This is a genomic window from Nocardioides sp. NPDC000445 (assembly GCF_040300245.1).
Lineage (GTDB): Bacteria > Actinomycetota > Actinomycetes > Propionibacteriales > Nocardioidaceae > Nocardioides.
In genome coordinates this window covers 115343-339380 of record NZ_JBEPDH010000002.1, presented here as the reverse complement: position 1 = coordinate 339380, position 224038 = coordinate 115343, and the positions used below count along the sequence as shown (strand labels likewise).

The following is a 224038-nucleotide window of genomic DNA, read 5'->3' as shown; positions in this document are numbered from 1 at the left end:
CGTGGGCGCGGAAGACGAGCTCCGGGGGAGCGTCGAACTCGCGGACGATGGTGATCGTCGGGGTCTCCTTGGAGGCCTCGATCGTGGTCTCGTGCTTCGTGGTGGTCATGATGCGTCCTCTGTTCGTGTTGATTCTCGTGATGGCGTGCTTTCCTGCATCTCGGCCAGCAGTGCGTCCAAGCGCTGGTAGCGCTCCTCGGCCTGCTGCTGATATCTCTCGATCCACTTGGTCATGAGGTCGAACACCTCCGCTTCGAGACGTACGGGGGCGCGGCGCGACTCCCGGCTCACCAGGCCGGCGTCCTCGAGCACCTTGAGGTGCTTGGAGACCGCCTGGAGGCTGACGTCATAGGGTGCCGCCAGCTCGCCGACCGTCGCGTCGGCGGACGAGAGCCGGGCGACCAGGTCGCGCCGGGTCGGGTCCGCCAGGGCCGCAAAGACTCGGGAGAGTCTGTCCTCGCTCATCTGCTACTCCTCAACCATTTGGTTGATAACGAGGCTAGGTCGCGTCGCCCGCCGTTGTCAACTGTTTGGTTGAGTAATCTCCTTACTGGAAAACATTCCCCGGGGGACATCGGTTGCGGCACCATGTTTCCCAGTCACGACGCTTCTCAGTGCACGTCTCCTCCTCGGGAAAGGCAGCCCCATGAGTCCTTCGCGCCGCAGATCCATGAGAGTGACCGCGATTGCCGCCGGTCTTCTCCTCGCCCTCTCCCTCTCCCCGACCCAGTCCGCAGGCGCCGCCGAGAAGGACGACCGCCATCTCACCCAGAAGGCGAGGTCCCACGGCGTCACGATGGAGCACGGCGCGTACGTCGGCTGGTCGACGCCCGGCTCGAACGCCACGGGCGGCACCGCCAACGACACCCCGATCACCGCGCAGGCGACCGTGAGCGGCATCGACGTCTCCGGCCACCAGGGCAACGTCGACTGGGCCTACTGGTGGGGTCAGGGGAAGCGGTTCGCCTACATCAAGGCGACCGAGGGCACCTACTACCGGAACAGCACCTACTTCCCGCAGCAGTACAACGGCTCCTACAACCAGGGCTTCATCCGCGGCGCCTACCACTTTGCCAACCCGTCCGACTCGGGCGGCGCGGCGCAGGCCGACTACTTCGTCAACAACGGCGGCGGCTGGTCGGCCGACGGGAAGACACTTCCCGGGGTGCTCGACATCGAGTACAACCCCTACAGCGGCGGCACCTGCTACGGCCTCTCCCAGGCGTCGATGCGCTCGTGGATCGCGGCGTTCCTGGACCGCTACCGCGCCCGCACCGGGCGTGACGCGGTCATCTACACGACCACCGACTGGTGGACGACCTGCACCGGCAACACCTCGCAGTTCGCCAGCGCCCACCCGCTCTGGATCGCGCGCTACGCCAGCACGCCGGGCACCCTGCCCGCAGGCTGGGGCTACTACACGTTCTGGCAGTACACCTCGTCACCGCTGGACCAGAACACCTTCAACGGCGCGTACGAACGCCTGCAGGCGCTCGCCCTGGGGTGATTCCTCGTCGGGGGTGGCCCCCCGGTCCTCACAGGCCCAGCTGGGTCTTCCAGGAACCGAGGACCGGGGTCCACTCGAAGACGCGACGCTCCTTGATCAGCCCGACCGCGAGGAACGGGTCCTCGTCCACGGCCGCCTCGACCGTGGCGGTGTCGCCCTCGAAGACGAGCAGGCCGCCGCCGTCGGAGGTAGGGCCGGAGAGGACCAGGTTGTCCTGGCTCGCCAGGAACCCACGATGTGCGTCGAGATGCTCGGCACGTACGTCAGGAAGGTCGTTGTAGGCGTACAGGACTGCGACGAGAGCCATCAGAGGTCGGCCCCGTCCGCGAGCCGTACGTAGCCGCGCTCGGCCGGGATCAGCGCGGCCGCCTGGGTGTCGAAGATGCCCGAGCCGGCCTCGGAGTAGACCCGGTCGTGGATCGCGACGGTCTTCGAGGCACCGACGGAGCGGGCGAAGTCGATCAGCTCGGCCGAGCGCGCCCACGGTGCGGAGACCGGCAGGAAGAGTACGTCCACGGCCTGGCCGGGGCCGTCGAGCGCGTCGCCCGGGTGGAAGATCTTGGTGTCTCCGGCCTGGATCAGGTAGCCCGAGTTGTCGAAGTGGGGCAGGTCGGCGTGGATGACCGCGTGCTTCTCGTTGATCGCGGTGACCGGGAGCCCGGCGTCGAACGACTCGCCCGGCTTCACCACCGTGGTCCGCTCGTGGACCGCGGGGGCACCCTTCTGGATCTGCGCCGCGACCGCGCCGATCGTGTAGATCGGGGCGTCGCTGCCCTCCAGGAGGGCCGGGTTGTAGTGGTCGGGGTGCTCGTGGGTGATCAGCACCGCCGTCGCGCCGTCCAGCGCCTCGGGCTGGGTGAACACGCCGGGGTCGACGACGACCACCGCCCCGTCGTGCTCGATCCGGACACAGGCATGGCCGAACTTCGTGATCCTCATGCCGCCGAATCTATCGCGGCCGGGTTAGACCTCGGAGCGGACCATGTTGGCCAGCCACAGGCCGAGGAAGACCGGAAGGAGTACGCCCCAGCCCATCCGCACCGCGGAGTCGTCCGGCAGGGCCACGACGCCGATTGTGGCGATGGCGCTCGGCAGCGCCCCCGCCACGATCGCGATCGCCGTCTCGATCCCGGGATGGTTGCTTCGGGAGTAGGCGAGGTAGAGGCCCATCGCCGCGGCCGCCACGGCGAAGAGGATCGTCAGCACCGCAGCGATGATCAGCAGCTTGTAGGCGCCCGGGGCATCGTCGGGGCGGTCGCCCAACCACGCGATCGCCGACCAGAAGCCGTAGCTGTCGCCTTCCTCGCCGTCGTCGTGGACGATCCGGAAGGCCGGCACCGAGATCATCGCGACGATCAGGAACGGGATCGTGAGCAGCTGCGTACGTGCCAGCCGGTCGGCGGTCTCCTCTCCTTCACGCAGGGCTGTGCGGATGAGGCCGTCCGAGTTCTCCATGAACGGAGGTTAAGACAGCGCGTCCCGAATCGGGACGAACTTGGCCTGCGTCTCGGCCAGCTCGGTCTCCGGGTCGGAGCTCGCCACGATGCCGCAGCCGGCGAAGAGGCGGGCGGTGCGGTCGTCGATCATCTCGGCCGTACGCAGCGCGATGCCCCACTCGCCGTCGCCGGTGGCGTCCATCCAACCGACCGGACCGGCGTAGCGGGCGCGCTCCATCGACTCGATCTCGGCGATGAGCGCGACGGCGTCCTCGCGCGGGGTGCCACCGACGGCGGCCGAGGGGTGCAGTGCGGCGGCCAGATCGAGCGAGCTGACCCCGTCGCTGGCCACGCCGGTGATGTCGGTGGCCAGGTGCATCACGTTGGGGAGCTTGAGCACGAAGGGCGCGTCGGGCACGTTCATCGAGGAGCAGTGCGGCTCCAGCGCGTCGGCGACCGACCTGGCGGCGTACTCGTGCTCCTCGAGGTTCTTCGAGGACTCCGCCAGCGACGCGGCGAGGGCGTGGTCGAAGTCCTCCTCGCCCGTCGGCCAGATCGTGCCGGCGAGCACGCGGGAGGTGACCAGGCCGCGCTCGCGGCGTACGAGCAGCTCGGGGGTCGCGCCGAAGAGGTCGTCGACGTGGAACGTCCAGCAGGTCGGGTACGCAGCGGCCAACCGCCGCAGCACAGCGCGGATGTCGATCGGCGCGCTGGCCGCGGCCAGCAGATCGCGGGCCAGGACGACCTTGTCGAGGTCTCCGTGCTGGAGCCGGGTGACGGCGTCGGCGACGATCCGCATCCAGTGCTCGCCATCGACGTACGCATCGGCGAAGACGACGTCGCGCGGCGCCTCCGGCTCCGGCATCGGAGTCAGGTCGGGGGGTGGTGTGGCGGCCGGGCCGACGGTGGTGACCCAGGCCGTGTCGCCTCGCTTGCCCACGATGACCGCGGGCACCTTGAGGACGGAGAATCCCGGCAGGTCCGAGAAGGCGAAGGAGCCGAAGCCGACCAGGCCGGTGCCGGGCTCGCGCACGGGATCGGAGACCGTGGAGACCGCCGCCAGCTCCTCGAACCACTTGGTCGCGTGCGCGAACCGCTCCGGTCCGGACGTACGGATCTCGGCGGCGGTGCCCCATCCGACCAGGCCCTCGCCGTGGCGGACCCAGGACAGAACGCGCCGGCGGGCGGGCAGCAGCGCGAGCAGGTCGTCGAGCGTCTCCGACCCGGCATCGAGTGCCACGGTGGTGGCTACCAGGGACGGCTGCTCAGACTCATTCACACGCCCAGGGTATCGGCGTGGTGTCGGCGAGGACGAGTCGAAGTGATGTATGGCATCCGCCCCGGGTTGCCACATATGACCATATGGGTTGTAGCGTGCGCTGGCGTGAGTACCAACAAAGAGCAGTCGTTCATCGCAGAGAACGGCATCACCCTCGGCATCATCGCCTTGGCCCTCTTCGTCGTGCTGGGCGTCGGCCTGCCACGGTGGGTTGGCGACTCCGAATCCCACTCGGGCGTGAAGATCACGCTTCCGGAGACGCTGTCGGGCGGCTACAAGCCGGCGGACCAGAAGTCCTCCTACGACCTCGGCGTGATCAAGAAGCAGGGCGCGTCCGAGGAGCAGCTGGACCTGTTCATCAAGCAGAACGCCGCCAGCTCGAAGACGGAGGACCGCAACGTGTCCGACGCCCTCGGGTTCTCGATGGCTTCGCGCACCTACATCACCAAGGACATGAAGAAGTCCGTGATGATCCGCGCCTTCGCCGGTGACGGCAGCGCCTACTACGGCGGTGGCGAGGTCTCCAAGGTGGGCGACAACGTCTGCTACTCCAGCGCCGACCAGCAGACCGGTCAGACCCAGGCGACGTGCTCGCACGCGTCCAACGACCTGACCGTCCAGGCGACCGCTGCCTCGAAGAAGGACGCGGCGAAGTACGCCGACGAGATCTTCGAGAAGCTCGCCTGAGTTCGGTCCCGGACGCAGACCGAGACAGAATCAGCCCGTGACCCGAGCAGATCTGGACAAGCAGCCCGGCGAGGTACGTCGGATGTTCGACGCCGTGGCCAAGCGCTACGACGTGACCAACGACGTGCTCTCCCTCGGCCAGGACCGACGCTGGCGACGCGAGGTCATCAAGGCCGTCGCCCCGAAGCCGGGCGAGCTCGTGCTCGACCTCGCCGCCGGCACCGGCACCTCGTCCCAGCCGTTCCTGGACGCGGGTGCCGAGGTGGTCCCGACCGACTTCTCCATCGGGATGCTCCAGGTCGGCAAGAAGGCCAAGCCCCACCTGCCGTTCACGGCCGGCGACGGCACCAAGCTGCCCTACCGCGACTCGACCTTCGACGCTGTGACGATCTCGTTCGGCCTGCGCAACATCGTCGACCCGGCTGCGGGCCTGCGTGAGCTGCGCCGGGTGACCCGCCCCGGTGGCCGGATCGTGGTCTGCGAGTTCTCGCACCCGACCTGGAAGCCCTTCCGAACGGTCTACGTGGAATACCTGATGAAGGCCTTGCCGCCGGTCGCTCGGGCGGTATCGTCCTCCCCGGACGCCTACGTCTATCTCGCCGAGTCCATCCGCGCATGGCCCGACCAGGCAGGCCTCGCCGCCATGCTCTCCGCAGCGGGTTGGCAGGCGCCGACCTGGACGAACCTCTCGGGTGGAATCGTCGCACTTCATCACGCAACCGCTTGATCTCTGCGAAAGTTCAACTATGACCACGACGTTGCCATGGGACGGCATCTTGATGCCTCGCGAGGCCTACGGGCCCGCAGCGGTCAAGGCCAGGGACTCACTCACCGACGCGGCCGCACAGGGTGACTGGCGTCGCGCGCTCTCGCAGGTGCGCAACGACTACACCGTCGGCGTCAACACCTGGAAGATCGGCGGTGAGTCGATGTTCACGCCGCTCCACCACGCCGCCTACCTCGGTGCCCCGCGGGAGACCGTCCAGGAGCTGCTCTCGCTGGGTGGGGTGCGTTCGCTCCCCACTGCCCACGGTGAGACGCCCTACCAGCTCGCCCAGCGACGCGGTCACGACCACCTGCTCGACATGCTCGACCCCTACTTCCGCCCCGGCACGCCGCTCGGCGACAACCTCGAGAACGTCAACCTCCACGTGAACACGACGCTCGCGGAGCTGACCGCCGAGTTCCGCGGCGAGCACCAGCTGCGTACGTTCGACGTACGGCTCATCTCCGAGGAGGGCGGCCCCGACGAGGCCTGGTTCACCGCCCCGGGGATGTACGGCGGCATCCGGATCGGGATGTTCTGGGGTCGCGCCCACCTGGAGTACAACTCCCGGCTGGGCGACTCCTACGTCGTCGTCGGCCCGGAGGGGTCGGCCTACGTGAGCCGCTCCAAGCGCGCCGTTCCCGCCCTCCCCGTTCGCTGACGCCGAGCGGCATGCGAAGGTCGTCCCATGGACGACTCGACTGCCGACCTGATCATCGACCTGAACCCACTCCCGGACGAGATCGGCGGCCGGCTGCGGGCTCAGCTGGAGTTCATCGCCGAGGCCGACAAGCTCAAGACGATCCTGCGTGCCTCACCGCTGGCCGCGGCCGACCGGCGTGAGAACGACGCCGAGCACTCCTGGCACCTGGCGCTGATGGTGCTGCTGCTCGCCGAGTACGCCGATGAGCCGATCGACGTCGGGCACGCGATCAAGCTCGTCATCATCCACGACATGGTCGAGATCTACGCCGGCGACAGCCCTGTCTTCGACGCCGCCGCGGTGGTCGACCAGGTCGAGCGCGAGATCGCTGCCGCCGAGCGGCTCTTCACGATGCTGCCGCCGGATCAGGCGGGTGAGATCCGTGCCCTGTGGGACGAGTTCGAGGCCGCTCAGACCCCCGAGGCGCGCTTCTGCAAGGCCATGGACCGCCTCGAGCCGATGCTCCTCAACTGGCTCAACCGCGGCGGCACCTGGAGCATGCCCGGTGCCACCGAGTCCCGTGTCCGGGCCCGTGAGGCCGGCGTCGTCGCTGCGAGCACGACTCTCGGCGAAGCCACCGACGCCATCGTCCGCGCGGGCCTCGCCAAGGGCTGGATCCGCCCCGACCCCGACTGACCCCGATCCCGCCGAGTCGGCGCATCCTGACGGGAAACCGGGCCGAGTCGGCTCGTCATGACGAGCCGACTCGGCGGCCTGAGCGGGTCAAATGGAAAGCTCGGTATCCCCTCCTGGGTATCCGGTACGCTGCGCTCGACCTTGGAGACCGGGACGCTGTGGAGGGCCGCTCGTGGACGCGGATGTGGTGCCTGGTTCGGTGACGGCCTGGACTGTCGCACGCGAAGACCAGCGTCGGATCACGTGGGCCATGGTGAGGTTGCGCATGCGGAGCTGGGCGTACTGGGTCCTAGGGTTGGGTGTGCCGGTGCTGGTGACCGGCTCGTTCTGGTTCGGCATGCATGATCCGGGTCTGGGACCCGGCGGCGACGTCGTTGCGCTGTGGATGACGGCCATCGTCGGGCTCGCCTTCATGGCGCTGACGATGACGCTTCCGCTGTGGACGTTGCCGCGCCTGGTGAAGCGCGAGTACCCCGTCGGCGCCACCCTGACAGCATGGGCGGCGAAGACCGGCCTGGGCGTGCGCACGCTCAGGCGACTCACCTTCTACCCGTGGTCGCGGCTGACCCAGGTCGAGGTGGGGCCGGTGTTCGTGCGGTGTCGGCAGGAAGGCCCGAGAACGTTGGCTGTCCCGGTCTACCTTCCGGCCGGGCCGGATGAGCTGGCGCGGTCGGTCGACTTCCCGGTTCAGCTCATCGGGCCCGAGATCAGACGCGGGCTGTCGATGGGGATAGCCGGGGACCATGCGGAGCAACCGATGGCTGGGAACCCGATCGTCATCCATCGGAGCCTGCGGCGGCGGCTCGTTCGAGCATGGCTGAGGGCGCAGTTCGGCATCATGATGTGGGTGCTCCCGGCGGGGTTCGGCCTCAACGTCGCACTCCATCTGGCGACCGGCTCCTACCGAGCGGCGGCCTTCTGGACGCTGATGACCCTCCTCAACCCACTCCTCTGGTTGCTCTCAGGCGAGGGACGGATGTCAGGGATGTACCCGGTCGGCACGACCGTAAGCGGCTCGGTGGGCGAGTGGCTCGAGATTCAGGGATCGTGGGGAAGCGTCGCTTGGCACCGGGGGTGGCTCAAGCCGCGGCGGATGACCGCGCACACCTTGACGTACGAGATGGTGCAGGTGGGCGCCAACGGAAAGCCCGCCCAGCTGCCCGACGGCGAGAAGCGGATCGTCGTGATCCCCCGGGCCTTCCTCGACACGCCGACGCCGGCCGTCAGCACCGAAGTCTGACCCGCCACAACCCCGCCATGGCGTGGTTGTGCAAGCGTTTGCCGCCGGATGCTGAGGCACTTTCCCGCCATGGCGAGAAAGTGCGCGCGCCATTTCGGCAACCCACTTGCATTCCGTCACAGGAGTGGCAGGATGTGAGTTGGCCCACATTGTGATTCTATTCACAAAGTCTCAAGAAGGGGTGGGCCGCTCAGGGTAGGAGGCGAGATGGAGCTCTACGTGCCGGTGCTCGCGTTGGCGGGACTGGCGACGCTCTTCGCGGTCGGTTCGGTGATCATGAGCTCGGTCGTCGGACCGAGCCGCGCCAACCAAGCCAAGGCGGATCCCTACGAGTGTGGGATCGAGGCCACGCCACAGGCGCTGGGCGGTCGCTTCCCGGTGAAGTACTACATCACCGCGATGCTCTTCATCATTTTCGACATCGAGATCATCTTTCTCTACCCGTGGGCCGTCAGGTTCGACGCGATGGGATGGTTCGGCCTCGCGGAGATGGGCCTGTTCCTGCTGACGGTGTTCGTGGCGTACGCCTATGTGTGGCGCCGCGGCGGATTGGACTGGGACTGACATGGGTCTCGAAGAAAAGCTCCCGAGCGGGGTTCTGCTCACGACCGTCGAGGGCCTGGCGGGCTACTTCCGCAAGGCGAGCCTGTGGCCGGCGACGTTCGGACTGGCCTGCTGCGCCATCGAGATGATGACGTCGGGCGGACCGAAGTACGACCTCGCCCGCTACGGGATGGAGGTCTTCCGCGCGAGTCCGCGGCAGGCCGACCTGATGATCGTGGCGGGCCGGGTGAGCCAGAAGATGGCGCCGGTGCTGCGCCAGATCTACGACCAGATGCCCGAGCCGAAGTGGGTGCTCGCGATGGGTGTCTGCGCCAGCAGCGGCGGGATGTTCAACAACTACGCGATCGTCCAGGGCGTCGACCACATCGTCCCCGTCGACATGTATCTCCCCGGCTGTCCGCCGCGCCCGGAGATGCTCATCGACGCGATCCTCAAGCTCCACGACAAGATCCAGGGCGGCTCGCTGGGCGTCAACGCCGAGCGCGAGGAGGTCGCCAACGAGACCGCGGCGCTGCGCCAGCTACCGCTGATCGACCAGACGGGACTTCTGCGGTGAGCGACCAGAACAGCGGCCAGAACAGCGGCATGTTCGGGGTGGCGGACACCGGCGACACCAGCGGCTACGGCGGTCTCACCCGCCAGCACGCGATGCCGAGCCGCACCAGCGACGTCGGGGTGCAGCCCTACGGCGGCTGGTTCAAGGAGATCGCCGACGCCCTCGCCTTCGCCGAGGCGGAGGCGGTCATCCACCGCGGCGAGCTGACCTTCCACGTACGCCGTGAGCGGCTGCTCGAGGCCCTGCAGGTGCTCCGCGACGAGCTGCGGTTCGAGCTCTGCTCGGGTGTCTCCGGGGTGCACTACCCCGCTGACCAAGGCCAAGAAAATGGGGGCAAAGAGCTTCATGCTGTCTACCACCTGCTCTCGATGACGTACAACCGCCGGGTGCGGGTGGAGACCTCCGCTCCCGACGAGGATCCGCACGTGCCGAGCGCGGTGGCCATCTACCCGACGCTCGACTGGCACGAGCGCGAGACCTACGACATGTTCGGGATCGTCTTCGACGGCCACCCCGGACTGACCCGGATCCTGATGCCCGACGACTGGCCGGGCCACCCGCAGCGCAAGGACTACCCGCTGGGTGGGATCCCGGTGGAATACAAGGGCGCGACGATCCCGCCGCCGGACACCCGCAGGAGCTACTCATGACGACCACCGAAGACGAGGGACGTACGTTCACCGTCACCGGCCAGGACTGGGACGAGCTGACCGACGCCCTCAAGGACGTCAAGGACGAGCGGATCGTCGTCAACATGGGCCCGCAGCACCCCTCGACGCACGGGGTGCTCCGGCTGATCCTCGAGCTCGAGGGCGAGACGGTCACGGAGGCGCGTGCCGGGATCGGCTACCTGCACACGGGCATCGAGAAGAACATGGAGTACCGGTCCTGGACGCAGGGGACCACGTTCGTCACCCGGATGGACTACCTGTCCCCGATCTTCAACGAGACGGCGTACGTCCTCGGGGTGGAGAAGCTGCTCGGCATCGGTGCCGAGGTGCCCGAGAAGGCCGACGTCATCCGGGTCCTGCTGATGGAGCTCAACCGGATCTCCTCCCACCTGGTGGCGATCGCGACCGGCGGCATGGAGCTCGGCGCGCTGACCGTGATGACGATCGGGTTCCGCGAGCGTGAGCTCTGCCTGGACCTGTTCGAGTTCATCACCGGCCTGCGGATGAACCACGCCTACATCCGTCCCGGCGGCGTCGCCCAGGACGTGCCGGACGGCACCGTCGCGCGGGTGAGCGAGTTCATCGAGCTGATGAAGAAGCGCCTGACCGAATACGCAGCGCTGTGCAACGCCAACCCGATCTTCAAGGGTCGCCTGGAGCAGGTCGGCTACCTCGACCTGGAGGGCTGCCTCGCGCTCGGTCTGACGGGCCCGATCCTGCGGAGCACGGGCTATCCGTGGGACCTGCGCAAGACCCAGCCCTACTGCGGCTACCAGGACTACGACTTCGAGGTCATCACCTGGGACACCTGCGACTCCTACGGGCGGTTCCGGATCCGGCTGGCCGAGATGTGGGAGTCGCTGCGGATCATGGAGCAGGCTCTCAAGCGGCTGAAGGATCTCGACGGCGCCCCCGTCATGGTGGCCGACAAGAAGATCGCCTGGCCCTCGCAGCTCTCCGTCGGTCCCGATGGCCAGGGCAACTCCCTCGACCACATCCGCCACATCATGGGCGAGTCGATGGAGGCGCTGATCCACCACTTCAAGCTGGTCACCGAGGGCTTCCGGGTGCCGGCCGGCCAGGCGTACGCCGCGATCGAGTCGCCGCGCGGCGAGCTCGGCGCCCACGTCGTCAGCGACGGCGGCACCAAGCCCTACCGGGTCCACTTCCGGGACCCGTCGTTCACCAACCTCCAAGCCACGAGCGTGATGTCCGAGGGCGGCATGGTTGCCGACGTGATCGTGGCGATCGCGTCCATCGACCCGGTGATGGGAGGCGTCGACCGATGACGCTTGCTGCTGAGACCTACGACGAGCTGCGCGAGATCGCGGCTCGCTACCCCCAGGCCCGCTCGGGCCTGCTGCCGATGCTCCACCTGGTGCAGTCGGTCGAGGGCCGGGTCACGCCCGAAGGGATCCAGGCCTGCGCCGAGGTCCTGGGCCTCACCCCGGCCGAGGTGAGCGGGGTGGCGACGTTCTACACGATGTACAAGCGCCATCCCGTCGGCACCCACCACGTCGGCGTCTGCACCAACACGCTGTGCGCGGTCATGGGCGGCGACGAGATCTTCGCCTGCCTGCGCGAGAAGCTCGAGGTGGGCAACGACGAGACCACCGCCGACGGCGCGATCACGCTCGAGCACATCGAGTGCAACGCGGCCTGTGACTACGCGCCGGTGGTGATGGTCAACTGGGAGTTCTTCGACAACCAGACGCCGGAGTCGGCCTCGCAGCTGGTCGACGACCTGCGTGAGGGCCGCGAGGTCGTGGCATCCCGCGGCGCGCGGATCACGAGCTGGCGCGAGGCCGAGCGGGTCCTCGCCGGTTTCGAGGACGGGCTCGTCGACGAGGGTCCCGCGGCCGGGCCGGCGTCGCTCGTCGGGCTGGAGATCGCCCGCGAGCGCGGCTGGGCCGCACCTTCCGACCCCCACGGCTCCGCTGCCGTACCGGAGGAGCTGCCCGAGGCCGTCGAGGTGGCCGACACCCGTCGCGCCGAGTCGGAGACGATCGCCGAGGAGGCGTCCGATGACTGACACCCTGACCCCGGTGCTGACCGCCAACTGGGCCGACGAGCAGGCCTGGACCCTGCCCGCCTACGCCGAGCAGGGCGGCTACGACGCGCTCGACGTGGCGCTCGGGATGGCGCCCGAGGACGTACAGACGATGGTCAAGGACTCCGGGCTCCGCGGTCGCGGTGGTGCCGGGTTCCCGACCGGGGTGAAGTGGGGCTTCCTGCCCGCGCCCGACCCCGAGAACCCCAAGCCGCGCTACCTGGTGGTCAACGCCGACGAGTCCGAGCCGGGCACCTGCAAGGACATCCCGCTCATGATGGCGAGTCCGCACACCCTCGTCGAGGGCGTGATCATCTCCTCCTACGCCATCCGCGCGGAGCGTGCCTTCATCTACGTACGCGGCGAGGTGCTCCACGTGATCCGGCGGCTGCAGGCCGCCGTCCGTGAGGCCTACGCCGCCGGCCACCTCGGCAAGAACATCCATGGCTCCGGCTACAACCTGGAGCTGGTCGTGCACGCGGGTGCCGGGGCCTACATCTGTGGTGAGGAGACCGCGCTGCTCGACTCGCTCGAGGGGCGCCGCGGTCAGCCGCGGCTGCGGCCGCCGTTCCCGGCGGTCGCCGGTCTCTACGCCAGCCCGACAGTGATCAACAACGCCGAGTCGATCGCCTCGGTGCCGGCCATCGTGAAGAACGGCGCCGACTGGTTCGCCGGCATGGGCACGGAGAAGTCGGCCGGCGTCGGCATCTTCTCGCTCTCCGGGCACGTCAAGAAGCCGGGGCAGTACGAGGCACCGCTCGGCATCACGCTGCGCAAGCTGATCGAGCTGGCCGGCGGCGTACGCGAGGGTCACGAGCTGAAGTTCTGGACCCCCGGTGGCTCCTCGACCCCGTTGTTCACCCAGGAGCACCTGGACGTGACGCTGGACTTCGAGGGGGTGGCCGCGGCCGGCTCGATGCTCGGCACCCGCGCCCTGCAGATCTTCGACGACTCCGTCTGCGTGGTGCGCGCAGTGCTGCGGTGGACGGAGTTCTACAAGCACGAGTCCTGTGGCAAGTGCACGCCGTGCCGCGAGGGCACCTGGTGGCTGGTGCAGGTGCTGGAGCGGCTGGAGAAGGGTGACGGGAAGCCCGAGGATCTCGATCTGCTGCTCGACCAGTGCGACAACATCCTCGGCCGCTCGTTCTGCGCACTCGGTGACGGCGCGACGAGCCCGATCACGAGCTCGATCAAGTACTTCCGGGACGAATACCTCGCCCATCTGGAGCAGGGTGGCTGTCCCTTCGACGCCAAGAAGTCGACCGCATGGGCGGAGGCAGTTCAGTGACCGATGTGACCGTCAAGATCGACGGACATGACGTGACCGTGCCCGAGGGCACGCTGGTGATCCGGGCGGCCGAGGAGGCCGGGATCGAGATCCCGCGCTTCTGTGACCACCCGCTGCTCGCGCCCGTCGGCGCCTGCCGGCAGTGCCTGGTCGACATCCCCGACGCCGGCAACGGCCGCGGGTTCCCGAAGCCGCAGGCCTCCTGCACGATCCCGGTGGCCGAGGGCATGGTGGTGGAGACGCAGAACTCCACGGCCGTGAAGGCCCAGCACGGGATCATGGAGTTCCTCCTGGTCAACCACCCGTTGGACTGCCCGGTGTGCGACAAGGGCGGCGAGTGCCCGCTGCAGAACCAGGCGATGTCCCACGGCCAGGGTGAGACCCGCTTCGAGGGGACCAAGCGGACCTTCCCGAAGCCGATCAACCTCTCGCCCAACGTGCTGCTCGACCGTGAGCGGTGCATCGTCTGCCAGCGCTGCACCCGCTTCGCCGCCGAGATCCCGGGCGACCCGGGGATCGCGCTGATCCAGCGCGGCGCACAGCAGCAGATCGGTATCGCCGAGGACAAGCCGTTCTCGTCCTACTTCTCCGGCAACGTCATCCAGATCTGCCCGGTGGGCGCGCTGACCTCGGACGACTACCGCTTCCGGGCACGGCCGTTCGACCTGGTCTCCACCCCGAGCGTGGCCGAGCACGACGCCTGCGGCGCTGCGATCCGCATCGACCACCGCCGCGGGAAGGTCATGCGCCGCCTCGCCGGCAACGACCCGGAGGTCAACGAGGAGTGGATCTCCGACAAGGACCGCTTCGGCTTCCGCTACGCCGTCCGCGACCGGCTCACCTCGCCGATGATCCGTGAGGACGGCGAGCTCCGGCCGGCGTCCTGGCTGGAGGCCGTCGCCGTCGCCGCCGCCGGGTTGGCCGAGGCGGGCTCGGTGGGCGTGCTGCCCGGTGGGCGTCTGACGCTGGAGGACGCGAAGGCGTACGCCACCTTCGCCCGCGACACGCTGCGCACTCCGCATGTCGACTTCCGCTCGCGGCCTCTCTCGGAGGAGGAGACCGGCTTCCTGCGCTCACGCGTGGCCGGGACGAGCCTCACCTACGCCGACCTCGATGCCGCCGACCACGTCGTGCTGGCCGGCCTCGAGCCCGAGGACGAGGCCGGCACGCTCTTCCTCCGGCTCCGCAAGGCCAACAAGAGCGGTCTGCGGATCACCGCCCTGAGTCCGTACGCCTCGGAGGGCTCGCGCAAGCTCGGAGCCGAGGTCGTCCTGACCGCTCCCGGTGCCGAGAAGGACGCATTGTCCCAGGTCAGCGGGGTCACCGAGGCTTCGGTGATCCTGGTCGGCGAGCGGCTGGCCACCAGCCCCGGCGCCTACTCCGCCGCTGCCGAGCTCGCCGATCGCACCGGCGCCAGGCTCGCCTGGGTGCCGCGTCGTGCCGGTGACCGGGGTGCCGTCGAGGCAGACCTGCTGCCCGGTGCGGGCGGCCTCGACGCCGAGGCCATGGTCCGCGCCGGCCTGGACGCCCTCGTGGTCGCCGGCGTCGACCCCGACGACACCGCCGACCCGGCCGCCTTCCTGGCCGCCCTCGACCAGGCCGGCTTCGTGGTCAGTCTCGAGCAGCGGGTCACCGCCGTGACCGAGCGCGCCGACGTCGTACTCCCTGTCGCCACCGCCTCGGAGAAGGCCGGCACCTTCGTCACCTGGGAAGGTCGCCGCCGCCCGTTCCCGAAGGTCTTCGACAAGCCCGCCGCCTACTCGGACGCCGAGGTCCTCGGCCACATCACGACCTCGCTGGTTGAGCCCGCGAGCGCAGCGAGCGGTGTCGAAACCAACACGGCTTCATCGAGCGCGGCAGGGGACCGTGTTGGTCTCGACACGCCTCCGCCTAGCGGCTCCGGCGGCTCGACCGACGAGGGCGCCTTCCATCTGGCGACCTGGCATCTCATGCTCGACAACGGCACGCTCCAGAGCGGCGACAAGGCGCTGGCCGCGACCGCGCGACCGGCGTTCGTACGCATCCCGGCAGCGCTCCACGCGAAGGTCGGCGACGTCGTGACGATCACCGGGGACCGGGGGAGCTGGACGCTCCCGGCGATGGCGGCCGAGCTGGCCGACAGCACCGTGTGGGTGCCGACGAACAGCTTCGGACGTGGTGTCTGGGCGGACCTGGCGTCCCCGGGCTCGACGGTGACCGTGGTCTCGACGAGCTCGACCGCGGAGGGGGAGCAGTGAACGGGCTGGAGCAGTTCGGCCAGGACCCCTGGTGGATCATCGCGATCAAGGTCCTGCTGGTCTTCGTGGTCTGCGTCGTGCTGACGCTGTTCAACATCTGGTGGGAGCGCAAGGTCGTGGCCCGGATGCAGCACCGCATCGGGCCCAACCGGCACGGACCGTTCGGTCTGCTCCAATCCCTGGCCGACGGTGTGAAGCTGGCGCTCAAGGAGGACCTGACGCCGGAGAAGGCCGACAAGATCGTCTTCATCACGGCCCCGATCCTGGCCACGGTGCCGGCGTTCGTGACGTTCTCGGTGATTCCGTTCGGGCCCGAGGTCAACCTCTTCGGCGTGCAGACGCCGCTGCAGCTGACCGACATGCCGGTCGCGGTGCTGTTCGTGATGGCGATCGCCAGCATCGGCATCTACGGGATCGTGCTCGGTGGCTGGGCCTCCGGATCCACCTACAGCCTCCTGGGCGGGCTGAGAAGCAGCGCCCAGATGATCTCGTACGAGGTCTCGATGGGCCTGGCGCTCGTCACCGTCTTCCTGATGGCGGGCAGCCTGTCCACGAGCCAGATCGTCGAGGCGCAGACGGACTGGTGGTTCGGCGCCCTGCTGCTGCCGTCCTTCCTGATCTACTGCATCTCGATGGTCGGCGAGACCAACCGCGCGCCGTTCGACCTCCCCGAGGCCGAGGGTGAGCTGGTCGGTGGTTTCCACACCGAATACTCCAGCCTGAAGTTCGCGCTCTTCTTCCTGGCCGAATACATCAACATGGCCACCGTCAGCGCGCTCGCCACGACGCTGTTCCTCGGCGGCTGGCGAGCCCCGCTCGGCCTCGGCACGCTCTGGGCCGGCGCCAACGAGGGCTACTGGCCGGTGCTGTGGTTCTTCCTGAAGATGTTCTTCTTCATCTGGGTCTTCATCTGGCTGCGCGGCACGCTGCCGCGACTGCGCTACGACCAGTTCATGTCGCTCGGCTGGAAGGTCCTGCTGCCGGCGAGCCTTGCCTGGATCGTCGTCGTCGCGGTGATCAAGATGGCCGCGATCCAGGGCGGCTTCAGCCCCAACTGGGTTCTCTTCGGCTTCGGTCTGGCCGTGACGGTGGTCGTGGTGCTCGGCTTCCTCAACCGGCTTCCGGAGAAGGAGGCCCAGGTCACCACGCCGACCGGCGGCTTCCCCACCCCCGCCCTGCCGCTGGGCGGGGCCGTACGGGGTGCCGCCCAGCCGCTGGTGTTCGGACCGCCGGCTGTGCCGACAGCCACCAACGGCGTACGCATTCTTCCCTCTCCTGAGGAGGCCAAGTGAGCAACGACGACCGCTCGTTCAAGGAGCGTTTCTGGGACCCGGTGAGCGGGTTCGCGGTGACGTTCGGGACGCAGTTCAAGAAGCCGGTCACCGAGCAGTACCCACAGCAGAAGGAGCCGACCGAGGAGCGCTTCCACGGCCGGCACCAGCTCAACCGGCACGCCGACGGCCTGGAGAAGTGCGTCGGGTGCGAGCTGTGCGCGTGGGCGTGCCCCGCCGACGCCATCTACGTCGAGGGTGCGGAGAACACCGAGGAGGAGCGCTACTCGCCCGGTGAGCGCTACGGCCGCGTCTACCAGATCAACTACCTGCGCTGCATCCTGTGCGGGCTGTGCATCGAGGCCTGCCCGACGCGGGCGCTGACGATGACCAACGAGTACGAGCTCGCCGACACCTCGCGCGAGAGCCTGATCTACGAGAAGCAGGACCTGCTCGCGCCGCTCGAGGACGGGATGGAGGCGCCGCCGCACCCGATGTTCCTCGGCAACGACGACACCTCCTACTACGCGCCGGAGCCCAAGGAGTCGGCCCGATGAGCTTCGTCATCCTCGCCTCGATCATGGTGATCGCGGCGATGGGCCTGCTGTTCGCGCGCAAGCCGGTGCACGCCGCGCTGTCGCTGGCGGTCGTGATGATCGGGCTGGCGATGATGTACGCGACGCTGGAGGCGCCGTTCCTGTTCGCGGTGCAGATCGTGGTCTACACCGGCGCGATCCTGATGCTGTTCCTGTTCGTGATCATGCTGGTCGGTGTCGACACCTCCGACAGGCTCAAGGAGACGATCGCGGGGCAGAAGGTGCTCGCCGTCATCCTCGGGGTCGGGCTGGGCGCGACGCTGATCGCTGGCGTCGGCCAGGCGAGCATCGCCACGATGCGCGGGCTGGCCAGCGCCAACGAGGGCGGCAACGTACAACGCCTCGCCGACCTCCTCTTCTCGCGCTACGTGATCGCCTTCGAGGCGACCAGCGCGCTGCTGATCACCGCCGCGATCGGCGCGATGGTGCTGGCCCACCGTGAGCGGATCGACCCGAAGCAGAGCCAGACCGATCTGGCCCAGAAGCGGGTCGCCGACTACGCGAAGAGCGGCAAGCACCTCGGTCCGCTGCCCCCACCGGGCACCTTCGCGCGGCACAACAGCAACGACACCCCGGCGCTGCTGCCGGACGGGTCGCAGAGCACGAAGTCGGTCCCCGCCATCCTCGCCGGCGGTCGCACTGACCAGGGAGAGGACGAATGACAGACAACACCACGGCGTACGTCATCCTGTCCGCCATCCTCTTCACGATCGGCACGATCGGGGTGCTGACCAGGCGAAACGCCATCGTCGTCTTCATGTGCGTCGAGCTGATGCTCAACGCGGCCAACCTGGCCCTGGTGGCGTTCAGCCGGATGCACGGCAACCTCGACGGGCAGGTGACCGCGTTCTTCGTGATGGTCGTCGCGGCCGCTGAGGTGGTCGTCGGGCTGGCGATCATCATGACCATCTTCCGCACCAGAAACACGGCTTCGGTCGACGAGCCAAGGATGCTCAAGTGGTGAATCCTGTCGAGGCCAGCGGCGTCTTCTCGCTGATCTGGCTGGTCATCGCGCTGCCCCTGGCCGGCGCTGCTCTGATCCTGATCGGCCGGCCGTTCGCGCCGGCGCTCTTCGACCGGATCGGGCACTGGCTCGCGGTCGGGCTCGCGGGTGCGTCCTTCGTGCTCTCGCTCGTCCTCTTCATCGCCGCCCTCGGTCGCGACGAGGAGAGCAGGCAGGTCGTCCAGCACCTCTACACCTGGTTCGACACCGGCGACCTGAGCGTCGGCTTCGACCTGCTCTACGACCAGCTCTCCAGTCTGTTCCTGCTGCTCATCACCGGCGTCGGCACTCTGATCCACGTCTACTCGGTCGGCTACATGGCCCACGACGAGCGGCGCACCCGGTTCTTCGGCTACCTCAACCTCTTCCTCGCCGCGATGCTGATGCTGGTGCTGGCGGAGAACTACGTCGGCCTCTTCCTCGGCTGGGAGGGCGTCGGCCTGGCGTCCTACCTGCTGATCGGCTTCTGGCAGTACAAGCCGTCGGCAGCGGCGGCCGCCAAGAAGGCGTTCGTGATGAACCGGGTCGGCGACATGGGCGTCTCGCTGGCGATCGCGCTCAGCTTCGTCACCTTCGGGTCGACGTCGTTCTCGGCGATCGACATCAGCGACACCACCACGACCACCCTCAACTGGCTCGGCATCCTGCTGCTTGTCGGCGCCTGCGGTAAGTCCGCCCAGGTGCCGCTGCAGGGCTGGCTGCTCGACGCCATGGAGGGTCCGACCCCGGTCTCGGCGCTGATCCACGCGGCGACCATGGTGACCGCGGGTGTCTACCTCATCGTCCGCAGCAGCGCGATCTTCGACGCCGCCGAGGCCGCCTCGACCGCCGTCGTGGTCGTCGCCCTGGTGACGATCATCTGGGGTGCCGCGGTGAGCTGTGTGAAGGACGACATCAAGAAGGTCCTGGCCGGTTCGACGATGAGCCAGATCGGCTACATGATGCTGGCGGCCGGCCTTGGCGGGCCGGGATATGCGTTCGCGATCTTCCACCTGCTCACCCACGGCTTCTTCAAGGCCAACATGTTCCTCGGCGCCGGGTCTCTGATGCACGGCATGAACGACGACGTGAACCTCAAGCACTACGGCGCGCTGAGCCGGGCGCTCCCGGTCACGTTCCTGACCTTCTCGATGGGCTACCTGGCCATCATCGGATTCCCCGGGTTCGCCGGCTTCTGGTCCAAGGACAAGATCCTCGAGGTCGCCTTCGCCGAGAGCTGGCTGGTCGGCATCATCGCCCTCCTGGCCGCTGGTGTGACCGCCTTCTACATGACCCGCCTGATGATGCTCGCCTTCTTCGGCCGCAAGCGCTGGCCCGAGGGCGTACATCCGCACGAGTCGCCGCGGATCATGACCGGTCCGCTCGTCGTCCTCGCCGCGCTGTCGGTCCTCGGTGGTGTCTTCGCGCTCGGTGGCTGGATCGAGCACTGGCTCGAGCCGGTGGTGGCGATCGGCCACGCCGAGCACCACGGTCCGCTCCCGGTCTGGGCGACCTCCGTCCTCGCGGTGCTGGTCGTCGCGATCGGGGTTGCGGCCGCCGGGTTCGTCTTCGGGCGCCGCCCGATCACGACCGAGCCGACTCCCTACCTGCACGTCCCGCACGTCGAGGACGTCGTGGTGCCGCCGGGGATGGCGATCACGCGCGGTGCCCTCGCGACCGACAAGTACGCCGTCGACGGCCTGATGAGCGGTGGCCCGATCGCCCTCGCGGCGATCGCCGGTGAGCTCCGCAAGGCACAGACCGGCTACGTACGTTCCTACGCCCTCTCCGTCCTTGGCGGCACTGTGCTGGTGACCCTCGCGATCCTGGTGGTCAACTGATGCTGACAATCCTCGTCCTCGTCCCGTTCGCGGGTGCGCTGATCACCGCGGTGATGCCGGCGCGGCCCAAGGCGTGGGCCTTCGGCTTCGCGCTCGCCACCCTGATCGCCGGCATCGTCACGATGTTCACGGCCCCCGACACCGATCTCGTCTGGATCGAGCCGCTCGGCGTCCACTGGGCGCTGGAGATGGACGGCTTCGGCAAGCTGATGGTGATGCTGACCGTCGTCCTGGTCCCGCTCGTGATGGTCGCGGCGGTCAAGGACCACGACAAGCGGTGGTACGCCTGGGCGCTGGCCCTGGAAGCCTTCGCGCTGCTCACCTTCACCGCCGGCGATCTCTTCCTCTTCTACATCGCCTTCGAGGCGACGCTGATCCCGGCGTACTTCATGATCGGCCAGCACGGCGGCCCCAACCGGGCCCGAGCCGCGCTCAAGTTCCTGATGTTCCAGCTCGGTGGCGGACTGGTGCTGCTCGGTGCGCTGATCGGCTTCTTCGTGGTCTCCTCGGAGGCCGGCTCGCCGTCGTACCTGATCAGCGACCTCGCCCAGCTCGACATCGGCACCACCGCGGAGCGCTGGATCTTCGTGGCGATGTTCATCGCGTTCGCGGTCAAGGCGCCGCTGTTCCCGGTGCACACCTGGCTGGCCGACACCACCGAGCAGGCCACTACACCGACCTCGGTGCTCCTGGTGTGCGTCCTCGACAAGATCGGCACCTTCGGCATGATCCGGCTCTGCCTGGGCCTGGTGCCTGAGGCGTCCGCCTGGGCGACGCCCGTCGTCGTGGTGCTGGCGCTGATCTCGATCGTCTACGGCGCCGTGCTCGCGATCGGGCAGGACGACCTGCTCCGCCTGATCGGTCTGACCTCGCTGTCGCACTTCGGGCTGATCACCCTCGGCATCTTCGCGGCCACCCGCGAGGGCCTGGTCGGGGCGATCCTCTACATGGTCAACCACGGTGTCGCCACCGCGGCGATGTTCCTGATCGCCGGGTTCCTGATCGCGCGCAAGGGGACCGCCTCGATCTCCTCGATGCGGGGGGTGGAGAAGGCGACACCGGTGCTTGCCGGCACATTCCTGATCGCCGGTCTGGCGACCGCCGGCCTGCCGGGTCTGAGCCAGTTCGTCTCCGAGATCCTGGTCCTGATCAGCGCCTTCGACTACCACTGGCTGGTCGGTGTCATCGCGGTCACCGCGATCGTGCTCGCTGCCATCTACGTGCTGTGGGCCTACCAGCGGATCTTCACCGGACCTGCTCAGCTGACCACACCGGTCCGCGACCTCAATCGGCGAGAGGTCGGGGTACTCGTTCCGCTGCTGGTCGCCCTTCTCTTCTTCGGCTTCGTCCCCGGACCGCTGATCTCGGCGGCGTCGCCGGTCGTGGAGCCTCTCGTCAATGTGATCCAGGCAGGTGAGTGACGCGATGTTCGAGTCCCCCGGAATTTCGTACGCCACCCTCTGGCCCGTCCTGCTGGTGCTGGCCGTGGCGTGCGCCGGTGTCGTGGTGGAGGCCTTCGCGCCGCGTGCCGCGCGGTTCAACACCCAGGTGTCGCTGGCGTTGGCGGGCCTGGTCGCCGCACTCGCCGGGACCGTCGCCGTCGGCGCCGGGTCCAGTCTCGGCGCCTCGACCGGTGAGGGTGCCCTCATCGTCGACGGCCCCGGGGTCTTCTCCCAGGGACTGGTGCTGCTGGTCTCGCTCGGCGGCGTCGCGCTCTTCGCCGAGCGACGCCTCGACAACGGTGTGAGCGCCTTCGCCGGTCAGGCCGCGGCTCTGCCGGGCACACCGGCCGAGCGCACCGCCTCCCAGCGAGGCCTCGAGCACACCGAGGTCTACCCGCTGATGATGTTCGCGGTCGGCGGGATGATGCTCTTCTGCATCTCGGGCGACCTGCTGATGCTCTTCGTGGCGCTCGAGGTGCTGTCCCTGCCGCTCTACCTGCTGACCGGGCTGGCGCGCCGTCGCCGGCTGCTCTCCCAGGAAGCGGCGCTGAAGTACTTCCTGCTCGGCGCGTTCTCCTCCGGCATCTTCCTCTACGGTCTCGCGCTGGTCTACGGCTTCGCCGGGTCGATGTCGCTGGCCGAGATCGGTGAGGTGGCGGCCGAGGACGGCTCCAGCCCGCTGCTGCTCCTCGGCATCGGCCTGATGGCCGTCGGCCTGCTCTTCAAGACCGGTGCCGTGCCCTTCCACTCCTGGACCCCCGACGTCTACCAGGGCGCCCCGACGCCGGTCACCGCGTGGATGAGCGCGGCCACCAAGATCGCCGCCTTCGCCGCGATGCTCCGGCTCTTCTACGTCGCGTTCGGTGCGGAGGGCGACATCTGGCGCCCGGCGATCGGTGTGATCGCGGTGCTGACGATGCTGCTGGGCGCCTCCTTCGCGGTGGTCCAGACCGATGTGAAGCGGATGCTCGGCTACTCCGCCGTTGCCCACACCGGGTTCCTGCTGACCGGGCTCCTCGGCGTGCAGACCGACGCCTTCGGCTCCACGCAGGCGGTGCTCTTCTACCTGACCGCCTACGGGTTCGCCACGCTCGGCGCCTTCGCGATCGTCTCTCTGGTGCGAGGGCCCAACGGTGAGGTCAACTCGTTGGACCGCTGGGCCGGCCTTGGGCGGTCCAACCCCTGGGTCGCGGCGACCTTCGCCGTCTTCCTGCTCTCGATGGCCGGGCTGCCGCTGACCGCCGGTTTCATCGGCAAGTGGGGCGTCTTCGCAGCCGCGCTGGGCGCCGGTCAGTGGCCCGTCGTCGTGGTCGCGATCTGCTCGAGCATCATCGCGATCTTCTTCTACGTACGCGTGATGATGCTGATGTTCTTCACCGACCCGCGCGAGGACGCGGCCACGGTGATGACCCCGTCGTACGCCACCACCGTCGTGATCGCACTGAGCGCTGTCGCCACCGTCTTGTTGGGTGTAATTCCGGGCCCTGTGCTCAGCCTGTTGGTGGATGCGGGAGGATTCATCGGGTGAGCACCAGCGCACCCACCGACCGAGCCCCTGAACTCGCCCTCCCGATCACCGATCCCGAGCTCGAGCAGCGGCTGCGCGCTCGGCTGGCGATCGTGGAGGAGAAGCTGGCGGGCTACGCCCGCAGCAGCTCCCCGTTCGTCACGGAAGCGGCCTCCCATCTGCTGGAGGCCGGCGGCAAGCGGTTCCGGCCGTTGCTGGTGCTGCTGGCCGCCGAGTACGGCCCGGACAAGCTCGCCGACGAGGTCATCACCGCCGCCTGCGTCGTCGAGCTCACCCACCAGGCCTCGCTCTACCACGACGACGTCATGGACGAGGCGCTCGTGCGCCGCGGTGAGGACACCGCCAACGCCCGCTTCGACAACCACGTCGCGATCCTGACCGGCGACTTCCTCTTCGCCCGCTCCTCGGAGCTGACCGCCCAGCTGGGCCCGGAGGCCGTACGCATCCAGGCGGCCACCTTCGCCAAGCTCGTCGAGGGTCAGATCCTCGAGGGCGTCGCGCCGGCCGAGGGTGTCGACCCGGTCGACCACCACCTCGAGGTGCTGGCCGGGAAGACCGGCGTCCTGATCGCCACCTCGGCTCTCTACGGTGCGCTCTTCGCCGGCGCCGACAAGGAGATCCAGGACGCCCTGCTCGCCTACGGCGACATCGTCGGCGTCGCCTTCCAGCTCTCCGACGACATCCTCGACATCGCCTCCGACGAGTCCGGCAAGACGCCCGGGACCGACCTCCGTGAGGGCGTACCGACGCTCCCGGTGCTGCTGGCCCGCCGGTCCACCGACGCCGCCGACGCCAGGCTGCTGGAGCTGCTCGACAGCGACCTCACCGACGACGCGGCCCTGGCCGAGTGCGTCGGCCTCCTCCGCGCCCACCCGGCGCTGGCGGAGGCCCGCGCCTACGTCCAGTCCCGCGCCGAGGAGGCCAAGGCCGCTCTCGCGCCGCTCCCCGAGGGTCCTGTGCGTAAGGCCCTCGAGGCCTTCGCCGACATCGTCGCCGTCCGCTCCGTCTGACGTCTCACGCGCTGGTCGAGCCGCCGGAGCCGCTAGGCGGAGGCGTGTCGAGACCAACATGGTCGCATATGGGCTGTGTTGGTCTCGACACCGCTCGCTGGCGCTCGCGGGCTCGACCAGCGAGGCAGGTCTGGTGGGGTGGGAATCCAGGGCGCGATATTCGGTAAAGGGATTCGGCGGCATGGCAGTACCGTGGCGACGTGAATGAGCAACGGCGTGGAGTGATGTTCGGCGCCGCTGCCTACATTATGTGGGGAGCGTTCCCGCTCTACTTCCCGCTCATGGAGCCCGCCGGGGCCTGGGAGATCCTGGGCCACCGGATCGTGTGGTCGCTGGTCGTGGCCGGAGCGCTGGTGCTGATCGTGGGGCGCCGCCAGCAGGTGGCCGCGATCCTGCGCGACCGGCGCAAGCTCATGCTGCTGACTGCGGCTGCGGCGGTGATCTCGATCAACTGGGTGACGTACATCTGGGGTGTCAACAACGGGCGGATCGTGGAGACGAGCCTGGGCTACTTCACCAACCCGCTGGTCACGATGTTGATGGGCGTGATCATCCTGCGTGAGCGGATGCGGAGGCTGCAGTGGGTCGCGCTCGGGATCGCGTTCGTGGCCACCGTCGTGCTCACCGTCGACTACGGCCGGCTGCCGTGGGTCGCGCTGATCCTGGCCTTCTCGTTCGGCACCTACGGGCTGCTCAAGAAGAGCGCGGGCGTCGGGCCGTTCGAGTCGCTGGCCGTTGAGACCGCCGTGACGGCGCCGTTCGCGCTGGCCCTGATCATCGCTCTGCAGGCGACCGGCAACGGCACGCTCTTCGGCCACGGTGTCCTCCACGTACTCCTCCTGATCAGCCTCGGCATCATCACCGTCGTGCCGCTGGCCTGCTTCGGCGCGGCGGCCATCCGGGTGCCGATGGTCACGATCGGGCTGCTCCAGTACCTCGCCCCGATCCTGCAGTTCGCCGTCGGCGTCTTCATCGCCCACGAGGCGATGCCTCCCGGCCGCTGGGCCGGCTTCGCGATCGTCTGGATCGCCCTGATCATCTTCAGCGCCGAGGCCGTCCACCATCGCCGCACGGTGCTGCGGACGCTCGTGACCCCGCCGAGCTCGACGACCGTCTAGTCCCGCCTCCGCCGGCCGAGACGTCACTCAGGTCGGTCGAGATGGCACCCACGTGCCATCTCGACCGACCTGAGTGACGTCTCGGCGACTGGTGGCCGTCCAAGGAGCGGACCGTTCGGGTGTTTTCACACTCACTCGACTAATTCAAGTATTCTCCTCGACATTCGTAACCCGATCGACCTTGACTCGGCAGGGCAGAAGTGAGGAACCAGATGAAGAAGATCAAGGTTGCAGTGGCCGTGGCCGCTGCGAGCATCCTGACCTTGACCGCGTGCGGTGGCTCCGGCGGCGACAGCGACGCGGAGTCGATCTCCATCGTCGGCTTCGCCGTCCCCGAGACGGCCAACAAGGCGATCGCCAAGGAGTTCAACAAGACCCCTGAGGGCGAAGGCGTCACCTTCCAGACCTCGTACGGCGCCTCGGGCGACCAGAGCCGTGCGGTCGAGTCCGGCCTGAAGGCCGACTACGTCCACCTGTCCGTCGGCACCGACGTACAGCGCCTGGAGAAGGCCGGACTCGTGGACGCGTCGTGGGACGACGGCGACAACAAGGGCATCGTGTCCAGCTCGGTCGTCGTGCTGGGTGTCCGTGAGGGCAACCCGAAGAACATCCAGGGCTGGGAGGACCTCGTGAAGCCCGGGGTCGGCGTGGTCACGGCCAACCCGGCCTCCTCCGGCGCCGCCCGCTGGAACGCGCTGGCCGCCTGGGGCTCCGTGGTGAAGAACGGTGGCACCGAGGAGGAGGGCAAGGCGTACCTCGACAAGCTCTTCAAGAACGTCGTCACCCTGACCAACTCCGGTCGCGACGCCACCACCGCCTTCCTCGGCGGCACCGGTGACGTGCTGCTCGCCTACGAGAACGAGGCGATCCTCGCGGCCCAGCAGGGTGAGGGCTTCGAGTACATCATCCCGGACTCCACCGTCCTGATCGAGAACCCCGGCGCCATCCTCAAGGACTCCTCCAAGCCGTCTCAGGACTGGCTCGACTTCGTCCTCGACCCGAAGGGCGGTCAGAAGCAGTTCGCGCTGACCGGCTTCCGCCCGGTCAACACCGCCGAGCCCGGCGTCGTCGACTGGGACGCGATCGGGCTCGAGCCGGAGGACATCAAGGGCGCCAAGGACCCGGCCGACCCGTTCCCGGCGCCGAAGCAGCTGCTCACCCTGGAGAACGACTTCGGCGGCCGCGACTGGTCGGGCGTCAAGGAGAAGCTCTTCGGCACCGGTGAGGACGGCGAGGCCCTCGGCATCGTGACCGACTCCATCGCCAAGTCCGGCAAGGCCTCGCAGTAGTCCGGTCATGACGACAACCATCCCTACGGCCGGGCCGGCTGCCCGTCGCAGTCGGCCGGGCAACACTCTGACAAGGACCAGCGGCATCGGGCTCGGCATCACGATGCTCTGGTTCAGCCTGCTCGTCCTCATCCCGCTGGTGGCGGTCATCATCACCGCCTCCAGCGGCGGCTGGTCGGCCTTCGCGGACCAGCTCACCAACGAGCAGACCGCGTCGGCGATCCTGCTGACGATCCGTGCGGCCATCGTGGTCACCCTGATCAACGTCGTCATCGGCACCGTGATCGCCTGGGTCCTGGTCCGCGACAAGTTCTGGGGCAAGGGTCTGCTCGAGGTCATCATCGACATCCCGTTCGCACTGCCGACGATCGTCGCGGGCCTCGTGCTGCTCTCCCTCTACGGCGCCGAGTCACCCCTCGGCCTGCACTGGGCGAACACGTCGACGTCGGTCTACCTCGCCCTCGCCTTCGTGACGCTGCCCTTCGTCGTACGCATGGTGCAGCCCGTCCTCGAGGAGCTCGACACCGATGTGGAGGAGGCCGCTGCCTCTCTGGGGGCCTCCCGGTTCACCACGTTCTGGCGGATCATCCTGCCGTCGCTGGCCCCGGCCATCGCGGCGGGCGCGGCGCTCTCCTTCGCGCGCGGGATGGGGGAGTACGGCTCCCTGGTCCTGCTTTCGGGCAACCTGCCGTTCAAGTCCGAGGTCGCCTCGGTGCGGATCCTGTCCGCGATCGAGAACGACAACCCGGAGGGCGCGGCGGCGATCGCGGCGTTGCTGCTGGGCGTCTCCCTTCTCGTCATCGTCGTCCTCGACCTGGTCCAGAGGAGGATGGTCCGCCGTGGCTGAGACCCGTCGTGCTCCCCGCACCCCGCTGACGTACGTCCTTCGCGTCATCGTCATCGCCTACCTCGGGCTCCTGGTGGCCTGGCCGGTGGTCCTGGTCGCCTGGAACGCCTTCTACGTGCCCGACATCGGGTTCACGACCGAGGCGTTCACCGCGATCTTCAACGACCCGCAGATGATGCACGCGATCCAGCTGACCTGCGTGGCCGCAGTGGTCGCTACGCTGATCAACCTGCTCTTCGGCGTCTCGATCTCGCTGCTGCTGGTGCGTACGGAATTTCCCGGCAAGCGCATCCTGAGCGCGATGATCGACCTGCCGTTGTCGGTCTCGCCGATCGTCGTCGGCCTGGCGCTCGTGCTCGTCTACGGCGGCCGCGACGGCTGGTTCGGGCCGACGCTCGAGTCGGCCGGGATCCAGATCATCTTCTCGACGCCGGGCATCATCATGGCGACCGCGTTCGTCTCGCTGCCGCTGGTCATCCGCGAGGTCATCCCGGTGCTGGAGGAGATCGGCACCGAGCAGGAGCAGGCCGCCGCGTCGCTCGGCGCGAGCAGCTGGCAGACGTTCTGGCGGATCACGCTCCCGGGCATCAAGTGGGCCGTCATCTACGGCGTCGTGCTCACCCTGGCCCGGTCGCTGGGCGAGTTCGGCGCGGTCAAGGTCGTCTCCGGAAACGTGCTCGGCCAGACCCGCACCGCCACCCTCGCGGTCGAGGAGAAATACCTCAACTTCGACCAGCAGGGCGCGTACGCAGTCGCCTTCCTCCTCGCCAGCGTCTCGGTCATCTGCATCCTCATCGTCTTCGTGCTGCGCGCCCGCGGTGCGCGCGTGCGGTGAAAGGACACATCCCATGAGCATCGAAGTAAGTGGTGTCAACAAGCGTTACGGCGACTTCGTCGCCCTGGAGGACATCAACCTGACCATCCCGACCGGGCAGCTGACCGCCCTGCTGGGGCCCTCCGGCGGCGGCAAGACCACGCTGCTGCGGGTCATCGCCGGGCTGGAGACGCCCGACACCGGGTCGGTCGTGATCGAGGGCAAGGACGCGACGTCGCTGCCGGTCCAGAAGCGCAACGTGGGCTTCGTCTTCCAGCACTACGCCGCGTTCAAGCATCTCTCGGTGGCCCGCAATGTCGCCTTTGGTCTGGAGATCCGCAAGCGCCCCAAGGCGGAGGTCGCCAAGAAGGTCGAGGAGCTGCTCGAGCTCGTCCACCTCTCGCAGTTCGCCCACCGGCTGCCCTCGCAGCTCTCCGGCGGCCAGCGGCAGCGGATGGCGCTGGCCCGGGCGCTGGCGATCGAGCCGTCCGTGCTGCTGCTCGACGAGCCCTTCGGCGCCCTGGACGCGAAGGTACGCAAGGAGCTGCGGGACTGGCTGCGACGGCTCCACGACGAGGTGCACGTGACCACCGTCTTCGTGACCCACGACCAGGAGGAGGCCCTCGAGGTCGCCGACGAGATCGTGGTCGTCAACCAGGGTGGCATCGAGCAGATCGGCACCCCCGAGCAGCTCTACGACGAGCCCGCCAACGACTTCGTGATGTCGTTCCTCGGCGACGTCACCACCCTGGGCGGGTCGTTGATCCGGCCCCATGACGTCGAGGTCACCCCGTCGCCGATCTCCGAGCACTCGCTCGAGGGCACCGTCTCGCGCGTCCTGCGGATCGGCTTCGAGGTGCGCCTGACGGTCCTCACCGACGACGGTGAGGTCGTGACCGCCGAGCTGACGCGTACGCATGCCCGGGCTCTGCGGCTCGAGGAGGGCGTCAACGTCTTCGTCACGCCGTCGCCGGGGGCTTACACGATGCCGGCGCCGGCGGCGTAGAGGTTCCTTCGCCAAGGTATGCAGCCGAAGGCCCACATCCCCAGCGGAGTTCCGCGCGGGATGTGGGCCTTTCTCGGCATACCGTGCCGGAGGATCAGTGAGGCAGCCACGCCTCGTCGCGCGCGGTGCGGGTGGTGACCTCGTCGGGCAGCTCGCGGGAGGCGAGCTCGGCGATGGAGACCTTCTCGAAGACCTCGCGCAGCGAGTCGCGGGCGGCGATCCACACGTGCTGGAGGACGTCGGCGCGCTCGTTGTAGGTGACCCCCTCGGGGCGCAGCCCGTAGACCGAGACCAGCGGACCGTCGACGGCGCGGATCACGTCGGCGACGGAGACGTCCTCGGCCTTCCGGGCCAGGCGCCAGCCGCCTGACTGGCCGCGCTGTGAGATGACCACGCCGGCCTTGCGGAGGTCGGCGAGGATCGCCTGCAGGAACCCGTGGGGGATCTCCTGGGCGCGGCCGAGCTCCTCGGCGCTGACAGCTTTTCCGTCCTCGCGCGCGGCCATCTCGATGAGGGCGCGGAGGGCGTAGTCGGACTTGGCAGATACTCGCACGGCCACATTCTTGCAGATGAATGCAGAATTTCGCTCAATCTAGTGGTCAAGTCCACTTTCATTCACGAGCGTCTCGGATCGCACCTTGAGGGCCGCGGCATGCCGCCGGAATCCGTCGGCAACCCGCTCAGGCCCGGCCAGCCCGACCAGCGGGCCGGAGAACTCCTCGACCGTCTCGTAGCGCGTCGGCGCGCCGGGCCGCTGGGTCAGGCGCTGGTGACGTACGCCCCGCACCAGGCCGAGCCGCGCCGGCCAGCCCTCATAGACATAGGCCAGGTACGCAGCCCCGACCCCGTCCTCGCCGACTACCGGTGGCTCAAGCGCCGAGATCCGCTCCGGCGAGCGCGAGCGGCCGCCGTTCGCCCAGGTCACATGCAGCACGATCGGGTTGCCGACCGCCGCTGGCTGGGCGGTCTCGGCCCGGACGACGAACGGGTTCCACGCGGCGTACGACTCGGTCTCGACCATCACCCGCCACACCATCTCGATCGGGGCGTCGATCTCTACCGAGGCTCTCGGGTGCTGGTAGCTCACGGCAGGAGCCTAGTGCTGCCGGGGACGTCAGTCGGCGAGCTCGATCAGGCCGTAGTGTCCGTCGTACCGGTGATACAGCACGCAGCCGGCGCCGGTGTCCGCCTCGCGGTAGAAGACGAACGGCTCACCGTCGATCTCCAGCCGAGCACGTGCCTGGGCTTCGGTCAGCGAGGGCGGTGGGGCCGCCTGGGTCGCCGCGTCGCGGGCTGCGTCAGCCTCGGCTCCTTGGACGCCGTACCCACCTCCGGAGAGACGGTGCACCAGGGTGGGCGCGCCCGAAGCGGCGTCTCGGTAGAGAAAGAAGTCGTGATCGAGCAGGGTCATCTCGTACGCCGCCTCGTCGGGCGTCATCGGCGCGCTCGCGAACGACTTGCGGCGGACCACCTCACGGCTCTCCGCCGGCCTCGGGAAGTGGGGAACTCGATGGCGTGGGAGGTCGCCGTGGCGCCACTCGTGCTCGGCCGGGACGCTCGTCCGACGGTGCTGCGTGCGGTTGCGATCCTGCAGGTGTGCCAACTGCCGGCGCAGTCGGTACTCCAGGTCGTCGACGGCCTCCGGCATGGTCGGGGCCGCTGTCTTCGCCCGCACCACCAGGCCGTCGACGTTCGCCGACGCCTCCGCGATGGCATGGTTCTCCGACGCCGGGTTGCGCCGCCAGTCCAGCACGACGTGCGCCGTCAACACCGGTCCGTGCGCGATGTCGAGCGCTGTGGCGATCTTGTCTCGTGCGTACTTTCCGGCGAACTCGCCGACGTTGCCGCGCAGGGTGACCTCGACCGGGATCGGGTTCTTGGTGATTGGCATTCGTCCCTCCTCGTGGGGCTCCATGGCCCCCTCTCGATGCAACCTCGGTTGGGCTGTCCGGGTTTAGTGCCCAAGGTCCTGCGGTGGCGTGCTTCTCGGCCCTGCCTGTGCAGCGGTCGGTCTCCGACGCTGGTGATTGATCGACCGATGGGGAAGGCGAGGGCATGCGCGCGACTGTTTTCGACCGGGGCAGCACGCCTGCCGAGGCGAGCGAGCTGGGTGGATCGGCTGACGACAGCTGTGCACCGACCGTCGGCGTGGAGGAGGAGTTCACCCTGCTCGACCCATGCAGCGGTGCGGTTGTCCCGGCGGCGGTCGAGATCATCCGCGAATGTGGCTACCCGACACGCGTCGTCACCGAGTCGATGCTGTTCATGGTGGAGGCGCGGACGCCGGTGTGCACCACCCTCGCGGAAGTCCAGGACGCCCTGATCACCTTGCGTCGCCGGGTCGCGGAGGTCGCGAGCCGTCACGGCGTCATGGCCGTCGCCACAGGAGTATCGCCGTTCGGACTGCCCGACCGACCCCAGGTGACGAATGAACCTCGCTACAACGAGCTCGCGCGGCTCTTCCCGGCGGCCATGCGCACCAACGGAACCTGCGGTTGCCATGTCCACGTCGGTGTGCCGACCAGACAGCTCGCCGTGGAAGCCCTGCTCCGGTTCCGCCCCTGGTTGCCGCCTCTCATCGCATTGGCCGCGAACTCACCCATCTGGGAGGGCGAGGTCACCGGCTGGGCCAGCCAGCGCTTCAACCTCGCCTCGCGTTGGCCGACCTTCACGCCCGCCCCACCGGTGCGCTCGGCGGAGGCGTACGACCAGATGGTCGACGAGGCCGTCGGGTCGGGCTTGGCGATGGACAGTCGGAGCGTGTACTTCCTGGCACGTCTCTCACCCGGATACCCCACCATCGAGGTCAGACTGGCCGACATGAGCTTGACCGCTGAGGAAACCGTGGCGTACGCCGGACTGGTGCGCGCCCTGGTCAGCATGGCGGTCGACGACGCGGTTGCCGCGCGGCCCGTGGTACCCGTCCGGCAGGAGCTGCTTCAGCGGTCCTGCCGGTCTGCCGCTCGAGGGGGCCTTCGCGGAGTGGCGCCCGATCCGCAGACCGGCAGGCTCGTGCGCTCCGGGCTGCTGGTCGATGCGATGGTCTCCCGAGTTCAGCCATATCTGCGGGCACACGGAGACGAAGCGTTGGTGCTCTCCACCATCAACCGTCTACGTGCCGTTGGTGGCGGGGCCGAAAGGCAACGTGCCCTGTTTCGGCGGGCCAGCTCGCCAGCTGCCTTCGTCGCCGCGCTCGCTGCCGCAACGACGCAGGCGCAGCGACTCAGCGGTAGTTGATGAACTGCACCGCGAAGTCGTAGTCCTGGCCCTTGACCAGCGAGATCACGGTCTGCAGGTCGTCGCGCTTCTTGGAGGAGACGCGGAGCTCGTCGCCCTGGATCTGCGCCTTGACGCCCTTGGGGCCCTCGTCGCGGATCAGCTTGGAGATCTTCTTGGCGTCCTCGGAGGAGATGCCCTCCTTGAGGGTGATCGAGATCTTCGACTGCTGCCCCGACTGACGCGGCTCGCTCGCGTCGAGGATCTTCAGCGACTGCTTGCGCTTGATCAGCTTGTCCTGGAAGACCGAGAGCACAGCGCTGGCGCGGTCGTCGGCGGAGGCCGAGATCTCGATCCCCTGCTCACCGCTCCACTCGATGGTCGCGTTGGTCCCCTTGAAGTCGAACCGCGTCGCGATCTCCCGCGCGGTCTGGCTCAGCGCGTTGTCGACCTCCTGGCGATCGATCTTGCTCACGATGTCGAACGACGAGTCCGCCATGACTCTCTCCTCTAGCTTCTGACCAGGACTGTGCGCCCCGGGAACGTACCTGTCTCACCCTAGGACCTCGTGCCGTTTTCGTACGACGCCAGCCCCTGCGCTATTGTTTATTGCTGTCGCGATCCCCTTGACCGGGCGCGCGTACAACCCAGGCAGATTGCCCGAGCGGCCAATGGGAGCGGACTGTAAATCCGTCGGCTTTGCCTTCGAAGGTTCGAATCCTTCATCTGCCACGCCTGGGAGAACACCCCGGTGACCAGCGGAAATGCTGGCCACCGGGGTGTTTCGCTTGTCCGGCCGTGTCCGGTGATGTCCGGTGATCTACGGCTGTCTGTGCCCTATTCCTGCCCTGGCGGGATGAGGGGGACGCGTTTGGCCCACGTTTGCGCACCGCTCGGGAACTCGTCGACGAACGCGAACCCGAAACTCTGCATCAGCCGCAGGCTTCCGCTGTTGGTGCGGTGGATCTCGCCTTCGGCGTACAACTCCTCGCACCTCTTGGCTACGGCGTAAGCCTCAGCCTCGCTGAGAGCGACCTCGATCGCCTCGCGGGCGATGGTGCCGGCCTTGGTGCTTCCGGGTTGTCGGTGCCGCATGGCGACGCCGACAACGTCGAGGTGGATCACGTCGGGTCCGTCGAGCTCTCGCCACTTGACGACGGCGGACAGGCCGATGTTGTCGTATCCAACCCAGAGGTGACATCCCCGCTCCGGCCGAACGGCATACCCGCGAATAGTCTGCTGCACCTCAAACTCTGGCTCGCGGGGGTGTCGGAGTCTGCGGTGATGCTCGCGTGAGTACGGTGCCTTTTCAGGATGGGTGCAAACGAAGTGCTTGAGGCTGGAGGCATCTCGCCTCTCGGCTTGCCGCCAGTCGAGGACCCGTGTCCCGGTCACCAGGTCTTGGCGGTGAGCGGAACCTTCTCAGCGTTCTCCCGCGCTCGCTTGGCGCGGAACTCAAGCGGCTCGTCCATCCCGGTCATCGTGCGGTATCGGGCGACGGCTTCTGCTTCGCTGATCTTCCGCGATCGGTGCAACAGCCAAGGGCGCGCAAGGAACTCGACAAGGTTAAACCCGTCGTCGGCGGCAGTATCTGCATGCGAAAGCAGAGCCATGGCCTTCTCCCTTATCCCGTGGCTGATCGGCCAGGAGGGCAGTCCTAGCCGAAAGTTTACAAATAATGTTACTCGCGGAAACTATTTACAAACACCCAAAAGTGAGTTTTGTCACTAACTCTTTAGAATCGGTTGCGGCATGTCACTTGCACAGGTGTTCGAGCGGCGCACGAGGTGGTTGCTGCTCGGTTGCAAAGCATGGCCCGAAGTGCTGTTCGCTGGCCAGTCTGGCCCGAGCTGCTCCCCGATTTTGAGGAGCAGCTCGGGGTGGTGTGGCGACCTCGGTGGCTCTAGTTGGCGTCGCCTCTTGGGTTCAGCAGTGCCTCGATCCGCTTCTTCGCGCCGTTCTCCTGGTCGTCTAAGCACTTGGCGTACGTCTTCATCAGCACATCAACGCTATGTCCCGCCCACTTGGCGACCTGTGTGGCATCGACTCCGGCGCTCAGCCAGGTGGAGACGCACGCGTGCCGGAGGTCGTACGGGCGCCGCGCCAGGTCTGAGGCGTACTGACGAGGTGTGAGTGCCCCGGCTCGTGCTGCCTCCCAGACTCGATAGACCGTCTTCATGTTCACCGGGTTCTGGTACGGCCCGGCGATCGGGACTCCGCCGTTTCCGCCGCGCCCGACGCGGGTGACGAACAGCCGTCCGCCTACCCCGGTCCCGTGCTCCTCGAGGTGTCGGCGGTAAGCCTTAACGAGATCCGGATGAGCGGGAACCGTGCGCATGTCGTTCTCGTCACGATGCTTTAGGCCGCGCTCCTCCCAGACTTCACCATCGTCGGTCCAGTCGGCGCCGGGCTGCTGGAAGTTCTTCCGCAGGCGGATCTCTCCCCACCCCTCATCGGGAAGTGTCAGGTTGTCCTTCCGGATGTTGCGTGTCTCTCCAGGACGAGGAGCTGCGTAGTAGATCGAGGCGAAGAACGCGTGAAGCGGCGGGTCGATCTTCAGCACCGCATCTAGCAGGGCGCGGGCTTGGTCGGGGTTGACCACGACGCCAGGATCGACGGCGACCGAGGTCGTGCGGCGGGTCGTACGGATCTGGTTCATCGTCGATGCCGTCCGAACTCGCTTGGCTCAAGTTGTTGCAGAGATGCGGGTTCATACGCCGATCGGGCAGACAGTCCCAACTGCGGAAGTCGCCGGGGAAGCGGTCCGTCGCTTCATCGAAGAGGGCGCACGCACCTCGCGTGGTTGAGCTGATTGCACGGCCTGGTGTCCATGGGCCGCGTTCGGCGTTAGGCGCGCGCCCCCGAGTGTCCGTGGCTTGGTGTTCCCCATTCGTGCCCCCGACACTAATCTTCGCAGTGTTTGCCCAGGTCAGCGGGTTATGTCCGACGCTCTGTAAATCCGTCGGCTTTGCCTTCGAAGGTTCGAATCCTTCATCTGCCACGCCTGGGAGAACACCCCGGTGACCAGCGGAAACGTTGGCCACCGGGGTGTTTCGCTTGTGCCTTGTGACCCGTGCGCGGCTGTGGGGTCAGTGGTTCGGGCAGCGTTTTGCTGTCCGGACGGAGACGTGTGCGAGGGTGCTCCACACGATCAGGTCGTACTGCCCTCCCGCGGCGCTCTCGACACAGGTCTCGTCAGCGCGAACACCGATCCTCTCCCCGGACGGTGTGAGGAGTTGGCCGTCTTCTCGGGAGCTGAGGATGAAGGTCGTTCCGGTTGGCACCACGAATCGGAACCGGCCGGCGCTCGCCGTTGAGTTCGCACCGCCGCTAACCGGGCCGCCGTCCAGTGTCACGTCCGTGGTGGCGATCGGGTCCAGCTTGTCCCTCACGTCAAGCGGCTCGACCTCGTACGCGATGTAGCGGAGCGTATGAGCGCCGGCCTCCGTCAGCCGGAACACCTGGGCGATGCCGTAGGTGGTCAGCACGGAGTAGAGCGACTGAACCGGGAGACCATTCGGGTCAAGTAATGAGCGCGTGTGTGTGGGCCACGGCTCGTACTCCGGCACGGTCAGGACGTACATGTCGTCAGGAGATGCCGGGACGGAGACATCCACGATTTGGCCAGGACGGTCCTGGTCGGTGTCGCAGCAGATCTGGTCGTACGGCGTCGTCTTAGCGGTCGAGGTCCAGATCGTGACCGGTTCGGACAGGCCGTCGTAGACGTGGGTGGTCAGACGATAGGTGCCGGTCGCCGGGGCGCGGAACGTGGTGACGCGATGCTGGTAGGGCGGTTCCATCGTGGGGATCGGAGTGCCGTTGAGCGCGACACCGACCCTCGATACACGGGCGTAGTCAATGGCGACCGACACGAGGTCTCCGGCGGTCGCAGGCAACGTGAGCGAGGCATAGCCAGGGGCCGGGTCGGCGACGAGAGCGCGGATATGCGTCTCCTGGTTCATCGCCAACGGGACCGGCCGCTGTACTGCGCTGAGGGTGGCGGAGTAGCCGCTCAACCGTGGCCCGGATGGCCAGCTCACCATGCGGAAGCGCCAGCCGGTCGGGCGGCCATCGACATCGACCTGGTAGCGCCCCGCCGAATCGGAGACCGCGCCAGGGCCGGTCGTCGTCCACGCACTGGTCACCGGGTCCCAGTGCTGCACGTTGACGAGGGTGTCGGCCGGAGCGCTGCCCGTCACTCGCGTGACCCACATTCGGTCCGAGCGCAGGAACACCGAGGTCGACGCCGTCACACTCGGTCGCCAGGTGATGGTGAGGGTGATCGTCCGCGACGTAGCAGCAGCCTGTCCGAGCTGCGCAGGCTTGTGTACGCGGTAGCGCTGTATGCCCCGCGGCGGCGTGATGCGGAAGGAGAAGCGGCGGGAGTCGACAAGGGTCTTGCGGGCGACCCGTCGCCAAGCGCCGGCGTACCAGCGCTGGAGGTCGACGACGCTGCCGAGTCTTGCGCCCCACGCCGTGCCACTGATCCGGAGGGCCGACCCCTCGCTCACCGTGGAGGCCGAAGCCGTGACGCCGATGGAGACGGCCGCACGCGCCGATGGCGCCTGCAGGACCGCGAGGCTGAACATCAGTGAGAGCACGCTCACCGCCGTGAACACAGACCTCCGCATTACTGCTCCTATGTCCGGCCCCGAAGCCTGCTCCTGCGTCTGGACCCGGAGAGGAGCTCAAGGCATTAAAGCAAGCGCAGATGAACACAAGCAACGCCAACCAACCGTGATTGCACGTCAGCCGCTCCTCGAGCCCGACTGGTCCAGCCGATCTGATGTGCGTCGTGGGTAGAGTCTCCTGGGTGTCTGCCCTATCCGTGCCCCCAACGCGCATCGTCGCGACGTCAGGGCAGATCAGGGCCTACGTTGCCCTGGCACCGGGTGTTTCGTATGTTGAGTGAAGGAGCACCATGACAGTCGACGCATCTCCATCTGCGGCAGAGAACGATGAGTTCTGGCGGGAGCGGCGGGTCTGCTTCCTGACCACGAGCCGGCCGGACGGCAGCCCGCATCTGGTCCCGGTGGGGGTGACGTTCGATCCCGAGGCCGGGGTCGCGCGGGTCATCAGCAGCGCGGGCAGCAAGAAGGTTCGCAACGTACGCGCGGCCGGGCCCGACGGCGCCCAGGCGGCGGTCAGTCAGGTGGACGGGCGGCGGTGGTGCACGTTGGAGGGCACGGCGGTCGTCAAGGACGACGCGGAGTCGGTGGCCGAGGCCGAGCGGCGGTACGCCGAGCGCTACCGGCAGCCCCGGCCCAACCCGGAGCGCGTGGTCATCGAGATCACCGTGACCCGGGTGCTCGGCAACATACGTCCGTCGGGCTGGTAGGAGGCTGTCAGAGCCCGCGGTCGGTGAGGACGACGCGGTCGTTGATGTCCTGGACGTCGCGCCGGTTGCCGGTCGGGAACACGGTGCGGAAACGGTCGATCTGGCGGGATGAGGCGGTGATCGGGTCGGTGAGCATGACCCACTGGACGTGCTCGGTGTACGGCGCGGTCGTCAGGGAGCCGTCGTAGCGGTAGGAGGTGTGCCGGCGGGGCAGGAGGGCGCCGACGTCGATGTGGCCGACGTGGTCGGCGGTCGAGCACTCCGAGACCAGGTGGTCGTAGAGGCGGCCGAGGGTCGGGTTGACGAGGCCCGGGCGGACCCAGACGCCGACGACGAGGGTGTGGCCGGAGGCGTCCTGGTGCACGAAGTGCATCTCGATCGGGTAGTCCCGGGCGGAGAGCAGATGCTCGCTCGGGGTGTGCCAGTGGAACTGCACCAGTCCGTACGTCACGCCGCCCATCTCGAGCGAGCCGACGCCGGGCGGGAGCTCGGCGCGTACGGTCTCCTCGTCCCCGCGGACGGTGCAGCCGTCGGGCTCGTCGGCGTCCTCGCGGATGTACTTCATCGTGACGGTCGCGTCGTGGGGATAGTGGACGTGCAGAGCGGGCAGGTGCTCGTGCTGGGCGCCGCCGCGGTAGATGCGGATGGGGCTCTGGTGCGGCGGGCCGGCGGAGGTCGCGGATGCGGCCGCTGACGAGGGCAGAGCGGTGAGTCCCGCGATGGCGGCGGCCCCCTGGAGCAGGGCGCGACGGTTCAGGCCGACGGTGGTGCGCAACATGGAGATCTCCCGAGATCTACCGGGTCGAGGTGACCCGTGGACCGCAATACGTACCACGAAATGCGGTCGGCGGCGTCGTATCCGCGACCTAGAGTCGTCATGACGTGAGAGGAGAATCCGATGAGCGTCCAGCTGAACCACACCATCGTCCACGCCTCCGACCGGGACGCGATGGCGACCCATCTGACCGAGATCCTCGGGCTTCCGGAGGCCCAGGTCTTCGGCCCGTTCCGGGTCGTCGAGCTCACCAACCAGGTCAGCCTCGACGTGGTCGAGGACCAGGACTTCCGGCCGCAGCACTACGCGTTCAAGGTCTCCGAGACCGAGTTCGACGAGATCTTCGGGCGAATCAAGGAGCGCGGCATCACCTACTGGGCCGACCCCTTCCACCGGCGGGAGGGCCAGATCAACCACAACGACGGCGGTCGCGGCGTCTACTGGGAGAGCCCCGACGGACACAACCTCGAGATCATCACGGTGCCGTACGGCGGCTGACCGCCGACGCAGCTCAGGCGAGGTCGGCGGCGAGCTGCTTGCCGGCCTCGGTGAGCAGCGGGACGGCGCGCTCGATGAGCTCGTCGCTCATCCGGCCGGTGGGTCCGCTGATCGACATCGCCAGGCGCGGGGCGTAGTCGGGGACGGCGACGGCGACGCAGCGTACGCCTGCCTCCTGCTCGCCCTCGTCGATGGCGTAGCGGCGCTCGCGGACCTGCTCGAGCTGGTCGAGGTAGTCGTCGCGCGAGGTGATCGTGGTCGAGGTGTAGGGGACCATGTCGGTGCGCCGGAGGATGTCGCGGACCTGGTCGGGAGCCATGTCGGCGAGGATGGCCTTGCCGACGGCGGTGCAGTGCGGGGACACCCGGCGGCCGACCTCGGTGAACATGCGCATCGACTGGCGCGACTCGGTGTGGGCGACGTAGACGATCTGGTCGCCGTCGAGCATCGCCAGGTTGGCCGACTCGCCGACCTCGTCCACGAGCCGGGTGAGGTGCGGGCGGGCCCAGGTGCTGAGCATGCGCGAGGAGCTCTCGCCGAGCCGGATCAGCTTGGGCCCGAGGACGTACTGCCGGTTGGCCTCCTGGCGGAGGTAGCCCAGGTCGACGAGGGTGCGCACCAGCCGGTGGATGGTCGGCAGCGGCAGGCCGGAGGCGGCGGCGAGCTGGGAGAGCCCCATGGTCCCGCCGGCGTCGGCCATCGTCTCCAGCAGTGCGAAGGCACGCTCGATCGACTGCACGGCCCCGGTGCGGGCCTTCGGCGCCTTCTCGTTCTCGCTCACCTGAGCTCCCCGATCTATGGGTACTGTCTTCCGGATGACGGAAGTCTAGCGTCGTGTAGAGGAAATCCGGCTGGTTGCGTCCCTTGTCTGGTCGGATTAATATCCGCAATGCGGAAACAAGAATCCATTCAAAGGAAAACTGAAGCCCTGGGAGGGTGGAGCTCGTGAACATTCAGATCACCGGTGGCGAGGTCGAGCGAGGAGCCGAGATCCTCACCCCCGAGGCCCTCGATTTCGTCGCGGAGCTGCAGCGACGGTTCGGGGCCCGCCGTGACGAGCTCCTGGCCGCCCGCCGAGTGCGCCGCGAGGAGGTCGCCCGCACCGGCCGGCTCGACTTCCTGCCCGAGACGGCCGACGTACGCGCCGGCGACTGGACTGTGGCACCGGTGCCCGAGGACCTCCAGGACCGCCGCGTCGAGATCACCGGCCCGACGGACCGGAAGATGACGATCAACGCCCTCAACTCCGGGGCGCGGGTCTGGCTGGCCGACATGGAGGACGCCAGCACGCCGCACTGGAGCAACGTGGTCGGTGGCCAGGTGAACCTGTACGACGCTATTCGGCGCCAGATCTCGGCGATGTCCCCGCAGGGCAAGCTCTACGAGCTCAAGGAGGACCAGCGGCTGGCCACGATCGTGATGCGCCCGCGCGGCTGGCACTTCGACGACCTGCACGTCCTGGTCGACGGCAATCCGGTCGTCGGTGCCCTGGTCGACTTCGGGCTGTACTTCTTCCACAACGCCCGCGAGCTCGTGGAGCGCGGCAGCGGGCCGTACTTCTACCTCCCCAAGATGGAGAGCCACCTCGAGGCGCGGCTGTGGAACGACGTGTTCACCTTCGCCCAGGCCGAGCTCGGGATCCCGCACGGCACCGTGCGCGCGACCGTCCTCATCGAGACGATCCCGGCCGCGTTCGAGATGGACGAGATCCTCTACGAGCTGCGCGACCACGCCTCGGGGCTCAACGCCGGCCGATGGGACTACCTGTTCAGCCTGATCAAGTACTTCCGGGACGCCGGGCCCTCGTTCGTGCTGCCCGACCGGGCGACGGTGGGGATGACCTCGCCGTTCATGCGTGCGTACGCCCAGCTGCTGGTGAAGACCTGCCACCGCCGCAACGCCCACGCGATCGGCGGCATGGCCGCCTTCATCCCGAGCCGCCGAGACCAGGAGGTCAACGCCATCGCCTTCGCCAAGGTCCGTGAGGACAAGGAGCGCGAGGCCGGCGACGGCTTCGACGGCTCCTGGGTGGCCCACCCTGACCTGGTCCCGATCTGCCGCGAGATCTTCGATGGTGTCCTGGGTGACCGGCCGAACCAGGTCGACCGGCAGCGCGACGACGTCTCGGTCACCGCCGAGGACCTGCTCGACGTCGCCTCTGCAGGCGGCGCGATCACCCTCGCCGGTCTGCACGACAACGTCGAGGTCTCGCTGGTCTACCTCGACGCCTGGCTGCGCGGCGCCGGTGCGGTCGCGATCCACAACCTGATGGAGGACGCCGCCACGGTCGAGATCTCCCGCTCGCAGATCTGGCAGTGGGTGCACAACGGATCGAAGCTCGACGACGGGACCCAGGTGACCGCAGAGCTCGTACGCCGGGTTCTGGACGAGGAGATGACGAAGCTGCTCGGGGCGGCCGACGGGATCGAGCACCACCTGAAGCAGGCCCGCACCATCTTCGAGGAGGTCGCGCTCGCCGACGACTACGTCGACTTCCTGACCCTGCCCGCCTACGAGCAGGTGGTGGGTGCATGAGCCGTCTCGAGGACCTCGCTGCCCGGCTCGACCGCGCGCTCGCCGGCGCCGACGCGGCGCTGGCAGCCAGCTATCCGGGGGACCGTGGCGTACGTCAGCCGGTGCACACCGTCTACGTCCCGGGCGACCGCTACGACGAGAAGACCGTCTCGCAGTGGTCGGCCGAGTCCGGTCGGGTGCTGGCTGAGCATGCGGGTTCGGCTGCCGAGGTCGCGGACTCCTTCGAGCTGGAGCGCGGCTTGGCGGAGGAGATCTACGACCGGGTGACGGCCAAACTGGCCGCCGAGCCGATCGAGGACCTGCGGATCGACTTCGAGGACGGCTACGGCGCTCGGCTCGACGAGGACGAGGATGCCGCTGTGGTGGCGGCCGCCCGGGCTCTCGCCGCCACCGTCCGTGACGGCTCCGCGACGCCGTTCCACGGCATCCGGATCAAGTCGTTCGAGGCCCCGACGCGGCGCCGCGGGCTGCGTACGCTCGACCTCTTCCTCGGCGAGCTCGTCCGCGAGGGCGGCCTGGGCGACGGCTTCGTCATCACGCTGCCCAAGGTGACCTCCGTCGAGCAGGTCACCGCGATGGTCACCGCGCTGTCCGCGCTCGAGGCCCCCCACGGGATCGAGGCCGGGAGTCTGCGGTTCGAGATCCAGGTCGAGACGCCGCAGGCGATCCTCGGCTCCGACGGCACGGCGCTGATCGCGCGGATGATCGCCGCCGGCGCCGGCCGGGTCACCGGCCTGCACTACGGGACGTACGACTACTCCGCCTCGCTCGGGGTCGCGGCCGCTTTCCAGAGCATGGAGCACCCGGTCGCCGACCATGCCAAGGACGTGATGCAGGTGGCCGCCGCCGGCACCGGTGTCTTCGTCTCGGACGGCTCGACCAACGTGCTCCCGGTCGGCGACCCGGAGGCCGTACGCGCCGCCTGGCGGCTCCACTCGCGCCTGGTGGGCCGGTCGCTGGCCCGCGGGATCTACCAGGGCTGGGACCTGCATCCGGCCCAGCTCCCCAGCCGCTACATCGCGACCTACGCGTTCTTCCGAGACGGGCTCGAGGTCGCCTCGGCTCGGCTGCGGGCGTACGTCCACGGCGGCGACTCCAGCTATCTCGACGAGCCCGCCACCGCTGCCGCGCTCGCCGCGTTCGTGCTGCGTGGCGTGGAGTGCGGTGCTGTCGCGGCCGACGAGGTCGAGACGCTCGCCGGGATCGACCAGGCCAAGCTCGCCGAGCTGGCCCGCCGGCGGATCACCGCCTGAGCATCCCGATCGCATGGCGGCAGGCTGGGTAGCCTGCCGCCATGCGCGTCGAAGCCGAGTTCACCACCGAACCGTTCCGTGGCGAGGGCGAGCCTCCCGAGCACGCCACGGCGGCGCTCGCGGCCGCCCGCGAGGCCGGCCTGGAGTGTGACTTCGGGCCGCTGGGCACGTCGGTGCGCGGCGAGCGGGACGCGGTGCTGGCCACGCTGGCCTCGGTCGTGGCCGCGGGCCTGGACCACGGCGCGGACCAGATCACCTTCCAGGTCCGGGTCCAAGGACACAGCGCGCCGCGGCGTACGGCGAGCGGGTTGGACGCGCTGCTCGCCGAGGTCGCCGAGAGCCTCGGAGGCGACCTGGCGGCCTTGGACCGCCAAGGGAAGCAACGCGCCGTGCGGCTCCTGGAGGAGCGCGGTGCCTTCGACTACCGCAAGAGCGCCGAGATCGTGGCGGCCGCGCTCGGCGTCACCCGGTTCACGGTCTACAACTACCTGAACCGCGAGCGGAAGTAGTCCCTACTTTTCAACAAACTGTTGACTGTGACGAGCGACACATGCAATCGTTGTTGCTGTACGGAAATTAGTTTCCGCATAGCGAGAGAGAACGGTTCATGGATCTCCAGAGCTTCAACACCTCACCGGCGGACGTCGTACGGCCCGTGCTGCAGGCCTGCTGCGACGCTCCGAGCTGGGTGGCCGCCGTCCTGGCCGGGCGTCCCTACGCCGCAGAGGCCGACCTCTTCCGGGCCGCGGACGAGGCGGCCCGACGGTTCACCGCGGCCGACGTCGACCAGGCGCTGGCCGCCCACCCGCGGATCGGGGAGCGCGCCGAGGGCGAGCACCCCGAGGCCGCCTGGTCGCGGCGCGAGCAGGCCGCGGTCGGCACCGACCAGGCCACTTCCCACGCGCTCGCCGAGGGCAACCGGGCCTACGAGGAGCGCTTCGGCCGGGTCTTCCTGATCTGCGCCACGGGCCTCTCGGCGGACCAGGTGCTCGGCGCTCTCCGCGAGAGGCTGGGTCACGAGCACGACGAGGAGGCGGCTGTGGTCGCCGACGAGCTGCGTCGGATCGCGCTGCTCCGCCTCGAGCGCGTCCTGGCCGCGGAGGTCTCGGCATGACCAGCGCCATCACCACCCACGTACTCGACACCGCGCTCGGCCGTCCGGCCGCCGGTGTCCCGGTCCGGCTCAGCCGGATCGATGTCCACGAGTTATCCGTCGTACTCGCCGACGCCGTCACCGACGACGACGGCCGGGTGACCGACCTGGGACCCGATCAGGTCCCGGCCGGCACCTACCAGCTCCGGTTCGGCACCGCCGCCTACTACGCGGCGACCGGTCAGGAGTGCTTTTACCCGCAGGTCTCCGTCACCTTCGCGGTCACCGACCGGCGGCACCACCACGTGCCACTTCTGCTGAGCCCGTTCGCCTACTCCACCTACCGAGGGAGCTGACATGCCCATTCGTCTTGGACCCAACCAGTACGGCAAGGCCGAGAACCGCGTCGTACGCATCTACCGCGACACGCCTCGCCACCAGATCCGTGACCTCAACGTCTCCACCGCGCTGCGCGGCAGCTTCGACGACGCCCACACCACCGGCGACCAGCAGGACGTACTGCCGACCGACACCCAGAAGAACACCGTCTTCGCCTACGCGAAGAAGATCGGGGTCGCCTCGATCGAGGAGTTCGCGCTGGCTCTCGCCGACCGCTACCTCGAGGCCTGCCCGGCCGCCGAGGGGGCGCGGGTCGAGATCGACGAGTACGCCTGGGACCGGATCCAGGTCGACGGCGCGGGTCACGACCACTCCTTCGTCCGCTCGGGTGGCGGCGTACGGACCACCGTGGTGAACGTCGACGGCCGCGGGTCGGATCGAGTGGCGCACGTGGTCTCCGGCATCAAGGACCTGGTCGTGCTCAAGTCGACCGGCTCGGAGTTCCACGGCTTCCTCAAGGACGAGTACACGACCCTGCAGGAGACCATCGACCGGATCCTGGCGACCTCGCTCGTCGCCCGCTGGCGCTATTCCACCACCGACGTGGACTGGGACAAGGCGTACGACTCGATCCGGGCCCTGCTACTGCAGCGGTTCGCGGAGATCCACAGTCTCGCGCTGCAGCAGACCCTCCACGGGATGGGCACGTCGGTGCTCGAGCAGCACGGTGACGTCGCCGAGATCAAGTTCTCCGCGCCCAACAAGCACCACTTCCTCTCCGACCTCTCGCCCTTTGGCCTGGACAACCCCGGCGAGGTCTTCTTCGCCGCGGACCGGCCCTACGGCCTGATCGAAGCCTCCGTCGTACGCGACGAGGCGCCAGACGCAGGCAACGCCTGGCACGCCATCCCCGGATTCTGCTGAGGCCCGGCCATGTTAGGTCGCAGGAGGCAGGCCACCGCGCCGATCACGACCCGACCTGAGGACGAGCGGCATCCGCCGGGCCAGCTCCTCGCCTACGGCACGCAGCACATCCTGACGATGTACGGCGGCGTGATCGCGCCGCCGCTCATCGTCGGGGGTGCCGCGGGTCTCTCGGGCACGGACCTCGCGCTGCTGGTGACCGCGGGGCTCTTCGTCTCGGGCTTCGCCACGCTGCTGCAGACGCTCGGCCTCGGGCCCTTCGGCAGCCGGCTGCCGATCGTGCAGGGCATCTCGTTCGCCAGTGTGTCGACGATGGTCACCATCGCCAGCGAGGACGGGCTGCGCCCGGTCTTCGGCGCGATCATCGTCGCCGGCCTGATCGGGCTGGTGCTCTCCTCGTTCTTCGCCCAGCTGATCAGGCTCTTCCCGGCGGTCGTCACCGGCACGATCATCACGGTCATCGGTCTCTCGCTGATGCCGGTGGCGTTCCGCTGGGCGATGGGCAACGACGCCTCCGCGCCCGACTACGGCTCGATGACCAACATCGCGTACGCCGGGCTGACGCTGCTCATCATCCTGGTGATCAGCCGGGTGTTCCAGGGTGCGATCTCCCGGCTCTCGATCCTCATCGGGCTGGTCGTCGGGACCGTCATCGCGGCCATCGCCGGCCAGGCGGACTTCTCCTCGGTGGGCAAGGCCGACGTGGTCGCGCTGCCGCCGCTGCTGCACTTCGGCAGCCCGACCTTCGAGGTCGGCGCGATCGTCTCGATGACGATCGTCGTCCTGGTGATCATGACCGAGACGACCGCCGACATCCTGGCGATCGGCGAGATCGTGGAGACCGACGTGGACGCTCGACGGGTCGCTCGTGGTCTTCGCGCCGACATGGCCGCCACCACGGTCGCCCCGCTGTTCGGCACCTTCCCCTGCAGCGCGTTCGCACAGAACGTCGGCCTGGTCGCCCTGACCGGCATCCGGAGTCGGTACGTCGTCGCCACCGGCGGTCTCGTCCTGCTGCTCCTCGGTCTGCTGCCGGTGGTCGGTGCGGTGGTGGCGGCGATCCCGTACCCCGTGCTCGGCGGTGCCGGCATCGTGCTCTTCGGCTCCGTCGCGGCCTCCGGGATCCGCACACTGTCCCGCGTCGACTACGAGGACAACCTCAACATGGTGATCGTCTCCGTAGCTCTCGCCGTCGGGATCCTGCCGATCGCCGCACCGACCTTCTGGGACGCCTTCCCGGAGTGGCTCGGCGTCATCATGCACTCCGGCATCAGCGCCACCGCCCTGGTCGCCGTCGTGCTCAACCTGCTGTTCAACGAGATCACCGTCGGCAACCGCTCCGGCGCCTCGGTCTTCGCCGCCTCCCAGGACTCTCGCGAGGGCTTCGGGGATCGACTCGACGACGACATCGACCGATCGTGACCGGCTGAGGAATGGCGTACGTCGGGCCTGTCGAGTCGGCTCGTCCTCACCCCAAATCATGCCGAGTCGGCTCGTCATAACGAGCCGACTCGGCATGATTTCGCGTCAAGATGCGCCGACTCGACCTTGGGAGGAAGGGGGCCAGTAGACGGAGCGGACGCTACCGCGATCTCGATTTTCGTCATACGATTTACGTATGGGAACTGAGGAGCAGATCCAGAAGTGGGCGGATGAGGCTGAAGAGGGTTACGACGTCGAGGAACTGAAGCGTCGTGGGCGCGGCCGCCCAGGTCGCGGCGCCGAGCCGATGCAGGTCGTCGCCGTCCGGCTCACCGCGGAGGAGCTCGCAGCCTTGGACGCGCTCGCGGAGCGAGAGCACTTGTCCCGGTCCGAGGCGATCAGGCGTGCCCTGGCCGGGTACGCCGCATGAAGGTCCATCCCAGCGCTCTCAAGCATGGGGTGATGCACGAGGACGCGGTGCAGGCGGCTGACTGGTCGCAGTGGATCGAGCCCCTGGAAGAAGACGACTGGCCACACCGGGAGCTGCGTCTTGGTTTCGACACTCGTGCGCGACTTCTCGAGACCGTCGTGTTGATCTTCGAGAGCGGCGACGAGATGGTCATCCACGCGATGCCGGCTCGGAAGCAGTACTGGGACTTGCTGCCCTGAGCAGGGCCAGCAGGCTTGCTACAGGTCTGGGAACCATTCACCGACCGCGTTGAGGTTCACGCCGTGACGGCCGCGCCACCACCACAGCGGATACGCGCTGTCCTCGAAATGAGCATCGGTGTGTTCGCGGAGATGCATGTCGACAAATCGCTCTCGGTAGCCGGGGTGGTCCGGAGTCTCTAGAACGCCAGCCACCGCCAGTATGTCCAGGAGCACGCGCCGCTCGTCCTTATTCCCCTTGATGAAGGTGAGCGAGCGAGCCAGTTTGGGAGCCGTGAAGTCTGGAGGCGCCGAAGCGATGGCATCAAGCAGGCGACGACCAAGAACCAGGTCACCTTCGCCCAACGGCAGGCGCGGAGCTCGACGAAAGAGCTCGAGGTCCAACGCGGCGTAGATCAGATCGTCGCGGCGCACTCCAGCCCATTTGAACCGTTCGAAGCTCATCACTTTGCGGTCGCCATCTTGGCCCTTGGCGAGGCCGCATACCCGGCACCGGCCATGCATCGGCGTGTAGCTGTGCGTGGGAAGGTGGCGAGCGACGGCGAACGACCCCAAGGCCGAGCGAAGATCCAGACGACGCGAGGCAAGGCTCGTCAGAAATGCCGTGCCCACCTCGGCAGGCTCAATCCCCGCTGTGGCGGAGCGTGCATCTGCCACCCAGGCGTCGTGAGACCGCGTCGGATCGTCGACGAACATGAGTCCGGCGCTGACCAGGCGGTCGAGCGAGTCTTGGTCCAGCTTGGCCGGTGTTTCGCGCCAACCTTGGCTCGACCAGTAGGCCGTCATCAATGGACGAACGGCGGCATCGGATGGGTCGTAGAGTGCCACGTCGCCGATCTTGCCCTACACGCTTGCGGGTCACATGAGCGCGAGCGAAATCGGTGCCGTAGGTCACTTGACCAGTGCGGGCGCGCCTTCAGCCGTCTCGACCGATTCTCCCGCGAGCTCGCCCTCGATCCAGACGCTGCGTACGTCGGCGGGGGTGCCGAGGGCGAACATCTTGGCGAGGGCGTCGCCGGCATCCGCGGCGTGGGTGAGGCCGACGTCGAGGGGTGTGCTCGCGGCCGGCTTGATCCATTGGGCGTCGAAGCGGCGGCCTACGGAGAAGTCGCCGACCGAGGCCCCGAGGCCGAGGGCTTCGGCTCCGGCGACCGTGGCCAGGTGGAGGAGGTGGGTGGGGGTCAAAGGGTGGCCAGCCTCGCCGAGGAGCTGCTGAGCGACGTACGCACTCAGGCCCTCCTTGAGCAGGGAGAACCCGGTGCCGGCGCCGACGTCGGAGCCCATCGCGACGCGTACGCCGTGGGCGCGGTGGCGGGCCAGCGGGAACAGGCCGCTGCCGAGGGCGGCGTTGCTGGAGGGGCAGTGCGCGACGGCGGCACCGCGGGCGGCCAACAGAGCGAGCTCGGGGTCGGTCGGGTGCACGTTGTGCGCCAGGACGGTGCCGGGGCCGACCAGGCCGTGCCGGTCGTAGGAGGTCACGTAGTCGCAGCCGAAGAGCGCCTCGACGGTCTCGATCTCGCGGGTGTTCTCGTTGACGTGGGAGGTCAGCATCACCCCCGGTACGGCACGGAGTACGTCGGCGCAGGCCGCCAGCAGCGGGTCGGAGCACGACAGCGAGAACCGCGGCGTCACGGCGTAGCGGGCCCGGCCGACGCCGTGCCAGCGTGCCGCGAGCGCAAGCGACTCCTCGCGGGCACGGTCCGGGTCGGTGAACAGGTCCTCGCGGATGAGCCGGTCGCTGACCACGAGACCGCTGGTGATCCGGAGCCCGACGCGAGCCGCCTCGGCGAAGACCGTGTCGACCGCGGGTGCGAAGTGGCTGCCGAAGACGAGTGCCGTGGTGGTGCCGGCGCCGACGAGACCGCGTACGAAATCGGTGGCCACGCCCGCGGCGTAGGCGGGGTCGGCCAGGCGCGCCTCCTCGGGGAGAGCGGTCTGGTCGAGCCAGTCGAGCAGCGGCATGCCGAGGCCGCCGATGACGCGTACCTGCGGGAAGTGCACGTGGGTGTCGACGAATCCGGGCAGCACGAAGCCGCCGGAGAGGTCGACGACCTCCTCCTGGGGGTGCTGACCGCGAAGGTCGGCGAAGGACCCGCGAGCGCGGATCACGCCGTCGCGTACCAGCAGCGCGCCGTCCTGCTCGGTGCGGAGCAGGCCGCCGGTGAAAGGGTCGTCGGGAGTGTCGAGGAAGGTTCCTCGGTAGAGCGTCATTCTGGAATTCACCTTGATTGTTGTTCGGTCCGCGCGGGATCGCCCGCGAAGATCTGGAGCAGCCGGGCCGCGACGCTGACCGCGATCGTGGCCGGCTCCTTGCCGCCGAGATCTGGGAGCCCGATGGGCGTGGTGATGCGGGCGATCGCCTCGGGCGTGTGGCCCTCGTCGGCGAGCTTCGCCCGGAACCGGCTCCACTTGGCGCTCGAGCCGATCAGCCCGATCGATCCGAGATGCCCGGCACGCAGAGCGGCGTCGCACAGCGCGGCGTCCTCGGCGTGGTCGTGGGTCATGACCAGGAGATGAGTGCCCTCGGGCAGCTCGCCGATGACGAGCTCGGGCAGCACCGGCACCTGGTGGACGTGGATGCCGGCGACGGCGTCGTCCAGCCCCCGCAGCTGCTCCGGCTCGAGCTGGGCGGTGCGGGAGTCGACCAGGTGCAGCTCGAGATCGTGGCGCGCCAGGATGCGCGCCAGCTCGAGCCCGACGTGTCCCATCCCGAAGATGGCCACGGACGGGACGACGGGCAGCGGCTCGAGCAGCAGTTCGACCTCGCCACCACAGCACTGCACGCCGTGCTGGTAGGGCGCCTTGTCGGAGAGAGACACCTTCAGGGTCTCCGGCACCGCGAGGCCCTCGGTCAGCATCGCGCGGGCGCGCTCGATCGCGACCGCCTCGAGGTTGCCGCCGCCGACGGTGGCCCAGGTGCGCTCGGCCGAGACGACCATCTTCGCCCCGGCCTCGCGCGGCGAGTGGCCGCGTACGGACGTCAGGGTCACCAGTACGCCGGGCACCCGCTGCTCGCGCAGCCGCTGGACGGCCTTCAGCCACTCCATGTCATCACCTCTCTCCGGCCATGACCGGCTCGGGCTCGCCGCCCGATTCGGCGGCCTGCGGCGTACGAGCCTTGTCGAGGGCCCAGTAGACGGCCTCGGGGGTCGCCGGGCAGCCGAGCTCGACGCTGGTCCCGGCCGGGCCGAAGGCGGCGGCCGCCTCACGCAGCGCCTCGCGTACGGAGAAGGCGAGCATCAGCGGGGGCTCGCCGACGGCCTTGGAGCCGTAGACGACACCCTCCTCGTGGGCCTTCTCGAGCAGCTTCACCCGGAAGTCCTCGGGCATCTCGGAGAAGCTCGGCAGCTTGTACGTGCTCGCCGCCTGCGTCGCCAGCCGGCCCCGGTTGGGTCCGTCGGAGGTGTCCCAGCGGAGGTCCTCCAGGGTCAGCCAGCCGGCACCCTGCACGAAGCCGCCCTCGATCTGACCGATGTCGATCAGCGGGCTCAGGCTGTCGCCGACGTCGTGGACGATGTCGACCCGCCGCAGCGTGTAGGCACCGGTGAAGCCGTCGACCTCCACCTCGGACGCGGCCACCCCGTTGGCGAAGTACTTGAACGGCTCGCCCTGCATCACGTTGGGGTCCCAGTGCAGACCCTCGGTGCGGTAGAAGCCGGCCGCCCACAGCTGCACTCGCTGGTGGTAGGCGATGTTGACCAGCTCGTTCCAACCGATCTCGCCGGACGCGGGAGAGAGGCCGTGGACGACACCGTCATCGAAACGTACGTCGCTGGGACTGATCCCGAGACGGCCGCCGGCGACCTGGGCGAGCCGCTCGCGGATCTGCTCGCAGGCGTTCTTGATCGCGGCCCCGTTGAGGTCGGCGCCGGAGCTGGCCGCGGTCGCCGAGGTGTTGGGCACCTTGTCGGTGCGGGTGGGGGCGAGGCGTACGCGGGACAACGGGAGGCCCAGCGCGGTCGCCGCCACCTGGAGCATCTTGGTGTGCAGGCCCTGGCCCATCTCGGTGCCGCCGTGGTTGATCAGCACCGAGCCGTCCTTGTAGACGTGGACGAGGGCGCCGGCCTGGTTGAAGGCGGTGAGGTTGAACGAGATGCCGAACTTCACCGGCGTCATCGCCAGGCCGCGCTTGGTGTGCGGGTGGCGGCGGTTGAAGTCGGCGATCTCCGCGCGGCGGCGAGCCACCTCGCCGGAGGACGCCACCTGGTCCCAGCAGGCCGCCAGCCGGTCGGCCTGGCGGACCTGCTGACCGTACGGCGTGGTCTGGTTCTGCTGATAGAAGTTGCGGCGGCGCAGCTCGAGCGGGTCGATGCCGAGCAGCGGGGCGCACCGGCCGAGCAGGTCCTCCATGACGAGCATGCCCTGCGGTCCGCCGAAGCCGCGGAAGGCGGTCTGCGAGGTCTTGTTGGTGCGCGCGACGCGGCCGTCGACACGGATGTCGGGCACCCAGTAGGCGTTGTCGATGTGGCACAGCGCGCGGGCCAGCACCGGCTCGGAGAGGTCGAGGCTCCAGCCGCCGTCGGCGGTGAGGGTCGCCTCGAGGCCGAGGATGTGGCCCTCGTCGTCGAATCCGACGCGCCAGGTGCTGTGGAAGCCGTGGCGCTTGCCGGACATGGTGATGTCCTGGGTGCGGTTGAGGCGCAGCCGCACCGGGCGCCCGGTCAGGGTGGCGCCGAGCGCGGCGATGGCCGCGTAGCCGTGCGGCTGCATCTCCTTGCCGCCGAACGCGCCACCCATCCGCAGGCACTGGACGGTGACCTCGTGGCTCGGGACCCCGAGCACGTGGCCGACGATCTCCTGCGTCTCGGAGGGGTGCTGGGTGCTGCTGTGCACGAGCACCTGACCACCCTCGTCGACCAGCGCGAGGGAGACGTGGGTCTCGAGATAGAAGTGCTCCTGGCCGGCGAACTCGAACTCGCCCTCGAAGACGTGGGCGGCGTTCTTCAGGGCCGCCGTGACGTCGCCGCGCTCGAGGTTGCGCGGGGTGCCCTGGAAGCTCTCCGCCGCGATCGCCTCGGTCACGGTGACCAGGGCGGGCAGCGGCTCGTAGTCGACCTCGATCGCGGCCGCGCCCAGCCGAGCGGCCTCCTGGGTCTCGCCGAGGACCCAGCACACCGCGTGGCCGTGGAACATCACCTCGGTCGGGAAGAGCGGCTCGTCGTGCTTGACGCCGGCATCGTTGACGCCCGGTACGTCCTCGGCGGTCAGCACCCGGACGACGCCGGGCACGTCGTAGGCGGGGGCGGTCCGCAGCGCGGTGACCATCGCATGGGTGTGCGGCGCCTGGACCGGCCAGGCGTGCAGCACGCCGGTCATCCGTCCGACCAGGTCGTCGGTGTAGAGCGCCTCGCCGGTCACGTGCAGCGCAGCGCTCTCGTGGGGCAGCGGGATCCCGACGATCGGGTTGTCGGGGCGTTCGGACAGGGCGCTCATACGGGCACCTCCTCGCGGTGGGTGTGGAACAGGCGCAGCAGGGACTGGCCGAGCATCGCCGAGCGGTAGGACGCGCTGGCGCGGTGGTCGTCCATCGGTGTGCCCTCGCCGGCCAGGACGGCCGCGGCGCGGCGTACGGTCTCCTCGGTCCAGGGCCGGCCGACCAGGGCGTCCTCGGTGGCGACGGCGCGCAAGGGGGTGGCCGCGACCCCGCCCAGACCGATCCGGGCGCGGCCCACGGTGCCGTCGACGACCTCGACCGCGTAGCCCACGGCCACGCTGGAGATGTCGTCGAAGCGGCGCTTGGCGATCTTGTGGAAGCCGACGAGCGGGGCCAGCGGCAGCGGGATCCGTACGCTGCGGATCAGCTCGTCGGCGGCCCGGACGGTCTCGCGGTAGCCGGTGAAGTAGTCGGCCAGCGGGACGACCCGCTCGCCGCTCGGCGAGGCCAGGACGACCTCGGCGTCGAGCGCGAGCAGCGCCGGCGGGGCGTCGCCGATGGGCGAGGCGGTGCCGATGTTGCCGCCGAGCGTCGCACCGTTGCGGATCAGCCGCGAGGCGAACTGCGGGAACAGCTCGGCCAGCAGCGGGATCCGGCCGTTGAGCTTGCGCTCGATCTCGGTCAGGGTGAGGGCCGCGCCGATCTCGACGTGGCCGGTCCGGAAGGAGAGCTCGCGCAGCTCGGGCAGCCGGTCCACCGCCACGACCAGCGGTGCGCGACGGCCGCGGATGTTGACCTCGACGCCCCAGTCGGTCGAGCCGGCGACCACCTGCGCCTGGGGCCACTCGGTGATCAGGTCGAGGGCCTCGGTGAGCGTCTCCGGGCGTACGAACTCGGCGCCGTCGACCGCGATCCGGGTCGGTCGCGGCTCAGGCGGAGGCTGCTGCTGGCGCGCGGCGAAGGTGTCGTCGGCCTCGGGCGCGCCGAGGGCGTAGGCGGCATCGCGGATCGGGCGGTAGCCGGTGCAGCGGCACAGGTTGCCGCTCAGCGCGTGCAGGTCGACGCCGTTCGGACCGTGCTCGTGGTCGCAGGTCTCGGCGGCCGCCTCGCGGCTCGGGCGGTAGTACTCCGCGGCGAGGCTGCAGACGAAGCCGGGCGTGCAGTAGCCGCACTGCGACCCGCCGCGTACGGCCAGCTCCTGCTGGACCGGGTGCAGGTCGTCGCTGGACCCGAGGCCCTCGCTGGTCACCAGCTCCTGGCCGTCGAGCGCAGCGACGGGGACGAGGCAGGCGTTGATCGCGGTCCACTCGGTCGGCGAGGTGGTGCCGGGCCTGGCGACGAGCACCGAGCAGGCGCCGCACTCGCCCTCGGCGCAGCCCTCCTTGGCGCCGGTCAGGCCGCGTCCGCGCAGCCAGTCGAGGGCGGTGGTGTGGGTGGCGACCCCGGTCAGGGGTACGTGGTCCCCGTTGACGGTGACGGAGGGATCGGTCATGGCTGGCTCCGGATCGGGTTGCGGGTGCGGGCGCTGTGGATCGGGTTGGCATCGCGCAGGAAGTCGTCGAAGCGGTGGCCGGCGATCTTGGCGATCTCGATCAGCGCGGCGGCGTGCTCCTGCCGTTCGCAGTTCCCGAGCCGCGACCGGCCCTCGGCGAGGATCCGGTCGAGCGAGTCGGAGTCGCGTACGGAGATGACCAGCGGGAAGCCGAACCGCTCGTGGTAGGCGTCGGTGAGCGAGGCCAGCGTCTCCTGGTCCGGCTCGGCGAGGTGGGTCAGGCCGCGCGAGGACTGGTCGCGCAGCGACTCCTCGCCGACCATCCCCTCCGAGACCAGGCGTGAGCCGAGCTCGGGGTAGGCCTCGATCAGCTCGCGCTGCTCCTCGACGGAGCCGCTGAAGAGAGCGTCCTGGAAGGCGCGGCGCAGGGCGTGCGTGTCGGCGAACGGACGCTGCTCCCAGGCCCGCTCCACCATCCACCGCGGCCCCTGGAAGAGACCGTCGAACGTCTCCACGAACTCCGTACGCCCCATCTGGTTGACCTGGTCGAGCCGGACGCCCTCGCCGGGCTGGCCGGCGACGGCGGGGCCGTAGTCCGGGCCGACGTGGTGGAACAGGATGTTGAGCAGGATCGCGGTGAGGCTGCCGAGGGTGATGCCGCTGCCGAAGATGATCTCGGCCCAGCCCGGGACGGCCTGGGCGACCTCCGGCTGCGCGGTGACGTACATCGCCAGACCGACGCTGGTCGCCACGATCACCACGTTGCGGTGGTCGTGGAAGTCGACCTTGCTGAGCGTCTGGAAGCCGACGACCGCGACCGTCGCGAACATGGCCAGGGCGGCGCCGCCGAGGACCGGGTGCGGGATGCCGGCGACGATCGCGCCGACCTTCGGGAGCAGTCCGATGAACACCATGATCAGACCGGCCGCGGCGACGACCCAGCGGCTCTTGACCCGGGTCAGCCGGACGAGGCCGACGTTCTCGGCGAAGCAGGTGTAGGGGAAGGAGTTGAAGACGCCGCCGATGGTGGTGGCCAGGCCGTCGGCGCGCAGGGCGCGGGCGATGTCGTTGCGGCCGATCCGCTTCTCGACGATCTCGCCGGTGGCGAAGACGTCACCGGTGGTCTCGACGGCGGTGATCAGCATGACGACGATCATCGACACGATCGCGGCGGCGGAGAACTGTGGCCAGCCGAAGTGGAACGGCGTGGTCACGCCCACCCAGTCGGAGCCGGCGACCGCGTCGAAGTGGGCATCTCCGAGGGCCCAGGCAACCAGGGTGCCGACGACCAGGCCGACGAGCACTGCGACCGTGGCCATGAAGCCCTTGAACACCCGCTGGATGACCACGATCAGGGCCAGGGTGCCCAGGGCGTACGCCAGGTTGCGGCCGCTGGTGGGGTCCGAGGTCGGGCCGGCGCCACCGGTCGCGTCCGCGGCGGCGACGGGCAGCAGCGCGATGCCGATGATGGTGATCACCGAGCCGGTCACGACCGGCGGGAAGAACCGGATCAGCCGGCTGAAGTAGGGGGCGATGAAGAAGGTCGCCAGCCCGGCGACGATCACCGCGCCGTAGATGACGAGCAGCCCGTCGGTGCCGCCTCCGGCCGCGAGCCCGATCGCGATCATCGGTGAGACGGCGGTGAAGGTGACCCCCTGCAGCAGCGGCAGGCGTACGCCGACCTTCCAGAAGCCGACCGACTGGATGATCGAGGCGATGCCGCAGGTGAACAGATCGGCGTTGATCAGGTGGATCAGCTCCTCCTGACTCAACCCGATGGAGTTGGCGAGCAGGATCGGGACGATCACCGCCCCGGCGTAGAACGCGAGCACGTGCTGGAGGCCGTAGACGGCGAGCTTGGGTGCCGGGAGCACCTCGTCGACGGGGTGGGTGGGGCGTCCACCGTCCTTCTTCTGGGGCCGGATCGACCTCAGGACTGCTCTCGCGTTCATCCTCACACCTTTCTCGGGGCGCCCTGGTGGGCAGGTGAGCTGTGACTCTCACCACAGCCTGGTCTCTTGCGGCCCCGAGCGGCACCCGCCGATCATCCGAAGATGGGGTCTGCGTCGATGCGGCCTTTGTGTGATGCTCCAGAATGGCGTGCGGCCGGTTGCAGAGCGGTTTCGTACCGGTTTCGGCGGCCGTATTTCACAGCGATCTGAGGGCGAGGAAGACGTCGACACGGTCCTCCATCGTGGTCAGATCACGCCCGGTCAGCTCCTCGACCCGGGAGATCCGGTAGCGCACGCTGTTGACGTGGAGATGGAGCGACTCCGCCGTACGCGTCCACGACCCGGCGTACGTCAGGAACCGGTCGAGCGTCGGCACCAGATCGCTGCCGGTGCGCTGGTCGTGCTCGAGGACGGGACCGAGGACACGCTGTGCGTAGGTGCGGCGGATGTCGTCGGGGACCGTGGCGAGCAGGAGTACGTGCGAGGTGACCTCCTCCGAGCTGGACAGCGCCACCGCGCCGCCGCCGGAGCGGGCGACCCGGTGCGCGAACCGGGCCTCCTCGAGCGCGCCGGCCAGCGCGTCGATGGCGCTCTCGCCGCTCAGTCCGACCGACAGCGAGCCGCGGACCAGGGCCGGCGCCAGCCGGGTGAGCGAGCGGCGCAGCTGGTCGGTGAGGTCCGGGCGGGACGGGAGGAAGGCGACTGCACAGCCGTCCCGCGCGCTCGCGACCACGGAGGGCCCCAGGCCGAGGGCCACATCCTCGAGCACCGCGGCCACCGCGTCGGGCGGGCCGCCCGGTCCGAGCTCGGCCACGGCGAGCACGAGCGGGCGCTCAGGGTCGAGCCCGGACTGGCGTAGCCCGGTCGCGATCTCGGCAGGTGAGGCGCCGGCCTCCAGATGGGCGAGGGTCGCGGCCGCGAGCGGTCGCCGGACACGGAATCCCTCGTCGCGCCGCGAGCGGTCCAGGGCTGTGATGGCGCCGAACTCGTGGACCATGTCGAGGTCCTCCCGCGGCCAGGTGGTGTGGTCGCCCTCGACCACCACGGTCCATCCGGTGAGGCGGTCGGCCAGGCCCGACCCGATGGGGAACAGCGAGTAGCTGCGGTCGCCCACCTCGGCCACGGCGGGCAGCAGGTCGGCGGTCAGGAAGCGGCGGGTCAGCGCGTCGACCGTCTCGGGATCGAGCTCTCCGGGGCCGGGTACGACATGGCGTCCGCTGGCGGTGAGGACCCGGCACGCGTGGCCGATCTCGGAGGCCACCCGGGCGGCCAGCTCGTCGAGGCTGCGACCCGAGGCGATGGCGGAGAGTAGCTGACGCTGGCGGGCCAGGCTGGCCGACATCCGGGCGCTCGCGCCGGCGGCGCCCGCGGCCGCGACGTACTCGGTCACGTCGGCGAACGCCACGTCGCCGGGCACCTCGACCAGGGCGACCTGATGGCGGCGACAGGCCTCGACGAGGTCGTCGGGAACGGCGCCGAGCAGGGCCGCTCCGGCCAGTAGACAGGTCGCGCCACCGTCGGCGATCGAGGACACGAACGTCTCGCTGTCCTCCGGTCCACGGCGCCAGACCAGGCCGGTGAGCACGAGCTCGCCGCCGTTCAGGTAGCGGCCCGGCTCGAGCAGGTCGATCGTGATCGTGCGCCCCACCGGACGCTCCAGCGAGCCGTCGGGCGCGTGCAGGAGTCGCAGGCCCAGGCTGGGCTGCTCCAACAGCTCTGCAAGTAGCACGGTGCCTCCATGGTCCGCGTTCTTGGAGGAACGTACAACGCGTGCGCCCTCGCGTGGGAGGGCCGTTGTCGCTTCTTCATCAGTTTGCGGCCGAGTTCCGCTCGGGGTTGACGTGACTCCGCTCACATCCTTATATTTCGAATGTCAGAAATCAAATTCCGCAATACGGAAGGAACGGTGTGATGACCCACCAGCTCCGGTACGAGGTGAACTGCTCGATCCTGTTCACCGAGCTCCCGCTGCTCGAGCGCCCCGCGGCGGTGAAGGCAGCCGGCTTCGACGCGGTGGAGTTCTGGTGGCCGTTCGCCGAGGCGGTGCCGTCCGACCAGGACGTCGACGCCTTCGTGACCGCCGTGCAGGACGCCGGGGTGCAGCTGGTCGGCCTCAACTTCTTCGCCGGCGACATGCCGGCCGGCGACCGCGGCCTGGTCTCGTGGCCGGCGCGGTCGGCGGAGTTCCGCGACAACATCGACGTCACGATCGGCATCGGTGAACGGCTCGGCTGCACGGCGTTCAACGCCCTCTACGGCAACCGCGTCGACGGCGTCGCCCCCGAGGCGCAGGACGAGCTCGGCGCCGAGAACCTCGCGCTGGCCGCCCGCGCAGCCGCCCGGATCGGCGGCACCGTGCTGGTCGAGCCGGTCAGCGGCGCCGACCGCTATCCGCTGCTCACCGCCGCCGATGCGATCGCGGCCATGGACCGCGCAGGGGAGGCCAACATCGGCCTGCTCGCCGACCTCTACCACCTGGCCGTGAACGGCGACGACGTCGACGCGGTGATCGCTGCGTACGCCGCTCGCATCGCCCACGTCCAGATCGCCGACGCGCCGGGCCGCAACGAGCCCGGCACCGGCGAGCTCCCGCTGGAGCGGCAGCTCGCCGCCCTCGAGGTGGCGGGCTACACCGGCTGGGTCGGGCTGGAGTACAAGCCCGCCACGACCTCCACCGAGAGCTTCGACTGGCTGCCGCGCGAGCGCCGTAGCGCCGCGACCGCCACCCACTGACCACCCCGTAGGAGGAACATCATGACCAACATCGCCTTCATCGGCCTCGGCATCATGGGCAGCCCGATGGCCGCTCACCTCGTCGAGGCGGGCCACACCGTCGCCGGCTTCGACCACAGCCCCGAGCGCACCCAGGCCCTGGCCGCGGCGGGCGGCCGCGCGGCCACCTCGACCGCCGACGCCTGCCGCGACGCCGAGGTCGTCTGCGTCATGGTCCCGGACTCTCCGCACGTCGAGGAGGTCCTCACCGCCGAGGGCGGCGTCTTCGAGTCCGCCCCCGCCGGTGCGCTGATCATCGACTTCTCCAGCATCAGGCCAGACGTGAGCGCGACGCTCGCCGAGCAGGCCACGGCGCGTGGCTTCCGGATCCTCGACGCCCCGGTCTCCGGTGGCGAGGCCGGCGCGAAGAACGCGGCCCTCTCGATCATGGTCGGCGGCTCGGCCGACGACTTCGCGACCGCGAAGCCGCTCTTCGACGTCGTGGGCAAGACCATCGTCCACGTCGGTCCGAGCGGTGCCGGTCAGACGGTCAAGGCGGCCAACCAGCTCATCGTCGCCGCCAACATCCAGGCGCTCTCGGAGGCGGTCGTCTTCCTCGAGGCGTACGGCGTGGACACCAAGGCCGCCCTCGAGGTGCTCGGCGGCGGGCTCGCCGGGTCGAGCGTCCTCAACCAGAAGAAGGAGAACATGCTCACCCGCTCCTTCCAGCCCGGCTTCCGGATCGACCTGCACCACAAGGACATGGGGATCGTCACCTCCGCCGCCCGCGAGGCCGGCGTCGTGGTCCCGCTCGGCTCGCTGGTCGCCCAGCTGATGGCGAGCGCCCGGGCCAACGGCGACGGCGGCCTGGACCACTCCGCACTGCTGCGCGGGGTCGAGCGCCTGAGCGGTTCCGTCACCAAGGGAGAGAACTGAGATGGCACGCATGCGCGCGGTCGACGCCGCCGTCCTGATCCTGGAGAAGGAGGGCGCGACCCAGCTGTTCGGCCTTCCGGGTGCCGCGATCAACCCGTTCTACAGCGCGATGCGCAAGCACGGCGGGCTCCAGCACGTGCTCGCCCGTCACGTCGAGGCGGCCTCGCACATGGCCGAGGGCTACACCCGGGCGAAGGCCGGCAACATCGGCGTCTGCATCGGCACCTCCGGCCCGGCCGGCACCGACATGATCACCGGGCTCTACTCGGCCTCCGCCGACTCGATCCCGATCCTGTGCATCACGGGGCAGGCTCCGGTCGCGAAGCTCCACAAGGAGGACTTCCAGGCGGTCGACATCGCCTCCGTCGCCGGACCGCTCACCAAGATGGCGGTCACCGTGATGGAGCCCGCCCAGGTCCCGGGCACCTTCCAGAAGGCCTTCCGGCTGATGCGCGAGGGGCGTCCCGGCCCGGTCCTGATCGACCTGCCGCTCGACGTCCAGCTGGCCGAGATCGACTTCGACATCGAGACGTACGAGCCCTTGCCGATCGCCAGGCCGGCGGCCGGCCGTGCCCAGGCGGAGAAGGCGCTGGCGATGATGCTCGGGGCGGAGCGACCGCTGATCGTCGCGGGTGGTGGCGTGATCAACGCCGACGCCTCCGACCTGCTCGTCGAGCTCGCCGAGGTCACCGGGGTTCCCGTCGTCCCCACGCTCATGGGCTGGGGCACGATCCCGGACGACCACACGCTCAACGCGGGCATGGTCGGCCTGCAGACCTCCCACCGCTACGGCAACGCGACCATGCTGGCCAGCGACTTCGTGCTCGGCATCGGCAACCGGTGGGCTAACCGCCACACCGGCTCGGTCGAGACCTACACCCGCGGACGTACGTTCGTGCACATCGACATCGAGCCGACCCAGATCGGCCGGGTCTTCGCGGCGGACTACTCGATCGTCTCCGACGCCCGCGCGGCGCTCGAGGTGCTCGTCGAGGTCGCGAAGGAGTGGGCGGCCGACGGCCGCGTCACCGACCGTGCCGCCTGGGCCGAGGAGTGTGCCGAGCGCAAGCGGACCCTGCAGCGCAAGACCCACTTCGACAACGTCCCGATCAAGCCGCAGCGGGTGTACGAGGAGATGAACCGGGCCTTCGGGTCCGACACGCGCTACGTCACCACGATCGGCCTGTCCCAGATCCAGGCGGCACAGCTGCTGCACGTCTACAAGCCGCGGCACTGGGTCAACGCCGGCCAGGCCGGCCCGCTCGGCTGGACGCTGCCGGCCGCCCTCGGGGTCGCGACCGCCGTCCCCGACGGCCAGGTCGTCGCGCTCTCGGGCGACTACGACTTCCAGTTCCTGATCGAGGAGCTGGCGGTCGGCGCCCAGTTCAACATCCCCTACATCCACGTGGTCGTGAACAACTCCTACCTCGGCCTGATCCGCCAGGCCCAGCGCGGGTTCGAGATGGACTACTGCGTGGAGCTGGCCTTCGACAACGTCAACAGCCCCGAGCTCGAGGGCTACGGCGTCGACCACCTCAAGGTCGCGGAGGGCCTGGGCTGCAAGGCGATCCGGGTGACCGACCCGGCCGATCTCGGTGCCGCATTCGAGAAGGCCAAGGCGCTTCAGGCGGAGTATCGGGTCCCGGTGCTGGTCGAGGTCATCCTCGAGCGCGTCACCAACGTCTCGATGGGCGTCGAGATCGACGGCGTCGTCGAGTTCGAGGAGCTGGCCGAGCGCGGTGAGCACGCCCCGACCGCGCTCGTCCCGCTGGACTGATCACGCCATGGTCCGCGTGCTGGTCGCCTCCGACAAGTTCAAGGGATCGCTCACCGCGGCCGAGGTCGCGGCGGCGGTGAGCGCCGGGATGCGCAGGGGGAGTCCCGGCGTGGTCGTCGACGCGATCCCGGTCGCCGATGGTGGCGACGGCACCCTGGCGGCGGCCGAGTCCGCCGGGTTCGTCCTCGTACCGGTCACTGTGGCCGGGTCGACCGGGGAGCCGGTGCGGACGGCGTACGCCCGGCGGGACGACATCGCGGTCGTCGAGCTCGCCGACGCGTCCGGGTTGGCGCGGCTGCCGGGTGTGCTGGATCCGATGCGGGCCTCCAGCCTCGGGACCGGGCAGGCGATGGCGGCCGCGATCGATGCGGGCTGTCGCCGGATCGTGCTCGGGATCGGCGGCAGCGCCAGCACCGACGGCGGAGCAGGGCTACTCTGCGGGCTCGGCGCCAGGCTGTTCACCGTTGCCGGGGACCCGGTGGGTCCGGGTGGAGTCGGTCTCGAGGAGGTTGCCCGGATCGAGGTCGACGAGCTGCGGCGGCGCCTCGACGGGGTCTCGGTCACCGTCGCGTGCGACGTCGACAACCCGCTCACCGGCCCCACGGGCGCGGCCGCGGTCTACGGCCCGCAGAAGGGCGCCGATGCGGACCAGGTCCGGCGGCTGGACGCCTCGCTCGGCCGATGGGCATCTCTGGTGGCCTCGTTCACCGGAACCGATCTCCGTGACCACCCCGGCGCCGGAGCGGCCGGCGGTGTCGGTTTCGCCGCACTGGCCCTGCTCGGCGCGGAGCTCCGCTCGGGCATCGAGCTCGTGCTCGAGCTGGTCGACTTCGCCTCGGCCCTGGACGGTGCGGCCCTCGTTGTCACCGGCGAAGGGGCGCTCGATGAGCAGACGCTCAACGGAAAGGCCCCGGCCGGCGTCGCCGCCGCGGCCGCCCGCGCCGGTGTCCCGGTCGTGGCGGTCTGCGGGGTCAACCATCTCGACCACGACCGGCTGCAGGCGGCCGGGATCGGGGCGGCGTACGCCTTGACGGACATCGAACCCGACCTGCAGCGCTGCCTGACCGAGGGGGCCGTCCTGCTCGAGCAGATCGCCGAGCGGATCGCCGCCGACCATCTCATCAAGGAGGACGCATGAGCGAGCGGCGGAATGTTCACCGAGGTGACTCGGTGAGCGCCCACCTCCTTCGTGGAGTTCCACGAGGGAAGCGCAACCTGACCGAGGCACCTCGGTCAGCATCCGAGGAGGCGGCATGAGACTGCTGAGTGTGGGCCCGCCGGGCCAGGAGCGCCCCGCGGCTCTCGACGACCAGGACGTACTGCGTGACCTGTCGGCCGTCGTGCCGGCGATCGACGGCGACCTGCTCGGCGACCCGGAGCGGATCCGGCGGGTGCGGGACGCCATCGCCTCGGGCACCCTTCCCGTCGTCCCCGACGACGCCCGGATCGGACCGCCGGTGGCCCGGCCGGGCAAGGTCGTCGGAATCGGGCTCAACTACGAGGACCACGCCGAGGAGGCCGGCGTCGCCATCCCGGACGAGCCGGTCGTCTTCCTCAAGCCCTCGACATCGATCGTGGGGCCGCACGACGCGATCGAGCTGCCGCCGGGGTCGACGATGACCGACTACGAGGTCGAGCTGGGTGTGGTGATCGGGCGCCGACTGACCCGGTGTGCCGACCCGCAGCATGCCCTGGCCGCGGTCGGCGGCTACCTCACCGCCGACGACGTCAGCGAGCGGGCGCGGATCGCGGCCGGGCCGACATGGGCGAAGGGGAAGTGTGCCGACACCTTCACCCCCATCGGTCCGTGGCTGGTCACGCCCGACGCCGTGGGCGACCCGCAGGCCCTCGGACTGGAGCTCTGGGTCGACGGCGAGCGCCGGCAGCGGGGGACGACCGCACGGATGGCCTACGGCGTCGGCGAGCTCCTCGCCTTCCTCAGTACGCTGATGACACTCGAGCCCGGCGACCTGGTGCTGACCGGGACGCCTGGCGGGGTCGCAGCGTTGCGGCCCGAGCCCCGGCCCTTCCTGCGGGAGGGGCACGTGGTGGAGGCCGAGGTGACCGGTCTCGGTCGCCAGCGGACCCGGGTGGTGGCAGTCGAAGAGGCAGTCGATGAGGCGGAGGTGAGGGTGTGAGTCGAGATCTCGATGTCGTCATCCGCGCGGCACGGATGGTGACCCCCGAGGGCGAGCGAGCCGGAGCCGTCGGAGTTCGCGACGGCGCGATCGTCGCGGTGGCGCCGATCGCAGAGGACCTGACCGCGGCCCGGGTGGTCGAGCTCGCCGACGACGAGGTGCTGATGCCCGGCGTCGTCGACGCGCACGTGCACGTCAACGACCCCGGCCGGACCGAGTGGGAGGGCTTCGCCTCGGCGACCCGTGCCGCGGCGGCCGGCGGGGTCACCACGATCGTGGACATGCCGCTCAACAGCATCCCGCCCACCTGCGACCTCCCGGCTCTCGACCTCAAGCGCAAGACCGCGGCGAGCCAGGCCTTCGTCGACGTCGGCTTCTGGGGCGGAGCGATCCCGGGCAACGTCGCGGAGCTGCGACCCCTGCACGAGGCCGGGGTCTCCGGCTTCAAGTGCTTCCTGCTTCACTCCGGGGTCGACGAGTTCCCGCCGCTCGACAGCGCACAGCTCGAGCTCGCGATGCGCGAGATCGCTTCCTTCGACGGTCTGCTGATCGTCCACGCCGAGGACGCCCACGCGATCGAGCACGCGCCGGAGGCCGGGGGTGCGGCGTACGAAAGATTCCTGCACAGCCGTCCCCGCGGCGCGGAGAACCTCGCCATCGCCCAGGTGATCGAGCTGGCCCGGTGGACCGGCTGCCGCGTCCACATCCTGCACGTCTCCAGCTCCGACGTGCTCGCGATGCTGGCCTCGGCCCGCCGCGACGGGGTCCCGATCACGGCCGAGACCTGCCCCCACTACCTGACCTTCGCCGCGGAGGAGATCCCCGACGGCGCGACGCAGTACAAGTGCTGCCCGCCGATCCGGGAGGCCGCCAACCGCGAGCTGCTGTGGCAGGGCCTGCGCGACGGCGTCATCGAGATGGTCGTCACCGACCACTCGCCCTCGACACCCGACCTGAAGGCCCTCGACAGCGGCGACTTCGGGGTCGCCTGGGGTGGTATCTCGTCGCTCCAGCTGGGCCTGTCGGCGGTCTGGACCGAGGCAAGGAGCCGCGGCTTCACCCTCGCCGACGTCGCCCGCTGGATGTCCGAGGCTCCCGCACGTCATGCCGGGCTGGCCCGCAAGGGGCAGATCGCGGTCGGCCGTGACGCCGACTTCGTGGTCCTCGCCCCCGACGCCTCCTACGTGGTCGATGCCGCGAGGCTCCACCACAAGAACGCCGTCACGCCCTACCACGGTCGATCGCTCGCCGGCGTCGTCCGCGCGACCTGGCTGCGTGGCGAGAAGATCGACATCGAGGCCGCGCCCCAGGGCCGGCTGCTCAGCAGAGCCACCACAGAAGGAGCCCGACCATGAGCGCAGCACACAACCCTCCTGGCCGCTACTACGCCCCGACCGGTGGCCACCCGTCGCAGCGTGAGCTGACCACCGATCGGGCCGTCTTCACCGAGGCGTACGCCGTGCTCCCCCGTGGCACCATGCGCGACATCGTCACCAGCAAGCTCCCGTTCTGGGAGGGCACCCGGCTGTGGGTGATCGCCCGCCCGCTCTCGGGGTTCGCCGAGACCTTCTCCCAGTACATCGTCGAGGTCTCGCCCGGCGGCGGCAGTGACAAGCCCGAGCTCGACCCGGGCGCGGAGGGTGTGCTGTTCGTGGTCGAGGGCGCGCTGACGCTCTCGGTCGAGGGCGAGAAGCACGATCTCGCCCCGGGTGGCTACGCCTTCCTCCCGCCCGGCTCCACCTGGACACTGCACAACGCCAGCGACCAGGTCGCCCGGTTCCACTGGATCCGCAAGGCCTACCAGGCGGTCGAGGGCATCGACGTTCCCGAACCGTTCGTCACCAACGAGGTCGACGTACCCGGCGGTGAGATGCCGGGCACCAACGGCGCCTGGAAGACCCAGCGCTTCGTCGACCCCGATGACGTACGCCACGACATGCACGTCAACATCGTCAGCTTCGAGCCCGGCGGCGCGATCCCGTTCCCGGAGACGCACGTGATGGAGCACGGGCTCTACGTCCTCGAGGGCAAGGCCGTCTACCTGCTCAACAAGGACTGGGTGGAGGTGCAGGAGGGCGACTTCATGTGGCTGCGGGCGTTCTGTCCGCAGGCCTGCTACGCCGGTGGACCCGACCGGTTCCGCTACCTGCTCTACAAGGACGTCAACCGGCACGCGGTCCTGTCGAGGCAGTTCACCTGATGCCGGTCGCGGTCGTCACCGGTGCCGGCTCCGGGCTGGGGAGGGTGATCGCGCAGGCGCTGGACGGCGCCGGCTTCCAGGTCGCGCTCCTCGGGCGCACCAAGGCCTCGCTCGAGGAGACCGCGTCGGTGATGGCGCGGTCCCTCGTGCTGCCCACGGACGTCGCTTCCGCCGCTGAGGTGTCGGCGGCGTTCGCCGCGGTCGTCGGGATGTGGGGGCGCGTGGACCTGCTGGTCAACAACGCCGGCACGTTCGGGCCGAGCGGCGAGGTCGACGAGGTCCCGCCCGAGGAGTTCGCTGCGACGCTGGCCGTCAACGTCACCGGCTCCTTCCTCTGCGCCCGCGAGGCGTTCGCCCGGATGAAGCGACAGGACCCGCGCGGCGGGCGGATCATCAACAACGGCTCGATCTCCGCGCACGTGCCGCGACCGGGCAGCGTCGCCTACACGACCTCCAAGCACGCGATCACCGGTCTCACCCGTTCGCTGGCCCTCGACGGCCGTACCCACGACATCGCGGTCGGTCAGATCGACATCGGCAATGCGGCCACCGAGATGACCGCCGGGATCGCCGTCGGCGCCCGTCAGGCCGACGGCACCGTACGTCCCGAGCCGACCTTCGACCCGCAGCACGTCGCCGACGCGGTGGTCGCCATGGCCCAGCTGCCGCCCGGGGTCAGCGTGCCGGCGATGACCATCCTCGCGACCGGGATGCCGTACGCCGGTCGCGGCTGACGCTCCCCGGGCCGTCCCGAGAAAGCTGACGGCCCGGGACCAATCCGATTCGCCCCGGTGACCGAAGACCGGGTGTCGGCGCCTCTGCGCCGATCCCCACTTCGACCCGAGGAGCCCGATGAGCAGCGCCGACCACGAACGCCGTCGGATCGCCGTGGTGGGCAGCGGGGTGGCCGGCCTGACCGCCGCCTACGTCGCCTCCGGCGACAGCGCGGTGACGCTCTTCGAGGCCGATGACCGGCTGGGCGGCCATGCCGACACCCACCGCGTCACCGCGCCGGACGGGAGCGAGCTGGCGATCGACACCGGGTTCATCGTGCACAACAGGCGTACGTATCCGACCCTGCTCCGGCTCTTCGCCGAGCTCGACGTGCCGACGCAGGTCTCCGAGATGTCGATGTCGGTGCGTTCGGAGAGCGCCGAGGTGGAGTACGCAGGCGCGCGCGGGCTGCGCGGGGTGCTGCCCGACCGCCGTGCGTGGCGCCCGGCGCACCTGCGGATGCTCACCGAGATCCCACGGTTCCACCGGGCGGCGCGGGCGCTGCTCGCCGGCGGTGAGCCGGACGATCGCACCCTCGAGGCGTTCCTGGACGAGCACGGGTTCACGCCGCACTTCCGCCGCCACTTCATGGCACCGCTGGTCGCCGCGGTGTGGTCCTGCGACCCGGCCACGGCGCTGAGCTACCCGGCTCGCTACCTCTTCGAGTTTCTCAGCCACCACGGGATGCTGCAGATCTTCGGGTCGCCGCGCTGGCGCACGGTCACCGGCGGGTCGGCGATGTACGTGGAGAGGGTCGCCGCCGCGATCCGCGACCGCGGCGGCCGGGTGCTGACCTCGACGAAGGTGGTGAACGTGGTCGAGACCGGCGGGGGTGTCGAGATCACCGACGGCAACGGGCGCACCGAGCTCTTCGACGGGGCCGTGCTCGCGACCCATCCGGGACAGTCGCTGGCGATGCTCGGCGAGCCGACGGCGGCCCAGCGGGAGATCCTGGGTGGGTTCCCGTACTCCGCCAACCAGGCTCAGCTGCACACCGACACCAGCCTGCTGCCGGACAGCGAGCACGTCCGCTCCTCGTGGAACTACCTGGAGCGCCCGGGCCGCGGCCAGGTCACGGTCACCTACGACCTGACCAGGTTGATGCGGCTGCCGGCTCCCGGAGGCGTACGTCATCTGGTCACGCTCGGTGGGGCCGACCTGATCGACCCGGAGAAGGTCATCGCCACCATGGAGTACGAGCATCCGCTCTACACCCCGGAATCGGTCGCCGCCCAACAGCGGGCCGACGAGCTGGACTCCCACGCGCTGGTCTTCGCCGGCGCCTGGCGAGGCTGGGGGTTCCATGAGGACGGCGCCCGCTCCGGTGCCCGTGCGGCCGAGCGGCTGGGACTGTCCTGGACGACCCCGACGGAGCGGCCCGACGACGCGACCGGGGTCTATCGAACCACGATCAGCCACACCCGGCGGGGGCCGCTGCGGAACCGGTTCGTGCACCGCTCCCACTGGCAGGTGGTCGACCTGGACCGGCTCCCCGATCACGGGCCTCTCGGCCGTTTCGAGGCCCGCGACCATCTGGGCGACCCCGAGCTCTCGATCCGGGAGAACCTCGCCGCGTTCCTGAAGCGCCACGACATCGATCTGGCCGACGCGCGGGTGCTGATGGCGGCTCAGCCGAGAGCCCTCGGGTTCAGCTTCAACCCGATCAGCGTCTACTGGTGCACGGCCGCCTCCGGGGAGCCGCTGGCCACCGTCGTCGAGGTGCACAACACCTACGGCGACCGGCACGCGTACCTCGTCCACCCCGACGACCAGCATCGGGCACAGGTCGCGAAGGCGATGTACGTCTCGCCGTTCCACGGCGTGGACGGCCACTACGAGCTGACCGTGCCGCCACCCGACGGGCGCCTCCGGGTCGCCGTCCGGCTGACCACCGAGGACGGGACCGTCTTCGACGCCTCCGTCCGCGGCTCCCGGGTCGAAGGGCGGTTCGGGGACACGCTCCGATCCGCTCCCGCCGCGATCCTCGGCGCGGCCTGGATCCGCATCCACGGCGTAGCGCTGTGGCTACGACGCCTGCCGGTCCACAGACGGCCGTTGCACCACCAAGAAGGAGTCCGATGAAGACCATCGAAGCCCCCACCGCCCAGCCCCTGGTGGGTGAGCGTTGGCCGATGCTGCAGGAAGCACCCAGCGGCCTGGTCGCCCGGGGCACCGCGGCTGCCGCGGCGGCCGTGTTCCGGGCCGCCACGAAGCGGCTCGGCATCAGCGTGAGCGAGGACGGCAGCCCTGCCGACATCGTGCTGCACAGGCCCGAGGAGTTCTACGCCAGGCTCAGCCGGCACGGGCTGATCGGCTTCGGCGAGGCGTACCTGACCGGTGCCTGGGACGCGCCGGAGCTCGGGGAGACGCTGACCGTGCTGTGCCGGGACCTCGACGATTTGCTGCCCGGGTGGGCGCAGCGGCTGCGCGGCGTCTACGAGCGGCGCCGCGGTGCGAAGGACCTGAACACCCCCGAGAACGCGCGCGAGCACATCGGCCACCACTACGACCTGTCCAACGACTTCTTCGCCCTCTTCCTGGACCCGACGATGAGCTACTCGGCGGGCCTCTTCTCCTCGCTGCCCTCGACCGAGGACCTGGCGCTCGCCCAGCACCGCAAGATCGACCGGATCCTCGACGAGGCGGGAGTCGGGGCGGGCACCCGTCTGCTCGAGATCGGGACCGGCTGGGGAGAGCTGGCCCTGCGGGCCGCCGCCCGGGGCGCCCAGGTCACCTCGGTGACCCTCTCCGTCGAGCAGGCCGAGCTGGCCCGGCGCCGGATCGGCGCGGCCGGTCTCGACCATCGGGTGGACATCGAGCTGTGCGACTACCGGGCCGTGGAGGGGACGTACGACGCGGTGGTCTCGGTCGAGATGATCGAGGCGGTCGGGGAGCGGTTCTGGCCGGTCTACTTCGCGAAGATCGACGAGGTCCTGGCCCCGGGCGGCACCGCAGTGATCCAGGCGATCACCATGCCGCACGACCGGATGCTCGCGACCCGCAACACCGAGACCTGGATCACCAAGTACATCTTCCCCGGCGGCCTGCTCCCTTCGACCGAGGCGATCACCGGTGTCACCGAGGAGCACACCCGGCTCCGGCTGCGGAGCCGGCTCTCGTTCGGGGCCCATTACGCGGAGACCCTGCGGCGGTGGGACCACGCGCTGTGGGAGCACGCCCCCGAGGTCCGGGCGCTCGGGTTCGACGAGACGTTCCTGCGGATGTGGCACTTCTACCTGGAGTACACCCGCGCCGGATTCGCCGCCGACTACATCGATGTCCAGCAGCTCACGTTCACCCGGGACGAGGCCCCGACCGGCGGCTGATCAGTGGGGTGTTCGCGAGTGCTCAGACGGTCGGGACGGTGCCGCCGTCGATCACGTACTCGGCGCCGACGATCGCCGAGGCGCGGTCCGAGACGAGGAATCCGACCAGGTCCGCGATCTCCTCGGTGCTCGCGAACCGTCCCAGGGGTACTCCGCCGAGGGAGTCGTAGATCGTCTGCTTGGCGGCTTCACGGGTGAGTCCGTTGCCCTCGGCGATCCGGTCCACGAACCGTTCGTAGGCTTCGGTCTCGATTCCGCCGGGGCTGATCGCGTTGACCCGTACGCCGCGTGGCGCGAGCTCGTTGGCGAGTCCCTTGCTGTACGTGCGCAGCGCGGCCTTCGCTGCCGCATAGGCCAAGGACGCGTCGTACAGGGGCAGCTCACGCTGGATCGAGGTGACGTGCAGGACCACGCCCGACCCGGACTCGATCATCGCCGGTAGAAGGGCTCGATCCAGCCGTACTGCTCCCAGGAAGTTGAGGTTCAGCTCGGTGAGCCACTGGTCGTCGGTGATGACCGCGAATCCACCGGACGGCGTCGACCCCCCTCCGGCGACGTGCACCAGGATGTCGAGTGCGCCGGCCTCTGCGATGCGAGCGGCCACGGCGTCGGTTCCTGCTGCCGTCAGGATGTCTGCTTCGATGAACCGGTCAGGGTGCTCGTACCCGTCGGGCATGGTGCGCGCCGTCACGTACACGTCGGCACCCATCTCTCGCAGTCTCTCCACGACGGCCTTGCCCGAGCCCTTCGAGCCGCCCGTGACCAGGGCCCGGCGACCATCGAGACGGTCGCGATCTGAGATGGACATTTCTCTCCTTGTCGAAGATCGAGGTGGTGTGGGTTCGGTCAGGCTGGGTGGTTGGCGATGACGAGTTCGGCGACGAGGCCATCCCGCAGCGCGAACCGGTAGTCGAGCTCGGCGACGCCTCCCGGGAAGGTGCCCTCGAGCCGCACGGTGACCACCCAGTGGGTGTCATCGACGCGGCGAGCGCCGATCTGGTCGGTCGTGTACTCGAACTCGGACCCGGCGTCCCGCAGGAACGCGTGGGCGCCCTCCCGGCCGCGGAAGGTCTCGTCCTGGTCGACGACCACCGCATCCTCGACGAAGTAGGACGAGGCGGTGTCTGCGTCGCGGGCGATGTGGGCGGCGAGGAACTCGCGCACGATGGTCGGGAGCAGGTCGGACGGTAGATCGGTGTGCTGTGTCATGAGCCCACCATCTGGCCTCTCGGCGTGGGAGGGTCAAGCGGTGGACTCTCCCCCAGGGGGAGCGTTCACAATGAGGGGGTGCTGACCATCGGGGAGTTCTCGCGGTTGACCCACTTGAGTGTGCGGACCCTACGTCGGTATCACGAGGCCGCCTTACTGGATCCGGCTGTGGTGGACGAGACCACCGGTTACCGCTACTACAGCGTCGACCAGATCCCGACCGCGCAGGTCATCCACCGGCTTCGCGAGCTCGACGTCCCCTTGGGCGATGTGCAGCGGATCCTGCGGACCCCCGATCCGGGTGTCCGGGCGGCCCTGATCGCGGACCACCTGCAACGCCTCGAGGACGAGCTCGACCGCACGCGGGCCGCGGTCGTGTCGCTGCGCCGCCTGCTCCGGCCCGATCCCGCGCCGATCGACGTCGAGCTGCGCGCGGAACCCGCCCGGACCGTCGCGGCGGTGGAGGCCGTCGTCGAGCATCGCGACGTCGAGGCCTGGTACGCAGGCGCGATGGCCGAACTGGAGGCGGCCGTCGGCGCCGACGTGACCGGTCCGCCGGGCGGTGCCTACGACAACGCACTGTTCGAGCAGGAGCGCGGGCACGTGCTCGTCTACCTGCCTACCGCCGCGCCCCCTCGCACCGGACGCGTGCACCCCGCGACGCTTCCGGCCGCGGAGCTGGCCGTCACCACCCACGTCGGCGAGCACGACGGCATCGAGGTCGCGTACGGCGAGCTCGGGACCTGGGTGGTGGAGAACGCGATGTCGGTGGCTGGGCCGGTGCGGGAGGTCTACGTCGTCGGCCCTCGTGACACGAGCGATCCCGCTGCGTGGCGCACCGAGATCGGCTGGCCGGTCTTTCGTGTCACCTGAGACGAACGGGACGAACGAGGCCCCGACCGGCGGGGGAACCGGTCAGGGCCTCGGGCTCTGAGGCGGCGGCCGATCAGCCGCGGTGCTGCTCGTTGCTGTGCTGCTCGATGATCCGAGCGATCTCGGTGAAGCCGCGGTTGCGGGCGTGCTCGAGCGGGGTCACGCCGTCACGGTCGGCGATGCTCGGGTCGGCGCCGTTCTCGAGCAGGCTGCGGACGACCCGCTGCCAGCGGTCGGACCCCTCGCCGAGGATCACGGCCTCGAGGAGGGCGGTCCAGCCGAGGTCGTTGACGTGGTCGAGGTCGATCGCGGTCTTCGCGACGCGTTCGACGTAGTCCGCGTGGCCGCGCTCGCTGGCCGGGATGATCGAGACGCCTCCGTAGCGGTTGCGTACGGTCAGGTCCGGATCGACGCTGAGCAGCAGCTCGGCCATCGGGACGCTCCCGGTGACGCCGGTGACCAGCCAGGGCGTGTCGTGCTGGCCGTCGAGGGCGTCCGGGTCGGCACCCAGGTGCACGAGCAGACGGGCCGTCTCGAGGTGGTCGTCGGTGACCGCGAGCAGGAGAGGCGTACGCCTGTTGCCGTCCCTGGTCTCCAGATCGGCGCCGCCCCGGAGGGCCGCCGCGGCCGAGTCGGTGTCGCCCGACGCCGCCGCCCGCAGGAGCTGCTGGTCGCCGTCGGCGACCTCGGCAGATGCCGTACGCAGCGTCGACGCGATCGCGTCGAATCCACGCTCCTCGGCGTGCTCCAGGGCGGTCTTCCCGTCCCGGCCCGCCTCGATCGAGATGTCCACGCCGGCCGCGACGAGCACCCGTACGGTGTCGGCCGCGTCCGGGCCGTCGTCACCCAGGACGACCGCCTCGTGCAGCGCGGTCCAGCCCAGGTTGTTGACGTGGTCGAGGTCGATCCCGGCCTGCACCAGACGCCCCACGATGTCGGCGTGGCCGCGCTCGGCGGCCCGGATGAGCGCGGTCCCGTTGTAGGAGTCCTTGGCGTTGATCTCGGCGCCGTTGCGGAGAGTCAGGTCGAGCAGGTCCACGTAGCCCTCGCTCGCGGCGATGAGGTAGGCGCTCTGCTGGGTCTCGTCCTGGTAGTTGACGTCGGCCCCGGCCTGGATCAGCTGACGGGCACGGGCCACGTCGTTGTCCCAGGCGGCCTTGATCAGCTCCTCGTTCATGCGCTGTCGCTCCTCGGGCTCCAGGGTCTTACGCGCCGGCGCGGAGGTCGCGGCGGACGCGGCGGACGCGGACGGGGTGGGGGAGGCCGGCTCGGCGGCCTCCTCCGGCGCCGAGGCGCAGCCTGCCAGAAGCAGGGCCAGCACCGCGGACGCCGTGACGGAGGCTGCCGCCGACCGCCGCAGGCGCGGACCGGTCATCGGGGCATCCTGGCGGTGACGATCTCGTACGGTCCCTGCGCGGTCTGCTCGTCGAAGTGGCTGTCGACCAGCAGCAGCCTGCCGTCGAGCAGCTTGCCGGTCGTGAAGACGCGGTCCGGGTCGGTGGCGCGCGACGAGACGAGCTCGGCGGAGGTCGCCGACGGGTTCAGCTCGAGGTGCACGAGCTGCTTGTCGAAGTTGCGGACCACGGCGAGGTCGCGGCCCTGCGCGATCAGGCCGTCGGCGTTGCGCAGGTTCGCGCCGTCGGTGTCGATCTCGCTGACCTCGCCGGTCGCGACGGAGAAGCGCCACAGCTGCCCGGTGGTGCCCTGCGCGACCACGAAGGCGGAGCGGTCCTGGCTGAGCACGATGCCGCCGAGGTTGAAGCCCTCCTGGCGGGTGATCAGCGAGCCGCCGTCGGCCCACTCGTTCGCCTCCCAGCCGGAGGCACCCTCGGCGACCCGGATGATCGTCGGGTCGTTGGAGTTGGTGAAGTACGCAGCGCCATCCGGTCCGATCGCGACATCGTTGAGGAACGCGTTGTTGTCGGGGACGCGGAGGGCGGCGAGCAGCTCGCCCTCGGGGCTGTAGACCCACAGGTCGGGGCGGTCGTTGCCGGTGCCGTTCGGGCCACCGGCGATGTAGATGCGGCCCTCGTCGTCGACGGTGATGCCGCGAGCGGTGTAGCGGCCGTCGGTGCCGTCACCGGCCAGCCACTCCTCGGCCTGGGCACGGTCGGCGGAGCCGCGCTGGATCTCGCCGCCGGTGACCTCGCTGACGTAGAACCTCCCGGACTCCGGGTCGACGCCGATGCCCTCGAACTTCGAGCCGCCCTGGGCGGACGGGTCGCCCTCGAGCAGGTAGCTCGCCGGGCGGCCGTCGCCCTCGGCGGCGCTGGCCGCGGTGCCCATGCCGAGGGCGGTGAAGGACAGGGTGGCCGAGGCGGCGATGCCGGCCAGGCCGGCGAGGGCGGCGATTCGGGACGTACGCATGGTGGTGCTCCTCCGGTGTTCGGTGCTGTTGGTCGAGCTGATGCATCAACCATCGCCGTCGGGGAGGGGTCGAGACATCGGGTGACCGGCGACGTCTGGATAGCCGTTCGGCGACACCCCGGATAGCCGATCGGATGATGCCGGAGCCGCGCGACCGGCCTAGCCTGGAACGACCATGTCGACCGAAACCGTGCCAACCTCGGGGCTCAGCCCGCGCACCGGTGGGATCCTGGCCGGCCAGACGCTGCTCGACCGCTGGCTCCACATCTCGCTGGTGGTGCTCGTCATCGCCTCGGTCGCCCGCTATCTGCAGGGACACGGCCTCGGCGACCAGGCCGAGGTGGTCCTGCCCGGCGCCGCCGTCCTCCTGATCGCGTACGCCGCGGGCCGCCGCCTCGCCGGCACCGCCGCGGTCGTCTGGCTGGCCGCGGTGGTCGCCTGCTGGACGGTGCTGGCGCTGATCGCGCCGTCGTTCTCGTGGGCGGCGGTGCCGCTGGTCTTCCTGGCCCTGCGGGTGCTGCCGTTCCGCTGGGCCGTGGCCGTCACGGTGTTCCTCGTCGCGGTCGTCGCGGTCGCCTGGAGCCGGATGACCGGCCTGGCCGACCCGACCGTCCTTCTCGGACCGGTCTGTGTCGCCGTGCTCGCCGTGACCGCCTACCGCGCCCTCGAGCGCGACGCGGCGACCCGTCGCCAACTCCTCAACGAGCTCGAGGCGGCCCAGGACGAGGTCGCCGACGCCGAGCGCCGCGCTGGTGTCGTGGCCGAGCGGGCGCGGCTGAGCCGGGAGATCCACGACAGCGTCGCCCAGGGCCTGACCAGCATCAACCTGCTGCTCCAGGCCGCCGACCAGGAGTGGGAGTCGCGCCCGGCCGACGCCCGGGGCCACGTCGACCAGGCGGCCACGATGGCCCGTTCCTCGCTCGACGAGGCGCGACGGGTCGTCCGCGATCTCGCCCCCACCGAGCTGACCGGCGGATCGGCGCTGGCCACCGCCGTACGCCAGGTCGCCGACGACGTCGCCGCCACCACCGGGCTCAGCGTTCCGGTCCACGTCCACGGCGACCCGCACGAGGTCGGTGGCCGGGTGGCGACGGCCGTCGTACGCACCCTGCGGGGTGCGCTCGCCAACGTCGCCGAGCACGCCGGCGCGACCACGGCGGTCGTCTCCCTCACCTTCCACGAGGGCGGGGTCGCCCTGGACGTACGTGACGACGGCTGCGGCTTCGACCCGGCCGCGCTCCGGGAGACGGACGGGCTGCGCGGACACGGCCTGGCCGGAATGCGGGCTCGCGCCCGCCTGCTGGGTGGAGACTTGGTCATCGAGAGCGCCCCGGGCGAGGGCACGGTGGTCGCGGCCTCGTTCGCGGCCGGACAGGCAGCATCTCAGGGGGAGGAACGTCGTGGCTGAGCAACGCATCCGGGTGGTGCTGGTGGACGACCATCCGGTCGTCCGGGCAGGCGTACGCGCCCTGGTGGACGCCCAGGACGACCTGGACGTCGTCGGCGAGGCCGCCGACTCGGCCCAGGCCGTCGCGGTCGTCGGCGAGACCAGGCCGGACGTGGTGCTGATGGACCTCAGCCTCGGCGACGGGCCGGGCGGCGCGGAGACCACCCGGCTGGTCCGCGACCTGCCGGAGCCGCCGCACGTGCTGGTGCTGACCACCTACGACACCGAGGCCGACGTCCTCGAGGCAGTCGACGCCGGTGCGGCGGGCTACCTGTTGAAGGACGCGCCGCCCGACGAGCTGTTCCGCGCCATCCGCGGCACCGCACGAGGAGAGACCGTGCTGGCGCCCTCGGTCGCGACCCGGCTGCTGCAGCGGGCCGCCTCGCCGGCGCCGAAGGTGAGCCCGCGCGAGGTCGAGATCCTGCGGCTGCTCGCCCGAGGGCTGGGCAACAAGGAGATGGCTCGCGAGCTCCTGGTCAGCGAGGCGACGGTCAAGTCGCACCTCTCCCACATCTACACCAAGCTCGGCGTCGACACCCGAGCCGGTGCCGTCGCCACGGCGATCGAGCGTCGCATCCTGCGACCCTGACCTGGCCGGCGCGACACCCTGGGAGCGCCAGGCGCACCACGTACGCCTGGCGCTCCCAGGGTTCGAAGGACTCAGCAGGTCGCGAGCAGCATCGGCTCCAGCAGGAGGCCGAGGTCGTAGGGCGGCTCGGTGGCACCGGTGTAGTCGCGGCCGGTCCAGGCGAGAGTGACCTGACGCTCGCCGTCGCGCGAGCTCCAGTTGATCGACTGGGTGCCGAAGTGGGCGCCGTCGTGGCCGTAGAGGTATTCACCCTCCGTGCACGGGTCGGCGACGCGATAGATGCCCAGCCCGTATTCGGGGTCGGCGCTGCCCGCGCGCGGCGGGAGCATGGCGTCGACCGAGGCCGGTGAGACCAGCTCACCGGTCAGCAGCGCCTCGTTGAGCGAGGCCAGGTCGCGGGTGGTGCTGGTCGCGGCGCCGGAGGCGTGGAAGACGCTCGGGTCCAGGTCGGTCAGGGACCGCCATCCGGTCTGGTCGATCTTGGCCGCACCCTCGAGGAACGGTCCGCGGTTGTGCGAGGTCTTCGGGTAGTCGGTGCGGAGCATGCCGGCCGACCGGAAGATGCGCCGGTGGAGCAGGTCGTCGAGATCTTGGCCGGTCTCCTTCTCGAGCATGACGCCGAGGGCGACGTAGCCGTAGTTGGAGTAGGAGAAGTCGGTGCCGGGCTCGAAGAGCCAGGGGACCGAGCGCATCGCGGCCAGGTGCTCGGCCTCGGAGTAGTGCTGACCGACGGCGTCGATGAGCTGCTCCAACGAGTCGGGGTCCTCGACGCGAGTCTGCAGCAACTCCTCGGGGCCGCGCGGGGCCCCGGAGCGGTGGCTGAGCAGGTGCTCGATCGTGACGCCGGCAGGAAAGATCCCGGGCAGTACGTCCTCCGCCGGGGTGTCCAGACTCCACGTGCCGCGCTCGACCTCCTGCATGACCAGGGTCGCGATCATCGTCTTGGTGTTGCTGGCGACGTGGAACCTGTCGAAGGCCCGGACGTTGCGCTCGGTGCCCGCCTCGCGTACGCCGCCTGCCCCCGTCCACGTCAGACCCGGAGCCTCGACCCGGGCGGTGACGCCGAGGGCGCCGTCGGCTATGAGCGCGTCGACGGCTCGGTCGAGGCCGGCGGCGGTGGGAGTCGCCGACCGGGCCTTGAACCCCCGATGCTTGGCCGCCGCCCGTTCGGCGATCGCAGTCGCCTCCCGGGTCAGTGTCGTCGGGTCCGGCGCGAAGGCCGCAGGCCCGCGATCAGGATCGGGATCAGGCTGGGCGTACGCGGCCGGTACGGCCGTCAGGGGAAGGAGCACCGCGGCGATCGCTGCGGTGCCCGTGCGGACGAGGGTCCGAGACATGGCTGCTCCTGTCGTCGTCGACGTGTCACAGCCATCGTTCCGGGCCCGGACGTACGCCCACATCAGCCTCGAGTCGGAGATCGAGGCCGTCCTTGGTCAGTCTCGAAGCTGACGCCGCAGGGCGCGAGCGGCCTTGCCCTTGCGGGAGAAGAGGTCGCGGCGCTCGGCGACGGTCATCGCGGCCAGCTTCTCGACGACCGAGAAGGGGAAGCCGGCGACCTCGGGGGACTCGCTGGTGGGCACGGTGGTGTGCACGACCGGGGCGCCGGGCACGCCACCGACGCCTTCGTCGTAGAGGTGGACCAGTGAGATCGCCTGGTGGCCGGCGACGGCTGAGGAGAACCGGTCGGCGGTCGCGGGGGCGGCGGCGAAGCAGCTCGCGGAGGCGACCGAGACCGGGATACCGGCGAAGGTGGTGTTGGTCGAGTAGTGCAGGTGACCGGCCAAGATGGAGCGTACGTCGCTGCCCGCCAACACCGGAGCGAGCCGGTCGTGGCCGTCGAGCTCGATGATCACGCTGGCGTCGTTGAGGGGGAGCGGCACCGGTGGATGGTGCATCGTCAGCAGCGTGCCGTGAGGCGCCGGCTCCTTCAGCACCTCGGCCAGCCACTCGAGCTGCGAGTCATCGATGTCGCCGTGGTGCCAGCCGGGCACGGTGGTGTCCAGGGCGATGATCCGCAGGCCCGCGACCTCGTGGACGCGGTCCTGCGGGGCGTCGGAGGCCTCGCCGAAGAGCACCTCGGAGTAGACCTCGCGTTCGTCGTGGTTGCCCATCACCCAGACGATCTCCGCGCCGAACTCGGCCGCGACCGGCTCCACCTGCTCGCGAAGACGCACGTAGGCGCCACGCTCGCCCAGGTCGGCGAGGTCGCCGGTGAAGACGATCGCCTGCGGCGGGGTGGGCATCCCGCGCAGCCGCGCCAAAGCCCGCTCGAACCCGGGCGCGGGGTCCACCTTGCCGTAGATGCGCCGCTCGTCACCGGCGTAGAGATGGGTGTCGGAGAGGTGAGCGATCGTGTGGCGTGGAGCGGGATACTGGCCGAACTGCACGGAGCCAGACTAGCGGCGAAGCCGCACGCTCAAGGTGACCCCGACCAGCGCGGCGGCGGCTCCGCAAGCGACCGCGAACCACGGCAGGCTCGTCGGGATACCGAGGTGCACGGTGATGCCCAGGATGCGCGAGAGTCCCCAGGGGATGAGCGCCATCTGGTCGTTCCAGACCGTCAGGGCGCGTTCGGTGCCCAACATCGCGACACCCGCGCCGCCGAGGACGACCGGGACCCCGGCTGCGATCAGGACCCGTCCCACGGCTCCGCGACGGGTGAACCCGTAGGCGCTTCGCAGGGCCAGGGCCGTGGCGACGAACAACAGCCCGAAACCGGCGAACGCGACGGTGATGTAGAACGTCCGAGGGCCCGGATCGGTCCAGAAGAGGAACCAGTAGCGCCCCGGTCCGCGGTTGGCGAGTGCCGCCATCAGGATCACCGACCGGACCAGCACGACCGCGCCGAGAACCGTCCAGAGCGCGAAGGGGTCGCGTCGGCCGATCAGGAGTCGTAGCGCCAGCGCGAACAACACCCAGGCGCCCACGGTCAGAGCCACATGCGAGGGCGCCGCGAACCACGTCAGGGTCAACCGGCCGAGCACCAGCACCAGCAGCGGCAGGACCAGCACAACCACCCGCTCCCACCGACGTACCGGTCTCTCCCGCAGGAGACGGCCCAGCCGCCACGGTCGCGTCAGCGCGGTCCGCAACGGCCTGACCAGGATCAGCCCGGCCATGGAGAGCACGAGCAGCCCACGAGCGATCCAGGCCATCGCCGGATCCCGGTCGGCCCGCCTCGCACCGATGTCGGCGGCGGTGAACTGGAAGGCGGGGTGGGCCTGGTCGTCGCCGTAGGTCGACACGTGCGAGGCACGCGACCTCTCGAACGCCGCCCGCGCCGACTGCCATCGATCGCGTGCCCCGGATGATCCCGTGTCGAGCCATTCGGCGTGATACATCGTCATCGCGCGGTAGTCGCTGAGGACCCGGAACAGGTTGATCTCGTAGTCGATCGACGCCAGGAGGTCCGTACGCAGCGCCGGATCGCGCCAGGTCGAGGGATCGGTCGCGGCGATGATCCGCCGCATCGACTCGGCCGTCTCGATCGCGTCCCGGCCGCCCTCGGCCGCCTCGTCCAGGCGGTCCTCGCTGATCGCGTAGATGCTGCTGAGGACGGCCGTGTCTCCGGTGACGATGTCCCACTCGAACAGCCAGGTCTGGGGCGGGATCTCGAGCCCGAGCGCGCGCACCTGGTTCTCGGCGAACGGCGCGATGTAGAGCCCGTCGAGCACCGCTTCGCGCGAGAGCGCCATCGCCTCCCCGACCGCCCGCACCGTGGCCGGGTCCGAGCTGAACGCCTCGCGCGCCCAGTCCGCGGTGAGCTCGCCCGGCTCGGCCGAGGTGTCCCAGGCGAGCCGCGAGGCCGCGTACGAGTTCAGGTCCCACAGCTGCCAGAAGCCCTCGCGGAGGTAGAGCGTCCGCGGGCCGGCGTGGATCGGGCCGCCGTCCTGGCTCCAGGACCACACTCCCTCGATGTTCGGGTTGGCGTCGACCAGGTGGGTCAGGGCCGCCGAGTAGGCAGCGGTGAGGTCGTTCGGGAGCGCCCCGAACCCCTCGAACTCGCGCCGGCTCTGCATCTCGACGAGGCGCCGATGGCCGCCTACCTCCAGGGTCGGGTTGAGCGGGAGGAAGGAGTAGAAGTCGCCGGCGACGTGCTTCGTCGAGACGATCAGCGCATCGCTGTGCACGTCACCGAGCACCTTCTCGTACGAGACGGGGTTGGTGTGCAGGTCGCCGACCGCACCGACGCCGACGCTCCAGGTTCGGAAGATGATCTCTCGATCCTGGTGCTCGGCGACGGTCGTGAACGCGTCGAGCATCGCCTTGACCGCCGTCGGCGTCGTGACCGCGATCTCCGACCAGTAGTCCCAGCCGGGCAGCTGGTAGATCCGGCCGCCCTCGCCGATGCGGATCATCAACCCGTCGACGTACGGCATCTCGGCGAGAAGCTCCTCGAGCCCCGCGGCGTAGATGCTCCAGGTCTCCGGGTCCTCGGCGTCGAGACCGTGCTCGTCGAGGTAGCGCTGGAGCGGCGTGGACAGGGCGAGCATGTCGGTGCCGAGGTAGACCCTCATCCCGGCATCGTGGGCGTACCGCCACATCGAGCCGAAGTGCTCGCGCATCGCGAGCGCTCGGGCGATGTGCGGGTCCTCGGCGGTCGGATAGATCTCGTCGCCGTCGCCGAAGCGGTCGAAGGTGACGTACTCGAGGAATCCGGGCATGACGATGCCGTTGTAGCCCCGGCCGAGCTGATGATCGACGTACGTCCGGAACTCCTCGGCGTCCTCGGCGAGCGCCTCGGTGTCGACGAACGGCGCGTCCGAGAGGATCGCGTCGGCGAACTGGCCGCTGTTGTGCGAGTACTCCTCGCCCGTACGCCAGTCGGCGGCCGTCCCGGGAACGCCGGCCGCGCCCTTGTCGACGAGACGCAGCGGGAGGTCCGGCTGCTGCACCTCGCCGTCCTCGCCGGGGGTGAGGAGCGGACGGGCCGTGCGCACGCGGTCGGCCAGCTGGTAGAGCCCGGCCGCGGCCCCCGCCGCGTCGGCGGCCTCCAGGTGGATGTCGGTGCCGTCGCTCGTCGCCCGGTACGCCTCGGCCCCGGCGCCTTCGCCGAGGCCGGTCCCGGTCGTCACGGTCAGCGTGCCGCCGGCTCGGGCTCCGGAGTCGTCGACCGCCTTCTGGAATGCCGCGGCCGCGAGTCGGACCCGGGGGCCCGCCTCGTCCTCGGCCAGCCGCACACGGCCGACGGTGGGTGCGGTCGCCGTCCGTGCCGCCGCGACGCTCGCCGTCTCGGGTGCTGCCGCGACCGGCTCGGCGCTGATCCCGAGGAAGCCGGAGACCTGCGTGGCGAGCACGAACCCGACCGCCAGCAGGAGGACGAGCGAGGCGATCAGGATCGCCGGTGCCCGCCGAGCACGCGTTGTCACGCGTGGATCGTAGGGGACGGTTGGATGTTGGCGGGCAGCTTCCAAGAGCCGCTTGGAAGTTCCCGTCAACTTCCAACTCAAATGACCTCGGAGTGGTAAGTTGACCGGTCATGGATCCGGAGAGGTACGACGCTCCGCAGTTCGGCCGGGCGACCCGCGAGCCGGGGAACAAGTGGGCCTACTGGTACTACAAGCCCGCCCACATCCCGCGTGACCTGCCGTTACAGCCGCTCACCGTGAAGGCGCTCTCGGATGCCGACGCCGCGCTGGGGCGCCTCCAGGGAGTGAGCGCGCTGATCCAGGATCCCGAGCTGCTGATCGGGCCCTACCTGACCCAGGAGGCGGTCGCCTCCTCCCGGATCGAGGGCACTCAGACCTCCCTCGAGGAGGTCCTCCAGGACGAGGTCAGCGGTCAGGCGACCAGGAGCGAGGACGTGGCCGAGGTCAAGGCCTACCTCGCCGCGACCCGTCAGGGCTTCGAGCTCATCAGGAGCTGGCCGCTCAGCCAGCGGCTCGTCCTCGAGCTCCACAAGACCCTGCTCACCGGCGTGCGGGGTCACGAGCGCCACCCCGGCGAGTTCCGGCGGAGCCCGGTCTGGGTCGGCTCGCCGACCGACAACCCCACCACCGCCGCGTACGTCCCACCCCTCCCGCCCGACCTGCCCGAGCTGATCGCCGACTGGGAGGCGTACGTCAACGTCCCCGACCTCAGCCCGACGCTGGTGCGGTGCGCTCTGATGCACTACCAGTTCGAGACGATCCACCCGTTCCTGGACGGCAACGGGCGTATCGGGCGGCTGCTGATCAACCTGATGCTGATGGAGGAGGGGCGGATGACCACGCCTCTGCTCTATCTCTCGGGCTACATCGAGGCTCACCGCCAGACCTACTACCAGCGGCTGCAGAGCGTCCGAGAACGTGGCGAGATGCAGGAGTGGCTGCAGTTCTTCCTCACCGCGGTGCGACGTTCGGCCGAGGACGCCACGACCAGGTCCGAGCGGCTGGTCGCGCTCCGGGAGGGCTATCTCGACGAGGCCGCCACCTCGCGCGCCAACCTGTCCGGGCTGGTCACGCTGTTGTTCGCCAACCCCTACCTGACCGTCAAGCGCGTCGAGGACGCGACCGGTCTGACCAACCAGGGTTCCCGCAACCTGATCCAGGACGCCGAGCGCCGCGGGTGGATCGAGGCCGCCGGCCGGTCGGGCCGCGGCGGCCGGCACTACTGGATCGCCAGAGCGGTGATGGACGTGATCGAGGAGCCACTGGCGTACGACTGAACGTGCCTGAGCACGGTGGAAAACGTGCAGGTGGCCCCGGCTGTGCACGTGTGCACGCCCAGGGCCACCTGTGTGACGTGGCCGAGCAGTCGGTAGGGGGTGATCACCCGGCCATGGTCATGTTCCTCAGAAGGTGCCGAGCGGACCCAGCGGGTTCGGGACCTGGTCGACGGGGAGGCCGTCGAGAGCCGGGTTGTCCATCGGGAGCAGGAACGAGACCTGCTCCATCTCGCTGTCGGACAGCTCGGACGGCATCGCGCCGCCCATGATCTTGTCCATCACGATGCCGGGCGCACCGACGTAGGCGCCGGAGACGACCATGGCGGCACCGTTGCCGACCTGGTGCGAGCCACCGTCCCAGTTCACCCAGGCCTTCTTCTGCGCCGGGCTCAGCTCGCCGCCGGTGGCACCCATCAGGATGAGGCCCGGAGCGCCGACCCAGGCGCCGGAGACCATGCGGGCCGCGCCGCCGGTCGCCTGACCGGCGCCACAGATGAAGCCGGCCCAGGCCTTCTGGCTCGAGGGCGAGAGGTCGGAGGCACCGGCGGAGTTCTCCTTGATGCACTCGGCCTCGGTGCGGTTGTGGTGGGTGCCATCGGCTGCGGAGGCGGTACCCGTGGTCAGTGCGACTGCGACACCCGAGAAGGCGGCGACGGCCGCGACGCGGCGGAGCAGCCCTGTCTTCATGTTCATTTCGTACCTTTCATCGATCAATTCGAATTGAAACATCACGCACGGACGCGACCCCCGGACCGATAACAGACGCATCGATACGTTCGCATCCGGGAAATGATGCTAGGAGCATCGGGGGTCATCAGTGCAAGCGACACGGCGGTTTTCGGGTCAACTAAGTGCCGAACGAAATGTAATGACGTAATTTCCATCAAACTGCAACGTCGTTGTCTGGTCGCGCGTAAATGCGCAGATGGCCCGGCCATGCACGAGTGCACGCCTAGGCCATCTGGGGACGGCGCCGATCGGATCGTGGTGGGAGCTACGACCGGTCAGCAGCTGTCATGTCGCCGCTCAGAAGGATCCGAGGGGAGCCATCGGGTTCGGGATCTGCTCGGTGGGAACACCGTCGAGCGCCGGGCTGTCCTGCGGGATGAGGAACGTGACCTGCTCGAGCTCGCTCGGCGACAGGTCGCTCGGGGTCGCCCCGCCCGCGATCTGGTCGAGGATGATGCCGGGGGCACCGACGTAGGCGCCGGCGACCATCATGGCGGCACCCTCACCGATCTTGTGGCCGCCCTCGTCCCAATTCTCCCAGGCAGCCAGCTGCTCCGGGGTGATCGGGGAGCCGGTGGCGCCGGCGAGGATCAGGCCCGGGGCGCCGACCCAGGCGCCGCTGACCATCTGGGAAGCACCGCCGGCGACGTAGGAGCCGCCGAGGATGAAGTCCTCCCACGCCTTCTGCGAGGAGGGCGAGAGGTCGGAGGAGGAGACGCTGGCGGTGGTCGGCGCCGGAGCGGCGATGGCCGTGCCGGTGGTCAGTGCGAAGGCGACACCCGAGAAGGCGGCGACGGCCGCGGCGCGGCGGAACAGCCCTGTCTTCTTGCTCATTTCATACCTTTCATCGTCAAATCGAATCGATCGCAGCGCGGCCGCCGAGCTGATAACACTCGCTTCGATACGTCCGCGTGCGGTTCATGACGCTAGGGATGCTCACCGTGCGATGTTCCGTCCGACACGGCTTCACAATTACCAAGTGGACGTAAACGTTCCATACCGCCGGGTAATACCATGCCCGGTCGGGTTAATGGGTTCCTGGAATTCGCCGAGCGCGCTAGATTGCCGCGTCCACTTCTCGGGACCCCCCACCTAGAAGGCCGCGATGAGCTCGGCAACGTACGCACCTGTGATGGCTGATCCCGGTCGGCCGAGGAAGGGCGGCAGGATCGTCCTGTCGGTGCTCCTCGGACTGCTCGGCGCCCCACTCCTTCTCGTCGGGGCGGGTCTGGCCATCGCGGCTGGGCCCGACGACGTCCTGATGGGCAAGGAGACCCCGATCGCTCAGGGCGCGGCGTACTCCACGCCGGAGGCGTTCGCCTTCGACCGGCTTCCGGTCACGGTTCGTGTGGAGGCGATGGGGGAGGCGTACGTCGGTGTCGGCAACCCGGTCGACGTGCTCGACGTCGTCAAGGGCACCAGGGCCGTCGAGATCGCCAAGACCCCGCTGACCAGGGTCAGCGGTGCCGCGGGCTCGGGGGAGAGCGTGCCGGATGCCTCCGAGGCACCGTGGTGGGACGAGTCGGTCTCGGGCTCGGGGACCCAGGAGCTCAACGTGACGCTGACCGGTGAGCCGGTCTCGTTCCTGGCCGCGAGCCGGGACGGTGCGCCGATCAAGCTCGCCTTCGGCTATCGGCTCGATGGGATCTTCCTGGTCGCGCTGGGCCTCGCGGGCCTCGGTGCCCTGCTGCTGGTCGGCGCGGTCCTCCTGCTGCTGACCAGCAGACGTGAACGCCAGGACCAGTGGCAGCCGCCCCGGCCGCCGGTTTCGTACGCCCAGCCGCCCCACCCCGCCCAGCCGAGCTACCCGACCCAGCCGGCCCGCCCGGTCCTGACGGGGCCGGCGGGACCGATGGGGCCGACGGGGCCGGCGCCGACTCGCCCGGCCATGCCGCGCCCGCCGGCCGGCGGGCTCTACCGCCGCCTGGGCATGGCGGCCGGGATCGGCGTCGTGGCGTTCTCGCTGACCGGGTGCTCGATGCCCGCATCCGTCGAGCTCGACGAGCCCAGCAAGGTCTCGCTGCGGAAGGACGACGTAGCCGGCCTCCTGAAGGACTGGAACAAGCGCAACAACAAGGCGATCAAGGCCAACCAGCCCGGGAAGTGGAAGGCCGAGGCATGGGCAGAGGCCGACAGCGGCCCGGTCCTGGCCAAGGACCGGCTCACCTCCGCGGTGAACGAGGGCTTCGACGTCCGGGACCGGCCGTCCACCTGGACGGCGGTGCCGGGGCGGGTGTGGTCGGTGCAGCTCAGCGAGTACCCGATGTGGGCGGTCGTGGAGATCGGCGTCAAGGGCGCGAAGAAGCCGAAGCTGACCCGGTTGGCCGTCTATGAGCAGCAGGACGCCCTCTCTCCCTGGAAGGTACGCAGCAGCCTCGGCGTCAAGAAGAAGGCCGTTCCGCCCGAGGTGGAGGGCGCGGACCCGGTGCCGGCAGCGGCGACGAAGCAGGTCGAGGAGGTCGCGGCCGAGATCGACGCCTACCTGGAGAAGCCGAAGAAGATCGACGGTCTCGACGGGTTCAAGAAGCTCGCCGAACCCGGCGACGAGATCGCCGCGTACGCCTCGGACATGGGCGTCGACATGGTCAAGACGACCGCCGAGCCCTTCGACGAGACGAGCATCCGCGCGGTTCAGACGTCCGAGGGCGTGCTGGCGATGCTGGACTTCACGACCAACTCGATCGTCGGTGGCCAAGGCACCGAGTGGGAGTGGAACCCGCCCTATGACGAGTTCCGCAGCCGGGCGGGCAAGAACCTGTCGATCCGGACCGCGGTCACGGTCGCGGTGCTGGTGCCGAAGGACGGCGACCCCTCGGTCCTCGGGGTCGAGTACGGCGAGATCCTGGGCGCGAAGGTGAAGAGCTGACCCTCAGGGTTCATCCGCTGATCGCACGATGCTCGCGTGAGCGGCGGATGGGCTTTCCTCGCGGGGTCTAGCGTCGAAGCATGGATCATGCTGCGGCCGTGAGCCTGGCCATCGGCGCATGCGTCCTGTTCTCGCTCTCCGCCGCCGTCCAGCAGCGCGCCAGCGCGCTCGCGCCCGGTCGCAGCGGCGGGATGGCCGGCGTCGAGCAGCTGATGCTGGCGCTGGTGCGCAACCCGCTGTGGGTCACCGGCGCGGTGATCAACGCGATCGGCTTCGCGGTGCAGGCGGTCGCGCTCCACCTGGGATCGGTCTCCGTCGTGCAGTCGGTGATGCCGACGCAGCTGCTCTTCGCGCTCGTCCTCGCCTCGATCGCGGCCCGCCACTGGCCGACGGTCTCCGACTGGGTCAGCGGAGCCGCGATCTGTGGCGGCGTGATCCTGCTGGTCACCGACGACCATCGCGGCGGCACCTACGCCGACGTCGGCCGCGTCGCGCTCTTCGCCGGGTGCGTGGCGGTCGTGATCTGCGTACTCCTGCTGGTGGCCCACCGGTTCCCGCCACCGGTCGCGGCCGCGACCACGGCGGTCGCGGCCGGCTGCTCGTTCGCGACGACCTCGGTGCTGCTGAAGATCACCGCCGACCGGGCCGCCGCCGACGGATTCCCCGGGCTGCTCACGCTGCCGGCGTTCTACGGGCTGCTCTGCACCTGTGGCCTCGGGATCGTGCTCACCCAGGCGGCCCTCGCCGCCGGCCCGCTGCCCTGGGCGATGGCGGCGATGACGATCACCAACCCCACCGTCTCGTACGTCGCCGCGGTGGTCGCCTTCGGCGCCTCGGCCCCCACGCTGTGGGTCGCAGTGAGCGCGGCCGCGCTGCTGGTCACCGGGATCGTCGGGCTCGCCCGGTCACGGTCGGCGGGCAGGTGGACGCCGGTGCAGCACGAGCGGACCGAGATCCGGGTGTCCTAGCGGTCCTGCATCGACCGCGGCCACGAGCGCCGCCTGGTCGACCTGGGCTTGAGGTGCTCGGGCAGCGCGCTGATGTAGGGCGCGGCATGCCGACACTCGCCACAGGTGACGTCTCGATAGTCGTAGGAGGTCAGCGGATCTTCTCCGTACGCGCGACACACCGGACCGAAGGAGTCGGCGAAGTGGGTCTGCTCCGGCGTCACCGGCTTCACCGCAGCCTGGGTGGTCAACTCGCTCATATGCCCCTCATATGGTCATTGGCATGAAATACCAGGATGGCGACGAGACCTAGGTCTTCGTGTTCTGAACGTGGCCAAAGAAGCGGCCCCGGACGGATAACGACCACGGCTGAGTAACGTTATCCCCACAAAGAAAACGCGGCTCCGACACTCTGACGACCTCGCTCGGCGAGGGTCTACGCGTAGCGCCGAGCCCGACGGGACGCCTGCCGCTGCCGCGAGCGCGCGAGGAGATAGGTCGGCGCGGTCTCCTGCGCGAGGCTCTCGTGAAGCTCCAGCATGTCCTCGATCGTGCGCGACCAGGGGAACTGCTCGGCCCGCTCGCGCGCCGCGTGCCGGGTCGCCACCACCGGCCGCTCGGCGACGTCGATCACCGCGTCGGCCAGCGCCACAGGATGCGCCGATGCCCAGGCTCCGCAGCGGGAGTCGATGAGCTCACGGGCGCCGCCGCGGTCGGCGGTCACCACCGGCGTACCGCTGGCGAGGGCTTCCAGGACGGCCAGTCCGAAGGTCTCGCGGGGGCAGACGGAGAGAGCCACATCGGCCTCGGCCAGCGCCCGGGCGATCCGCCGGCGGTCGGAGACGTGCCCGTGGAAGACGACCGGCGCCCCGGCGGCGAGGGCCTCGATCTCGGGACGGTGTGGCCCGTCGCCGTAGACGTCCATGCGTACGTCGAACCCGCGGCGATGCAGCTCGACGGCGGTGGCGACGGCGAGGTCGGGAGACTTCTCCCGGGAGAGGCGGCCGACGTGGATGAGCCTCAGGGTGTCGTCGCGGTGCCCGAGCGAGGGGTGGAAGAAGTCGAGGTCGACGCCCAGCGGCACCTGCGCGATCGGGCAGCCGACGGTCGCGGCCAGCGGCTCGAACTCGTGCCGGGCGTAGTCGGAGGTCACCAGCACCTGGTCGAAGGAGCGCACCAGCATCCGGTTGAGCAGCGCGGTGGAGACCTTCGAGGTGGTGTCCATGCCGGTGTAGGTGGGCATGTACTCGTCGAGCCGCTCGTGGGAGAAGAGCACCGTCCCGATGCCCTGGCGCCGGGCCCAGCGGGAGACCGGCAGCATCGTGAACTTGTCGCTGACCTCGAGGCTCGTCGGGTTGAAACGGGTCAGCACGTCGGTCACCCGCCACGGCTCGATGATCAGCCGGTAGCCTCCGCCCACGCGTGGCGCTCTCAGCTGCACCACCTCGCCGAGGTCGGTCGAGGTGACCGAGTCGTACGGGCCGGGGACGACCAGGAGCCGGTCGTGGCCCGCCTCGAGATAGCCACGGGCGAGGGCCTCCAGAGCCGTCTTCATGCCGCCGGAGGTGGGGCCGACGAAGTTCGCGAGCTGAGCGATGAGCACGGCCACATCGTGTGGCATCGAGGTAGCCCTTCGGCGACCTCGATGTGACGTCGGCATGGCGAGGCGGCGTATTGGTTCAGGGGCGCGTCGGCCGGAGTAGCGTTGGGGCATGACAAACCTGGACGCGCACCCCACCCCCGTCGAGTGCGTCGGTGGAAACGGGGACGAAGGCGTCGAGATCCAGATCATCACCCCGCGAGACGTCCCGCTGGGTGGCCCGCGAGCGATGAACGTACGCCGCACCCTGCCCGCCCGCTCGCGCTCGCTGATCGGCGCGTGGTGCTTCCTGGACCACTACGGTCCCGACGACGTCGTCGTCTCCGGCGGGATGGAGGTGCCGCCCCACCCGCACACCGGGCTGGAGACGGTCTCCTGGCTGTTCACCGGGGAGATCGAGCACCGCGACTCGGTCGGCACGGTCGCGATGGTGCGCCCGGGCGAGGTCAACCTGATGACCGCCGGGCGCGGGATCTCCCACTCGGAGAACTCCACGCCCGAGACCACCGTGCTGCACGGGGCGCAGCTGTGGGTCGCGCTGCCGGACGAGTTCCGCGACGTCGAGCCGGCGTTCCAGAACCACGTGCCCACGCCGATCGAGCGCGACGGGGCGACCGTGCGGGTCTTCATGGGGTCGCTCCTCGGCGTCACCTCGCCGGTGCGGACCCACTCCGAGATCCTCGGCGCCGAGATCCTGCTCGAGCCCGGCACCCGGCTCGAGATCCCGGTCGACGAGCGGTTCGAGCACGGCGTACTCGTGGACACCGGCGAGGTGTCGATGACCGGCCTCGGCGCGTCCGGCCCGACGTCGGCCGACGTGGAGAAGGACTCGCTCGCCTACGCCCCTCCGGGCGCCACCACGCTGATCCTGCAGGCCGGTGAGGCGTGGACCCGGCTGCTCCTCCTCGGCGGTACGCCGTTCGGCGAGTCGATCATCATGTGGTGGAACTTCGTCGGGCGCACCCACGAGGAGGTCGTCGGCTACCGCGAGGAGTGGCAGGGCCAGATCACCCGCGGTGGCGGCGAGCTGGTCGAGGACTCCCAGGACCTGACCGAGGGCCGCTTCGGTGTGGTCGAGGGCAACCACCAGCGGCCGATCCCGGCACCGCCGCTTCCCAACGCCCGGCTCCGCTCGCGGTCTTAGGTCCGTGCTTAGACTGCAGTCGTGAGTGACGAATCCTCAGACCCAGGGGTCGTGCTGGCCGTGGCGGTGGGCCGCAGCCGCAGCCAGGCGGCGGTCTTCGACCTCGCCGGACGCGAGCTGGCCGGCGACACCCGTGACCACGAGGTCGGCATCTCCGCCGAGGTGTTGATGCCCGAGGTCGTCGAGCGGATGACCAAGATGGTGACCTCGATCGACCTGCCGGTGCTGGCGATAGGGATGAGCCTGCCCGGGGTGGTCAATCCTGACCTCGGGATGAGCATCGACACCCCGGCGATGGGCGGCTGGGACGGAGTCCAGCTGGCCCCCTACTTCACCGCTCTGACCGACGCGCCGCTGATCCTCGCCCACGACGCCCATGCGCTGGCGCGCTCGGAGCTCTTCAACTCCGACCATCCCGTACGCAACGCCCTGGTCGTCAAGGCCTCGACCGGTCTCGGCATGGGCATCATCGTCGACGGCAAGGTCGTCACCGGCGCGCTCGGGGCGGCCGGCGAGATCGGCCACACCCGCATCGACGCGGCCGGGGACCGGCCCTGCCGCTGCGGCTCGACCGGCTGCCTGGAGACCGTCGCCTCCGGCTGGGCGCTCGCCCAGCGGCTGACCGACTCCGGGGTCCCCGCAGGCCACGTACGCGACCTGGTGGCCGCCGCGCTCGCCGGTGACGCCGTCGCGCGCGGGCTGCTGCGCGAGGGCGGACGACAGCTCGGCGAGGTCGTGGCCACGGCCGTCAACCTGCTCAACCCGGAGGTCGTCGTCATCGGCGGCGACATGGCCGGCGCCTTCGACCTATACACCGCCGGGGTGCGCGAGAGCGTCTACGCCCGCTCCAACCCGATCGCCACCCGCGAGCTCACCTTCATGGCCCAGCTCCACGGCGACTCCTCGGGCCTGGTGGGCTGCGCCGCGATGGCGATCGAGTCCCTCTCCGACCCGCAGTGATCGTCGGCCTGCTCTGGCTGCTCGGGTGCCAGCTGGCCGGAACCGCGATCGTCGAGCTGACCGGGATCCCGCTGCCGGGTCCCGTCGTCGGGATGCTGCTGCTCTTCGTCGTCCTCGTCCTGCGGCGCCGTGACGGTGAGGACGATCCGGTCATCCAGGTCGGCGACTACTTCCTCTCCCACCTGCAGCTCTTCTTCATCCCGGCCGGAGTCGGCGTGATCGCCTACCTCGCGGTCATCCGCGACGAGGCGCTGCCGATCGTCGTCGCGCTGCTCGGCTCCTGGCTCCTCGGGCTGGCCGTCGTCGGCTGGGTGCTCACCCTGTTCCTGCGCCGGGTGCCGTCGGTGGCCGGCACGGAAGGTGCTCCGGGGGAGGAGATCGAATGAGCGTCATCCTGTGGCTGTTCGTGACGGTGGCGGCGTACGAGTTCGGGCGGTGGCTGCGCGCGCGGACCCGTTCGCCGCTGGCCCAGCCGGTGGCGGTGGCGATCGTGATCGTCGGCACCCTGCTGACGGTCAGCGGCACGACCTACGACGACTATGCCGACGCCACCACGCTGATCAGCTTTCTGCTCGGACCGGCGACGGTCGCCCTGGCGATCCCGCTCTACCACCAGGTCGCCCGGCTGAAGGGGATGGTGGCGCCTGTCCTGGTCGCGCTGACCGCCGGCGCGGTCGTGTCGATGGTCAGCGGCATCCTGCTGGTGCGCTGGCTCGGTGGCGGCGATGTGCTGGAGCGGACGATGGCTCCGAAGGCCGTGACGACGCCGGTGACGATCGAGCTGACGGAGCGCCTCGGCGGCTATCCGGAGCTGTCGGCGGCCTTCGCCATCGTGATCGGAATCGTCGCCGCGATGGTCGCACCGCGGGTGCTGACCCTGCTTCGGATCCGCGACCCGCGCGCACGCGGCGTCGCCGTCGGTGCGGTCTCCCACGGGATCGGCACCGCGCGGATGCTGGAGGAGAGCCAGGTGGAGGGTGCCTTCTCCGGACTGGCGATGGGGCTCACCGCAGTGGTGACCTGTCTCATGATTCCGCTGGTGGCGTACTTCCTCCTCTGACCTTGCTCACGCCTTAACGTTGGTTTCATGGCTCGAGTGCACGCCTTCTCCGACGATGTCCTCGGCACTCTCGACGCGGTCGGGGTCGCCGAGGCCCTGCGGCGCGGTGACTTCAGCACTCTCGAGGCGGTCGAGGCGTCCATCGCCCGGATCGAGGCGGTCGACGCCGCGCTCGGAGCGATGGCCTACCGCACCTTCGACCGGGCCCGGATCCAGGCGCGTGCTCCGCGGGCCGGCTTCTTCGCCGGCGTCCCGACGTTGATCAAGGACAACACCGACGTCGCCGGTGTGCCCACCAGGAACGGCACGGACTCGTACGTCATGCCGCCGGCCTCACGCAACGGCGAGATGACCAAGCTGCTCTTCAAGCTCGGGCTGCTGTCGCTGGGGAAGACTCAGCTCTCTGAGTTCGGGTTCTCGGGCACGGCCGAGCATGCGCGGCTCGGCGCGGTGCGCAACCCGTGGGACACCGGCCGGGTGGCCGGGGCGTCCTCGGCGGGTTCGGGTGCGCTGGTGGCCGCCGGGGCCGTACCGATCGCCCACGGCAACGACGGCGGTGGCTCGATCCGGATACCGGCGGCTGCGTGCGGTTTGGTCGGGCTCAAGCCGACCCGCGACCGGCTGCCCCAGGACCCGCTCTACGGTCTGCTGCCGCTCAAGATCGTCACCGACGGTGTGCTGACCCGCTCGGTACGCGACACCGCCGCCTTCTTCCGGGAGGCCGAGAAGGCGCACCACACCTCCCTGCCGCCGATCGGGGACGTCACCGGCCCCGGGTCGAAGCGGCTGCGCTGCGCCATCTTCACGGGTGCGCTCGGGCGCGACGCCAGTCCCGAGGTCGCCGAGCTGACGCTGAAGACGGCGGCGGTGCTGGAGGAGCTCGGTCACACCGTCGAGGCGGTGCCTCCGCCGGTGCCCGAGACCTTCGCCGACGACTTCGTCCTCTACTGGGGGACCCTGGCGGTCGCCCTGGTCAACGCCGGCCCGCTCCGCGGCAAGACCTGGGACCGCACCCGGCTCGACAACCTCACGGTCGGCCTCGCCCAGCACACGCTCAAGAACGCCAAGTACGTCCCCGCCGCCATCGTCCGGCTGCGCAAGGCGCAGGCGATCGCGGAGGGGTTCCACGCGGCGTACGACGTCGTCCTGACGCCCACGGTCGCGCACGAGACCCCGGAGATCGGGCGGCTGGCGCCGAGCCAGGTCTACGAGCTGGTCATGAAGGGGCTGATGGACTGGGTCGCGTTCACGCCGTGGCAGAACGTCACCGGTGGGCCGGCGGTGTCACTGCCCATTCAACAGACCATCGCCGGGCTGCCCCAGGGGATGATGTTCGGGGCGGCGCCGGGACGCGAGCGAATGCTGCTCGAGCTGTCCTACGAGCTCGAGGAAGCGATGGGTTTCGCGCGCATCTGGGAGCCCGATCGAGGCGCCGAGGGCCCGTCTGACCTGCGATGATGCGGTCGGCGGCGGGAAGGGCCCTGTCGATTTGTTGAGCACGCCGCCCCTACCGTAATGTTCTCTTTCGCAACGCCCCTTTAGCTCAGTCGGCAGAGCGTCTCCATGGTAAGGAGAAGGTCTACGGTTCGATTCCGTAAAGGGGCTCTGGGTCCATTAGGATTCTTGGGTTGAGGTCCCGCAGTAGGAATACTGCGGGCCTGATTCCTGTTGAGGCGGGGTAGCTCAGGCGGTTAGAGCGCACGACTCATAATCGTGAGGTCGCGGGTTCGATCCCCGCCCCCGCTACCGCCAAAGACCGCATCACCTCGATTCAGCACCGTAAGGAAACTCCTGTGGCCAGCAAGAGCAGCGACGTTCGCCCGAAGATCACCCTCGCTTGCACCGAGTGCAAGGAGCGGAACTACATCTCGAAGAAGAACCGTCGGAACGACCCCGACCGTATCGAGCTCAACAAGTACTGCCCGCGTTGCCGCAAGCACACCGCGCACCGCGAGACCCGCTGAAGCCTGTCTTCTAGGTAGAGCGCGACACTGATCGGCGCTCCGAACGCCCCGCCCCGAGTTCCGGGAGGCGGGGCGTTCGTCATTTCCCGAGACGTCACCCCCGTCGGCCGAGACGTCACCCCGGTCGGTCGAGTTGGCACGGCTCTGCCAACTCGGCCGACCTACGTGACGCTTCGGCCGACGCGGGCGACTTCTCGGCGGGCCACTAGAGTTGTCCGCATGGCAGTTGATGGGTCGCTCGTAGGGCGCGCGTTTCCTCCGACCAGGCCCTATCGGGTCACCGATGAGAAGGTGCGGGAGTTCGCTGCCGCCACCGGTGTGAGCTGGGAGAGCGGGGACCCGGTTCCGGCGACGTTCCCGATCGTGCTCGCCTTCGACGCGATGAACGCCTTCCTGGACGACGTCCAGGTCGAGCTGTCGCGGATCGTGCACGGCGAGCAGAAGTTCGCGTACGCCCGGCCGATCGCGCCGGGGGACGTGCTGGTCGCGACCCTGAGCGTCGCCTCGCTGCGGCAGATCGGCGGCAACGACATCATTGGCACGGTCTCGGAGATCACCGACGAGTCCGGGGCGGTCGTGTGCACCACCTCGGCCACCCTGGTCCACCGAGCGGCGGAGGTCGCGTGATGGCACTCGAAGCAGGCGCCGAGCTGGCCCCGAAGACCTACCCCGTCACCCGGGCGTCGCTGGTGCGCTACGCCGGCGCGAGCGGCGACTTCAACCCGATCCACTGGTCCGACCGGATCGCCACCGCCGTCGGCCTCCCCGGCGTGATCGCCCACGGCATGTTCACCATGGCTCTGGTCGCCCGGGCGGTCTCGGAGTGGACCGACGGTGCCGAGGTCGTCGACTTCGGCGCCAAGTTCACCAACCCGGTCGTCGTGCCCGATGACGACGAGGGCACCTCGGTGACGGTCAGCGGCACCGTGAAGTCGGTCGAGGACGGGCTGGCGACGATCGCCCTGACCGTCGTCTCCGGCGACCAGAAGGTCCTCGGCATGCCGAAGGTCTCCGTACGTGTCTGAACTTCTCGCGAAGCACACCACCTTCCATCTCGGCGGCCCGGCGGCGGAGTTCGTCACCGCGACCACCGAGGCGGAGATCATCGAGGCCGTGACCGCGGCCGACGCGGCCGGGAAGGACGTGCTCGTCCTCGGCGGCGGCAGCAACCTGGTCGTCGCCGATGCCGGCTTCCCGGGCACCGTCGTCAAGCTGGCGACCACGGGCGTTGCGGCGGAGCCGTTCGAGGGCGGCGTACGCGTCACGGTGGCTGCCGGCGAGACCTGGGACGACTTCGTGACGACCGCGGTCGACAAGGGCTGGAGTGGCGTCGAGGCGCTCTCCGGCATCCCCGGCAGCGTGGGCGCGACCCCGATCCAGAACGTGGGGGCGTACGGCCAGGACGTCTCCCAGACCATCACCTCGGTCAAGGTGTTCGACCGCGAGCTCCGCGAGGTGCGGAGCTTCACCGCCGGGGAGTGCGCGTTCGGCTACCGCTGGTCGCGGTTCAAGGAACGACCCGGCCGCTACGTGGTCCTCGAGGTCACCTTCCGGCTCGGCACCGACGGCGAGACCGGCTCTCCGATCGCGTACGCCCAGCTCGCCGGCGCCCTCGGCGTCGAGCAGGGCACCCGGGTGCCGTCCAAGCAGATCCGCGAGGCGGTCCTGGCGCTACGTCGCAGCAAGGGCATGGTCATCGACGAGGCCGACCACGACACCTGGTCGGCGGGCTCGTTCTTCACCAACCCCGTGGTCGCCCCCGAGGACGTGCCTGCGGGCGCTCCGGCGTACCCCCAGCCCGACGGCACGGTGAAGACCTCCGCCGCCTGGCTCATCGACCACGCCGGCTTCAAGAAGGGCCACGGCAACCCGAGGGTGTCGCTCTCCACGAAGCACACCCTCGCCCTCACCAACCGCGGCCAGGGCACGACCGAGGACCTGCTCGCCCTGGCGAGAGAGGTACGCGACGAGGTCGAGGCGGCGTACGGGATCGTGCTCGTCAACGAGCCCGTCATGCTCGGCGTGGAGCTCTAGGAGCGACCAGCCCCGACTCGTAGGCGAACACCACGAGCTGGGCGCGGTCGCGCGCGTGCAGCTTGGTCATCGCCCGGTTGATGTGGGTCTTGGCGGTCAGCACGCTGATCACCATGGCCTCGGCGACCTGGTCGTTGGTCATGCCCCGGGCGACCAGGGCGACCGCCTCGCGCTCCCGGTTGGTCAGCTCGGCCAGCCCGGGGGGAGCGTCGGCAGGGGAGGGCTGGCTGACGTAGTGGTCGATCAGCGCACGGGTGACCGAGGGCGCGAGCAGGGCGTCGCCGCGTGCGGCGACCCGGACCGCGTGCACGAAGTCCTCAGGCTGGATGTCCTTGACGAGGAACCCGGTGGCGCCGGCACGCAGGGCCTCGAGGACGTACTCGTCCATCCCGTAGTTGGTCAGGATCACGACGCGGACCTCGCTCAGAGCGGGGTCGGCGACGATCCGCCGGGTCGCCTCGAGACCGTCGGCCACCGGCATCTGGATGTCGACCAGGGCCACGTCCGGCAGGTGCTCCCGGGCGAGTGCCACCGCCTCGACGCCGTCCGCCGCCTCGGCGACCACCTCGATGTCGTCCTCGATGTTGAGAAAGGCCCGGAACCCGCTGCGGATGAGCGGCTGGTCGTCGACCAGGAGAACCCGGATCACGACGTACGCTCCACCGGCAGCCGTGCCTCGACCATGAAACCGCCCTCCTCGCGGGGCTGAGCCCGCAGCTGACCTCCGAGGGCGGAGACCCGCTCCCGCATCCCGAGCAGCCCGATGCCGGGCACGGTCGTCGCCGGGGCGCCGGTGCCGTTGTCCTCGACCCGGATCCCGAGGGAGTCAGGTCGGTGGTCGATGTGGACCGACGCGGTGGTGGCCGCGGCGTGGCGGGTCACGTTGGTCAGCGCCTCCTGGACGATCCGGTAGGCCGTCCGGCCCACCGCGACCGGCACCGCGCCGGGTTGCCCGTCGACGGTCAGCGTGACGTCCAGCCCGGTGGATCCGGCGGACCCGACCAGGTCGCGTACGTCCTCGAGCCCCCGCGGCGGGTTCGGATCGTCGTCGCGCAGCGCCGTCAGCGTGGCCCGCAGCTCGCGGGCCGCCTCGCGTCCGGCCTCCCGGATCGCCAGCAGCGACTCGGGGACCTCCTCGCCACGCCGCTGCGCCACGTGGACTGCGGCCTCGGACTGGACCTTGATCACCGAGATCTGGTGGGTGAGCGAGTCGTGGAGCTCGCGGGCGATGTGCAGCCGCTCGTCGTCGGCCCGCCGCTGCGCCGCCGCCTCCCGGGTGCGCTCGGCCTCGTCGGCACGCCGCTCGGCCTGCCGGAGGGCCTCGCCGGCGGCGCCTGCCGCGATCAGCCAGGCGATCTCCAGGGCTCCACGCGCCTGCTCGGAGGCGGCGCCGAGGTCGCCCACGGAGGCGTACGCCACCAGGAAGAGCCCGCACTGCATCGCCACCGCGGCGAGCACCGTGACCAGCCGATGCCCCTCCCGCACGGCTGCGTAGACCGCGACCAGGAACGCGATCACCGCGACGTCGATCCCGAGTGCCTGGAAGGCCAGCCCGCACGCGCCGCTGGCGACCAGCACGGCGACCGGTGCTCGACGCCGGAAGACCAGGACCAGGCCGCTCGCGACCAGCGCGGCGTAGCCGAGAAGCTCGTTGCCGGAGTCGGGCTGACCGCCGCTCAGCGCAGCCGCCAGCTGGGCCACGGCCACACCCGCGGCGATGACCCAGTCTCCGACCGTGATCCGCTGCCTGGCCATGCGAGCAGGATATGCCCGCGCCCGCCACCTGCGAGTCCCTCTGACGCAGGAGATCCGGCTACCACGTACGCAGTAGCGACGGCTCCGAAGAGTCCACGCAGGCAGGACGACTCCGGCGTGCGTCGACGGGACGATCGAGTCATCCGATCGAACTCGATGAAGGAGCCTCCATGTCCCTGAACGACGTACTCATCAGCGCCGCCGACCCTGACGTCGGCGCCTACACACTGACCACCGCCCGGCTGTGGGCGACGGTCGCCGCGTTCGTCGGCCTGGCCGGCGCGGTCGCCGGCGCGGTCGCGCTGGCCCGTGCCGTACGCGGCGTCGGCAACCGTGGCCGCAACGGCGCCGTCGTGGCTCTCGGCTGCGGCACGATCGCCCTGGTCGTCGGCGTCGTCAACCTGCTCGTGGCCGACGGCGGGCCCGGCACCGGCAACGGTGTGGTCGGCGGCGGCATGGCGATCGTCCTCGGCCTCACCGGCCTCGTCCTCGGCGCGCTGACGCTGGCCAGAGCGCGCCGAGTCGGCGCGAACTGACGTGATCCTCGTCGAGTCGGCTCGTCAGAACGAGCCGACTCGGCATCAGGCTCGTTCGAGGAGCATGAGCACTTCGTGGTGGTCGGTGTTGGGGAACATGTCGAGCAGCCGCGCCGAGGCGGGGCGGAGCGACGGCATGTCACGCAGGTCGCGGGCCAGGGTGTCGACGTTGCACGAGGAGTAGACGACGTGCTCGACCCCCGACTGCTCCAGCCACCCGGCGAGCGACGAGCCGATCCCGCGCCGCGGCGGGTTGACGATGACCAGGTCGGGCGCGGAGCCGGCCGAGAGTGCGTACGCCGCCGCATCCCCGGCCACCCAGCTGGTGCCCGGCAGGCCCAGGTCCGCGGCGGTCGAGGCGGCCGCTTCGACCGCCTGCTCGCTGGACTCGACACCGAGCACCTGCCGCCCCGGAGCGGCGACGTGCAGCCCGAATCCGCCGACGCCGCAGTAGAGGTCCCACACGGAGGCCGGCGCTGCCGAGGAGACCAGGTCGCGGGCATGGCGGTAGAGCGCGGCCGCGACATCGGTGTTGGTCTGGAAGAACGAGTGGGGCCGCAGCCGCAGACCGATCCCGTTGACCTCCATCGTGAGCGCCTCGCGGGCGGTCAGGAAGATCTCCTCGGGCCCCTCGATGACGGCCTTGTGCTCCGGCTGGATGTTGACCGAGGCGACGCCGATCGGGAGCTCGTCCAGCAGAGCCGGAAGGTGCTTGCGCAGCCGGGCCAGCGCCTCGGCGGACCGCAGCACCCAGCGCACCATCAGCTCCCCGCCGGGCGCCTCGGTGACGATCACGTGCTTGAGCTCCCCGCGCCGCTCCGGCACGGAGTAAGGAGTCAGCCGCGCGGTCGTGACGAACCGGGAGAGGACCGGCAGCGCGGCCTGCAGGCCCGGGGTGTGCAGCCCGCACGCGAGCAGGTCCACCCCGAGACCGTCGTGCGACAGGATCCCCAGCGTCGGCGCCTCCACCGAGCCGGCGACGACCATCTTCGCCTTGTTGCGGAAACCGGCCTCCGGGCTGGAGACCGGTTCCTCCCAACGTACGTCACCGAGAGCCTCGGCGACCCGCCGCTGTTTCTGCGCGAGCTGGTCTGCGTACGCCATCTCCAGCCAGCGGCAGGAGCGGCAGGCGCCGGAGGTGAAGTAGCCGCAGTCCATCCGTCAGATTCGGCTGCTCAGCATCGCGTTGATGCTGTCGAACGTCGTGCTGTCGGTCTCGTTGGAGGCGACGACGATCATCACGATGATGAAGATGATGTAGGCGATCCAGAAGAGCATGTAGAGCGCCCCGAAGATCGTCCCGATGAGGCCGGTGATGAAACCGGCCTGAGCGTTGCCGCGCCCGCTGTAGGCAGCCGGGTTGGCGTCGATCTCGGCCATCACCCGCTTGCCCTTGACCCATCCGAACGGTGCGACGAAGACGCCGATCCCGCCGCACATGACCGACAGGCACAGCCCGACGATCCCGAGGACCATCGCCGAGTTGGCCTCGGGATGCGGAGGGGGCTGCGGGAAGCCGTAGGGCGCTGGTGCGGGCTGATAGCTGGGCGGGGGCGTGTCCGTCATCTCAGAACTCGCTGCCGTAGGTCTCGTAGCCGCTGTCGTAGCCCGGGTCGTCGAACCCGCCGCTGACGCCGATGATGACGATGATGACGATGGCGAGGATGCTCAGCACCAGCAGGATGGTGCCGATGAGGCCGAGGATGAAGCCCGCCTGCGCGTTGCCGCGGCCGGTCAGAGCACCGGCCGACGCGTCGATCCGCTTCTTGGCCGAGAGGCCCATGAACAGGGCGAACGGCGAGAGGACGATGGGGAGGCCACAGAGGAACGACCCCACGAACCCGACGATGCCGAGGACCATCGCCGTGGTCGCCCCCGAGTCCGGGGTGCCGACCGGACCGGCGTACGCAGCCGGAGCGCCGTAGGGCGCCTGACCGTAGCCTGGCTGAGCACCATAGCCCGGCTGACCACCGTAGTTCGGCTGACCGCCGTAGGCGGGCGGCGGAGGCGTCTGTCCGTATCCGGCTGTCGGCGGGACCGGCGGCTTCTGGTCGAACGTCGCGCCACCGTAGGGGTTGGACGGCTGCTCACCGTAGGTCTGGCCGTACATCGGCTGGGTCGGCGCAGGCGGCGTCGACGCAGGCGGAGTCGCCACCTGCGTCTCGTCGCCCTGGGTCGCCTCGTCGGGGGTCGGCTCGGACGGGGTCGGCGGAGGCGGGGTGGAGGCGTCGGCCGGCTTGTTGGGATCGGGCTGATCGTCGGACGGGTTCGTCATGGCCGACATTCTGTCTTAACTTGCCGGATCCGTGGGTTGCGAGGGCGCGCTGATCCAGTCGTCGATCTCGGCGAGCAGACCTTTCTTGGTCGACTCGGGCGCGGTCGAGGCCGTGATCGACATCCGCGCCAGGTCGGCGAGGGTCTCGTCGGTGAGCTCGTGAGCGGCCCGCATGGTGGCGTACTGCGCCGCCAGTCGGGACCCGAACAGCAGCGGGTCATCGGCCCCCAGCGCCACCGTCGCACCCGCGTCGAGCAGCTGCGGCAGCGGCACCGAGGTCAGGTCGGAGTAGACACCGAGCGACACGTTGGAGGTCGGGCAGACCTCCAGTGCGACGCCCGCGCGCACGATCTCGTCGAGCAGCGCCGGATCCTCGGCAGCGCGTACGCCATGACCCAGCCGGGTCGCATGCAGCGACCGCAGCACGGTGCGGATGTGCTCGGGCCCACGCAGCTCACCGCCGTGCGGCATCAGCCGCAGACCGGCCTTCTCGGCGATCTGGAAGGCGTGGTCGAACTCCTCGGTACGCCCGCGCCGCTCGTCGTTGGAGAGCCCGAAGCCGACCACACCGTGGTCGACGTACTGCGCGGCCAGGCGCGCCAGCGTGCGCGCGTCCATCGGGTGCCGGGTGCGGTTGGAGGCGATGATCACCGCGATCCCGAGCCCGGTCGCCCGCTCCGCGTCGCGAACTGCGTCGAGGACCAGATCCGTGAAGGCCGTGATCCCGCCGAACTTCGCCGCATAGCCCGACGGGTCGACCTGGATCTCGAGCCACCTGCCGCCGTCGCGTACGTCGTCCTCGGCGACCTCCATGACCAACCGCCGGATGTCCGCCTCGGTGCGCAGCACCGAGCGCGCCACGTCATAGAGACGCTGGAACCTGAACCAGCCCTTCTCGTCGGCCGCACTCAGCGCCGGCGGCCACTCCGAGACCAGCTGGTCGGGCAGCCGGATCCCGTCGCGGGTGGCCAGCTCGAGCAGGGTCTCGTGGCGCATCGCACCGGTGAAGTGCAGGTGCAGATGCGCCTTGGGCAGCGTACGCAGGTCGCGTCGGTCGGCATGTGTCGGTGCGACAGTCACGCGAGCAGCTTCTCCGCCGCGGCCAGCTTCACGCATACCGTGACGACCTCCATGGCCCCGCTGACCTGCTCCAACGGCGGGAAGGACGGTGCCAGCCGGATGTTGGTGTCCTCCGGGTCGTGCTTCCCGGGGAAGGCCGATCCTGCCGGGGTCAGCGCGACGCCGGCACCCTTGGCCAGCTCGATCACCCGGGTAGCGGTGCCCGGGAGCACGTCGAGGCTGACGAAGTAGCCACCGGCGGGCTTGGTCCAGGTCGCCACGCCGAGCGCGCCGAGCTCGTCGGTGAGCGCATCCTCGACGGCCGCGAACCGCGGCGCGAGCAGGTCGCGGTGCTTGGCCATGTGCTCGCGTACGCCGGCGGCGGAGCCGAAGAACTCCGCATGCCGCAGGTGGTTGACCTTGTCAGGGCCGATCGCGCCGTGGCTGAGGTGGTCCAGCCACCAGGCGACGTTCTCCTTCGAGCCGCCGAAGAAGCCCACGCCGGCGCCGGCGTAGGTGACCTTGGAGGTCGAGGCGAAGACCAGCGGGCGGTGGGGGTTGCCGGCCGCGTTGGCCAGCGAGACGACGTCGGCGGTCTTGGTCTCGGCCGGGGTCAGGTGGTGCAGCGCGTAGGCGTTGTCCCAGAAGATCTTGAAGTCGGGGGCCGCGGTCGGCATTGAGGCGAGCCGCTCGGCGATCTCCTGCGAGGTGGTGTCACCGGTCGGGTTGGCGTAGGTCGGGACCAGCCACATGCCCTTGATCGTGGGGTCGTCCTTGACCAGCGCGGCGACGGCGTCGGCATCGGGGCCGTCGGCGTGCATCGGCACGGTCACCATCTCGATCCCGAACCACTCCAGGAGCGTGAAGTGGCGGTCGTAGCCCGGCACCGGGCAGACGAATCTGACCGTCTCCTCCCGGCCCCACGGCCGCTCGCTGTCGACGCCACCGTGAAGCCACAGGTACATCAGCGTGTCGCGCATCATCGTGAGGCTCGAGTTGCCGCCGGCGATGAGCTGGTCGGTGTCCAGGCCGAGAAGCTCGGCGTAGATCTCGCGGATCTCGATGCCGCCCGCCAGGCCGCCGTAGTTGCGCGTGTCGGTGCCGTCCGGGGCGGTCGTCGACTTGGGGAGATGGAGCAGGCCGTCGGAGAGGTTGAGCTGGTCCGCGGAGGGCTTCCCCCGGGTCAGGTCCAGCTTCAGGCCCTTGGCCACCAAGTTGTCGTACGCCGTGCGCTGCTCCGTTGCGAACGCTTCGAGTTCCTCGCGCGAGAGCTCGGCGAGGGGACGGGGATCTGAGGTCATGCCCGCAATCCTATGGGTCATGAGGGCCCAGTTTGGAACGCGTCAACCCGAGTGCGTAGACTCACCGTTGGTGGTCTTCCCACATGGTTAGCCGCGCCCTCAACCGCGCGTCTGATGCAGGCCTCCGTAGGGCACTAGCTCAACTGGCAGAGCATCGGTCTCCAAAACCGAAGGTTGGGGGTTCAAGTCCCTCGTGCCCTGCAAAGCCGGACCAGCGATGGAAACGTTTTCGAGAGAAGGTGGCGGCGTGACGGACAGCAAGGCAGTCCCGACTCCGAACGACAAGAAGACGGAGAAGCGCACCAGTCTCCCGACGTTCTACCGCCAGGTCGTGGCCGAGCTCCGCAAGGTCGTCTGGCCGACGCAGCAGCAGCTCACGACGTACTTCATCGTGGTTCTGGTCTTCGTCCTGGTCATGATGGCGATCGTCGCGGGCCTTGACCTCGGGTTCGGCAAGTTGATGTTCTGGGTGTTCGGCGGCCGCGACGCGTGATCGCGTGGGCCCCGGCCCGCGGAACACACCCGATACACACAATCAACGGTTTGGAGCAGGACGTGTCTGAGCAGGACTACACCGAGGAGACCGAGGTCCTCGAGACGGCCGAGGCCGCCTCCGACGTGCCTGCAGAGGCTGAGTTCGACGAGGCCGACGAGTCCGCTGACGCCGTCGAGGCCGAGGATTCCTTCGACGAGATCGTCGAGGGCGAGGCCCCCGAGGCCGCTGACGACGACCCGCTCGAGGCGTTCCGCCGTGAGCTGTGGGCGAAGCCGGGCGACTGGTTCGTGATCCACACCTACTCCGGCATGGAGAACCGGGTGAAGTCCAACCTGGAGAACCGCATCGTCTCCCTCAACATGGAGGACTACATCCACGAGATCGTGGTCCCCACCGAGGAGGTCCCGGAGATCAAGAACGGCCAGCGCAAGATGGTCAAGCGCACCGTTCTTCCGGGTTACGTGCTGGTCCGGATGGACCTCACCGACGAGTCGTGGGCGGCCGTACGCCACACCCCGTCGGTCACCGGCTTCGTCGGCCACAGCCACCAGCCGGTGCCGCTGTCGATGACCGAGGTCGAGAACATGCTCGCTCCCGCCGTCGTCGCCCAGGCCGAGGCCGAGGCTGCCGCCGCCGGTGAGGCCGCGACCGCCTCCTCCGGTGCCACCGGCACCGCCAAGAAGCCCGTCGAGGTCGTCGACTTCGCCGAGGGCGACTCGGTCACCGTCGTCGACGGCCCCTTCGCCACCCTCCACGCGACCATCACCGAGCTCAACGCCGAGTCCCAGCGCGTCAAGGCGCTCGTCGAGATCTTCGGCCGCGAGACCCCCGTCGAGCTCTCGTTCAACCAGATCGAGAAGGTCTGAGCGAGCTCAGATACGAACGAATGCCCGGGCCGAGGCCCGGGCATTCGGCATTTGATGCCCGTCGGATGGCGTAGGAGTCGACCGCGGGGAACGTCTGGTTTTGCCGATGCGGCGCAGATGGAGGCCGATTAGCATGCCCGTTGCCTGGGACGCTGCGGGTCGGCGTCGTCTCGGTAAGTCCCGCAGGCGGCGAATGGTCGCCGATCGACGCCGTCGCCGAACTGAAAGAGAGCCACGATGAACGTACCCATCAGGACTCGGATCGCGATGTCGCTCGCCGCTGTCATCATGCCTCTCCTTGCCGCGTGCGGTGCCGGATCGGAGCCGGGCGCAGCCTCATGCCTCGAGGAGGAGGCGGCGGTCACGACCGCAGAGGCGGCAGTCGTGCCGCTGCGGGCCGAGGTCAAGACCCTGGAAGGTGTGCTCACCAAGGCGTCCGCCGCAGCTGAGAAGGCGGGAGCGGAAGCCGACAAGGTCGGCGAAGCGGCTGACGCCGCGAGTATGGGCACCAGCGCTGAGGATGCTGCTGCGTTCGCCGACATCATGGCGAAGTCTGCGGAGGCCACCGCGAAGGCTGCCGACCTCACCGCCAAGGCGGCCAAGGCCGAGGAGGCTGTGGCGGCTGCGGAGGAGAAGCTCGACGCGGCCGAGGGTGCGGTGACGAAGGCCGAGGACGCGTTGGCTGCTTGCAAGGGAGACTGATCGCCGGCCGACCTGTGGCGGCCAGGGGTGGCCACCTCCGTTCATGTGCGTGGAAATTGCGGCCCCGACCCGCGGAGACGATGCGACAAACGTGCACATGCAGGGAAATTGCAGGCGGGGCCGGCGCTCGACCGACGGTCTGATCAGGGCAGCGTCTTGATCAGCCACTCCACGTACCCGGTGATGTCGGTGACGACTCCCGGGACGGCGGCGTTGGCCTGGGTGACGGTCTTGCCGAGCAGGCGGATGCTGCAGGAGTCGACAGCGCGGTTGGTGTCCCAGCCGTCGGCGAGGTCGGGGAAGCGGGAGGAGAGCTCGGCGGCACAGATGCCGCGGCGCTCGGAGATCGAGGCCCAGCTGCCGTCGTCGGTCGGGGTGGGGCTGGGGCTCGGGGCCGTCGAGGGGGTCGGGCTCGGCTCGTTCGAGGGCCGGGCGCCCGAGCTCGGCTTCGGTGTGACGGCGGGGGGCTTCTTCTTCCCGGGCTTCTTGTCGGCCTTCTTCGCCGCATTCTGCCCCGGGCGGCCGGGTTTCGGCTCGGCGTGCGCGGGCGCGGCGGCGAGCTCGATGTCGTCGCCGCCGTAGGGGCTGTCGGTGTAGCCCTTGGCGATCTTCAGGACGGTGGAGACGTACGCCTCGCTGCGGTTGTAGCGGGTGAGCGAGGCCCGCTTCCCCGCATCGGTGGAGACGTCCTCGTCGCCGGAGCAGAGGTAGACGGCGGCGGCGAGGGCGGCATCGTCGATGTCCTGCGGGTCGCGTACGCCGTCGCCGTCTCCGTCGACGGCCACCAACGGCCAGGTCGAGGGGATGAACTGCATCGGCCCGACGGCCCGGTCGCCGCTGGTGAGCTTGTCGACGGCGCCGGCGTCGGTGTCGGGTGCGGGGTCGCCGGCGGGAGCGGTCAGTGCGGGACCGTAGATCGGAGGCGTGGCCTTGCCCGAGTCGTCGAGTCGGCTGCTCTTCAGGCGCCCGTGGTCGGACTCGACCATCCCGACGGCGGCGAGCAGCGTCCAGTCGAGGGCACAGGCCCGGTCGGCGGTGGTGACGACGGCGGCGGCTCGCTGGTAGGCGGCCAATGCCGGCATCGGGATGTCGCTTCCCTGCGCCATCGCGACGGCGATCGTGCCGGTTCGGGCGCCCTTGCGGGCGCCTTGCGCGGGCGCGGGCTTGGTGACGCTCGCGGGCTGGTCGATCGCCGACGTCACCAGGGTCTCGCCGCCGGGCAGCGTGACGGGTTCGACCGGATCGAACCCGGTACCGGTCGCGGCGGCGGTCCACCCCGCCGAGAGCGCGGCGAGCGGCACGAGCGCGGCGAACATGGACAGACGTCGGTTGAACAATTCAGCTCCCTTTGTAAATCCCCGGGGGAGTATGCCAAGGGGAGTGGTGGCCGTCACCCAGGGGGTCCCACTGAGTGGGCCGCCTCCGCTGATTTCGTGAACCCGGACGGATCACGGACAATTGACCAGTTGCGAGAGCAACACAGCAGGTGGCAGAGGCCGCAACGTACAAGCGGCTTCGTCATGACCACGAGAAGGAAGAGATCTCAAGAATGCCTCCGAAGAAGAAGATCGCAGCGCTCGTCAAGGTGCAGCTGCAGGCCGGCTCCGCGACCCCGGCCCCGCCGGTCGGTACCGCGCTCGGTCCGCACGGCGTCAACATCATGGAGTTCTGCAAGGCGTACAACGCCCAGACCGAGTCCATGCGCGGCAACGTCGTCCCCGTCGAGATCACCATCTACGAGGACCGCTCGTTCACCTTCATCACCAAGACCCCGCCGGCCGCTGAGCTGATCAAGAAGGCCGCCGGCCTCAAGAAGGGCTCGTCCGTCCCGCACAAGGACAAGGTCGGCAAGCTGACCAAGGACCAGGTGCGCGAGATCGCGACCACCAAGCTGCCCGACCTCAACGCGGAGGACATCGACGCCGCGATGAAGATCGTCGAGGGCACCGCCCGCTCCATGGGCGTCACCACCGACTGACCGTGGGAGAGCCGCGCTGGCTCGCTAACCACATCTCCTCTTAACTACCGAAGGAATCACCATGCAGCGCAGCAAGACCTACCGCGCGGCGTCGGAGACGTTCGACAAGAACGAGCTGTACGCCCCGCTGGCCGCGATCAAGATCGCCAAGTCCTCCAGCAAGAAGAAGTTCGACGAGACCGTTGACGTCGTCATGCGTCTCGGCGTCGACCCCCGCAAGGCCGACCAGATGGTGCGCGGCACCGTCAGCCTGCCCCACGGCACCGGTAAGACGATGCGCGTCATCGTCTTCGCCGCTGCTCCGGACAAGGCCGAGGCCGCTCGCGAGGCCGGCGCGGACGTCGTCGGTGGCGACGACCTCATCGAGAAGGTCTCCGGTGGCTGGCTCGACTTCGACGCCGTCGTCGCGACCCCCGACATGATGGGCAAGGTCGGTCGCCTCGGCCGCGTGCTCGGCCCCCGTGGCCTCATGCCGAACCCGAAGACCGGCACCGTCACCCCGGACCCGGCCAAGGCCGTGACCGACATCAAGGGCGGCAAGATCGACTTCCGGGTCGACCGTCACGCCAACCTTCACTTCATCATCGGCAAGGCCTCCTTCTCCGAGGCCCAGCTCGCTGAGAACTACGCCGCTGCTCTCGAGGAGGTGCTTCGTCTGAAGCCGTCCTCCTCCAAGGGCCGCTACCTGAAGAAGGTCACCCTCTCGACCACCATGGGCCCCGGTGTCCAGGTCGACCCCAACCGCATCAAGAACGTCGCGGGTGAGGACGAGGCCTGAGCCTCGACTGACCACACGAGCGCCGCTGCCCGGTTTCGGGCAGCGGCGCTCGTCGCATTTGGGCGCTGCGTACGGCTTGTTTCGGTCCTTCCGTCACTGCCCGTGGACCGCACCGGGGCCCTAGGTTCGGACGGTCGACGAAAGGAACATCGGTGCTCAGACTTCGTGCTCTCGTCCCGGTCCTCGCCGTAGCCCTGGTCACGACGGCGGGCGTCACCGCCGCCGCGGCCGACCCGCCCGAACCGGTGGTCCGGACCGACAAGGGAGCGGTCCGCGGCGTTGCCCACGACGGCTTCCGAACCTTCCAGGGGATCCCGTACGCCGCCCCGCCGGTCGGCGGGCTCCGCTGGCGCGCCCCGGCGCCGGCCGATTCGTGGACGGGTGTGCGGGATGCCACCGAACCGGGCAGCCAGTGCGCGCAGCCGGCTCCGGCGTACGGAGGTGCGACGACCTACGACGAGGACTGCCTGTTCCTCAACGTGTTCGCCCCGAACCGGCCGGCCAAGCGGAAGCTGCCGGTGATGGTGTGGTTCCACGGCGGCGGGAACACCACCGGCTCCAGCTCGGGCTACGACGCGAGCAAGCTCGCCGTCGAGGGTGACGTGGTGGTCGTGACGGTCAACTACCGCCTCGGCGCGATCGGCTGGCTGGCGCATCCCGAGCTGGACGGGGCGTACGAGTCCGGCAACTACGGCTTGCTCGATCAGCAGGCTGCGCTGCGCTGGGTGCATCGCAACATCGCTGCCTTCGGTGGCAACCGGCGCAACGTGACGATCTTCGGTGAGTCGGCCGGGTCGATCGACACCTGCGCCCAGATCGCCTCGCCGGCCGCCGCCGGGCTGTTCCACAAGGCGATCCCGCAGAGCGGGAGCTGTGCGGCCGGCGCCCGCAGCGACGCGGGCTCCGAGGCGGAGGGTCAACGGCTCGCCGCCGCGGTGGGCTGCGGCGAGGCGGATGATGTGGCCGCCTGCCTGCGGGCCACCCCTGTCAAGGAGCTGATCGAGGCCTTCGGCGCGGCCGGGCTCAACGCCGGACCTGTCGTCGGCGACCCGAGGGTGCTGCCGCGGACCTACCCCGATGCCATCGACTCCGGACGGTTCAACCGGGTGCCGGTGATGCACGGCTCGACCCTGGACGAGATGCGGCTCTACGTCGGGCTCGAGTACCCGCAGCCGATCACAACGGCGAAGTACGAGCAGATCGTACGCAGCAGCTACGGCCCCGCCGCCGATGCCGTCCTCGGGCTCTACCCGGCGAGCGCTTACGACGAGCCGCGGCACGCCCTGGCAGCGATCCGTACCGACTCGGCCGGAGCACTGTCCACCTGCGCCCATCAGGACGCGTTCGCGAAGCTCGAGGCCGCCGGGGTGCCGGTCTTCGCCTATCAGTTCGCCGACCGGGGCGCACCGCCACTGATCGACATGCCCGGCTACGAGGAGGGCGCCGAGCACGCCACCGAGCTGACGTTCCTGTTCCCGGGGCTCCTCGGTGAGCTGGACGAAGAACAACAGGAGCTGTCCGACACGATGGTCGGCTACTGGACCTCGTTCGCCCATCACGGTCGCCCGGTCGCGCCTGGAGCACCTCGTTGGCCGGCCTTCCGGGACTCCGGCGACGTACTCCAGCTGGCTTCTGGCAAGGCCGGGATTCGCCCGGTGGACACGGCCGCGGCGAGCCACTGTGAGTTCTGGGCCACCGTTCTCGGTTGATGCACGATCTCATCACGATGGCCCGCGACCCCCAGGGGTAGCGGGCCATCGGTGTCCAAAGACACGTAGAGTGCCCCGCATGAATCTGCGGAAGCTCGCTGCTGCCCTGACCGTTCCCGTCCTCGGCCTGGCGCTCGCCGCCTGCGGTGGCGGCGACGAGGGTGGCACCTCCCCGTCAGGTGCGAAGCTGGTCAAGGCCGACACCCTGACCATCTGCACGCACCTTCCCTACAAGCCGTTCGAGTTCAACGAGGGCGGCGAGGTCGTCGGCTTCGACATCGACGTGCTCAAGATCGCGGCCGACGCCGAGAAGCTCGAGACCGAGGTCGTCAACATCGGCTGGGAGACCATCGTCTCCGGCGAGGCCCTCAACTCCGGCAAGTGTGACGTCGCCGCCGGCGCGATGACGATCAACGAGGAGCGCGAGAAGGTCATGGACTTCACCGAGCCCTACTTCGAGGCGACCCAGGCCCTGATGACCAAGAAGGGTGCGGGCTACACCGCTCTCGAGGACCTCGGTGGCAAGACCATCGCCGTCCAGGAGGCCACCACGGGCGCCGACTACGTCAAGGAGAACGCCCCGGAGGACGCCAAGATCATCACCCTCGAGGACTCCGCGCTGATGATGCAGGCGGTCAAGTCCGGCAAGGCCGACGCGGGCGTCAACGACAACGGTCTGCTCTACGACTTCGTCAAGGACAACACCGACATGGAGATCACCAGCGAGTTCCAGACTGGTGAGGCGTACGGCTTCTCGGTGAAGAAGAACGGCAACGACAAGCTGCTCGACGTGCTCAACAAGGGCATCAACGACAAGGCCGCCTACGACGAGGTCTACAAGAAGTGGTTCGGGGAGGCTGCCGCGCAGTGACCAGCGCGGCAGTGGTTCCCAAGAAGCGGATGTCGCCGCGCAAGCGCGCGGCGCTCGCCCGCTACATCCAGTACGCCATCCTGGTGCTGTTGGTCGTCGTCGTCGCGCTGATCGCCGACTGGGGTGAGATCCGGCGGGCGTTCCTCGACCTCGACATCGCCTCTCAGCTGTTCCCCGATGTCATCGTGATCGCGCTCAAGAACACGATCATCTACACCGCCTGCGGGTTCGCCTTCGGGCTGGCGCTCGGACTGGTGCTGGCGCTGATGCGGCTCTCGAGCGTCGGTCCGTACCGGTGGATCTCGACCGGCATCATCGAGCTTTTCCGCGGGCTGCCGGCGCTGGTCGTCTTCCTCGTGCTCGGGCTCGGGCTCTCGTTGGCCTTCGGGGTCCAGCTGTCCAACCTCACCACCGTCACACTGGCGCTCGGTCTGGTCGGCGGCGCCTACATGGCCGAGACGATCCGAGCAGGCATCCAGGCGGTGCCGAAGGGTCAGTACGAAGCGGCACGCACGCTGGGTATGACCCACACTCGCGCGATGGTCACCATCGTGATCCCGCAGGCGTTCCGCATCATCCTGCCGCCGCTGACCAACGAGCTGATCCTGCTCACCAAGGACTCCTCGCTGGTCTACATCCTGGGGCTCACCCTGGACGAGTACGAGCTGACCGCCTTCGGCCGCGAGAACATGAACGCCAACGCCAACCTGACGCCGATGGTCACGATCGCGCTGTGCTACCTGCTGATCACGGTGCCGCTCTCGATCGTCGTACGCCGCATGGAAGCCAAGTCCGGGAAGGCCCGCTGATGACCCAGACCGAGACCGCATCGGACGCCGGCCGCGGCACGGCCGTGATCGACGTACAGAACCTGCACAAGTACTTCGGCGACAACGAGGTCCTCAAGGGCATCGACTTCCACATCGGCAGGGGCGAGGTCGTCTGTGTGATCGGGCCGTCCGGTTCGGGGAAGTCGACGCTGCTGCGGTGCGTGAACCTGCTCGAGGAGCCCACGAGCGGCACGATCCTGGTGGATGGTGACGAGATCACCGACCCGGACGCCGACGTCGACGCGCTGCGCGCCCGGATCGGGATGGTCTTCCAGCAGTTCAACCTGTTCCCGCACATGACCGTGCTGCGCAACCTGACCGTGGCGCAGGAGAAGGTCCTCAAGCGCGGCCGGGCCGAGGCCACCGAGATCGCCCGGGCCAACCTGGAGAAGGTCGGGCTCTCGGAGAAGGCCGACGCCTACCCGGCTCACCTCTCCGGTGGCCAGCAGCAGCGCGTGGCCATCGCCCGGGCGCTGTCGATGAACCCCGACATGATGCTCTTCGACGAGCCGACCTCCGCGCTGGACCCCGAGCTCGTCGGGGATGTTCTGGCGGTCATGAAGGACCTGGCTGCTGAGGGCATGACCATGATGGTGGTGACCCACGAGATGAGCTTCGCCCGCGAGGTCGCCGACAAGGTCGTCTTCATGGACGGCGGCGTGATCGTCGAGGAGGGCCTTCCGGCCGACGTCCTCGGCAACCCCCAGCACGAGCGCACCCAGGCGTTCTTGTCGCGCGTGCTCTGACCTTTCCGATCGATAGTCCAGGGAGTTTCCGTCGGTTACCAGCGGGTAGACCGACGGGAACTCCCTGGACTATCTCGTCTCGGCGGCGTGCGCAGCCGCCAGAGGCGTGGCTGTAGTCAGTGCCAGACACAGGCCGGCTCCTGCCAGCCAGGCCGTCGGCACGGCGTGTGACATCAGGCTGGTCGTCAGTAACGGTCCGATCGTCTGCGCGATCCCCCAGCAGGTGCCGTACGCCGCCAGATAGCCCGCCCGCGAGGCGTCGGTGGCGGCCAGGCCGGCCACGAGCGCGATCGGCGGGCCGAGGAGAAGTACCTCACCCAGGGCGACGATCGCGGAGCCGAGTGCGAGGAGCGGCAGCGGTGCTGCGTACGCGATCACGGCGAAGCCGGCGGCCATCAGGACCAGTCCCGCGCGGATGAGCGTGAAGGGCCGGGCGGCGGCGCCACGGAGCAGGCGCTGGCCGGCGATCGTGACCAGTGCGGCGACCACCAGCAGCCAGCCGGTGGCCGCGGCGTCGTGCCCGCGGGCGGAGACGGTGAGGGGAAGAGCGATCGTGCTCAGGATCCATGCGGTGGCGAACCCGGTGCCGAGCGCGAGCATCGTCAGGAGCCGGCGATCACGCCACGGACTCGGCCCGGACCGCTGCCGGCGCACACCTCGAGCCGTGGTGTCACGCACGAGTGCGAGGACGAGAACCGCGGCACACAGACAGGTGAGCGCATCGGCGACGAAGAGCAGGCGCAGGTCGATACCGCCCACGAGGGCGGCCAGCGCTCCTGCCGCCACACCGGCGACCGCCATCGCAGCGCCATAGAGTCCGTACGCCTGCGGCCGCCGCTCGACCTCCACCGATTCCGCGATCAGCGCCTGGGAGGCGGGCTCGTAGATCTCGTACGCCAGCCCGAGCAGCGTCGCGCCGATCAGCGCGCCGGCGATCCCCGGAGACGCGGCGATGACCAGCTGGGCCACCGCGCAGGCGACGAGTCCCGCGACGATGGTCGCCCGGCGGCCCACCGTGTCGGCCATCCACCCGCCGAGGAGCCGCGACGGGATGGTGGCGACACCGAAGGCCGTCACGACCGCACCGGCCGTGGCGAGGGAGGCCCCGTGCACCTCCACCAGGGCGACCGCCATGAAGGCCATGGCGAAGGAACCCAGCCGGTTCACCGCCCTGGCGATGACCAACACGACGAGGGATCGCGGCCACCGTGCGCCCCAGTGACTGGTCAATGGTTGAATGACGGTCATGGCTGAGACGGTAGGACCCGAGTTCGTGACTGGTCAAATACATTTCGACAGTCACGTACACACGGTGACCGAGCAGGCCTGCAAGCTCGTCAACGCGCTGACCCCGGGGCATGACGGCACCCGTCCGGTGCAGCCGCCTCCCGGCGGCCGGCGGGCGCAGGTCGTCAGCGACCTGCTGGCCCGTTCCGACTACCAGCCCACGGTCGAGGAACCAGAAGCCGACGGGATGGTCGCGCTCGCCGAGTCTCTACGTGTCGTTTTCGAGGCAGCGGCCGAAGGTGACCTCGACACCGCCGCCATCGCGGTCAACGCGCTGATGCGCGAGATGGGCTCGGTCCCACAGCTCGACCGGGCCCGCGGGGGAGGCTGGGCGTTGCACTTCCACGGCCGCGACCCCGGCCTCGTCATCGGCTGGGGCGCGGGGATCGCCGCCGGCCTCGCCCTGGCGATCGGCTCCGACCTGGCCGGCCGCCTCGGCGTCTGCCAGGCCGACCCGTGCGACCGCGTCTTCGTCGACACCTCCAAGAACGCCGGCCGCCGCTTCTGCTCCACCCGCTGCCAGAGCCGGGTGAAGGCGGCCGCCCACCGCGCCCGCCAGAAGTAGTGCGGCCAAACGAGATACTGCTGAGGGCGACCCTCGCGGTCGATAGGGTCTGCGACGTGCCTACGCCTGATGACTACTTCGTGACTCTCGCTGAGCTGCAGGCCGAGTTCGCCGCCGCGCTCGAGCAGGCCGACCCGGACGTGCCGGTTCCGTCCTGCGACGACTGGTCCATCGGCGACCTGGCCGATCACCTGTCAGGGGTGCACCACTGGGCGGCGGCGATGGCGCGCGACGAGGACGAGGAGCCGCTGCCGGTGCCGTTGGACCTGGTCGGGGCCTACGAGGCGCAGGCGGCCGAGCTGCGCGAGACGCTCTCGGCGCTGGGGCCGGAGGCGACCGGCCGGATCCTCAACGGGCTGACCGAGGACGGCCGTGGGCCGGTCTCGTTCTGGTTCCGGCGTCAGGTGCACGAGACCCTCGTTCACCTCTGGGACATCCGCTCTGCGCTCGGGCTCCCCGCACCCGAGGCGACGCCTGAGCTCTGGGCCGACACGGTCGACGAGGTGTTGACCGTGATGTACCCGCGGCAGATCGCCCTCAAGCGCACCCGAAAGGTCGTGACCCGCATCGAGCTGACCGCGACCGACATCGACCAGACCTGGGCGATCGGGGCGCCGAACGCGGTGCAGAAGGTGTCCGTCACCGGATCCGCGCGCGACCTGGCGCTGCTGCTCTGGGGTCGTACGTCGCCTCGGGCCGCCGAGCTGACCGTCACCGGTGACGAGGCTGCTCTCGCCGAAGCGCTATCCCGTGCGCTCGTCCCGTAGCCGGACACGGTCGGCGCGGCCGGTCCAGTAGCCGACCCAGACCGCCCCGACGAGCGAGAAGACTCCGAGGGCGACCGGCGCTGCGGCGATCGTGAAGACCGCGGCCAGCCCGGAGACCAGGAGCGGTCCGCCGGTGCCGCCGAGGTCGCCGCACAGCCGCCAGCCGCCGAGGAACTGGGCGCGTCCGTCGGCCGGTGCGGCATCGGCGCCGAGCGTCATCACGATCCCCGAGCCGAGGCCGTTGCCGATGGCGATCAGCGCCATCACCGCGCCCAGGCTGAGCGCGTCGTGGGTGAGGGGGAGCAGCAGGCAGCCGAGGCCGACGGCTAGCACCACCGGGATCGCCACGACCTGCCGCCCGCGGTGGTCGAGCAGCCAGCCGCCGGGGAGGGTGAGGGCGATGTCGACCAGGGCCGCCCCGGCGAAGAGCAGCGAGACAACCGAGGCCTCGAGGTGGATGTGGTCGGCCCAGAGCGGGAGCAGGCCGGTGCGTACGGACCGCGAGATCCCGATGATCACCACGGCCACCCCGAGCGTGGCGAAGGTCCGGCGGTGGGTCCACAGCACGCTGCGTACGCTCAGATGCTCCTGCTTGCGCGAGCGGGTGCGACCGAGCTCGGGCATCCAGCCACCGATCACCGCCGAGCACAGCGACATCGCGGCCGCGAACAGGAAGACCACGGGGAGCCCGAAGGCGTGGATGAGCCCGGCGCCGAGCAGCGGTCCGACGAAGACCCCGAGCCGGAACGACCCGCCCAGCAGCGACATCGCCCGCGCCCGGTGGGAGAGCGGGGTGGCGTCGATGAGGAAGCCCTGCCGCGCGATCAGGAACGCCGTCCAGCTCATTCCGCTCACGAACACGGCGACGGCGAGCACGGCGACCGAGCTGCTGAGGAACGCCACCGTCATCGCGACCGCGTCGAGCGCCCCGGCGCCCATCAGCGTCCGCCGCTCGCCGATCCGCGCCACCAGCGACCCTGCGGGCAACGAGGTGGCCAGCGACCCGATCCCGAGCAGTGCGACCACGAACGCGGCCGTCGACGCGTCCGCGCCCAGGTCGGAGGCCCGAAGCGCCAGCACCGGCATCACCGCGCCGTGCCCCATGGAGCTGACGATCGATGGCGCGTACGCCACCAGCGCGATGTCTCGGAACCGGAACTCCGTCGTCGTCTCCGTCGTCACCCCTTTACTCTGCCCGATTCATTACCAAGGCTCACTATTTGTACGCCGGCCGAGACGTCACCTCCGCCGGTCGAAGCGTCACTCAGGTCGGCCGAGACGGCAGCGCGGTGCCCACTCGGCCGACGCGCGTGACGCCTCGGCCGACGGGAACGACGCCTCGGCGGGGGAGGTCACCAGCGGGAGTGGATGGCCTCGCGGAAGTGGGTGTCGTAGATCTGGTGTACGCCGGAGAGCAGCTCGTCGGAGAGTGCAGGCAGCGAGCCGGCGGCGGCGTTGGCGTGGGCCTGGGAGGTGTTGCGGGCGCCGGGGATGACGGTGGTGACGCCCGGCTGCTGAGCGACCCAGGCGAGGGCGACCTGCGCGGGCGTCGCGCCCTCGGGGCCGTGCTCGGCGACCAGGGCGGCGAACTCCTGGGCGGCCTCGACCCCGGTGGCGTAGTCGACGCCGGAGAAGGTCTCGCCGACGTCGAAGGCCTCGCCGTGGCGGTTGTAGGTGCGGTGGTCGTCGGCGGCGAACGTCGTCGACTCCGAGTAGCGCCCGGACAGCAGCCCGGAGGCCAGCGGCACCCGCGCGATGATCCCGACACCTGCGTCCGCGGCCGCCGGAACCACGAGCTCCAGCGGCTTGAGCCGGAACGCGTTCAGGATGATCTGGACGGAGGCCACGTGGGGCCTCGCGATCGCGGCCAGGGCCTGGTCGCAGGTCTCCACACTGACGCCGTACGCAGCGATCACCCCTTCCGAGACCAGGGTGTCCAGCGCGTCATAGGTCGCAGCGGACTCGATCGTCTCCGTCGGCGGGCAGTGCAGTTGCACCAGGTCGATCGTGTCGACCCCGAGGTTGGTGCGCGAGCGGTCCAGCCACTCGCGGAAGGCGGTGAGCGTGTAGTTCGCGGGGACCTGGTCCACCCGACGCCCCATCTTCGTGGCCACGAAGATCCCGTCGTGCGACCGCAGGAACCGCCCGATCACCTGCTCGCTCCGGCCGTCCCCGTAGACGTCGGCGGTGTCGAGGAAGGTGACCCCGTCACCCACCGCGGCCTCGAGCACCGCGAGCGCATCCGACTCGCTGACCTCGCCCCAGTCGGCGCCGAGCTGCCAGGTGCCGAGACCGATGACCGACGCCGAGCGACCGATCCTTCCGAAGGTGTGGCTCTCCATGCCGCAAACGTACTGCCCGCCGATTTGGCGGCACCCCGCGGCGTACGCATAATTGTTGTCTGAAACCAGAGACCGCCGGTTGTCAGGTGCGCATGCACTCGATCGAAGGTTCCGCAGGATGCGGACGGCCAGCGTAGGTGAAGAGCAAGACGAGATCGTACGTCACGCCCTGAGCCTGCGCTCGGGGCGTTTGTCATGCAGGGCCCTCACCGACGGAATCGATTCCCGGAAGAAGGAGACCCATGGCGCGGGCTGACAAGCAGGCTGCCGTTGCCGAGATCGCTGACGAGTTCAGCGCCTCGACCGGTGCCGTGCTGACCGAGTACCGCGGTCTCACCGTGGGCGAGCTGAAGACTCTTCGTCGCTCGCTCGGTGAGCACGCAAACTACGCCGTGGTCAAGAACACGCTGGCCAAGATCGCTGCCTCTCAGAGCGGCATCGAAGGCTTCGATGACCTGCTGACCGGCCCGACCGCGATCGCCTTCATCAAGGGTGACGTCGTCGAGGCGGCCAAGGGTCTGCGTGACTTTGCCAAGGCCAACCCCAACCTTGTCATCAAGGGCGGGTACCTCGACGGCAAGGCCATCGACGCTGCTGAGGTTGGCAAGCTTGCCGACCTCGAGTCGCGCGAGGTCCTGCTCGCCAAGCTTGCGGGCGCGTTCACCGCGTCGCTGTCGCAGGCTCTGTACGCCTTCAACGCTCTGCCCTCGAAGACCGCGCAGCTCGCTGCCGCTCTCGAGGCCAAGGCCGCGGAGGACCCCTCGATCCTCGCAGGTGGTGCCGCTGAGCCGGCTGCCGCCGAGGAGGCTCCGGCCGAGGCCTGATGGCCCCGGTCGTAACTAACCACCACCTGTAACCCGGCCCCGCTGCGTACTCACAGAAAAACGCACAGGGCCACCACGAAAGGAAATGCCATCATGGCGAAGCTCTCCACCGACGAGCTGCTCGACGCTTTCAAGGAGCTCACCCTCATCGAGCTCTCCGAGTTCGTCAAGGCCTTCGAGGACACCTTCGGTGTCACCGCTGCCGCTCCGGTCGCCGTTGCCGCTGCCGGCGCCCCGGGCGCCCCGGCCGCCGCCGCTGAGGAGGCCAAGGACGAGTTCGACGTCATCCTCGAGGCCGCTGGTGACAAGAAGATCAACGTCATCAAGGAGGTGCGCGCTCTGACCTCCCTCGGTCTGAAGGAGGCCAAGGAGCTCGTCGAGGGTGCCCCCAAGGCTGTCCTCGAGGCCGCCAACAAGGAGACCGCTGACAAGGCGAAGGAGGCCCTCGAGGCCGCCGGCGCCACGGTCACCGTCAAGTGATCTGAGGGCTTCGGCCCTTGAGCCCGGGTTCGGCGATTCCGCCGGACCCGGGCTTTCTACATCGCGGAAACAGTTCCGCAACAGATCGGTCAGATTGCAGCGCAGCGCTGCGATCGTTCAAACCGCGGGTTGCTACTCCTGAGTAGCCTCCCGCGGTTTGTTTCGTTATCTTGAACACACACCGGGCGTGAAAGGTCGCAATCCGACCGTCGACGTGTTGGCTGGGGGAGTTCGTCTCGGGTGGTGATCACCGTCATCGTTCGCAGGCCACTATGGTTTACAAAAGTGTGACGCGTGTCGCAGGAAGTGCGTAACCCCCGTCACACTCCGCCGTTAGTCGGGCAGTGGGGGCTTGAGGGAGACCCCCACGCGAACAGGAAGGGAGCCGGCCCGGATGGGTGTAGACGTAAAGATCGAAGGGCTGACCAAGAGCTTTGGTAAGCAGCTCATCTGGAAAGATGTCTCGTTGACCCTGCCCGCGGGCGAGATCAGCGTGATGCTGGGTCCGTCCGGCACGGGCAAGTCGGTGCTCCTCAAGACCCTGATCGGTCTGATCAAGCCCGACCAGGGCTCGGTGGTCATCGAGGGTGTCGACATCGCCAGCTGCTCGGAGCGGGACCTCTACGAGGTCCGCAAGCTGTTCGGCGTGCTGTTCCAGGACGGCGCCATGTTCGGTTCCATGGACCTCTTCGACAACGTCGCGTTCCCGCTTCGTGAGCACACGAAGAAGAGCGAGTCCGAGATCCGCAACATCGTCATGGAGAAGATGGACCTGGTCGGTCTCATCGGTGCGGAGAACAAGCTTCCCGGCGAGATCTCCGGTGGTATGCGCAAGCGTGCCGGTCTGGCGCGTGCGCTGGTCCTCGACCCCGAGATCTTGCTGATCGACGAGCCCGACTCGGGTCTGGACCCGGTGCGTACGGCGTTCATCAACCAGCTCTTCATCGACCTGAACGCGCAGATCGACGCGACCTTCCTGATCGTGACCCACGACATCAACTCGACGCGGACGGTGCCGGACAACATCGGCCTGCTCTACCACAAGCATCTGGCGATGTACGGGCCCCGCGAGATGCTGCTGAGCTCCGAGGAGCCGGTGGTGCGGCAGTTCCTCAACGCCCAGACGATCGGCCCGATCGGTATGTCGGAGGAGAAGGACGCCGACGAGCTGGCCGCTGAGAAGGACATGGGCCTGCCGCCGCTGCCGCCGATCCCGATGCAGCTCGAGCCCTCCAACGGCATTCCGCGCAAGTACCAGCGTCCGCCGGGCGCCTGGTGCCGAGAGAACGGTGTCACCCCGCCGCCGGGATCGTTCCGAGCAGACGCGGCCATGGCCCCCGGCGGCGTGAAAGCAGCAGACCCCACAGAGGCTCCTCACTGATGTCATCTCTGACCGCCGCCAGGGTCCTGAAACCGATCGGGACCGCTGGCTCGCTCTTCGCATTCGGTCTGGACGTGGGCCGAGCCGTTTTCCGGCGCCCCTTCCAGTTCCGGGAGTTCATCCAGCAGGCGTGGTTCATCGCGTCGGTGACGATCGTCCCGACCGCGCTGGTCGCGATCCCCTTCGGCGCGGTCATCGCGCTGCAGGTCGGTGGCCTCGTGGCCCAGTTCGGTGCGCAGTCCTTCGTCGGGTCGGCCGCGGTGCTCGCGGTCGTCCAGCAGGCTGCCCCGATCGCGACCGCACTGCTGGTCGCGGGTGCCGGTGGGTCGGCGATCGCCGCCGACCTCGGTGCTCGGAAGATCCGTGAAGAGCTCGACGCCATGATGGTTCTGGGCATCGACCCGATCCAGCGGCTGGTGGTCCCCCGTGTTCTCGCCTGCATGATGATCGCGGTCTTCCTCAACGGCCTGGTCTCGATCGTCGGCGTCATGGGCGGGTACGTCTTCAACGTCATCATCCAGGGCGGCACCCCGGGTGCCTACCTGGCCAGCTTCACCGCGCTCGCGCAGATGGCCGACCTGTGGCAGGGCCTGGCGAAGGCGCTCGTGTTCGGTCTGATCGCGGCGATCGTGGCTTCGTACATGGGCATGAACGCCGGCGGCGGCCCCAAGGGCGTCGGTGACGCCGTGAACCAGTCGGTTGTCATCACGTTCCTGTTGCTGTTCATCGTGAACTTCGTGATGTCTGCGATCTTCCTGCAGATCATCCCGAGCAAGTCCGGATAGGAGGCGAGACGGATGGCAAACCTCAAAGCGATCTACGAGAAGCCCGCCAAGAGCCTCGACCACCTCGGTGACGAGCTCGGCTTCTACCTGCGCGCGATCTCGTGGTTCCCGCGCACACTGAGGCGCTACAAGAAGGAGATCCTCCGGATCCTCGCCGAGGTCACCCTCGGGTCGGGGGCGCTGGCCGTCATCGGCGGCACCGTCGGCGTGATCCTGGCGATGACCTTCTTCACCGGAGCCCAGGTCGGCCTCTCGGGCTACACCGCGCTCGACCAGCTCGGCACCTCGGCGTTCTCCGGCTTCGTGTCGGCCTACTTCAACACCCGCGAGATCGCGCCGCTGGTCGCCGGCATCGCGCTCGCGGCGACGGTCGGCTGCGGCTTCACCGCCCAGCTGGGCGCGATGCGTATCTCCGAAGAGGTGGATGCCCTCGAGGTCATGGCGATCCCGTCGTTGCCGTTCCTGGTGACCACCCGGATGATCGGCGGCCTGATCGCGATCGTGCCGCTCTACGTGGTCGGCCTGCTCTCCTCGTACGTCGCCACCCGGTTCACGGTGATCCTCTTCTACGGCCAGAGCGCGGGCACCTACGACCACTACTTCAACACGTTCCTGCCGCCCGTCGATGTGCTGTGGTCCTTCGGCAAGGTGCTGATCTTCGCCGTCGTGGTGATCCTGATCCACTGCTACCACGGCTACAACGCCTCCGGCGGCCCCGCGGGGGTCGGTGTCGCGGTCGGTAAGGCGGTGCGTACGAGCATCGTCGCCGTCTCCGTGCTCGACCTGATGCTCTCGATGGCGATCTGGGGCAGCACGACGACAGTGAGGTTGGCGGGATGACTCAGACACTCGCTCGCGACGAGGTCCATCACGACCTCCCCGCGCCGCACAAGAGGAGCGCCGTGGCGCTCGCCTGGGGCCGGCAGAAGGGCAAGATCCTCGGGGTCGTCTTCCTCGCCCTGCTCCTCGCGGCTCTCGTCCTGACCTGGGCGCAGTTCACCAACAAGTTCGGCAACTTCGAGGAGATCACGCTCAAGGCCGACCGCATCGGTCTGCAGCTCCCCGAGCGCGCCGACGTGAAGGTCCGTGGCCTGATCGTCGGCGAGGTCCTCGAGATGAAGCCGACCGACGAGGGCGCCGAGCTGACCCTGGGGCTGTTCCCCGACGAGATCAGCAAGGTCCACCCGGACGTGACCGGAGCGATCCTCCCGAAGACCCTCTTCGGCCAGAAGTACGTCTCGCTGGTCCCGCCCGACACCGACTTCACCGAGCCGATCAAGGCCGGTGCCGTCATCGAGAAGACGAAGATGGCCACCGAGGTCCAGGCCGTGCTGCGCGACCTCTACCCGCTGCTGCGGACGATCCAGCCGGCCGACCTCAACAACACGCTCAACGCGCTCGCCACCGCGCTCGAGGGTCGCGGCGACAAGCTCGGTGAGTCGCTCGACACCCTCGACTCCTACCTGAAGCGGCTCAACCCCGAGATCCCCGCGCTGATCGAGGACCTCGAGCTCGCCACCGAGGTCTCCGGCACCTACCAGGCCGTGCTCCCGGAGATCGGTCAGATCCTGCGCAACACCATCGTCACCGCGACCACGCTCGAGGACCGCGAGGTGGAGCTCAAGAAGATGCTGACCGACGTCACCGCGTTCTCCAACACCGCCGACCGGTTCCTCGACGACAACGGCGACACGCTGATCCAGGTCGGCGAGGTCGGCCGGCCGGTCACCCAGACGCTGGCCCGATACGCCCCGATGTTCCCGTGCCTCATCGGTGGCATGGACATCCTGACCGACGAGTTCACCGAAGTGTTCCGCAACAACACCGTTCACATCACGCTGGAGACGCTGCCGCACCAGTCGCGTCCCTACTCGACCAAGGACAAGCCGCGCTACGGCGAGGACAGCGGGCCCTACTGCGGTGAGATGCCGAACGCGTCCTGGAGCCAGAAGAAGCCGTTCGCGCCGTTCCCGAACAAGGACGACGGCGTCGACGAGCCCACCGGGAAGGGTGTCATGCGCTCCGCCACCGGGGCGACCGGATACTCGGCCCTGTCCTACGTCGGTACGTCGGCCGAGACCGATGTCATCAACGAGCTGTTCGCCCCGGGCATGGGCATGACCGCCAGCGAGGTCCCGGACCTCGGCGGGCTGCTGCTCGGCCCGGCCGCACGTGGAGCTGAGGTGACGTACGAATGAGTGCAGTGAAGCTCTTCGACGCCAAGACCTTCCAGGACTTCTGGAAGCTGGTGATCTTCGTGATCGTCACGACCCTCGCCACCGGCCTGCTCGCGATCACCATCGGCAACGTCACCTTCGGCCAGAGCGATGAGTACAAGGCCGTCTTCACCGACGTCACCGGTGTGAACAAGGGCGACGACGTACGCATCTCCGGGGTCAAGGTCGGCTCGGTCAAGGACATCGAGATCTCCGACGATGCCCGCAGCGCGGTAGTCACCTTCACGGTCGACAGCGCGCAGCAGATCGCGACCACGACCGAGGCGACGATCAAGTACCGCAACCTGATCGGCCAGCGCTATCTCGCGCTGACCAACCAGCTGGTGGGCGACGCCTCCGCGATGCAGGAGGGCCAGACCATCCCGGTCGGGCAGACCCACCCGGCGCTCGACCTGACCGTGCTCTTCAACGGCTTCAAGCCGCTCTTCCAGGCGCTGTCGCCCAACGACGTCAACACCCTGTCGTACGAGATCGTCCAGGTCTTCCAGGGCGAGGGCGGCACGCTGGAGAGCCTGCTCTCCCACACGGCCTCGCTGACCTCGACGCTGGCCGAGAAGGACCAGATCATCAACGCCCTGATCGACAACCTCACCGAGGTGCTCGAGCACGTCGGCGATCGCGAGAAGGAGCTCTCCAGCCTGATCGTGACCTTCCGCGACTTCGTCGGCGGCCTCAACAACGACCGCGAGGCGATCCTCGGCTCCCTGGACCAGATCTCGGCGCTCTCCGTGGAGACCGCTGACCTGGTGCACGAGGCGAAGGACCCGCTGCTGGAGGACCTGCGGCAGGCCCGGAGGTTCTCCGACGAGGTCGCCAAGGACAAGCGCCAGCTCGACGACGCCCTCGAGCTCCAGCCGATCAAGCTGGACAAGATCGGCGCGACGGCCAGCTACGGCGGCTGGTTCAACTTCTACCTGTGCGGTCTGCGGGGCACGATCCGAGACCCTGAGGGCAAGGACCTCGAGATTCCGCTCTACGAGCCCGGTCAAGCGAGGTGCAACCTCGGATGATTCCCTTCCGCGAACGTAACCCAGTCAAGATCGGCGCCGTCTCGATCGCCGTCCTCGCCATGCTGATGGTGATGGCGTTCAAGGCCGACAGCCTGCCGCTGATCGGTGGTGGCACCACCTACTACGCCAACTTCTCCGAGGCCGGTGGCCTCAAGACCGGCGACGAGGTCCGGGTGGCCGGTGTCCGGGTCGGCAAGGTCGACTCGATCGAGCTGGACGGCAACCAGGTCAAGGTCGGCTTCAAGATCCGCGAGAAGGTCAACTTCGGTGAGAACTCCGGAGCGGGCGTACGCGTGAAGACGCTGCTCGGCGACATGTTCCTCGAGCTGCAGCCGGCCGGAGAGGGCCAGATGAAGGCGGGAGCCACCATCCCGGTGGACCGCACGGAGTCTCCCTACGACGTGGTCGAGGCCTTCGAGGGCCTGGCCGACACCTCCGCCAACATCGACAAGGACCAGCTCGCCGCAGCGCTCACCACGCTCGCCGACCTGACCCGGTCGACGCCGGAGGAGTTCCAGGCCGCTCTCACCGGCGTCTCCGACCTCTCCCGCAACCTGGCCGCGAAGGACGAGCGCATCGAGTCGCTGCTCACCCAGCTCGACCGGGTGACGAAGGTGCTCGACGAGCGCGACGAGGACCTGATCACGCTGATGAACGACGCCAATCAGCTCTTCGCTGCGTTGGTCGAGCGGCGCGAGGCGGTCCACAACCTGCTGATCTCGACCCAGCAGCTCTCGAAGGAGCTCTCCCAGCTGGTCGACGACAGCCGCGCCGACCTCAAGCCGGCGCTGGAGAGCCTCGACGTGATCCTCGACGTCTTCACGAAGAACGAGGAGAACCTCGAGAAGTCCCTGCGGCTGATGGCTCCGTTCTACAAGGTCTTCAACAACACCCTGGGCAACGGTCCCTGGTGGGACACATACATCCAGAACATGCCTCCCGTCCCGGCTCTCACTGGGGGGACCCCATGAACAAGGTCGTCATTCCGATCATCATCGGTGCTCTCGTCCTCGGGGTCGGGGCCTGGGCGCTGGTCCGCGACACCGGTGAGAAGACGCTCGTGGCGCACTTCCCGCGCACGGTCTCGCTCTACGAGGGCAGCGACCTGCGCGTGCTCGGCGTCGCCGTCGGCAAGGTGACGAAGGTCGAGCCGAACGGCACCGACGTCAAGGTCACCCTGGAATACAAGAGCGACGTCGACCTGCCCGCGGACGCGAAGGCCGTGATCATCTCGCCGTCGATCGTCGGTGACCGCTACGTCCAGGTCACGCCGGCCTACGACGGCGGCAAGAAGCTGGCCGACGGTGCGGTGCTGAGCACCGACAAGACCTCGGTCCCGGTCGAGCTCGACCAGATCTACTCCAGCGTCGACGACCTCGTGGTCGCGATCGGTCCCGACGGAGCCAACAAGAACGGCGCCCTCACCGACCTGCTGCAGCAGACCGCGAAGAACCTCGGCGGTCAGGGCGAGAAGATCAACTCGACTGTCGGCGACCTCGGCAAGCTGACCAAGGTGCTCGACAACCGTGACGAGCAGTTCTTCGACTCCGCCGAGCAGCTCGAAGGCTTCATCGGCACGCTCGCCGAGAACGACAAGACCGTACGCGACTTCGCCCAGGCCCTCGCCGAGGTCTCCTCGATGCTGGAGGGTGAGCGCGAAGAGCTCGCCGCGTCGATGAAGAACCTCTCGGTGGCGCTGAACAAGGTGACCCAGTTCGTCCGGGACAACAAGGCGATCCTGCGCGAGGACATCCAGAGCCTCAACCGGATCGGCAAGGTCCTGGTGCGGCAGCGCAAGGCGCTCGACGAGAGCCTCCGGACCGCACCGCTGGCGCTCAACAACCTGGGCCTGGCGTACAACCCGGAGACCGCCACGCTCGACACCAACGCCAACATCACGATGGTCCTCGACGAGATCATCGAGAACCCGGCCTCGTTCCTGTGCAGCCTCGTGGACCAGGCGACCGACGGCAGCAGCGCCGAGATCTGCTCGCAGATCCGGCAGATGCCGGGGCTGAACCGCTCCGCGGCGATCGGGCTCGGCACGGGTTCGTCCTACGGGGTGCCCTATGACATGTCGCTCGGCGGCCTCGTGGAGGTGAAATGATGACGACGATGAAGCGCGCCCTCCAGGCGTTCGCCGGTGTGGTCGCCGGCGCTCTGATGCTGACCGGCTGCGGCACCTTCTCCGTCTACGATCTGCCGCTCCCGGGCGGTGTGGACGCCGGTGACGACGCGATCTCGGTCACCGCGCAGTTCGAGGACACCCTCGACCTGGTGCCCCAGTCGACCGTCAAGCTCGAGGACATCGACGTCGGCAAGATCAACAAGATCTGGCTCGACGACGGCGTCGCCACCGTCGAGATGCTGCTGAAGAAGGACGTCAGCCTGCCGAGCAACGCGCGGGCATCGATCCAGCAGACCTCCCTGCTGGGCGAGAAGTTCGTCTCGCTGGAGCGGCCGGCCGAGCCCGATTCGACCAAGCTCGCCGACGGCTCGACCATCCCGCTGTCGCAGACCGGCCGCAACCCGGAGATCGAAGAGGTCTTCAGTGCGCTGAGCCTGCTGCTCAACGGTGGTGGTGTGGCCCAGCTGAAGACGATCTCGACCGAGCTCAACAAGGCGCTCGCCGGCCGTGAGGACTCCGCCCGCTCCGTACTCCACCAGGTGGAGAAGCTGGCACGCGACCTCGACAACAACAAGGAGAAGATCGTCGCGGCCATCGAGGCGCTCGATGCGCTGGCGAAGGCCACCAACGCGCAGATGGGCTCCATCGACGCCGCCCTCGACGAGCTGCCCTCGGCGATCTCCAGCATCGACAAGCAGCGCGCCGACCTGGTCAAGATGCTCAAGGCCCTGGAGCGGCTCGGAGACACCGGCGTACGCGTCATCCGGGCGTCCAAGGACAACACCATCGGCATCATCAAGGATCTCAGGCCGCTCCTGTCGAACCTGGCCGACTCCGGCGACGACTTCGTCCGGGCGATGAACACGATCCTCACCTATCCGTTCGTCGATGCGGCGGTCGGTGGATCGCCGCAGGCCGCGCGCAACCTGCACATGGGTGACTTCGTCAACCTCGACGTCACCGTCGACCTCAACCTCGACACGCTGCTCCAGAACGCGCCTCGGGTCGGCGACACCGTCTGCTGGGGTCTCGAGGAGATCAACCGGAAGCTCAAGACCTTCCCGGACGAGGAGACGGCTCTCGACTGGCTCAACAACCTCACGAACGTCTGCAAGGACGGCGGGCTGGCCAGCGCCATCGACACCTGCCAGGAGGTGCTGACGGGACAGTCCTCCTCGGCGCCCCAGGCATGCGTGACGGGCGTGCTGGGTTCGATCGGGAAGACCCTCGACGGCCTGCTCGGGCTCGGCGCTCCCTCCTCCAACGGCGGGAGCACCACCGACGACGGCTCCGGGTGCGTACTACTCCTGTTCTGCCGTGCCGGCGCGACGCCGGGAACGCATGCGGTGACGTACGACGAGCTGAGCAAGGAGCTCGACCCGGGGCTGACCTCGCTGATGATCCCCGCGCTGAGCACCTCGAGCAACACTCATCAGGAGGGCGTCTCATGATCACCCGCCGTACGAAGATGCAGTTGATGGTCTTCTTGCTGATCACCCTCGTCGGGGTCAGCTTCGTCGGTGCGCGCTACGCCCGCCTGGGCTCCCTGTTCGTCAAGGACCACTACGTCGTGATGGCCCACTTCGAGCAGTCCGGCGGCATCTACGAGGACGCCGAGGTCGACTACCGAGGCGTCAAGATCGGCCAGGTCGGCGAGCTGGTGCTCAACCGCAGCGGCGTCGACGTGACCCTGAAGATCGACAAGGGGTGGGAGGACAAGATCCCGGCCGACAGCCTCGCCGTGGTCGGCAACCGCTCCGCCGTCGGTGAGCAGTACGTCGAGCTGCAGCCGCAGTCGAAGGGCGGGCCCTACCTCGAGGACGGCTCCGAGATCGCCCGCGCCGCGACGACCACGCCGCTGCCGACCGAGAAGCTCCTCGAGGACGTCACCACGACGGTGAACTCGGTCGACCAGAAGGCGCTCACCACGACCATCGACGAGCTCGGCAAGGGGTTCGCCGGCACCGGTCAGGATCTGCAGACCATCATCGACACCGGCACCGCCTTCGTGGAGACCGCCGACCAGAACTTCGCCCTCACCACCCAGCTGATCCGGGACAGCAACACCGTCCTCCAGGGCCAGCTGGACAGCAGCTCGGCGATCAAGTCGTTCGCGACCGACCTGGAGCTGTTCACCGGCACCCTGGCCGGCTCCAACAAGGACCTGATCAGGCTGATCGAGAGCGGCTCGGCCAGCTCGATCGAGCTGCGGCAGTTCCTGGAGCAGAACGACGTGGAGATCAGCGAGCTCCTCAACGAGGTGCTGGTGACCGGCAAGGTCGTGCGGAAGAACCTGCCGGGCGTCAGGCACCTGCTCTCGATCTTCCCCGTCGTCGTCGAGGGCAGCTTCGCGGTCGTCGACGTCGGCCACCCCGGACTGGCGCAGGCCCACTTCGGGTTGGCGCTGACCAGCCAGGCGCCGTGCAAGCAGGGCTACGAGAGCACCAAGAAGCGCAGCCCGCTGGACCTGCAGAGCCGTCCGTTCAACACGGAGGTCTCCTGCACCGAGGCCCCGACCAAGTCGAACCCTCGTGGCTCCAGCCAGGTGCCGCGTGCGGCCGTCGGCGGCACCGACTCGATCGCCAGCTTCGACCCGGAGACCGGAGAGCTCACCTGGGGCGAGGCCGAGGAGACCACGGTGTCGACCGCGGCTCCCGCCTCCTACGGCGACGACGCCTGGAAGTGGCTCTACCTGCAGCCGATGGAGACCGAGTAGCCGCACCCTGACCACCACGCAGCCGACCGGGGTCGGGGCCCGAAGTGCTGCCGCATCGACCGACTCGCCCGCGGCGTACGGTGTTGATGCTTGGAAATGGCTCCTGGAGCCGCTGACCACAGAGAGTGATCCGTCTTGAGCACCACGACCGACCCCGGACCCGACACGGAGACCGGCGCAGAGACCGACCAGGCGACCGCGAACCGGGGCGCCCTGCTCCGCTGGGGCGTCCTGGCCCTGCTGATCGCCGTGATCCTGGCGGCCGTCGGCTACGTCGGCTGGCAGCTGACCCGCGGCGCCGACGAGTCGGTGGTGAGCCAGCGCGAGAAGGTCATGGCGGCGGCCGACAAGTTCGTCGGCCGGGTCAACACCTACGGTCCCGATGATGTCGGCAGCGACAAGAAGACGATGCCGAAGTATCGCGAGCGGGTGGGTGAGCTGCTGACCCCGAAGTTCGAGAAGAGCTTCCTGGGCAACGTCGCCTTCGCCGAGGCCACCGTCGTCCAGCAGGGCGTCGGTCGCACCACGAGCGTGCACAGCACGGGCGTCGCCGGCCTCGACGAGGACAGCGCGACCGTGCTCGTCGTCGCCGAGCTGGCGATCAGCTACCCGAAGTCCGAGGGCTCCGAGGAGCGCGTCGAGGCGGCGCGTCAGCTCGCCCGGACGGAGGTGGAGCTGGTGAAGCAGAACGGCAAGTGGCTGGTCGACGACTGGTACCCCGCCGAGGAAGCTCCTACTTCGGAAAGCAGCGAAGGGGTGACACCATGAGTTCCACGATGACTAGTCCGACCTGGTACGACCTGCTCGACGTCGAGCCCGATGCCGCCACCGACGACATCCGCGCGGCGTGGAAGTCCGCGATCGCCGACCTGGACCCCACCGACCGCCGCTTCCGCACCCTCAACGATGCCGCCGCGGTCCTGCTGGACGAGAAGAAGCGGGCTGCGTACGACGCGGAGCTGGCCGCTCTCGAGGAGGCTGCGGTCGAGGACGAGGACCGCGAGGCCGACGAGGAGACCGCCGACGTCGAGGTGGCGGCCGCCGCAGAGGACGACGAGCCTGCCGACGAGGAGCCCGCCGCCGAGGAGAGTGCGGCCACCGGACGTACGCTGCCGCTGCTCCCGACGTGGGGGCTGCTCGCCGCCGGCGCGCTCGCCCTCGCCTCGGTCGTCGCCGCCGGCGTGGTCTTCTTCGGGCAGGAGAAGGTCAGCACCGTCGCCAACAACAACGTCACGACCAGCACCGTCGAGGGTGCGGTGGGCAAGCAGATCACCCGCAACCACAAGCTCCTCGTCGAGGAGCAGGGCGGCGAGGCGCTCGAGGCGGCCAAGAAGGCCGTCGTCCCGCTGCTCTCCTACGACTACAGCAAGATGGACGAGTCGAAGAGCAAGGCTCACGACGTGATGACGAAGGACTACCGCGAGGACTACGACCGGCTCTTCGCCGTGCTCGTGGACAACGTCCCCGAGACGAAGACCGTGGTGAAGACGCTCGCCCCGGTCGACGCCGGCGTCATCCGGGTCTCCGAGGACACCGTGCAGATCCTCGTGCTGGTCGACCGTCAGGTCACCAACGCCCAGCGGAGCACCCCGATCGGCTACCAGGAGTACGCGATGCTCACGATGGCCAAGGTCGGCGACGAGTGGCTGGTGGACAAGGTCGAGACCCAGCCCAGCCAGGACTAGGCCGCGCTGTTGCCCGGCTCCAGGGCCTTTGCGCTACCTGTCAAGTGATTGGAATGACTTTCCCGTGGGTCGGACCGATTGGCGCGGGTGCTTGACCCAGGGTGCCGATGGGGCGCATGATCATCCGCGATGCTCGACAATGGCACTGCACCGACAACGCCGACGGTCGAGCGCCGCAGGTGTGAATGAAGGTACGCCGGACTTTTAATTGGGCCCGGTGTTGTGAAGTGCGCTTTTGTGCCGTACTATGGCGCTTTGCGCATGCCTTCATATGCCCCTCAGCCTGCCCGGTGGCTGTTCGGTGGTCGGCAGCGCGAATCCACCTGCGAACCTTGTCGAAGGATTCCTCTTGGCCGCGCGCACCTCGTCGGGTGACTCCACCCCTCGCCGCATCTCTTTCGCTAAGATCTCAGAGCCTCTCGAGCTTCCCAAGCTCCTCGCCCTCCAGACCGACAGCTTCGACTGGCTGATCGGTAACGAGCGCTGGCAGGAGCAGGTCGCCGCCCGCGAAGCAGCGGGGGAGGACGTGTCTCACAAGTCCGGTCTACAGGAGATCTTCGAGGAGATCTCCCCGATCGAGGACTTCTCGGAGACGATGTCCCTCTCGTTCGAGAGCCCTGTCTTCTACGACCCCAAGTACACCGTCGAGGAGTGCAAGGAGAAGGACTTCACCTACTCCGCGCCTCTCTATGTCTCGGCGGAGTTCACCAACAACGACACCGGTGAGATCAAGGGCCAGACGGTCTTCATGGGCGACTTCCCGCTCATGACCGAGCAGGGCACCTTCGTCATCAACGGCACCGAGCGTGTTGTCGTCTCGCAGCTCGTCCGGTCCCCGGGCGTCTACTTCGAGCGCACCGCCGACAAGACGTCCGACAAGGACATCTACACCGCCAAGCTGATCCCCAGCCGCGGCGCCTGGCTCGAGTTCGAGATCGACAAGCGCGACCTGGTCGGCGTCCGTCTCGACCGCAAGCGCAAGCAGAACGTCACGGTGCTGCTCAAGGCCCTCGGCTGGACCAACGAGCAGATCCGCGAGGAGTTCGGCGAGTACGAGTCGATGATGCTGACCCTCGAGAAGGACAGCACCACCGCTCAGGATGACGCGCTGCTCGACATCTACCGCAAGCTGCGCCCGGGCGAGCCCCCGACGCGTGAGGCCGCGCAGACGCTGCTGAACAACTACTACTTCAACCCGAAGCGCTACGACACCGCCAAGGTCGGTCGCTACAAGGTCAACAAGAAGCTCGGTCTGACCGAGGCCTTCGACCAGCAGACCCTGACCGTCGACGACATCGTCGCGACGATCAAGTACGTCGTGGCCCTCCACGACGGGCGTACGCAGCTCGACATGCCGCAGGGCACGATCGACATCGCAGCCGACGACATCGACCACTTCGGCAACCGCCGGATGCGGACGGTCGGCGAGCTGATCCAGAACCAGCTGCGTACGGGCCTGGCTCGTATGGAGCGCGTGGTGCGCGAGCGGATGACGACCCAGGACGTCGAGGCGATCACGCCGCAGTCCCTGATCAACATCCGTCCCGTGGTCGCTGCGCTGAAGGAGTTCTTCGGCACCTCGCAGCTGTCGCAGTTCATGGACCAGAACAACCCGCTCGCGGGCCTGACGCACAAGCGGCGTCTGTCGGCTCTCGGCCCGGGTGGTCTCTCCCGTGACCGCGCCGGCATGGAGGTCCGAGACGTCCACCCGTCGCACTACGGCCGGATGTGTCCGATCGAGACCCCTGAAGGTCCCAACATCGGTCTGATCGGTTCGCTGGCCTCCTTCGGCCGGATCAACCCGTTCGGCTTCGTCGAGACGCCCTACCGCAAGGTCGAGAACGGTGTCGTCACCGACAAGATCGACTACCTGACCGCCGACGACGAGGACCGCTACGTCATCGCGCAGGCCAACGCGGCCGTCGACGAGAACATGAAGTTCGCGACCGAGCGCGTGCTGGTCCGCCAGCGCGACGGTGAGGTCTCCGAGCTCCTGGCCGACGAGGTCGACTACATCGACGTCTCGCCGCGCCAGATGGTGTCGGTCGCGACCGCGCTGATCCCGTTCCTCGAGCACGACGACGCCAACCGTGCGCTCATGGGCGCCAACATGCAGCGTCAGGCGGTGCCGCTGGTCCGCAGCGACTCGCCGCTGGTCGGCACGGGCATCGAGTACCGCGCGGCTGTCGACGCCGGTGACGTGCTCGTCGCGAAGAAGGCCGGTGTGGTCAAGGAGGTCTCCTCCGACCTGATCGAGACCCTCAACGACGACGGCACCTACACCTCGTACAAGCTCGCGAAGTTCGAGCGCTCCAACCAGGGCAACTGCGTCAACCAGCAGCCGCTGGTCGACGAGGGCGCCCGGGTCGAGGTCGGCTCCCCGCTGGCCGACGGTCCGGCGACCCAGGGTGCCGAGATGGCGCTGGGTGCCAACCTCCTGGTCGCCTTCCAGTCGTGGCAGGGCCACAACTACGAGGACGCGATCATCCTCTCCCAGCGTCTGGTGCAGCAGGACTACCTCACCTCGATCCACATCGAGGAGCACGAGGTCGACGCTCGCGACACCAAGCTGGGTCCGGAGGAGATCACCCGGGACATCCCGAACGTCTCCGAGGAGATGCTGGCCGACCTCGACGAGCGCGGCATCATCCGCATCGGCGCCGAGGTCACCACCGGTGACATCCTGGTCGGCAAGGTCACCCCGAAGGGCGAGACCGAGCTGACCCCGGAGGAGCGCCTGCTCCGTGCGATCTTCGGTGAGAAGGCGCGCGAGGTCCGCGACACCTCGATGAAGGTTCCGCACGGCGAGGAGGGCACCGTCATCGGTGTCCGCGTCTTCGACCGTGAGGAGGGCGACGAGCTGCCCCCGGGCGTGAACCAGCTGGTTCGGGTCTACGTGGCGCAGAAGCGCAAGATCTCCGTGGGTGACAAGCTCGCCGGCCGTCACGGCAACAAGGGCGTCATCGCGAAGATCCTGCCGGTCGAGGACATGCCGTTCATGGAGGACGGCACCCCGGTCGACGTGCTGCTCAACCCGCTCGGTGTTCCGCGTCGTATGAACATCGGACAGGTCCTGGAGCTCCACCTCGGCTGGCTCGCCAAGCAGGGCTGGGACCTCAACCTCTCCGAGGACCCCGAGGACAGCGCCTGGAAGCAGCGCCTCATCAAGATCCACGCCGACAAGGCCGAGCCGGGCACCAAGGTGGCCACGCCGGTCTTCGACGGTGCGCGTGAGGACGAGATCACCGGTCTGCTCAGCGCGACCCTCCCCAACCGGGACGGTCGGCGTGTGGTCGGCACCGACGGCAAGGCCCGCCTCTTCGACGGTCGCTCCGGCGAGCCGTTCCCGGAGCCGGTGGCCGTGGGCTACATGTACATCCTGAAGCTGCACCACCTGGTCGACGACAAGATCCACGCGCGTTCGACCGGTCCGTACTCGATGATCACCCAGCAGCCGCTCGGCGGTAAGGCCCAGTTCGGTGGCCAGCGCTTCGGTGAGATGGAGGTCTGGGCGATGGAGGCGTACGGCGCTGCCTACGCCCTGCAGGAGCTCCTGACCATCAAGTCGGACGACGTGCCCGGCCGCGTGAAGGTGTACGAGGCGATCGTCAAGGGCGAGAACATCCCCGACTCGGGTATCCCGGAGTCGTTCAAGGTTCTCGTCAAGGAGATGCAGTCGCTGTGCCTGAACGTCGAGGTGCTGAGCCAGGACGGTTCGGCGATCGAGCTTCGTGACGCGGAGGAAGACGTCTTCCGCGCCGCCGAGGAGCTCGGCATCGACCTCTCCCGTCGCGAGCCCTCTTCCGTAGAGGAAGTCTGACGAGCGGGGAGGTGCGCCCCCGGCGTACCTCCCCTCCCTCAGTCCCCTTTGAATTTTTCAAGTACTAACGAAGGAACTGGAAGCCACCGTGCTCGACGTCAACTTCTTCGATCAGCTCAAGATCGGCCTGGCCACCGCGGACGAGATCCGCGCGTGGAGCCACGGCGAGGTCAAGAAGCCTGAGACCATCAACTACCGCACGCTCAAGCCCGAGCGTGACGGCCTCTTCTGCGAGAAGATCTTCGGTCCCACCCGGGACTGGGAGTGCTACTGCGGCAAGTACAAGCGCGTGCGCTTCAAGGGCATCATCTGTGAGCGCTGTGGCGTCGAGGTCACCCGCTCCAAGGTGCGCCGCGAGCGGATGGGCCACATCGAGCTCGCCGCCCCGGTGACCCACATCTGGTACTTCAAGGGCGTTCCGTCGCGGCTGGGCTACCTGCTCGACCTCGCTCCGAAGGACCTGGAGAAGGTCATCTACTTCGCTGCGTACATGATCACCTCGGTCGACGAGGACGCGCGTCACCGCGACCTGTCCTCGCTCGAGGCCAAGGTCGACCAGCAGCGCAAGATGCTGACCGGCCGGCTCGACGTGGCGATCAACGACCGCGCCAAGAAGCTCGAGACCGACCTGGCCGCGCTCGAGGCCGAGGGCGCCAAGTCCGACGCCAAGCGCAAGGTCAAGGACGGCGCCGAGCGCGAGATGAAGCAGCTGCGTGACCGCACCGAGCGTGAGGTCAACCGTCTCGACGAGGTCTGGGACACCTTCAAGAACCTGAAGGTCCAGGACCTCATGGGCGACGAGCTGCTCTACCGCGAGATGAAGACCTGGTTCGGGAAGTACTTCGAGGGCCACATGGGCGCCACGGCGATCCAGAAGCGCCTCGAGAACTTCGACATCGAGGCCGAGGTCGAGAACCTGCGCGAGACCATCGCCACCGGCAAGGGTCAGCGCAAGGTCCGCGCGCTCAAGCGCCTCAAGGTCGTCGACGCCTTCCGCAAGACCGGCAACCAGCCGACCGGCATGGTGCTCGACGCCGTCCCGGTCATCCCGCCGGACCTGCGCCCGATGGTGCAGCTCGACGGTGGCCGGTTCGCGACCTCCGACCTCAACGACCTCTACCGTCGTGTGATCAACCGCAACAACCGCCTCAAGCGTCTTCTCGACCTCGGTGCCCCCGAGATCATCGTGAACAACGAGAAGCGGATGCTGCAGGAGGCCGTCGACTCGCTGTTCGACAACGGTCGTCGTGGCCGTCCGGTCACCGGGCCGGGCAACCGCCCGCTGAAGTCGCTCTCCGACATGCTCAAGGGCAAGCAGGGTCGCTTCCGTCAGAACCTGCTCGGTAAGCGCGTCGACTACTCCGGTCGTTCGGTCATCGTGTCGGGTCCGCAGCTCAAGCTGCACCAGTGCGGTCTGCCGAAGCAGATGGCCCTGGAGCTGTTCAAGCCGTTCGTGATGAAGCGCCTGGTGGACCTGAGCCACGCTCAGAACATCAAGTCCGCCAAGCGGATGGTCGAGCGTGCTCGCCCGGTCGTGTGGGACGTCCTCGAAGAGGTCATCACCGAGCACCCGGTTCTGCTGAACCGTGCGCCCACCCTGCACCGCCTCGGCATCCAGGCCTTCGAGCCGCAGCTGATCGAGGGTAAGGCCATCCAGCTGCACCCGCTCGTCTGCACCGCGTTCAACGCGGACTTCGACGGTGACCAGATGGCTGTCCACTTGCCGCTGTCGGCGGAGGCCCAGGCCGAGGCTCGCATCCTGATGCTCTCGACCAACAACATCCTCAAGCCGTCCGACGGTCGTCCGGTCACCATGCCGACCCAGGACATGATCATCGGTCTGTACTTCATCACCTCCGACCGCGAGGGTGAGGTCGGCGAGGGTCGTGCCTTCTCGTCCCCGGCCGAGGCCATCATGGCCTTCGACCACCTCGAGATCACGCTCCAGTCGAAGATCAAGATCCGCCTCGACGACATCGTCCCGCCGATCGGCTACGACGTGCCCGAGGGCTGGACCGCGGGCGACCCGATCGTCCTCGAGACCACGCTGGGCCGGGTGATCTTCAACGACACCCTCCCCGCCGACTACCCCTTCGTGAACTACGAGGTCGGTAAGAAGCAGCTCGGCGCGATCATCAACGACCTGGCCGAGCGTTACACCAAGGTCGAGGTCGCGGCGTCGCTGGACGCGCTCAAGGACAACGGCTTCCACTGGGCCACCCGCTCGGGTGTCACGGTCTCCATCGACGACGTCACCACGCCGCCGAACAAGGCCGAGATCCTGGAGACGTTCGAGACGCAGGCTGCCAAGGTGCAGAAGCAGTTCGAGCGTGGTCTGGTCACCGACGAGGAGCGCCGTCAGGAGCTCGTCGAGATCTGGACCGAGGCCGCCAAGGTCGTCGGTGCTGCCATGGAGGCGGCGTTCGACCGCAAGAACCCGATCTTCATGCAGGTCACCTCGGGTGCTTCGGGTAACTTCAACCAGATCCGCCAGGTCGGCGCCATGCGAGGCCTGGTGGCCAACCCGAAGGGCGAGATCATCCCGCGGCCGATCAAGTCGAACTTCCGCGAGGGTCTCTCCGTCCTGGAGTACTTCATCTCCACCCACGGTGCTCGTAAGGGTCTGGCCGACACCGCGCTGCGTACCGCCGACTCGGGTTACCTGACCCGTCGTCTGGTGGACGTCTCGCAGGACGTCATCATCCGTGAGGACGACTGCGGCACCGAGCGCGGTCTGCCCAAGGTCATCGGTGTCGACCAGGGCGGCGTCGTCGTCAAGGACGACAACGCCGAGACCGCTGCGTACGCTCGCACGGCTGCCGTCGACATCGAGCACCCGTCGACCGGCGAGGTTCTGGCTGTCGCCGGCGAGGACCTGGGCGACGTCAAGATCGAGGAGCTGGTTCGCGCCGGCATCACCGAGGTCAAGGTCCGTTCGGTCCTCACCTGTGAGGCCCGCACGGGTACGTGTGCCAAGTGCTACGGCCGCTCGCTGGCCACCGGCAAGCTCGTCGACATCGGTGAGGCGGTCGGCATCATCGCGGCCCAGTCCATCGGTGAGCCCGGCACCCAGCTGACCATGCGTACGTTCCACACCGGTGGTGTGGCCTCGGCCGACGACATCACGCAGGGTCTGCCGCGTGTCGTCGAGCTCTTCGAGGCGCGTACGCCGAAGGGTGTCACGCCGATCTCCGAGGTCGCCGGACGCGTCGAGATCGAGGAGACCGACAAGGCCCGCAAGGTCCTGGTCACCCCGGACGACGGCTCCGAGGTCAAGGAGTACGTCGTGTCGCGCCGCTCGCGTCTGCGGGTTGGCGACGGCGACCACATCGAGGTCGGTGCTCCGCTGACCATCGGTACGCCGGACCCCAAGGAGGTCCTCCGGATCCTCGGTGTCCGCAAGACCCAGCAGCACCTCGTCGACGAGGTTCAGCAGGTCTACCGGTCGCAGGGTGTGTCCATCCACGACAAGCACATCGAGATCATCGTGCGGCAGATGCTGCGCCGGATCACGGTGCTCGAGTCCGGTGACACCAACCTGCTGCCGTCCGACCTGGCCGACCGCATCGACTTCGAGTCGGAGAACCGGCGCGTGGTCTCCGAGGGCGGCAAGCCGGCCTCGGGTCGTCCGGAGCTGATGGGCATCACCAAGGCCTCGCTGGCCACCGAGTCCTGGCTGTCGGCGGCCTCCTTCCAGGAGACCACCCGCGTCCTCACCGACGCTGCCATCAACGGCCGCTCCGACTCGCTGCGCGGTCTGAAGGAGAACGTCATCATCGGTAAGCTCATCCCGGCCGGCACCGGCCTGGAGCGCTACCGCAACATCAAGGTCGAGCCGACCGATGAGGCTCGTGCCGCGGCGTACTCCGTCACCGGTTACGACAACTACGACTACGAGTTCGGCAACACCGGCGGCCAGGCCGTCGCGCTGGACGACTTCGACTTCGGTTCATACCAGTCGTGATCCAGTAGTCAGATGAAGGCCCCGCCTCCCTCGGGAGGCGGGGCCTTCGTCCTTTTCAGGGTACGAGGAGCCAACGGCCGTCGGATCCCGGTGCCGCCTCCGCCTCCTGGTAGGCCTCGGCGGCCTTGCTCAGCGGTCGGGTCGCGGCGATCCGGGTCGGCACAGTGCCGTCTGCCGCCAGCCGGAGGAGGTCGGCGAGCACCGCCCCGTCGGGCTGGTTCAGCGCGGTCGAGACCTCGATACCGCGCTCAGGTGCCGGTGCCCGGCCGGGCTTGACGCTGACGTAGCGGCCGCCGTCGCGTACGCCTGCCAGAGCTGGCTCGTTGAGCGCCGCCAGGTCCAGGACGGCGTCGTGCGCGTGCGGCTCGATCTCGGTGACGGTGTGGTCGGCACCGGTGGCGAGGTGCTCGGTGCCGGGGCGTACCAGGGCGTCGACCGTCCAGCCGTCGGCCTTGGCCAGCCCCAGTGCCCACAGGCCGACGCCGCCAGCGGCCCCGGTGACGAGGAGGCTGCCGCGTTCGGTGCCGAGCAGGTCGAGTGCCTGGCGGGCGGTGAGCGCGTTGAGCGGAGCCGCGGCGGCCGCCTCGAGGGTGAGCCCCTCGGGCACGGCCGCTGCGGCGGAGGCGGGGAGCACGACCTCGGTCGCATGGGCGCGGGCGCCGGCGGCCGGGTTGCCGTGGAGACCGGCGACGCGGTCGCCGACCGCGAATCCAGAGACGGCCTCGCCGACCTCGGTGACCAGGCCGCTGAAGTCGAAGCCGAGGCCGATCACATCGGGAAGGCCGATGGCCGCGTGGTCGCCGGCGACGAAGGCGTCGAAGAGGGTGAAGCCGGCGGCGGCCACCTCGACCCGGATGTCGTCGGGGCCGATCGGCTGAGCCGGGAGCTCCTCGAGGCGCGGGGTCGGGTCGCCGGTGCGGGAGATGAGTGCGTACATGGTGTTCGTCCTTCGTGATGGTCGGCTGGTTGCACGTACTACTTTCGGTGCCCTACTCTCCTTTGGGAAGAAGGCACTTTGAAGTGGCGTACGCACCTGGAGGTCTGCCATGGGGACGACGACGGCCGAACGACCGAGTGGATTCGACGCGTTCTCGGCGCTGTGTCCGAGTCGGCGGCTGCTGGACACGATCGGTGACAAATGGGTGAGCCTGGCGATCGTGGCGCTGGGGCTCTACGGGCCGCTGAGGTATTCGGAGCTCGCCTCGCAGATCGAGGGCGTGAGCCAGAAGATGCTGACCCAGTCGCTGCGGAGGATGGAGCGCGACGGTCTGCTGACCCGCACGGTGACCCCGTCGGTGCCGGTGCGGACCGACTACGAGCTCACCCCGCTCGGGCAGACGCTGCTGCCGGTCATCGGTCACCTCAAGGCCTGGGCCGAGGAGCACATGGCGGAGGTGGACGCGGCCCGGACGGCGTACGACAGCAGGGACTGAAGAAATCTCGAAACGAGATGCAACGGACCGGGACGCCCGCACGTCTCAGGGGTGGGACGATGAGTTGTCTGCTACTCGAGGAGCGACGATGCGGCGCATGCGGCTGTTGATGGTCGGTCTCGGGATCCTCGGCGTGCTCGCGGCGGGAGGTTGCGCGTCGACGACGGACGGGGCGGTCGACGCGTCACCATCTGCCTCCGGGACCGCGGACCCCTCCCAAGCGAGCGGCACCCCATCGTCCCCGACTCAGTCCTCACCGGCGGCCACGGGGGGTTCGCCGGTGGGGACTGAGTCCTCTGCTTCTTCTGACCGCGCGTCGGCGGATCGGAAGACACCGAAGTGCACCAACGCCGACCTGAAGGCCGGCTACCGCGCGACCGATGCCGGCGCCGGATCGCGGTTCGGCGAGATCACGCTGACCAACGTCTCCGACCGTGCGTGTGCCCTCGGTGGTTTCGGCGGGCTGTCGTACGTCGGGGGTGGCGACGGCACCCAGGTCGGCGCGCCCGCGGCACGTGAGGGCAAGTGGCGCACGGTGATCATGAAGCCGGGTCAGGTGGCGGTCAGCGAGGTCTCCGAGTCGACGGCCGAGAACTATCCGGCCTCGGCCTGCAAGCCGACCGAGGTGGACGGGTTCCGGGTCTACGTGCCCGACTCCTACGACTCCCAGTTCGTCCGTCACGAGACGACGGGGTGTGCGGACAAGAACGTGTCGCTCCTGTCTCATCACGCGTTCCACTAGCGGCCATCCGGCTGCGGGATCCTGTCGGGCATGAGACGTGTCCGAGCAGGCCTCCTCGTGTCCGCGACGCTCCTGGCGAGCTCCGCCATCACCCCGGCGTACGCCGAGAACGATCCGCGTACCTTCGATCTCCAGGCGCACCGCGGCGGCATCGCGCTGACGGTCGAGAACACGCTGCCGGCCTTCGAGCGGGCGCTCCAGCTGGGCGTGAGCACGCTCGAGCTCGACGTGCAGATCACCGAGGACGGCCATGCCGTCGTGACCCACGACCGGGACCCGAACCCGGCCAAGTGTGTCGACACCGCGCCGGCGTTCCCGGGCGACCCGGAGTTCCCGTACGTGCCGAACCGGACCTACATCAAGGACCTGACGCTCGCGCAGGTGCGCACCATCGACTGCGGGTCGCTGCGGCAGCCGCAGTTCCCCGACCAGGTGCTCTCGCCCGGGGAGCGGATGCCGCTGCTGTCGGAGGTGTTCGCGCTGGTCAACAGCTACCACGCCGGCCAGGTCACGCTGAACGTCGAGACCAAGGTCGAGGCGGGGGCGCCGGAGCAGACGGCGCCGCGCGAGCAGTTCGTCCGCGTCGTCCTGGCCGAGATCCGTCGGGCGCACATTCGCAACCAGGTCACGATCCAGAGCTTCGACTGGGGTGCGCTGAAGCGGTTCCGCGAGGTCGAGCCGCGACTGCCGATCGTGGCGCTGACCAACGGTCAGCAGTTCCTCCAGCAGGGACGGCCGGGCGCCTCGCCGTGGCTGGGCGGGATCGACATCGACGACTTCGAGGGATCGCTGCAGGCCCGGTACGTCGCGGCCGCGGACTCGTTCGGGGCGGATGCGGTCTCGCCGGTCCACGGCGACCCGCAGGGCGGCTCGGTGTCGGACCCGGGCTACGTGCCGTTCACGACCCAGGAGCTGGTCGACGCGGCGCACGCGCGCGGCATCGCGGTCGTGCCGTGGACGGTGGACGACGTCGCCACGATGGAGCATCTGATCGGGCTCGGGGTCGACGGACTGATCACCGACAGGCCGGATGTGCTGCGCGAGGTGCTGGCCGAGCACGGCTACAAGCTGCCCCGCATATACCGAGGTCATCGCTGAGAAAGTCGTTTACCCTCTGGGGTATGGCAGCTGATCTGGACAGACACGTCCGCGGGATCGTCGACGGTGTCGCCTACCTGGTGCTGGCGACCTCGGACCCCGATGGCCGGCCGCGTACGTCGCCGGTCTACTTCTCCCACGACGGCTACCGAGACCTCTACTGGGTCTCGGCGCCGGATGCGCAGCACTCCCGCAACCTCATCCGTGACCCGCGTGTGGCCGGGGTCATCTTCGACTCCTCGGTGCTCCCGGGGCACGGGGCGAGCGCTGCGTACGTCACCGGGATGGCGCGCCAGGTGCCCGACTTCGAGCTCGAGAAGCGCTGCGCGGTGGCCTTCCACCGGCTGGTCGGCACGGCTCGGGCGTTCAAGCCCGAGCAGCTGCGCGGCGAGGCGCCGCTCCGGCTGTACGTGATGGATGTCGAGCTCTGGGAGGCGCACCTTCCCGGCGTGGACCCGGACGACGAGACCGTGCCCGAGACCAGGATCGAGGCCGCCCCGGAGATCTGAGGTCCGGTCAGGCCGACGTCAGGCCGACGGACGGAAGAGGAGGTGGATCTCCTCGCGCAGCTCGAGCCGCTCGATGCCGATGTCGTAGACCGGCTCCAGGATCTCGGGCCGGAGCACCTCGTCGACGGTGCCGCGGGCGGCGACGCCGCGCCGGTCGAGCAGCACGAGGTCGTCGCAGTAGCGCGCTGCCAGGTTGAGGTCGTGGAGCACGACGACGGCCGTCGTCCCGAGCTTCCGCACCAGGGACAGGATCTCGTGCTGGTAGCGGATGTCGAGGTGGTTGGTCGGCTCGTCGAGCAGCAGGTGGGTCGCCTCCTGTGCCAGCGCCCGGGCGATGAGCACCCGCTGCCGCTCGCCCCCGGAGAGAGCGGCGAACGAACGCGGACCGAGGTGGGTCCCGCCGACCCGCTCCAGGCACTCCGCCGCGATCGTCAGGTCGTGCTCGCCGGCCCTGGCGAAGGCGGACAGGTGCGGCGTACGTCCCAGCAGGACCATCTCGCCGGCGGTGAGCGTCGTGTCGGTGCCGGACTCCTGGACGACGACGGCGAGGCGCCGGGCGACCTGCTTGGCGGGGAGCCCGGCGAGGTCGTCGCCGTCGATCTCGACGGTGCCCGTGCCCTGGAGGGCGCCGTAGAGCAGCCGGAGCAGGGTCGTCTTGCCGCTCCCGTTCGGGCCGATCAGACCGAGCACCCGGCCCTCGTGGGAGGCGACATCGACGTCCTCGAGGATCGTCGTGGTGCCGTACGTCCAGGACAGGCCCGCTGCCTCGATCACCGGCCGAACCTGTCGATGATCCGCTCGAGGCCGTCGACGGAGAGGGCGGAGGGCGGCTCGGTGAAGTTGAACAGCTGCGCCATCACGTCGCCGTTCTTGACCGCGGTGAGGTCCTCGGCGCCGGCGAGCTGGGTGATCGACTCCTCGACCTGCTTCGGGTCGCCGGCGTTGTGGAGCAGGATGATCACGTCGGGGTCGCGCTCGAGGAGATCCTCGGTCGAGACCTCGAAGACGCGCTCGTCGACGTCGGCGAAGACGTCCTCGAACCCGGCCGCCTCCAGCTGCGGGTGGGCCATCGACCTGGTGCCGTAGGCATAGGTCACGCCGCCGCCGACGGTGGGGTAGAGCACCGCCGCCGTACGTCCCTCGCCGACCTTCTGCTTCTCCAGCTCCGTCACGCGTTTGCGCAGGTCAGCGACAGCCTTGGCGGCCTCGTCCTCGCGGTCGAAGACCTTGCCGTAGGCCTCCAGCTGGCTGTAGACGTCGTCGAAGCCGGGGTCGTCGACGCCCTCGGGGCACATCGCCGGCTCCTCGAGGAGGTCGATGTCCACGGCGTCGAGGGTGTCGCGGGAGAGGTTGTCGACCTCGCCGAGGACCAGGTCGGGCTCCTCGGCGATCACGACCTCCTTGGAGATCTGCAGGTGACCGCTGGTGTCCATCTCGTCGGTGAGCAGCGGGATGTCCTCGAGCTCGGCCTGGGTCTCGGCGTCGTAGTAGTCGGCGGGATAGTCGCCGGCCCTGGCCACGACCTGGTCCATCACGCCGAGCGCGTGCAGATAGGGCACCGCGGAGCTCTTCAGCATCACGACGCGCTCCGGCGGAGCGTCGAAGATGACCTCGGCGCCACAGTTCTCGAGGGTGACCGGGAAGCCATCGGCGGTGGCCTCGTCGCCGGCGGCGTCGGCGCCGCACGCGGTGGTCGTAGCCAGCACGAGGGCGGCGGTGGCGAGCATGGGGCGGATCATTTCGGCTCCTTGATGGTCAGACGTCGCGCGCCGAGAAGCGTCGGATGAGGACGATGAGGAACGGGGCGCCCAGGAGCGCGGTGACGATCCCGATCGGGATCTCCTGGGGCTGGAGGAGCACACGGGCGAGCACGTCGGCCCAGACCAGCAGGATCGCGCCCATGAGGGCGGCGGCCGGGATCGCCACCGAGTGTGCGGAGCCGACGGCACGCCGGGCGAGGTGGGGCACGACCAGGCCGACGAAGCCGATGCTGCCGGCGGCCGAGACGACCACGCCCACGGTCAACGCCACGAGGGCCAGCAGCAGGGTGCGGAAGCGGTCGGGAGAGATGCCCAGGGTGTGGGCGGTCTCGTCGCCGATCGCGAGCGCGTCGAGGCCGCGTCCGGACAGGGTCAGCAGGACGGTGGTGGTGAGCACCGCGGCGGCCACGACGGCCAGCAGGCCGTCCCATTGGGCCAGGCCGAGCGAGCCGAGCAACCAGAACATCACCGACCGAGCGCCCTCGGCCGAGCCCGAGGCGAAGATCAGGAAGCTGGTCAGGCCGTAGAGCAGATAGCCGACCGCGACGCCGGAGAGCAGCAGCCGCAGCGACGTGACCCTGCCGCCGCTGCGGGCGAGCGCGAACACCAGGAACGAGGCCGCCAGGGCGCCGAGGAAGGCCGAGCCGGGCAGGGCGTACGCCCCCAGGCCGGTGCCCGCGCCGAAGAGGATCGCTGCCGCGGCGCCGCTGGAGGCGCCGGAGTTGATTCCGAGCAGATAGGGGTCGGCGAGCATGTTGCGGACCATCGCCTGCAGCGCCATGCCGGTGACGGCCAGGCCCGCGCCGACGAGCGCGCCGAGGAGCACGCGGGGGAGGCGTACCTTCCACACGATCGCCTCCTCGGTGGCCTTCCAGCCGGCCTCGGGCAGGCCCAGGAGGTGGTGGCCGAGGATCTGGGCGACCGTCCCTGGAGTGACGTACGCAGCCCCCAGTCCGACCGCCACGACGACCGTCGCGGCGGCGGCTGCGAGGAGGCCCAGGAGCCAGATGACGGCGCGCCGGCGGCGGCGACGTACGCCGAGAGGGTCGTGCACGTGGGGGGCCTTCCGAGACTGCATCCGGGCTATTGCGAAGAACTTGCAATAACCTAGCAGAGGCCGGGGCTGGCCGGAGGTGAGGGTTCTTTCGCGGGCCGTTGGCCGGTTCTGGGAAGATATGCGCATGACGTCGTCCCTTCCGCAGTCAGCTGATGTGCTCGTCGTGGGGGCGGGGCCTGCGGGCTCGGCCGCGGCGGCCTGGCTGGCGCGCGCCGGGGTCGATGTCCTGTTGACCGACGCCGCCGTCTTCCCGCGTGACAAGACCTGCGGTGACGGGCTGACCCCGCGCGCGACCCACGAGCTGATCCGGCTCGGGCTGGAGGACTGGCTGCGCGCGCACCCGGTCTCGAAGGGCCTGCGGGCGCACGGCTTCGGGCAGACGCTGCACCTGCCCTGGCCCGGCGGGACCTTGCCGTCGTGGGGCTCCGCTGTGCCGCGGACCGAGCTGGACGATCATCTGCGCACCGTGGCGATCAAGTCCGGCGGGACGGCGGTCGACGGGGTGCGGGCGGTCGACGTGCGCTGGGATGGTGCCCGGATTGCTGCGGTGATCTTCGAGGGCGGTCACGAGGTGACTTGCCGGTCGGTCGTGGTGGCCGACGGCGTGCGCTCGTCGCTCGGCAAGGTGCTGGGCCGGGAGTGGCACCGCGACACCGTCTACGGCGTCGCCGGACGGGCCTACATCGCCTCCGACCAGGCCGATGACGAATGGATCTCCTCCCACCTGGAGCTGCGTGACGAGTCCGGTGAGGCGTTGCCGGGATACGGCTGGATCTTCCCGCTCGGGTCGGGCGAGGTGAACATCGGCGCGGGTGCGCTGGCCACGTCGAAGCGGCCCGCGGACGTCGCGATCAAGCCGCTGATGAGGCACTACACCGAGCAGTGCCGCGAGGAGTTCGGGCTCACGGGTGAGCTGCGGGCGGAGAAGTCCGCGCTGTTGCCGATGGGTGGTGCCGTCTCCGGTGTCGCCGGCGCCAACTGGGCGCTGATCGGTGACGCCGCCGGGTGCGTGAACCCGCTCAACGGCGAAGGGATCGACTACGGCCTGGAGACCGGACGGATGGTCGCCGACGCGCTGATCGCGGGCGAGGACCTGGCCACAGCCTGGCCGGCGACCCTGCGTGAGCACTACGGCGAGGCGTTCTCCGTCGCCCGCCGTCTGGCCGGGATCGCGACCCGTCCGCGCCTGGTATCCACCCTCGGACCTGCAGGAATGCGCTCCGACTGGCTGATGACGCTGGCCCTTCGGTGGATGGGCAACCTGGTCACCGACGAGGATCGCGACCGAGCCGCCAAGGTGTGGCGCTGGGCCGGTCGCCGGTCGTTGGCTCTCGACTCCCGACCCCCGTTCAGCTGATGGCGACGCGGAATCGGGGCCGCAGCGGGCGGCGACGGAAGCTTCCGAAGGTGCAGCGGGTGGGGGCGTACGCCGTCATCATCCGGGCAGGCGCGGCCGCTGAGCCGGAGATCCTGCTCAGCCGGCTCTCGGAGAAGGTGACGCCGGAGGAGCGCTGGACGCTGCCCGGCGGCGGGATCGACCACGGCGAGGACCCGCGCGACGCGGTCGTGCGCGAGGTCTACGAGGAGGCCGGGGTGCCGGTCGAGGTCGGCGTCGAGGCGCGGGTCTACTCGGTCCACCAGGCCAAGGCCTGGCGGCTGGGCCGGCGGGTCAACTCCCACGCGATCCGGATCGTCTACGACGGCTGGGTTCCTCACGACGCTCCCGAGCCGCAGACGATGGAGGTCGACGGGTCCACAGCGGAGGCGGCCTGGCTGCCCCTGGCAGCGGTGACGAGTGGCGAGATCCCGACGTCTCCGCTGGTCACCGACGCCCTCGAGGTGCACAAGCCGTCCCGGATGCAGCGGTTGGCCGCGTACGCCTTCATCACCCGTCCCTCCGACGACGCGATCCTGCTCACCCGGATCTCGCCGCTCGGCTACCACTCGGGCACGTGGACGCTGCCCGGTGGCGGGGTCGACTTCGGCGAGCAGCCGCGCGAGGCGCTGATGCGCGAGGTGGTCGAGGAGTGCGGGCTCACCTGCGAGGTCGGCGCTCTGCTCGACGTACACGACGTGAACATCACCGGCACCGCCCCCAGCGGTCGTCACGAGGAGTTCCACGGCGTCCACCTGATCTTCGCCGCGACGGTCGCCGACGGCGCTGAACCGCGGGTGGTCGAGCAGAACGGCACCACCGACGACGTACGTTGGGTGAGCCGTGAGGAGCTGGCGACGCTGCCGCTGCTCGACGTGGTGGAGGCCGCGTTGTCCGCCGAAGCAACGGCCTAGCTGCCGACTCGGCTCGTCCTGACCGAGATCACCGCCGAGTCGGCGCGTCATGACGCGCCGACTCGACATGGATCTTGGTCAGTTTGCGCCGACTCGGCAGGGACGCAGCGCGTGGCCACTAGTCGAGATCGGCGAGGATGCCGACGCCTCGCTCCTCGGCTGCGGTGAGGATCACTCCTGCCGCGGCCGCGTCCTGGATGCCGACGCCGACGGAGAGGTAGGTGACGGGGCCGCCTGATCGACGGTCGAGGGAGGCGCTGCCGGTCAGGAGCGAGCCCAGGTCGACGATCCGGTCCGCATCGACCGACCCTGAGGCGACGGCTTCGACGACGGGGCCGGAGTCGGTCAGTGCCGAGGGGCGGTAGTCGACCACGACCGTGGAGCGCGACAGCAGCGACGGCGGCAGCTCGACGCGGTCGGGGGCGAAGGAGCCGACGCTGGCCACGGTGGTGCCGTCGGCGACCCAGGCGTCCTCGATCACCGGGGTGAGGGACGAGGTGCAGAGGACGACGATGTCGGCGGTGCGTACGGCCTCTTCCAGGTCTGCCGTCGCGGTGGCGCCGTGCTCGGCGGCGAGCTCGCTGGCGGCGGCCGCGTTCCGGCCGAAGACCCGGCGGTCGGCGTCGGGGTGGGTCACGGCGAAGGCCGCGAGGTGGGCCCGGGCCTGGGCGCCGGTGCCGACGACGAGCACGCTGCGGGCGTCGGGGGCGACCTGCTGCATGGCAAGGGTGGTCGCGGCCGAGGTGCGCAGACCGGTGACGCTGTCGCCGTTGATGATCGCGCGCGGTGCGCCGGTCTCGGCGTCGAGGACCGTGATGACCGAGTGCACCGCGCCGAGGCCACGGGCCGCATTCGAAGGGTTGACGCTGCCGAACTTGCTCACCGCGGGGGCGTCGCGAGCGATCCGGGAGGAGTAGCAGAACGAGACCGATTCGTCCGGCCCGGGCACGAGGAGCCGGGGAGGCTGGACGGCCTCCCCGGCTCCCAGCCGGGTGAACGCCTCGCGCTGGGACTCCAGGGCGAGCTCGGGCGTGAAGATGCTGCGTACGTCGGTGGCGGAGAGGATCCTGACGGTCACCCCGCCCACCGTAGACCCGTCAGACGGAGGTCTTTTCCGGGGTCTCCTCGAGCGCCACGTCCTTGGTCTCCTTGCCGATCACCAGCGAGATCAGGGTGATCACGGCCATCACGGAGAGGTAGACGCCGACCAGGACCGGCGAGCCGTCGGCCTGCTTCCACAGCGCGACCGCGATGAACGGCGCGACCGCGGCGCCCAGGATCGAGGCGACGTTGTAGGAGATGCCGGAGCCGGTGTAGCGCACGCTGGTCGGGAACAGCTCCGGCAGCAGCGCGCCCATCGGGCCGAAGGTGAGGCCCATCAGGGAGAAGCCGAGGACGAGCCAGAGGAGCACGCCGACGGTGCCGGCGTTGACCAGCGGCACCCAGGCCAGGCCGAAGACGATGATCCCGAGGGTGACCGCGATCAGCAGCCGGCGGCGGCCGAAGCGCTCGGCCAGCGGCCCGGAGACGATGGTGAAGATGCCGAAGAAGATCACGCCGAAGATCAGCATCAGCACGAAGGTCGTGTAGCCGTAGCCCAGGCCGGGCACCGGGAGGTCCGTGCCGGTGGTGCCGAACGACAGCGAGAACGCGGTCATCAGGTAGAAGAGGACGTACGTCGCCAGCATGAAGAAGGTGCCGAGGACCAGCTGCTTGCCCTGGTTGCGCACGACCGAGGCGAGTGGGACCTTGCGGACCAGGCCGGCGTCCTGGCTCTTTGTGAACACGTCGCTCTCGACCAGGCGCAGCCGGACCCACAGACCGACGATGACCATGACCGCGGAGAAGAGGAACGGCACCCGCCAGCCCCACGCCAGGAAGGCGTCGGAGGGCTTGGTCGGGTCGGCACCCTCGGCGGAGAGCAGCGCCGCGATCGCCAGGAACAGGCCGTTGGAGAGGATGAAGCCCAGCGGCGCGCCGAGCTGCGGGAACGTGCCGAAGATCGCGCGCTTGCCCTCGGGGGCGTTCTCGGTCGCGACCAGGGCGGCACCGCTCCACTCGCCGCCGAGCGCGAAGCCCTGGGCCAGGCGCATCAGCACGAGCAGCGCGGTCGCGACCCAGCCGACCGTCTCGTACGTCGGGAGCGCACCGATCAGGAAGGTCGCGATGCCCATGGTGAGCAGCGAGATGACCAGGGTCGTCTTGCGGCCGAGCCGGTCGCCGAGGTGGCCGAAGAAGATCGCGCCCACCGGGCGGGCGACCATCGCCGCGCCGAAGACGGCGAAGCTCGCCAGGAGGGCCGTGGTCGGGTCGCCGGCCGGGAAGAAGAGGGCGGGGAAGACGAGGACGGCTGCGGTCGCGTACGCGTAGAAGTCGTAGAACTCGATCGTCGTGCCGACGAGGCTGGCGACGAGCACGCGCGAGCGCGGGTTGGCCGGTGCGGGGGTGGCGGACATGGTCTCTCTCCGAGGTCTGGAAGGGCCCGCGCTCTCGCGGGCCGTCCCATTATATGAGAGTCGAATATCGCTCAATGAGACGGGTTCGGGTTGTGGTCGCCGACGGTGGGCGCTGACCGGTGACCGTGCTGAGGTCTGTGACAATGAGCGGGTGAATGCGACTGCCTCGGATCTGGTGAATGAGCTGCGCAACCAGGGGATCAGCCGGGTCGACGACTCGCCGCTGGCCCGGGCGCTCTACTCCAGCGACGCGAGCCTCTACCGGGTCGTGCCCTCCGTCGTCGTACGGCCGCAGTCCCGCGACGAGCTGCTCGCGGTGCACGCGGTGTCCCGTGCGACCGGGGCGCCGGCGACGATGCGAGGTGCGGGCACCTCGATCGCCGGCAACGCCGTCGGGTCCGGGATCGTCGTGGACACCCGGGACCTGCGGACCATCTACGAGATCGACCCGGAGGCGCGGACCGCGCGGATCGACCCGGGCGTCGTGCACGCCGACCTGCAGCGGGCCGCTGCTCCCCACGGACTGCGCTTCGGACCCGACCCGTCCACCCACACTCGCTGCACCATCGGCGGGATGATCGGCAACAACGCCTGCGGCAACCGGGCGCTGGGCTACGGCCGCACCGTCGACAACATCGAGGCGCTGACCGTGCTCTTCGGCAACGGCGAGCAGGCGACCTATGCCGACGGCGTCTCGACGGGGGCGACGGCGGAGCGGCTCCAGGCGCTCGTCGGCGCCAACCTCGGTCACGTACGGACCGAGTTCGGCCGGTTCGGCCGCCAGGTCTCCGGCTACTCGCTCGAGCACCTGCTGCCCGAGAAGGGCGGCCGGGTCGACCGGTTCCTGGCCGGCACCGAGGGCACCCTGGCGACCATCCTGGAGACGACCGTGCGGCTCGTCGAGGACTCGCCCGGGCGGCTGCTGCTGGTGCTCGGCTACCCGACGATGGCGGAGGCCGCCGACGCGGTGCCTGCGCTCCTCCAGGTGGCGCCGGGGCGGCTGATCGCCTGCGAGGGGATGGACGCCCGGATCGCCGACCTGGTGCGCGCCAAGGGCCGCGCGGTGCCGGAGCTGCCCAAGGGGGCCGGGTGGCTGATGGTCGAGGTCGCCGGGCAGGATGCCCCTGACCTGGTGAAACGTATCGCCGCGGAGTCGGGCGCACTCGAGTCGCGAGTGGTCGTCGATCCGCTCGAGGCGGCCGCGCTGTGGCGGATCCGCGAGGACGGTGCCGGGCTGGCCGGGGTCTCGCTGCCCACGCCGGCCCACTCCGGCTGGGAGGACGCCGCGGTCCCGCCGGAGCATCTCGGTGCCTGGCTGCGCGACTTCGAGGGGATCCTGGAGTCCTTCGGCCTGCACGGCTACCCCTACGGCCACTTCGGCGACGGCTGCATCCACTGCCGCATCGACTTCCCGTTCGCGCCGGACGCGCCGGAGTCGGCCCAGGTGTTCCGCGAGTTCATGACCGCGTGCGCCACGCAGCTGGTGACCTACGGCGGCTCGCTGTCGGGCGAGCACGGTGACGGGCGGGTGCGCTCGGAGCTGTTGCCGATCATGTACGACTCCACCTCCATCGATCTCTTCGAGCAGGTCAAGGGCATCTGTGACCCCTCGGAGCTGCTCAACCCGGGCAACATCGTGCGGCCCGCGTCGATCACCGACGACCTGCGTCCGGTGCGACCCCGCGCCCTTCCCCGGACCGGCCTGCGGCTCATCCACGACTCCGGTGACCTGGGTGCTGCGGTGCACCGCTGCACCGGCGTCGGCAAGTGCGTGGCCCCGAAGACCGCCGGCGTGATGTGCCCCTCCTACCTCGCGACCCGCGAGGAGAAGGACGCGACCCGTGGACGCGCGCGGGTGCTCCAGGAGGCGCTCGACGGGTCGCTCGTCGGTGGGCTCGGCGACCCCGCGGTGAGCGAGGCGCTCGACCTGTGCCTGGCCTGCAAGGGGTGTGCGTCCGACTGCCCCACGGGCATCGACATGGCGACGTACAAGTCCGAGGCGCTCTACCAGAAGCACGACGTACTCGGGGAGCGGCGGCCGCGATCGCACGCTCTTCTCGGGCAGCTGCCGAAGTGGGCGCGGCTCGCGGCGCCGTTCACCGGCATGGCCAACGCGTCGCTGAAGATCTCGCCGCTCGCCAAGATCGCCAAGAAGACCGCCGGCATCGACCAGCGGCGCTCGATCCCCGCGTTCGCACCGAAGACACTGAAGCGGTCGGCGCCGACCGCGAAGCTCCCGGAGACCCCGGACGTGTGGATCTGGGCCGACTCCTTCACCGACCACTTCTTCGCCCAGTCCGGCCATGGCGCGATCGCCTGGCTCGAGTCCCAGGGCCTGACCGTCCGCGTGATCGGCGAGAAGGCCTGCTGCGGGCTCACCTGGATCACCACCGGCCAGCTCGATGACGCGCGCAAGATCATGGAGAAGACCGTGCGTACGCTCGCCCCCTATGTCGCCTCCGGCGTCCCCGTCGTCGGCCTGGAGCCCTCGTGCACCGCGACGCTGCGGTCGGACTCGGTGGAGCTCTCGGCGCTGCCCGAGGCGGAGGTCGTACGCGACGGGATGCTCACCTTCGCCGAGCTGGTGAAGCGGCTGGTGGGCGAGGGGAGGGCGACACTGCCCGACCTGACCGGCGTCGAGGTCGTCGCCCAGCCGCACTGCCACCAGCACGCCGTCCTGGGCTGGGTCGACGACGAGGCGCTGCTGACCCAGGCCGGTGCGAAGGTCACCCGGGTCTCCGGCTGCTGCGGCCTGGCCGGCAACTTCGGGGTCGAGGAGGGGCACTACGAGGTGTCGGTCGCGGTCGCGGAGACCCACCTGCTCCCGGCTGTCCGGTCACACCCCGACGCCGTCATCCTGGCCGACGGGATGTCGTGCCGGGTCCAGCTCGACGACCTCGCCTCGGTCCCCACCATGCACCTCGCCGAGCTCTTCGCCTCACGCGTCTGACGCCCGGCTGGATCAGCCCAGCCAGAGCAGCGCCACCGCGACGAGCATCAGGGCCGCGGTGAGTCCGTGGACCCCGAACGCGCGCGCCTTGCTCCCTCGGTTGCCGAGGATCACGAGCATGTCGCCGACCGGGATCATGGCCTCGACGAGGACCACCCAGGGCACGGCGTCGGGCTCCACGAAGATCAGCGGGATCAGGACGAGGCCGCTGGCGATGTCGCGTACGCCCTTGAGTTGCCACCACGCGCGGGCCTCGGCGGCGGGAAGGACCGGCAGGCCGAAGCCGGCTGCATTGGCCTCGTTCCTCAGGAGGTACATCACGCCGATGTAGATGATCCCCAGGACGACGATCCAGATCAGGACCATTCCGATGGTGTACAGCATTTCCGCTCCCTAGATTGTCTATGCAAGATTTTCTAGCAATGCTAGATCACAGAGTCGGTTACGTCTAGCGTCGCTAGATCTTTGCGGCGGAGGCTCGGGCCGTCGCCCCGCTCGCCGCCTGAGACGGTTGCGGCGATGGGTGTTGGCACCCGGGCCGCGCCTAGACTGAAGCGGTGAACCCGCGTTACCGCCGAATGATCATTCCCGGCGCGCTGGTCGCCCTTCTGCTGGTAGTCGTCATTGCTGGGGTGCTGAGTTGAGCAGGGAGTCCGAACCGCTGCTGCGGGCGCTGAATCGGATGCGGTCGGTGATCCTCGATCCCGACCAGCTGGTCAAGGCGGTCGCGTCCGGCAAGCAACGTGGCAGCGCACCGAAGTGGCGTCGCGCCGAGATTCGCTACGTCGACCTGAAGGCCGGACGACACCTGCAGATCACGACGTACGACGCGACCCAGGCGTTCACCGCGAACCACCCGGTGGGCGACCCGACCGCGCTGGACGATCTGCTCGACGTACCGTTCGCCAACTGGGTCGTGACGACCGCGACCGAGCAGACCCAGATCCAGGCCAAGTCGCCGACGACGGCACTCGTCTCGACCACGGAGCTGACCGCTCCGGTCGAGGCCGAACGCGGCCATGACCAGGCAAAAGAGCGACTGCTGCCGGAGTCCGACCCGGTCTTCCGGGTGCTCGGGCTCTCGGACAAGGACGGCAGGCTGAAGCCGTCACGCCAGGCGAAGTACCGTCAGGTCGAGGAGTTCCTCCGCCAGCTCGACGCCGCCCTGACCGACGCGATGAAGTCCGGTAAGGTCCGCACGCCCACCGCCGAGGAGCCGCTGCGGATCATCGACCTCGGCGCCGGCAACGGCTACCTGACCTTCGCGGCCCAGCGCTACCTCACCGAGGTCCGCGAGCTGCCCGTCGTCGTCACCGGCGTCGACGTCAAAGAGCAGTCCCGGGAGCACAATTCGAAGATCGCGGCCGAGCTCGGGGTGCATGCCGAGTTCGTGGCCGGGACGATCGAGGGCGTACAGCTCGATGAGAAGCCCGACGTCGTGCTCGCTCTGCACGCCTGCGACACCGCCACCGACGACGCCCTCGCCCGGGCGATCGAGTGGGAGGCGCCGCTGGTGCTGGCCGCGCCGTGCTGCCACCACGACATCGCGGCCCAGCTGCGCAAGGCCCCGACTCCGGCGCCCTACTCCATGCTCACCCGCCACGGCATCCTCCGCGAGCGCTTCGCCGACACGCTGACCGACGCCCTGCGCGCGAGCCTGCTGCGCCTGTCCGGCTACCGCGTCGAGGTCGTGCAGTTCGTGGAGAGCCAGCACACCCCGCGCAACACCATGCTCCGCGCGATCCGCACCGGCTCGCCGGTCAAGGGCGGTTCGGTGAAGAAGGAGTACGACGAGCTCGTGGCCGAATGGGGCGTACGTCCGAAGCTCGGCGAGCTGCTCGCGGAGACGACCGGAGCGAGGTCGAGCGGCGAGCTTGCTCGTCCGCTCGCGCCGAGCGAGGGAGTAACGGCGCGAAGCGCCGAGCGATGAGATCCGGGCGATGAAGGCGGTCGTCGCCGCGGGCGCACTCGGGCTGGTGCTGATCTCGGCCGTGCCCGCGAGCGCCGCGGGCGACGACGTGCTCTTCGCCTTCTCCGACCCGACGATCAGCGAGGCCAGCGCGCTGACGCCGCTCGGCAAGGGTCTGTACGCCACCACCAACGACTCCGGGGACAGCGGGCGCGTCTTCACCGTCGACTCGAGCGGTGACACGGTCGGCGTGACCCACTGGGCGGCCGACCCGGTCGACGTCGAAGGTCTCGCTCCTGCCGGCGGCAACCACGTCTGGGTCGGCGACATCGGCGACAACAACAGCGTCTGGGACTCGATCAGGATCGCGAAGGTGCGGGTCGGGCGGGGCGAGCGCACGGTCTCCCCGACCGTCTACGAGCTCGTCTATCCCGACGGGCCGCACAACGCCGAGTCCCTGCTCGCCCACCCCGACGGCCGGGTCTTCGTCGCCACGAAGGACTGGGGAGGCGGGCGGCTCTACGCCGTGCCGAGGCGCCTCGACCCCGACGGTCCGAACCGGTTGAAGGAGGTCGCCCCGGTCATCCCGATGGCCACCGACGGCGCCTTCTTCCCCGACGGCAAGCACCTGGTCGTACGCGGCTACTACTCCGCCACGATCTATGCCTGGCCCTCGATGGACCGGGTGGGCTCGTTCCGGACCCCTGACCAGGAGCAGGGCGAGGCCATCGGCGTGACCTCGAAGGGCGAGGTGGTCGTGACCAGCGAGGGCATCCGCGCCGAGGTGATCCGGGTCGACCCCGAGCTGGTCGGTGAGGTGCTCGGCGACGAGCCGTCCGCGACCGCCGATCCGACCACCGACCCGACCCCGGACGAGGCTGAGCCGGAGAACAAGGGCGACGGCGGGGACGAGGGTGCGGATGACGGCGGTTCCGCCGGGCCGATCGCCCTGGTGGCGCTCGCTGTCGCTGCGTACTTCATCTTCCGCAAGCGCACCTGACGTCGAGCCGGCTCGTCATGACGAGCCGACTCGACGGATCAGAGGCGGTCGACGACCCAGTCGATGCAGGCGGTGAGGGCCTCGATGTCGGCGGCGTCGACGGAGGGGTACATCGCGATCCGGAGCTGGTTGCTGCCGACACCGCGGTAGGCGTCGAGGTCGACGACGCCGTTCTCAGCGAGCACGCGGCGCAGCTCGTCCTTGTCGATGCCGGCGTCGAGCTCGACGGTGCCGACGACGAGGGAGCGGTGGGTGGGGTCCACCACGAACGGGCGGACGTGCGGCGCCTTCTCGGCCCACGTGTAGAGCGCGTCGGAGGAGGCGGTGGTGCGGGCGACCATCGCGTCCAGCCCGCCGGAGGAGTTCATCCAGTCGAGCTGCTCGGCCATCAGGAAGAGCGTCGCGACCGCGGGGGTGTTGACGGTCTGCGCGCTGCGGGACTGCTTGATCGCCTCGGTCAGCGAGAAGAACGACGGGATGTGCCGGCCGCTCGCCGCGATCTCCTCGGCCCGCGCGATCGCGGCGGGGGAGAGCAGGGCCAGCCACAGACCGCCGTCGGAGGCGAACGACTTCTGCGGCGCGAAGTAGTAGACGTCGCTCTGGGTCACCTCGAGCGGCAGCCCGCCGGCGGCCGAGGTCGCGTCGACGACGGTGAGCTGGTCCGCGCCCGCGCCGGCCGGACGTACGACCGGAGCCATCACGCCCGTCGAGGTCTCGTTGTGTGTCCAGGCGTAGACATCGACGTCGTACTCGTACGCCGGCGCGGCCAGCGACCCCGGATCGGCCGAGATCACCGACGGGTCGGCCAGCCACGGCGCCGCCTTGGCCGCGGAGAGGAACTTCTTGCCGAACGCCCCGAAGACGGCGTGCTGGCTGCGCTCGCGCACCAGGGCGTACGTCACCAGGTCGAAGAACGCCACCGAGCCACCGTTGCCGATGACGACCTCGTAGCCCTCCGGCAGGGAGAACAGGTCGGCCAGCCCGGTCTGCACACGGCGGACGAGATCCTTCACCGGCTGCTGCCGGTGAGAGGTCCCCATCACCGACACCCCGGTCGCGGCGAGCGCCTCCAGGCGGCCGGCCGGCACCTTGGACGGCCCGGACCCGAAACGTCCGTCGGCGGGCAGGAGGTCGGCGGGGATCTGCAGCGTCATAAACCCATTCTCGCAAGTCGCGGGCATCGGCCAGAATACCGACGTGTCTGTTGAGATTCGCCGGGTCGCGTACGACCACCCTGATGCTCAGAAACTGGTCGACCGGGTCCAGGAGTTCTACGTCGAACGCTACGGCGAACCCGACCACGACCCGACCGTGCCGGAGATGTTCGAGCCGCCCGCGGGCGCGTACTTCCTGGGCTATCTCGACGACGTCCCGGTCGCCTCCGGCGCCTGGCGACGCTCCGGCGAGCCCGCCCTCGGGACCGTGGTGACCGCCGAGGTCAAGCGGATGTACGTCGTGCCCGAGGCCCAGGGCCAGGGGCTCGCCAAGCGGATGCTCGCCCACGTCGAGGCATCAGCCCGTAGCGACGGCTTCGAGGCCATGGTCCTCACCACCGGCGGCCTCCAGCACGAGGCCATCGGTCTCTACGCAGCCAAGGGCTATGTGGACGTCGAGCCCTTCGGCTTCTACAAGGACGACGACCTCGTGGTCTGCATGGCCAAGCGCCTCGACGGCTGACCCGCTACCGACCCCACAACGCAGGAACCGACCGGCTGGAGCCGGTCGGTTCCTCGAGTATCAGGCGTCTACTTCGCCCAGTCGGCGTTCCAGCCCTCGACTGCGTCGGCAGGGCGGGGGGAGGGGCCGGTGTAGATGGCGCTCGGGCGGATCAGGCGCCCGGTCTTCTTCTGCTCCAGGATGTGGGCGGACCAGCCACCGGTGCGGGCGCAGGTGAACATCGAGGTGAACATGTTGGCCGGGATCTGGGCGAAGTCGAGGACGATGGCGGCCCAGAACTCGACGTTGGTCTCCAGGACGCGGTCGGGGCGGCGGGCGCGGAGCTCCTCGAGCGCCGCCTTCTCCAGGGCCTCGGCGACCTCGTAGCGGGGCGCGTTGAGCTCGCGGGCGGTGCGGCGCAGGACGCGCGCACGTGGGTCCTCGGCGCGGTAGACGCGGTGGCCGAAGCCCATCAGCCGCTCGCCGGAGTCGAGGAGACCCTTGACGTACGCGGCCGCGTCGCCGGACTTCTCGACGTCCTCGATCATGCCGAGCACACGGGAGGGCGCGCCACCGTGCAGGGGCCCGCTCATCGCGCCGATCGCGCCGGAGAAGGCCGCGGCCACGTCGGCGCCGGTGGAGGTGATCACCCGGGCGGTGAAGGTGGAGGCGTTCATGCCGTGCTCGGCGGCCGAGGACCAGTAGGCGTCGATCGCGTGGGCGTGGGCGGGGTCGGCCTCGCCACGCCAGCGGATCAGGAAGCGCTCGGCCAGGGTCTTGCCCTTGTCGACCTCGCGCTGCGGCACGATCGGCAGGTGGATGTCGCGGGCCGACTGGCCGGCGTACGAAAGGACCATGACGGCCACGCGGGCGAGGTCCTCACGGGCCTGCTCGTCGGAGATGTCGTAGGTCTGCCCGAACCCGAAGGCGGGCGCGAGCATGGGGATGGCGGCCTGGACGTCGACGCGTACGTCACCGGTGTGCACCGGCAGGTTGTAGGCCTCTGCGGGCGGCAGGCCGGGGCCGTATGAGCCGTCGATCAGCAGGCCCCAGACGTTCTCGAACGGCACCCGCCCGACGATGTCCTCGATGTCGACCCCGCGGTAGCGGAGGGCCGAACCCTCTTTGTCGGGCTCCGCGATCTGAGTCTCGAAGGCCACGACGCCCTCGAGACCGTGCTGTACCTGGCTCACTGCCTTCTCCGTTCCTCTGCTGTCACGGGCATTGTGCCGCATCCTGGCTTCGACCCGGGCGTGGGGAGCGGCCATGGTAGGGAGCGCGCCGCTACTGTCGCCCCCATGGACCTCGGGAAGCTCGTCGGTGGCCTCAACGCCAAGGACATCGACAAGGTGATCACGCTGATCACCGAGAACAAGGACGTGCTGGCGTCGATCGAGCGGCTGCCCAAGCTGTTCGACACCTTCGGTGAAGGCCTCGCGGAGGCCGGCGGGCGCGCCCGCGAGGCCGGCTCCGTGCTGGTCGGGGACGGTGCCGGCGGCGTCAAGGGGACGCTGGGCGACGTGGCCACCTCGCTGGGTGGGATCTCGGCTGCGATCACCAAGGGCGTCGACCGGCTCGCCGATGTCGCCGAGGGTCTCGGCCGTGTGCCGATGGCAGACGGTCCGGCCAAGTCGATCGCGAGCGCGGCGAAGGAGATCGGCGGCGCCGGCTCGGCGCTCGACGACCTCTCGGGCTCGCTGGAGACGATCGCGGAGCTCCTGGCGAAGGTCGGCTCGGCGCTGGAGCAGCTGGGCGACAAGCTCGACGAGTCGGGGACCCAGGTCAAGGGCTTCATGGGCTGAGTCCGTGCGTGGGGTCGTAGGTTGAGACCATGGATCTCTCAGCCGAGCTGGCGGCCGCGCGCGAGTCGTACACCCGCAGTGGTCTGACCGAGGGCGACCTCGCGGCAGACCCGTTCGAGCAGTTCGAGAGGTGGTACGCCGAGGCGCGGGACGCGGGCATCGTCGAGCCCAACGCGATGGTGGTCTCGACCGTCTCGGCGGACGGAGCGCCCTCGTCGCGGACCGTGCTGCTGAAGGGCTTCTCCGCCGAGGGATTCACCTTCTTCACCAACACCGCCTCCCGCAAGGGTTCCGACCTCGCGCACAACCCGCGCTGCGCGGTGCTCTTCCCGTGGCATCCGCTGGAGAGGCAGGTACGCATCGACGGGCTCGCCCGCGAGCTCTCCAGAGAGGACGTCGAGGCCTACTTCTCCCAGCGCCCGCGCGGCTCCCAGCTCGGTGCGCACGCCTCCCCCCAGAGCCGGGTCGTCGCCGGACGCGAGGAGCTGGAGGCGGCGTACGAGCGGATCGAGGCGCAGTTCGACGGCCAGCCGGTTCCGGTGCCGGAGGAGTGGGGCGGCTACCGGGTCGAGCCGGAGGCGGTGGAGTTCTGGCAGGGGCGTCCCGGGCGGATGCACGACCGACTCGTCTACCGGCGTGAGGGCGAGAAGTGGCGCACCGAGCGACTTGCGCCATGACCGGGATGGAGCAGGTCACCCGGGCTCTGGGTGGGCGGATCGCCTACGGCGCCGACTACAACCCGGAGCAGTGGCCGGAGGAGGTCTGGGACGAGGACGTACGCCTCATGCAGGAGGCCGGGGTCAACCTGGTCAGCGTGGGGATCTTCTCCTGGGCCCTGCTGGAGCCGGAGCCGAGCAGCTATGACTTCGGCTGGCTCGACCGGGTGCTCGACAAGCTGCACGCCGGCGGGATCGCCGTGGACCTGGCGACCGCCACCGCGAGTCCGCCGCCGTGGTTCCTCGAGCGTCATCCGGAGGCGACGCTCGTCGACCAGGTCGGCAACCCGCGCGCGTTCGGTGCGCGCCAGGCGTACTGTCCCTCGTCGAGCGCCTACCGCGAGGCCGCCACGACGCTGATCACCGAGCTGGTCAAGCGGTACGACGACCACCCGGCGGTGGTGATGTGGCATGTCAACAACGAGTACGGCTGCCACAACGACCACTGCTTCTGCGACGCCAGCGCGGTGGCTTTCCGGCGCTGGCTGCAGACCCGCTACGGCGCCGTGGACGAGCTAAACGAGGCCTGGGCGACCGCCTTCTGGAGCCAGCGCTACACCAGATGGGAGCAGATCGGGCCGCCGCGACAGGTCTCCTACGGCAACTTCGCCAACCCCGGTCAGCAGTTGGACTGGTTGCGGTTCTGCTCCGACGAGATCCGCGACATCTACCGGGTCGAGGCGGCGGCGGTGCGGGCACACTCCGACAAGCCCCTGACCACCAACTTCATGGGCTTCCGCAAGTCGCTCGACTACCGGAGCTGGGTCGACGTCGGGGACCTCGTCTCCAACGACCACTACCTCGACGCCGCCGACGAGGACCGCACCCCGCAGCTCGCCATGACCGCCGACCTGACCCGCTCGCTGGCCCATGGCGCACCGTGGCTGCTGATGGAGCACTCCACCTCCGCGGTCAACTGGCAGCCGCGCAACATCGCCAAGACCGCCGGCGAGATGCGCCGCAACTCCTTCCAGCACATCGCGCGCGGCGCGGACGGCGCCCTGTTCTTCCAGTGGCGTGCCTCGCGTGGTGGAGCGGAGAAGTTCCACTCCGCGATGGTTCCGCACGCCGGCACCGAGAGCCGGCTCTGGCGAGATGTCGTACGCCTCGGGGCGGATCTCTCCGCGATCGCGGAGGTCGCCGGAAGCCGGGTGGAGCAGGCCAGCGTCGCGATCGTCTTCGACTGGGACTCGTGGTGGGCGGCGACCTTCGACTCGCACCCGTCGGTCGACGTCGACCCGATGGCGACCACCCGGGCCTGGCACAAGGCCTGCTGGGCCCGCAACCTCGGCGTCGACGTCGTGGGTGTGACCGACCCGCTCGAGGACTACGACGTCGTCGTTCTGCCTGTCCAGTACCTGCTCGCCGACGAGACCGTCGACCGGCTCACCGCCTTCGTCGAGGCCGGCGGCACCCTGGTCGCCACCTACTTCACCGGGATCGTCGACGAGCACGACCACATCCGGCTGGGCGGCTACCCGGGCGCGCTGTCCGATCTCCTCGGCGTGCGGATCGAGGAGTTCTGCCCGCTTCCCGAGGGCGACGAGATCCCGCTGACCGCCTACGGGTCCGGCGCGATCTGGAGCGAGCGCGGCCGCGCCGTCGGGGCCGACGTCGTCGCTGCGTACGCCACCGGCGACTGCGCCGGCGACCCGGCCGTCACGCGCCGACGCGTCGGCAAGGGCACCGCCTGGTACGTCGGCACCGAGCTCACCCCCGACGCCCTCGACACCCTGGCCACCCAGATCTTCACCACGACCAAGCCGGTCGTCGGAGGTCTCCCCGAGGGCATCGAGGCGATCCGGCGGGTGGGTGAGCAGGGGACGTACGTCTTCGTCATCAACCACACCCACGAGCCGGTCATCGTCCCCGTCCGCGGCGCCGACCTGCTCTCCGGCAACGAGGGCGGCCCGCACCTGGTCCGCGCGGGTCAGGTCGCGGTCATCAGGGAGGATCGCTGAGAGCGTCGAAGATTACTCTCGCTCGCGATACAATCACGGGAGAAACTATTCTCTGCGAGTAAGGGGTACAGATGTTCGTGGGGCGAGTTCGAGAGTTGGCTGCCCTCGATCGTGAGTTCGCAGCCGTCACGCGCGGCAGGCGCCTCGACCGAGGCGTGGCGGTGTTGATCCGCGGTCGGCGTCGCGTCGGAAAGTCCCGTCTGGCGGCCGAGTTCGTCGCCCGCCAACGGGTGCCCTACGTCCACTTCCAGGCTGCCCGAGGGGCATCCCTGGCCCAAGAGCTGGCGACGCTCCATGAGGCGATCGCAGCCTCGAACCTACCGATGGCCGATCTCGCCCGTGGCATGTCGGCGCAGAGTCTGACGACCGCTCTCCAGCAGCTCGCGACCTTGCTCCCCGACGACCGGCCATCGGTGGTCATCCTCGACGAGATCCCGTGGCTGCTGGAGTCGACCCCAGGTGGGGGAGGCGAGCTGCAGCGCGCATGGGACCTGTACTTGTCCCGCAAACCGGTCCTTCTTCTTCTGCTCGGCAGCGATCTCGGGATGATGGAGCGGCTGACTGGTCCTGAGGAGCCATTTCACGGGCGAGCGACCGAGATGGTGCTGCACTCGTTGTCGCCGAGCGACGTCGCGGAAATGACGGGCACACACGGGACCGATGCGTTCGACGCCCATCTGGTGACCGGCGGCCAGCCGCTCGTGGCGCAGGAGTGGGAGCCGGGGATGTCCCTCGACGACTTCTTGGCGGACAGCTTCAGCCACTCCACCAGTGCGCTGCTGGTCCACGGGTCCCGGATCCTCGACTCCGAGTTCGGAGAAGGAAGTGCGGCCCGGCAGGTGCTGAGGGCGATCGGCGGCCAGGGTGAACGGACCTTCTCGTCGATCCAGCGAGGCATCCTGGGCCCGACCGCTGTCAGTGGGACCCTGACCCGCACCTTGGCCTTGCTCGCGGACAAACGGATGACAGCAGCCGACGAGCCGCTCTCGACCAAGCCCGCGCCGAAGGACAGGCGTTACCGGATCGCCGATCCGGCTTTGAAGTTCTGGCTCGCTTTCGTCGAGCCGTCGCTGCTCGACGTCGACTCCGGCCGCCCCGATGTGGCGCTCGCGCGAGTGCGCGGCGGCTACTCGTCGTGGCGTGGACGTGTGATCGAGCCGGTCGTACGAGACGCCGTCTTCAGGCTCAGCCGTGAGGAATGGCCGGAGGTGCGGGCCGTCGGCGGGTGGTGGCCACGCAGCAACAATCCCGAGATCGACCTCGTCGGTGCCGACACGCGCCCTGCCCATCAGATCGCGTTCGTCGGCACGGTGAAGTGGCGTACGGACAAACCGCTGAGCGAGCGTGACCGGCATCAGCTGGCGCGGGACTCGACCGCTGTCCCGGGCGCCGATCCACGCACCGACATGGTCGGAGTCTGCCCGGCCGGCGCCGAGCCGGAGGCGGCTTTCACGAAGGTCTGGACTGCCGACGACCTTCTGGATGCGTGGCGCTAGATCTGTAGCGGCGGGGCTTGCCCTCGCCCAGGTCGGCGAGGGTCGCGACGCGACGGACGGTGACGTCCAGGCCGAGCATGGCGCCGAGGCGTGCCGCCACCACGGACGTGTCGCCGCCGGCGATGGTCGCGACGACGGTGCCGTCGGCGGCCTGCTCGACGGACCAGCCGCGCGCGCCCGCGTCCTGGAGATGCTGGGTGAGGTCGACGCAGGGGACCAGGGCGCCGCTCGGGGTGACGAAGACAGTGGCTTCGCGGCCCTCGAGGGCATCGATCGCGAGCCTGCCGTCGACGCGAATCAGGCGGCCGGTGTCGCCGGTGCGGTAGCGGACGAGCGGCAGAAAGCGGTTCTCACCTGAGGTGACGACGATCTCGCCGATCTCGCCCTCGGGGAGTGCGGAGCCGTCGGGTCCGAGGATCTCGACGTGCACCCGGCGGTCGGCGACGACGAACGGGCCGCCGTCGGTGCTGACCGCCACCGGCCGGGTCTCGTGCAGGCCGTAGACGTCGAGCACCGGGCACTCGAAGGCCCGCTCCAGATCGGCGCGCAGCGTCGCGCTCAACGCCATCGCGGAGGAGATGATCGCGATCGGGCGTACGACGTCGCGGAGGTCGAGGAGATGCTCCAGCGAGGTGGGGTGGCCGGAGATCACCTGCGGGTCGGCGTCGCGGAGGAACGCCCGCTGGCTCTCGAGAGGCCACTCGCCCGGGTGCAGGTTCACCCGCGCGACGAGGCTCTCGCCGAAGCCGGGTGCGACCGAGACGTACGTGAACGCCTGCCGCTGCCACACGACCTGCACCACGGCGAAACGAGCCGGATCCGGCGCCCAGCCGCCGGTCAGTCCGGCGACCAGGTCGCGCAGCCAGTGGAAGCCACGGGCCAGCTCGTCGGGGTCGTCCGGCATGACCAGGGCCGCGCCGGTGCTCCCCGAGGAGGTGCCGTGCAGCATCCGCCCGTATTCGGCGTCCAGCGGCACGAACCCACCGATGTCGTCGACCAGGTTCTGCCGGCTGATCAGCGGAAACTCACTGAGGGTGTCGAGCGTCCCCTGATGCCGACGGTATGCAGGCAGTGACCGGGCCACCGCCAGGTGCTGCTCCAGCCAGCCCTCGAGCGGGAGCTGTGACCGGGCCGCCTCCTGCTCGGCCGGAGTGAGCCGGTGGCCGACCCGGTGTCGCCAGACCGGTGCGGCGGGATGGTCGTCCGCGGCGGCCAGGCGAGCCTCCCCGGCAGCCGAGAGCCCCGGCCAGCGTTCGCCGTCGGTGAGGGCGGCCGATGCCATCGGGGTGTATTCGGCCAGGTCAAGCGGGTCCTGTGTCTCGCTCACGGTCACTCCGGGCTGTAGCGGCTGGCGGCCTCACGTGCGCGCGCGTCCTCCAGGCGCCGCCGGATCTCGGAGCGGTGCTCGCGGTCGCGCCGGGCCCGTTCGAGCGCCTCGGCGCGGGCGGCGGAGTCGAGGCGCGACAACAGGGCGCGGGCGTTGCGCTCGTCCTCGCGCGCGGGCAGCTGCCCGTTCCACAGCAGGAAGGTCCGCGCCGCCTCCTCGCGGCGCTCGGACTCCTCGACCCAGCGTTGCGGTTCGACGACCGCGGCCAGGCGCAGTGAGAGCGTCACCAGCGCCCGGTCGAACCGGTCCTCGCGCAGCGCCGCCGAGAACGGTCCCGCCAGCTCCTGCGAGGCGACCAGCCACAGGACCACTCCGGCTCCCTGGCGCGCGACCGGCTTCCCGGTCGAGGCCACCCTCCGGGCAGCCGCGATGAACGGCCCGCCGGAGGTGTCGAGCACGTCCCCGGCCAGCGCCACGATGTCGACGGCGTTGTCGAGGAACCACGACGGCGTGGTCGAGATCCGGGCCATCACTTCGTCGACCGACGGGCCGGGCGTCAACCCGTCCCAGGCGGCGTCGAGATCGAGCTCCTCGTCGAGCCAGGTCTCGAACAGGTCCTCGTCAGCCACGGGCTGCTCCTTCCGGGGTGTAGGCGGCGATCCGCGCGGCGAGCGCCGCACACGCCTCGGGCGCCTGCATCACGTCCGGGATCTCGGCGACGTCGTAGCCGAGCCGCTCGGCCTGCTCGCGGGCCTGCCCGCGCCAGTGTCCGATGATCATCAGGGACCCGGTGTCGATCACGCGCCGCACGGCGGGGGCCACGTCGGCGTACTCCTCCTGGCCGCGGCCCAGGAACGTCTCCAGCCCGGCGTCGGAGAGCACCACGAGGTGGCGCTGCCCGTCCTCGGGTTGACGAGACTCGGGGTAGCGCGCACGCAACAGGTCCAGGGGAAACGTCGTGCCGCCGCCGAAGTAGGTCGTCAGCTGTCGCATGATCTCGACCCGGTCGCGGGTGTAGGAGCTGTCGCCGGCGACCTGGCCGGCCGAGCTCCACGAGGTGACCCGCACCCGCCCGCCGCCGCGCAGCACCGAGAGCGACAGGATCGTCCCGGCGACGATCGCGGCCGAACCGCGCTGCGGATTCGTCATCGATCCCGAGGAGTCGAGGTAGAGGTCGAGCAGAACCGGCTCGTACGCCGGCTCGGGCTCGTCCGCGATGAAGGTACGCCGCCGAGTGGTCACTCCCGGCACGAACACCGCACCTGTGGTCAGCGTCGCCGGCCAGTCCAGCTCGGCCAGGTCGTCGCCGAGCTCCCACTCCTCCACGGGCCCGGGGATCGCGGGGCCGGCGGGAGCGAGCCCGCGCTGCACCAGCGGCGCGACGTGCGGGCGGGCCTCGGCCTCGTACCAGGCCGCCATCACCGCGTTGGGATCGGCGCCGGCCATCAGCTCCAGGGTCCGGGCCAGCCCGAGCGCCTGCCCGCTGCCGTCGGCGGCGGCCGCGGCGGCGTCGCCGTCCGCGAGGACGACCTCGGCGTCGTCGGGATGCACCAACGGCGTCTGCAGCCGCGGGTCACCGATCGCTCCGGCCAGCTCGGCCGCGCTGGGGGCACCCGGCGACTCCTCGTGGCACCCGCTGCTCGTGAAGCCCAGCAGCAGGTAGGGCGCCATCACCATCGCCCAGGGCACCGCGCCGCTGACCGGGTCGGTGGCGAGCGTACGCACCACATCGGCCACCGTAGTCGCGTCATGAGCCGGGTCGAGGCCCGCGCGCGGGTCGTACTCGAGCTCGGCGACCTCTCGTTTGGCCTGGTAGGCCTCGTGCCGCTGCTTCGACTTCGAGCCGTGCAGGCGGCGCCGGGCACTGCGGAGCTGTTGCTCGTAGTCCGTCTTCCACCGCGTCGGCGGCTCGGGCCAGGCGAGGGAGCCCTCGGGAAGCCGCCAGAGAAGCTCGTACGCCCGCTGCACCACCCACCACAGCTCGTTGTCCTCCGCGCCGCGCAGACCCTTGGCCAGGGCAGGCGCCGCGAGAGCCTGGGTGAGCTGCACCATGTCAGGGGTCTCGTTCGGGGCGAGCCGGGCGCGCTGCAGCTGCATCACCCGGTCGTTGATCAGCATGTCGGACCACAGGTTGGCGCAGAACCCGCTCGCGGCGGCCAGGTCGAGGCGGTGCTGCCGGTCGTAGAGGTCGATCACCCGCGCCATCTGCTGACGGATCTTCAGCGAGTCGACCCGAGTGCTCGGGGAGAGCACGTGATGGCCGATCTCGTGAGCGAAGACGCTGGTCAGATGCCCTTCTCCGCCGTGGCGGGCGAGCTCGCCGGGGTCGACGTTGACCTCCGGCGGGAACCCGAACCAGGCGAAGCTGCCCTGGTCGGAGCGAGTGTGCACGACCGGGTCATGGAGGTCCACACCCCACAGGTCGAGGGCCGCCTCCCAGGCCTCGCGCTCTGCCGCGGTTGGCGCTCTCACCCGGCCTCCCGCACGACCTCGAGCAGGTAGGACGTGGGCACACTGACCACCCGTACGCCGGCGGTGCCGGGGTCGCCGGTGTCCGCCGGGTCGTCGCCCGCCAGTGAGACGGAGTGACCGAACAGGTCGGCGTCGACCGCCCACAGCTCCTCGCCGACCTCCACCAGCCACCGTCCCTCGCCGGCCGCGATGACGTCGCCCGGGTGTGCCAGCCAGGGTCCGCCGAGTCCGGCGAAGCCTCCGAGCCGGGCGATCAGGTAAGCCCGGCCCAGCTGCTGCCAGGCGGGCCAGAAGAACCGGTCCGTACGCTGCCCCTCGACGAATCCGGCCACGTCGGTGCCCGGCATCCCGAGCGTCGCGCCGACCATGTCCGCGAGCCCGGCATCGAGACACGACGACACCGCGCGGAGGGCGTCCTTGCGGAGTCCGATGACTCCCGCGCGCCAGGCGGCCACGGCGGCGAGATCCTGGATCGCCGCGGCCTCGGGCAGGGGCCCGGACGACAGCGCGGCTGCCAGCGACGTACGGAAGAGCCCGGTGTCGCCGCCCCAGCGGGCGACGTTGGCGACGGCCAACTCCAGGTCGAGCCCGGTGACAGCAGGCAACCCGTCCGATCGTCGAGCCACCGAGGCGTTCACGGAGTGCCCAGGACGCCGGATCATGAACCCTCCAGCCAGTGGAGGTAGTTGGAGTAGCGCTGATGGAGATACTTCAGCGCGACGAGGTCGTCGTAGTCGCGGCCGTAGATCTTGCCGACCTTGGAGATCCGGCCGACCTCGGACTCGATCCGGGTCAGCCGCTGCGAGACGGTCAGCCGGTCGAGCCCGTCGAGGCCGCCGCCGAGCTCGGCGAGCAGATCCCCGACGGGATCGGAGGCTTCGAGGCCGAGCGCGACGAACTGCTTCATCGCGGTGTCGAAGAGATCGACGAGCCACGAGGCCGGGTCGTGGGCGAGCTCCTTGTCGCCGGCCTCGAACCGTGGGTGCTGCGGGTTGGGCAGCAGCTTCCCGCGGAGCACGAACGGCACCATGGCGCGCACGTCGTCGAGCCCGACGGACGAGGCGCCGCGGAACCACGCCGACGCCTTGGCGTACAGGATCAGGGTCTGCAGCGCCCGCACGGAGAGTCCGTTCAGGGTCTGCGCGCCGAGGTCGACCACCAGGTCGGCGCCGGAGTTGGCGTCGATGACCGCGCTCACGTCCCCGCCCGCGGTCGCGACGACGTCCTTGGTGCGGTACTCGAACCGCCGCCCGCCGTGCTGCACGAACTCGAACTGCCCGGTGAAGTACTCCAGCTTCCGGCGTACGTCTGCGGGCAGCGGCACCGCCCGGATGGCGGCGAGCATCGTCGACTGCTCATCGGAGGAGAAGACCAGGGAGGACGGCACGTGCTCCTCCGGCCGCTCACCGGCCTCGACCCGGGTGACCAGCTCGTCGAAGAAGCGACCGTTGAAGCCGAACGCCTGCACGGTGACGTCGAGCCGGTCCTTGAGGGCCTGGATGACCTGGAAGGTGCCGCCGCCGGAGTCGTCGTTGGCGGTGAAGAACCAGCTCTCGACACCCTCGTCGGGGGCGGTGCGGCGCAGCTGGTCGTGGCTCTCCACGTAGCCCTCGGCGACCATGGTGAGCAGCGCTGACTGGGTCTTGGTGGGGATGCGGTTGTACTCGTCGACGATCTTGACCTTCTGGGTGAGCCACGACTTCCAGGCGATCGTGATCTCCGCCAGCGAACCCGCGGCGACGAGGTCGCGCGGCAGCGGCAACCCGACCAGGTCCGACACGGTCAGCTGCGGCTGTCCCTGCTGCAGGTGGCGGCGTACGTCCTCCGGGGTCGCCCCGGACAGCACCCCCATCAGCACCGCGAGCGTCGTCTTGCCACGGCCGGGCCCGCCGATCATCAGGCACTTCCCACCGACCGCGAAGGTGAGCAGCGGCAGCAGCACGTTGGAGGAGTAGGCCGGCTGGGTGGGCAGCGTGATCTCCGCGCCGGCATCGCCGAGCGGGAACCGGCTGGCCTTCGCGGCATCGAACTCGACGTCGTAGAACGGCGAGATCACCGCCTTGTTGACCAGCCAGAAATACGTACGCCGCAGCTTCTCGTCCAGCTCGACGGTCTCGTCGGGGGACCTGAAGAGGTCGGCGGCGGTGAGCCCGTCGCGCGGCCCGCCGTGCTGGACGTGCGGCACGGTCGGCGAGGCCGACGTCTTCTGCCAGCGATCACTCATCTACCCAGCTCCTCCAATGACGGGCCGATCCGGTTGCTGTGCCCGAGCAACGGCTCCAGGAACTCCTTGGTCGCGGCGAGTCGCGCCTCGACGCTCCCGCGGACCTCGATCCACGGCACTGGCTGCCCGGCCAGCATCTCGCGGAACCGCTCTTGCATCCCGTGCCGGACGTGCTCGCCGTCGCGCAACCCATCCTGCACGAACGGGATCTCGTCTCCGGTCAGGACATAGGCGACCGGCCGGTGCGCGGCCGCGCGCTCGACCAGGTGAGGTGGTGTCGGGCCGACGTAGCGCTCGTGCCACAGCGTCGTCGCCAGTACGTCGGTGTCGCAGACCAGGACTGGCTTCGGCACCCGGCGCCGGGCGGCGTCCTCCCAGCCGATCTGCCGGTCCACGATGAGGTTGAACTCGTCGCTGCGCCAGGGGGCGAACAGGCCGCCGGGGCGGATCTCGGACCAGAGCCGGCCGTACTCCGGGACACAGTGTGTTCCCAGGTCAGCGGCCAGCCTCTCGGCCAGTGTGGTGGTCCCGGTCGACTCCGCGCCGAGCACCACGACCCGCTCGGTGAGCCCGGCGCGGACCGGAGCCGGCAGCTCGGCCCAGTGCTCGGTCAGGTCGGGGCGTACGGCGGTGCCGGAGACTGGGTTGAACACCCGCCCGGGATCGACCTGGACCCACGTCGCACCCAGCCGCCGGGCGAGCTCCTCGCCGTAGGCGTCGGAGGAGAAGACCGCGTCGACCGGGCCCGGGAGCAGCTCGGAGATGACGACCATGTGCTCGTCCCAGGCGGCCGGGTCGTCGAAGTCGACCCTGGCCTCGTCCATCGCGGCGACCACGTGGGCGGTCGGGTGCTCCTCGCGCAGCCACTCCGCCCGCACCTCGAGCGGGATGGTCTCGACCTGCGAACCGAGGAGCTCGACGGTGACCCGGTCACATGCCCGCAGGGCCGCACGGATGAGCGCCTGGTGGCCGGCGTGGAACGGGTAGAACTTCCCGAGCACCAGCCCGTGGCGGTAAGACCTCTCAGACACCCGCGACCTCCGGCTCGCGGTCGGCGACCAGCACCCGGCGCCAGTCCCGCAGCGCGACCAGGACGATCACGCAGAAGCCGAGGTAGAGCACCGCGGTCGGCCACAGGCCCTTGTAGGCGTACAGACCGACGGAGACGACGTCGACGGCCAGCCAGACCAGCCAGCACTGCCACCAGCGGCGGTTGAGCATGATCTGCGCGATCACGCTGCCCGCGGTCACCGTGGCGTCGGGAAGCTCGGTCGTGGAGTCGGTGAAGGCGAACAGGACGTACGCGATCGCCGCCAGCGCCACCACGAACCCCAGCGCCAGGAGCAGCAGCGTGCGGACCGAGGCGACCCCGACGAACGCCTCGTCACGGCGGAGCTGTGCCTCCGACTCCCGTCGCCGGGCCATGGCCCAGTCGACCCAGCCGGTCACCGAGAGCACCATGAACATGACCTGCAGCGCCGCGTCGGCGTAGAGCGCACTCTCGGCGAAGACGACCAGGTAGAGCGCGGTGTTCGCGATACCGATCGGATACGTCCACATGCTCCGCCGTGCCGCCAGGATCACGCACGCCGCCCCGGTGACGACCCCCGCGATCTCGACCCAGTGCGCCACCCACCAACTCTGCATGGCCGCACCCTATGGGACGGGAACGGCCCGGATGCTCGTGTTGAGCATCCGGGCCGTGCGACGAGGTCGGTCAGGTCAGCGACCGACCGCCGCCTTCGCGTCGACGATGCCGCTGCCGTAGAAGCCGTTCGGGGCCTCGCCACCCTCACAGGTGTGGGTCGAGGTCGCCGTCGTGCCGTTGGGCAGGTGGCGTACGTAGGTGAAGTCCGCCGGGACCGGGCAGGCCTTGTCGGTGGCCGACTTGAGCAGGATCTTCTCGACCTTCTTGGGCGAGAGGGTCTTGCCGGAGTAGTCGCGGCTGCCGTACTCGCCGACGATCAGCGCGGCCACACCAGCAGCGTGCGGGGAGGCCATCGAGGTGCCCTGCAGGTACTGGTAGTAGGAGCACTCACCGCTGGAGCAGTCCGAGACCGCCCACGGCACCAGGACCTCGCCGGTCGCCGGGTCGATCGCGCCCTCGGCGACACCGAGGTCGTACGGGTAGGCGGCCAGGATGGTGGCGGCGAAGTCGCGCGTCCCGTCCGCGGTGTCGTACGCATCCCCGCCAGGCGCCGCGACGTCGACGAAGCCGTCGCCGTAGCTGGAGTAGTAGGACTTGCGCTCGGACGGACCGGTGGAGCTGACCGCGATGACCCCGTTGCCCTCGGTGGGCATCGAGACGCACGACTCCGGGTCGAGCAGGTCACGGACGTAGGCGGCCTCGCCGGGCTCGCTGGCGTAGTCGGGGCTGCTCGCGTCGGTCTGCGGCTTGGTGTAGTCGATCGCCTGGTTGCCGGCGGCCGCGACGAGGGTGACGCCACGGGCGCGGGCGTAGTCGAGGGCACGCTGCATCGCGGTGATGATCGTGACCTGCTCGGCCTGGTCCGCGGCCGAGTCGGCCGGGTGGTTGGTGCAGTTGAACAGCCACGGGTCGACGTAGTAGCTCATGTTGACCACGTCGATGCCGTTGCGGCCGGCGTAGGTCAGCGCGTCGACCGACGGCTGCAGGAAGAAGTAGCCGGAGTCCTGGCCGGCGCGGAGGTTGACGATGTCGGCCTCCGGGGCGACGCCGGTGATGCCGACGCCGTTGACCGGCGAGGCGATGGTGGAGGCGACGTGGGTGCCGTGGCCGTTCTCGTCGACGTCGGCCGCGTCCATGCAGGACCCGTCGGGCTCGTCCTCACACGGACCGTCGACCGTGGCGCCGTTGGCGTCGACCGGGATGTCGGTGGTGAAGTTGCGGCTCAGCCGCGCGTCGAAGTTGGGTGCGATGTCGGGGTGCGACCCGTCGACACCGGTGTCCAGGATGCCGACGCGGACACCCTTTCCGCGCTCGCTCTTGTTGGCCGCCGCGGCGTCGATCTGCTTCATGTCCCACTGCAGACCGGAGAGCGGCTCCGTGGATCCCTTGGGCTTCGGGGTCTTGGGTGCGGTGCCCTTGCCGGACCGGAACTCGGTCTCGACCTTCGACACCTCCTGCTTGCGGGCCTTGCTGGCCGCGTCGGGAGTCGTGGCGCCCACGATCCTGTCCTGGGCCGCGCCGACGAGGGCGTCCGAGGCGTTGGCCGCCTCGGCGAATCCCTCACCCGCGGTGACCGTCGCGACTCCGATGGCACTGTTCTCAGAGATGATCTCGCCCCCCGCGGCCCTCACCGCGGCACGGGCGCTGGCGGCCGAGGATCCCTCGGCATATGCCACGACATAGCGGACCTCCTGGTCGGAGGTGGCGGTGCTCGAGCTCGCCATGACGAGGGTGCCGGTGACCCCCAGCGCGACCGCGGTCGCACCTGTCAACAACCTACGCATGCTGTCTCCATTCCGGATCCGATGGTCGAGATCGTCGACCACCGCTGTCATGGCCCTTGTCGGCCCGACATAGCGCCCCAGCATGCCCTAGTCAGCATCCGCTCGAACAGGGTTTGGCGGGACCAGCCACCCAATAATTGGGTTGTGAGTGAGTGCTCACTCACTTACGCTCGTAGACGTGGACGAACGACGTACGCGGGCCAAGCCGATTCCTGCAGCCGACCGGCGCGCCGCGATCATCGCGGCGACCGAGACGCTGCTGATCGAGCACGGCACGGCGACAACGACCAGGCTCATCGCCGAGGCGGCCGGAGTCGCCGAAGGCACGATCTTCCGGCACTTCCGCGACAAGCGGGAGCTCTACCGGGCGGTCGCCGAGAACGTCTTCGACCCGACCAGGGGTGGTCAGTCGATGGCGGAGGTGGTGGAGGGCAAGGCCGACATCGAGGACAAGCTCCGTGCCGTCATCGACCTGCTCGCCGCGACCTCGCAGCGTGGCCTCCTCGTCATGATGGCCGTGCGCTCGGCCGTGACGGAGGAGCCGGATCCCGAGGGCGTACGTCATCCGCCCGGTCCTCCGAAGTTCCTCATCGAGGCCAACAAGGCCCTCATCGACAACCTGACGAGGCTCGTCTTCGAGCCGCACGTGAACGAGCTGCGGCTGCCGCCGCGCAAGGCCGCGCTGGTGCTGCGCAGCCTCACGATCGGGGCCTGGCTCCCTGGTCTGAACCGAACGAACCAGCCGCTCAGCAGCGAGGACGTCATCGACGTGCTGCTCGGCGGCATCCTCATCGAGCACAGCCTGACCAGAGAGACCTCCTGAATGCTTCTCCGACTCCTGCGGGACTACCTGCTCCCGTACAAGAGATTCCTGGTCGTCATCGCGATCCTGCAGCTCTTGTCGACCTCGGCCTTCATGCTGCTGCCCAGCCTGAACGCCGACATCATCGACAAGGGCGTGGCCGAGGGCGACACCCGCTACATCCTCGAGATCGGCGCGATCATGCTCGGCGTGGCGCTGGTGCAGATCCTCGCCTCGATCACCAGCGTCTACTTCGCCGCCCGCAGCTCGATGAGTTTCGGCCGCGACCTGCGGGCGGCGATCTTCGCGAAGGTCGGCTCCTTCAGCGCTCGCGAGGTCGGCCGCTTCGGCGCCCCGTCGCTGATCACCCGGACCACGAACGACGTCCAGCAGGTCCAGATGCTCGCCGTGCTCACCTGCACCCTCGCGGTGATGGTGCCGATGATGATGGTCGGCGGCGTCGTGATGGCCATCCAGGTGGACGCCGGGCTCTCCTGGCTGCTCGCGGTCGTCATCCCCGCGCTGCTCATCTCCATGACCGTGGTCGTGCGCGGCATGGTCCCCAACTTCCGCAAGGTGCAGGAGCGCATCGACGCGGTCAACCGCATCCTGCGCGAGCAGATCACCGGCATCCGGGTGATCCGGGCGTTCGTACGCGAGCGTCAGGAGACCGAGCGCTTCGCCAAGGCCAACGACGAGCTCACCGACGTCGCGCTCCGAGCCGGGCGCTGGATGTCGACGATGTTCCCGCTGATGATGCTGGTCATCAACGTCGCCAGCGTCGCGGTGATCTGGTTCGGCGGCATCCGGGTCGACAACGGGCTGATGCAGGTCGGCCCGCTGACCGCCTTCCTGCAGTACCTGATGCAGATCCTGATGTCGATCATGATGGGCACCTTCATGCTCATGCAGGTCCCGCGCGCCGCCGTCTGCGCCGACCGGATCGCCGAGGTCCTCGACACCGAGACGTCGGTGACGCCGCCCAGCGCCGGCATCACCGAGATCTCCCGGCACGGGCACGTCGACCTGACCGGGGCCGGCTTCACCTACCCCGGCGCGGACCACCCCGTCCTCCACGACCTGACCTTCGAGGCCAGGCCCGGGCAGACCGTCGCGATCATCGGCTCCACCGGCGCCGGCAAGACGACCCTCCTCGGCCTCATCCCGCGGCTCTTCGACGCGACGGCCGGTGTCGTCCGCGTCGGTGGGATCGACGTACGCGACCTCGACCCGGCCACCCTGCGCAGCTCCCTCGGGTTGGTGCCGCAGAAGGCCTTCCTCTTCACCGGCACCGTCCGCTCCAACCTGCTCCACGGCAAGCCGGACGCCACCGACGAGGAGCTCTGGCATGCCCTCGAGGTAGCCCAGGCGCGTGACTTCGTGGAACGGATGGCCCCCGAGGACGGCACCGGCCTCGACGCCGAGATCGACCAGGGCGGCACCAACGTCTCCGGTGGTCAGCGGCAACGTCTGGCCATCGCCCGGGCGCTGGTGAGGAGGCCCGACATCTATCTCTTCGACGACTCCTTCTCCGCGCTCGACGTCGCCACCGACGCCCGGCTCCGCGCGGCGCTCGCCCCCGAGACCCGCAATGCCACGGTCATCGTGGTCGCCCAGCGGGTTTCCACGATCCGCGACGCCGACAAGATCCTCGTGCTCGAGGACGGCGCCATCGTCGGCGAGGGCACCCACGACGAGCTCCTCGCCGGCAACGCCACCTACCAGGAGATCGTCTCCTCCCAGCTCAGCGCAGAGGAGGCCGCGGCATGAGCGACCCCAAGACGGGCCAGAACGGCCAGATGAAGAAGACCGAGCGGATCGTACGTCCCCAGGGCGGCCCCGGTCCGATGGGCGCGGGCGGCGCGGTGGGGGACAAGGCGATGAACTTCGTCCCTTCGGCCAAGCGGTTGCTGCGCCGGATGGCGCCCTACAAGCTCCACGCCTACGCCACCATCGGCCTGGCCGCGGTCAGCGTCACCCTGATGTCGCTGGGTCCGTGGCTGCTGGGCAAGGCGACCAACATCATCTTCGGCGGCGTCTTCTCCAGGGAGCTGCCGGCGGGGGTGACGCAGGAGGAGGCCGTCGAGGGTCTGCGTGCCCAGGGCGACGACAAGCTCGCCGACATGCTCTCCGGGATGGAGTACGTCACCCCGGGTCAGGGCGTCGACTTCGACGCGCTGCGCAGCGCGCTGCTGGTGGTGCTCGCCGTCTACCTCGTCGCCTCCCTGCTCTCCTTCGTGCAGGGCTGGATCCTCAACTCGGTCGTCCAGGGCACCGTGAAGGGTCTGCGCGAGGACGTCGAGAAGAAGGTCCACAGCGTCCCGCTTTCCTACTTCGACAAGCAGCCGCGAGGCGAGCTGCTCAGCCGGGTCACCAACGACATCGACAACATCAGCCAGACCCTGCAGCAGACCTTCAGCCAGGTGCTGACCGCTCTGTTCACGCTGGTCACGGTGCTGTTCATGATGTTCTGGATCAGCCCGGTGCTGGCCCTGATCGCGCTGCTCGCGGTGCCGGTCTCGCTGGTGGTCACCAGCGCGGTGATGAAGCGGTCGCAGGGCCAGTTCGTGGCCCAGTGGCGCCACACCGGCAAGCTCAACGGCCACATCGAGGAGACCTTCTCCGGCCATGACCTGGTCAAGGTCTTCGGGCGTCAGGAGGAGGTCGAGAAGACCTTCGCCGAGGAGAACGACAAGCTCTTCGCCGCATCCTTCAAGGCACAGTTCATCAGCGGGATCCTGATGCCGCTGATGATGTTCGTCGGCAACCTGATGTTCGTGGTGGTCTGCGTGGTCGGGTCGCTCCGGGTCGCCAGCGGAGCACTGAGCCTGGGTGAGCTGCAGGCCTTCATCCAGTACTCGCGCCAGTTCACCCAGCCCATCACCACCCTCGCCTCGATGATGAACCTGCTCCAGTCGGGCGTCGCCTCGGCCGAGCGGGTCTTCGAGCTGCTCGACGCCGAGGAGCAGACGCCCGATGTCGGCACTCCCCGGAACGACGCGGGTGCCGGCGAGGTCCGGTTCAAGCACGTGAGCTTCTCCTACGACAAGGACAGGCCGCTCATCGAGGACCTGTCCCTGGTGGCCCGTCCCGGGCAGACCGTCGCGATCGTCGGGCCGACCGGTGCGGGCAAGACCACCCTGGTCAACCTGATCATGAGGTTCTACGAACTCGACGCCGGCCAGATCACCCTCGACGGCGTCGACATCGCCTCGATTCCCCGTTCCGACCTGCGTGAACGCACGGGGATGGTGCTCCAGGACACCTGGCTCTTCGAAGGCACGATCCGCGACAACATCCGCTACGGCCGGCCGGACGCGACCGAGGAGGAGCTCCTCGAGGCGGCCCGGGCGACGTACGTCGACAGGTTCGTGCACTCGCTTCCGGACGGCTACGACACCCTGATCACCGACGAGGGCGGCAACCTCTCGGCGGGCGAGCGGCAGCTGATCACGATCGCCCGCGCGTTCCTCGCCGAGCCGTCGCTGCTGATCCTCGACGAGGCGACCTCCTCGGTCGACACCCGCACCGAGCTGCTCCTGCAGCACGCCATGGCCGCGCTGCGCTCGGACCGTACGTCCTTCGTGATCGCCCACCGGCTCTCCACGATCCGCGACGCCGACCTGATCCTGGTCATGCGCGACGGCGCGATCGTCGAGCAGGGCAACCATGCCGAGCTGCTCGAGGCGAAGGGTGCGTACGCCGAGCTCTATCAGTCGCAGTTCAGCCACGCCCTCGTCGAGGAGCCCGCCTGAGCTGCAACTCTGAGAAATAACCCTTTGATCCCGCTATGACCCGGCGCCTACCGTTGAGCCACACGGGAAAGGAGGTGATCCGATCAGATGAAGAACGATTGGATGCGTGAGGTGGCTGCTCGCTAGCAGCTTCCCCAACTACGGATGGGGGCTGGCAATTCACCAGCAGCCACCCGACCCGCAGGCGTACCGGACTCATCCACCGGGTCGGCCACCAGGCCCGCCTGCGGGTCGCCCCGTTTTCTGCGGTGTCGGGATCAGCCGCGACCGGCGACAAGTTGCGTTTAGCAACTAATCGGACGTACATTGGTTGTCGATGTTCAACCAATTCTCGTGAAAGCCGAGTCACCACTTGTCAGAGTCCCAGCAGTCTTCGCAGGCCATCGCCGCGCCGCAGATGACCCACCGCCAGATCATGGAGGTCCTCTCCGGCCTTCTGATGGCGCTCTTCGTCGCCATGCTGTCCAGCACGTCGGTCGCCAACGCCCTGCCGCGGATCGTGACCGACCTCGGTGGCACCCAGGGCGGCTACACCTGGATCGTCGTCTCGAGCATGCTGGCGATGACCGCGACCACGCCGATCTGGGGCAAGCTCGCCGACCTCTACAACAAGAAGGTGCTGGTCCAGGCCGCGCTCGGCCTGTTCATCGTCGGCTCGGCGATCTGTGGTCTGGCGCCGTCGATGCCGGTGATCATCACCGGCCGGGTCATCGCCGGCCTCGGCATGGGCGGCATCATCGCCTTGATCCAGGTGATCATCGCGATGATCGTCTCCCCGCGTGAGCGCGGCCGCTACTCGGGCTACATCGGCGCGGTCTTCGCCCTGGCCACCGTCATCGGACCGCTCGTCGGCGGCGTGATCGTCGACTCCCCGCTGGGCTGGCCCGGCGTCTTCTACGTCGGTGTGCCGTTCGCGGTGGTCGCCTTCATCCTGCTCCAGAAGACCCTGCACCTCCCGCACGTACGCCGCGAGGTCAGCATCGACTACCTCGGCGCGTTCTTGCTGGTCGCCGGCGTCTCCACGCTGCTGATCTGGGTCACCCTGGGTGGCGACTCCTTCGCGTGGACCTCGCTGATGTCGTACGCCCTGGTCGCCGGCAGCGTCGTCGTGCTGGCCCTCGCGATCCTGGTCGAGGGCAGGTTCGCCAAGGAGCCGATCATCCCGCTGCGCCTCTTCCGCGACCGCACGATGGTCCTCTCCACCCTCGCCTCGTTCTTCGTCGGTGCCGGGATGTTCGGTGCGACGGTCTACCTGCAGCAGTACTTCCAGACCGCCCGCGGGATGACGCCGACCCACGCCGGGCTGATGTCGATCTGCATGGTGCTCGGGCTCTCCGGTGCCGGGATGGTCACCGGACGCCTGATCAGCTCCACCGGACGCTGGAAGCGCTACCTGATCTTCGGCGGCATCATGCTGCCGATCGGGCTCTTCCTGCTCAGCACGATCGACGAGCACACCAACCTGGCCCTGGTCGGCGCCTTCATGGCCATCCTCGGTCTCGGTGTCGGTGCCACCAACCAGAACCTCGTCCTCGCGGTGCAGAACAACCTCGACAACAAGGACATGGGTGCCGGGTCCTCGGTCGTCGCGTTCTTCCGGTCGATGGGTGGCTCGATGGGCATCGCCGCGCTCGGCGCCGTGCTCTCCCACCGGGTCGAGGACGTCATCACCGATGGCATCCCCGAGCTGGTGGCCAGCGGGAAGGTGACCCCCGAGGAGCTCCAGAGCCTGCAGGGCGGCGGGCTCGCCGACCCGGCGAGCATGCCGAGCGCCGTTCAGGCGCTCTACGAGCACGCCTTCGCCGTCGCCACCGCCGATCTCTTCCTGGTGGCCATCCCGTGCGCGGTCATCGCGCTGGTGGCGATCCTGGGTATCAGAGAGGTTCCGCTCAGGACTACGATCGAGGACCTCGCCGACGAAGAGATCGCTCCTGAGGTCGCTGCGGAGCTCGAGGCGGGGGGAGCGGGCCGGAGATGACAGGGATGACAGCCATGGACGACGCCGCTCAGGGCGAGCAGTTCGAGGACGGTCCTCGCGGTGAGTCGCTCAGCCGGCTCGAGTCCGAGGTCGGCGTGCTCGTGTGGAGGGCCAAGCGGGCGATGAAGGCACGCGGCCGGATGCTGCACCCGGATCTTCCGCCCGGTGGCTACATGATGCTGACCTGGATCGCCGAGCGTGGCCCGGTGCGCGCCTCCGCGCTGGTCGACGGGCTCGGGATCGACAAGGGAGCGGTCAGCCGGATGGTGCAGGCCATGATCGACCTGGGCCTGCTCGAACGCCATCCGGACCCCGAGGACGGGCGGGCCAGCCTGGTCTCGGTGACCGCCGAGGCCCGCGAGGGGCTCGAGCGGGTGGCCCGGGAGCGTCGCGTACGTTTCAACGACCGGCTGGCCGACTGGAGTCCCGACGAGATCGACCGGCTCAGCGCTATGCTGTCCAGATACAACGAGGCCCTCGAACGCCAGGGCTCTTAGGGGATCACGCCGCGCTGGTCTCTCCTGCAGGCCGACGTCGTTCGGGACACACCCTGCTGGGTTCGGTTTTTCTGACTGATTCAAGGATGTAGGATTAGCCCGTGAGCGATCTCATCGACACCACCGAGATGTACCTTCGCACGATCTACGAGCTGGTCGAAGAGGGAATCGTTCCGCTGCGCGCCCGCATCGCCGAGCGCCTGCACCAGTCCGGCCCCACGGTCTCCCAGACCGTCGCCCGGATGGAGCGCGACGGCCTGCTCACCGTCGAGGGCGACCGCCACCTGCAGCTCACCGACGAGGGCCTTCGCCTGGCCACCCGGGTGATGCGCAAGCACCGCCTCGCCGAGCGGCTGCTGACCGACGTCATCGGCCTCGACTGGGAGCTCGTCCACGAGGAGGCGTGCCGCTGGGAGCACGTCATGTCGGACACCGTCGAGAAGCGCCTGCTCGACCTGCTCGGCGACCCGACCGAGTCGCCCTACGGCAACCCGATCCCCGGTCTCGACGAGCTCGGTGGCAAGCCCGCCGACGAGGACTTCATGGCCGGCGTCCAGTCGCTCACGGCCGCAGCGACCTCCGAGCGCGCCACCGTCCTGGTGCGTCGCATCTCCGAGGAGATGCAGAAGGACGAGTCGCTGATGAGCGCCCTGCGCCGGGTCGGCGCGACCCCGGACCAGACCGTCGCGATCAAGGCGACCCCCGACGGGGTCATGCTCGGCTCCGGCGGGGAGACGGCGGAGATCATCCCCGAGGCCGCGGACCACATCTTCGTCAAGGCCCTCTGACCCGCAGATCCATCTCGACAAGCTCGATACGTCGCGTCGTTCGTCGGCTCCACGAGTCGTCTTCGATGTGGCAACGCTGTGTCCACTTCGGGCCCACTTTTGCAACCGCGGGTGAAATTCTCTCGACGTCGGCAGATTCTGGCACATGACTCTGGACCGATTACGTCATCGATGCTTATGTTTGACGTGCAAGGCCTGCTCGAAGCCCGGTTACCGATGTGGGCTTCTGCAGCTGTCATGTCGAGACTTGCGGGGGTCTCCGGAGGGGAGAGCTCTATGGAGGTCGTTCATCTGCCCGCTCGCGGTCGCGAGCTGGATGAGACGTTCCGCCCAGTCGCCGTCCACCACACCGACACCGGCCTGACCCGTCACCTCGAGCGCGGCGAGGAGATCGTGCTCACCGACCTCGGCGGTGACTACCACAGCGCCAAGGTGCTGCTGATCGACGAAGGCCCGGTCTACCACTTCTTCATCGGTGCCAGACTCTCCGTCGACGAGGCCGCCGGCCGCATGGCCGACCTGCCGATCCAGTCACGCTCGGCGTGACGCCAAGGTGGTGAGGAACTCGCTGGTTCCGACCTCCAGCTTGTACGTAGCCTCCGCATCGCCCCTGGTCGCGCCGCGGTTGACGATGACGACCGGGATCCCGGCCTTCGCCGCCCGGCGTACGAACCGATAGCCACTCATCACCGCCAGACTCGAGCCCGCGACGAGCAGCACGCCCTTCCCCTCGTGCCGCTCGTCGCGGGCCTGAGCTCCGGGGTCTGGTTCTGCCAGCGCGTCGACGGCCGCCATGCACCGGGCGACCCGGTCCTTGGGGACGTTCTCACCGAAGAAGACGACGTCAGGCTTGAGGATGCCGCCGCAGATCTCGCAGTCGGGCACGACGAAGTCCTGCGTCTCCTCGAGCGCGACGTCACCGTCCGGCCGGGTCTCGACGTCCGCGTGCGCCTCGGCCCATCCCGCATTGAGCGCCTCCATCCGCTCCTGGAGGTCGCGACGCGGGCTCACGGTGCGGCAGGACAGGCAGATCACATCGGTCACCCGGCCGTGGAGCGTCACGATCCGGCCGCTGCTGGCGAGCTCGGGTGCCGCCTGCTCGTGCAGACCGTCGACGTTCTGGGTGATCAGCAGCTCGGGATCGATCGCGGCCAGGGCACGATGGCCGGCGTTCGGCACCGCGCTGCCCATCCGCCGCCAGCCGAGGTGGCTGCGCGCCCAGTAGCGCTGCCGCTCCTGCGGGCCGGAGATGAACTGCTGGAAGGTCATCGGCTGCCGTGACGGACTGCCGGGGCTGCGGTAGTCGGGGATGCCCGAGTCGGTCGAGACGCCGGCCCCGGTCAGCACCACGAGGCGGCGGTCCTGCAGGAGAGCCAGGGCTTCTGCGTACGAGTCGGTGCTGCTCGCCTCCGGGGCTGGGGTCGCGCGCCTCAATTCCGCACCGCGAGTCGCACGCTGCGCACGCACCTCGCAGCGTTGGCATCGCTCGGAAGACGCCCGGTATGCCGTCGCGATGCCGCCTTGCGATGCACGCACGCATCGCACGACTCGCGGCACGGACTTTCGGCTTGCGACCCCGTCACGAGGCGTACCTGCCCTCGGCGCGAGCCTTGCGCTTCGCGGCCTCGACCTCACGGTTCTTCTTGGGGGCGTTGGTGACCAGGTCGTCGAGGAGATGCCGGGTGATGTGGGCGATCTCGGCGACGGCGCGGTCGAAGGCCTCCTGGTTGGCGGCCGAAGGCTTGGTAGTGCCGCTCACCTTGCGTACGAACTGCAGGGCGGCAGCGGTGACCTCGTCGTTGGTGGCGGGCGGCTCGAAGTTGTGGAGCGGGCGGATGTTGCGGCACATGCCATCCACGGTACCTGGATCGAGGCGACGGTCAGCGTGATCGGCCAGGGGTGTGGGAGGGGGACTGGCCGCGCGGATGCGGCGGTATCGGCCCGCCGTTGGGCGCGGCGCCCTTGGCCTGCCTCACGTCGTCGGCCGGAGGAGCCGGCCGCGGCACGACGCCGTCCTCGAGCAGCCGGCTCGCCATCAGGGCGGCCTGGGTGCGGTGGCTGACGCCGAGCTTGGCGAGCAGACCGGTGATGTGGTTCTTCACGGTCTTCTCCGCCAGTACCAGGCGGTCGGCGATCTGGCGGTTGGAGATGCCCTCGGCGAGCAGGACCAGGATCCGGCGCTGCTGCGGAGTCAGGTCGGCGACCACCTCGTGCATCCGGCGGCGTTCCTCGACGTTGTGGACCACCTTGGCGGCCGCCTCGGGGTCGAAGAGGGTGTGGCCGCTGGCCACCAGGCGTACGCCGGAGACCAGGCTCGTCGCCTCGATCTGCTTGAGCACGTAACCGGCCGCCCCGGCCATGATCGCCTGGCTCATCACCTCGTCGTCGGCGTCGGTGGCCAGGATCATGCAGCGGATGTCGCTCTTCATCGCGAGCGCCTCGCGGCAGAGCGCCACCCCGGAGGCGTCGGGCAGATGGGCGTCGAGGATGAGTACGTCAGGACGGAGCGTCGCGATCAGCGGCCGTGCCTCGGCGGCGGTGCGGGCCTCGCCCACGACCTCGATGTCCGGTTCGGGCAGCAGGACCGTACGCACGCCGACACGCACAACGTCGTGACCGTCGGCCAGTAGAACGCTGATCACCGCGTCGCCCACAGGCTCGTCTCACTCATCTCGTGGTTGGGGATGGTGTCTGGTCGCTCACTCGAATGCTGATTCACCGAAAGAAACCGCTCAAGAGTACCCCTATTGATGCAACATTTGATCACTGAAAGACCCGTGCCGTCTCGGATTTCGTTGCTTCTGGAAAGGTAGCGGTCATGACGTCTCCTCGCGATCTCGACATCGTCCTGTTCGGCGCGACCGGATTCACGGGCGGTCTGGTGGCCAGATATCTCGCGGAGAACGCGCCCGAAGGACTGCGATGGGCGCTCGCCGGCCGCTCCCTGTCGCGGCTCGAGGCCGTTCGCGACGGCCTCGACGCTCCTGGCGTCGAGCTCCTCCAGGCCGACGTGCACGATTCGTCGTCGCTGGCCGCGCTGGCGGCTCGGGCTCGCGTCGTGATCACGACCGTCGGGCCCTACCTGGAGTACGGCGAGCCGCTCGTCAAGGCCTGCGCCGAGGCCGGCACCGACTACGTGGACCTGACCGGAGAACCCGAGTTCGTCGACCGGATGTTCGTGAAGTACGACGCCACCGCCCGCGCCAACGGTGCCCGGATCGTGCACGCCTGCGGGTTCGACTCGATCCCGCACGACCTCGGGGCCTTCTTCACGGTGCGCGAGCTCGCCGCCGACGGTGAGATCACCGGGCCGCTGACGATGAAGGGCGTCGTCCGCTCCAACGCCACCTTCTCCGGCGGCACCTTCCACTCCGCGCTGGGGCAGATGTCGCGACCCCGGGAGATGGCAGCAGCGTCGCGCGAGCGCCGTGCGCTCGAGGAGCGGCCGAAGGGGCGTACGTCCCGACCGGCGAAGCCGTCCCTCGGCCGCGACAGCGACCTGGGCTACTGGCTGCTGCCGCTGCCGACCATCGACCCGTTCATCGTCGCCCGCTCCGGGCGGGCGCTGGAGGCCTACGGCCCCGCGTTCACCTACTCGCACTTCGCCGGCACCAAGACCCTGAGGTACGCCGTCGGCGGCGTGGTCGGCGTCGGTGCCCTCGCCCTCGCGATGCAGGTGCCGCCACTGCGGGCCAAGCTCGGCGAGCGGGTCAAGCAGGGCACCGGACCCTCCGAGGGCCGCCGCGAGAAGTCGTGGTTCACCGTCGACTTCGTCGCCGAGTCCGGCGGCCGGAAGATCCACACCAAGGTCTCCGGAGGCGACCCCGGCTACACCGAGACGGCGAAGATGCTCGCCGAGTCGGCGCTCTGCCTCGCCTTCGACACGCTGCCCGAGACCTCCGGGTCGGTGACCACGGCAGTCGCGATGGGCGACGCGCTCCTGGATCGCCTGCAGGCTGCCGGGATCCGGTTCGAGGTCGTCGACAGCGCCTCATAAGGCGCGGTGTCATCGGGAAATATCTGGAACTGGTGCCCCAGGCAAGAGTCGAACTTGCGACCTTTCGCTTAGGAGGCGGCTGCTCTATCCACTGAGCTACTGGGGCATTCGCGAATATCTTGCCATGGTGGCAGGTGATACTACGGTTTGGGGTTCGATGCGGTGAGGGGCCAAACTTGTGGCGCTCGCGTAGGTTGAGTCACCGTCGACTCAACCCGAATCCCCCCAAAGTCCAGCGACGAATGACGGTGATCTATGCCTGACTCCTCCATGCCTCCCCGACGTGGGGGTGCGGATTCAGGCTCCGGCGTGTCCGGATTCGAGTGGATGTACGGCGCCGACGAGCCTGAGAGCAACGAGTCTGGGGGGACTCGTGCCGGCCGTGGTGCCCGGGTCGCGGACGTACCGACCGACCAGCCGTCGGTGGAGCCCGGCGGTGGCCGGCGAGCCGCGCGGCCGCAGTCTGACTTCGTGTCGCCGCCGCCTCCCGGGCCGGGATCATCGGGCGGTGGCCGTCGGGCTGCGCGTCCCACTCGCCAGGAGCCGGTTCAGGCTGAGCCTCCCGTCGTCGAGCCGCCGCGCGCGGAACCGGTTCGGCGGGATCCGACACGGGCCGAGCGCTATCAGGCGTTGGGCCGAGAGACCTCGCGACCGTCACCGGCGCCTGCTCCTCCGGCCCCTCAGGAGTGGAACGCCCCGGACGCGACGGCCGTAGCTCCTCCGCTGCGCGAGACCCCGCGTCCTGCGCGCCGGATACCTCCGCCGCCCGCGCCTGCTCCCTCCGCTGAGGAGACCGCGGTCGCGCCGGCGCCGGAGTGGTATCGCCAGGATCCACACCCGGCCCCTTCCGCGCCCCAGGTCCCCGACCAGCAGCTCGCCCCGCCGGCCGCGCGCGAGTTCGACTGGAACGACCCCGCCGCGACCACTGTCGCGCCCCGACCCGACGCGGCCGACCGGCCCCGAGGGCGTACCTCTTCGCGTGATGAGCTGCACGAGGCCCGCCACGAGGCCTATCCCGCTCCGGGCCGCCGAGGCGCGGCGTATGCGGCGGATTACGACGACGAGCCCTATGACGACTATCCGCCCCAGGATGGCTACCAGGAGCCGTACGCTCCCTACCCCGACGACGAGCGCGAGGACCGCGACAAGCCGCGGGTCAGTGTGTGGCAGGTGCTCAGCTCGACCTTGCTCGTGCTGGCGCTGCTCGTCGGACTCTTCACCGTCTACACCTACCGCAGCCTGCGGTCGAACATCAGCACCGTCAGTCTCGGCGAGAAGGCTGCTGACGTCGGCCCGAAGGAGCCGATCAACATCCTCGTGATGGGGTCGGACAGCCGCGACTGCAAGGGGTGTGGCGTCGATGGTGAGAGCGGTGGCGGTTCGGACACCAACATCCTGCTGCACCTCTCCGCCAACCGGAAGTTCGCCTACGGCGTCTCGATCCCGCGAGACACGATGGTGAACCGACCCTCGTGCAAGACCGAGGACGGCAAGACCGCCCCGGCTGAGTACGTGCGGTGGAACGCTGCGTACGCGACCGCGGGTCCGACCTGCACGGTCGAGCAGCTGGAGTCCGTGGCCAGCGAGATGTGCGGCGAGAAATGCGACCTCACCGTCAACCATCTCGTCGTGGTCGACTTCGCGAGCTTCAAGGGCATGGTCGATGCCATCGACGGGGTCGACGTCTGCATTCCTGAAGAGGTCGACGACAAGTACACCGGCGCTCACTTCGACGCCGGTGAGCAGAAGCTGACCGGCAAACAGGCGCTCAACTACGTGCGCTTGCGGCACGGCCTCGGAGACGGTGGCGATCTCGATCGGTCCAAACGTCAGCAGGCCTTCATCGGTTCGATGGCGGCAAAGCTGCTCTCTGGTGACACCTTGTCCAGTCCGACGAAGGTGCTCAGCTTCCTGAACGCTGCGACCAAGGGCCTGACGATGGATGAGGGACTCAAGGACAACCTCGAGACGATGGCGCAGATCGGCGCCGGGTTCCAGAGCATCGGGATGGAGAACATCAAGTTCCTCACCATCCCCACGGTCGCCGATCCTCAGAACCCTGAAGCCACTGTCGTCCTCGATGAGGAGAAGGCAAGGAACGTCTTCAAGGCGATCGCCAACGACAAGCCGTTGACGAAGAAGATCGCCGCCGGAGCCTTGGACGCAGGCGAGGCCTCGGGCAAGAAGAGCAAGAGCTCGGGCGACGGCGACGCAGCTCCGGAGGACACCGCGACCGACGGCGAGACCGCGGAGACGTCACCCAGCGACGAGGCCGCGTCCGGCGATTCGTCGGACACCGCCTCGGGTGGTGCCAGCAACGGCGCTTCCGAGGAAGAGCTCGCCCAGATCGCCGAAGAGGCGAAGGCGGCACGCGAACGCGCCGGTCTCTGCTGATGGCTGAGGACACCTCACCCGAGACGGAGCGGCCCGACGAACCGGAGGAGCCGGAGTGGAAGCGCAAGCAGAGGCTGGCGCGGATCTTCGGTGACGTACTTCCCGAGACCACCAGCGACGAGCGGGAGTCGTCCGCGGAGTCCGAGGAGTCGGCGTCGGACCGATGGCTGAAATCGCAGGTGCCGCCTCACCACGGTGGGTGAGACGGCACCTGGAAGCGGATGCGTCAGCGAACGGCGATGCTGTCGCGGATCTGCTTGAGGATGTCGATCTCGGTCTCGCCCGGCTCGGGGTCCGGGAAGAAGCGCTCCTTGGCGTGGGTATAGGGCTTCACGATCATGAAGTAGACCACCGCAGCCATGATGAGGAATGCGATCACCGCGGTCAGCCATGCGCCGACGCTGATGCCCTGCGGTTCGTAGTTCGAGAAGTCGGGCGTGCCGCCGAGCTTGCCGATCAGGTCCATGATGACGTCGACCGTCGCGGTCACGACTGTGGCGAACGCGCCGCCCATGATGAAGGCGACCGCGAGTTTGATCAGGTCGCCCTGGAGCAGGAACTTCTTGAAACCGTCCATGTCTTGCTTTCTCCTGTTGCTCATTGTGTGAGGTGAAGGAGACCCCGGATATGGCGTGCGTTGGCCGTCAGTAGGCAAAGGTGAGGTAGCCACCCACCCCTGCCGATGTGACGTCCTCGACGCTGTTCTCGGCGACTCCGACGATGACCAGACGCCCCGCCGAAGTGTTCGTGACGCCAAACCCCTCGGTCTTTCCCTGTGCCATGGAATCATCGCGGCTCGTCTCCGCGGCTTGAGGGAGGCTGAGGATCAGCGTGTCGGTGGTGACCCGGGCGGTCTCGGCGGTGGCGGGGTCGGTGGCGTAGAGGTCGACGGCGTCGCCGACGTGGAGCAGGCCGGCCATCTCCGCGTCGGGGAGCCGGACCGGGACGGCCACCAGGTCGGGGTGCCCCTCGGTCAGCTCCGGCCCCACGAGACGTACGTCGGTGACGGGCTCGCCGCGCCGCAGGGGCGCGGCCAGGCGCTCACCGAGCGGCGCCTCGGCGAGGTCGGCGGGCACGTTGGCGGGGTCGGTCGAGACGTCGGTGAGGTCGGCTGCGGTGAGGACCGTGCCGACCGGCAGATCTCGGGAGGCGACCGCCATCGTCGAGGTGTCGGGTGGGTCAGGCCTGGTGGCCGACAGGCCGATCGCGACCGCGGAGGCGGTCAGCAGGAACGCCAGCAGGCGTCGGTGGGCGAGGACCCCGCGGCGTACGCGGCGGGACAGGGACGTGATTCGAGTGAACATGCGGGCACGCTAAGTCGCACTCGCGATTCCCGCATCTCGCTATCCACAGCCCAGGTCAGGTTGTGGATGACCCTGTGGATAACCCGCCGCCGCGGGTGGGTCTCAGTCCGACGAGCTGGAGGCGGCCGGCGCCGGGGACGAGGTGCTCGAGGACGACGTCGTCGAGGACGTGGAGGACGTCGACGAGGAGGACCCGGACCGGGAGTCGGTGCGGTAGAAGCCGGAGCCCTTGAAGACGACGCCGGCAGCGCTGAAGACCTTGCGCAGCTTGCCGCCGCACTCGGGGCACTCGGTCAGCGAGGCGTCGCTGAAGCTCTGGAACTGGTCGAAGGCGTGGCCGCACTCGGTGCAGGCGTACTGATAGGTGGGCACGTTTCTCCTAGAACAGAATCTGGCACTCGACGGGCGCGACTGCCAATATTAGCGAACGCCTAGGAGAAGCGCTGCATTCCCTCCGCGCTCGCGGCCGCTCCGACCGCCCGGTCGTGGGCCTCGACCGGCACCGCGACGCCGATCTCCCACGGATAGAGAAGTACGCAGGTGAAGGTTCCGGCCGGCACCCGGGCCAGGACACGGTCGTAGGATCCACCGCCACGCCCCATCCGATGCCCGCGGGCGTCGACGGCCAGGCCGGGGACGAGCACGACGTCGGCACTGGCGATCGCGGAGACGCCCAACCGCTCCCCGCCGGGCTCCAGCAGCCCCCGAGGCGCTCGGACCAGCTCTCCGTCGTAGGCGGCCCAGTCCAGGTCGTTGTCCGGCAGTAGACAGGGCAGCAGGATGCGTTTCCCGGCCGCGTCCAGCTCGTCGATAAGAGGTCCGGTGCCCGGTTCGGTGCCGATCGAGACGTAGAGCGCAACCGTTCCGGCGCTGCGTACGTCTGGAATATCAGTGACCACCTGCGACAGGGCACGCGCGAGCGAGCCCAACCGAGGGAGCCCGATGCGCCCCCGGGTAGTCAACAACTGGTCGCGTAAGGCAGTCTTGCGCCCCACGAAGTCAGCGGGGGCTGGACTATCAGAACCCGGAGGGGTGTGTGAACCCGACACAACGACAGCCTAGGCTTTCCTCTATGGGTAGCCCAGGTTTGGCCAAGGCAATGGCGAAGATGCGCGATGCCGGCGTAGACGACGTCGCGGTGCAGACATTCGCACATTACTACCGCCAGCTCGAGCACGGTGAGACCGGGATGATCCCGGAGGAGACCATCGAGCCGGTCGACATCCCGTCGATCAGCGACGCCGTGGTCACCGACGAGGAGGCGCACGCCGCCATCTCGACCACCGCGGTGATCAAGCTCAACGGTGGCCTCGGCACCTCGATGGGCATGGACCGCGCGAAGTCGCTGCTGTGCGTGCGCAAGGGGCTGAGCTTCCTGGACGTGATCGCCCGCCAGATCCTGCACATGCGCGAGAAGTACGACGTACGCCTCCCGCTGCTGCTGATGAACTCCTTCCGCACCTCCGAGGACAGCCTGGCCGCGCTCGAGCGCTACCAGGACCTGCCGGTCGAGGGTCTGCCGCTGGAGTTCCTGCAGAACCGCGAGCCGCGCCTGCTCGTCGACGACCTGACCCCGGTCGAGTGGCCCAAGGACCCCGAGCTCGAGTGGTGCCCGCCGGGCCACGGCGACATCTACACCGCCCTGCTCGACACCGGGCTCCTCGACCTGCTCATCGAGCAGGGCTACGAGCGGGTCTTCGTCTCCAACTCCGACAACCTCGGCGCCGTCCCCGACGAGAAGGTCGCCGGCTGGTTCGCCAAGTCCGGTGCCCCCTTCGCCATCGAGGCCGTACGCCGCACCCCGAGCGACCGCAAGGGCGGTCACTTCGCGCGCCGCAAGTCCGATGGCCGCCTGATCCTCCGTGAGACCGCGCAGACGCTTGACGAGGACAAGGTGGCGCTGCAGGACCTCAACCGCCACAAGTACTGCTCGACCAACAACATCTGGTTCGACCTCAAGGCGCTCAAGAAGGTCCTCTCCGAGCGCGACGGCATCCTCGGCCTGCCGCTCATTCGCAATGAGAAGACCGTCGACCCAGCCGACCCGAAGACCCCCAAGGTCGTCCAGATCGAGACCGCCATGGGCGCCGCGATCGAGGTCTTCGAGGGCTCGCAGCTGATCGAGGTCGGCCGCGACCGGTTCGTCCCGGTCAAGACGACCAACGACCTCCTCGTCCTCCGCTCCGACGTCTACGACATCGGCGACAACTTCGTGCTCGACCAGGTCGCCGACGTGGTGCCGTTCATCGACCTGGACGGCGACTACTACAAGTACGTCGCGAACTTCGACGAGCGCTTCCCCGAGGGTGCTCCGTCGCTGCGCAAGGCGTCCTCGCTCACCGTCAACGGCGACTGGACCTTCGGCAAGGGCGTCCAGGTCATCGGCGCGGTCTCGCTCGACGGCGCCAACGCCGAACGCGTCGCGCCCGCCACCGTCCTCTCCGACTGACCCCGTTGGTCGACACGGCTTCACCTTGCGGCTCCGGCGGCTCGACCATCGGCGGTGACGACTAGGCTCGTCGTGTGACCCCCGCCGAGTACCGCAACCGAATCCTGGCTGACCTCGAGCCGATGCCGGCCTACCCGCAGCCCCTGATGGACTGCCTCGGGCTGGCGGTGGCGGAGGACATCCATGCCGAGGTCGCCCTGCCGGGCTTCGACAACTCCTCGATGGACGGCTACGCGGTCCGCTACGCCGATGTCGCGACGGCCTCCGCCGAGGCGCCGGTGCGGTTGCCGGTGCTCGGTGAGATCGGTGCCGGGCAGGCCTCGCTGCTGGCGCTCCCGCCCGGCGCGGTGGCGAAGATCATGACGGGCGCTCCGCTGCCGACGGGTGCCGACACGGTCGTGCCGTACGAGTGGACCGACCGCGGCGTCGCCGAGGTCGAGATCCGGCAGAGCCCCGAAGAGGCGCAGCACGTCCGCTACGCGGGCGAGGACGTCGCCAAGGGCGACCTGCTCATCCCTGCGGGCACGGTCCTCGGCCCACGCCACCTGGGCCTGATCGCCTCCGTGGGCCGCGCGCAGGTCGCGGTGCGTCCGCGGCCCCGGGTCGTGGTGCTCTCGACCGGCACCGAGCTGCGCGAGCCCGGTGAGAGCCTGGGCCACGACTCGATCTACGACGGCAACTCCTTCCTGCTTGCCGCCGCCGCACGCAAGGCCGGCGCGATCGCGTACCGCGTCGGGATCGTGCCCGACGAGCCGCGGGCGTTCATGACCGCGCTCTCCGACCAGCTCGTCCGCGCCGACCTGGTGGTCACCTCCGGCGGCGTCTCGATGGGCGACTACGACGTGGTCAAGGAGGCGCTGACGCCGGAGGGCGTCTGGTTCGGCCCCGTGAGCATGCAGCCGGGCAAGCCCCAGGGATTCGGCCGGATCGGCGAGGAGCGGGTGCCGGTCCTGTGCCTCCCCGGCAACCCGGTCTCCTCCTTCGTCTCCTTCGAGCTCTTCGTGCTCCCGGCGCTGCGCCGGCTGATGGGCATGACCCCCGAGGCCAGGCCCGTACGCCGCGCCGCCCTGACCCATCCGGTGCGCTCGCCGAAGGGCAAGGAGCAGTACCTCCGCGGTTGGTACGACGGCTCCCGCGCCGGCGTCTCGCCCATCGGCGGCCCGGGGTCTCACCTGATCGGGGACCTCGCCGGCGCCAACTGCCTGATCGTCATCCCGCCGGAGACGACCTCGCTGGACAAGGACGCCGAGGTGGACGTGATCGAGCTGGATGTGGAGTTCTGATGGCTGACAGGTTGACCCACGTCGACGAGACCGGCGCGGCTCGGATGGTCGACGTCTCCGAGAAGGCGGTCACGGCTCGTACGGCGACCGCGTCCGGGCGCGTGCTGGTCGCACCGGAGGTCATCGAGCTGCTCCGCGGCGAGGGCGTACCCAAGGGCGACGCGCTCGCCGTCGCCCGCATCGCGGGGATCATGGGCGCCAAGAAGACCCCCGACCTGATCCCGCTGTGCCACCCGCTCGCGGTCTCGGGCGTCAAGGTCGAGCTGAGCGTCGCCGACGACGCCGTCGAGATCACCGCGACCGTGAAGACCACCGACCGCACCGGTGTCGAGATGGAGGCGCTGACGGCGGTCGCCGTCGCCGGCCTCACCGTGGTCGACATGATCAAGGCCGTCGACAAGCGGGCGGTCATCACCGATGTCCGCGTCGAGACGAAGACCGGTGGAAAGTCGGGTACGTTCCAGCGATGAGCCTCAAAGCGACGGTCGTCGTCGCCTCCAATCGCGCCTCGGCGGGTGTCTACGAGGACACCACCGGCCCCCTCCTGGTCACCTTTCTGGAAGAGCTCGGTTTCGTGGTCGGCCCTCCCGAGGTCGTACGTGACGGAGACCCGGTCGGCGAGGCGATCGCTCGCGCGGCCGAGGAGGGAGCGCGGGTCGTCCTGACCACCGGCGGCACGGGGCTGACCCCCACCGACCGCACCCCCGAGGTCACCGGCCCGCTGCTCGATCGTGAGATCCCCGGCATCGCCGAGGGCATCCGGGCGGCCGGAGTGGCCAAGGGGATCCCGACGGCGCTACTGTCCCGCGGTCTGGCCGGTCAGATCGGAGCGTGCGTGGTGGTGAACCTTCCCGGGTCCCGGGGTGGCGTGAAGGATGCGATCGAGGTCCTTCGTCCGGTGCTGCCCCACGCCGTGGAACAGAGTGTGGGAAGCGACCATCAGTGACCGATCCAGGCTGGCCCGCCGTCCTCTCTCACGGCTCGGTGACCCTACGCCCACTCGACCGCACCGACGCCAAGGCATGGACCGAGGCGCGCCGCCGCTCGGCGGCCTGGCTGCACCAGTGGGACGCCACCGTTCCCCCGGGATCGAGCGCGCGGCCCACGACGTTCGCGAGCCTCGTACGTCGTCTTCGGCGTCAGGCCAGGCGTGGAGTGACCTACCCGTTCGCGATCGATGTCGACGGTGTTTTCGCTGGTCAGGTCACGGTCAACAACATCGTGCGGGGCTCCGCGCAGTTCGCCTCGATCGGCTACTGGATCGACCAGCGCTTCGCTGGACGCGGCGTCATGCCGCTGGCGGTGGCGCTGGTCATCGACCACTGTTTCACCGCCGCGCGGCTGCACCGGATCGAGATCTGCATCCGCCCGGAGAACTCGAACTCGCTCCGCGTCGTGGAGAAACTGGGCATCAACGAGATCGGATATGCGCCCCGATTTCTGCATATCGACGGTGCCTGGCGAGATCACCGTATCTTCGCGATAACGGTTGAAGAATGTCACCAAGGAATGCTGGCCAGGCTCGGTTTGTCACCTGAATGAGGCATTGACTCGGCGTGTCCTGCTGAAATCACACAAGTCACACGCGACACACCACTGCACGTCCGCCTACGGGCTGGTAATGGCTCCTACGCTTCTTAACGTGGACCCGAGCGCACTCATCTTCGTCGCCCTCGCCGTGGCGTGGGCGGTGTACTTGGTGCCCAAAGCGCTCGAACAGACAGCGACGGCCGAGGACGGGACCAAGAGCCGGGCCAGCGCCGCCATCTCCAAGTCCCGCCGGATCCTCGCACGGCGAGAAGCCACCGGCAAGGACTCGACCGACCTGGTGACCGAGAAGTCGCCGAAGAAGCCTGAGGCGGAGGTCGAGGAGCCTGCTCCTCGGCCCGTACCGATGGCCGTACGCCGCCGAGCGGCCCGGGCCGCGGCCAAGCGCCGCTCGATCGTCCTTGGCGCGCTCGTCTTCGGCTTGGCCGTGGTCGGCGCGCTCGCTGGTTTCGGGGTCTTCGGCCCGGTGTGGATCGCCATCCCGGCCGGCCTGGTCGTCGCCTGGCTGGTCACCTGCCGGCTCAGCGTGCGCCACCAGCGTGAGGTCTGGGCACGGATCCCGTTCCCCGAGGACATCCCCGAGCCCGAGCCGGTCGCCCCGCCTCGGGTCACCTTCGACATCGACCAGGACACCGGCGACCTGGTGGCCGTCGTCGAGCACGACGACACCGGCGAGCACCTCCCCGCGGGTGCCTGGAAGCCGGTGGAGACACCGCTGCCGACGTACGTCTCCAAGGAGGCCGCGCCGCGCCGCACCGTCCGCACCATCGACCTCGACGCCACCGGCGTATGGAGCTCGGGCCGTAACGCCGCCGACTCCGAGCTCGTCCGCCAGGCCGAGGAGGCCGAGCGTGCCGCGGCCGAGGCCGCCGAGGAGGCCCGTGGTCGCGCCACGGGCTCCTGAGGCCATACTGATTGGGTAACACCCGCGACGAGGTGCTAACGTTTCTCATCGCTTGGGGCTGTGGCGCAGTTGGTAGCGCGTCTCGTTCGCAATGAGAAGGCCAGGGGTTCGAATCCCCTCAGCTCCACCAAGAAATACCAGGTCAGAGCGGGCATCCGTCATCCAGAACCAAGGATGAACAGATGCCCGCTCCGCGTTTACTCCGCGAATTCAGCGAAACTACCGCTCCGCACCCGACGGCATGGTCGAGGTTCCTCGGGCCGTCTCGGCCACTCGCGGCAGGCTCGGCGCCTTGGGGTGCATGGACACCCACGAGAACACTCCCAGCACCGCAGCCAACTCCAATAGCCACGCGAACCCCTCACGCCCAGACACGGCAGTGCCACTCGGTCAGGTGGTCACCCTCTCCGAGCTCTGCGCCCATCTCCACGTCCCGATCCAGACGCTCTACGACCTGCGCTCGCAAGGCCGCGGCCCGCGGGGCTTCCGGGTCGGCCGCGAGCTCCGGTTCCGGGCGGGCGAGATCGAGGCCTGGCTGGCGAGCCTGGAGGCGGAGGACGCCCGACGTCACCGCCCCGATGCCGAGGCAGGGTGACAGGGGTGAGCGGTGATGGCGCGACCGCGCATCGACATCGGCACCTACGGCACGATCACCACCCGGCGCACCGGTGAGCAGACGATCGCCGAGACCCGGGTGCGGGACGCCGACGGCCGAGTCCGGCAGGTCCGAGTCTGCCGCGAGACGGCGCCGCAGGCACGGCGTGAGCTCAAGAGGCGGCTGCTGCGCCGCCCCGGGTTCGGTCACGCTGGCGACCTGCGTCCCGACGCCCCGTTCACCACGCTGGTGGAACGCTGGGACGCGGACCTAGAGACCAAGGAGCTGGCCGACGGAACCAAGGACCACTACCGCGATCAGGTACGTCTCTACATCCTGCCCGCGTTCGAGCACTTCACCCTCGCCGAGCTCACCACCGGCCGCGTGGAGGCACTGCTCAACGCGCAGGAGGCCGACTCGCCATCGCGTGCCCGTAAGACCCGCACCGTGCTCAACCTGCTCTTCGGCTACGCCCTGCGTCACGACGCGATCAACCGCAACCCGGTCCAGGGCACCTCCCGGCTGCGTGCGGTGAAGAACAAGCCAAAGGCGCTCACCCTCGAGCAGGTCGCGAAGATCCGCGAGGCCGCCGCTAACTGGCGGACTCAATCAGGGCTTCCGGGCCCGAAGCCCGATGGCCAGGTCCGCGACATCATCGAGATCCTGCTCGGCACTGCGATGCGCCCCGGTGAGGTGCTGGCGCTGCGACCCTGCGACATCACCGACGGCCCGACCGGCATGGTCGCCGCGGTCACCGGCACCGTGGTGCAGCGCAAGAAGAAGGGCACCTTCCGCCAGGAGCGCCCCAAGACCGACTCCTCGAACCGGCTCGTCCCGGTCCCGGAGTTCGCGGCCGCGGTGATCCGCCGCCGGATGCGCGGTGTCCCTGCCGAGCGCACCATCTTCGCGGCGCGAAATGGCGGTCCGCTGGTTCCGCCTAATGTACGCCGCACCTTCCGCGAGTTCCTTGACGCTGCCGGTTTGGCCGACTCCGGGATCAGCCTGCGCTGGTACCGCCGCACCGGAGCGACCGTCATCGCCCGCGGCATGGACAGCGATGCGGCAGCCACCTTCCTGGGCCACACCTCATCGGCCATCACCGAGGGCTTCTACATCGAGGTCGACACCACCATCGACCGAACCCCGGCCGCCCACATGGAGCGCACCTTCCGTCGGGAGAACCCAGACGGCACCCTGCTCACCCTTCCGCCCGCCCCCGGGGAGGACGAGGTCATCGCGCGGGTCGAGCAGGAAGGGGAGGACGGTGACGCCGCCGCATGAATCCGCAGGCGGCGACCGATGCCAGGGCCAGCGCCGGTTGACGATGAACGTTTCGAAGCATAGCCTGTTTCTCGCCATGAGAAACAGGTCGATTCAAGAAACGCCTCCGTTGGGCGAGGCGCTCCGCCGCGTTGAGGCACTCCTGCCTGCCTCGTGGCGGCTCTCTGCCACGGAAGAAGTGACGACCGCGAGTGCACAAGTAGATGCGTACGTGGACCTGGCAGGGCAAGGAGGAGAAGGGGTTCGATTTGCCGTCGAGGTAAAGCAGTCGGGAACCGTCTCTACACCAGTTGCACTTGCCGTACTGCGTGACCTGGGACGGAAGACTGAACTGCCGGTGCTGTTCGTGTCGGACTACATCGGACCGTCTCTACGTGCCGCTCTGGCCGCGGAGCAGGTGAGCTTCGCGGACGCCACCGGCTGGGTCCGGATCGTCAGCGATCGTCCGCTTCTACTACTAACCGGCCAAGGAGTAGACCGGTCACCGCGACCTCGAACGTCGAGCTCGGTCACCCGGCTCAACGGCGTTGCTGCGAGCCGCATCATCCGGGCGTTGACGGTGGTCGACCTGCCCTGTGGCGTGCGCCAGCTGGCAACTGCCGCCGAGGTCTCTCCAGGGTCTGTCTCCAAACTGCTGGCCACCCTCGCGGCGGAGGGCTCGGTCGATCGCGACAGCTCGGGTGCCGTGACCGCCGTACGAGCTCGCGATCTGGTCAGACGGTGGGTCCAGGACTATTCGTTCACGAAGTCCAACCGATCCGTCGGCTACTACATCGCGCCCCGGGGGCTCGATCGCACCATCAGCCGCCTGACTGATCAGGGCGGCATCACGTTGACGGGAGCTGCAGCTGCACGCCGTCTGCTGCCTGCGTCGACGACCTCGGTCGTTCCCCTGCGTCTCCTCGCGCTCTACACCGCCAGCCCTGCCACCCTCGCGCGGGAGCAGAAATTGATCCCTGCAGATCCACCGACCGCCAACCTGGTCATCGCGACACCACAGGATTCGAGCATTCTCCCCGACCTCGACGGTGCGGGCGTTGCGCTCGCTCCGGCGGCACTCGTGCTGGCCGACCTACATACCCTGCCGGGGCGGTCCGATGCCGAGGCGGACCAGCTGCTCGATGCCCTGGCGACGACCAACCCGGCATGGAGAGAAGCCCCATGAACGATCTCGGCCCCGAGTACGTCGCTGCCCGCCGTGTCCTCCTCGATGCGCTCGCCGCCCTCGGAGATCACCGTGACAGCCTGATCCTGGTTGGCGCCCAAGCCGTCTATCACCACACCGGCGACGCGGATCTCAACGTGCCGCTGATGACGACCGATGCCGACCTCGCCATCGACGTCGCCGGTCTCGCAGACGCACCCGAGCTCGGCGGTGCCCTGCGTGGCGCCGGCTTCACCCCGGGCCCGAATCCCGGCCACTGGGTCGCGGCCAGCGACGTCGCTGTCGACCTGATGGTGGTGCCGCACCAGGCCGGCACCACCAAGGCATCGGCTCGTGCCGCCCGGCTGGCGCCTCACGAGAAACTCACCGCTCGCATCGCGCCAGGCCTTGAACCTGCGCTCATCGACAACGAGGTGATCACCATCATCTCGTTCGAGGCCGACGATGCGCGGACCTTCGACCTGCGCGTGGCCGGCCCAGCCGCATTGCTGGTCGCCAAGGTGATCAAGATCAGCGAGCGACTCGACCAAGCAGACAAGCAGCCCGACCGGCTCAAGGAGAAGGACGCTCTCGACGCGTTCCGCCTGCTCCAGGCCGTCGAGACCGACGTCCTTGCGGACGGACTGCGAGTCCACCTCGATGACGAACACGCGAGCTCTGCCACAGCCAAAGCCATCGAGCAGGTCCGCCATCACGGAGCGAGCCCGGACAGCCGCTTGGCTGTGCTCGCCAGCGAAGCTGCCAGTGGGGACCCGACGGTCCCACCGGCGTTCGCCGCCCTCGTCACCGACCTCCTTGGCTCGCTGTGACGTTCTCTCACCAGTGCCGCATCAGCGTTCGGATCTGGTCAGGATCGAGCCCGTAGCCAGCCAGCCGCCGAAACACCCGCAGTCTCTTCGCGCGGGTCGCGGTCCGGCGTCGATGGTCCTGCCCCCATGCCTGTGCGTCGGCGAGGATCAGTTCCTCGATGGCTTGATCCTTGGTCCAGCCGACCAGCGGCCACCACGCCTCGCGAATCTCCGGAGGCAGGCCGTCGACCAGTTCGGGCCATACGTCGACCAGGAGTGCAGCGTCGAGGTGTTCGAAGAGCTGTGTTTCGTCGCCGTAGCGCAGCAGCCAGGCATAACCAGCAGCCCGCTTGTCGCGATCGCCCAAGGCGAACACCTTGTGCTCACGACCGTGCCATACCCATAGCGGCGCGAAGCATCGCTCGGGGGACAGCCGCCACAGCCGGTTCGGCACCAGGGCCGTGGACCGTCCGGGCCCGGCGACTTCAATCTGGTGGAAGACGATCCGCTCGTTGAGGGTGAGCTCGAAGTCGAGGCAACGCAGGATGCGCTCGAGGACGGCAAGTGTCGGCGACTTCGCTCCGCGCTCGTAGGCCGACAGCGACGGCTGTGACGTACCGCATCGGCGCGCGAGCGCCTCTTGGGTCAACCCGCGAGCGACGCGAGCGGCCTCCAACAGTGAGCCCTCGTGGCCGATGGCCATACCCAAAACATAACTCTTCGGATCTGACGCGCTCAAGAGCTGCATTCGTGGTGCGCACCTACCTGGTGAAGCCAGGACAGGAGCGGACTGATGAGTGTTGCAGAGGAATACGGATTCGATGATCCTGGGTCGCCGCTGCTGGTCGAAGCGCGGACGGGATGGGAGCGTTGGTGCGCGGCGGACCCGTCTCTCGCCGTCGTCGACGACCTCATCGAGCTGCGAGAGTGGACCCAGCACGCGAGCCCCGACGACAAGGTGGCGGTGCTGCGCGCTCTTGCGGCGCTGACCGCGACTGACCGCTCTGCCGTCGCGGCGCTGGTGTGGCTGCTGATTCCCGGGGCATGTCGAGTCGCCGAAGCCTTGGGCGATCTCTCTCCGGACATCGATGCGCTGGTCGCCTCCGAACTGTGGGTGCAGGTCTCCCAGGCGCATCGGTTACGAACGCCGTGGTTGGCCCGGGCACTCCTGAACGCGACCCGACGCGAGGTCGCGGCTTCCCTCGATGTCGGTTGCCGGGCCGACCGCCACTGGGGGCGTGTGCTGCTCACCGACGACGCCGCGACGCTCGCGAGCACTGCCGAGGATCGGGCAGCCGTCGAGCCTGTTGTCGCGCCGGACGTGGAGTTGAGCGAGTTCCTCACTCAGGCGGTCCTCGACCATGCGGTGTCCGAGGACGAGGCCTGCCTGCTCCGTGAGCTGGCTGTAGCAGCCGAGACCGTCGGCGCGCCGTTGCGCCGCGGACGCCTGGGGCTGACGACGCCTGCGGCCGTTGAGCTGGTCGCCCAAGGCCACCCGGAGGCGCCCCGTACATTACGGCGGCGTGCCGCCCGCTCGCTGGATCGCTTGAAGGTCTATGCGGCTGGGTGGAGCAACGAAAGCAACTGGGGGTGCTGGCGTTCAGAGCAGAAGGGTCGCGAGATCAGTGCAGCCTGACCACAAGCCCTACACCTTGCGATCACGCCGGCAGCGACAATTGGTCGTGATCGGCGGCCGACCGCCACGCGGCCTTGCGTCCGGGGAGGTCACGTCCTGAGTGGAGTACGACGGGGGTCTCCTTCGTCCTGCTCGGGTCAGGTCGTGATGACATCCGACCCCTCGAAGCCCCCGCTACCTCCTCCAGCAGCAGCGACCTCGGCCTGTGGGCCAGGGAGATCGGCCAAGGGTCGAGCCGTTGGTGCCGCAGAGGTTCACGGGTGACCCCGGATGTTCTCTTCGATGTAGCGTCCGTTTACTTCTGGTTATGGCGGTTTAGTCCCACATGATGGACAAATCTGTGTGATCTGCTTCATGTTCACGCTCAGGGTCGGACGCCGACTGTTGTTACCGGTGAGGAACCCTGGACGCGGAACGCGGTCCGTTGTTGGCTTGGCAACGATTCGGTCACATTGTGGTCGGCGCGTTCGGTTCTCGGTGTCGATCGTGCCGGGCTGGCCCCACCCATCCCCGCAACAGGATCCCCCGAATGAACCAGAACCAGACGAAGTTCGCTATCGCCTGCGCCCTGACCCTCTCAGGTGTACTCCTAGGTGCCATCGTCTCCACCGGCGGGCTCTCTGACCCTGCTCCGTCGGCCTCCGAGAAAGCGAGTGTCTCGGTCAGCGGCGGCACCCTTCGAATCGGTGTCGAGAGCACCAAGCCGTCCTACTACGAGGTCGACGGCGTGGCCAAGGGCTTCGATTACGAGATGGCGCTCGGCGTCGCCGAGGGCATGGGAGTCGAGCCCGAGTTTGTGGAGCTGGAGTTCAACGAGCTCTTTCCGGCCCTCAAAGAGGGCAAGATCGACATGATCGGCGCCCAGGTCAGCAAGACCTCGGAGCTTGAGCTGGAGTTCGACTTCAGCGTGTCGTACTTCTCGACCTACGTCGCCATCCTCACTCCCGAGGGCTCCGCAATCCACTCGCGTGGTGACATCAACGGCAGCAACATCGTGGTCGTCGACGGCGCCGTCCACGAGCACTACCTCCAAAATCAGTACGAAGACGTCAAGATCATCAAGGCCACAGACGCGGCGTCGGCGGTCAAGGCGATCGAGAGTGGCGAAGCCGACGCGTTCTTCTATGGCGCTCCCTACGCCAAGTCGATCATCGACGATGCCCCTATCCCTTTGAAGGAGCCGATCATCTACCAGGCGGAGCACGCCCCGATCGGGTTCGTGGTCCGGGGAGGAGACCAACGTAAGGAGCAGATCGACGAGGTGCTCGAGGAGATGATCCGCAGCGGCGAGTGGCTCAGGATCAAGACCGAGTACTTCGGGGCCGACCGGCTTTCCGAGGTGTTCCATGAACGGGGCCGCTGAATCCTGCTGGGACCTGCCCCTACGATGTCGGCGGAACGGTCTCACGTTGTGGATGCACGCTATCCGTCAGCGGTCGCGACGAGCGCCGTCGCCGCCTCCCATCGCCATCGCCGCCGGGCTGGTGACCCGATCGACCGACCGACTCGACCCGAACCTAGCCCTCGGCGACGAGATCTTCGCTGACCCGCCACAGGCGTGAGGCCAGCTCCTGGTTGTAGCTGAGCGCGGCGGAGGGCCTAGCCTTGCTGTTGGCGAGGTAGCCGCCGGTGGAGTCCACGAGCTCAGGGGCGGTTGCGGCGTAGATCGAGGTCGCCGCACCCCTGGCCGGGCTCTTCATTAACGGCCGCAGAACCGGAACGAGGAGCCGTTGCGTACGCCCGGGGTCCTCGGCTCCGAACGCGGTGCTCACCTCGCCGGGATGTACCGCGTTGGCGGTCACCCTCGGCTGGCGCCGGGCGAGCTCGTGGGTGAACAGCACGTTGGCGAGCTTGGACTGGCTGTAGGCGCGGGCCCCGGAGTAGGAGCGCTCGCCCTGGAGATCGTCGAAGTCGATCCACCCCTGGGTGTGCGCCTGGGACGCGACGGTCACCACGCGGGCGTACGCACTCCGCTTCAGCCGGGCCAACATCAGCTCCGTCAGCAGGAACGGGGCGAGGTGGTTCACCGCGAGGGTGCGCTCGATCCCGTCGACGGTGAGCTGGCGGGTGTCCCAGTAGCCCCCGACGTTGTTGACGAGCACGTCGATCGTCGGCAGCCGGTCGAGCGCCTCCGCGGCCAGCCGGCGTACCTCGGCCTGGCTGGAGAGGTCTGCCAGGAACACCAAGACCGTCGCACCCGTGGCCTCGCGGATCTCCTGCGCCGCCTCCTCAGCACGAACCGCATCCCGGCCGGTGATCGCGACGTTCGCGCCCAGCCGGCCGAGGCCCATGGCGGTCGCCCGCCCGATGCCACAGGTGCCACCCGTGATGAGGGCCGTCCTACCGTGCATGGCCCCTCACCGAGCCGGCCTGTCGTACGCAGCTTGGTCGAATCCCTTGATGATCAGCCAGAACGCGAGCGTGATCTCGAAGATGGCCCCCGGGATGAGGAGTACGAGGCTGATCGGGGCACCGAAGAGCTCGGCGGCGGAGCCCACCATGTGCAGCGCGTAGCCGAGCAGACCGAGCGCCGCCAGCCACCTGGGGACCAGACCGGTGCGGAAGAGGAGCGCACACAGGAACAGAGCACCGAACGCGAGCGAGAGCTGCCCGATCTGGTACGCCGTCTCGTTCGCGTCGACCGCGAGCGATCCGAGCGCTTGGGCGGTGTCGGCGCCGATCTCGCTTGCGCGGTCGGCGAGCGGGATGACCATGAGCAGCGCGAGCACACCGACCGTCATCATCGCCATCTCGAAGATCATGGTGGCCAGGTAGGCCACGGCCGTACGTTTGCCGTTGCGCTCCAGGACGGGGAAGAAGATGACGGCCTTGCCGATGTCGATCGCCGTGGTCGCGATCATCAGGAACGCGCCGAGGGCGAGCGTGGTCTCCTTGGCACCGACCCCGGCGATGAAGTCGTCGCCGTCGAGGACCGACGTGACGAGGATCGACCCGGTTCCGTAGACGACGAACCCGGCCAGGAACAGGGCCCCGATCAGACGTGATGCCCACATCCGGGAGTCGGTGTCGAGATGCCGGCTGCGTGGGCCGGCGCGAGGTGGCGTTGCGATGGCGTTCATAGGACGTGCCTCGTATCGGTGGTGGTCGGTCCGAGACGGAACGTTCAGATCGTGGTGATGGCGACCTTGCCGCGTACGTGGCCGGACTCGAGAAGACGCATGGCCTTGGGGACGCGGTCGAGGGGGAAGGTGTGGCCGAGGCTCGGTACGACGGTGGCGGCCTCGAAGAAGCCGGCGAGCCGCTCCAGGTCGCTGGCGCGCTCCTTGGCGACGTACATGGCGAACCGCTGCCCGATGAACGGCGTGAGCAGGAGCGCCCGGAGGGAGCGGTTCATGCCGCCGGTGAGGTTGCCGCCGTCCTCGCCGCCGACGAGCACCACGGTCCCCTTCGGTGCGAGCGCTCGCCGCAGCCGGGACAGGCGCGGGTTACCCGCGATGTCCAGGATCAGGTCATAGCGAGCGGTGCCGTCGGCGAAGTCCGCGCGGGTGTAGTCGACCACGTGGTCGGCGCCGAGCGAGCGCACCAGGTCCAGCTTCTCCGGGCCGGCGACACCGGTGACCTCAGCGCCGAGCGCCTTGGCGATCTGGACGGCGTAGCTGCCCACGCCGCCGGAGGCGCCGATGACCAGCACGGACTGGCCGGCCTCGAGGCGGCCCTGGTCTGTCAGCGCCTGCAGTGCGGTGCCGGCCGAGATCGGCACCACCGCGGCCTGTTCGAAGGTGAGCCCGGCGGGCTTGTGGGCGAGCTTGGCCTCGGGGGCGACCGCGACCTCGGCGAACGTGCCTCGGCCGATGCCATAGACCTCGTCCCCGATCGCGAACCTCGTGACCTCAGCGCCGATCGCCTCGACGGTGCCCGCGAGGTCACGTCCCGGCACCCGGTCCTTGGGCCCCTTGAACCCCATCCCGGCGATCCGCATCAGGTACGGCTTGCCCGTCATCAGGTGCCAGGTGCCGCGGTCGAGTCCGGCGGCACGGACACGGACGAGAACCTCGCTCGGCGTGATCTCCGGGACAGGGACGCGGTCGAGGTGTAGGTCACCCGCGTCGCCGTACTTGGTCTGGACGATCGCGCGCATCCTGGTGGGCGCGGCGGTGTGCTCGGTGACCATGGTCAACTGCTTTCAGAGAGTTGGTCCGCACGCTAGGCGCCCGTCTGGCGGCTCCAGGTCGCTGACCAGACTGCTCACCGGGATTGGGTAGGCCATCCATCTGAAGGGCTCCGGATTAGTCGCTGTGAGGACCTGGTCCAGTCACGGCGTTGCGCCCGGCGGGCATCGCGGTACCACACCTGCCGAGTTGGAGTGCCTGTGTTTGTCGGTAGGGAGATGTGCAGGTGTACCGGCTTCGGTTCACCGGGGGAGCTGTTTCCGGTGTGCGATGAGTTGAGGCGTCGTGCTTTGGCGGATGTGCTGACGGGGCAGGATCTGAATCTGTGACCTCTGGTCACAGGCTCAGTTCCGATGGGTCGACGTGGCTGGCGGACGCGCGTCGTGACAGAAGTGGGTCGAGTCGAGTGAGTTTGCGGACGCGGTAGGACAGCGCGGCGACGGGATGGCCCTCGGGCAACGGGCCACGGGTCAAGGCTTGTTCAAGCAGCCGGCGGGCATCGTGGCCGCGGCGATGGAGCGTGTCGAGCATGCGGGCGAGCTCGATGACCTCGCCTCTGGTGTGGTCGTCCTGGACCGGGATCCCGGCCCGGCGGATGATCATCTCGTGCCAGCGCCGGACCGAGTCGCTGTAGCGATCAGTGAGCTGCTTCAGGAGATGGCGCTGGAACCGTGCGGCGATCGGATCGTTGACGGCAGGCCCGGAGGGTCGGGGATCGTCATCCGGCACCCCGAGGGCAGCCCGCCACAGCGCCACGGTGTCGTGGAGGTCTCCGAGGACATCGGCGTACCGAACAATCCAGGCGGGATGCCTCCCGCCTTCCGTCGCAGTCGCCGTTGGTGTGGTGCCGGCCAGGTGGTTGAGGAAGCCCTGTGCGGTCACCTCGACGTGGCGGACACGGGCGGCGAGATACGGACCCCAGGACTCGTCGCGCGCGAGGTCGGCGGGAATCGCGGGTAGCCAGGGGAGTGGGCCCTCGCCGGCTGCCTCAAGGGCATCGTCCCAACCGCTACCGAGCACCCGCGTCGCTCCGGCGGTGACCGCGTCGGCATAGCGTACGGAGGCGTCGTGGAGCTGGGTGGACCAGCTGCGGCCGCGACCGAGCGTGGTGGTGGCCGAGACCGCGGCCCCGTCACGAGCGACGACCTCGTCGAGGATCTGGATCGCGGTCAGTTGCTCCTCGAGCCCGGGCAGCGCGCACTGCTCCCGAACGGCATCGACCGACTCGGCCGGTTCGAGCACCAGGTGGAGATGGTTCTCGCGTCGGCCGCGGGTCAGCATCGTGTACAGCATCTGCCGGTCCTCGTGGCCGTTGACGATCCCGTGGACGGCGTCGGCCGTGAGGCCTTGTGCGGTGTGGACGGTCGAGGCGTAGCCGAGCTCGACATGGTCGGCGACATACTCGGCAGGCAGCACCGCGGTCAGGCCGGTGGTTGCGTGGCGGACGGTCAACGCTCCGCGGCGGATCCGGCTGATCGTCCACCGGTCACCGTTCTTGACCCAGTCGGTACCTGAGACCGCCAGGCGGCGCTGGTTGTGACGAGTGATGATCGTGTCTCCGGCCGATGCCTGGTTGCCATCGGCCAATTCGACCTCGGTCCGCGGCTCGATGCCCGCGAGTCGGTGGGAGCGTGCCCGGTGGTTGAGGTTGGCGACCATGTCTCGTGTGGGCGCCAGCATGAGTGCGTCGAGCCCGCGGTCTCGGTCGTGCTGCCAGGCGGCGAGGACCTCGCCCATGGTGGTCTCTTCGTCGCTGGTGTGGACGCGGTCGTGGTCGAGGTAGAACCCGATCGCGGCGCGATCGCCGTTGCGAAGGTCCAGGGAGGCAGCGGCCTCGCCGGGATCGACGAAGCGTACGACCTCCTCGAGCCGGTCGGCACCGTGCCGGTGTGCGATGTCCCGCAACACACCACCGGCACCGACGGCCGAGAGCTGCCGGTCATCGCCCAGGAGCCGGATCGTGGCACCGCGCGAGAGGCAGAACGTGACCACGCGATCGAGCGTCAACGTGTCGGCCATCCCCGCCTCATCGATCACCACCAGAGTCTCGGGCCCGATGCGGGTGCTCAGCCCGCCGCGTCGGTCGCGCCCGGTGCCGGGGACCTGGGTGACGATCTCGTCGGCGATCTTGGCGAGGGTCTCGCACGGCAGGCCGGTGGCAGCTTGGAGGACCTTTGCCGCGGCCGCCGAGGGCGCCAGCCCGATCGCGTCGTAGCTGTTGGTCGTCCAGACCGCAGCCAAGACCTCCACCGCCGTCGTCTTCCCTGATCCTGCAGGCGCCAATGCGAGCCGGACGCGATGGCCGCCACCGGCCAGCGCGTGCACCAGTGCACGTTGCCCGCCATTGAGGCGCACCCCGGCGACCGCGCTGGCGGTCAGGACGATGTCGATCTCCTCACGAGAGAAGGCGAAGTCGCTGCCCAAGCCGGCCGCGTCGACCAGTCGCTGCTCGGCTTGAAGGATCCGCTGGCTGGTGTAGCGATCGGAGCCGGTATGGCGGTAGACGCTGGTTCCGTCCGAGCGCCGGAGGCCACTTGGCTCGCGAAGACCGGCCAGCAGACGTACAGGATCGTCGTCGGGAGTGAGATGCACCGACATCGCCACGGCCCCTGCGACGACCGCATCGATCACCGCGGGTAAGTCGTCGGCAGCGACCCCGTCAGATGCCGTCGCTCGCACCTGGCGCTCTGCCTCGGCCCGCAGATGCCAACTCTGCCAGGTCGCCCGACGGGTCTCGAGTTCGGCGATCACGGCGGCCGCCATGGCCCGAGTCAGGTGTGGTTTCATCGGGTCGGCAGAACGTGCGCCCCGATCCGACTGAGACCCACCCAGCGCCGTACGGACCATGGCGTCGAGGGTCGTCTCGCTCCCCAGGAACTCCGATGCCTGGCGGCGCCAGATTCGTCGCTGCTCGGCCTCGGCACGCGGCTCGTGCTTGGGGGAACGCGTCTCCAGATTGGCCTGCTGCACCAACTTGAGCCGTTCCAGCTCGGTCGGCGCCCGCCCGTGCTCGTGGACGAACGCGGTCACCAGGTCGTCCTCGCGGCGGTCGATATCCCGGGCGCGCCGCGACCACACTCGACACAGCCCGGCCGAGATACCCACGATCTCGCGGACCGGGCGCCGCCCTCTAGGCCCGGTGCGTTCGGCGAACCTGACGCCGAGCGTCTCTCCGAGCCGGTACTCGAGCGCGGTGTTGTAGGTCTCCGAGATCGCCACCGTGTGCTGAAACAACACCCGGCCATAGACCGTCAGCCACTTGCCCGACTGCTTGGCCTGCACCTTGTTCGCGACGGCGACATGGGTATGAAGGTCCGGGTCGCCGGCACGGGAGTCCCGGTGGCGGAACGCCGCTGCGATCAGACCGCGGGTCTCGACCTGCCGCGCCCCATCGGTCCCTTCCCTGGAACAGCACCTCAGGTTCGACATACGCCAACGCATCGTTGACCGCGGCATCATGGGCCCGCTCGATAGCCCGCGCGATCGCAGGTGGCGCTACTGCCCATAGCGCCGAGACCGACTTCACCGGACTGAACGTCAGATCGAACCCAGCCACCCCGTCCGACCGTGTCCGCCGACCCAACGGCCGCCCAGTGGCGGGATGCTCCCCGGCACCGAACAGGTGCTCCATCTGCTCGGCCGTCACCACGTCGCCCGGGCAGATCCCGCCTGAGCCGGCGAAGGCGTCGAGCCCCGACCCGAGCCACCGGCCAGGAGCTTCGCCCTTGGCTTCGTAGTAGTCAATCAAGGCGGTGTCGCCAAGCTCGGTGGAGTCGCCCGCCGCTACTTGCCGGGTCAGGTACTCATACCCCGAGCCCGCGGTCAGCTTGTGGATCGTCATGGTCACGTACCCCAAGGGGCAACGGACGACCGTGAGTGGCCGAGGGGGAGCGCGAATGAAAGAGGTCTGTCCCGGCAGACGGGGATCTACCGGGACAGACCAAGACTTGCGGCACTCCCACCGGGTTCGGCCTTTGCAACCGGGTAAGGAGCCGCGCGACAGCGTCCGCTGTCGCGCGTGTGTTCGTGGGCAATGTAACGACAGTCCGGCGGCTCGGAGAACAACCGGGAGTGACCATCGAGTGATGAGGTTGCGATGGCATCACCTTTGGAGCCGCTGCGGCGACGCGATTGGCGAAGTTTGGGGTCGTCCTTAGTGTCGGGTCCACGCCTCGGTTTGGGTCAGGCGGAATAGGTACCCGAGGGCGGGGAGCACGATGATGCCCGCAAGGGCAGCGACGGCGAGTAGGGCCTGCAGTGTCGCGTGTGCTCCGGCTGCCTCGGTGATCGTGACCTCATCGACCAGTAGCCACGGGTACTGGGCGATGCCCCATCCGATGATGATCGACCCGACGGCTGCTACCGCGGTGACGCGGGCTGCTGCGGCGTGGCGTCGGATTAGCAGGAGCAGACTGAGGATGCCTCCTAGGATCGAGGTGAGGATCAGCGGTGCGGCGCGCCCGGTGAGGCCGTCGGCCAGGGTGGGGGCGTCTCTTGCGATGGGCACTAGGGAGCTGAGCACGATGAGGCCGGTGAGGGCACCGACGATCAGTGTCCGCCGGCGGAGCTGCTCGGCAAGCTGATCATTGCCCCCGCGAATGGCGTCGGCGGTTAAGAAGGTGCCGGCGAGGAATGCGCAGCTCGCCACTGCGATCACGCCGACGGCGAGCGACGTGATCGTGAGCCACGATGTCCACACGTCGCCACCGCCATCGGCTGGTACTCGGCCCGATGCGACCGCACCCGCGGCTGCTCCAAGGAAGAAGGGCGCGATGAGGGAGGAACCGGCGAAGATGACGCCATAGAGTCGGGCCTGCCCGAGGGTCGCTGAGTACTTGCGGAAGGCGAAGCCGGCCCCGCGCAGCACGATGCCGAGGAGCGCAAGCAGTAGTGGGATGATCAGGGTGGACATCGCGGCCGCGAACGCCTCGGGGAATGCGGTCCACCAGGTCACTAGGACGTAGATCAGCCAGACGTGGTTGGCTTCCCATACCGGTCCGATGCTGTGGTCAACGTGGGTTCGCAGCGCGGCTCCTTGGGTCGTGCCTCCGGCGGTAAGGTCGTAGAACCCAGATCCGAAGTCGGCACCCCCTAGGACTGCGTAGGCCACGATCCCGACGAACATCGCGCCTGCGACGGCGACCGCGAGCGTCATGAGAGCTCGCTTCCAGACGGGCGGTCGGTGGCACCGTCCCGATCTTGCGGGGCGTAGGGACTCGGGAGATCGTGCTGCCCCTCTCGCCACCGACGGGCCATCGACCGGAGCACGCTCACCGCTGCCACGGTCATTGCCGTGTACACGACGATGGTGATGCCCAGCAGCCACCACAAGCCCGAGTGGTCGCCGGCCGCCTCGGAGGTTCGCATCACTCCGTAGACGATCCAGGGTTGCCGACCGACCTCGGTCGCGATCCAGCCTGCTTCCATGGCAAGGACCGCGAGGGGGCCTGCTGCGACGGCAAGCCGCAGGAACCACCGGCGCTTGAGCAGATCGCGGCGACGCCATCGGGCGGTCCAGTAGAGGATCACCGCCAATGCCAGGAGGGTTCCGATACCTACCATCGTCTGGAACGCCCAGTGCGTGATGTTGACCGGCGGCTGGTCCTGGAGTTGGATCGTGTCCAATCCCGGGACGGGCGCGGTCAGGGAGTTCCGCGCGATGATCGATCCGAGCCGGGGTACCTCAATTGCGCCATGCACTTCGCCGTCGGCCAGGACACCGCCAATCCGCAGTGGGGCGGGAGCTTCCGTGGTGAGAGCCAGTTCGAACGCAGCCAGCTTAGCGGGCTGTCGATCGCTGAGGTCGCCGCCGAGCAGGTGGCCGATCGCTGGTTGCGTGATCGCGGCAATGCTCGCGAAGACGAAGGGAATGGCGAATCCGAGCCGGTGATGCCGGTCACGGCGTCCTTTGAGCATTCCCGCGGCATACACGCCGGCAATCGTGAAGCCGACCACCATGTAGGCGGCGACCCACATGTGGGCGAACTGGAGGACGACGATGTCGTTGAACATCGCTGCCCACGGGTCGATGTCTGTGACCTCTCCATCGACGATGCGAAAACCACTAGGTGCGTTCATCCAGGCATTGACCGAGATCACGCAGAATGTGCCGACCACACCGGCGATCGCCATCGGTATCACCATCAGCAGGTGTTGACGTGGCGGCATCCTGCCCCAGCCATAGAGGTAGATCCCGAGGAAGATCGCCTCGACGAAGAACGAAAGGCCCTCGAGCGCGAACGGCAACCCGAGCACATCGCCGAATTCACCCATCAGCCCCGGCCACAACAAACCCATCTCGAAGCTCAGCACCGTGCCGGAGACCGCGCCGATCGCGAAGAGCACCGCCGACACCTTCGCCCAGCGCTGGGCGAGGCCGAGAGCTACTGCGTCCCCGCGCGCGATTCCGCGCCAGTGCGCGACGAAGATCATCGCTGGGAACGCGACCCCAAAGCAAGCTAGGACGATGTGCCATCCCAGCGAGAGCGCCATCTGCTGGCGCGCGGGAAGGAGACCCTCAGGTTCCAGGGTGGTGGCCAATGGCAGCAGGTCCGTCAACATAGCTGTGCTCATGCCCCTTCAGGAGTGGCAATTCGAGCCAGGCGCTCGTGGCGCGCGCGCGACGAGCGATGGCCTGAGCGCGTTGAGGATGGTGCTGTCTTCCAGGTGAGGAGAAGGGCCACGGCGAGCAGCACCTCGGCGATGTCGCCTCCGAAGTACATCAGGTTCCCCGCAGCCTGCATCTCGGCGATGGGCTCCCTGACCTGGACAAGGAGGCCGGCGAAGATCAGTTGGGCCACTGTTGAGTGGATCGCGATAGAAACGGCGAGGACCACCAGTCTCAGGCGTACCGAGGCACGACCCGGGGAGGGGTCGGGGCCTGCGATCGCCCAGGCGAACAGCAGTCCTGAGGCGAGGAGGTGGGCGTGGACGGCGATGTGGACGGCGTCGTGCTCAGTGCTCAGTGCGTACAGCGGGGTGAAGTAGAGGGCGATCAGACCGCCACTGGTCAGCAGCAGTGCCAAGAAGGGGTGGGAGAGCACGCGGATGAAGCGCGTGTGCAGCAGCCGGCCTAGCCGTCGCGCCTGGCGGTGGGGGAGCTGGCGCAGCAACAGCGTGATGGGTGCTGCCAGCACAAGGGCCAAGGGAGCGATCATGGCCAGCAGCAGGTGCTGGGCCATGTGGCCGCCGAAGTCACGGTCGGCGTAGCCATCGAATCCAGGGCTCAAAGCAAATATGATGAGGGCCGAGCCGAATAGGTAGAGCGCTATCCGGTGCATGGGCCAGCCACGGCGACCTCGTTCACGCAGCCCCATCCATAGGTAGCCGATGGCCAAGGAAGCGACCAGCAACAGCGGAAACCAGACGCTCAGAACGCCTACGGTGTCGGTCCATATCCCGGTGTTGTGCCCCTCTGGTCCGTGGGCGAGTACGTCTGCCTGGGCGCGGGGCATCGCGGTGATGATGGAACTCACGGCGACCTCAGGAGCGGGTGGTGGTGGGGCGGTTCGGTGACTTCGTGGCGTCGGTGTAGCTGGCGCCACGTTGTATCAGCCATCCTGCGATCACCAGTAGCACCCCGAGAGCGAGGAAGGCCAGGTCCCACGCCATCTGGTTGTCTCCGCTGCGCACGTGGTGGATTCCAAGTACGTGATGGTCGATGATTCCTTCAACCAGGTTGAATACGCCCCATCCGACAAGGATCCAGCCCCACAGGGCTCGGGCGACCCACACCCTGCCTCGGGAGTGCTGGACACGGGAGTAGAGCAGGGCGATCCCGACCAGGACCATGACCCAGGTGAAGGTGTGGAAGAGACCGTCCCACACGGTGTTCATCTCCAGGCCGTGCACGGTGGTTTCTGGGTAGTAGCGGATACCGACGTTGTCAGTGTTCGTGGAGGTCAACATGTGGTGCCACTGCAACAACTGGTGCAACAGGATCCCGTCAACGAACCCGCCAACCCCAACGCCGAGGACGATTCCCGGTGTCATCAGGCTTCGCGGCTCGGTCATCGCGTTGGCAGACTGGGCATCGGTGGACACGGACATCCCCTCCTAGGGTTCCTTTCGAGCCGCCCCAGTACCCCCTCAAAGGCCTCGAGATACGCACCTACGCGTGATGTCCGTGATCTCGGGTCAGCGGGCCCGTGGCGACCTTCGCCGCCGGGCCGGCCTGTGGCACCACATCGATCCGACAAGAGACCCAGGATCACGCTGGGTGCGCCGGGGTGACTTGGGTTCGTCTCTCGATACCTGTACATTCTCCAAAAATCCATGGATAAAGGTCGTTGGAGGAGGGACTGTGCGCGCAGGGCATGAGGTTGCGGATGGGATTGTCGTCCAGCTCGCCGAGGGCGAAAGAGACAAGATGACGATGGTGGTGCGAAACATCGAGAACCTTCTGGCAGCACTCGAACCCAGGTGTTCGATCGAGCTGGTCACCCACGGCGCCGGGTTATCCGCGGTGACTACCGGCTCTCCGGTCTCGGAAGAAGTTCTAGGTTTGATCTCTCGAGGGGTGCGCGTGGACGCATGCGGCAACACCATGCAGCGTCACGGAGTTGCTCGCGATCGGCTGCTGTCGGGCGTCAGTGTGGTGGAGTCGGGGATTGCGCATCTGGTGGTGCGCCAGCGCGAGGGCTGGGCCTATGTCCGCCCCTGAGCTGCGGCCGGGCTTCGCGGCTGTGACGAACGGCGTGGTCGAAGACTTCGGCGGAGATCTGGTCTGCGCGGATCTGGCCCGAGACGAGACGGCTTTCTGGTGTGGGCGCAGGCTTCCCCGCACGTCTACAGCCCATGAGGCGTCCCAGTGACCGCCGCCGAGCGGCCACCTTCACCCGCGAGCGTGGCAGCGATTGAGCGGCGCCGGGCGCTTTTCGATGGGCTGGCCGTGGTGGGCAAAGCTCTGGGGAGCCCGCGGCGACTGGAGCTGATGGATCTGCTCGCGCAGGGCGAGCGGACGGTGGAGTCCTTGGCCCGGACTGCGGACATGGGGCTGACCAGTGTCTCGGCACACCTGCAAGTGCTCAAGCTGGCCAATCTGGTCGCGACCCGGCGCGAGGGAACCAAGGTGTACTACCGGCTGGCTGGAGATGACGTGGCGGATGTGTATGACCGGCTTCGTACGGTGGCTCTTCACCGCTCAGCCGACGTCGACCGAGCACGTGCCGCCTATCTGAGCCTTCCCGGCGACAGTGAGGTCGGGACGCTCTCACGAGAAGAACTGGTGGAGTTGATGCGCAACGAGCAGGTCACGCTTCTCGATGTCCGGCCCTGCGAGGAGTATCGGGCCGGGCACATCCCTGGCGCCGTCAGTGTGCCGCTGTCTGCCCTGCCCGACGATGCCAAGCTACTTCGGAAGGCACAGCAGGTCGTGACGTACTGCCGAGGCAGTTTCTGCGTGATGGCCCATGACGCGGTGCGCCTTCTCGCGGCCAGCGGAGTTGCCGCACGTCGGCTCGAGGACGGCATGCTGGAGTGGCGCACTCACGGGCACCCGGTCGAGACCGGCTTGGTCGAGAACCGTGAGGTTGAGAACGGTGAGGTGTCGGCGTGAACCGCGCTCGAGGTGGGACGGAGCTCGGTCAGGTCGGCGGATGGCGTCGTGCGTGGCTTGGGCCTCTGAACTGGTCGCGACGCAGGTGGCTAGTTGCTGCCGGCGCCGCGCTGGTCTTCACGGTTCTCGTGGCGATTCCAACTGACTTGGTCCCCAACCCGTTGTTCGGCAGGGAGATCGCGCCGACCTGGTGGTCCTGGCCGGCGCTCGCGACTTCCTCGCTTCTCGCAGGACTGCTCGTTGCAACCTATGTTGACGCTCCTAGCGCCGTCGAGGATCAGGGACGTCGCCGGGGCTGGGTCGGGGGACTGCTGACGTACTTCGCCGTCGGCTGCCCGGTCTGCAACAAGCTGGTGCTGTTGCTGCTCGGGAGCGCGGGAGCCCTCACCTGGTTCGAGCCCGTCCAACCGTTCCTGCAGTTGCTCGCCGTGGTGCTCCTGCTGTGGGCCTTGCATGTGCGACTCAAAGGAGAGCTGTCCTGCCCGGTCACCAACACCCTCAACACCGACCACGCCCCGTCTATTGACACCGAGACCCATGTCTCTGGAGGTAGTTCTCATGCCTGATGCGTCCGCGACCCGCAAGAGTCCCATCGTCCCGCTAGTAGTCGCCGCGGTAGCCCTTGTTGCGGTGGTCCTTACGCTCGTCACCTCCCGTGGCGAGGGGAGCGACGGGCCAACAGCGGCGGAGAGCGGGACAGGTACGGCGGGCGCCCAGGCCGAGGGCCATGCTCTCAACGACGCTTGGGCGCAGCTGGTCAGGGGCGAGGAGGACGACCCGATGGCGCTCGGCGATGTGGATGCACCGGTCGTGATGATCTCCTACTCCGAGTTCCAGTGCCCGTTCTGCGGCAAGTACGCCCGCGACACGGAGCCGATCCTCGTCGAGAAGTACGTCGACTCCGGGGTGCTGCGCATCGAGTGGCGAGACTTCCCCTACCTCGGGCCTGAGTCGACTACGGCTGCCCAGGCTGGCCGCGCGGCGGCTGCCCAGGGCAAGTTTTGGGAATTCAGCAAGCTCATGTACGACAACCAGCTGCCGCCTAACAGCGGAAAGCTGACAGAGGACTACCTGGTCTCGATTGCCGACGACCTTGGTCTGGACACCAAAGAATTCCGCAAGGACATGGTCGCTCGCGGCACAAAGGATGCGATTAAGCAGGACCTCGCCGAAGGCCAGGCGATCGGGGTGACCGGGACGCCTGCCTTCATCATCAACGGCGTGCCGGTTATCGGCGCTCAGCCCACCGAAGTCTTCGAGCAGGCCATCGAGAAGGCCGCGGAGGAGACGGACGCAGACGGCTCATGACAGAAGTGAGCCTGATCGCGGCACTGGCAGCCGGCGTCCTTGCACTGCTCTCGCCGTGCAGCGCACTTCTGGTGCCGTCCTTTTTCGCCTACGCGTTCGGCACGACGCGGGCGTTGCTGGGACGCACCTCCGTCTTCTACCTCGGCCTGTGTGCCACCTTGGTCCCGCTTGGCACCGGCGCCGGCGCTGCCAGTACCTTCTTTTATGGACACCGCGCGACGCTGATCAGCGTCGCGGGCTGGCTGATCATCGGGTTCGGAGTCATGCAGCTCCTCGGCCGCGGGTTCACACTCCCGTTCGCGCAACGGCTCAACAACGCCGTGGCCCGACGCGGCGGCACCGGATGGGTCTCGACGGCCCTGCTCGGGGCTGTCTATGGACTGGCCGGATTCTGCTCCGGCCCTGTCCTGGGCGCCATTCTCACCGTCGCCGCTACGCAGGGTTCGCCCTGGCACGGCGGGGTCCTGCTGGCCGTCTACGCCTTAGGCATGGCGATGCCGGTATTCGTGCTCGCCTTGCTGTGGGATCGGTTTGACCTCGGTCACAAGAAGTGGCTGCGCGGCCGGTCGTGGCACTGGGGGATGTTCACCATCCACACCACTAGCCTGGCGTCTGGGTTGCTGTTCGTGGCGATAGGTGCGCTGTTCCTCCGCTACGACGGGACAGCCGGGCTGACTGGGGCACTCGGCTTCGGCGACCTAACCGACCTGGAGTTCATCGCCCAGCAGAAGATCTCTGAGTGGACCGAGCACATCCCAGCCTGGCTGGTCTTGACCATTGTGGCCGCCGCAGCAGGCTGGATCGCCTTGAGGAGAACGCGGCGGCCGCACGGGCACGATGGCGATTGCTGAAGGTCAGGCCTCGCTTCGGCGTGTCCCGTTCTGCGTAGGCAGCTTGGTCGCTGTCAACGGGTGCCAGTCCTGAAGATGGGCGATCGGCCGAACGTTGGCCTTCAGCCTCGGTCGGGGCATATTCGCAGCAACGACAGCGGGACGATCAGCAGTGCGACTCGTGGGAATTCCGGGAGGATACGAAGGTGGGCGGATCGGTCAGCCCACCTTCTTGCTGCTCTTCCTCACCGGCGCTCGCCGTCGTGTGCGGCCTGGGCGGGCTGCTCCGTCTCCAGCGCGGCGATCTCGGGGTGGTGGAGGTCGAAGGCCGGGGACTCCGAGCGGATCTTCGGGATGGAGGTGAAGTTGTGGCGCGGCGCGGGGCAGGCGGTGGCCCATTCCAGCGAGCGGCCCCAGCCCCAGGGGTCGTCCACGGTCACCAGCGGTGCCTTGCGGGAGATGTAGAGGTTGTAGAAGAAGGGCAGCATCGACAGGCTCAGCAGGAACGCGCCGACGGTTGAGACCTGGTTCAGGAAGGTGAATCCGTCGCTGGGCAGGTAGTCGGCGATGCGTCGCTGCATGCCCTCGACACCGAGCCAGTGCTGGACCAGGAAGGTCGTGTGGAAGCCGACGAAAAGCAGCCAGAAGTGGACCTTGCCGAGGCGCTCGTCGAGCATCCGGCCGGTCATCTTCGGCCACCAGAAGTAGAAGCCGGCGAACATCGCGAACACGACGGTCCCGAAGACCGTGTAGTGGAAGTGCGCGACCACGAAGTAGGAGTCGGAGACCTGGAAGTCGAGCGGCGGGCTGGCCAGAATGATGCCGGTCAGACCACCGAAGAGGAAGGTCGTCAGGAAGCCGATCGACCACAGCATCGGGGTGTCGAAGCTGACCGAGCCGCCCCACATCGTGCCGATCCAGTTGAAGAACTTCACGCCTGTGGGCACCGCGATCAGGAACGTCATCCCGGAGAAGAACGGCAGGTTGACCGCGCCGGTGACGAACATGTGGTGCGCCCACACCGCCACCGAGAGGATCGCGATGCCGAGGGTCGCGGCCACCAGACCGACGTAGCCGAAGATCGGCTTGCGGCTGAAGACCGGGAGGATCTCGGAGATGATGCCGAAGAACGGCAGCGCGATGATGTAGACCTCGGGGTGACCGAAGAACCAGAACAGGTGCTGCCACAGGATCGGGCCGCCATGGGCGGCGTCGAAGACGTGGGAGCCGAACTGGCGGTCGGACTCGAGCATCAGCAGCGCAGCGGCGAGGATCGGGAACGCGATCAGCACGAGCAGCGCGGTGACCAGTACGTTCCAAGTGAAGATCGGCATCCGGAACATGGTCATGCCCGGCGCGCGCATGGCGATGATCGTGGTGATGAAGTTGACCGCGCCGAGGATGGTGCCCAGACCGGCCATGTAGAGGCCCATGATCCACAGGTCGCCACCGACGCCCGGCGAATACTGCGCGCTGGAGAGCGGCGTGTAGGCGGACCATCCGAAGTCGGCCGCACCGGTCGGGGTGAGGAAGCCGCTGGCCGCGATCAGGCTGCCGAAGAGGTAGAGCCAGTAGCTGAACATGTTCAGCCGCGGGAACGCCACGTCGGGCGCGCCGATCTGCAGCGGCATGATGACGTTGGAGAAGCCGATAAACAGCGGCGTCGCGAAGAGCAGCAGCATGATCGTGCCGTGCATCGTGAACAGCTGGTTGAACAGCTCGTCGTTGACGACCTGCTGTCCCGGGAACGCCAGCTCCGAACGCATCAGCAGCGCCATCAGGCCACCGCCGAGAAACCAGAAGAACGACGTGACCAGGTACATCTCGCCGATCAGCTTGTGATCCGTGGTCGTGAGTATGCGGACCAGCTGGCGGCCCAAAGGCGTGCGTGCCGGAGTCCTGGGTTTCGTCGCTTGGCTGGTGCGAGGGGTGGTAGTGGCCACGTTCAGCTCCTCACCGGTCGAAGACGCATGGCGGGTATGCCGTCGATCGTCTGCTTGCGGGTGTTGATCTCGTCGGCGTGCATTAGAAGGTCATGGAATAGCGGCGGTCAGAAACTGTGACCGAGACTTGGTCAGGGCGGGTGAAGTCGGTGACCAGGCTGAAGCGGTCGCCTCGCACGATGGTCCGACGCCACTCGATGGGCTGCCCTCGCAGTTCGCCGGTCCGGTCGATCGAGAGCGCGGCGGTGTTATCGGGGATCCCGAGCAGGACCCGCTCCGCCGAGGTCGGCACCACAGCGCGGACCTCTTCTCGGCCACCGGTCAGCCGAAGATTGCACCGATGGTCGAGCGCCTCGTAGAGGGAGGTTTGGGTGAGGTCTGCTTGGAGCAGCGGCGCAGCCAGCCGAGCGGGCAGCCACACGCGGTCCATCGCGAGCGGTTCCTCATCGATAAGGCGAATCCGTTCCAGGTAGATCAGAGGCGTCGACTCCTCGACTCCGAGCCTGGTGGCCACAGTCCCGTCAGCACGCGCGTCGAGTGTGCGCACGATGCTGTGCTGGCGACGTCCTGACGCTTCGACGGAGGCGAACAGGCTGTACAAGGTGCCTTGGGGCTGAGTGATCTCAGTGTTTGCGACCTTCGGTGTTCGGCCACGTGCGGCATCGACAAGGCCGCTCTCACGCAGCCGACGAAGCGCCTCGCGCACCGTGTGTCGGCTGACCGCGTACTCCTGGACCAGCACCATCTCACCCGGGAACGACTCGCTGAACTCACCTCGGCGTAGGCGTCGCTCGACATCATCCTTGACCTGAGCCCATAGCGGCATCGGGCTCTGACGGTCAACAGCCCGGGCAGGACCGGTGGACCGCTGGCCGCCACTTCCCCGCATGTCGCCTCCTGCACAGGAACTCCGTGATGGTGGGCCCTGCCCTAGGTGGAAGGCCCACGTACCGTCGATGCAAATGTACGTACATTCGTATTCCCTCTGCAAGGGGTCCGCGAACCAGGCCCCAGGGGCAGATCATGCGTCGGCCCGATCCTCGCGTCGCCGCTGCAGTGCTTCACGGACCCGTTGGACCTGGATCGGACCTAGCGCGGCCTCGTCGGCGAGCGCGCCTAGGGCAGCGGTGACACCGACCAAGCTGGCGTAGATCGGGGGGCAGGTTGGGCATCTGGCGAGGTGCGCTTCTAGCCGTTGACGTTTCGTGGCCGAGAGTTCGTTGTCGATGTAGTCACTGACTTGGGAGCGAGCGTCCCAACAGCGCAACGGCAGCTGATCCAGGGCGCGAGACTTCAGCTCTGCCAAGGCGGTGACCAGCATCATCCGTCCGCGACGCAGACGTTGCTTGGCGGCAGCCAGGGAGATGGACTGGATCGAGGCGATCACGGGCACAGTGAGGCCTTCCATGTCGTGGAGCACGACCGCGGACCGGTAGATGAAGGGGAGGGCCAGCAGTGCGTCGCGCAGCTCGTCGGCTGCCTCTGCGCGCTCGATCACAACCGCGGCGTCCACGGTCCAGCTGTCGTCGCGCCAGGCCGCATCGGCCAAGGCTGCGACGTCCTCGCGGGGCGTTTCCCGCTGGCGGCGCCCCTGATCGATGGCGAGGTTGTGGAGGATGCCGCGCAGCCACGCTCCCAGAGGCGCTTCGTGCCGGTAGGTCTCGCGACGTTCAAGAGCACGGGCGAGTGTCTCCTGCGCCAGGTCCTCGGCTCTGTGACGGTCACCGGTGACCGACCAGGCGTAGGCCCCAAGCCGCGGGAGTTCCGCAACCAGCTGGTCGAGGAGGTCTGAACTCAACGGCGAGATTCACCCGCCGCGGTGGGGGCTGAGGACGATCGTCCTGCGCGGCCGAGGGTGCGGATCCCGAACGGCAGGTACAGCGGACAGGTGCCGACCGCGGAGGTTGCGGCCATGACCGCCGCGAGCGCGTAGAAGATGAGTGACAGTGCACTGAGTGGGCCAAGGATGATCCCCGCGACAACGAGCACCGGCGCGATGACGAACAGACGGATGGAGCGGTCTGCGCGTCCCATGTTGAGTTTCATCAGTCCTCCAATGGTGGTGGGTTTGTATCGGTAGACGCAGCACGGCTGCTTATCGATACAAACCGCGTGGCCCGCGTGGCCCGCGTGGCCCGCACGGCCGGACTGTCGGTCTCGAACGCGTCCGATGAACTCAAATGGTCGAGACGGTGGAAACGGCTGAGCCATCGTCCGTCGTTGAGGAGGTCATCGAACCGGTGCTGTGGTGGCTCGAGCTGGGAGGCGAGCATCTGGTCTCGACGCTGGGCCGTCGGCCTTGCTCAGGCGAGGGCGAGGAACAGCTTCTCCATCTTCTTGACGTCCACGTCCTCCAGCCCTTCCTCGCTCTGTTCGAGGCACTGCTGCAGTCCGGTGGCGACGATGGCGTAGCCGGCGCGGGAGAGGGCCTTGTTGACAGCGGCCAACTGGGTCAGCACCGACTCGCAGTCGGAGCCTTCCTCCATCATCCGGATGACGCTGGCGAGGTGTCCGTTCGCGCGCTTCATTCGGGTGATGATCGCTTTGATCTCGGTGGGTTCGAGGTCCATCAGTTGTTCTCCAGGGCGGCCAGGGCCGCAGTCAGGCGCTGCCGTGCGTCGGTCGCGACAGTGCGGAGTGTGTCGCCGGCCTGGCCGGCGATAGACATCATCGCCTCGGGGTCGAAGGCCTCGACGACCGTGGTGGTGTCGTCGAGGGCACGCACGACCACGTTGCAGGGCAGCAAGGTGGCGATGGACGGTTCGGCTTGAAGCGCCTGGTGGGCCAACTGGGGACGACACGCGCCCAGGATCACCTGCGGGGCCACATCGACCTCGAGCTTGGCCTTCAGCGTTGCCTTGAGGTCAACCTCGGTGAGAATGCCGAACCCGGCGGCGGCAAGCTCGCCGCGCACCGCCTCGACCGCCTCCTCGTAGGGGCGGTTCACCGTGATCTGGAGCGTGTACTTCGTCATGGGCCGTTCCCTCCCGGGTACCGATCACTGCATGGGTGAGTGGTCTGCACCATCAACTGTACATCCCCCATGGGGGTTCTGTTACGCTCGAATCGTAACCCCCCGGGGGGTTAGATTGAAGTGGTAGCCACGAGCCGATTCGCCCAAGGAGTTCCCTTTCATGCGTGAGACCACCGTCGAGCACCTTGCCTCGGCCCTCGAGCAGGGCGCGACCTTGATCGACGTGCGAGAGCCCGCCGAGTACCGCCGTGGCCACGTCCCCGGCGCGGTCAACATCCCAATGAGCCAGCTGACGACCCGGCTCGGTGAGATCGACCGCAAACGTCCGGTGCACGTGGTGTGCGCCTCGGGCAACCGCAGCCGCGCGATGACCGAGGTTCTGACCGCAGCCGGCTACGACGCGACGAACGTCGCCGGCGGAACCAGCGCCTGGATCCGCTCCGGGCGATCGACCCAGAAGTGAGGCGAACCATGAACGAGCCCACGAACATCACGAACACTGCATCCGGGAACAACGAGTCCGTCGCCCCTGCTTCGGCGACGGGGGAAGCGCAGCAGCGCCCGGTCACAGGCGTGACCGTACGCACTCTGGAGACCCCCTCCCTGGGGGACCGCACCTACGTCGTGCACGACGGCGAGATCGCCCTCGTCATCGACCCGCAGCGCGACATCGACCGGGTGCTGGAAGTGCTGGAGGCCGACGAGGTCCGGCTGACCCACGTCTTCGAGACCCACATCCACAACGACTACGTCACCGGCGGCCTGGCGCTCGCGCGGGCCACCGGCGCGGCGTATGTGGTCAATGGCGAGGACGAGGTCTCCTTCGACCGCACCTCGATCACCGATGGTCAAGCCGTCGAGGTGGGCTCGCGGATGCGGGTCCGGGCGATCGCCACTCCCGGCCACACCTTCACCCACCTCTCCTACGCCCTCTCTCTCGATGGGCCCGACGGAGAGGAGCCGTACGCCGTGTTCACCGGTGGCTCCCTGCTTTACGGCGCCACCGGCCGACCGGACCTGCTCGGTGAGGAGCACACAGGCGAGCTCGTGCGCCACCAGCACGCCTCCGCCCACAAGCTCGCCGCTGAGCTGCCCGATGACGCCGAGGTCTACCCGACCCATGGGTTCGGCTCGTTCTGCTCCGCGACCCAGTCCGACGCCACCGCGTCCACCATCGGACAGGAGAAGCGGTCCAACCCCGTGCTGACTCAGGACGAGGAGACCTACGTCCGCGAGCTGCTGGACGGGCTGGGTGCGTGGCCGTCCTACTACGTGCACATGGGCCCCGCCAACGCCGCCGGCCCGGGCGCACCGGACCTTTCCCCTGTTCGAGAAGCCGATGCGACAGAGCTGCGCCGCCGTATCGAGGCGGGCGAGTGGGTCCTCGACCTCCGCAACCGCAAGGCCTTCGCTGCCGGGCACGCCCCAGGCACCTTCAACTTCGGTCTCGACGGCGCCTTCTCGACCTATCTGGGCTGGCTCATCGAGTGGGGCACCCCGGTGACCCTGCTCGGGGAGACCGCCGAGGACGTCGCCACCGCTCAACGCGAGCTGGTTCGTATCGGCATCGACCGACCGGCCGCCCACGCCACCGGCGGTCCGCAGAACTGGGCCGATGCCGAGCTCGGCAGCTTCCCCACTGCCACCTTCGCCGACCTGGCGCAGGTGCGCCATCACCGCGAGGTCGTCGTGCTCGACGTGCGCCGCACCGATGAGCACGAAGGAACCGCGATCGCCGGGGCCCTCAACATCCCGATCCACGAGGTGCCCTACCGCCTCGAGGAGATACCGGCCGGTGAGGTGTGGGTGCACTGTGCCAGCGGCTACCGCTCCTCGATCGCCGCCTCCTTCATCGCTGCCGCAGACCGCACCCCGGTCGCGATTCACGACTCATTCGAGAACGCAGAGAAGGTCGGCCTGCACATGGTCAGCCCCGGGGGAGACCCCGACGGGTCCGACGCCTGAGATGACCCTGCTCGTGGCTGCAGCCGCCGGTGCGCTCATCGGGATCTCCTTGGGGGCACTCGGAGGTGGCGGCTCGATCCTGGCAGTACCGGTGCTGGTCTACCTGCTCGACCAGTCACCCGCCCAGGCGACCACTGGATCGCTGGTCGTGGTCGGCCTCACCTCCCTGATCGGGGCCGCCGCTGCCCACCGGGAGGGCAACGTGCTGCTCGGCCGTGGGTTCGTCTTCGGGCTGGTCGCCACCGGCGGAGCGGTGCTGGGAGCGGCGGCATCTTCCCGGGTCCCGGAGGATCTCTTGCTGGCCGCCTTCGCTGCCCTGATGCTGCTGGTCGGTGTGATCCTGGCGTGGCGTCAGATACGTCACGGTCAGAGCAGTCAGAGCAGTCAGAGCAGTCAGGACAGTCAGGACAGCGCCGCGCGGCATGCCGCGGGGCATGCCGCCCGCCCCACCCTGGATGACCCGATCATCACGTTCAGCCCGACCTTCGCCTGCCAGTGCCCCCGGGCGCTGAAGGTACTGGGCACCGCCACGATCGTCGGCGCCCTGACCGGGTTCCTCGGCGTCGGCGGCGGCTTCTTGGTCGTCCCAGCACTCCTGTTGGCGCTCGCGCTTCCCATCGAGTACGCCGCAGGCACCTCGCTGGTCGTCATCACCATCACCAGCGCCGCAGCCCTCGCCGTCCGATCCGGTTCCGGTGTCCAGCCGGACTGGACGGCCGTCATCGTCTTGACCGCGGTCTCCGCGGCGGCAGCCGTGGCCGGAGCACGACTGGCCGACCGGGTCGACACCGGCCGGCTCCAGGCGGCATTCACCGTCCTGGTCCTCGGCGTCGCTCTCTACACCGCGACCCAGGCGCTGCCCGCGCTCGCCTGAACCCGGCCTCACGCATCCAAGTCCCACGCATCCAAGTCCCACGCATCCAAGTCCCACGCATCCAAGTCCCACGCATTCAAGTCCCACGCATTCAAGTCCGCGTATCCCAAGTTTCACGTATCCAAGCTTGTCCATCACACACGGAACGGAACCTGCATGAGCACCACCACGGCCTCCAGCCCCACGGCCGGGCCCTCAACCCCGCCCCCTACCACCGCCGGCCCCTTGGGACGTCTGGGGATCTGGGTCACCGAACACGCCAAACTCGTCACCGTGGTCTGGCTGTTGACCATCGTCGGCCTCGGCGCCTTCGCCCCTCAGGTCGAGCACAACCTCTCCGGTGCCGGCTGGCAGGCCAACGGCTCAGAGTCTGTGCAGGCCCGCGAACTCGCACGAGAACACTTCGGCGGCAACGCCTCCTCCGCCATCCAGGTCGTAGTCCGCTCCACCGACGGACCGGTCACCGAAGGTGAGGGCCAGCAGGTCCTCGCCGAGGTCACCGACATCCTCGAGGCCGAACCGCGCATCGCCGACGTCCTCGCACCCACGCCGGGGGCCACCCTCTCCCAG

219 protein-coding genes, 6 tRNA genes and 1 pseudogene (2 of these 226 cut by a window edge) are annotated in these 224038 nt (G+C 68.9%); 140 read left to right on the top strand and 86 right to left on the bottom strand.

Features of this window, described 5'->3' with window-relative positions; all coding sequences use genetic code 11:
• Together ABT304_RS04155 and ABT304_RS04150 are read right to left on the bottom strand one after the other, a co-directional pair.
• A protein-coding gene (locus ABT304_RS04155) for an SRPBCC family protein (RefSeq protein ID WP_160025693.1) crosses the window boundary here: on the bottom strand, nt 1–109 show its 5' portion. Its footprint begins 380 nt before the window's first position; 109 of the gene's 489 nt are visible here — the first part of the coding sequence; it begins with the start codon at nt 107–109; its stop codon lies off the left edge, out of view.
• The gene (locus ABT304_RS04150; RefSeq protein WP_350713463.1) at nt 106–465 is read right to left on the bottom strand and encodes an ArsR/SmtB family transcription factor; all 360 of its coding nucleotides are present in this window, start codon (nt 463–465) and stop codon (nt 106–108) included. Before ABT304_RS04150 ends, ABT304_RS04155 begins: the two co-directional genes overlap by 4 nt.
• A gap of 211 nt (nt 466–676) precedes the next feature.
• Between ABT304_RS04150 and ABT304_RS04145 the strand changes: the two genes are divergently transcribed.
• The gene (locus ABT304_RS04145; protein ID WP_350713462.1) at nt 677–1507 is read left to right on the top strand and encodes a GH25 family lysozyme; all 831 of its coding nucleotides are present in this window, start codon (nt 677–679) and stop codon (nt 1505–1507) included.
• A gap of 28 nt (nt 1508–1535) precedes the next feature.
• Here ABT304_RS04145 and ABT304_RS04140 read toward each other — a convergent pair whose 3' ends face one another.
• Genes ABT304_RS04140 through ABT304_RS04125 form a run of 4 tightly spaced genes read right to left on the bottom strand, consistent with a single transcriptional unit; the run spans nt 1536 to nt 4222 of the window.
• On the bottom strand, nt 1536–1814 hold the full coding sequence (locus ABT304_RS04140) for a YciI family protein (RefSeq protein ID WP_350713461.1): 279 nt from the start codon (nt 1812–1814) through the stop codon (nt 1536–1538).
• Nucleotides 1814–2446, bottom strand: a complete 633-nt coding sequence (locus ABT304_RS04135) for an MBL fold metallo-hydrolase (RefSeq protein ID WP_350713460.1) — start codon at nt 2444–2446, stop codon at nt 1814–1816. Before ABT304_RS04135 ends, ABT304_RS04140 begins: the two co-directional genes overlap by 1 nt.
• Nucleotides 2447–2470: 24 nt before the next feature.
• Nucleotides 2471–2962: a hypothetical protein gene (locus ABT304_RS04130; RefSeq protein WP_350713459.1), complete on the bottom strand. Its 492-nt coding sequence runs from the start codon at nt 2960–2962 to the stop codon at nt 2471–2473.
• Between the two features lie 9 nt (nt 2963–2971).
• Nucleotides 2972–4222 (bottom strand): isochorismate synthase, encoded by a 1251-nt coding sequence (locus ABT304_RS04125; protein ID WP_350713458.1) that lies wholly within the window; start codon nt 4220–4222, stop codon nt 2972–2974.
• 105 nt (nt 4223–4327) lie between these two features.
• Here ABT304_RS04125 and ABT304_RS04120 point away from each other — a divergent pair, with 105 nt between their 5' ends.
• From ABT304_RS04120 to ABT304_RS04000, 25 genes are all read left to right on the top strand, one after another.
• Nucleotides 4328–4909 carry a hypothetical protein gene (locus ABT304_RS04120; protein ID WP_350713457.1) on the top strand — a complete coding sequence of 194 codons (582 nt, stop codon included), beginning with the start codon at nt 4328–4330 and terminating at the stop codon, nt 4907–4909.
• A gap of 37 nt (nt 4910–4946) precedes the next feature.
• Entirely contained in the window at nt 4947–5636 is a 690-nt protein-coding gene (locus ABT304_RS04115) for a demethylmenaquinone methyltransferase (protein ID WP_350713456.1), read from the top strand.
• A 19-nt stretch (nt 5637–5655) separates the two neighbouring features.
• A complete protein-coding gene (locus ABT304_RS04110; protein WP_350713455.1) occupies nt 5656–6336 on the top strand; it encodes an ankyrin repeat domain-containing protein in 681 nt (226 codons plus the stop codon).
• A 27-nt stretch (nt 6337–6363) separates the two neighbouring features.
• Nucleotides 6364–7014 carry an HD domain-containing protein gene (locus tag ABT304_RS04105; RefSeq protein ID WP_350713454.1) on the top strand — a complete coding sequence of 217 codons (651 nt, stop codon included), beginning with the start codon at nt 6364–6366 and terminating at the stop codon, nt 7012–7014.
• Between the two features lie 265 nt (nt 7015–7279).
• On the top strand, nt 7280–8254 hold the full coding sequence (locus tag ABT304_RS04100) for a hypothetical protein (RefSeq protein ID WP_350713453.1): 975 nt from the start codon (nt 7280–7282) through the stop codon (nt 8252–8254).
• A 207-nt stretch (nt 8255–8461) separates the two neighbouring features.
• Complete coding sequence (locus ABT304_RS04095) at nt 8462–8818, top strand: NADH-quinone oxidoreductase subunit A (protein WP_008356428.1); 357 nt, start codon at nt 8462–8464, stop codon at nt 8816–8818.
• A 1-nt stretch (nt 8819) separates the two neighbouring features.
• Nucleotides 8820–9374: a NuoB/complex I 20 kDa subunit family protein gene (locus tag ABT304_RS04090; protein ID WP_160025681.1), complete on the top strand. Its 555-nt coding sequence runs from the start codon at nt 8820–8822 to the stop codon at nt 9372–9374.
• Nucleotides 9371–10024 carry an NADH-quinone oxidoreductase subunit C gene (locus ABT304_RS04085; protein ID WP_350713452.1) on the top strand — a complete coding sequence of 218 codons (654 nt, stop codon included), beginning with the start codon at nt 9371–9373 and terminating at the stop codon, nt 10022–10024. Before ABT304_RS04090 ends, ABT304_RS04085 begins: the two co-directional genes overlap by 4 nt.
• Nucleotides 10021–11334, top strand: a complete 1314-nt coding sequence (locus tag ABT304_RS04080) for an NADH-quinone oxidoreductase subunit D (protein WP_350713451.1) — start codon at nt 10021–10023, stop codon at nt 11332–11334. Before ABT304_RS04085 ends, ABT304_RS04080 begins: the two co-directional genes overlap by 4 nt.
• Nucleotides 11331–12077 carry an NADH-quinone oxidoreductase subunit NuoE gene (gene nuoE / locus ABT304_RS04075; protein ID WP_350713450.1) on the top strand — a complete coding sequence of 249 codons (747 nt, stop codon included), beginning with the start codon at nt 11331–11333 and terminating at the stop codon, nt 12075–12077. Before ABT304_RS04080 ends, nuoE begins: the two co-directional genes overlap by 4 nt.
• On the top strand, nt 12070–13383 hold the full coding sequence (nuoF, locus tag ABT304_RS04070; RefSeq protein WP_350713449.1) for an NADH-quinone oxidoreductase subunit NuoF: 1314 nt from the start codon (nt 12070–12072) through the stop codon (nt 13381–13383). Before nuoE ends, nuoF begins: the two co-directional genes overlap by 8 nt.
• The gene (locus ABT304_RS04065; RefSeq protein ID WP_350713448.1) at nt 13362–15620 is read left to right on the top strand and encodes an NADH-quinone oxidoreductase subunit G; all 2259 of its coding nucleotides are present in this window, start codon (nt 13362–13364) and stop codon (nt 15618–15620) included. The genes nuoF and ABT304_RS04065 overlap by 22 nt, the downstream gene beginning before the upstream one ends.
• On the top strand, nt 15617–16912 hold the full coding sequence (nuoH, locus tag ABT304_RS04060; protein ID WP_160025675.1) for an NADH-quinone oxidoreductase subunit NuoH: 1296 nt from the start codon (nt 15617–15619) through the stop codon (nt 16910–16912). The genes ABT304_RS04065 and nuoH overlap by 4 nt, the downstream gene beginning before the upstream one ends.
• Complete coding sequence (nuoI, locus tag ABT304_RS04055; RefSeq protein WP_350713447.1) at nt 16909–17448, top strand: NADH-quinone oxidoreductase subunit NuoI; 540 nt, start codon at nt 16909–16911, stop codon at nt 17446–17448. Before nuoH ends, nuoI begins: the two co-directional genes overlap by 4 nt.
• On the top strand, nt 17445–18149 hold the full coding sequence (locus tag ABT304_RS04050) for an NADH-quinone oxidoreductase subunit J (protein ID WP_350713446.1): 705 nt from the start codon (nt 17445–17447) through the stop codon (nt 18147–18149). Before nuoI ends, ABT304_RS04050 begins: the two co-directional genes overlap by 4 nt.
• Nucleotides 18146–18451: an NADH-quinone oxidoreductase subunit NuoK gene (gene nuoK, locus ABT304_RS04045; protein ID WP_008356449.1), complete on the top strand. Its 306-nt coding sequence runs from the start codon at nt 18146–18148 to the stop codon at nt 18449–18451. The genes ABT304_RS04050 and nuoK overlap by 4 nt, the downstream gene beginning before the upstream one ends.
• The gene (gene nuoL / locus ABT304_RS04040) at nt 18445–20310 is read left to right on the top strand and encodes an NADH-quinone oxidoreductase subunit L (RefSeq protein WP_350713445.1); all 1866 of its coding nucleotides are present in this window, start codon (nt 18445–18447) and stop codon (nt 20308–20310) included. Before nuoK ends, nuoL begins: the two co-directional genes overlap by 7 nt.
• Complete coding sequence (locus tag ABT304_RS04035; RefSeq protein ID WP_350713444.1) at nt 20310–21731, top strand: complex I subunit 4 family protein; 1422 nt, start codon at nt 20310–20312, stop codon at nt 21729–21731. Before nuoL ends, ABT304_RS04035 begins: the two co-directional genes overlap by 1 nt.
• A gap of 4 nt (nt 21732–21735) precedes the next feature.
• A complete protein-coding gene (gene nuoN, locus ABT304_RS04030) occupies nt 21736–23280 on the top strand; it encodes an NADH-quinone oxidoreductase subunit NuoN (protein ID WP_160025670.1) in 1545 nt (514 codons plus the stop codon).
• On the top strand, nt 23277–24290 hold the full coding sequence (locus tag ABT304_RS04025; protein WP_350713443.1) for a polyprenyl synthetase family protein: 1014 nt from the start codon (nt 23277–23279) through the stop codon (nt 24288–24290). Before nuoN ends, ABT304_RS04025 begins: the two co-directional genes overlap by 4 nt.
• 200 nt (nt 24291–24490) lie before the next feature.
• Nucleotides 24491–25408, top strand: a complete 918-nt coding sequence (gene rarD / locus ABT304_RS04020; RefSeq protein WP_350713442.1) for an EamA family transporter RarD — start codon at nt 24491–24493, stop codon at nt 25406–25408.
• 212 nt (nt 25409–25620) lie between these two features.
• The gene (locus ABT304_RS04015) at nt 25621–26697 is read left to right on the top strand and encodes a sulfate ABC transporter substrate-binding protein (RefSeq protein WP_350713441.1); all 1077 of its coding nucleotides are present in this window, start codon (nt 25621–25623) and stop codon (nt 26695–26697) included.
• Between the two features lie 7 nt (nt 26698–26704).
• Nucleotides 26705–27544: a sulfate ABC transporter permease subunit CysT gene (gene cysT, locus ABT304_RS04010; RefSeq protein ID WP_350713440.1), complete on the top strand. Its 840-nt coding sequence runs from the start codon at nt 26705–26707 to the stop codon at nt 27542–27544.
• Nucleotides 27537–28379 (top strand): sulfate ABC transporter permease, encoded by an 843-nt coding sequence (locus tag ABT304_RS04005; protein ID WP_350713439.1) that lies wholly within the window; start codon nt 27537–27539, stop codon nt 28377–28379. Before cysT ends, ABT304_RS04005 begins: the two co-directional genes overlap by 8 nt.
• Nucleotides 28380–28392: 13 nt before the next feature.
• A complete protein-coding gene (locus ABT304_RS04000) occupies nt 28393–29364 on the top strand; it encodes a sulfate/molybdate ABC transporter ATP-binding protein (RefSeq protein ID WP_350713438.1) in 972 nt (323 codons plus the stop codon).
• 94 nt (nt 29365–29458) lie between these two features.
• On the opposite strand, the gene ABT304_RS03995 is transcribed toward ABT304_RS04000, so the two are convergent.
• The 3 genes from ABT304_RS03995 to ABT304_RS03985 are packed head-to-tail and all read right to left on the bottom strand — an operon-like array spanning nt 29459 to nt 31255.
• On the bottom strand, nt 29459–29917 hold the full coding sequence (locus tag ABT304_RS03995; RefSeq protein ID WP_160025663.1) for an RrF2 family transcriptional regulator: 459 nt from the start codon (nt 29915–29917) through the stop codon (nt 29459–29461).
• A 39-nt stretch (nt 29918–29956) separates the two neighbouring features.
• The gene (locus ABT304_RS03990) at nt 29957–30451 is read right to left on the bottom strand and encodes an SRPBCC domain-containing protein (protein WP_350713437.1); all 495 of its coding nucleotides are present in this window, start codon (nt 30449–30451) and stop codon (nt 29957–29959) included.
• Between the two features lie 27 nt (nt 30452–30478).
• Nucleotides 30479–31255: a ribosome hibernation promotion factor gene (locus ABT304_RS03985; protein ID WP_350713436.1), complete on the bottom strand. Its 777-nt coding sequence runs from the start codon at nt 31253–31255 to the stop codon at nt 30479–30481.
• Nucleotides 31256–31419: 164 nt separating this feature from the next.
• Here ABT304_RS03985 and ABT304_RS03980 point away from each other — a divergent pair, with 164 nt between their 5' ends.
• Nucleotides 31420–32601 carry a carboxylate-amine ligase gene (locus ABT304_RS03980; protein ID WP_350713435.1) on the top strand — a complete coding sequence of 394 codons (1182 nt, stop codon included), beginning with the start codon at nt 31420–31422 and terminating at the stop codon, nt 32599–32601.
• Here the strand turns inward: ABT304_RS03980 and ABT304_RS03975 are convergent.
• On the bottom strand, nt 32588–33079 hold the full coding sequence (locus tag ABT304_RS03975; protein ID WP_160025658.1) for a YajQ family cyclic di-GMP-binding protein: 492 nt from the start codon (nt 33077–33079) through the stop codon (nt 32588–32590). The two genes, ABT304_RS03980 and ABT304_RS03975, sit on opposite strands and share 14 nt — an antisense overlap.
• 151 nt (nt 33080–33230) lie before the next feature.
• Here ABT304_RS03975 and ABT304_RS03970 point away from each other — a divergent pair.
• A tRNA-Tyr gene (locus tag ABT304_RS03970) sits at nt 33231–33312 on the top strand.
• Between the two features lie 105 nt (nt 33313–33417).
• Here the strand turns inward: ABT304_RS03970 and ABT304_RS03965 are convergent.
• The 4 genes from ABT304_RS03965 to ABT304_RS03950 form a co-directional block, all read right to left on the bottom strand.
• Nucleotides 33418–33825 (bottom strand): GNAT family N-acetyltransferase, encoded by a 408-nt coding sequence (locus tag ABT304_RS03965; RefSeq protein WP_350713434.1) that lies wholly within the window; start codon nt 33823–33825, stop codon nt 33418–33420.
• A 146-nt stretch (nt 33826–33971) separates the two neighbouring features.
• On the bottom strand, nt 33972–34193 hold the full coding sequence (locus tag ABT304_RS03960) for a hypothetical protein (RefSeq protein ID WP_350713433.1): 222 nt from the start codon (nt 34191–34193) through the stop codon (nt 33972–33974).
• Nucleotides 34194–34483: 290 nt separating this feature from the next.
• Nucleotides 34484–35239, bottom strand: coding sequence for a tyrosine-type recombinase/integrase (locus ABT304_RS03955; protein ID WP_350713432.1), 756 nt, complete (start codon nt 35237–35239; stop codon nt 34484–34486).
• Between the two features lie 430 nt (nt 35240–35669).
• Nucleotides 35670–37211 carry a hypothetical protein gene (locus tag ABT304_RS03950; protein WP_350713431.1) on the bottom strand — a complete coding sequence of 514 codons (1542 nt, stop codon included), beginning with the start codon at nt 37209–37211 and terminating at the stop codon, nt 35670–35672.
• Nucleotides 37212–37501: 290 nt separating this feature from the next.
• Between ABT304_RS03950 and ABT304_RS03945 the strand changes: the two genes are divergently transcribed.
• Nucleotides 37502–37918, top strand: coding sequence for a PPOX class F420-dependent oxidoreductase (locus tag ABT304_RS03945; RefSeq protein WP_350713430.1), 417 nt, complete (start codon nt 37502–37504; stop codon nt 37916–37918).
• A gap of 7 nt (nt 37919–37925) precedes the next feature.
• Here ABT304_RS03945 and ABT304_RS03940 read toward each other — a convergent pair whose 3' ends face one another.
• Nucleotides 37926–38696: a carbonic anhydrase family protein gene (locus ABT304_RS03940; protein WP_350713429.1), complete on the bottom strand. Its 771-nt coding sequence runs from the start codon at nt 38694–38696 to the stop codon at nt 37926–37928.
• 120 nt (nt 38697–38816) lie between these two features.
• On the opposite strand from ABT304_RS03940, the gene ABT304_RS03935 reads away from it, so the two are divergent.
• The gene (locus tag ABT304_RS03935) at nt 38817–39191 is read left to right on the top strand and encodes a VOC family protein (protein ID WP_350713428.1); all 375 of its coding nucleotides are present in this window, start codon (nt 38817–38819) and stop codon (nt 39189–39191) included.
• 13 nt (nt 39192–39204) lie between these two features.
• On the opposite strand, the gene ABT304_RS03930 is transcribed toward ABT304_RS03935, so the two are convergent.
• On the bottom strand, nt 39205–39972 hold the full coding sequence (locus tag ABT304_RS03930; protein WP_160025653.1) for an IclR family transcriptional regulator: 768 nt from the start codon (nt 39970–39972) through the stop codon (nt 39205–39207).
• 164 nt (nt 39973–40136) lie between these two features.
• On the opposite strand from ABT304_RS03930, the gene aceB reads away from it, so the two are divergent.
• The 9 genes from aceB to ABT304_RS03885 all read left to right on the top strand — a co-directional run bounded on the left by aceB (nt 40137) and on the right by ABT304_RS03885 (nt 47426).
• The gene (gene aceB / locus ABT304_RS03925) at nt 40137–41726 is read left to right on the top strand and encodes a malate synthase A (protein WP_350713427.1); all 1590 of its coding nucleotides are present in this window, start codon (nt 40137–40139) and stop codon (nt 41724–41726) included.
• Entirely contained in the window at nt 41723–42979 is a 1257-nt protein-coding gene (locus ABT304_RS03920) for a DUF6986 family protein (RefSeq protein ID WP_350713426.1), read from the top strand. The genes aceB and ABT304_RS03920 overlap by 4 nt, the downstream gene beginning before the upstream one ends.
• A 41-nt stretch (nt 42980–43020) precedes the next feature.
• Nucleotides 43021–43488, top strand: coding sequence for a helix-turn-helix domain-containing protein (locus ABT304_RS03915; RefSeq protein WP_350713425.1), 468 nt, complete (start codon nt 43021–43023; stop codon nt 43486–43488).
• Nucleotides 43489–43586: 98 nt separating this feature from the next.
• The gene (gene uraD, locus ABT304_RS03910; protein ID WP_350713424.1) at nt 43587–44093 is read left to right on the top strand and encodes a 2-oxo-4-hydroxy-4-carboxy-5-ureidoimidazoline decarboxylase; all 507 of its coding nucleotides are present in this window, start codon (nt 43587–43589) and stop codon (nt 44091–44093) included.
• Nucleotides 44090–44428 carry a hydroxyisourate hydrolase gene (gene uraH, locus ABT304_RS03905; RefSeq protein ID WP_350713423.1) on the top strand — a complete coding sequence of 113 codons (339 nt, stop codon included), beginning with the start codon at nt 44090–44092 and terminating at the stop codon, nt 44426–44428. The genes uraD (ABT304_RS03910) and uraH overlap by 4 nt, the downstream gene beginning before the upstream one ends.
• A 1-nt stretch (nt 44429) precedes the next feature.
• Nucleotides 44430–45335 carry a factor-independent urate hydroxylase gene (gene pucL / locus ABT304_RS03900; RefSeq protein ID WP_350713422.1) on the top strand — a complete coding sequence of 302 codons (906 nt, stop codon included), beginning with the start codon at nt 44430–44432 and terminating at the stop codon, nt 45333–45335.
• Between the two features lie 9 nt (nt 45336–45344).
• Nucleotides 45345–46757 carry a nucleobase:cation symporter-2 family protein gene (locus tag ABT304_RS03895; RefSeq protein WP_350713421.1) on the top strand — a complete coding sequence of 471 codons (1413 nt, stop codon included), beginning with the start codon at nt 45345–45347 and terminating at the stop codon, nt 46755–46757.
• 196 nt (nt 46758–46953) lie between these two features.
• The gene (locus ABT304_RS03890; RefSeq protein WP_350713420.1) at nt 46954–47187 is read left to right on the top strand and encodes a ribbon-helix-helix domain-containing protein; all 234 of its coding nucleotides are present in this window, start codon (nt 46954–46956) and stop codon (nt 47185–47187) included.
• Between the two features lie 32 nt (nt 47188–47219).
• Nucleotides 47220–47426 carry a hypothetical protein gene (locus ABT304_RS03885; RefSeq protein WP_350713419.1) on the top strand — a complete coding sequence of 69 codons (207 nt, stop codon included), beginning with the start codon at nt 47220–47222 and terminating at the stop codon, nt 47424–47426.
• An 18-nt stretch (nt 47427–47444) separates the two neighbouring features.
• Here the strand turns inward: ABT304_RS03885 and ABT304_RS03880 are convergent, their stop codons facing one another.
• From ABT304_RS03880 to ABT304_RS03850, 7 genes are all read right to left on the bottom strand, one after another.
• The gene (locus tag ABT304_RS03880; protein ID WP_350713418.1) at nt 47445–48254 is read right to left on the bottom strand and encodes a hypothetical protein; all 810 of its coding nucleotides are present in this window, start codon (nt 48252–48254) and stop codon (nt 47445–47447) included.
• A 63-nt stretch (nt 48255–48317) separates the two neighbouring features.
• Nucleotides 48318–49637, bottom strand: a complete 1320-nt coding sequence (locus ABT304_RS03875; RefSeq protein ID WP_350713417.1) for a guanine deaminase — start codon at nt 49635–49637, stop codon at nt 48318–48320.
• Nucleotides 49638–49645: 8 nt separating this feature from the next.
• Nucleotides 49646–50473 (bottom strand): xanthine dehydrogenase accessory protein XdhC, encoded by an 828-nt coding sequence (xdhC, locus tag ABT304_RS03870; protein ID WP_350713416.1) that lies wholly within the window; start codon nt 50471–50473, stop codon nt 49646–49648.
• Between the two features lie 4 nt (nt 50474–50477).
• Nucleotides 50478–52859, bottom strand: a complete 2382-nt coding sequence (gene xdhB, locus ABT304_RS03865; protein ID WP_350713415.1) for a xanthine dehydrogenase molybdopterin binding subunit — start codon at nt 52857–52859, stop codon at nt 50478–50480.
• The gene (locus tag ABT304_RS03860; protein ID WP_350713414.1) at nt 52856–54292 is read right to left on the bottom strand and encodes a xanthine dehydrogenase small subunit; all 1437 of its coding nucleotides are present in this window, start codon (nt 54290–54292) and stop codon (nt 52856–52858) included. The genes xdhB and ABT304_RS03860 overlap by 4 nt, the downstream gene beginning before the upstream one ends.
• Nucleotides 54289–56244: a 2-oxo-4-hydroxy-4-carboxy-5-ureidoimidazoline decarboxylase gene (gene uraD, locus ABT304_RS03855; RefSeq protein ID WP_350713413.1), complete on the bottom strand. Its 1956-nt coding sequence runs from the start codon at nt 56242–56244 to the stop codon at nt 54289–54291. The genes ABT304_RS03860 and uraD (ABT304_RS03855) overlap by 4 nt, the downstream gene beginning before the upstream one ends.
• Before the next feature lie 196 nt (nt 56245–56440).
• Nucleotides 56441–57973, bottom strand: a complete 1533-nt coding sequence (locus tag ABT304_RS03850) for a PucR family transcriptional regulator (protein ID WP_350713412.1) — start codon at nt 57971–57973, stop codon at nt 56441–56443.
• A gap of 182 nt (nt 57974–58155) precedes the next feature.
• Between ABT304_RS03850 and ABT304_RS03845 the strand changes: the two genes are divergently transcribed.
• The 10 genes from ABT304_RS03845 (at nt 58156) to ABT304_RS03800 (ending at nt 70107) form a co-directional block, all read left to right on the top strand.
• A complete protein-coding gene (locus ABT304_RS03845) occupies nt 58156–58977 on the top strand; it encodes a hydroxypyruvate isomerase family protein (RefSeq protein WP_350713411.1) in 822 nt (273 codons plus the stop codon).
• 21 nt (nt 58978–58998) lie between these two features.
• Nucleotides 58999–59892 (top strand): 2-hydroxy-3-oxopropionate reductase, encoded by an 894-nt coding sequence (locus ABT304_RS03840; RefSeq protein ID WP_350713410.1) that lies wholly within the window; start codon nt 58999–59001, stop codon nt 59890–59892.
• A gap of 1 nt (nt 59893) precedes the next feature.
• Nucleotides 59894–61669: a glyoxylate carboligase gene (gene gcl, locus ABT304_RS03835; protein WP_350713409.1), complete on the top strand. Its 1776-nt coding sequence runs from the start codon at nt 59894–59896 to the stop codon at nt 61667–61669.
• Complete coding sequence (locus tag ABT304_RS03830) at nt 61632–62807, top strand: glycerate kinase (protein WP_350713408.1); 1176 nt, start codon at nt 61632–61634, stop codon at nt 62805–62807. The genes gcl and ABT304_RS03830 overlap by 38 nt, the downstream gene beginning before the upstream one ends.
• A gap of 115 nt (nt 62808–62922) precedes the next feature.
• Nucleotides 62923–63807 (top strand): fumarylacetoacetate hydrolase family protein, encoded by an 885-nt coding sequence (locus ABT304_RS03825; protein ID WP_350713407.1) that lies wholly within the window; start codon nt 62923–62925, stop codon nt 63805–63807.
• On the top strand, nt 63804–65162 hold the full coding sequence (gene allB, locus ABT304_RS03820) for an allantoinase AllB (RefSeq protein ID WP_350713406.1): 1359 nt from the start codon (nt 63804–63806) through the stop codon (nt 65160–65162). Before ABT304_RS03825 ends, allB begins: the two co-directional genes overlap by 4 nt.
• Complete coding sequence (locus ABT304_RS03815; protein WP_350713405.1) at nt 65159–66007, top strand: bifunctional allantoicase/(S)-ureidoglycine aminohydrolase; 849 nt, start codon at nt 65159–65161, stop codon at nt 66005–66007. The genes allB and ABT304_RS03815 overlap by 4 nt, the downstream gene beginning before the upstream one ends.
• Nucleotides 66007–66741, top strand: coding sequence for an SDR family oxidoreductase (locus ABT304_RS03810; RefSeq protein WP_350713404.1), 735 nt, complete (start codon nt 66007–66009; stop codon nt 66739–66741). The genes ABT304_RS03815 and ABT304_RS03810 overlap by 1 nt, the downstream gene beginning before the upstream one ends.
• A 118-nt stretch (nt 66742–66859) precedes the next feature.
• Nucleotides 66860–68863 carry an FAD-dependent oxidoreductase gene (locus ABT304_RS03805; RefSeq protein ID WP_350713403.1) on the top strand — a complete coding sequence of 668 codons (2004 nt, stop codon included), beginning with the start codon at nt 66860–66862 and terminating at the stop codon, nt 68861–68863.
• Entirely contained in the window at nt 68860–70107 is a 1248-nt protein-coding gene (locus tag ABT304_RS03800) for a class I SAM-dependent methyltransferase (RefSeq protein ID WP_350713402.1), read from the top strand. Before ABT304_RS03805 ends, ABT304_RS03800 begins: the two co-directional genes overlap by 4 nt.
• A gap of 22 nt (nt 70108–70129) precedes the next feature.
• On the opposite strand, the gene ABT304_RS03795 is transcribed toward ABT304_RS03800, so the two are convergent.
• Together ABT304_RS03795 and ABT304_RS03790 are read right to left on the bottom strand one after the other, a co-directional pair.
• The gene (locus ABT304_RS03795; protein WP_350713401.1) at nt 70130–70915 is read right to left on the bottom strand and encodes an SDR family oxidoreductase; all 786 of its coding nucleotides are present in this window, start codon (nt 70913–70915) and stop codon (nt 70130–70132) included.
• A gap of 38 nt (nt 70916–70953) precedes the next feature.
• Nucleotides 70954–71316: a nuclear transport factor 2 family protein gene (locus tag ABT304_RS03790; protein ID WP_350713400.1), complete on the bottom strand. Its 363-nt coding sequence runs from the start codon at nt 71314–71316 to the stop codon at nt 70954–70956.
• 24 nt (nt 71317–71340) lie between these two features.
• Here ABT304_RS03790 and ABT304_RS03785 point away from each other — a divergent pair, with 24 nt between their 5' ends.
• Nucleotides 71341–72189: a MerR family transcriptional regulator gene (locus ABT304_RS03785; RefSeq protein ID WP_350713399.1), complete on the top strand. Its 849-nt coding sequence runs from the start codon at nt 71341–71343 to the stop codon at nt 72187–72189.
• A 73-nt stretch (nt 72190–72262) separates the two neighbouring features.
• Here ABT304_RS03785 and ABT304_RS03780 read toward each other — a convergent pair whose 3' ends face one another.
• Together ABT304_RS03780 and ABT304_RS03775 are read right to left on the bottom strand one after the other, a co-directional pair.
• Nucleotides 72263–73564, bottom strand: coding sequence for an ankyrin repeat domain-containing protein (locus tag ABT304_RS03780; RefSeq protein WP_350713398.1), 1302 nt, complete (start codon nt 73562–73564; stop codon nt 72263–72265).
• Nucleotides 73561–74556, bottom strand: a complete 996-nt coding sequence (locus tag ABT304_RS03775; RefSeq protein WP_350713397.1) for an SMP-30/gluconolactonase/LRE family protein — start codon at nt 74554–74556, stop codon at nt 73561–73563. Before ABT304_RS03775 ends, ABT304_RS03780 begins: the two co-directional genes overlap by 4 nt.
• Before the next feature lie 175 nt (nt 74557–74731).
• On the opposite strand from ABT304_RS03775, the gene ABT304_RS03770 reads away from it, so the two are divergent.
• Both ABT304_RS03770 and ABT304_RS03765 read left to right on the top strand, forming a co-directional pair.
• On the top strand, nt 74732–75964 hold the full coding sequence (locus ABT304_RS03770) for a sensor histidine kinase (RefSeq protein WP_350713396.1): 1233 nt from the start codon (nt 74732–74734) through the stop codon (nt 75962–75964).
• Nucleotides 75957–76592, top strand: coding sequence for a response regulator (locus ABT304_RS03765; protein ID WP_160025622.1), 636 nt, complete (start codon nt 75957–75959; stop codon nt 76590–76592). The genes ABT304_RS03770 and ABT304_RS03765 overlap by 8 nt, the downstream gene beginning before the upstream one ends.
• Before the next feature lie 71 nt (nt 76593–76663).
• On the opposite strand, the gene ABT304_RS03760 is transcribed toward ABT304_RS03765, so the two are convergent.
• The 3 genes from ABT304_RS03760 to ABT304_RS03750 form a co-directional block, all read right to left on the bottom strand.
• A complete protein-coding gene (locus ABT304_RS03760; protein WP_350713395.1) occupies nt 76664–77929 on the bottom strand; it encodes a serine hydrolase domain-containing protein in 1266 nt (421 codons plus the stop codon).
• A 96-nt stretch (nt 77930–78025) separates the two neighbouring features.
• The gene (locus tag ABT304_RS03755) at nt 78026–78979 is read right to left on the bottom strand and encodes a metallophosphoesterase (RefSeq protein ID WP_160025620.1); all 954 of its coding nucleotides are present in this window, start codon (nt 78977–78979) and stop codon (nt 78026–78028) included.
• Between the two features lie 9 nt (nt 78980–78988).
• Entirely contained in the window at nt 78989–81961 is a 2973-nt protein-coding gene (locus ABT304_RS03750; protein WP_350713394.1) for a hypothetical protein, read from the bottom strand.
• A 110-nt stretch (nt 81962–82071) separates the two neighbouring features.
• Here ABT304_RS03750 and ABT304_RS03745 point away from each other — a divergent pair, with 110 nt between their 5' ends.
• Nucleotides 82072–83238, top strand: coding sequence for a Fic family protein (locus tag ABT304_RS03745; protein ID WP_350713393.1), 1167 nt, complete (start codon nt 82072–82074; stop codon nt 83236–83238).
• Between the two features lie 126 nt (nt 83239–83364).
• Here the strand turns inward: ABT304_RS03745 and ABT304_RS03740 are convergent, their stop codons facing one another.
• Together ABT304_RS03740 and ABT304_RS03735 are read right to left on the bottom strand one after the other, a co-directional pair.
• A complete protein-coding gene (locus ABT304_RS03740) occupies nt 83365–83931 on the bottom strand; it encodes a hypothetical protein (protein ID WP_040757544.1) in 567 nt (188 codons plus the stop codon).
• A 333-nt stretch (nt 83932–84264) separates the two neighbouring features.
• Nucleotides 84265–84801 carry a type III effector gene (locus tag ABT304_RS03735; RefSeq protein WP_160025617.1) on the bottom strand — a complete coding sequence of 179 codons (537 nt, stop codon included), beginning with the start codon at nt 84799–84801 and terminating at the stop codon, nt 84265–84267.
• Nucleotides 84802–85072: 271 nt separating this feature from the next.
• Here ABT304_RS03735 and ABT304_RS03730 point away from each other — a divergent pair, with 271 nt between their 5' ends.
• Complete coding sequence (locus ABT304_RS03730) at nt 85073–86833, top strand: hypothetical protein (RefSeq protein WP_350713392.1); 1761 nt, start codon at nt 85073–85075, stop codon at nt 86831–86833.
• Nucleotides 86834–86913: 80 nt separating this feature from the next.
• Entirely contained in the window at nt 86914–87801 is an 888-nt protein-coding gene (locus tag ABT304_RS03725; RefSeq protein WP_350713391.1) for a DMT family transporter, read from the top strand.
• Here the strand turns inward: ABT304_RS03725 and ABT304_RS03720 are convergent.
• Nucleotides 87798–88040, bottom strand: coding sequence for a hypothetical protein (locus ABT304_RS03720; RefSeq protein ID WP_160025614.1), 243 nt, complete (start codon nt 88038–88040; stop codon nt 87798–87800). The two genes, ABT304_RS03725 and ABT304_RS03720, sit on opposite strands and share 4 nt — an antisense overlap.
• 176 nt (nt 88041–88216) lie before the next feature.
• The gene (locus ABT304_RS03715; RefSeq protein ID WP_350713390.1) at nt 88217–89401 is read right to left on the bottom strand and encodes a glycosyltransferase; all 1185 of its coding nucleotides are present in this window, start codon (nt 89399–89401) and stop codon (nt 88217–88219) included.
• Nucleotides 89402–89492: 91 nt separating this feature from the next.
• Here ABT304_RS03715 and ABT304_RS03710 point away from each other — a divergent pair, with 91 nt between their 5' ends.
• From ABT304_RS03710 to ABT304_RS03660, 11 genes are all read left to right on the top strand, one after another.
• On the top strand, nt 89493–90524 hold the full coding sequence (locus tag ABT304_RS03710) for a pirin family protein (protein WP_350713389.1): 1032 nt from the start codon (nt 89493–89495) through the stop codon (nt 90522–90524).
• A 21-nt stretch (nt 90525–90545) separates the two neighbouring features.
• Nucleotides 90546–91484, top strand: a complete 939-nt coding sequence (locus ABT304_RS03705; protein ID WP_160025612.1) for an ROK family protein — start codon at nt 90546–90548, stop codon at nt 91482–91484.
• The gene (locus tag ABT304_RS03700) at nt 91481–91870 is read left to right on the top strand and encodes a CidA/LrgA family protein (protein ID WP_160025611.1); all 390 of its coding nucleotides are present in this window, start codon (nt 91481–91483) and stop codon (nt 91868–91870) included. The genes ABT304_RS03705 and ABT304_RS03700 overlap by 4 nt, the downstream gene beginning before the upstream one ends.
• Nucleotides 91867–92544 carry an LrgB family protein gene (locus tag ABT304_RS03695; RefSeq protein ID WP_350713388.1) on the top strand — a complete coding sequence of 226 codons (678 nt, stop codon included), beginning with the start codon at nt 91867–91869 and terminating at the stop codon, nt 92542–92544. Before ABT304_RS03700 ends, ABT304_RS03695 begins: the two co-directional genes overlap by 4 nt.
• Nucleotides 92545–92571: 27 nt before the next feature.
• Nucleotides 92572–94002: an amidase gene (locus ABT304_RS03690; protein WP_160025609.1), complete on the top strand. Its 1431-nt coding sequence runs from the start codon at nt 92572–92574 to the stop codon at nt 94000–94002.
• Between the two features lie 74 nt (nt 94003–94076).
• Nucleotides 94077–94149, top strand: a tRNA-Thr gene (locus tag ABT304_RS03685).
• Between the two features lie 67 nt (nt 94150–94216).
• Nucleotides 94217–94290: transfer RNA gene (locus ABT304_RS03680), tRNA-Met, on the top strand.
• 47 nt (nt 94291–94337) lie between these two features.
• Complete coding sequence (gene rpmG / locus ABT304_RS03675; RefSeq protein WP_091042824.1) at nt 94338–94508, top strand: 50S ribosomal protein L33; 171 nt, start codon at nt 94338–94340, stop codon at nt 94506–94508.
• 219 nt (nt 94509–94727) lie between these two features.
• Entirely contained in the window at nt 94728–95135 is a 408-nt protein-coding gene (locus ABT304_RS03670; RefSeq protein WP_160025608.1) for an FAS1-like dehydratase domain-containing protein, read from the top strand.
• Entirely contained in the window at nt 95135–95533 is a 399-nt protein-coding gene (locus ABT304_RS03665) for a MaoC/PaaZ C-terminal domain-containing protein (RefSeq protein ID WP_160025607.1), read from the top strand. The genes ABT304_RS03670 and ABT304_RS03665 overlap by 1 nt, the downstream gene beginning before the upstream one ends.
• Nucleotides 95526–96542, top strand: a complete 1017-nt coding sequence (locus tag ABT304_RS03660; RefSeq protein WP_350713387.1) for a UDP-N-acetylmuramate dehydrogenase — start codon at nt 95526–95528, stop codon at nt 96540–96542. Before ABT304_RS03665 ends, ABT304_RS03660 begins: the two co-directional genes overlap by 8 nt.
• Here the strand turns inward: ABT304_RS03660 and ABT304_RS03655 are convergent.
• Nucleotides 96520–97191, bottom strand: a complete 672-nt coding sequence (locus ABT304_RS03655) for a response regulator (protein ID WP_350713386.1) — start codon at nt 97189–97191, stop codon at nt 96520–96522. The genes ABT304_RS03660 and ABT304_RS03655 overlap by 23 nt on opposite strands.
• Entirely contained in the window at nt 97188–98297 is a 1110-nt protein-coding gene (locus ABT304_RS03650) for a sensor histidine kinase (RefSeq protein ID WP_350713385.1), read from the bottom strand. Before ABT304_RS03650 ends, ABT304_RS03655 begins: the two co-directional genes overlap by 4 nt.
• A gap of 170 nt (nt 98298–98467) precedes the next feature.
• Between ABT304_RS03650 and ABT304_RS03645 the strand changes: the two genes are divergently transcribed.
• Nucleotides 98468–98833 (top strand): DUF6223 family protein, encoded by a 366-nt coding sequence (locus ABT304_RS03645; protein ID WP_350713384.1) that lies wholly within the window; start codon nt 98468–98470, stop codon nt 98831–98833.
• A gap of 45 nt (nt 98834–98878) precedes the next feature.
• Here the strand turns inward: ABT304_RS03645 and rlmC are convergent, their stop codons facing one another.
• Genes rlmC through ABT304_RS03620 form a run of 5 tightly spaced genes read right to left on the bottom strand, consistent with a single transcriptional unit; the run spans nt 98879 to nt 103468 of the window.
• On the bottom strand, nt 98879–99991 hold the full coding sequence (rlmC, locus tag ABT304_RS03640; protein ID WP_350713383.1) for a 23S rRNA (uracil(747)-C(5))-methyltransferase RlmC: 1113 nt from the start codon (nt 99989–99991) through the stop codon (nt 98879–98881).
• A 3-nt stretch (nt 99992–99994) separates the two neighbouring features.
• A complete protein-coding gene (locus tag ABT304_RS03635; protein WP_350713382.1) occupies nt 99995–100399 on the bottom strand; it encodes a DUF4190 domain-containing protein in 405 nt (134 codons plus the stop codon).
• A 1-nt stretch (nt 100400) separates the two neighbouring features.
• Nucleotides 100401–101108, bottom strand: a complete 708-nt coding sequence (locus ABT304_RS03630) for a DUF4190 domain-containing protein (RefSeq protein ID WP_350713381.1) — start codon at nt 101106–101108, stop codon at nt 100401–100403.
• 15 nt (nt 101109–101123) lie between these two features.
• Nucleotides 101124–102188 carry an adenosine deaminase gene (locus tag ABT304_RS03625; RefSeq protein WP_350713380.1) on the bottom strand — a complete coding sequence of 355 codons (1065 nt, stop codon included), beginning with the start codon at nt 102186–102188 and terminating at the stop codon, nt 101124–101126.
• Complete coding sequence (locus tag ABT304_RS03620) at nt 102185–103468, bottom strand: aspartate aminotransferase type Ic (RefSeq protein ID WP_350713379.1); 1284 nt, start codon at nt 103466–103468, stop codon at nt 102185–102187. The genes ABT304_RS03625 and ABT304_RS03620 overlap by 4 nt, the downstream gene beginning before the upstream one ends.
• 128 nt (nt 103469–103596) lie before the next feature.
• On the opposite strand from ABT304_RS03620, the gene ABT304_RS03615 reads away from it, so the two are divergent.
• From ABT304_RS03615 to ABT304_RS03600, 4 genes are all read left to right on the top strand, one after another.
• A tRNA-Trp gene (locus tag ABT304_RS03615) sits at nt 103597–103669 on the top strand.
• 16 nt (nt 103670–103685) lie between these two features.
• The gene (gene secE, locus ABT304_RS03610; RefSeq protein WP_160025598.1) at nt 103686–103961 is read left to right on the top strand and encodes a preprotein translocase subunit SecE; all 276 of its coding nucleotides are present in this window, start codon (nt 103686–103688) and stop codon (nt 103959–103961) included.
• 62 nt (nt 103962–104023) lie between these two features.
• Nucleotides 104024–104830 carry a transcription termination/antitermination protein NusG gene (gene nusG / locus ABT304_RS03605; protein ID WP_350713378.1) on the top strand — a complete coding sequence of 269 codons (807 nt, stop codon included), beginning with the start codon at nt 104024–104026 and terminating at the stop codon, nt 104828–104830.
• 237 nt (nt 104831–105067) lie between these two features.
• Nucleotides 105068–105532, top strand: a complete 465-nt coding sequence (locus tag ABT304_RS03600; RefSeq protein ID WP_350713377.1) for a hypothetical protein — start codon at nt 105068–105070, stop codon at nt 105530–105532.
• 143 nt (nt 105533–105675) lie between these two features.
• On the opposite strand, the gene ABT304_RS03595 is transcribed toward ABT304_RS03600, so the two are convergent.
• Nucleotides 105676–106869: a lytic transglycosylase domain-containing protein gene (locus tag ABT304_RS03595; RefSeq protein ID WP_350713376.1), complete on the bottom strand. Its 1194-nt coding sequence runs from the start codon at nt 106867–106869 to the stop codon at nt 105676–105678.
• 212 nt (nt 106870–107081) lie between these two features.
• Here ABT304_RS03595 and rplK point away from each other — a divergent pair, with 212 nt between their 5' ends.
• The 6 genes from rplK (at nt 107082) to ABT304_RS03565 (ending at nt 112444) form a co-directional block, all read left to right on the top strand.
• Entirely contained in the window at nt 107082–107510 is a 429-nt protein-coding gene (gene rplK / locus ABT304_RS03590) for a 50S ribosomal protein L11 (protein WP_160025595.1), read from the top strand.
• Nucleotides 107511–107571: 61 nt separating this feature from the next.
• On the top strand, nt 107572–108288 hold the full coding sequence (gene rplA, locus ABT304_RS03585; protein WP_350713375.1) for a 50S ribosomal protein L1: 717 nt from the start codon (nt 107572–107574) through the stop codon (nt 108286–108288).
• 152 nt (nt 108289–108440) lie between these two features.
• Nucleotides 108441–109997: a carboxylesterase/lipase family protein gene (locus ABT304_RS03580; RefSeq protein WP_350713374.1), complete on the top strand. Its 1557-nt coding sequence runs from the start codon at nt 108441–108443 to the stop codon at nt 109995–109997.
• Nucleotides 109998–110076: 79 nt separating this feature from the next.
• On the top strand, nt 110077–110868 hold the full coding sequence (locus ABT304_RS03575; RefSeq protein WP_350713373.1) for an ABC transporter substrate-binding protein: 792 nt from the start codon (nt 110077–110079) through the stop codon (nt 110866–110868).
• The gene (locus tag ABT304_RS03570; RefSeq protein ID WP_350713372.1) at nt 110865–111677 is read left to right on the top strand and encodes an amino acid ABC transporter permease; all 813 of its coding nucleotides are present in this window, start codon (nt 110865–110867) and stop codon (nt 111675–111677) included. Before ABT304_RS03575 ends, ABT304_RS03570 begins: the two co-directional genes overlap by 4 nt.
• Nucleotides 111677–112444, top strand: coding sequence for an amino acid ABC transporter ATP-binding protein (locus ABT304_RS03565; protein ID WP_350713371.1), 768 nt, complete (start codon nt 111677–111679; stop codon nt 112442–112444). Before ABT304_RS03570 ends, ABT304_RS03565 begins: the two co-directional genes overlap by 1 nt.
• A gap of 69 nt (nt 112445–112513) precedes the next feature.
• Here the strand turns inward: ABT304_RS03565 and ABT304_RS03560 are convergent, their stop codons facing one another.
• A complete protein-coding gene (locus tag ABT304_RS03560; RefSeq protein WP_350713370.1) occupies nt 112514–113692 on the bottom strand; it encodes an MFS transporter in 1179 nt (392 codons plus the stop codon).
• On the opposite strand from ABT304_RS03560, the gene ABT304_RS03555 reads away from it, so the two are divergent.
• Both ABT304_RS03555 and ABT304_RS03550 read left to right on the top strand, forming a co-directional pair.
• Nucleotides 113691–114296 (top strand): CGNR zinc finger domain-containing protein, encoded by a 606-nt coding sequence (locus ABT304_RS03555; RefSeq protein ID WP_350713369.1) that lies wholly within the window; start codon nt 113691–113693, stop codon nt 114294–114296. The genes ABT304_RS03560 and ABT304_RS03555 overlap by 2 nt on opposite strands.
• Before the next feature lie 56 nt (nt 114297–114352).
• Nucleotides 114353–115063, top strand: coding sequence for a maleylpyruvate isomerase family mycothiol-dependent enzyme (locus tag ABT304_RS03550; RefSeq protein ID WP_350713368.1), 711 nt, complete (start codon nt 114353–114355; stop codon nt 115061–115063).
• Here the strand turns inward: ABT304_RS03550 and ABT304_RS03545 are convergent.
• Nucleotides 115040–116245: an MFS transporter gene (locus ABT304_RS03545; protein WP_350713367.1), complete on the bottom strand. Its 1206-nt coding sequence runs from the start codon at nt 116243–116245 to the stop codon at nt 115040–115042. The genes ABT304_RS03550 and ABT304_RS03545 overlap by 24 nt on opposite strands.
• A gap of 170 nt (nt 116246–116415) precedes the next feature.
• Nucleotides 116416–117405, bottom strand: a complete 990-nt coding sequence (locus ABT304_RS03540; protein WP_350713366.1) for an aldo/keto reductase — start codon at nt 117403–117405, stop codon at nt 116416–116418.
• A 242-nt stretch (nt 117406–117647) separates the two neighbouring features.
• On the opposite strand from ABT304_RS03540, the gene rplJ reads away from it, so the two are divergent.
• The 15 genes from rplJ (at nt 117648) to ABT304_RS03465 (ending at nt 138435) form a co-directional block, all read left to right on the top strand.
• Nucleotides 117648–118229, top strand: a complete 582-nt coding sequence (gene rplJ, locus ABT304_RS03535) for a 50S ribosomal protein L10 (protein WP_141802531.1) — start codon at nt 117648–117650, stop codon at nt 118227–118229.
• Nucleotides 118230–118322: 93 nt separating this feature from the next.
• On the top strand, nt 118323–118709 hold the full coding sequence (rplL, locus tag ABT304_RS03530; protein WP_141802532.1) for a 50S ribosomal protein L7/L12: 387 nt from the start codon (nt 118323–118325) through the stop codon (nt 118707–118709).
• A gap of 394 nt (nt 118710–119103) precedes the next feature.
• Nucleotides 119104–120090 carry an ABC transporter ATP-binding protein gene (locus tag ABT304_RS03525; RefSeq protein WP_350713365.1) on the top strand — a complete coding sequence of 329 codons (987 nt, stop codon included), beginning with the start codon at nt 119104–119106 and terminating at the stop codon, nt 120088–120090.
• On the top strand, nt 120090–120875 hold the full coding sequence (locus ABT304_RS03520) for an MlaE family ABC transporter permease (RefSeq protein WP_160025586.1): 786 nt from the start codon (nt 120090–120092) through the stop codon (nt 120873–120875). The genes ABT304_RS03525 and ABT304_RS03520 overlap by 1 nt, the downstream gene beginning before the upstream one ends.
• Nucleotides 120876–120887: 12 nt before the next feature.
• Nucleotides 120888–121715, top strand: a complete 828-nt coding sequence (locus ABT304_RS03515; protein WP_160025585.1) for an MlaE family ABC transporter permease — start codon at nt 120888–120890, stop codon at nt 121713–121715.
• Nucleotides 121712–123073 carry an MCE family protein gene (locus ABT304_RS03510; protein ID WP_350713364.1) on the top strand — a complete coding sequence of 454 codons (1362 nt, stop codon included), beginning with the start codon at nt 121712–121714 and terminating at the stop codon, nt 123071–123073. The genes ABT304_RS03515 and ABT304_RS03510 overlap by 4 nt, the downstream gene beginning before the upstream one ends.
• On the top strand, nt 123070–124122 hold the full coding sequence (locus ABT304_RS03505; protein WP_350713363.1) for an MCE family protein: 1053 nt from the start codon (nt 123070–123072) through the stop codon (nt 124120–124122). Before ABT304_RS03510 ends, ABT304_RS03505 begins: the two co-directional genes overlap by 4 nt.
• On the top strand, nt 124119–125093 hold the full coding sequence (locus ABT304_RS03500; protein ID WP_350713362.1) for an MCE family protein: 975 nt from the start codon (nt 124119–124121) through the stop codon (nt 125091–125093). The genes ABT304_RS03505 and ABT304_RS03500 overlap by 4 nt, the downstream gene beginning before the upstream one ends.
• Nucleotides 125090–126229, top strand: a complete 1140-nt coding sequence (locus ABT304_RS03495) for an MCE family protein (protein WP_350713361.1) — start codon at nt 125090–125092, stop codon at nt 126227–126229. Before ABT304_RS03500 ends, ABT304_RS03495 begins: the two co-directional genes overlap by 4 nt.
• Complete coding sequence (locus ABT304_RS03490; RefSeq protein ID WP_350713360.1) at nt 126229–127701, top strand: MCE family protein; 1473 nt, start codon at nt 126229–126231, stop codon at nt 127699–127701. The genes ABT304_RS03495 and ABT304_RS03490 overlap by 1 nt, the downstream gene beginning before the upstream one ends.
• Complete coding sequence (locus ABT304_RS03485; protein WP_350713359.1) at nt 127698–128966, top strand: MCE family protein; 1269 nt, start codon at nt 127698–127700, stop codon at nt 128964–128966. The genes ABT304_RS03490 and ABT304_RS03485 overlap by 4 nt, the downstream gene beginning before the upstream one ends.
• A gap of 135 nt (nt 128967–129101) precedes the next feature.
• Nucleotides 129102–129734, top strand: a complete 633-nt coding sequence (locus ABT304_RS03480) for a hypothetical protein (RefSeq protein WP_350713358.1) — start codon at nt 129102–129104, stop codon at nt 129732–129734.
• An 8-nt stretch (nt 129735–129742) separates the two neighbouring features.
• Nucleotides 129743–130651 (top strand): J domain-containing protein, encoded by a 909-nt coding sequence (locus tag ABT304_RS03475; RefSeq protein WP_350713357.1) that lies wholly within the window; start codon nt 129743–129745, stop codon nt 130649–130651.
• Nucleotides 130652–131000: 349 nt separating this feature from the next.
• Nucleotides 131001–134471 carry a DNA-directed RNA polymerase subunit beta gene (gene rpoB / locus ABT304_RS03470; RefSeq protein WP_350713356.1) on the top strand — a complete coding sequence of 1157 codons (3471 nt, stop codon included), beginning with the start codon at nt 131001–131003 and terminating at the stop codon, nt 134469–134471.
• Between the two features lie 88 nt (nt 134472–134559).
• A complete protein-coding gene (locus tag ABT304_RS03465) occupies nt 134560–138435 on the top strand; it encodes a DNA-directed RNA polymerase subunit beta' (RefSeq protein WP_350713355.1) in 3876 nt (1291 codons plus the stop codon).
• Nucleotides 138436–138490: 55 nt separating this feature from the next.
• On the opposite strand, the gene ABT304_RS03460 is transcribed toward ABT304_RS03465, so the two are convergent.
• A complete protein-coding gene (locus ABT304_RS03460; RefSeq protein WP_350713354.1) occupies nt 138491–139372 on the bottom strand; it encodes an alcohol dehydrogenase catalytic domain-containing protein in 882 nt (293 codons plus the stop codon).
• Between the two features lie 109 nt (nt 139373–139481).
• Here ABT304_RS03460 and ABT304_RS03455 point away from each other — a divergent pair, with 109 nt between their 5' ends.
• The 4 genes from ABT304_RS03455 (at nt 139482) to ABT304_RS03440 (ending at nt 142217) form a co-directional block, all read left to right on the top strand.
• Nucleotides 139482–139868: a winged helix-turn-helix transcriptional regulator gene (locus ABT304_RS03455; RefSeq protein WP_350713353.1), complete on the top strand. Its 387-nt coding sequence runs from the start codon at nt 139482–139484 to the stop codon at nt 139866–139868.
• A gap of 280 nt (nt 139869–140148) precedes the next feature.
• Nucleotides 140149–140610 carry a DUF4232 domain-containing protein gene (locus ABT304_RS03450; RefSeq protein WP_350713352.1) on the top strand — a complete coding sequence of 154 codons (462 nt, stop codon included), beginning with the start codon at nt 140149–140151 and terminating at the stop codon, nt 140608–140610.
• Nucleotides 140611–140667: 57 nt separating this feature from the next.
• Nucleotides 140668–141708 (top strand): glycerophosphodiester phosphodiesterase family protein, encoded by a 1041-nt coding sequence (locus ABT304_RS03445; RefSeq protein WP_350713351.1) that lies wholly within the window; start codon nt 140668–140670, stop codon nt 141706–141708.
• Nucleotides 141709–141731: 23 nt separating this feature from the next.
• Nucleotides 141732–142217, top strand: coding sequence for a pyridoxamine 5'-phosphate oxidase family protein (locus ABT304_RS03440; RefSeq protein WP_350713350.1), 486 nt, complete (start codon nt 141732–141734; stop codon nt 142215–142217).
• Between the two features lie 18 nt (nt 142218–142235).
• Here the strand turns inward: ABT304_RS03440 and ABT304_RS03435 are convergent, their stop codons facing one another.
• The 3 genes from ABT304_RS03435 to ABT304_RS03425 are packed head-to-tail and all read right to left on the bottom strand — an operon-like array spanning nt 142236 to nt 145031.
• A complete protein-coding gene (locus ABT304_RS03435) occupies nt 142236–142991 on the bottom strand; it encodes an ABC transporter ATP-binding protein (RefSeq protein WP_350713349.1) in 756 nt (251 codons plus the stop codon).
• Nucleotides 142988–143956, bottom strand: a complete 969-nt coding sequence (locus ABT304_RS03430; RefSeq protein ID WP_350713348.1) for an ABC transporter substrate-binding protein — start codon at nt 143954–143956, stop codon at nt 142988–142990. Before ABT304_RS03430 ends, ABT304_RS03435 begins: the two co-directional genes overlap by 4 nt.
• A 16-nt stretch (nt 143957–143972) precedes the next feature.
• The gene (locus ABT304_RS03425) at nt 143973–145031 is read right to left on the bottom strand and encodes a FecCD family ABC transporter permease (protein WP_350713347.1); all 1059 of its coding nucleotides are present in this window, start codon (nt 145029–145031) and stop codon (nt 143973–143975) included.
• 127 nt (nt 145032–145158) lie between these two features.
• On the opposite strand from ABT304_RS03425, the gene ABT304_RS03420 reads away from it, so the two are divergent.
• Together ABT304_RS03420 and ABT304_RS03415 are read left to right on the top strand one after the other, a co-directional pair.
• On the top strand, nt 145159–146391 hold the full coding sequence (locus ABT304_RS03420; protein ID WP_350713346.1) for a geranylgeranyl reductase family protein: 1233 nt from the start codon (nt 145159–145161) through the stop codon (nt 146389–146391).
• Entirely contained in the window at nt 146391–147323 is a 933-nt protein-coding gene (locus tag ABT304_RS03415) for an NUDIX domain-containing protein (RefSeq protein WP_350713345.1), read from the top strand. The genes ABT304_RS03420 and ABT304_RS03415 overlap by 1 nt, the downstream gene beginning before the upstream one ends.
• A gap of 118 nt (nt 147324–147441) precedes the next feature.
• Here ABT304_RS03415 and ABT304_RS03410 read toward each other — a convergent pair whose 3' ends face one another.
• Complete coding sequence (locus ABT304_RS03410; RefSeq protein WP_350713344.1) at nt 147442–148401, bottom strand: ornithine cyclodeaminase family protein; 960 nt, start codon at nt 148399–148401, stop codon at nt 147442–147444.
• Nucleotides 148402–148420: 19 nt separating this feature from the next.
• Nucleotides 148421–149779 carry an MFS transporter gene (locus ABT304_RS03405; protein WP_350713343.1) on the bottom strand — a complete coding sequence of 453 codons (1359 nt, stop codon included), beginning with the start codon at nt 149777–149779 and terminating at the stop codon, nt 148421–148423.
• Between the two features lie 151 nt (nt 149780–149930).
• Between ABT304_RS03405 and ABT304_RS03400 the strand changes: the two genes are divergently transcribed.
• The gene (locus tag ABT304_RS03400; protein ID WP_350713342.1) at nt 149931–152729 is read left to right on the top strand and encodes an FAD-binding and (Fe-S)-binding domain-containing protein; all 2799 of its coding nucleotides are present in this window, start codon (nt 149931–149933) and stop codon (nt 152727–152729) included.
• Between the two features lie 12 nt (nt 152730–152741).
• Here the strand turns inward: ABT304_RS03400 and ABT304_RS03395 are convergent, their stop codons facing one another.
• Nucleotides 152742–153113 carry a DUF4267 domain-containing protein gene (locus ABT304_RS03395; protein WP_350713341.1) on the bottom strand — a complete coding sequence of 124 codons (372 nt, stop codon included), beginning with the start codon at nt 153111–153113 and terminating at the stop codon, nt 152742–152744.
• Between the two features lie 256 nt (nt 153114–153369).
• Between ABT304_RS03395 and ABT304_RS03390 the strand changes: the two genes are divergently transcribed.
• A complete protein-coding gene (locus tag ABT304_RS03390; RefSeq protein WP_350713340.1) occupies nt 153370–154659 on the top strand; it encodes a class I SAM-dependent methyltransferase in 1290 nt (429 codons plus the stop codon).
• Between the two features lie 10 nt (nt 154660–154669).
• Complete coding sequence (locus tag ABT304_RS03385) at nt 154670–155638, top strand: SMP-30/gluconolactonase/LRE family protein (protein WP_350713339.1); 969 nt, start codon at nt 154670–154672, stop codon at nt 155636–155638.
• A gap of 38 nt (nt 155639–155676) precedes the next feature.
• Here ABT304_RS03385 and serC read toward each other — a convergent pair whose 3' ends face one another.
• Nucleotides 155677–156792: a phosphoserine transaminase gene (gene serC, locus ABT304_RS03380; RefSeq protein WP_350713338.1), complete on the bottom strand. Its 1116-nt coding sequence runs from the start codon at nt 156790–156792 to the stop codon at nt 155677–155679.
• Between the two features lie 43 nt (nt 156793–156835).
• Between serC and ABT304_RS03375 the strand changes: the two genes are divergently transcribed.
• A complete protein-coding gene (locus ABT304_RS03375) occupies nt 156836–157315 on the top strand; it encodes a GNAT family N-acetyltransferase (RefSeq protein WP_350713337.1) in 480 nt (159 codons plus the stop codon).
• Nucleotides 157316–157383: 68 nt separating this feature from the next.
• Here ABT304_RS03375 and ABT304_RS03370 read toward each other — a convergent pair whose 3' ends face one another.
• On the bottom strand, nt 157384–158487 hold the full coding sequence (locus ABT304_RS03370; RefSeq protein WP_502890291.1) for a citrate synthase 2: 1104 nt from the start codon (nt 158485–158487) through the stop codon (nt 157384–157386).
• Nucleotides 158488–158592: 105 nt separating this feature from the next.
• Here ABT304_RS03370 and ABT304_RS03365 point away from each other — a divergent pair, with 105 nt between their 5' ends.
• The 4 genes from ABT304_RS03365 to ABT304_RS03350 all read left to right on the top strand — a co-directional run bounded on the left by ABT304_RS03365 (nt 158593) and on the right by ABT304_RS03350 (nt 163269).
• Entirely contained in the window at nt 158593–159096 is a 504-nt protein-coding gene (locus tag ABT304_RS03365) for a hypothetical protein (RefSeq protein WP_350713336.1), read from the top strand.
• Nucleotides 159097–159125: 29 nt separating this feature from the next.
• Complete coding sequence (pdxH, locus tag ABT304_RS03360; protein ID WP_350713335.1) at nt 159126–159773, top strand: pyridoxamine 5'-phosphate oxidase; 648 nt, start codon at nt 159126–159128, stop codon at nt 159771–159773.
• The gene (locus tag ABT304_RS03355; protein WP_350713334.1) at nt 159770–161773 is read left to right on the top strand and encodes a beta-galactosidase; all 2004 of its coding nucleotides are present in this window, start codon (nt 159770–159772) and stop codon (nt 161771–161773) included. The genes pdxH and ABT304_RS03355 overlap by 4 nt, the downstream gene beginning before the upstream one ends.
• Nucleotides 161774–161844: 71 nt before the next feature.
• The gene (locus tag ABT304_RS03350) at nt 161845–163269 is read left to right on the top strand and encodes an ATP-binding protein (RefSeq protein ID WP_350713333.1); all 1425 of its coding nucleotides are present in this window, start codon (nt 161845–161847) and stop codon (nt 163267–163269) included.
• Here ABT304_RS03350 and ABT304_RS03345 read toward each other — a convergent pair.
• The 8 genes from ABT304_RS03345 to ABT304_RS03310 form a co-directional block, all read right to left on the bottom strand.
• Nucleotides 163223–164596: a phenylacetate--CoA ligase family protein gene (locus ABT304_RS03345; protein WP_350713332.1), complete on the bottom strand. Its 1374-nt coding sequence runs from the start codon at nt 164594–164596 to the stop codon at nt 163223–163225. The genes ABT304_RS03350 and ABT304_RS03345 overlap by 47 nt on opposite strands.
• Before the next feature lie 2 nt (nt 164597–164598).
• Complete coding sequence (locus ABT304_RS03340) at nt 164599–165225, bottom strand: hypothetical protein (RefSeq protein ID WP_350713331.1); 627 nt, start codon at nt 165223–165225, stop codon at nt 164599–164601.
• Nucleotides 165218–167068: a vWA domain-containing protein gene (locus ABT304_RS03335; RefSeq protein WP_350713330.1), complete on the bottom strand. Its 1851-nt coding sequence runs from the start codon at nt 167066–167068 to the stop codon at nt 165218–165220. The genes ABT304_RS03340 and ABT304_RS03335 overlap by 8 nt, the downstream gene beginning before the upstream one ends.
• Complete coding sequence (locus ABT304_RS03330; protein ID WP_350713329.1) at nt 167065–167730, bottom strand: hypothetical protein; 666 nt, start codon at nt 167728–167730, stop codon at nt 167065–167067. Before ABT304_RS03330 ends, ABT304_RS03335 begins: the two co-directional genes overlap by 4 nt.
• The gene (locus ABT304_RS03325; RefSeq protein ID WP_350713328.1) at nt 167727–169292 is read right to left on the bottom strand and encodes a MoxR family ATPase; all 1566 of its coding nucleotides are present in this window, start codon (nt 169290–169292) and stop codon (nt 167727–167729) included. The genes ABT304_RS03330 and ABT304_RS03325 overlap by 4 nt, the downstream gene beginning before the upstream one ends.
• Nucleotides 169289–170323 carry an AAA family ATPase gene (locus ABT304_RS03320; protein ID WP_350713327.1) on the bottom strand — a complete coding sequence of 345 codons (1035 nt, stop codon included), beginning with the start codon at nt 170321–170323 and terminating at the stop codon, nt 169289–169291. Before ABT304_RS03320 ends, ABT304_RS03325 begins: the two co-directional genes overlap by 4 nt.
• Nucleotides 170316–170939 (bottom strand): nicotinamide riboside transporter PnuC, encoded by a 624-nt coding sequence (pnuC, locus tag ABT304_RS03315; protein WP_350713326.1) that lies wholly within the window; start codon nt 170937–170939, stop codon nt 170316–170318. The genes ABT304_RS03320 and pnuC overlap by 8 nt, the downstream gene beginning before the upstream one ends.
• 75 nt (nt 170940–171014) lie before the next feature.
• On the bottom strand, nt 171015–172724 hold the full coding sequence (locus ABT304_RS03310; RefSeq protein WP_350713325.1) for a S8 family peptidase: 1710 nt from the start codon (nt 172722–172724) through the stop codon (nt 171015–171017).
• A gap of 178 nt (nt 172725–172902) precedes the next feature.
• Between ABT304_RS03310 and ABT304_RS03305 the strand changes: the two genes are divergently transcribed.
• The 7 genes from ABT304_RS03305 (at nt 172903) to ABT304_RS03275 (ending at nt 181090) form a co-directional block, all read left to right on the top strand.
• Nucleotides 172903–173547: a TetR/AcrR family transcriptional regulator gene (locus tag ABT304_RS03305; RefSeq protein WP_350713324.1), complete on the top strand. Its 645-nt coding sequence runs from the start codon at nt 172903–172905 to the stop codon at nt 173545–173547.
• Nucleotides 173548–175296 (top strand): ABC transporter ATP-binding protein, encoded by a 1749-nt coding sequence (locus ABT304_RS03300; RefSeq protein WP_350713323.1) that lies wholly within the window; start codon nt 173548–173550, stop codon nt 175294–175296.
• Nucleotides 175293–177281, top strand: a complete 1989-nt coding sequence (locus ABT304_RS03295) for an ABC transporter ATP-binding protein (protein ID WP_350713322.1) — start codon at nt 175293–175295, stop codon at nt 177279–177281. The genes ABT304_RS03300 and ABT304_RS03295 overlap by 4 nt, the downstream gene beginning before the upstream one ends.
• Before the next feature lie 352 nt (nt 177282–177633).
• Nucleotides 177634–179259 carry an MDR family MFS transporter gene (locus ABT304_RS03290; RefSeq protein WP_350713321.1) on the top strand — a complete coding sequence of 542 codons (1626 nt, stop codon included), beginning with the start codon at nt 177634–177636 and terminating at the stop codon, nt 179257–179259.
• A gap of 14 nt (nt 179260–179273) precedes the next feature.
• Nucleotides 179274–179756: a MarR family winged helix-turn-helix transcriptional regulator gene (locus tag ABT304_RS03285; RefSeq protein ID WP_350713320.1), complete on the top strand. Its 483-nt coding sequence runs from the start codon at nt 179274–179276 to the stop codon at nt 179754–179756.
• A gap of 101 nt (nt 179757–179857) precedes the next feature.
• Nucleotides 179858–180544 carry an iron-dependent transcriptional repressor DtxR gene (locus ABT304_RS03280; RefSeq protein ID WP_160025543.1) on the top strand — a complete coding sequence of 229 codons (687 nt, stop codon included), beginning with the start codon at nt 179858–179860 and terminating at the stop codon, nt 180542–180544.
• Nucleotides 180545–180820: 276 nt separating this feature from the next.
• Complete coding sequence (locus ABT304_RS03275) at nt 180821–181090, top strand: hypothetical protein (protein ID WP_160025542.1); 270 nt, start codon at nt 180821–180823, stop codon at nt 181088–181090.
• Here ABT304_RS03275 and ABT304_RS03270 read toward each other — a convergent pair.
• From ABT304_RS03270 to ABT304_RS03260, 3 genes are all read right to left on the bottom strand, one after another.
• Complete coding sequence (locus tag ABT304_RS03270) at nt 181076–181978, bottom strand: Sir2 family NAD-dependent protein deacetylase (protein ID WP_350713319.1); 903 nt, start codon at nt 181976–181978, stop codon at nt 181076–181078. The two genes, ABT304_RS03275 and ABT304_RS03270, sit on opposite strands and share 15 nt — an antisense overlap.
• Before the next feature lie 145 nt (nt 181979–182123).
• Nucleotides 182124–182393, bottom strand: coding sequence for a DUF2277 domain-containing protein (locus ABT304_RS03265; RefSeq protein WP_160025540.1), 270 nt, complete (start codon nt 182391–182393; stop codon nt 182124–182126).
• Between the two features lie 31 nt (nt 182394–182424).
• Entirely contained in the window at nt 182425–183186 is a 762-nt protein-coding gene (locus ABT304_RS03260) for a LuxR C-terminal-related transcriptional regulator (RefSeq protein ID WP_350713318.1), read from the bottom strand.
• A 176-nt stretch (nt 183187–183362) separates the two neighbouring features.
• Between ABT304_RS03260 and ABT304_RS03255 the strand changes: the two genes are divergently transcribed.
• Nucleotides 183363–184541 (top strand): saccharopine dehydrogenase family protein, encoded by a 1179-nt coding sequence (locus ABT304_RS03255; RefSeq protein WP_350713317.1) that lies wholly within the window; start codon nt 183363–183365, stop codon nt 184539–184541.
• 30 nt (nt 184542–184571) lie between these two features.
• Here ABT304_RS03255 and ABT304_RS03250 read toward each other — a convergent pair.
• Nucleotides 184572–184647 (bottom strand) — tRNA-Arg (locus ABT304_RS03250).
• A gap of 524 nt (nt 184648–185171) precedes the next feature.
• On the opposite strand from ABT304_RS03250, the gene ABT304_RS03245 reads away from it, so the two are divergent.
• Nucleotides 185172–186935 (top strand): LCP family protein, encoded by a 1764-nt coding sequence (locus ABT304_RS03245; protein ID WP_350713316.1) that lies wholly within the window; start codon nt 185172–185174, stop codon nt 186933–186935.
• Nucleotides 186935–187138, top strand: a complete 204-nt coding sequence (locus tag ABT304_RS03240) for a hypothetical protein (protein WP_350713315.1) — start codon at nt 186935–186937, stop codon at nt 187136–187138. Before ABT304_RS03245 ends, ABT304_RS03240 begins: the two co-directional genes overlap by 1 nt.
• A gap of 23 nt (nt 187139–187161) precedes the next feature.
• On the opposite strand, the gene ABT304_RS03235 is transcribed toward ABT304_RS03240, so the two are convergent.
• The 4 genes from ABT304_RS03235 to ABT304_RS03220 all read right to left on the bottom strand — a co-directional run bounded on the left by ABT304_RS03235 (nt 187162) and on the right by ABT304_RS03220 (nt 189234).
• A complete protein-coding gene (locus tag ABT304_RS03235; protein WP_350713314.1) occupies nt 187162–187512 on the bottom strand; it encodes an MscL family protein in 351 nt (116 codons plus the stop codon).
• Between the two features lie 67 nt (nt 187513–187579).
• Nucleotides 187580–188239 (bottom strand): SAF domain-containing protein, encoded by a 660-nt coding sequence (locus tag ABT304_RS03230; protein WP_350713313.1) that lies wholly within the window; start codon nt 188237–188239, stop codon nt 187580–187582.
• Between the two features lie 102 nt (nt 188240–188341).
• Complete coding sequence (locus ABT304_RS03225) at nt 188342–188611, bottom strand: FmdB family zinc ribbon protein (protein WP_160025529.1); 270 nt, start codon at nt 188609–188611, stop codon at nt 188342–188344.
• 59 nt (nt 188612–188670) lie between these two features.
• Nucleotides 188671–189234 (bottom strand): 5-formyltetrahydrofolate cyclo-ligase, encoded by a 564-nt coding sequence (locus ABT304_RS03220; RefSeq protein WP_350713312.1) that lies wholly within the window; start codon nt 189232–189234, stop codon nt 188671–188673.
• A gap of 77 nt (nt 189235–189311) precedes the next feature.
• Between ABT304_RS03220 and ABT304_RS03215 the strand changes: the two genes are divergently transcribed.
• From ABT304_RS03215 to ABT304_RS03165, 11 genes are all read left to right on the top strand, one after another.
• Nucleotides 189312–190688 (top strand): UTP--glucose-1-phosphate uridylyltransferase, encoded by a 1377-nt coding sequence (locus ABT304_RS03215; protein WP_350713311.1) that lies wholly within the window; start codon nt 189312–189314, stop codon nt 190686–190688.
• Nucleotides 190689–190762: 74 nt separating this feature from the next.
• The gene (gene glp, locus ABT304_RS03210) at nt 190763–191971 is read left to right on the top strand and encodes a molybdotransferase-like divisome protein Glp (protein WP_350713310.1); all 1209 of its coding nucleotides are present in this window, start codon (nt 190763–190765) and stop codon (nt 191969–191971) included.
• A complete protein-coding gene (gene moaC / locus ABT304_RS03205) occupies nt 191971–192441 on the top strand; it encodes a cyclic pyranopterin monophosphate synthase MoaC (protein WP_350713309.1) in 471 nt (156 codons plus the stop codon). The genes glp and moaC overlap by 1 nt, the downstream gene beginning before the upstream one ends.
• Nucleotides 192438–192917: a MogA/MoaB family molybdenum cofactor biosynthesis protein gene (locus ABT304_RS03200; RefSeq protein ID WP_350713308.1), complete on the top strand. Its 480-nt coding sequence runs from the start codon at nt 192438–192440 to the stop codon at nt 192915–192917. Before moaC ends, ABT304_RS03200 begins: the two co-directional genes overlap by 4 nt.
• Nucleotides 192914–193513, top strand: coding sequence for a GNAT family N-acetyltransferase (locus ABT304_RS03195; RefSeq protein WP_350713307.1), 600 nt, complete (start codon nt 192914–192916; stop codon nt 193511–193513). Before ABT304_RS03200 ends, ABT304_RS03195 begins: the two co-directional genes overlap by 4 nt.
• A gap of 100 nt (nt 193514–193613) precedes the next feature.
• Nucleotides 193614–194423: a divisome protein SepX/GlpR gene (sepX, locus tag ABT304_RS03190; protein WP_350713306.1), complete on the top strand. Its 810-nt coding sequence runs from the start codon at nt 193614–193616 to the stop codon at nt 194421–194423.
• A 54-nt stretch (nt 194424–194477) separates the two neighbouring features.
• Nucleotides 194478–194553: transfer RNA gene (locus ABT304_RS03185), tRNA-Ala, on the top strand.
• Between the two features lie 249 nt (nt 194554–194802).
• Nucleotides 194803–195018, top strand: a complete 216-nt coding sequence (locus ABT304_RS03180; RefSeq protein WP_350713305.1) for a helix-turn-helix transcriptional regulator — start codon at nt 194803–194805, stop codon at nt 195016–195018.
• Between the two features lie 15 nt (nt 195019–195033).
• Complete coding sequence (locus tag ABT304_RS03175; protein WP_350713304.1) at nt 195034–196299, top strand: site-specific integrase; 1266 nt, start codon at nt 195034–195036, stop codon at nt 196297–196299.
• Nucleotides 196283–197464 carry a helix-turn-helix domain-containing protein gene (locus ABT304_RS03170; protein ID WP_350713303.1) on the top strand — a complete coding sequence of 394 codons (1182 nt, stop codon included), beginning with the start codon at nt 196283–196285 and terminating at the stop codon, nt 197462–197464. The genes ABT304_RS03175 and ABT304_RS03170 overlap by 17 nt, the downstream gene beginning before the upstream one ends.
• A complete protein-coding gene (locus tag ABT304_RS03165; RefSeq protein WP_350713302.1) occupies nt 197461–198273 on the top strand; it encodes a GSU2403 family nucleotidyltransferase fold protein in 813 nt (270 codons plus the stop codon). Before ABT304_RS03170 ends, ABT304_RS03165 begins: the two co-directional genes overlap by 4 nt.
• Nucleotides 198274–198280: 7 nt before the next feature.
• Here ABT304_RS03165 and ABT304_RS03160 read toward each other — a convergent pair whose 3' ends face one another.
• A complete protein-coding gene (locus ABT304_RS03160) occupies nt 198281–198955 on the bottom strand; it encodes a helix-turn-helix domain-containing protein (protein WP_350713301.1) in 675 nt (224 codons plus the stop codon).
• 90 nt (nt 198956–199045) lie between these two features.
• Here ABT304_RS03160 and ABT304_RS03155 point away from each other — a divergent pair, with 90 nt between their 5' ends.
• Nucleotides 199046–199888 (top strand): hypothetical protein, encoded by an 843-nt coding sequence (locus ABT304_RS03155; RefSeq protein ID WP_350713300.1) that lies wholly within the window; start codon nt 199046–199048, stop codon nt 199886–199888.
• A 529-nt stretch (nt 199889–200417) separates the two neighbouring features.
• Nucleotides 200418–201251 carry a substrate-binding periplasmic protein gene (locus ABT304_RS03150; RefSeq protein WP_350713299.1) on the top strand — a complete coding sequence of 278 codons (834 nt, stop codon included), beginning with the start codon at nt 200418–200420 and terminating at the stop codon, nt 201249–201251.
• Nucleotides 201252–201405: 154 nt separating this feature from the next.
• Here the strand turns inward: ABT304_RS03150 and ABT304_RS03145 are convergent, their stop codons facing one another.
• The 9 genes and pseudogenes from ABT304_RS03145 to ABT304_RS03105 all read right to left on the bottom strand — a co-directional run bounded on the left by ABT304_RS03145 (nt 201406) and on the right by ABT304_RS03105 (nt 212010).
• Complete coding sequence (locus ABT304_RS03145; protein WP_350713298.1) at nt 201406–202239, bottom strand: SDR family oxidoreductase; 834 nt, start codon at nt 202237–202239, stop codon at nt 201406–201408.
• A 6-nt stretch (nt 202240–202245) separates the two neighbouring features.
• Nucleotides 202246–202968 carry a DUF4386 domain-containing protein gene (locus ABT304_RS03140; protein ID WP_350713297.1) on the bottom strand — a complete coding sequence of 241 codons (723 nt, stop codon included), beginning with the start codon at nt 202966–202968 and terminating at the stop codon, nt 202246–202248.
• Between the two features lie 44 nt (nt 202969–203012).
• Nucleotides 203013–204020 carry an NAD(P)-dependent alcohol dehydrogenase gene (locus ABT304_RS03135; protein ID WP_350713296.1) on the bottom strand — a complete coding sequence of 336 codons (1008 nt, stop codon included), beginning with the start codon at nt 204018–204020 and terminating at the stop codon, nt 203013–203015.
• A gap of 334 nt (nt 204021–204354) precedes the next feature.
• Nucleotides 204355–205677: an ATP-binding domain-containing protein gene (locus ABT304_RS03130; protein WP_350713534.1), complete on the bottom strand. Its 1323-nt coding sequence runs from the start codon at nt 205675–205677 to the stop codon at nt 204355–204357.
• A 150-nt stretch (nt 205678–205827) separates the two neighbouring features.
• Nucleotides 205828–207859: pseudogene (gene mobF, locus ABT304_RS03125) on the bottom strand (MobF family relaxase); the annotation flags it as partial.
• A gap of 312 nt (nt 207860–208171) precedes the next feature.
• On the bottom strand, nt 208172–209173 hold the full coding sequence (locus ABT304_RS03120; protein ID WP_350713295.1) for a cytochrome d ubiquinol oxidase subunit II: 1002 nt from the start codon (nt 209171–209173) through the stop codon (nt 208172–208174).
• Nucleotides 209170–210579, bottom strand: coding sequence for a cytochrome ubiquinol oxidase subunit I (locus tag ABT304_RS03115; RefSeq protein WP_350713294.1), 1410 nt, complete (start codon nt 210577–210579; stop codon nt 209170–209172). The genes ABT304_RS03120 and ABT304_RS03115 overlap by 4 nt, the downstream gene beginning before the upstream one ends.
• Nucleotides 210580–210587: 8 nt before the next feature.
• Nucleotides 210588–211493 (bottom strand): cytochrome c oxidase assembly protein, encoded by a 906-nt coding sequence (locus ABT304_RS03110; protein WP_350713293.1) that lies wholly within the window; start codon nt 211491–211493, stop codon nt 210588–210590.
• 7 nt (nt 211494–211500) lie between these two features.
• Complete coding sequence (locus ABT304_RS03105; RefSeq protein ID WP_350713533.1) at nt 211501–212010, bottom strand: DUF2243 domain-containing protein; 510 nt, start codon at nt 212008–212010, stop codon at nt 211501–211503.
• A gap of 310 nt (nt 212011–212320) precedes the next feature.
• On the opposite strand from ABT304_RS03105, the gene ABT304_RS03100 reads away from it, so the two are divergent.
• The 5 genes from ABT304_RS03100 (at nt 212321) to ABT304_RS03080 (ending at nt 215733) form a co-directional block, all read left to right on the top strand.
• Nucleotides 212321–212680 carry a DsrE family protein gene (locus tag ABT304_RS03100; protein WP_350713292.1) on the top strand — a complete coding sequence of 120 codons (360 nt, stop codon included), beginning with the start codon at nt 212321–212323 and terminating at the stop codon, nt 212678–212680.
• A gap of 147 nt (nt 212681–212827) precedes the next feature.
• On the top strand, nt 212828–213574 hold the full coding sequence (locus ABT304_RS03095) for an ArsR/SmtB family transcription factor (protein WP_350713291.1): 747 nt from the start codon (nt 212828–212830) through the stop codon (nt 213572–213574).
• A gap of 128 nt (nt 213575–213702) precedes the next feature.
• Nucleotides 213703–214140 carry a hypothetical protein gene (locus ABT304_RS03090; protein WP_350713290.1) on the top strand — a complete coding sequence of 146 codons (438 nt, stop codon included), beginning with the start codon at nt 213703–213705 and terminating at the stop codon, nt 214138–214140.
• On the top strand, nt 214133–214882 hold the full coding sequence (locus ABT304_RS03085; protein WP_350713289.1) for a DsbA family protein: 750 nt from the start codon (nt 214133–214135) through the stop codon (nt 214880–214882). Before ABT304_RS03090 ends, ABT304_RS03085 begins: the two co-directional genes overlap by 8 nt.
• Nucleotides 214879–215733, top strand: a complete 855-nt coding sequence (locus tag ABT304_RS03080) for a cytochrome c biogenesis CcdA family protein (RefSeq protein WP_350713288.1) — start codon at nt 214879–214881, stop codon at nt 215731–215733. The genes ABT304_RS03085 and ABT304_RS03080 overlap by 4 nt, the downstream gene beginning before the upstream one ends.
• Nucleotides 215734–215957: 224 nt before the next feature.
• On the opposite strand, the gene ctaD is transcribed toward ABT304_RS03080, so the two are convergent.
• From ctaD to ABT304_RS03050, 6 genes are all read right to left on the bottom strand, one after another.
• The gene (ctaD, locus tag ABT304_RS03075) at nt 215958–217655 is read right to left on the bottom strand and encodes an aa3-type cytochrome oxidase subunit I (protein WP_350713287.1); all 1698 of its coding nucleotides are present in this window, start codon (nt 217653–217655) and stop codon (nt 215958–215960) included.
• Nucleotides 217656–217737: 82 nt separating this feature from the next.
• Nucleotides 217738–218481 (bottom strand): GntR family transcriptional regulator, encoded by a 744-nt coding sequence (locus ABT304_RS03070; RefSeq protein ID WP_350713286.1) that lies wholly within the window; start codon nt 218479–218481, stop codon nt 217738–217740.
• A 195-nt stretch (nt 218482–218676) separates the two neighbouring features.
• Nucleotides 218677–219453 (bottom strand): sigma-70 family RNA polymerase sigma factor, encoded by a 777-nt coding sequence (locus ABT304_RS03065; RefSeq protein ID WP_350713285.1) that lies wholly within the window; start codon nt 219451–219453, stop codon nt 218677–218679.
• The gene (locus ABT304_RS03060) at nt 219450–219701 is read right to left on the bottom strand and encodes a YgaP family membrane protein (protein ID WP_350713284.1); all 252 of its coding nucleotides are present in this window, start codon (nt 219699–219701) and stop codon (nt 219450–219452) included. Before ABT304_RS03060 ends, ABT304_RS03065 begins: the two co-directional genes overlap by 4 nt.
• Before the next feature lie 257 nt (nt 219702–219958).
• Entirely contained in the window at nt 219959–220225 is a 267-nt protein-coding gene (locus ABT304_RS03055; RefSeq protein ID WP_008362732.1) for a metal-sensitive transcriptional regulator, read from the bottom strand.
• Entirely contained in the window at nt 220225–220629 is a 405-nt protein-coding gene (locus ABT304_RS03050; RefSeq protein WP_350713283.1) for a DUF302 domain-containing protein, read from the bottom strand. Before ABT304_RS03050 ends, ABT304_RS03055 begins: the two co-directional genes overlap by 1 nt.
• Before the next feature lie 160 nt (nt 220630–220789).
• Between ABT304_RS03050 and ABT304_RS03045 the strand changes: the two genes are divergently transcribed.
• From ABT304_RS03045 to ABT304_RS03030, 4 genes are all read left to right on the top strand, one after another.
• Nucleotides 220790–221092 (top strand): rhodanese-like domain-containing protein, encoded by a 303-nt coding sequence (locus ABT304_RS03045; RefSeq protein ID WP_350713282.1) that lies wholly within the window; start codon nt 220790–220792, stop codon nt 221090–221092.
• An 8-nt stretch (nt 221093–221100) separates the two neighbouring features.
• Nucleotides 221101–222594 carry an MBL fold metallo-hydrolase gene (locus ABT304_RS03040; protein ID WP_350713281.1) on the top strand — a complete coding sequence of 498 codons (1494 nt, stop codon included), beginning with the start codon at nt 221101–221103 and terminating at the stop codon, nt 222592–222594.
• A 1-nt stretch (nt 222595) separates the two neighbouring features.
• Nucleotides 222596–223468: a TSUP family transporter gene (locus ABT304_RS03035; RefSeq protein ID WP_350713280.1), complete on the top strand. Its 873-nt coding sequence runs from the start codon at nt 222596–222598 to the stop codon at nt 223466–223468.
• Nucleotides 223469–223624: 156 nt separating this feature from the next.
• On the top strand, nt 223625–224038 hold the beginning of the coding sequence (locus tag ABT304_RS03030) for an MMPL family transporter (RefSeq protein ID WP_350713279.1). The gene runs 1788 nt beyond the window's last position; the window shows 414 of its 2202 coding nt (coding positions 1–414); its start codon is at nt 223625–223627; its stop codon lies off the right edge, out of view.

What these genes read in the sequence shown, in the direction of transcription:
- ABT304_RS03985 (WP_350713436.1), bottom strand. Translation starts at nt 31,255, where the DNA reads ATGCCAATCACCAAGAACCCGATCCCGGTCGAGGTCACCCTGCGCGGC.
- ABT304_RS03455 (WP_350713353.1), top strand. Translation starts at nt 139,482, where the DNA reads ATGGGGACGACGACGGCCGAACGACCGAGTGGATTCGACGCGTTCTCG.
- nuoE (WP_350713450.1), top strand. Translation starts at nt 11,331, where the DNA reads ATGACGCTTGCTGCTGAGACCTACGACGAGCTGCGCGAGATCGCGGCT.
- ABT304_RS03940 (WP_350713429.1), bottom strand. Translation starts at nt 38,696, where the DNA reads ATGTTGCGCACCACCGTCGGCCTGAACCGTCGCGCCCTGCTCCAGGGG.
- ABT304_RS03505 (WP_350713363.1), top strand. Translation starts at nt 123,070, where the DNA reads ATGAGTGCAGTGAAGCTCTTCGACGCCAAGACCTTCCAGGACTTCTGG.
- ABT304_RS04095 (WP_008356428.1), top strand. Translation starts at nt 8,462, where the DNA reads ATGGAGCTCTACGTGCCGGTGCTCGCGTTGGCGGGACTGGCGACGCTC.
- ABT304_RS03760 (WP_350713395.1), bottom strand. Translation starts at nt 77,929, where the DNA reads ATGTCTCGGACCCTCGTCCGCACGGGCACCGCAGCGATCGCCGCGGTG.
- ABT304_RS03130 (WP_350713534.1), bottom strand. Translation starts at nt 205,677, where the DNA reads ATGGTCGCCAACCTCAACCACCGGGCACGCTCCCACCGACTCGCGGGC.
- ABT304_RS03085 (WP_350713289.1), top strand. Translation starts at nt 214,133, where the DNA reads ATGCCTGATGCGTCCGCGACCCGCAAGAGTCCCATCGTCCCGCTAGTA.
- ABT304_RS04105 (WP_350713454.1), top strand. Translation starts at nt 6,364, where the DNA reads ATGGACGACTCGACTGCCGACCTGATCATCGACCTGAACCCACTCCCG.
- ABT304_RS03395 (WP_350713341.1), bottom strand. Translation starts at nt 153,113, where the DNA reads ATGCTGTACACCATCGGAATGGTCCTGATCTGGATCGTCGTCCTGGGG.
- ABT304_RS03140 (WP_350713297.1), bottom strand. Translation starts at nt 202,968, where the DNA reads ATGAACGCCATCGCAACGCCACCTCGCGCCGGCCCACGCAGCCGGCAT.
- uraD (WP_350713413.1), bottom strand. Translation starts at nt 56,244, where the DNA reads ATGAACGCGAGAGCAGTCCTGAGGTCGATCCGGCCCCAGAAGAAGGAC.
- ABT304_RS03105 (WP_350713533.1), bottom strand. Translation starts at nt 212,010, where the DNA reads ATGACACCGGGAATCGTCCTCGGCGTTGGGGTTGGCGGGTTCGTTGAC.
- ABT304_RS03805 (WP_350713403.1), top strand. Translation starts at nt 66,860, where the DNA reads ATGAGCAGCGCCGACCACGAACGCCGTCGGATCGCCGTGGTGGGCAGC.
- ABT304_RS03650 (WP_350713385.1), bottom strand. Translation starts at nt 98,297, where the DNA reads ATGGCCAGGCAGCGGATCACGGTCGGAGACTGGGTCATCGCCGCGGGT.
- ABT304_RS03500 (WP_350713362.1), top strand. Translation starts at nt 124,119, where the DNA reads ATGATTCCCTTCCGCGAACGTAACCCAGTCAAGATCGGCGCCGTCTCG.
- ABT304_RS03960 (WP_350713433.1), bottom strand. Translation starts at nt 34,193, where the DNA reads ATGGCTCTGCTTTCGCATGCAGATACTGCCGCCGACGACGGGTTTAAC.
- ABT304_RS03215 (WP_350713311.1), top strand. Translation starts at nt 189,312, where the DNA reads ATGGGTAGCCCAGGTTTGGCCAAGGCAATGGCGAAGATGCGCGATGCC.
- ABT304_RS03520 (WP_160025586.1), top strand. Translation starts at nt 120,090, where the DNA reads ATGTCATCTCTGACCGCCGCCAGGGTCCTGAAACCGATCGGGACCGCT.
- ABT304_RS04100 (WP_350713453.1), top strand. Translation starts at nt 7,280, where the DNA reads ATGCGGAGCTGGGCGTACTGGGTCCTAGGGTTGGGTGTGCCGGTGCTG.
- ABT304_RS03635 (WP_350713382.1), bottom strand. Translation starts at nt 100,399, where the DNA reads ATGACGGACACGCCCCCGCCCAGCTATCAGCCCGCACCAGCGCCCTAC.
- ABT304_RS03935 (WP_350713428.1), top strand. Translation starts at nt 38,817, where the DNA reads ATGAGCGTCCAGCTGAACCACACCATCGTCCACGCCTCCGACCGGGAC.
- ABT304_RS03490 (WP_350713360.1), top strand. Translation starts at nt 126,229, where the DNA reads ATGACGACGATGAAGCGCGCCCTCCAGGCGTTCGCCGGTGTGGTCGCC.
- ABT304_RS03955 (WP_350713432.1), bottom strand. Translation starts at nt 35,239, where the DNA reads ATGAACCAGATCCGTACGACCCGCCGCACGACCTCGGTCGCCGTCGAT.
- ABT304_RS03890 (WP_350713420.1), top strand. Translation starts at nt 46,954, where the DNA reads ATGGGAACTGAGGAGCAGATCCAGAAGTGGGCGGATGAGGCTGAAGAG.
- ABT304_RS03060 (WP_350713284.1), bottom strand. Translation starts at nt 219,701, where the DNA reads ATGAAACTCAACATGGGACGCGCAGACCGCTCCATCCGTCTGTTCGTC.
- ABT304_RS03430 (WP_350713348.1), bottom strand. Translation starts at nt 143,956, where the DNA reads ATGATCCGCCCCATGCTCGCCACCGCCGCCCTCGTGCTGGCTACGACC.
- rplA (WP_350713375.1), top strand. Translation starts at nt 107,572, where the DNA reads ATGCAGCGCAGCAAGACCTACCGCGCGGCGTCGGAGACGTTCGACAAG.
- ABT304_RS03560 (WP_350713370.1), bottom strand. Translation starts at nt 113,692, where the DNA reads ATGACCGTCATTCAACCATTGACCAGTCACTGGGGCGCACGGTGGCCG.
- ABT304_RS03405 (WP_350713343.1), bottom strand. Translation starts at nt 149,779, where the DNA reads ATGTCCGCCACCCCCGCACCGGCCAACCCGCGCTCGCGCGTGCTCGTC.
- ABT304_RS03665 (WP_160025607.1), top strand. Translation starts at nt 95,135, where the DNA reads ATGGCACTCGAAGCAGGCGCCGAGCTGGCCCCGAAGACCTACCCCGTC.
- ABT304_RS03440 (WP_350713350.1), top strand. Translation starts at nt 141,732, where the DNA reads ATGGCAGCTGATCTGGACAGACACGTCCGCGGGATCGTCGACGGTGTC.
- ABT304_RS03980 (WP_350713435.1), top strand. Translation starts at nt 31,420, where the DNA reads ATGCGCGCGACTGTTTTCGACCGGGGCAGCACGCCTGCCGAGGCGAGC.
- ABT304_RS03975 (WP_160025658.1), bottom strand. Translation starts at nt 33,079, where the DNA reads ATGGCGGACTCGTCGTTCGACATCGTGAGCAAGATCGATCGCCAGGAG.
- ABT304_RS03115 (WP_350713294.1), bottom strand. Translation starts at nt 210,579, where the DNA reads ATGTTGACGGACCTGCTGCCATTGGCCACCACCCTGGAACCTGAGGGT.
- serC (WP_350713338.1), bottom strand. Translation starts at nt 156,792, where the DNA reads ATGACGCTGCAGATCCCCGCCGACCTCCTGCCCGCCGACGGACGTTTC.
- ABT304_RS03350 (WP_350713333.1), top strand. Translation starts at nt 161,845, where the DNA reads ATGTTCGTGGGGCGAGTTCGAGAGTTGGCTGCCCTCGATCGTGAGTTC.
- ABT304_RS03735 (WP_160025617.1), bottom strand. Translation starts at nt 84,801, where the DNA reads ATGAGCAAGAAGACAGGGCTGTTCCGCCGCGCCGCGGCCGTCGCCGCC.
- ABT304_RS03695 (WP_350713388.1), top strand. Translation starts at nt 91,867, where the DNA reads ATGAGCGTCATCCTGTGGCTGTTCGTGACGGTGGCGGCGTACGAGTTC.
- ABT304_RS03135 (WP_350713296.1), bottom strand. Translation starts at nt 204,020, where the DNA reads ATGGTCACCGAGCACACCGCCGCGCCCACCAGGATGCGCGCGATCGTC.
- ABT304_RS04110 (WP_350713455.1), top strand. Translation starts at nt 5,656, where the DNA reads ATGACCACGACGTTGCCATGGGACGGCATCTTGATGCCTCGCGAGGCC.
- nuoK (WP_008356449.1), top strand. Translation starts at nt 18,146, where the DNA reads ATGACAGACAACACCACGGCGTACGTCATCCTGTCCGCCATCCTCTTC.
- ABT304_RS03045 (WP_350713282.1), top strand. Translation starts at nt 220,790, where the DNA reads ATGCGTGAGACCACCGTCGAGCACCTTGCCTCGGCCCTCGAGCAGGGC.
- ABT304_RS03725 (WP_350713391.1), top strand. Translation starts at nt 86,914, where the DNA reads ATGGATCATGCTGCGGCCGTGAGCCTGGCCATCGGCGCATGCGTCCTG.
- ABT304_RS03720 (WP_160025614.1), bottom strand. Translation starts at nt 88,040, where the DNA reads ATGAGCGAGTTGACCACCCAGGCTGCGGTGAAGCCGGTGACGCCGGAG.
- ABT304_RS03235 (WP_350713314.1), bottom strand. Translation starts at nt 187,512, where the DNA reads ATGGACGGTTTCAAGAAGTTCCTGCTCCAGGGCGACCTGATCAAACTC.
- ABT304_RS04140 (WP_350713461.1), bottom strand. Translation starts at nt 1,814, where the DNA reads ATGGCTCTCGTCGCAGTCCTGTACGCCTACAACGACCTTCCTGACGTA.
- ABT304_RS03255 (WP_350713317.1), top strand. Translation starts at nt 183,363, where the DNA reads ATGACGTCTCCTCGCGATCTCGACATCGTCCTGTTCGGCGCGACCGGA.
- ABT304_RS03795 (WP_350713401.1), bottom strand. Translation starts at nt 70,915, where the DNA reads ATGTCCATCTCAGATCGCGACCGTCTCGATGGTCGCCGGGCCCTGGTC.
- ABT304_RS04065 (WP_350713448.1), top strand. Translation starts at nt 13,362, where the DNA reads ATGGGCGGAGGCAGTTCAGTGACCGATGTGACCGTCAAGATCGACGGA.
- ABT304_RS03230 (WP_350713313.1), bottom strand. Translation starts at nt 188,239, where the DNA reads ATGTTCACTCGAATCACGTCCCTGTCCCGCCGCGTACGCCGCGGGGTC.
- ABT304_RS03540 (WP_350713366.1), bottom strand. Translation starts at nt 117,405, where the DNA reads ATGGAGAGCCACACCTTCGGAAGGATCGGTCGCTCGGCGTCGGTCATC.
- rplL (WP_141802532.1), top strand. Translation starts at nt 118,323, where the DNA reads ATGGCGAAGCTCTCCACCGACGAGCTGCTCGACGCTTTCAAGGAGCTC.
- ABT304_RS03355 (WP_350713334.1), top strand. Translation starts at nt 159,770, where the DNA reads ATGACCGGGATGGAGCAGGTCACCCGGGCTCTGGGTGGGCGGATCGCC.
- ABT304_RS03275 (WP_160025542.1), top strand. Translation starts at nt 180,821, where the DNA reads ATGGAGGTCGTTCATCTGCCCGCTCGCGGTCGCGAGCTGGATGAGACG.
- pnuC (WP_350713326.1), bottom strand. Translation starts at nt 170,939, where the DNA reads ATGCAGAGTTGGTGGGTGGCGCACTGGGTCGAGATCGCGGGGGTCGTC.
- pdxH (WP_350713335.1), top strand. Translation starts at nt 159,126, where the DNA reads ATGGATCTCTCAGCCGAGCTGGCGGCCGCGCGCGAGTCGTACACCCGC.
- ABT304_RS03495 (WP_350713361.1), top strand. Translation starts at nt 125,090, where the DNA reads ATGAACAAGGTCGTCATTCCGATCATCATCGGTGCTCTCGTCCTCGGG.
- ABT304_RS03845 (WP_350713411.1), top strand. Translation starts at nt 58,156, where the DNA reads ATGACCCACCAGCTCCGGTACGAGGTGAACTGCTCGATCCTGTTCACC.
- ABT304_RS04000 (WP_350713438.1), top strand. Translation starts at nt 28,393, where the DNA reads ATGAGCATCGAAGTAAGTGGTGTCAACAAGCGTTACGGCGACTTCGTC.
- xdhC (WP_350713416.1), bottom strand. Translation starts at nt 50,473, where the DNA reads ATGGAGTGGCTGAAGGCCGTCCAGCGGCTGCGCGAGCAGCGGGTGCCC.
- ABT304_RS03420 (WP_350713346.1), top strand. Translation starts at nt 145,159, where the DNA reads ATGACGTCGTCCCTTCCGCAGTCAGCTGATGTGCTCGTCGTGGGGGCG.
- uraD (WP_350713424.1), top strand. Translation starts at nt 43,587, where the DNA reads ATGGATCTCCAGAGCTTCAACACCTCACCGGCGGACGTCGTACGGCCC.
- ABT304_RS03810 (WP_350713404.1), top strand. Translation starts at nt 66,007, where the DNA reads ATGCCGGTCGCGGTCGTCACCGGTGCCGGCTCCGGGCTGGGGAGGGTG.
- ABT304_RS03515 (WP_160025585.1), top strand. Translation starts at nt 120,888, where the DNA reads ATGGCAAACCTCAAAGCGATCTACGAGAAGCCCGCCAAGAGCCTCGAC.
- ABT304_RS03630 (WP_350713381.1), bottom strand. Translation starts at nt 101,108, where the DNA reads ATGACGAACCCGTCCGACGATCAGCCCGATCCCAACAAGCCGGCCGAC.
- ABT304_RS03895 (WP_350713421.1), top strand. Translation starts at nt 45,345, where the DNA reads ATGTTAGGTCGCAGGAGGCAGGCCACCGCGCCGATCACGACCCGACCT.
- rplJ (WP_141802531.1), top strand. Translation starts at nt 117,648, where the DNA reads ATGGCGCGGGCTGACAAGCAGGCTGCCGTTGCCGAGATCGCTGACGAG.
- ABT304_RS03175 (WP_350713304.1), top strand. Translation starts at nt 195,034, where the DNA reads ATGGCGCGACCGCGCATCGACATCGGCACCTACGGCACGATCACCACC.
- ABT304_RS03950 (WP_350713431.1), bottom strand. Translation starts at nt 37,211, where the DNA reads ATGCGGAGGTCTGTGTTCACGGCGGTGAGCGTGCTCTCACTGATGTTC.
- ABT304_RS03325 (WP_350713328.1), bottom strand. Translation starts at nt 169,292, where the DNA reads ATGAGTGATCGCTGGCAGAAGACGTCGGCCTCGCCGACCGTGCCGCAC.
- ABT304_RS03070 (WP_350713286.1), bottom strand. Translation starts at nt 218,481, where the DNA reads ATGCCGCTATGGGCTCAGGTCAAGGATGATGTCGAGCGACGCCTACGC.
- ABT304_RS04135 (WP_350713460.1), bottom strand. Translation starts at nt 2,446, where the DNA reads ATGAGGATCACGAAGTTCGGCCATGCCTGTGTCCGGATCGAGCACGAC.
- ABT304_RS03885 (WP_350713419.1), top strand. Translation starts at nt 47,220, where the DNA reads ATGCACGAGGACGCGGTGCAGGCGGCTGACTGGTCGCAGTGGATCGAG.
- ABT304_RS03945 (WP_350713430.1), top strand. Translation starts at nt 37,502, where the DNA reads ATGACAGTCGACGCATCTCCATCTGCGGCAGAGAACGATGAGTTCTGG.
- ABT304_RS03460 (WP_350713354.1), bottom strand. Translation starts at nt 139,372, where the DNA reads ATGTACGCACTCATCTCCCGCACCGGCGACCCGACCCCGCGCCTCGAG.
- moaC (WP_350713309.1), top strand. Translation starts at nt 191,971, where the DNA reads ATGGCTGACAGGTTGACCCACGTCGACGAGACCGGCGCGGCTCGGATG.
- ABT304_RS03620 (WP_350713379.1), bottom strand. Translation starts at nt 103,468, where the DNA reads ATGACCTCAGATCCCCGTCCCCTCGCCGAGCTCTCGCGCGAGGAACTC.
- ABT304_RS03730 (WP_350713392.1), top strand. Translation starts at nt 85,073, where the DNA reads ATGAGCTCGGCAACGTACGCACCTGTGATGGCTGATCCCGGTCGGCCG.
- ABT304_RS04050 (WP_350713446.1), top strand. Translation starts at nt 17,445, where the DNA reads ATGAGCTTCGTCATCCTCGCCTCGATCATGGTGATCGCGGCGATGGGC.
- ABT304_RS03770 (WP_350713396.1), top strand. Translation starts at nt 74,732, where the DNA reads ATGTCGACCGAAACCGTGCCAACCTCGGGGCTCAGCCCGCGCACCGGT.
- ABT304_RS04035 (WP_350713444.1), top strand. Translation starts at nt 20,310, where the DNA reads ATGCTGACAATCCTCGTCCTCGTCCCGTTCGCGGGTGCGCTGATCACC.
- ABT304_RS03330 (WP_350713329.1), bottom strand. Translation starts at nt 167,730, where the DNA reads ATGATCCGGCGTCCTGGGCACTCCGTGAACGCCTCGGTGGCTCGACGA.
- ABT304_RS03860 (WP_350713414.1), bottom strand. Translation starts at nt 54,292, where the DNA reads ATGACCGATCCCTCCGTCACCGTCAACGGGGACCACGTACCCCTGACC.
- ABT304_RS03295 (WP_350713322.1), top strand. Translation starts at nt 175,293, where the DNA reads ATGAGCGACCCCAAGACGGGCCAGAACGGCCAGATGAAGAAGACCGAG.
- ABT304_RS03565 (WP_350713371.1), top strand. Translation starts at nt 111,677, where the DNA reads ATGACCCAGACCGAGACCGCATCGGACGCCGGCCGCGGCACGGCCGTG.
- ABT304_RS03920 (WP_350713426.1), top strand. Translation starts at nt 41,723, where the DNA reads ATGAGCCGTCTCGAGGACCTCGCTGCCCGGCTCGACCGCGCGCTCGCC.
- pucL (WP_350713422.1), top strand. Translation starts at nt 44,430, where the DNA reads ATGCCCATTCGTCTTGGACCCAACCAGTACGGCAAGGCCGAGAACCGC.
- ABT304_RS03165 (WP_350713302.1), top strand. Translation starts at nt 197,461, where the DNA reads ATGAACGATCTCGGCCCCGAGTACGTCGCTGCCCGCCGTGTCCTCCTC.
- ABT304_RS03365 (WP_350713336.1), top strand. Translation starts at nt 158,593, where the DNA reads ATGGACCTCGGGAAGCTCGTCGGTGGCCTCAACGCCAAGGACATCGAC.
- ABT304_RS03875 (WP_350713417.1), bottom strand. Translation starts at nt 49,637, where the DNA reads ATGACGCTCTACCGAGGAACCTTCCTCGACACTCCCGACGACCCTTTC.
- ABT304_RS03710 (WP_350713389.1), top strand. Translation starts at nt 89,493, where the DNA reads ATGACAAACCTGGACGCGCACCCCACCCCCGTCGAGTGCGTCGGTGGA.
- gcl (WP_350713409.1), top strand. Translation starts at nt 59,894, where the DNA reads ATGGCACGCATGCGCGCGGTCGACGCCGCCGTCCTGATCCTGGAGAAG.
- ABT304_RS03050 (WP_350713283.1), bottom strand. Translation starts at nt 220,629, where the DNA reads ATGACGAAGTACACGCTCCAGATCACGGTGAACCGCCCCTACGAGGAG.
- ABT304_RS03485 (WP_350713359.1), top strand. Translation starts at nt 127,698, where the DNA reads ATGATCACCCGCCGTACGAAGATGCAGTTGATGGTCTTCTTGCTGATC.
- ABT304_RS03155 (WP_350713300.1), top strand. Translation starts at nt 199,046, where the DNA reads ATGAGTGTTGCAGAGGAATACGGATTCGATGATCCTGGGTCGCCGCTG.
- ABT304_RS03510 (WP_350713364.1), top strand. Translation starts at nt 121,712, where the DNA reads ATGACTCAGACACTCGCTCGCGACGAGGTCCATCACGACCTCCCCGCG.
- ABT304_RS03645 (WP_350713384.1), top strand. Translation starts at nt 98,468, where the DNA reads ATGTCCCTGAACGACGTACTCATCAGCGCCGCCGACCCTGACGTCGGC.
- ABT304_RS03160 (WP_350713301.1), bottom strand. Translation starts at nt 198,955, where the DNA reads ATGGCCATCGGCCACGAGGGCTCACTGTTGGAGGCCGCTCGCGTCGCT.
- ABT304_RS03265 (WP_160025540.1), bottom strand. Translation starts at nt 182,393, where the DNA reads ATGTGCCGCAACATCCGCCCGCTCCACAACTTCGAGCCGCCCGCCACC.
- secE (WP_160025598.1), top strand. Translation starts at nt 103,686, where the DNA reads ATGGAAACGTTTTCGAGAGAAGGTGGCGGCGTGACGGACAGCAAGGCA.
- ABT304_RS04090 (WP_160025681.1), top strand. Translation starts at nt 8,820, where the DNA reads ATGGGTCTCGAAGAAAAGCTCCCGAGCGGGGTTCTGCTCACGACCGTC.
- ABT304_RS03300 (WP_350713323.1), top strand. Translation starts at nt 173,548, where the DNA reads ATGCTTCTCCGACTCCTGCGGGACTACCTGCTCCCGTACAAGAGATTC.
- ABT304_RS03285 (WP_350713320.1), top strand. Translation starts at nt 179,274, where the DNA reads ATGGACGACGCCGCTCAGGGCGAGCAGTTCGAGGACGGTCCTCGCGGT.
- ABT304_RS04015 (WP_350713441.1), top strand. Translation starts at nt 25,621, where the DNA reads ATGAAGAAGATCAAGGTTGCAGTGGCCGTGGCCGCTGCGAGCATCCTG.
- ABT304_RS03310 (WP_350713325.1), bottom strand. Translation starts at nt 172,724, where the DNA reads ATGCGTAGGTTGTTGACAGGTGCGACCGCGGTCGCGCTGGGGGTCACC.
- ABT304_RS03740 (WP_040757544.1), bottom strand. Translation starts at nt 83,931, where the DNA reads ATGAACATGAAGACAGGGCTGCTCCGCCGCGTCGCGGCCGTCGCCGCC.
- ABT304_RS03815 (WP_350713405.1), top strand. Translation starts at nt 65,159, where the DNA reads ATGAGCGCAGCACACAACCCTCCTGGCCGCTACTACGCCCCGACCGGT.
- ABT304_RS03120 (WP_350713295.1), bottom strand. Translation starts at nt 209,173, where the DNA reads ATGACGCTCGCGGTCGCCGTCGCAGGCGCGATGTTCGTCGGGATCGTG.
- nuoN (WP_160025670.1), top strand. Translation starts at nt 21,736, where the DNA reads ATGTTCGAGTCCCCCGGAATTTCGTACGCCACCCTCTGGCCCGTCCTG.
- nuoF (WP_350713449.1), top strand. Translation starts at nt 12,070, where the DNA reads ATGACTGACACCCTGACCCCGGTGCTGACCGCCAACTGGGCCGACGAG.
- ABT304_RS03775 (WP_350713397.1), bottom strand. Translation starts at nt 74,556, where the DNA reads ATGCGTACGTCCCGAATCGCCGCCCTCGCCGGCCTGGCCGGCATCGCC.
- ABT304_RS03145 (WP_350713298.1), bottom strand. Translation starts at nt 202,239, where the DNA reads ATGCACGGTAGGACGGCCCTCATCACGGGTGGCACCTGTGGCATCGGG.
- ABT304_RS03780 (WP_350713398.1), bottom strand. Translation starts at nt 73,564, where the DNA reads ATGACCGGTCCGCGCCTGCGGCGGTCGGCGGCAGCCTCCGTCACGGCG.
- ABT304_RS03080 (WP_350713288.1), top strand. Translation starts at nt 214,879, where the DNA reads ATGACAGAAGTGAGCCTGATCGCGGCACTGGCAGCCGGCGTCCTTGCA.
- ABT304_RS03600 (WP_350713377.1), top strand. Translation starts at nt 105,068, where the DNA reads ATGAACGTACCCATCAGGACTCGGATCGCGATGTCGCTCGCCGCTGTC.
- ABT304_RS03575 (WP_350713373.1), top strand. Translation starts at nt 110,077, where the DNA reads ATGAATCTGCGGAAGCTCGCTGCTGCCCTGACCGTTCCCGTCCTCGGC.
- ABT304_RS03840 (WP_350713410.1), top strand. Translation starts at nt 58,999, where the DNA reads ATGACCAACATCGCCTTCATCGGCCTCGGCATCATGGGCAGCCCGATG.
- ABT304_RS03745 (WP_350713393.1), top strand. Translation starts at nt 82,072, where the DNA reads ATGGATCCGGAGAGGTACGACGCTCCGCAGTTCGGCCGGGCGACCCGC.
- rplK (WP_160025595.1), top strand. Translation starts at nt 107,082, where the DNA reads ATGCCTCCGAAGAAGAAGATCGCAGCGCTCGTCAAGGTGCAGCTGCAG.
- ABT304_RS03670 (WP_160025608.1), top strand. Translation starts at nt 94,728, where the DNA reads ATGGCAGTTGATGGGTCGCTCGTAGGGCGCGCGTTTCCTCCGACCAGG.
- ABT304_RS04150 (WP_350713463.1), bottom strand. Translation starts at nt 465, where the DNA reads ATGAGCGAGGACAGACTCTCCCGAGTCTTTGCGGCCCTGGCGGACCCG.
- ABT304_RS04130 (WP_350713459.1), bottom strand. Translation starts at nt 2,962, where the DNA reads ATGGAGAACTCGGACGGCCTCATCCGCACAGCCCTGCGTGAAGGAGAG.
- cysT (WP_350713440.1), top strand. Translation starts at nt 26,705, where the DNA reads ATGACGACAACCATCCCTACGGCCGGGCCGGCTGCCCGTCGCAGTCGG.
- ABT304_RS03800 (WP_350713402.1), top strand. Translation starts at nt 68,860, where the DNA reads ATGAAGACCATCGAAGCCCCCACCGCCCAGCCCCTGGTGGGTGAGCGT.
- ABT304_RS04080 (WP_350713451.1), top strand. Translation starts at nt 10,021, where the DNA reads ATGACGACCACCGAAGACGAGGGACGTACGTTCACCGTCACCGGCCAG.
- ABT304_RS03240 (WP_350713315.1), top strand. Translation starts at nt 186,935, where the DNA reads ATGGCTGAGGACACCTCACCCGAGACGGAGCGGCCCGACGAACCGGAG.
- ABT304_RS03915 (WP_350713425.1), top strand. Translation starts at nt 43,021, where the DNA reads ATGCGCGTCGAAGCCGAGTTCACCACCGAACCGTTCCGTGGCGAGGGC.
- ABT304_RS03055 (WP_008362732.1), bottom strand. Translation starts at nt 220,225, where the DNA reads ATGGACCTCGAACCCACCGAGATCAAAGCGATCATCACCCGAATGAAG.
- ABT304_RS03040 (WP_350713281.1), top strand. Translation starts at nt 221,101, where the DNA reads ATGAACGAGCCCACGAACATCACGAACACTGCATCCGGGAACAACGAG.
- ABT304_RS03475 (WP_350713357.1), top strand. Translation starts at nt 129,743, where the DNA reads ATGACTAGTCCGACCTGGTACGACCTGCTCGACGTCGAGCCCGATGCC.
- ABT304_RS03415 (WP_350713345.1), top strand. Translation starts at nt 146,391, where the DNA reads ATGGCGACGCGGAATCGGGGCCGCAGCGGGCGGCGACGGAAGCTTCCG.
- ABT304_RS03825 (WP_350713407.1), top strand. Translation starts at nt 62,923, where the DNA reads ATGAGACTGCTGAGTGTGGGCCCGCCGGGCCAGGAGCGCCCCGCGGCT.
- ABT304_RS03690 (WP_160025609.1), top strand. Translation starts at nt 92,572, where the DNA reads ATGGCTCGAGTGCACGCCTTCTCCGACGATGTCCTCGGCACTCTCGAC.
- ABT304_RS03035 (WP_350713280.1), top strand. Translation starts at nt 222,596, where the DNA reads ATGACCCTGCTCGTGGCTGCAGCCGCCGGTGCGCTCATCGGGATCTCC.
- xdhB (WP_350713415.1), bottom strand. Translation starts at nt 52,859, where the DNA reads ATGAGCGCCCTGTCCGAACGCCCCGACAACCCGATCGTCGGGATCCCG.
- ABT304_RS03715 (WP_350713390.1), bottom strand. Translation starts at nt 89,401, where the DNA reads ATGCCACACGATGTGGCCGTGCTCATCGCTCAGCTCGCGAACTTCGTC.
- ABT304_RS03790 (WP_350713400.1), bottom strand. Translation starts at nt 71,316, where the DNA reads ATGACACAGCACACCGATCTACCGTCCGACCTGCTCCCGACCATCGTG.
- ABT304_RS03525 (WP_350713365.1), top strand. Translation starts at nt 119,104, where the DNA reads ATGGGTGTAGACGTAAAGATCGAAGGGCTGACCAAGAGCTTTGGTAAG.
- ABT304_RS03200 (WP_350713308.1), top strand. Translation starts at nt 192,438, where the DNA reads ATGAGCCTCAAAGCGACGGTCGTCGTCGCCTCCAATCGCGCCTCGGCG.
- ABT304_RS03385 (WP_350713339.1), top strand. Translation starts at nt 154,670, where the DNA reads ATGAAGGCGGTCGTCGCCGCGGGCGCACTCGGGCTGGTGCTGATCTCG.
- rlmC (WP_350713383.1), bottom strand. Translation starts at nt 99,991, where the DNA reads ATGGACTGCGGCTACTTCACCTCCGGCGCCTGCCGCTCCTGCCGCTGG.
- ABT304_RS03555 (WP_350713369.1), top strand. Translation starts at nt 113,691, where the DNA reads ATGGCTGAGACGGTAGGACCCGAGTTCGTGACTGGTCAAATACATTTC.
- uraH (WP_350713423.1), top strand. Translation starts at nt 44,090, where the DNA reads ATGACCAGCGCCATCACCACCCACGTACTCGACACCGCGCTCGGCCGT.
- ABT304_RS03150 (WP_350713299.1), top strand. Translation starts at nt 200,418, where the DNA reads ATGAACCAGAACCAGACGAAGTTCGCTATCGCCTGCGCCCTGACCCTC.